General features: G+C 70.8%; 212 protein-coding genes, 3 tRNA genes and 2 pseudogenes. 92 read left to right on the top strand and 125 right to left on the bottom strand.

What is annotated here, in order from left to right; translation table 11 throughout:
• Nucleotides 1–84: 84 nt before the first annotated feature.
• The 4 genes from AL2_RS14760 (at nt 85) to AL2_RS14745 (ending at nt 4,975) form a co-directional block, all read left to right on the top strand.
• Nucleotides 85–1,428 (top strand): hypothetical protein, encoded by a 1,344-nt coding sequence (locus AL2_RS14760; RefSeq protein ID WP_168444521.1) that lies wholly within the window; start codon nt 85–87, stop codon nt 1,426–1,428.
• Between the two features lies 1 nt (nt 1,429).
• Nucleotides 1,430–2,716 carry a YlbE family protein gene (locus tag AL2_RS14755; RefSeq protein ID WP_067634138.1) on the top strand — a complete coding sequence of 429 codons (1,287 nt, stop codon included), beginning with the start codon at nt 1,430–1,432 and terminating at the stop codon, nt 2,714–2,716.
• 100 nt (nt 2,717–2,816) lie between these two features.
• On the top strand, nt 2,817–4,214 hold the full coding sequence (locus AL2_RS14750; RefSeq protein ID WP_210747600.1) for an APC family permease: 1,398 nt from the start codon (nt 2,817–2,819) through the stop codon (nt 4,212–4,214).
• A gap of 35 nt (nt 4,215–4,249) precedes the next feature.
• A complete protein-coding gene (locus AL2_RS14745; RefSeq protein WP_067634134.1) occupies nt 4,250–4,975 on the top strand; it encodes a gamma-glutamyl-gamma-aminobutyrate hydrolase family protein in 726 nt (241 codons plus the stop codon).
• Here AL2_RS14745 and AL2_RS14740 read toward each other — a convergent pair.
• The 4 genes from AL2_RS14740 to AL2_RS14730 form a co-directional block, all read right to left on the bottom strand.
• On the bottom strand, nt 4,954–5,433 hold the full coding sequence (locus AL2_RS14740) for an Lrp/AsnC family transcriptional regulator (RefSeq protein ID WP_067634258.1): 480 nt from the start codon (nt 5,431–5,433) through the stop codon (nt 4,954–4,956). The genes AL2_RS14745 and AL2_RS14740 overlap by 22 nt on opposite strands.
• Nucleotides 5,378–6,199: a hypothetical protein gene (locus tag AL2_RS36300; protein WP_245666662.1), complete on the bottom strand. Its 822-nt coding sequence runs from the start codon at nt 6,197–6,199 to the stop codon at nt 5,378–5,380. The genes AL2_RS14740 and AL2_RS36300 overlap by 56 nt, the downstream gene beginning before the upstream one ends.
• A 10-nt stretch (nt 6,200–6,209) precedes the next feature.
• On the bottom strand, nt 6,210–6,410 hold the full coding sequence (locus tag AL2_RS14735; RefSeq protein ID WP_067634132.1) for a hypothetical protein: 201 nt from the start codon (nt 6,408–6,410) through the stop codon (nt 6,210–6,212).
• 122 nt (nt 6,411–6,532) lie between these two features.
• The gene (locus AL2_RS14730) at nt 6,533–7,174 is read right to left on the bottom strand and encodes a class I SAM-dependent methyltransferase (protein ID WP_168444520.1); all 642 of its coding nucleotides are present in this window, start codon (nt 7,172–7,174) and stop codon (nt 6,533–6,535) included.
• Between the two features lie 154 nt (nt 7,175–7,328).
• Between AL2_RS14730 and AL2_RS14725 the strand changes: the two genes are divergently transcribed.
• Entirely contained in the window at nt 7,329–7,781 is a 453-nt protein-coding gene (locus AL2_RS14725) for an OsmC family protein (RefSeq protein WP_067634128.1), read from the top strand.
• Nucleotides 7,782–7,837: 56 nt separating this feature from the next.
• Here the strand turns inward: AL2_RS14725 and AL2_RS14720 are convergent, their stop codons facing one another.
• A complete protein-coding gene (locus tag AL2_RS14720) occupies nt 7,838–8,944 on the bottom strand; it encodes a flavin-containing monooxygenase (RefSeq protein ID WP_067634126.1) in 1,107 nt (368 codons plus the stop codon).
• A 72-nt stretch (nt 8,945–9,016) separates the two neighbouring features.
• Here AL2_RS14720 and AL2_RS36295 point away from each other — a divergent pair, with 72 nt between their 5' ends.
• Entirely contained in the window at nt 9,017–9,430 is a 414-nt protein-coding gene (locus tag AL2_RS36295; protein WP_245666661.1) for an ArsR/SmtB family transcription factor, read from the top strand.
• A gap of 11 nt (nt 9,431–9,441) precedes the next feature.
• Here AL2_RS36295 and AL2_RS14710 read toward each other — a convergent pair whose 3' ends face one another.
• The 3 genes from AL2_RS14710 to AL2_RS14700 form a co-directional block, all read right to left on the bottom strand.
• Entirely contained in the window at nt 9,442–9,864 is a 423-nt protein-coding gene (locus AL2_RS14710) for an arsenate reductase ArsC (protein WP_067634124.1), read from the bottom strand.
• 98 nt (nt 9,865–9,962) lie between these two features.
• Entirely contained in the window at nt 9,963–11,054 is a 1,092-nt protein-coding gene (arsB, locus tag AL2_RS14705) for an ACR3 family arsenite efflux transporter (RefSeq protein WP_157438154.1), read from the bottom strand.
• The gene (locus AL2_RS14700; RefSeq protein ID WP_245666660.1) at nt 11,051–11,362 is read right to left on the bottom strand and encodes an ArsR/SmtB family transcription factor; all 312 of its coding nucleotides are present in this window, start codon (nt 11,360–11,362) and stop codon (nt 11,051–11,053) included. Before AL2_RS14700 ends, arsB begins: the two co-directional genes overlap by 4 nt.
• A gap of 156 nt (nt 11,363–11,518) precedes the next feature.
• Here AL2_RS14700 and AL2_RS14695 point away from each other — a divergent pair, with 156 nt between their 5' ends.
• Nucleotides 11,519–12,535 carry a TIGR03617 family F420-dependent LLM class oxidoreductase gene (locus AL2_RS14695; RefSeq protein ID WP_067634121.1) on the top strand — a complete coding sequence of 339 codons (1,017 nt, stop codon included), beginning with the start codon at nt 11,519–11,521 and terminating at the stop codon, nt 12,533–12,535.
• 312 nt (nt 12,536–12,847) lie between these two features.
• Entirely contained in the window at nt 12,848–14,272 is a 1,425-nt protein-coding gene (gene rox, locus AL2_RS14690) for a rifampin monooxygenase (RefSeq protein WP_210747599.1), read from the top strand.
• A gap of 35 nt (nt 14,273–14,307) precedes the next feature.
• Here rox and AL2_RS14685 read toward each other — a convergent pair whose 3' ends face one another.
• The 3 genes from AL2_RS14685 to AL2_RS14675 form a co-directional block, all read right to left on the bottom strand.
• Nucleotides 14,308–16,017, bottom strand: coding sequence for a SpoIIE family protein phosphatase (locus tag AL2_RS14685; RefSeq protein ID WP_083946511.1), 1,710 nt, complete (start codon nt 16,015–16,017; stop codon nt 14,308–14,310).
• Between the two features lie 117 nt (nt 16,018–16,134).
• On the bottom strand, nt 16,135–16,623 hold the full coding sequence (locus tag AL2_RS14680; protein ID WP_281181585.1) for a DUF5994 family protein: 489 nt from the start codon (nt 16,621–16,623) through the stop codon (nt 16,135–16,137).
• Between the two features lie 165 nt (nt 16,624–16,788).
• Nucleotides 16,789–17,076, bottom strand: coding sequence for a hypothetical protein (locus AL2_RS14675; RefSeq protein ID WP_157438153.1), 288 nt, complete (start codon nt 17,074–17,076; stop codon nt 16,789–16,791).
• A gap of 377 nt (nt 17,077–17,453) precedes the next feature.
• Between AL2_RS14675 and AL2_RS36290 the strand changes: the two genes are divergently transcribed.
• The 4 genes from AL2_RS36290 to AL2_RS14655 all read left to right on the top strand — a co-directional run bounded on the left by AL2_RS36290 (nt 17,454) and on the right by AL2_RS14655 (nt 20,263).
• Nucleotides 17,454–17,840, top strand: a complete 387-nt coding sequence (locus tag AL2_RS36290) for an STAS domain-containing protein (protein ID WP_168444519.1) — start codon at nt 17,454–17,456, stop codon at nt 17,838–17,840.
• Nucleotides 17,841–17,946: 106 nt separating this feature from the next.
• Complete coding sequence (locus AL2_RS14665) at nt 17,947–18,564, top strand: GAF domain-containing protein (RefSeq protein ID WP_067634111.1); 618 nt, start codon at nt 17,947–17,949, stop codon at nt 18,562–18,564.
• 195 nt (nt 18,565–18,759) lie between these two features.
• The gene (locus tag AL2_RS14660; RefSeq protein WP_210747598.1) at nt 18,760–19,914 is read left to right on the top strand and encodes a N(5)-(carboxyethyl)ornithine synthase; all 1,155 of its coding nucleotides are present in this window, start codon (nt 18,760–18,762) and stop codon (nt 19,912–19,914) included.
• A gap of 97 nt (nt 19,915–20,011) precedes the next feature.
• Complete coding sequence (locus tag AL2_RS14655; protein WP_067634109.1) at nt 20,012–20,263, top strand: DUF4873 domain-containing protein; 252 nt, start codon at nt 20,012–20,014, stop codon at nt 20,261–20,263.
• Between the two features lie 5 nt (nt 20,264–20,268).
• Here AL2_RS14655 and AL2_RS14650 read toward each other — a convergent pair whose 3' ends face one another.
• Nucleotides 20,269–21,231 (bottom strand): YihY/virulence factor BrkB family protein, encoded by a 963-nt coding sequence (locus AL2_RS14650; RefSeq protein ID WP_210747597.1) that lies wholly within the window; start codon nt 21,229–21,231, stop codon nt 20,269–20,271.
• Between the two features lie 169 nt (nt 21,232–21,400).
• On the opposite strand from AL2_RS14650, the gene AL2_RS14645 reads away from it, so the two are divergent.
• Entirely contained in the window at nt 21,401–21,886 is a 486-nt protein-coding gene (locus tag AL2_RS14645; protein WP_067634105.1) for a hypothetical protein, read from the top strand.
• Nucleotides 21,887–21,904: 18 nt separating this feature from the next.
• Here the strand turns inward: AL2_RS14645 and AL2_RS14640 are convergent, their stop codons facing one another.
• The 3 genes from AL2_RS14640 to AL2_RS14630 form a co-directional block, all read right to left on the bottom strand.
• Nucleotides 21,905–22,903, bottom strand: coding sequence for a YbgA family protein (locus AL2_RS14640; RefSeq protein ID WP_067634104.1), 999 nt, complete (start codon nt 22,901–22,903; stop codon nt 21,905–21,907).
• 130 nt (nt 22,904–23,033) lie between these two features.
• A complete protein-coding gene (locus AL2_RS14635; RefSeq protein WP_067634102.1) occupies nt 23,034–23,360 on the bottom strand; it encodes a DUF3140 domain-containing protein in 327 nt (108 codons plus the stop codon).
• On the bottom strand, nt 23,357–23,587 hold the full coding sequence (locus AL2_RS14630) for a hypervirulence associated TUDOR domain-containing protein (RefSeq protein WP_067634100.1): 231 nt from the start codon (nt 23,585–23,587) through the stop codon (nt 23,357–23,359). The genes AL2_RS14635 and AL2_RS14630 overlap by 4 nt, the downstream gene beginning before the upstream one ends.
• 211 nt (nt 23,588–23,798) lie before the next feature.
• Here AL2_RS14630 and AL2_RS37410 point away from each other — a divergent pair, with 211 nt between their 5' ends.
• On the top strand, nt 23,799–25,211 hold the full coding sequence (locus AL2_RS37410) for a DUF1990 family protein (protein ID WP_168444518.1): 1,413 nt from the start codon (nt 23,799–23,801) through the stop codon (nt 25,209–25,211).
• A complete protein-coding gene (locus tag AL2_RS14620) occupies nt 25,208–25,858 on the top strand; it encodes a DUF1990 family protein (RefSeq protein ID WP_168444517.1) in 651 nt (216 codons plus the stop codon). The genes AL2_RS37410 and AL2_RS14620 overlap by 4 nt, the downstream gene beginning before the upstream one ends.
• Before the next feature lie 10 nt (nt 25,859–25,868).
• Here the strand turns inward: AL2_RS14620 and AL2_RS14615 are convergent, their stop codons facing one another.
• The 14 genes from AL2_RS14615 to AL2_RS14550 form a co-directional block, all read right to left on the bottom strand.
• Entirely contained in the window at nt 25,869–27,503 is a 1,635-nt protein-coding gene (locus tag AL2_RS14615; protein WP_067634097.1) for a T6SS phospholipase effector Tle1-like catalytic domain-containing protein, read from the bottom strand.
• A gap of 20 nt (nt 27,504–27,523) precedes the next feature.
• Nucleotides 27,524–29,233, bottom strand: coding sequence for a thiamine pyrophosphate-binding protein (locus AL2_RS14610; RefSeq protein ID WP_067634095.1), 1,710 nt, complete (start codon nt 29,231–29,233; stop codon nt 27,524–27,526).
• A gap of 52 nt (nt 29,234–29,285) precedes the next feature.
• On the bottom strand, nt 29,286–30,683 hold the full coding sequence (locus tag AL2_RS14605; RefSeq protein ID WP_067634093.1) for a hypothetical protein: 1,398 nt from the start codon (nt 30,681–30,683) through the stop codon (nt 29,286–29,288).
• 13 nt (nt 30,684–30,696) lie between these two features.
• Nucleotides 30,697–33,600, bottom strand: a complete 2,904-nt coding sequence (locus AL2_RS14600) for a peroxidase family protein (protein WP_067634092.1) — start codon at nt 33,598–33,600, stop codon at nt 30,697–30,699.
• A 214-nt stretch (nt 33,601–33,814) separates the two neighbouring features.
• Entirely contained in the window at nt 33,815–34,483 is a 669-nt protein-coding gene (locus AL2_RS14595) for a TetR/AcrR family transcriptional regulator (RefSeq protein WP_067634090.1), read from the bottom strand.
• Nucleotides 34,484–34,487: 4 nt separating this feature from the next.
• Nucleotides 34,488–35,609, bottom strand: coding sequence for a hypothetical protein (locus tag AL2_RS14590; protein ID WP_067634088.1), 1,122 nt, complete (start codon nt 35,607–35,609; stop codon nt 34,488–34,490).
• Between the two features lie 14 nt (nt 35,610–35,623).
• Nucleotides 35,624–37,147: an FAD-dependent oxidoreductase gene (locus AL2_RS14585; RefSeq protein ID WP_067634086.1), complete on the bottom strand. Its 1,524-nt coding sequence runs from the start codon at nt 37,145–37,147 to the stop codon at nt 35,624–35,626.
• 75 nt (nt 37,148–37,222) lie between these two features.
• On the bottom strand, nt 37,223–38,938 hold the full coding sequence (locus tag AL2_RS14580) for a CocE/NonD family hydrolase (RefSeq protein ID WP_067634085.1): 1,716 nt from the start codon (nt 38,936–38,938) through the stop codon (nt 37,223–37,225).
• Complete coding sequence (locus AL2_RS14575) at nt 38,931–39,869, bottom strand: MBL fold metallo-hydrolase (RefSeq protein ID WP_067634083.1); 939 nt, start codon at nt 39,867–39,869, stop codon at nt 38,931–38,933. Before AL2_RS14575 ends, AL2_RS14580 begins: the two co-directional genes overlap by 8 nt.
• Before the next feature lie 26 nt (nt 39,870–39,895).
• Complete coding sequence (locus tag AL2_RS14570; protein WP_067634081.1) at nt 39,896–40,816, bottom strand: alpha/beta hydrolase; 921 nt, start codon at nt 40,814–40,816, stop codon at nt 39,896–39,898.
• 4 nt (nt 40,817–40,820) lie between these two features.
• Nucleotides 40,821–41,954 (bottom strand): FAD-dependent monooxygenase, encoded by a 1,134-nt coding sequence (locus AL2_RS14565; protein ID WP_067634079.1) that lies wholly within the window; start codon nt 41,952–41,954, stop codon nt 40,821–40,823.
• Nucleotides 41,951–42,928, bottom strand: coding sequence for a phosphotriesterase family protein (locus AL2_RS14560; protein ID WP_067634077.1), 978 nt, complete (start codon nt 42,926–42,928; stop codon nt 41,951–41,953). Before AL2_RS14560 ends, AL2_RS14565 begins: the two co-directional genes overlap by 4 nt.
• 43 nt (nt 42,929–42,971) lie before the next feature.
• Nucleotides 42,972–43,949, bottom strand: a complete 978-nt coding sequence (locus AL2_RS14555) for a phosphotriesterase family protein (protein WP_218003657.1) — start codon at nt 43,947–43,949, stop codon at nt 42,972–42,974.
• Between the two features lie 178 nt (nt 43,950–44,127).
• Nucleotides 44,128–45,738, bottom strand: a complete 1,611-nt coding sequence (locus AL2_RS14550) for an MFS transporter (RefSeq protein WP_067634074.1) — start codon at nt 45,736–45,738, stop codon at nt 44,128–44,130.
• A gap of 193 nt (nt 45,739–45,931) precedes the next feature.
• On the opposite strand from AL2_RS14550, the gene AL2_RS14545 reads away from it, so the two are divergent.
• Nucleotides 45,932–46,546 carry a TetR/AcrR family transcriptional regulator gene (locus tag AL2_RS14545; RefSeq protein WP_067634072.1) on the top strand — a complete coding sequence of 205 codons (615 nt, stop codon included), beginning with the start codon at nt 45,932–45,934 and terminating at the stop codon, nt 46,544–46,546.
• Nucleotides 46,547–46,556: 10 nt separating this feature from the next.
• On the opposite strand, the gene AL2_RS14540 is transcribed toward AL2_RS14545, so the two are convergent.
• From AL2_RS14540 to AL2_RS14520, 5 genes are all read right to left on the bottom strand, one after another.
• Nucleotides 46,557–47,477 carry a LysR family transcriptional regulator gene (locus AL2_RS14540; protein WP_067634070.1) on the bottom strand — a complete coding sequence of 307 codons (921 nt, stop codon included), beginning with the start codon at nt 47,475–47,477 and terminating at the stop codon, nt 46,557–46,559.
• Nucleotides 47,478–47,499: 22 nt separating this feature from the next.
• A complete protein-coding gene (locus tag AL2_RS14535) occupies nt 47,500–48,636 on the bottom strand; it encodes an NAD(P)/FAD-dependent oxidoreductase (protein ID WP_218003656.1) in 1,137 nt (378 codons plus the stop codon).
• A gap of 41 nt (nt 48,637–48,677) precedes the next feature.
• Entirely contained in the window at nt 48,678–48,866 is a 189-nt protein-coding gene (locus tag AL2_RS14530) for a ferredoxin (RefSeq protein ID WP_067634067.1), read from the bottom strand.
• Nucleotides 48,863–50,044 carry a cytochrome P450 gene (locus AL2_RS14525; RefSeq protein ID WP_067634065.1) on the bottom strand — a complete coding sequence of 394 codons (1,182 nt, stop codon included), beginning with the start codon at nt 50,042–50,044 and terminating at the stop codon, nt 48,863–48,865. The genes AL2_RS14530 and AL2_RS14525 overlap by 4 nt, the downstream gene beginning before the upstream one ends.
• Before the next feature lie 114 nt (nt 50,045–50,158).
• Nucleotides 50,159–51,040 (bottom strand): LysR substrate-binding domain-containing protein, encoded by an 882-nt coding sequence (locus tag AL2_RS14520; protein ID WP_067634064.1) that lies wholly within the window; start codon nt 51,038–51,040, stop codon nt 50,159–50,161.
• Between the two features lie 72 nt (nt 51,041–51,112).
• Between AL2_RS14520 and AL2_RS14515 the strand changes: the two genes are divergently transcribed.
• The 3 genes from AL2_RS14515 to AL2_RS14505 are packed head-to-tail and all read left to right on the top strand — an operon-like array spanning nt 51,113 to nt 53,635.
• Nucleotides 51,113–52,309 carry a thiolase family protein gene (locus AL2_RS14515; RefSeq protein WP_067634062.1) on the top strand — a complete coding sequence of 399 codons (1,197 nt, stop codon included), beginning with the start codon at nt 51,113–51,115 and terminating at the stop codon, nt 52,307–52,309.
• Nucleotides 52,306–53,001 carry a 3-oxoacid CoA-transferase subunit A gene (locus AL2_RS14510; RefSeq protein ID WP_067634060.1) on the top strand — a complete coding sequence of 232 codons (696 nt, stop codon included), beginning with the start codon at nt 52,306–52,308 and terminating at the stop codon, nt 52,999–53,001. The genes AL2_RS14515 and AL2_RS14510 overlap by 4 nt, the downstream gene beginning before the upstream one ends.
• 1 nt (nt 53,002) lies before the next feature.
• Nucleotides 53,003–53,635: a 3-oxoacid CoA-transferase subunit B gene (locus tag AL2_RS14505; protein ID WP_067634059.1), complete on the top strand. Its 633-nt coding sequence runs from the start codon at nt 53,003–53,005 to the stop codon at nt 53,633–53,635.
• 59 nt (nt 53,636–53,694) lie between these two features.
• On the opposite strand, the gene AL2_RS14500 is transcribed toward AL2_RS14505, so the two are convergent.
• The 4 genes from AL2_RS14500 to AL2_RS14485 are packed head-to-tail and all read right to left on the bottom strand — an operon-like array spanning nt 53,695 to nt 57,595.
• A complete protein-coding gene (locus tag AL2_RS14500) occupies nt 53,695–54,945 on the bottom strand; it encodes an FAD-dependent oxidoreductase (protein WP_174550848.1) in 1,251 nt (416 codons plus the stop codon).
• A 24-nt stretch (nt 54,946–54,969) separates the two neighbouring features.
• Nucleotides 54,970–55,599, bottom strand: coding sequence for a maleylpyruvate isomerase family mycothiol-dependent enzyme (locus AL2_RS14495; protein WP_067634055.1), 630 nt, complete (start codon nt 55,597–55,599; stop codon nt 54,970–54,972).
• On the bottom strand, nt 55,599–56,441 hold the full coding sequence (locus AL2_RS14490; RefSeq protein ID WP_067634053.1) for a fumarylacetoacetate hydrolase family protein: 843 nt from the start codon (nt 56,439–56,441) through the stop codon (nt 55,599–55,601). The genes AL2_RS14495 and AL2_RS14490 overlap by 1 nt, the downstream gene beginning before the upstream one ends.
• Nucleotides 56,441–57,595 carry a cupin domain-containing protein gene (locus AL2_RS14485; RefSeq protein ID WP_067634052.1) on the bottom strand — a complete coding sequence of 385 codons (1,155 nt, stop codon included), beginning with the start codon at nt 57,593–57,595 and terminating at the stop codon, nt 56,441–56,443. Before AL2_RS14485 ends, AL2_RS14490 begins: the two co-directional genes overlap by 1 nt.
• A gap of 67 nt (nt 57,596–57,662) precedes the next feature.
• Here AL2_RS14485 and AL2_RS14480 point away from each other — a divergent pair, with 67 nt between their 5' ends.
• The 4 genes from AL2_RS14480 to AL2_RS36280 all read left to right on the top strand — a co-directional run bounded on the left by AL2_RS14480 (nt 57,663) and on the right by AL2_RS36280 (nt 61,341).
• A complete protein-coding gene (locus AL2_RS14480; RefSeq protein WP_067634050.1) occupies nt 57,663–58,433 on the top strand; it encodes an IclR family transcriptional regulator in 771 nt (256 codons plus the stop codon).
• A 153-nt stretch (nt 58,434–58,586) separates the two neighbouring features.
• Nucleotides 58,587–59,429, top strand: a complete 843-nt coding sequence (locus tag AL2_RS14475; RefSeq protein ID WP_067634049.1) for a peptidoglycan-binding domain-containing protein — start codon at nt 58,587–58,589, stop codon at nt 59,427–59,429.
• 45 nt (nt 59,430–59,474) lie between these two features.
• The gene (locus AL2_RS14470; protein ID WP_067634047.1) at nt 59,475–60,362 is read left to right on the top strand and encodes a peptidase inhibitor family I36 protein; all 888 of its coding nucleotides are present in this window, start codon (nt 59,475–59,477) and stop codon (nt 60,360–60,362) included.
• 37 nt (nt 60,363–60,399) lie between these two features.
• Entirely contained in the window at nt 60,400–61,341 is a 942-nt protein-coding gene (locus tag AL2_RS36280; RefSeq protein ID WP_083946506.1) for a SpoIID/LytB domain-containing protein, read from the top strand.
• 52 nt (nt 61,342–61,393) lie between these two features.
• On the opposite strand, the gene AL2_RS14460 is transcribed toward AL2_RS36280, so the two are convergent.
• Entirely contained in the window at nt 61,394–62,380 is a 987-nt protein-coding gene (locus tag AL2_RS14460) for an NBR1-Ig-like domain-containing protein (protein ID WP_245666665.1), read from the bottom strand.
• A 152-nt stretch (nt 62,381–62,532) separates the two neighbouring features.
• Here AL2_RS14460 and AL2_RS14455 point away from each other — a divergent pair, with 152 nt between their 5' ends.
• Both AL2_RS14455 and AL2_RS14450 read left to right on the top strand, forming a co-directional pair.
• On the top strand, nt 62,533–63,039 hold the full coding sequence (locus tag AL2_RS14455) for a SigE family RNA polymerase sigma factor (RefSeq protein WP_067634043.1): 507 nt from the start codon (nt 62,533–62,535) through the stop codon (nt 63,037–63,039).
• On the top strand, nt 63,036–63,935 hold the full coding sequence (locus tag AL2_RS14450; RefSeq protein ID WP_157438150.1) for a hypothetical protein: 900 nt from the start codon (nt 63,036–63,038) through the stop codon (nt 63,933–63,935). The genes AL2_RS14455 and AL2_RS14450 overlap by 4 nt, the downstream gene beginning before the upstream one ends.
• A 29-nt stretch (nt 63,936–63,964) precedes the next feature.
• On the opposite strand, the gene AL2_RS14445 is transcribed toward AL2_RS14450, so the two are convergent.
• The gene (locus AL2_RS14445; protein ID WP_245666659.1) at nt 63,965–64,633 is read right to left on the bottom strand and encodes a TetR/AcrR family transcriptional regulator; all 669 of its coding nucleotides are present in this window, start codon (nt 64,631–64,633) and stop codon (nt 63,965–63,967) included.
• 169 nt (nt 64,634–64,802) lie between these two features.
• On the opposite strand from AL2_RS14445, the gene AL2_RS14440 reads away from it, so the two are divergent.
• Together AL2_RS14440 and AL2_RS14435 are read left to right on the top strand one after the other, a co-directional pair.
• Nucleotides 64,803–66,050, top strand: coding sequence for an oxygenase MpaB family protein (locus AL2_RS14440; RefSeq protein WP_067634040.1), 1,248 nt, complete (start codon nt 64,803–64,805; stop codon nt 66,048–66,050).
• Between the two features lie 169 nt (nt 66,051–66,219).
• Nucleotides 66,220–68,301: a peptidoglycan recognition protein family protein gene (locus AL2_RS14435; protein WP_083946505.1), complete on the top strand. Its 2,082-nt coding sequence runs from the start codon at nt 66,220–66,222 to the stop codon at nt 68,299–68,301.
• A 13-nt stretch (nt 68,302–68,314) separates the two neighbouring features.
• Here the strand turns inward: AL2_RS14435 and AL2_RS14430 are convergent, their stop codons facing one another.
• Genes AL2_RS14430 through AL2_RS14400 form a run of 7 tightly spaced genes read right to left on the bottom strand, consistent with a single transcriptional unit; the run spans nt 68,315 to nt 75,660 of the window.
• Nucleotides 68,315–69,637 carry an FAD-dependent oxidoreductase gene (locus tag AL2_RS14430; protein WP_067634038.1) on the bottom strand — a complete coding sequence of 441 codons (1,323 nt, stop codon included), beginning with the start codon at nt 69,635–69,637 and terminating at the stop codon, nt 68,315–68,317.
• Nucleotides 69,634–70,437 (bottom strand): aspartate/glutamate racemase family protein, encoded by an 804-nt coding sequence (locus AL2_RS14425; protein ID WP_067634036.1) that lies wholly within the window; start codon nt 70,435–70,437, stop codon nt 69,634–69,636. The genes AL2_RS14430 and AL2_RS14425 overlap by 4 nt, the downstream gene beginning before the upstream one ends.
• 2 nt (nt 70,438–70,439) lie before the next feature.
• Entirely contained in the window at nt 70,440–71,891 is a 1,452-nt protein-coding gene (locus tag AL2_RS14420) for an FAD-dependent oxidoreductase (protein ID WP_067634034.1), read from the bottom strand.
• A gap of 12 nt (nt 71,892–71,903) precedes the next feature.
• Nucleotides 71,904–72,491, bottom strand: coding sequence for a cysteine hydrolase family protein (locus AL2_RS14415; RefSeq protein ID WP_067634032.1), 588 nt, complete (start codon nt 72,489–72,491; stop codon nt 71,904–71,906).
• A 24-nt stretch (nt 72,492–72,515) separates the two neighbouring features.
• Nucleotides 72,516–73,286 (bottom strand): SDR family NAD(P)-dependent oxidoreductase, encoded by a 771-nt coding sequence (locus tag AL2_RS14410; protein WP_067634030.1) that lies wholly within the window; start codon nt 73,284–73,286, stop codon nt 72,516–72,518.
• Entirely contained in the window at nt 73,280–74,686 is a 1,407-nt protein-coding gene (locus AL2_RS14405) for an FAD-dependent oxidoreductase (RefSeq protein ID WP_083946504.1), read from the bottom strand. The genes AL2_RS14410 and AL2_RS14405 overlap by 7 nt, the downstream gene beginning before the upstream one ends.
• Nucleotides 74,683–75,660 (bottom strand): isocitrate lyase/PEP mutase family protein, encoded by a 978-nt coding sequence (locus AL2_RS14400; protein WP_067634245.1) that lies wholly within the window; start codon nt 75,658–75,660, stop codon nt 74,683–74,685. Before AL2_RS14400 ends, AL2_RS14405 begins: the two co-directional genes overlap by 4 nt.
• 254 nt (nt 75,661–75,914) lie before the next feature.
• Here AL2_RS14400 and AL2_RS14395 point away from each other — a divergent pair, with 254 nt between their 5' ends.
• From AL2_RS14395 to AL2_RS14370, 6 genes are read left to right on the top strand one after another with little or no spacing between them, the layout of a single operon-like run.
• The gene (locus AL2_RS14395; RefSeq protein ID WP_067634028.1) at nt 75,915–77,090 is read left to right on the top strand and encodes an acyl-CoA dehydrogenase family protein; all 1,176 of its coding nucleotides are present in this window, start codon (nt 75,915–75,917) and stop codon (nt 77,088–77,090) included.
• Nucleotides 77,087–78,007 (top strand): VOC family protein, encoded by a 921-nt coding sequence (locus AL2_RS14390; RefSeq protein WP_083946503.1) that lies wholly within the window; start codon nt 77,087–77,089, stop codon nt 78,005–78,007. The genes AL2_RS14395 and AL2_RS14390 overlap by 4 nt, the downstream gene beginning before the upstream one ends.
• Nucleotides 78,004–78,855 (top strand): alpha/beta fold hydrolase, encoded by an 852-nt coding sequence (locus AL2_RS14385; protein ID WP_067634026.1) that lies wholly within the window; start codon nt 78,004–78,006, stop codon nt 78,853–78,855. The genes AL2_RS14390 and AL2_RS14385 overlap by 4 nt, the downstream gene beginning before the upstream one ends.
• Nucleotides 78,852–80,027 (top strand): acyl-CoA dehydrogenase family protein, encoded by a 1,176-nt coding sequence (locus AL2_RS14380; protein ID WP_067634024.1) that lies wholly within the window; start codon nt 78,852–78,854, stop codon nt 80,025–80,027. The genes AL2_RS14385 and AL2_RS14380 overlap by 4 nt, the downstream gene beginning before the upstream one ends.
• Complete coding sequence (locus AL2_RS14375) at nt 80,024–80,875, top strand: alpha/beta fold hydrolase (protein WP_083946502.1); 852 nt, start codon at nt 80,024–80,026, stop codon at nt 80,873–80,875. The genes AL2_RS14380 and AL2_RS14375 overlap by 4 nt, the downstream gene beginning before the upstream one ends.
• Before the next feature lie 8 nt (nt 80,876–80,883).
• Nucleotides 80,884–81,726 carry a fumarylacetoacetate hydrolase family protein gene (locus AL2_RS14370; protein ID WP_067634022.1) on the top strand — a complete coding sequence of 281 codons (843 nt, stop codon included), beginning with the start codon at nt 80,884–80,886 and terminating at the stop codon, nt 81,724–81,726.
• 64 nt (nt 81,727–81,790) lie between these two features.
• Here AL2_RS14370 and AL2_RS14365 read toward each other — a convergent pair whose 3' ends face one another.
• The 4 genes from AL2_RS14365 to AL2_RS14350 all read right to left on the bottom strand — a co-directional run bounded on the left by AL2_RS14365 (nt 81,791) and on the right by AL2_RS14350 (nt 86,492).
• Nucleotides 81,791–82,495, bottom strand: a complete 705-nt coding sequence (locus AL2_RS14365) for an ABC transporter ATP-binding protein (RefSeq protein WP_083946501.1) — start codon at nt 82,493–82,495, stop codon at nt 81,791–81,793.
• Between the two features lie 11 nt (nt 82,496–82,506).
• Complete coding sequence (locus AL2_RS14360; RefSeq protein ID WP_067634020.1) at nt 82,507–84,198, bottom strand: branched-chain amino acid ABC transporter ATP-binding protein/permease; 1,692 nt, start codon at nt 84,196–84,198, stop codon at nt 82,507–82,509.
• A 4-nt stretch (nt 84,199–84,202) separates the two neighbouring features.
• Entirely contained in the window at nt 84,203–85,108 is a 906-nt protein-coding gene (locus AL2_RS14355) for a branched-chain amino acid ABC transporter permease (RefSeq protein WP_067634018.1), read from the bottom strand.
• 64 nt (nt 85,109–85,172) lie between these two features.
• Nucleotides 85,173–86,492, bottom strand: coding sequence for an ABC transporter substrate-binding protein (locus AL2_RS14350; RefSeq protein ID WP_067634016.1), 1,320 nt, complete (start codon nt 86,490–86,492; stop codon nt 85,173–85,175).
• Nucleotides 86,493–86,668: 176 nt separating this feature from the next.
• On the opposite strand from AL2_RS14350, the gene AL2_RS14345 reads away from it, so the two are divergent.
• From AL2_RS14345 to AL2_RS14335, 3 genes are all read left to right on the top strand, one after another.
• The gene (locus AL2_RS14345; protein WP_067634014.1) at nt 86,669–87,304 is read left to right on the top strand and encodes a TetR/AcrR family transcriptional regulator; all 636 of its coding nucleotides are present in this window, start codon (nt 86,669–86,671) and stop codon (nt 87,302–87,304) included.
• Nucleotides 87,305–87,309: 5 nt separating this feature from the next.
• Nucleotides 87,310–87,939, top strand: coding sequence for a TetR/AcrR family transcriptional regulator (locus AL2_RS14340; protein ID WP_067634238.1), 630 nt, complete (start codon nt 87,310–87,312; stop codon nt 87,937–87,939).
• A gap of 67 nt (nt 87,940–88,006) precedes the next feature.
• Nucleotides 88,007–88,507: a flavin reductase family protein gene (locus AL2_RS14335; RefSeq protein WP_067634012.1), complete on the top strand. Its 501-nt coding sequence runs from the start codon at nt 88,007–88,009 to the stop codon at nt 88,505–88,507.
• A 3-nt stretch (nt 88,508–88,510) separates the two neighbouring features.
• On the opposite strand, the gene AL2_RS14330 is transcribed toward AL2_RS14335, so the two are convergent.
• The 3 genes from AL2_RS14330 to AL2_RS14320 form a co-directional block, all read right to left on the bottom strand.
• A complete protein-coding gene (locus tag AL2_RS14330; RefSeq protein ID WP_157438149.1) occupies nt 88,511–88,813 on the bottom strand; it encodes a HEAT repeat domain-containing protein in 303 nt (100 codons plus the stop codon).
• Between the two features lie 135 nt (nt 88,814–88,948).
• The gene (locus AL2_RS14325; RefSeq protein ID WP_245666658.1) at nt 88,949–89,551 is read right to left on the bottom strand and encodes a lytic polysaccharide monooxygenase auxiliary activity family 9 protein; all 603 of its coding nucleotides are present in this window, start codon (nt 89,549–89,551) and stop codon (nt 88,949–88,951) included.
• A 162-nt stretch (nt 89,552–89,713) separates the two neighbouring features.
• Nucleotides 89,714–90,163 (bottom strand): MarR family winged helix-turn-helix transcriptional regulator, encoded by a 450-nt coding sequence (locus AL2_RS14320; RefSeq protein ID WP_067634006.1) that lies wholly within the window; start codon nt 90,161–90,163, stop codon nt 89,714–89,716.
• 50 nt (nt 90,164–90,213) lie between these two features.
• Between AL2_RS14320 and AL2_RS14315 the strand changes: the two genes are divergently transcribed.
• The 3 genes from AL2_RS14315 (at nt 90,214) to AL2_RS14305 (ending at nt 93,832) form a co-directional block, all read left to right on the top strand.
• Complete coding sequence (locus tag AL2_RS14315) at nt 90,214–91,344, top strand: substrate-binding domain-containing protein (RefSeq protein ID WP_067634004.1); 1,131 nt, start codon at nt 90,214–90,216, stop codon at nt 91,342–91,344.
• Between the two features lie 89 nt (nt 91,345–91,433).
• A complete protein-coding gene (locus AL2_RS14310) occupies nt 91,434–92,831 on the top strand; it encodes an APC family permease (RefSeq protein ID WP_067634002.1) in 1,398 nt (465 codons plus the stop codon).
• Nucleotides 92,828–93,832, top strand: coding sequence for an acetamidase/formamidase family protein (locus AL2_RS14305; RefSeq protein WP_067634001.1), 1,005 nt, complete (start codon nt 92,828–92,830; stop codon nt 93,830–93,832). The genes AL2_RS14310 and AL2_RS14305 overlap by 4 nt, the downstream gene beginning before the upstream one ends.
• 2 nt (nt 93,833–93,834) lie before the next feature.
• Here the strand turns inward: AL2_RS14305 and AL2_RS14300 are convergent, their stop codons facing one another.
• Nucleotides 93,835–94,446, bottom strand: coding sequence for a TetR/AcrR family transcriptional regulator (locus tag AL2_RS14300; protein WP_067633999.1), 612 nt, complete (start codon nt 94,444–94,446; stop codon nt 93,835–93,837).
• A 153-nt stretch (nt 94,447–94,599) separates the two neighbouring features.
• Here AL2_RS14300 and AL2_RS14295 point away from each other — a divergent pair, with 153 nt between their 5' ends.
• A complete protein-coding gene (locus tag AL2_RS14295; protein ID WP_067633997.1) occupies nt 94,600–96,186 on the top strand; it encodes a GMC oxidoreductase in 1,587 nt (528 codons plus the stop codon).
• Nucleotides 96,187–96,219: 33 nt separating this feature from the next.
• On the opposite strand, the gene AL2_RS14290 is transcribed toward AL2_RS14295, so the two are convergent.
• The 9 genes from AL2_RS14290 to AL2_RS14250 all read right to left on the bottom strand — a co-directional run bounded on the left by AL2_RS14290 (nt 96,220) and on the right by AL2_RS14250 (nt 108,361).
• Entirely contained in the window at nt 96,220–97,344 is a 1,125-nt protein-coding gene (locus tag AL2_RS14290; protein WP_083946498.1) for a tellurite resistance/C4-dicarboxylate transporter family protein, read from the bottom strand.
• Nucleotide 97,345: 1 nt separating this feature from the next.
• Nucleotides 97,346–98,089: a respiratory nitrate reductase subunit gamma gene (narI, locus tag AL2_RS14285; RefSeq protein WP_067633996.1), complete on the bottom strand. Its 744-nt coding sequence runs from the start codon at nt 98,087–98,089 to the stop codon at nt 97,346–97,348.
• Nucleotides 98,086–98,706 carry a nitrate reductase molybdenum cofactor assembly chaperone gene (narJ, locus tag AL2_RS14280; RefSeq protein WP_067633994.1) on the bottom strand — a complete coding sequence of 207 codons (621 nt, stop codon included), beginning with the start codon at nt 98,704–98,706 and terminating at the stop codon, nt 98,086–98,088. The genes narI and narJ overlap by 4 nt, the downstream gene beginning before the upstream one ends.
• Entirely contained in the window at nt 98,703–100,331 is a 1,629-nt protein-coding gene (gene narH, locus AL2_RS14275; protein ID WP_067633992.1) for a nitrate reductase subunit beta, read from the bottom strand. Before narH ends, narJ begins: the two co-directional genes overlap by 4 nt.
• Complete coding sequence (locus tag AL2_RS14270) at nt 100,331–104,011, bottom strand: nitrate reductase subunit alpha (RefSeq protein ID WP_067633990.1); 3,681 nt, start codon at nt 104,009–104,011, stop codon at nt 100,331–100,333. Before AL2_RS14270 ends, narH begins: the two co-directional genes overlap by 1 nt.
• Before the next feature lie 219 nt (nt 104,012–104,230).
• Nucleotides 104,231–106,276 (bottom strand): MMPL family transporter, encoded by a 2,046-nt coding sequence (locus AL2_RS14265; protein WP_067633988.1) that lies wholly within the window; start codon nt 106,274–106,276, stop codon nt 104,231–104,233.
• 96 nt (nt 106,277–106,372) lie between these two features.
• Entirely contained in the window at nt 106,373–106,804 is a 432-nt protein-coding gene (locus AL2_RS14260) for a hypothetical protein (protein ID WP_067633986.1), read from the bottom strand.
• Nucleotides 106,805–106,943: 139 nt separating this feature from the next.
• Complete coding sequence (locus AL2_RS14255; protein WP_067633984.1) at nt 106,944–107,141, bottom strand: DUF2795 domain-containing protein; 198 nt, start codon at nt 107,139–107,141, stop codon at nt 106,944–106,946.
• 8 nt (nt 107,142–107,149) lie between these two features.
• Nucleotides 107,150–108,361, bottom strand: coding sequence for a hypothetical protein (locus AL2_RS14250; RefSeq protein ID WP_067633982.1), 1,212 nt, complete (start codon nt 108,359–108,361; stop codon nt 107,150–107,152).
• Nucleotides 108,362–108,579: 218 nt separating this feature from the next.
• Between AL2_RS14250 and AL2_RS14245 the strand changes: the two genes are divergently transcribed.
• Nucleotides 108,580–109,152 (top strand): hemerythrin domain-containing protein, encoded by a 573-nt coding sequence (locus tag AL2_RS14245; RefSeq protein WP_067633980.1) that lies wholly within the window; start codon nt 108,580–108,582, stop codon nt 109,150–109,152.
• 10 nt (nt 109,153–109,162) lie between these two features.
• Here AL2_RS14245 and dacB read toward each other — a convergent pair whose 3' ends face one another.
• Nucleotides 109,163–110,689 (bottom strand): D-alanyl-D-alanine carboxypeptidase/D-alanyl-D-alanine endopeptidase, encoded by a 1,527-nt coding sequence (dacB, locus tag AL2_RS14240; RefSeq protein WP_067633978.1) that lies wholly within the window; start codon nt 110,687–110,689, stop codon nt 109,163–109,165.
• 149 nt (nt 110,690–110,838) lie between these two features.
• Here dacB and AL2_RS14235 point away from each other — a divergent pair.
• Nucleotides 110,839–110,973 (top strand): annotated as a pseudogene (locus tag AL2_RS14235) (VOC family protein); the annotation flags it as partial.
• Between the two features lie 40 nt (nt 110,974–111,013).
• On the opposite strand, the gene AL2_RS14230 reads toward AL2_RS14235, so the two are convergent.
• From AL2_RS14230 to AL2_RS14215, 4 genes are all read right to left on the bottom strand, one after another.
• Entirely contained in the window at nt 111,014–112,279 is a 1,266-nt protein-coding gene (locus AL2_RS14230) for a cytochrome P450 (protein ID WP_083946497.1), read from the bottom strand.
• Between the two features lies 1 nt (nt 112,280).
• Nucleotides 112,281–112,478 (bottom strand): ferredoxin, encoded by a 198-nt coding sequence (locus tag AL2_RS14225; RefSeq protein WP_067633975.1) that lies wholly within the window; start codon nt 112,476–112,478, stop codon nt 112,281–112,283.
• Between the two features lie 76 nt (nt 112,479–112,554).
• Entirely contained in the window at nt 112,555–113,106 is a 552-nt protein-coding gene (locus tag AL2_RS14220) for a carboxymuconolactone decarboxylase family protein (RefSeq protein WP_067633973.1), read from the bottom strand.
• A complete protein-coding gene (locus AL2_RS14215) occupies nt 113,103–113,882 on the bottom strand; it encodes an IclR family transcriptional regulator (protein ID WP_067633971.1) in 780 nt (259 codons plus the stop codon). Before AL2_RS14215 ends, AL2_RS14220 begins: the two co-directional genes overlap by 4 nt.
• 80 nt (nt 113,883–113,962) lie before the next feature.
• On the opposite strand from AL2_RS14215, the gene AL2_RS14210 reads away from it, so the two are divergent.
• From AL2_RS14210 to AL2_RS14175, 8 genes are all read left to right on the top strand, one after another.
• Nucleotides 113,963–114,727: an SDR family NAD(P)-dependent oxidoreductase gene (locus AL2_RS14210; RefSeq protein WP_210747595.1), complete on the top strand. Its 765-nt coding sequence runs from the start codon at nt 113,963–113,965 to the stop codon at nt 114,725–114,727.
• A gap of 77 nt (nt 114,728–114,804) precedes the next feature.
• Nucleotides 114,805–115,593, top strand: coding sequence for an SDR family NAD(P)-dependent oxidoreductase (locus AL2_RS14205; protein WP_067633969.1), 789 nt, complete (start codon nt 114,805–114,807; stop codon nt 115,591–115,593).
• Nucleotides 115,594–115,598: 5 nt separating this feature from the next.
• Nucleotides 115,599–116,402, top strand: a complete 804-nt coding sequence (locus tag AL2_RS14200; protein WP_067633967.1) for an ABC transporter ATP-binding protein — start codon at nt 115,599–115,601, stop codon at nt 116,400–116,402.
• On the top strand, nt 116,399–117,157 hold the full coding sequence (locus AL2_RS14195; protein ID WP_067633966.1) for an ABC transporter permease: 759 nt from the start codon (nt 116,399–116,401) through the stop codon (nt 117,155–117,157). The genes AL2_RS14200 and AL2_RS14195 overlap by 4 nt, the downstream gene beginning before the upstream one ends.
• Complete coding sequence (locus tag AL2_RS14190; protein WP_168444516.1) at nt 117,154–118,170, top strand: ABC transporter substrate-binding protein; 1,017 nt, start codon at nt 117,154–117,156, stop codon at nt 118,168–118,170. Before AL2_RS14195 ends, AL2_RS14190 begins: the two co-directional genes overlap by 4 nt.
• A gap of 7 nt (nt 118,171–118,177) precedes the next feature.
• Nucleotides 118,178–118,990, top strand: a complete 813-nt coding sequence (locus AL2_RS14185) for an ABC transporter permease (RefSeq protein ID WP_067633963.1) — start codon at nt 118,178–118,180, stop codon at nt 118,988–118,990.
• A 12-nt stretch (nt 118,991–119,002) separates the two neighbouring features.
• Nucleotides 119,003–119,872: a fumarylacetoacetate hydrolase family protein gene (locus AL2_RS14180; RefSeq protein ID WP_067633961.1), complete on the top strand. Its 870-nt coding sequence runs from the start codon at nt 119,003–119,005 to the stop codon at nt 119,870–119,872.
• Complete coding sequence (locus AL2_RS14175; RefSeq protein WP_067633959.1) at nt 119,869–120,738, top strand: fumarylacetoacetate hydrolase family protein; 870 nt, start codon at nt 119,869–119,871, stop codon at nt 120,736–120,738. The genes AL2_RS14180 and AL2_RS14175 overlap by 4 nt, the downstream gene beginning before the upstream one ends.
• 6 nt (nt 120,739–120,744) lie before the next feature.
• Here the strand turns inward: AL2_RS14175 and AL2_RS14170 are convergent, their stop codons facing one another.
• The 9 genes from AL2_RS14170 to AL2_RS14130 all read right to left on the bottom strand — a co-directional run bounded on the left by AL2_RS14170 (nt 120,745) and on the right by AL2_RS14130 (nt 129,042).
• On the bottom strand, nt 120,745–121,509 hold the full coding sequence (locus tag AL2_RS14170; RefSeq protein ID WP_067633957.1) for an IclR family transcriptional regulator: 765 nt from the start codon (nt 121,507–121,509) through the stop codon (nt 120,745–120,747).
• A 41-nt stretch (nt 121,510–121,550) separates the two neighbouring features.
• Nucleotides 121,551–121,961 (bottom strand): hypothetical protein, encoded by a 411-nt coding sequence (locus tag AL2_RS14165; RefSeq protein ID WP_067633956.1) that lies wholly within the window; start codon nt 121,959–121,961, stop codon nt 121,551–121,553.
• Nucleotides 121,962–122,085: 124 nt separating this feature from the next.
• Entirely contained in the window at nt 122,086–122,484 is a 399-nt protein-coding gene (locus tag AL2_RS14160; RefSeq protein WP_067633954.1) for a PGPGW domain-containing protein, read from the bottom strand.
• Nucleotides 122,485–122,687: 203 nt separating this feature from the next.
• Nucleotides 122,688–124,298 carry a monocarboxylic acid transporter gene (locus tag AL2_RS14155; protein WP_067633952.1) on the bottom strand — a complete coding sequence of 537 codons (1,611 nt, stop codon included), beginning with the start codon at nt 124,296–124,298 and terminating at the stop codon, nt 122,688–122,690.
• The gene (locus AL2_RS14150; protein WP_067633950.1) at nt 124,295–124,657 is read right to left on the bottom strand and encodes a DUF485 domain-containing protein; all 363 of its coding nucleotides are present in this window, start codon (nt 124,655–124,657) and stop codon (nt 124,295–124,297) included. The genes AL2_RS14155 and AL2_RS14150 overlap by 4 nt, the downstream gene beginning before the upstream one ends.
• A 216-nt stretch (nt 124,658–124,873) precedes the next feature.
• The gene (locus AL2_RS14145) at nt 124,874–126,604 is read right to left on the bottom strand and encodes a sodium/solute symporter (RefSeq protein WP_067633949.1); all 1,731 of its coding nucleotides are present in this window, start codon (nt 126,602–126,604) and stop codon (nt 124,874–124,876) included.
• On the bottom strand, nt 126,601–126,957 hold the full coding sequence (locus AL2_RS14140) for a DUF485 domain-containing protein (protein ID WP_245666656.1): 357 nt from the start codon (nt 126,955–126,957) through the stop codon (nt 126,601–126,603). The genes AL2_RS14145 and AL2_RS14140 overlap by 4 nt, the downstream gene beginning before the upstream one ends.
• 68 nt (nt 126,958–127,025) lie before the next feature.
• Nucleotides 127,026–127,823, bottom strand: coding sequence for a LytR/AlgR family response regulator transcription factor (locus AL2_RS14135; protein WP_067633947.1), 798 nt, complete (start codon nt 127,821–127,823; stop codon nt 127,026–127,028).
• Nucleotides 127,824–127,854: 31 nt separating this feature from the next.
• Nucleotides 127,855–129,042, bottom strand: coding sequence for a sensor histidine kinase (locus tag AL2_RS14130; protein WP_067633945.1), 1,188 nt, complete (start codon nt 129,040–129,042; stop codon nt 127,855–127,857).
• Nucleotides 129,043–129,220: 178 nt separating this feature from the next.
• Here AL2_RS14130 and AL2_RS14125 point away from each other — a divergent pair, with 178 nt between their 5' ends.
• The gene (locus AL2_RS14125) at nt 129,221–130,537 is read left to right on the top strand and encodes a hypothetical protein (RefSeq protein WP_210747594.1); all 1,317 of its coding nucleotides are present in this window, start codon (nt 129,221–129,223) and stop codon (nt 130,535–130,537) included.
• A 452-nt stretch (nt 130,538–130,989) separates the two neighbouring features.
• On the opposite strand, the gene AL2_RS14120 is transcribed toward AL2_RS14125, so the two are convergent.
• Genes AL2_RS14120 through AL2_RS14100 form a run of 5 tightly spaced genes read right to left on the bottom strand, consistent with a single transcriptional unit; the run spans nt 130,990 to nt 136,613 of the window.
• Complete coding sequence (locus AL2_RS14120) at nt 130,990–132,066, bottom strand: acyl-CoA dehydrogenase family protein (protein WP_067633943.1); 1,077 nt, start codon at nt 132,064–132,066, stop codon at nt 130,990–130,992.
• Nucleotides 132,057–132,995 carry a VOC family protein gene (locus AL2_RS14115; protein ID WP_067633942.1) on the bottom strand — a complete coding sequence of 313 codons (939 nt, stop codon included), beginning with the start codon at nt 132,993–132,995 and terminating at the stop codon, nt 132,057–132,059. Before AL2_RS14115 ends, AL2_RS14120 begins: the two co-directional genes overlap by 10 nt.
• Before the next feature lie 19 nt (nt 132,996–133,014).
• Complete coding sequence (locus AL2_RS14110) at nt 133,015–133,773, bottom strand: enoyl-CoA hydratase/isomerase family protein (RefSeq protein ID WP_067633940.1); 759 nt, start codon at nt 133,771–133,773, stop codon at nt 133,015–133,017.
• 21 nt (nt 133,774–133,794) lie between these two features.
• Entirely contained in the window at nt 133,795–135,027 is a 1,233-nt protein-coding gene (locus AL2_RS14105; protein ID WP_067633938.1) for an acyl-CoA dehydrogenase family protein, read from the bottom strand.
• Nucleotides 135,024–136,613, bottom strand: a complete 1,590-nt coding sequence (locus AL2_RS14100; RefSeq protein WP_067633937.1) for an AMP-binding protein — start codon at nt 136,611–136,613, stop codon at nt 135,024–135,026. The genes AL2_RS14105 and AL2_RS14100 overlap by 4 nt, the downstream gene beginning before the upstream one ends.
• Nucleotides 136,614–136,998: 385 nt before the next feature.
• Between AL2_RS14100 and AL2_RS14095 the strand changes: the two genes are divergently transcribed.
• Complete coding sequence (locus tag AL2_RS14095) at nt 136,999–138,813, top strand: bifunctional metallophosphatase/5'-nucleotidase (protein ID WP_067633935.1); 1,815 nt, start codon at nt 136,999–137,001, stop codon at nt 138,811–138,813.
• On the opposite strand, the gene AL2_RS14090 is transcribed toward AL2_RS14095, so the two are convergent.
• Complete coding sequence (locus tag AL2_RS14090; RefSeq protein ID WP_067634227.1) at nt 138,810–139,580, bottom strand: methyltransferase domain-containing protein; 771 nt, start codon at nt 139,578–139,580, stop codon at nt 138,810–138,812. The two genes, AL2_RS14095 and AL2_RS14090, sit on opposite strands and share 4 nt — an antisense overlap.
• 10 nt (nt 139,581–139,590) lie before the next feature.
• On the opposite strand from AL2_RS14090, the gene AL2_RS14085 reads away from it, so the two are divergent.
• Complete coding sequence (locus tag AL2_RS14085) at nt 139,591–140,025, top strand: MerR family transcriptional regulator (protein ID WP_245666654.1); 435 nt, start codon at nt 139,591–139,593, stop codon at nt 140,023–140,025.
• Nucleotides 140,026–140,038: 13 nt separating this feature from the next.
• Here AL2_RS14085 and AL2_RS14080 read toward each other — a convergent pair whose 3' ends face one another.
• Entirely contained in the window at nt 140,039–141,520 is a 1,482-nt protein-coding gene (locus AL2_RS14080) for an MFS transporter (protein WP_067633931.1), read from the bottom strand.
• 214 nt (nt 141,521–141,734) lie between these two features.
• Here AL2_RS14080 and AL2_RS14075 point away from each other — a divergent pair, with 214 nt between their 5' ends.
• Nucleotides 141,735–142,661: an RNA polymerase sigma-70 factor gene (locus AL2_RS14075; RefSeq protein WP_210747593.1), complete on the top strand. Its 927-nt coding sequence runs from the start codon at nt 141,735–141,737 to the stop codon at nt 142,659–142,661.
• Nucleotides 142,662–142,681: 20 nt separating this feature from the next.
• Here the strand turns inward: AL2_RS14075 and AL2_RS14070 are convergent, their stop codons facing one another.
• Entirely contained in the window at nt 142,682–143,635 is a 954-nt protein-coding gene (locus tag AL2_RS14070; RefSeq protein ID WP_067633928.1) for a helix-turn-helix domain-containing protein, read from the bottom strand.
• Nucleotides 143,636–143,706: 71 nt separating this feature from the next.
• Between AL2_RS14070 and AL2_RS14065 the strand changes: the two genes are divergently transcribed.
• Both AL2_RS14065 and AL2_RS14060 read left to right on the top strand, forming a co-directional pair.
• On the top strand, nt 143,707–145,137 hold the full coding sequence (locus AL2_RS14065; RefSeq protein ID WP_067633926.1) for a pyridoxal phosphate-dependent decarboxylase family protein: 1,431 nt from the start codon (nt 143,707–143,709) through the stop codon (nt 145,135–145,137).
• A gap of 98 nt (nt 145,138–145,235) precedes the next feature.
• Nucleotides 145,236–146,924: a BCCT family transporter gene (locus AL2_RS14060; protein WP_067633924.1), complete on the top strand. Its 1,689-nt coding sequence runs from the start codon at nt 145,236–145,238 to the stop codon at nt 146,922–146,924.
• On the opposite strand, the gene AL2_RS14055 is transcribed toward AL2_RS14060, so the two are convergent.
• Both AL2_RS14055 and AL2_RS14050 read right to left on the bottom strand, forming a co-directional pair.
• Nucleotides 146,887–147,594, bottom strand: a complete 708-nt coding sequence (locus AL2_RS14055) for a hypothetical protein (RefSeq protein WP_157438148.1) — start codon at nt 147,592–147,594, stop codon at nt 146,887–146,889. The genes AL2_RS14060 and AL2_RS14055 overlap by 38 nt on opposite strands.
• 50 nt (nt 147,595–147,644) lie before the next feature.
• Nucleotides 147,645–148,439 (bottom strand): GntR family transcriptional regulator, encoded by a 795-nt coding sequence (locus AL2_RS14050; RefSeq protein ID WP_067633921.1) that lies wholly within the window; start codon nt 148,437–148,439, stop codon nt 147,645–147,647.
• Between the two features lie 459 nt (nt 148,440–148,898).
• Between AL2_RS14050 and AL2_RS14045 the strand changes: the two genes are divergently transcribed.
• Complete coding sequence (locus AL2_RS14045) at nt 148,899–149,822, top strand: hypothetical protein (RefSeq protein ID WP_067633919.1); 924 nt, start codon at nt 148,899–148,901, stop codon at nt 149,820–149,822.
• Between the two features lie 44 nt (nt 149,823–149,866).
• Here AL2_RS14045 and AL2_RS14040 read toward each other — a convergent pair whose 3' ends face one another.
• Together AL2_RS14040 and AL2_RS14035 are read right to left on the bottom strand one after the other, a co-directional pair.
• On the bottom strand, nt 149,867–150,694 hold the full coding sequence (locus AL2_RS14040; protein WP_067633918.1) for an oxygenase MpaB family protein: 828 nt from the start codon (nt 150,692–150,694) through the stop codon (nt 149,867–149,869).
• Between the two features lie 100 nt (nt 150,695–150,794).
• Entirely contained in the window at nt 150,795–151,526 is a 732-nt protein-coding gene (locus tag AL2_RS14035) for an isocitrate lyase/PEP mutase family protein (protein WP_067633916.1), read from the bottom strand.
• 116 nt (nt 151,527–151,642) lie between these two features.
• Between AL2_RS14035 and AL2_RS14030 the strand changes: the two genes are divergently transcribed.
• The 4 genes from AL2_RS14030 to AL2_RS14015 all read left to right on the top strand — a co-directional run bounded on the left by AL2_RS14030 (nt 151,643) and on the right by AL2_RS14015 (nt 157,529).
• Nucleotides 151,643–152,671, top strand: a complete 1,029-nt coding sequence (locus AL2_RS14030) for an alpha/beta hydrolase (RefSeq protein WP_067633915.1) — start codon at nt 151,643–151,645, stop codon at nt 152,669–152,671.
• Nucleotides 152,672–152,982: 311 nt separating this feature from the next.
• The gene (locus AL2_RS14025; RefSeq protein WP_067633913.1) at nt 152,983–155,400 is read left to right on the top strand and encodes a M4 family metallopeptidase; all 2,418 of its coding nucleotides are present in this window, start codon (nt 152,983–152,985) and stop codon (nt 155,398–155,400) included.
• A gap of 74 nt (nt 155,401–155,474) precedes the next feature.
• Nucleotides 155,475–156,983, top strand: a complete 1,509-nt coding sequence (locus tag AL2_RS14020) for a M28 family peptidase (protein ID WP_067633912.1) — start codon at nt 155,475–155,477, stop codon at nt 156,981–156,983.
• A gap of 327 nt (nt 156,984–157,310) precedes the next feature.
• Entirely contained in the window at nt 157,311–157,529 is a 219-nt protein-coding gene (locus AL2_RS14015) for a DUF2277 domain-containing protein (protein WP_067633910.1), read from the top strand.
• Nucleotides 157,530–157,533: 4 nt separating this feature from the next.
• Here AL2_RS14015 and AL2_RS14010 read toward each other — a convergent pair whose 3' ends face one another.
• Both AL2_RS14010 and AL2_RS14005 read right to left on the bottom strand, forming a co-directional pair.
• On the bottom strand, nt 157,534–158,553 hold the full coding sequence (locus tag AL2_RS14010; RefSeq protein ID WP_067633909.1) for an aspartate-semialdehyde dehydrogenase: 1,020 nt from the start codon (nt 158,551–158,553) through the stop codon (nt 157,534–157,536).
• Between the two features lie 97 nt (nt 158,554–158,650).
• Nucleotides 158,651–159,802 carry an acyl-CoA dehydrogenase family protein gene (locus tag AL2_RS14005; protein WP_210747592.1) on the bottom strand — a complete coding sequence of 384 codons (1,152 nt, stop codon included), beginning with the start codon at nt 159,800–159,802 and terminating at the stop codon, nt 158,651–158,653.
• A 139-nt stretch (nt 159,803–159,941) separates the two neighbouring features.
• Here AL2_RS14005 and AL2_RS14000 point away from each other — a divergent pair, with 139 nt between their 5' ends.
• Nucleotides 159,942–160,271: a PspC domain-containing protein gene (locus AL2_RS14000; RefSeq protein WP_067633905.1), complete on the top strand. Its 330-nt coding sequence runs from the start codon at nt 159,942–159,944 to the stop codon at nt 160,269–160,271.
• On the opposite strand, the gene AL2_RS13995 is transcribed toward AL2_RS14000, so the two are convergent.
• Together AL2_RS13995 and AL2_RS13990 are read right to left on the bottom strand one after the other, a co-directional pair.
• On the bottom strand, nt 160,268–161,596 hold the full coding sequence (locus AL2_RS13995; protein ID WP_067633903.1) for an MFS transporter: 1,329 nt from the start codon (nt 161,594–161,596) through the stop codon (nt 160,268–160,270). The genes AL2_RS14000 and AL2_RS13995 overlap by 4 nt on opposite strands.
• Before the next feature lie 94 nt (nt 161,597–161,690).
• On the bottom strand, nt 161,691–162,032 hold the full coding sequence (locus AL2_RS13990) for a metallopeptidase family protein (protein WP_067633901.1): 342 nt from the start codon (nt 162,030–162,032) through the stop codon (nt 161,691–161,693).
• A gap of 32 nt (nt 162,033–162,064) precedes the next feature.
• Here AL2_RS13990 and AL2_RS13985 point away from each other — a divergent pair, with 32 nt between their 5' ends.
• The 4 genes from AL2_RS13985 to AL2_RS13970 all read left to right on the top strand — a co-directional run bounded on the left by AL2_RS13985 (nt 162,065) and on the right by AL2_RS13970 (nt 166,214).
• On the top strand, nt 162,065–163,720 hold the full coding sequence (locus tag AL2_RS13985; protein WP_245666653.1) for a metallophosphoesterase family protein: 1,656 nt from the start codon (nt 162,065–162,067) through the stop codon (nt 163,718–163,720).
• Between the two features lie 73 nt (nt 163,721–163,793).
• Nucleotides 163,794–163,869, top strand: a tRNA-Glu gene (locus tag AL2_RS13980).
• Nucleotides 163,870–164,355: 486 nt separating this feature from the next.
• Nucleotides 164,356–165,189, top strand: a complete 834-nt coding sequence (locus tag AL2_RS13975) for a CPBP family intramembrane glutamic endopeptidase (RefSeq protein ID WP_067633900.1) — start codon at nt 164,356–164,358, stop codon at nt 165,187–165,189.
• A gap of 527 nt (nt 165,190–165,716) precedes the next feature.
• Nucleotides 165,717–166,214, top strand: coding sequence for a hypothetical protein (locus tag AL2_RS13970; RefSeq protein ID WP_157438147.1), 498 nt, complete (start codon nt 165,717–165,719; stop codon nt 166,212–166,214).
• Between the two features lie 260 nt (nt 166,215–166,474).
• On the opposite strand, the gene AL2_RS13965 is transcribed toward AL2_RS13970, so the two are convergent.
• From AL2_RS13965 to AL2_RS13955, 3 genes are all read right to left on the bottom strand, one after another.
• The gene (locus tag AL2_RS13965) at nt 166,475–169,231 is read right to left on the bottom strand and encodes an AAA family ATPase (RefSeq protein WP_245666651.1); all 2,757 of its coding nucleotides are present in this window, start codon (nt 169,229–169,231) and stop codon (nt 166,475–166,477) included.
• 374 nt (nt 169,232–169,605) lie between these two features.
• Nucleotides 169,606–170,418 carry an aldo/keto reductase gene (locus tag AL2_RS13960; RefSeq protein WP_067633895.1) on the bottom strand — a complete coding sequence of 271 codons (813 nt, stop codon included), beginning with the start codon at nt 170,416–170,418 and terminating at the stop codon, nt 169,606–169,608.
• A gap of 201 nt (nt 170,419–170,619) precedes the next feature.
• A complete protein-coding gene (locus AL2_RS13955; protein ID WP_245666649.1) occupies nt 170,620–171,150 on the bottom strand; it encodes a MarR family winged helix-turn-helix transcriptional regulator in 531 nt (176 codons plus the stop codon).
• A 19-nt stretch (nt 171,151–171,169) separates the two neighbouring features.
• On the opposite strand from AL2_RS13955, the gene AL2_RS13950 reads away from it, so the two are divergent.
• Nucleotides 171,170–171,793 carry a mycothiol-dependent nitroreductase Rv2466c family protein gene (locus AL2_RS13950; protein ID WP_067633891.1) on the top strand — a complete coding sequence of 208 codons (624 nt, stop codon included), beginning with the start codon at nt 171,170–171,172 and terminating at the stop codon, nt 171,791–171,793.
• The gene (locus AL2_RS13945) at nt 171,774–172,244 is read left to right on the top strand and encodes a hypothetical protein (RefSeq protein ID WP_157438146.1); all 471 of its coding nucleotides are present in this window, start codon (nt 171,774–171,776) and stop codon (nt 172,242–172,244) included. Before AL2_RS13950 ends, AL2_RS13945 begins: the two co-directional genes overlap by 20 nt.
• On the opposite strand, the gene yjfF is transcribed toward AL2_RS13945, so the two are convergent.
• The 5 genes from yjfF to AL2_RS37405 all read right to left on the bottom strand — a co-directional run bounded on the left by yjfF (nt 172,241) and on the right by AL2_RS37405 (nt 177,264).
• Nucleotides 172,241–173,254, bottom strand: coding sequence for a galactofuranose ABC transporter, permease protein YjfF (gene yjfF, locus AL2_RS13940; protein WP_067633887.1), 1,014 nt, complete (start codon nt 173,252–173,254; stop codon nt 172,241–172,243). The genes AL2_RS13945 and yjfF overlap by 4 nt on opposite strands.
• Complete coding sequence (locus tag AL2_RS13935) at nt 173,251–174,306, bottom strand: ABC transporter permease (protein WP_067633886.1); 1,056 nt, start codon at nt 174,304–174,306, stop codon at nt 173,251–173,253. The genes yjfF and AL2_RS13935 overlap by 4 nt, the downstream gene beginning before the upstream one ends.
• On the bottom strand, nt 174,303–175,814 hold the full coding sequence (locus AL2_RS13930; protein WP_067633884.1) for a sugar ABC transporter ATP-binding protein: 1,512 nt from the start codon (nt 175,812–175,814) through the stop codon (nt 174,303–174,305). The genes AL2_RS13935 and AL2_RS13930 overlap by 4 nt, the downstream gene beginning before the upstream one ends.
• Before the next feature lie 76 nt (nt 175,815–175,890).
• Entirely contained in the window at nt 175,891–176,868 is a 978-nt protein-coding gene (locus AL2_RS13925; protein WP_067633882.1) for an ABC transporter substrate-binding protein, read from the bottom strand.
• 228 nt (nt 176,869–177,096) lie between these two features.
• A complete protein-coding gene (locus AL2_RS37405) occupies nt 177,097–177,264 on the bottom strand; it encodes a hypothetical protein (RefSeq protein ID WP_157438145.1) in 168 nt (55 codons plus the stop codon).
• 424 nt (nt 177,265–177,688) lie between these two features.
• Between AL2_RS37405 and AL2_RS13920 the strand changes: the two genes are divergently transcribed.
• The 3 genes from AL2_RS13920 (at nt 177,689) to AL2_RS13910 (ending at nt 184,367) form a co-directional block, all read left to right on the top strand.
• The gene (locus AL2_RS13920; protein WP_083946493.1) at nt 177,689–181,687 is read left to right on the top strand and encodes a bifunctional glycosyltransferase/CDP-glycerol:glycerophosphate glycerophosphotransferase; all 3,999 of its coding nucleotides are present in this window, start codon (nt 177,689–177,691) and stop codon (nt 181,685–181,687) included.
• Between the two features lie 13 nt (nt 181,688–181,700).
• Nucleotides 181,701–183,584, top strand: coding sequence for an arabinofuranosyltransferase (locus tag AL2_RS13915; protein ID WP_168444515.1), 1,884 nt, complete (start codon nt 181,701–181,703; stop codon nt 183,582–183,584).
• Nucleotides 183,585–183,665: 81 nt separating this feature from the next.
• Nucleotides 183,666–184,367, top strand: coding sequence for an SRPBCC family protein (locus AL2_RS13910; protein WP_067633877.1), 702 nt, complete (start codon nt 183,666–183,668; stop codon nt 184,365–184,367).
• On the opposite strand, the gene AL2_RS13905 is transcribed toward AL2_RS13910, so the two are convergent.
• Together AL2_RS13905 and AL2_RS13900 are read right to left on the bottom strand one after the other, a co-directional pair.
• Complete coding sequence (locus AL2_RS13905) at nt 184,364–185,551, bottom strand: MFS transporter (protein WP_067634221.1); 1,188 nt, start codon at nt 185,549–185,551, stop codon at nt 184,364–184,366. The genes AL2_RS13910 and AL2_RS13905 overlap by 4 nt on opposite strands.
• 65 nt (nt 185,552–185,616) lie before the next feature.
• On the bottom strand, nt 185,617–187,131 hold the full coding sequence (locus tag AL2_RS13900; protein WP_245666645.1) for an NAD(P)-binding domain-containing protein: 1,515 nt from the start codon (nt 187,129–187,131) through the stop codon (nt 185,617–185,619).
• A 170-nt stretch (nt 187,132–187,301) separates the two neighbouring features.
• Here AL2_RS13900 and AL2_RS13895 point away from each other — a divergent pair, with 170 nt between their 5' ends.
• Entirely contained in the window at nt 187,302–187,655 is a 354-nt protein-coding gene (locus tag AL2_RS13895) for an ArsR/SmtB family transcription factor (RefSeq protein ID WP_245666643.1), read from the top strand.
• A gap of 50 nt (nt 187,656–187,705) precedes the next feature.
• On the opposite strand, the gene AL2_RS13890 is transcribed toward AL2_RS13895, so the two are convergent.
• The 8 genes from AL2_RS13890 to AL2_RS13855 all read right to left on the bottom strand — a co-directional run bounded on the left by AL2_RS13890 (nt 187,706) and on the right by AL2_RS13855 (nt 197,001).
• Nucleotides 187,706–188,491, bottom strand: coding sequence for a class I SAM-dependent methyltransferase (locus AL2_RS13890; protein WP_067633867.1), 786 nt, complete (start codon nt 188,489–188,491; stop codon nt 187,706–187,708).
• 151 nt (nt 188,492–188,642) lie between these two features.
• Complete coding sequence (locus AL2_RS13885) at nt 188,643–190,205, bottom strand: FAD-binding oxidoreductase (protein WP_067633866.1); 1,563 nt, start codon at nt 190,203–190,205, stop codon at nt 188,643–188,645.
• A 227-nt stretch (nt 190,206–190,432) separates the two neighbouring features.
• Nucleotides 190,433–191,593, bottom strand: a complete 1,161-nt coding sequence (locus AL2_RS13880) for a sulfotransferase family protein (RefSeq protein WP_067633864.1) — start codon at nt 191,591–191,593, stop codon at nt 190,433–190,435.
• 13 nt (nt 191,594–191,606) lie between these two features.
• Nucleotides 191,607–192,389, bottom strand: coding sequence for an SDR family oxidoreductase (locus tag AL2_RS13875; RefSeq protein ID WP_067633863.1), 783 nt, complete (start codon nt 192,387–192,389; stop codon nt 191,607–191,609).
• The gene (locus tag AL2_RS13870; RefSeq protein ID WP_067633860.1) at nt 192,389–193,609 is read right to left on the bottom strand and encodes a hypothetical protein; all 1,221 of its coding nucleotides are present in this window, start codon (nt 193,607–193,609) and stop codon (nt 192,389–192,391) included. Before AL2_RS13870 ends, AL2_RS13875 begins: the two co-directional genes overlap by 1 nt.
• A gap of 102 nt (nt 193,610–193,711) precedes the next feature.
• On the bottom strand, nt 193,712–194,173 hold the full coding sequence (locus AL2_RS13865) for a nuclear transport factor 2 family protein (protein WP_067633859.1): 462 nt from the start codon (nt 194,171–194,173) through the stop codon (nt 193,712–193,714).
• A 167-nt stretch (nt 194,174–194,340) separates the two neighbouring features.
• Nucleotides 194,341–195,162 carry a glycoside hydrolase family 26 protein gene (locus tag AL2_RS13860; RefSeq protein ID WP_067633857.1) on the bottom strand — a complete coding sequence of 274 codons (822 nt, stop codon included), beginning with the start codon at nt 195,160–195,162 and terminating at the stop codon, nt 194,341–194,343.
• Between the two features lie 1,026 nt (nt 195,163–196,188).
• Entirely contained in the window at nt 196,189–197,001 is an 813-nt protein-coding gene (locus tag AL2_RS13855) for a ParB/RepB/Spo0J family partition protein (protein ID WP_245666664.1), read from the bottom strand.
• A 622-nt stretch (nt 197,002–197,623) separates the two neighbouring features.
• Between AL2_RS13855 and AL2_RS13850 the strand changes: the two genes are divergently transcribed.
• Nucleotides 197,624–197,863, top strand: a complete 240-nt coding sequence (locus AL2_RS13850; RefSeq protein WP_067633855.1) for a hypothetical protein — start codon at nt 197,624–197,626, stop codon at nt 197,861–197,863.
• A 192-nt stretch (nt 197,864–198,055) separates the two neighbouring features.
• On the opposite strand, the gene AL2_RS13845 is transcribed toward AL2_RS13850, so the two are convergent.
• Nucleotides 198,056–199,282, bottom strand: coding sequence for a helix-turn-helix domain-containing protein (locus AL2_RS13845; RefSeq protein ID WP_067633853.1), 1,227 nt, complete (start codon nt 199,280–199,282; stop codon nt 198,056–198,058).
• A gap of 786 nt (nt 199,283–200,068) precedes the next feature.
• On the opposite strand from AL2_RS13845, the gene AL2_RS13840 reads away from it, so the two are divergent.
• Nucleotides 200,069–200,485 carry an ATP-binding protein gene (locus AL2_RS13840; protein WP_157438144.1) on the top strand — a complete coding sequence of 139 codons (417 nt, stop codon included), beginning with the start codon at nt 200,069–200,071 and terminating at the stop codon, nt 200,483–200,485.
• A complete protein-coding gene (locus AL2_RS13835; protein ID WP_157438143.1) occupies nt 200,464–200,838 on the top strand; it encodes a hypothetical protein in 375 nt (124 codons plus the stop codon). Before AL2_RS13840 ends, AL2_RS13835 begins: the two co-directional genes overlap by 22 nt.
• A 100-nt stretch (nt 200,839–200,938) precedes the next feature.
• Here the strand turns inward: AL2_RS13835 and AL2_RS13830 are convergent, their stop codons facing one another.
• Entirely contained in the window at nt 200,939–201,808 is an 870-nt protein-coding gene (locus AL2_RS13830) for a sigma-70 family RNA polymerase sigma factor (protein WP_083946519.1), read from the bottom strand.
• 77 nt (nt 201,809–201,885) lie between these two features.
• Between AL2_RS13830 and AL2_RS13825 the strand changes: the two genes are divergently transcribed.
• From AL2_RS13825 to AL2_RS13790, 8 genes are all read left to right on the top strand, one after another.
• Entirely contained in the window at nt 201,886–202,083 is a 198-nt protein-coding gene (locus tag AL2_RS13825) for an SRPBCC family protein (protein ID WP_067633848.1), read from the top strand.
• Nucleotides 202,084–202,181: 98 nt separating this feature from the next.
• Nucleotides 202,182–202,760, top strand: coding sequence for a hypothetical protein (locus AL2_RS13820; RefSeq protein WP_083946490.1), 579 nt, complete (start codon nt 202,182–202,184; stop codon nt 202,758–202,760).
• Nucleotides 202,761–202,788: 28 nt separating this feature from the next.
• Nucleotides 202,789–203,436, top strand: coding sequence for a hypothetical protein (locus AL2_RS13815; RefSeq protein WP_067633846.1), 648 nt, complete (start codon nt 202,789–202,791; stop codon nt 203,434–203,436).
• 16 nt (nt 203,437–203,452) lie between these two features.
• A complete protein-coding gene (locus AL2_RS13810; protein WP_067633844.1) occupies nt 203,453–204,490 on the top strand; it encodes an XRE family transcriptional regulator in 1,038 nt (345 codons plus the stop codon).
• A gap of 215 nt (nt 204,491–204,705) precedes the next feature.
• Nucleotides 204,706–205,572: a Sco1979 family transcriptional regulator gene (locus AL2_RS13805; protein WP_245666641.1), complete on the top strand. Its 867-nt coding sequence runs from the start codon at nt 204,706–204,708 to the stop codon at nt 205,570–205,572.
• Between the two features lie 112 nt (nt 205,573–205,684).
• Nucleotides 205,685–207,622, top strand: coding sequence for an ABC1 kinase family protein (locus AL2_RS13800; RefSeq protein WP_067633841.1), 1,938 nt, complete (start codon nt 205,685–205,687; stop codon nt 207,620–207,622).
• Nucleotides 207,623–207,673: 51 nt separating this feature from the next.
• Entirely contained in the window at nt 207,674–208,291 is a 618-nt protein-coding gene (locus AL2_RS13795; protein WP_067633839.1) for an alpha-ketoglutarate-dependent dioxygenase AlkB, read from the top strand.
• Between the two features lie 87 nt (nt 208,292–208,378).
• Nucleotides 208,379–208,990, top strand: coding sequence for a VOC family protein (locus tag AL2_RS13790; protein ID WP_067634209.1), 612 nt, complete (start codon nt 208,379–208,381; stop codon nt 208,988–208,990).
• Nucleotides 208,991–209,007: 17 nt separating this feature from the next.
• Here the strand turns inward: AL2_RS13790 and AL2_RS13785 are convergent, their stop codons facing one another.
• On the bottom strand, nt 209,008–209,886 hold the full coding sequence (locus AL2_RS13785) for a LysR family transcriptional regulator (RefSeq protein ID WP_067633837.1): 879 nt from the start codon (nt 209,884–209,886) through the stop codon (nt 209,008–209,010).
• A 75-nt stretch (nt 209,887–209,961) separates the two neighbouring features.
• Between AL2_RS13785 and AL2_RS13780 the strand changes: the two genes are divergently transcribed.
• Nucleotides 209,962–210,627, top strand: coding sequence for an SDR family oxidoreductase (locus AL2_RS13780; RefSeq protein WP_067633835.1), 666 nt, complete (start codon nt 209,962–209,964; stop codon nt 210,625–210,627).
• Between the two features lie 306 nt (nt 210,628–210,933).
• Here the strand turns inward: AL2_RS13780 and AL2_RS13775 are convergent, their stop codons facing one another.
• Together AL2_RS13775 and AL2_RS13770 are read right to left on the bottom strand one after the other, a co-directional pair.
• The gene (locus AL2_RS13775) at nt 210,934–211,146 is read right to left on the bottom strand and encodes a DUF397 domain-containing protein (RefSeq protein ID WP_067633833.1); all 213 of its coding nucleotides are present in this window, start codon (nt 211,144–211,146) and stop codon (nt 210,934–210,936) included.
• Between the two features lie 265 nt (nt 211,147–211,411).
• A complete protein-coding gene (locus AL2_RS13770; RefSeq protein WP_067633831.1) occupies nt 211,412–212,284 on the bottom strand; it encodes a helix-turn-helix domain-containing protein in 873 nt (290 codons plus the stop codon).
• Nucleotides 212,285–213,196: 912 nt separating this feature from the next.
• Here AL2_RS13770 and AL2_RS13765 point away from each other — a divergent pair.
• Complete coding sequence (locus AL2_RS13765; protein WP_157438142.1) at nt 213,197–214,606, top strand: cyclic nucleotide-binding domain-containing protein; 1,410 nt, start codon at nt 213,197–213,199, stop codon at nt 214,604–214,606.
• 94 nt (nt 214,607–214,700) lie between these two features.
• Here the strand turns inward: AL2_RS13765 and AL2_RS13760 are convergent, their stop codons facing one another.
• Nucleotides 214,701–216,029 (bottom strand): sensor histidine kinase, encoded by a 1,329-nt coding sequence (locus tag AL2_RS13760; protein ID WP_067633827.1) that lies wholly within the window; start codon nt 216,027–216,029, stop codon nt 214,701–214,703.
• A gap of 213 nt (nt 216,030–216,242) precedes the next feature.
• Between AL2_RS13760 and AL2_RS13755 the strand changes: the two genes are divergently transcribed.
• A complete protein-coding gene (locus AL2_RS13755; protein ID WP_067633826.1) occupies nt 216,243–217,124 on the top strand; it encodes a LysR family transcriptional regulator in 882 nt (293 codons plus the stop codon).
• On the opposite strand, the gene AL2_RS13750 is transcribed toward AL2_RS13755, so the two are convergent.
• The 3 genes from AL2_RS13750 to AL2_RS13740 form a co-directional block, all read right to left on the bottom strand.
• Entirely contained in the window at nt 217,125–218,084 is a 960-nt protein-coding gene (locus AL2_RS13750) for a glycerophosphodiester phosphodiesterase (protein WP_067633824.1), read from the bottom strand.
• A gap of 164 nt (nt 218,085–218,248) precedes the next feature.
• On the bottom strand, nt 218,249–219,895 hold the full coding sequence (locus AL2_RS13745; protein ID WP_245666639.1) for an adenylate/guanylate cyclase domain-containing protein: 1,647 nt from the start codon (nt 219,893–219,895) through the stop codon (nt 218,249–218,251).
• Between the two features lie 50 nt (nt 219,896–219,945).
• Entirely contained in the window at nt 219,946–221,361 is a 1,416-nt protein-coding gene (locus AL2_RS13740; RefSeq protein ID WP_067633822.1) for an amino acid permease, read from the bottom strand.
• Between the two features lie 240 nt (nt 221,362–221,601).
• Here AL2_RS13740 and AL2_RS13735 point away from each other — a divergent pair.
• The 4 genes from AL2_RS13735 to AL2_RS13720 all read left to right on the top strand — a co-directional run bounded on the left by AL2_RS13735 (nt 221,602) and on the right by AL2_RS13720 (nt 222,598).
• A tRNA-Asp gene (locus AL2_RS13735) sits at nt 221,602–221,679 on the top strand.
• Between the two features lie 20 nt (nt 221,680–221,699).
• Nucleotides 221,700–221,776, top strand: a tRNA-Phe gene (locus AL2_RS13730).
• Nucleotides 221,777–221,897: 121 nt separating this feature from the next.
• Entirely contained in the window at nt 221,898–222,272 is a 375-nt protein-coding gene (locus tag AL2_RS13725) for a type II toxin-antitoxin system RelE/ParE family toxin (RefSeq protein ID WP_067633821.1), read from the top strand.
• Nucleotides 222,269–222,598, top strand: coding sequence for a helix-turn-helix domain-containing protein (locus AL2_RS13720; RefSeq protein WP_067633819.1), 330 nt, complete (start codon nt 222,269–222,271; stop codon nt 222,596–222,598). Before AL2_RS13725 ends, AL2_RS13720 begins: the two co-directional genes overlap by 4 nt.
• 225 nt (nt 222,599–222,823) lie before the next feature.
• On the opposite strand, the gene AL2_RS13715 is transcribed toward AL2_RS13720, so the two are convergent.
• Together AL2_RS13715 and AL2_RS13710 are read right to left on the bottom strand one after the other, a co-directional pair.
• On the bottom strand, nt 222,824–224,065 hold the full coding sequence (locus AL2_RS13715) for a tyrosine-type recombinase/integrase (protein ID WP_245666637.1): 1,242 nt from the start codon (nt 224,063–224,065) through the stop codon (nt 222,824–222,826).
• Nucleotides 224,066–224,191: 126 nt separating this feature from the next.
• Nucleotides 224,192–224,635 (bottom strand): PPOX class F420-dependent oxidoreductase, encoded by a 444-nt coding sequence (locus AL2_RS13710; protein ID WP_067633817.1) that lies wholly within the window; start codon nt 224,633–224,635, stop codon nt 224,192–224,194.
• 344 nt (nt 224,636–224,979) lie between these two features.
• Here AL2_RS13710 and AL2_RS13705 point away from each other — a divergent pair, with 344 nt between their 5' ends.
• Both AL2_RS13705 and AL2_RS13700 read left to right on the top strand, forming a co-directional pair.
• On the top strand, nt 224,980–225,231 hold the full coding sequence (locus tag AL2_RS13705; RefSeq protein ID WP_067633816.1) for a DUF7662 domain-containing protein: 252 nt from the start codon (nt 224,980–224,982) through the stop codon (nt 225,229–225,231).
• A 318-nt stretch (nt 225,232–225,549) separates the two neighbouring features.
• Complete coding sequence (locus tag AL2_RS13700) at nt 225,550–225,951, top strand: hypothetical protein (protein ID WP_157438141.1); 402 nt, start codon at nt 225,550–225,552, stop codon at nt 225,949–225,951.
• Nucleotides 225,952–226,024: 73 nt separating this feature from the next.
• On the opposite strand, the gene AL2_RS13695 is transcribed toward AL2_RS13700, so the two are convergent.
• Nucleotides 226,025–226,918, bottom strand: a complete 894-nt coding sequence (locus tag AL2_RS13695; RefSeq protein WP_218003658.1) for an IS5 family transposase — start codon at nt 226,916–226,918, stop codon at nt 226,025–226,027.
• A gap of 156 nt (nt 226,919–227,074) precedes the next feature.
• Nucleotides 227,075–227,231 (bottom strand): annotated as a pseudogene (locus AL2_RS39970) (IS630 family transposase); the annotation flags it as partial.

The following is a 227,231-nucleotide window of genomic DNA, read 5'->3' as shown; positions in this document are numbered from 1 at the left end:
ATCCTGCACTCTGTCGGCTCTGAAGTGTTGACATTCGAACCTTATGTTCGCACTATGGGTCGAAATCAAGTAGAGGAGTGGTCCGTGTCACAGGTGGAGGTCCTCCGGGACCGGTTGATCGAGCAGGGCGTCAAGTACGTGTTCGGCTTCTATGTGGACATCCACGGCGTGCCGAAGAGCAAGTGCGTCCCGGTGGAGTCGCTGCCCTCCATGGCGAAGGGCTCGGAGCTGTACACCGTGGGTGCGCTGGAGGGCATGGGCGACCTCGGCCCGCACGAGGACGAGTGCGCGGGGATCCCCGACCTGGACCGGCTGGTGGTCCTGCCCTGGAAGCAGGAGTTCGCGGTGGTGCCGACCAGCCTGCACCTCGACGGTGAGCTCTACCCTCAGGAGGCGCGCAACTTCCTGCTCCGCCAGGTCGATGAGGCCGCGGAGATGGGCTTCACCGTGAACGTCGGGATCGAGCCGGAGTTCTACGTCGTCCGCGAGACAGGCCAGGGCTGGGAGCCGCTGGTGCCGCAGGACCGGCTGGACGCGCCGACGCGCGGCTACGACCTGGAGACCACGATGCTCGCCGCGCCCTTCCTGGGGCCGATGGTCGAGTACATGAACCAGCTCGGCTACGGCGTCTACTCGTTCGACCACGAGGGCGGCGACGGGCAGTACGAGTTCAACTTCGACTACACCGACGCGCTCACGATGGCCGACCGCATGGTGGTCTTCCGGCTGATGGCCAAGCACGTCGCCCGCGAACTCGGCTGCATCGCGACGTTCATGGCCAAGCCGTTCCAGGACGACTTCGGCTCCGCGTCCCACGTGAACATCAGCCTGGCCGACGGGAAGACCGGCCGGAACGTCTTCGAGGCAGCGTCCGGCGGCGGTTACAGCGACACCGCCCGCCACTTCGTGGCCGGCGTGCTGGCCCACGCGGGCGCCATCTGCGCGGTGACGTCGCCGACGGTCAACTCCTACAAGCGGTTCACCAGCAAGGGCTTCATGGACGAGATCTCCTGGGCCCCGGTCTACCGGAGCTGGGGCGAGAACAACCGGACCCTCATGTGCCGGATGCCGGTGAACCGGCACTGCCTCGAGGTGCGCACCGTGGACGCCTCGGTCAACTACCACCTCGGCATCGGGCTGATCCTCGCCGCCGGGCTGGACGGCGTCGCCAACAAGCTCGACCCGGGCGAGCCCCTCAACCGCGACGCCTACCGGATGAGCGCGGAGGAGCTCGCCGGATACGGAGACCTCGCGCTGCCGAGCTCGCTGGACCAGGCGCTGGACCTGTTCGAGGCCGACGACCTCGCCGAGCGGGTCATGGGCAAGGAGTTCCACCGGACCTTCCTCGACTACAAGCGGGCGGAGTGCCGCGAGTACGGATCAGTGGTCACCGACTGGGAGACCCGGAACTACCTGCAGAGGCTTTGAGATGTCCACACTGAACGAGACCTCGACCGCAGAGCGCCGCCTGCGGGCCAACGCCGAGGCTCTGCAGAGGATGGTCGGCGCCGAGCCCGTGCTCGTGGGCGTGGCCGCGGCCGGCGACGTCGTGCCCGGGATGACGCCCACCACGATCCTGACCTCAGGGGCGCCGCTGGAATGGCCCCAGTACACGGGCGGCCAGCGCCGCGCCATCCTCTACGGCGCGGTCTACGAAGGCTTGGCGGACGGTGTCGAGGACGCAGAGGCCAAGCTCGACAACGGCGACATCCGGGTACGCTCCACCCAGCAGCACGACTGCATCGGCTCGGTCGCCGGCATCTACACCGCCTCGATGCCGGTGTTCATCGTCCAGGACGAGACTCACGGCAACCGCGCCTACTGCAACTTCTACGAAGGCAAGAGCCGCTACCGCCTCAACTACGGGTCCTACGACCAGGAGGTCGCGGACGGGCTGCGGTGGCTGGAGTCGACCATGGCGCCGGTGCTGGCCGGGTGCCTCGCCGATCATCCGATCCCGCTCAAGCCGATGATGGCCCGGGCGCTGCGGCTGGGCGACGAGCTGCACAGCCGCAACACGGCGGCCACCATGCTGCTGCAGCGGGAGTTGACCCCGCGGCTGCTCGCGCTGGCGTCGACGGCGCAGTGGCGGACGCGGGTGGAGGAGGTCCTGGACTTCTTCCTGGCGAACGACTACACGTTCCTCAGGCTCGGCATGGCCGCGGCCAAGGCCACCGCGGACGCCGCCCACGGCGTCGAGCACAGCAGCCTCATCACCGGAATGGCGATCAACTGCCGCGAGTTCGCCGTCCGCGTCAGCGGTCTGGGCGACGCGTGGTTCAGCGGCGGCCACCCCGAGCTGCGCGGCCGGTTCTTCGACGGCTTCACCGAGGCCGACGCCGAATGGATCGGCGGGGAGAGCTGCGTCACCGAGACCGTCGGCCTCGGCGGGATGGCCCAGGCGTGCGCCCCGTCGCTGATGGATTACCAGGGTGGCAGTTTCCAGGCCATGCTGGGCAACAACGAGGCGATGTACGCCATCACCTCGTCCGAGCACCCCGACTACCGGATCCCGGCGTTCGACTTCCGCGGGACGCCGGTCGGCATCGACCTGCACGCCGTCGTCGCCTCCGGTGTCACCCCGCTGATCGACGGCGGTCTCGCCGGACGCTCCGGCGGCCAGATCGGAGCCGGCGTCCTCCGGCCCCGCATCGACGCGTTCACCGCCGCGTCCGCCGCCTACGCGGAGCGCTACCCGACCCCGACCGCCTCCTGACCACGATGCACCGCTGGAGAGAGCCATGACGTACTCGGAGCAGGCAACCCCCGCCGGCAGCGGAGCGACGAAATCGTCCACGCCCCATATCCAGGGCCGTATGGGGCCCTTCGAGCTGGCCTTCTTCGTCGTGGCCGCGGCCGGGCCGCTGCTCGTGGTCGCCGGCTTCGCCCCGCTGGCCTTCATGATCGGCGGGATCGGGGCCCCCGGCGCCCAGCTCGTCGCGGGCATCGTGCTGCTGCTGTTCGCGGTCGGCCTGACCAGGATGGCGCTGCGCATCAAGAACGCCGGCGCGTTCTACTCCTACATCGGGCAGGGCCTCGGCCGGCCGGTCGGCGGAGGCGCGGCCACCCTGGCGATGGCGGCGTACTCGGTGATCGCCATCGGCCAGCTCGGCGCGGTCGGTGCCTTCGCCGCGGTGCCGGTCAAGGACGCGCTCGGGATCGACGTGCCATGGCCGGTGTTCTCGTTCGCCGCGCTGGCCATCGTGGTCTACCTGGGGCACCGGCAGATCTCGCTCAGCGCGAAGGTGCTCGGCGTCGCCCTGCTGTCGGAGGCCGTGATCCTGCTCGTCCTCGCCGCGCCGGTGCTCTGGCAGGGCGGCGCGGACGGGCTCGACGTGAGCTCCTTCTCCCCGTCGGCGATCTTCGCCGGCGGCGGCACGGGCGCGATGTTCGCCATCGTGTTCGGCGCGTTCATCGGGTTCGAGTCGACCGCGATCTACTCGGAGGAGGCCCGCGACCCCGAGCGGACCGTCCCCCGGGCCGTCTACCTGGCCGTGGGATTCCTGGCCCTCTTCTACACGTTCATGGCCTGGGTCGTCTACGTCGCCTACGGCAAGGCGTCGATCGTGGACGCCGCCACCGCCGACCCCGTCGGGCTGGTGTTCGCCGCGACGGAGAAGTACGTCGGGCACGGCGCGGTGGTCGTGATGGAGATCCTGCTGGTGACCAGCGCGTTCGCGTCCACGCTGGCCTTCCACAACACCGCGTCGCGGTACCTGTTCACGCTCGGACGGGAGAAGATGCTGCCCGGCGGGCTCGCCCGCGTCCACCCGAAGCACCGTTCGCCGTACGTGGCCAGCGCCGTCCAGGGCACCATCGGCCTGGTGGCGATCACCGCGTTCATGCTCGCGGGAGCCGACCCCTACCTCCAGGTCTTCCTGCTGATGGTGGCGCCGGGTGTGCTGGCCGTGATCGTCCTGCAGGCGCTGTGCTCGCTCGCGATCGCGGTCTACTTCAACCGGGTGAACACCGCGCACGGACTGAGCGTGTGGAGCACGGCGGTGGCGCCGCTCCTCAGCCTCATCGGCCTCGGGGTCGCGTCGTGGCTGGTGGCGCGCAACTTCGACCTGCTGTCCGGCCGGACCGACTGGGTGAACTACCTCCTCCTCAGCTTCATCCCGCTGGCGTTCCTCGTCGGAACCGTGCGGTCGCTGCAGCTCAGGCGGGGCCGGCCCGAGGTGTACGCCCAGCTGACCAAGACCGAGGTCTTCTGAGTGCTCCGCCGCGAAACGCCGGCCGCGAGGTAGCCGTGACAGGCAAGCCGCTGATCGGCATCAGCGCCGACCTGGCCGAAGCCGAGTGGGACGTGTGGCGGCGGCGAGCCGTCGTACTGCCGGTGGCCTACCACGAGCAGGTGGTGGCCGCCGGCGGGCTCGCCGTCGTCCTCCCTCCCCAGCCGCAGGCCGCGTCCGACGTGATCGGGAGGCTGGACGGCCTGGTGCTGGCGGGGGGAGGGGACATCGACCCCCGCCGGTACGGGGCGCGGCCGCACCCGTCCGTGCGCCCGGCGGACGCAGCGCGGGACGACTGGGAGATCCGGCTCGCCGGCTCCGCTCTGGCGGCCGACCTGCCCGTCCTCGGCATCTGCCGGGGTATGCAGTTGCTCAACGTCGTGCTCGGCGGCACCCTCGTCCAGCACCTTCCCGACGTCGTCCGTACCGACGCGCATCTGCCGGTCCGGTCAGGGTTCGGGAAGCACCCGATCACCATCCGGCCCGGCAGCGAACTGCACGCCGCGCTCGGGGACTGCGCCGACATCGCCACCCACCACCATCAGGCGGTCGGCGGCCTCGGCCGGGGAGTGGTGGAGACGGCGTGGGCCGAGGACGGGATCGTCGAGGGCATCGAGGTCCGCGGCCGGGCCTTCGCCTGCGGGGTGCAGGGCCACGCGGAGGAGACCGGGATGACCGGGCTGTTCGAGCGGTTCGTCGGCGCGGCCGCGCGCCGGACCGCTCAGCCGAGTTCCCACTCGTAGGAGAACTTCTCGATCTTGAGGATGAGCGAGGTCTCCACGGCGGTGATTCCCGGTAGCGCTCCGAGCACATCGGTGGTGAACCGGAGCAGGTGCTCCTTGTCGTAGAAGAACGCCTCGATCATCACGTCGAAACGCCCCGTGGACAGGCCGCAATAGCGGACCTCCGGCGCTTCGACCAGTTTCTGGCTCACTTCCCGAAGGTGGGGGAGGCTCACCGAGAGCCCGATGATCGCCGAGATGTTGTACCCGGCCAATCGGGGCGTGGGCACCGCGACGATCTCCATGAGGTCCCGGTCGCGCATCGCCGCGATCCGCTTACGCACGGTCGTCTCGGTGATCCCCAATTGCCGGGCGATCGCGGAGTTCGACGTGCGTCCGTCTTTCTGGAGGATCCGGAGGATCTCACGATCCGTGGTGTCCAGCGCCGACAGCGGAGGGACGGCTTGCCCGAGCCTCATGCCGTCCTGGGGACCCTCCTTGCCAACCATTCGCCCAGCCTATCGTCAGAATGCCCGCTCCCCCGCAATGGACGGCCGTGCCGGACGGGGTCCGGGAGCAGCCGACCGAGGTCTTCCGCGCCGACTTCTCGACCTTGATCCGCATTAGCCCGAGGCGGATGCGCGGCTGGTGAGATCCGGAGCCGTCCAGGGGACGGTTCATGTCCTTGGGAGTGGAGTAAAGCGAATTCGTCAGGTGTCGGTTCCTCGTGGGATCCCGAGGGTGGCGAGCAGATCTTCGTGGAACTGGATCCACAGAATGTGGCAGGAGCAGGCACTCGGTGAGTTGCCCGCACAGTTCGGTGAAGGACTTGCCCACGTTCGCCAGCGTCCGCAGGACCCGCCCGTCCCAGGCCCAGTCGGCGTGGTCGTTGAAGGCCATGGGATCGAGCCGCGTCGGCCGTATCTGCCAGTCGGTGCAGACGGCGCCAAAGCGCCGGTTCAGGGGCACGAACGCGGTGTGCACGTCGGTCACTGCGTCTCGCGCACCTGCCCGGTCGAGTTCGTCGGCCAGTCGCCTCTCATTCTCCGCCCGGCCGGCGTCCGTCAGGGACCAGCCGGAACTGCCGGCGAAGCTTGATCTGCGAACCCAACCTCGGGCCTCGAAGTCCAGCAGTGCCTCGTGGACCGCATCGACGTCCAGCCCGTAGCGGGCGGCCACGCGGGATGCCGTCGGAAAGCCCAGCACCCGGACGCCGTGGATGGCCAAGTCCTCCGGCGCGGACACGAGGGCCACCTCAAGCACTCCCTCGGCGGCTCTCGACGCGCCTCGTCACCCGGCCGAAGCGCTGCTGCGCGGCCTGGGCAGAGGCCAGTCCCATCGCGCGGGAGATCTGCGGCCAGGACAGACCGCGAGAGCGTGCGGTGAACATCAGTGCCGCCTCCATCTGGTCCACCTCGGCCCGGGCGGCCGACAGCAGGGACAGGGCCGCCACCACGGTGCGCTCGTCGATGTCGCTGTCGCGCCACAGGGCGAAATGGATCAGGTCGACCGCCGAGGGCGGCTGGCTCCGTCAACGAAATGTTGATGGATGGACTGCCGACCTGATGGTGCGCGTCTTCAGTGACCGGTGGAGCGCAGGATGGCCCAGGTGCCCCAGCCGGCCTCGGCTTCGGTGGTGTGCCAGTGTCCGGGCAAGGCGGCCGTGACGGTGGCGGCCGGCAGGTGGAGGGGTCCGTCGGTGCCGAGTTGGTTGATCCAGATCAGCACGCCGCCGGGAGCCAGGACGCGCGCGATCTCGTCGGCGAACAGCAGCATGTCGATGGCGACCACGGCGGTCACGGTGGCGTCGGCGATGGGGAGTGCCGCGGCGTCGGCGCGGACTCGGGCTGGTGAGCGTCCGGCGGCTCGGCGCAGCATCTGTTCGGAGAGGTCGAGGCTGATCACAGCGGGGAAGGCGGTGGTCAGCAGCCCGGTGTGGGCGCCGGTGCCCGACCCGAGCTCCAGGCAGGGCCCGTCGGGGACCGGAGCGCCACGGGTCAGGGCGTCGCGCAACGGGTCGTCGCGGCCGGTGGCCTGGCCGGTGTCCCAGGTGTCGGCGAGCTCGTCGAACAGGTCGGCGAAGAACCGTGCCGCCTCGCGCGTCCAGGGCCGTCCGGCGGCCAGGTCGCGAGCGAACGCGCCCAGCAGGGCGGTGGTCTCGGGCGGCGGGACGGGCTTACCGGGCGGGCTCGGCAGCACTCGCGGCAGTGTGCGCGTCACCAGTGAACAATATCCGGGCCCACCCCTGGAAGATGCCGGGCTCATCGAGAGTGAACGTCTGACGTGCGCCTCAGGACCTTGGCCTCTGCTCTGGGGCGGGTTCGCCGCGGAGCATGGAAATGGCAGTCCTTTCGCAATCCATCCGGAGCCCGCGATGAACGACACCATCACCCAGCCGGCGCCCACCAGCTATCAGGTCACCGCTACCACCACCTCGGCCGGCCGGGCCCAGGTCACCGCCGGCAGCGAGGCGATCACCCTTGACACCGCCTGGGCGAGCACACCGTCCGGGCTGCCCGGCCCCGCCGAGCTGCTCGCCGCCGCGCTCGCCGCCTGCCTGCTCAAGAACGTCGAACGGTGCGGCCAGATCCTGCCCTTCCGGTACCGGCATGCCGAGGCCGTGGTGACCGCCCACCGCCAGGACTCCCCACCGGCCTTCACCCGCTTCACCTACGAACTGCGGCTGGACACCGACGAACCCGAACACCGGATCGATCTCCTGCACCGCAACCTGCGCCGCTACGGCACCGTCTACAACACGCTTGCCGCCACCTGCGAGGTGCAGGGCACCGTTGTCACGGGCCCGCCGTCCGCGACGTCATCCTGATCGCCGCGGACGTAGCGCCCCTCCAGGTCCTCGGGTGAGCAGCGGGACTCGCGTCGTCATCTGGCCGACGTCAACGCGCGGCCGGACGTGCGCATCTGCTCGCACAGCCGAGTGAGGACGTGCCGGGCGTCGGCGGCTACCCCGCGCAGGGTGGCCGACGCGAACGAGCGCTGCCATTCCAGCCCGACGTAGCCGAGTCCTGGATGGGTGAGCGAGACGCCGCCGCGGTGGCGTGGCTGCCCGTCGTCGTCCAGCGCGCCCAACCCGGCGAGGTAGTCCACGCCCGGCCGGTATCCGGTGGCCAGCAGCACCACGTCGGCGTGTTCGCGCGTGCCGTCGCTCCATACGACCTGGTCGCCGTCCAGATGGCTGAACATCGGGCGGCGGTCGGGGTTCCCGGTGGCGATGGCGTCCCGGTAGGTGCCGGTGTCCATCACCGGGGTGCCTTTGCCTCCGGTCAGCAGCGGGCGTGCCCAACCGGCGGTGTCCAGCCCGGTGCGCTGCAACCAGATGTGCACGTCGACGCCCAGAAGGCGCTGCGCCATGAAGCGGAGGGGATGCCGGGTGGCGAGCGTGACGTCGGCGATCCCGGCGAGTTCGATCGCGATCTGCACCGCCGAGTTCCCGGCGCCCACGATCACCACTCGACGGCCCGCGAACGGTTCGGGACGCCGGTAGTCGGACGAGTGCAGCACCGTGCCGGTAAAGCCGTCCAGACCCGGGAGATCCGGGCGGTGGGGGCGGCTGAACCCGCCCGTCGCGGCGATCACCAGCGGTGCGGCGAAGACCTCGCCGCCCGTCGTGGCGACCTCGAATCCGCCTCGCGCGCCGTCCTCCGCGGCCGCGACCTCCGCGACCTCCGCGACCCGGTGACCGGCGCGGATGTCGGCGTCCAGGTGGGCGGCGTAGTCGGCCAGGTAGGCCACGACCTCGTCCCGCGTGGGGTAGCCGTCCGGATCGCCCGGGAACGGCGCCCCGGGCAGAGCGCTGCGCCGGGCCGGGGAGAACAGGGTGAGACTGTCGTAGTAGTGCGGCCAGGACCCGGCCGGCCGCTCGGCAGCCTCCAGTACGAGTGGCGCCAAGCCCAGGGAACGCGCGGTGTGGGCGGTGGCCAGGCCGGCCTGGCCACCGCCGATGACGACCAGCGGTGCGGTGGTGAGCATGGGCGGAACATATCAATATTTCATAAAATGTCAAAGTGTTGATATGTCGCGTAGGCTGAGGAGCCAGGTCTCATGGAGGAGCAAGCAGCGATGGTCAAGCCGGTGACCGGCCAGTCGATGTCGGCGGAGGGACCCGCTGACGGGACGGCCACGGCGTCGCCCGGGGACGGATGCGGGGGCACGGCGGCCGCTCCGCTCGGCGCCGGCGCACACGAGTTCCTCAAGGCGCTGGCCAGCGAGCAGCGGCAGCAGATGCTCGAACTGTTCGCCGGCGGCGTCGAACTCAGCGTCGGCACCGTCGCCGAGCGCCTGGGCGTCGGCCAGTCCAACGCCTCGCAGCAACTCGCGCTGCTGCGCCGGGGCGGCCTCCTCACCTCGCGCAGGGACGGCAAGCAGGTCCTCTACCGCATCGATTCCGCCGCGGTCGACCGGTCGCTCACCGAACTGCGCGACTACCTGCGCACCTGCTGCCCGCCCGAAGACTGAGCCCTGCGTTCTCACTCCTCCGGGCGGAGCTCGCCGACGAGGTTCTCGACGCGCTTGCGGATCTCGTCGCGGATCGGCCGGACGGCGTCGACGCCCTGCCCGGCGGGGTCGTCGAGGGTCCAGTCCAGGTAGCGCTTGCCGGGGAAGACCGGGCAGGTGTCGCCGCAGCCCATGGTGATGACCACGTCGGAGGCCTGGACGGCGTCCGTGGTCAGCACCTTGGGGGTCACGGCGGAGATGTCGATGCCCTCCTCGGCCATCGCCGCCACCACGGCGGGGTTGACCTGGTCGGCCGGCGCGGACCCGGCGGAGCGCACTTCGATCTCGTCGCCGGCCAGGTGGGTGAGGTAGGCGGCGGCCATCTGGGAGCGTCCGGCGTTGTGCACGCAGACGAACAGGACGCTGGGCTTGGTGGAGCGAGCCTGATCAGGCATCGGCGTTCCTTCGCTGTTCGAGGCCGGGCTGGTCGACGGTGCCGGCTGAGTGGGCGTGCGGCCCTGTTGCCGCACGGGCCGCGCTGGTCATCGTCGTGTCACCGCGCATCGGCCCGGAATCGGCGACGCAGCCACAGCGACACGTACACCAGCCCGACCAGGACCGGAACCTCGATCAGCGGGCCGACCACGCCCGACAGGGCCTGCCCGGAGGTGACGCCGAAGGTGCCGATCGCGACGGCGATGGCCAGTTCGAAGTTGTTCCCGGCCGCGGTGAAGGCGAGCGTCGCGGTGCGCGGGTAGGGCAGCCGGACGGCGCGTCCGAGCGCGAAGGACCCACCCCACATGAGCGCGAAGTAGGCCAGCAGCGGGAGGGCGATCCGGGCGACGTCGGCGGGCCGGTTGGTGATCGTGTCGCCTTGCAGGGCGAACAGGATGACGATGGTGAACAGCAGCCCGTACAGCGCGACGGGTCCGATCCGCGGCAGGAACCGCTCCTCGTACCAGGCGCGGCCGCGGGCGCGTTCACCAAGGCGGCGGGTGAGGTATCCGGCCGCGAGCGGGATGCCCAGGAACACCAGCACGTTCACCACGATCTTGCCGATCGGGAAGTCCGCCTCGTCGGTCGCCAGCCCCAGCCAGCCGGGCAGGACCTGGAGGTAGAACCAGCCGAGCGCACCGAACGCGATGACCTGGAAGACGGAGTTGAGGGCGACCAGGACGGCGGCGGCCTCCCGGTCTCCGCAGGCCAGGTCGTTCCAGATGATGACCATCGCGATGCAGCGGGCCAGCCCGACGATGATCAGGCCGGTGCGGTACTCGGGCAGGTCAGGCAGGAAGGTCCAGGCCAGCGCGAACATCACCGCCGGGCCGATCACCCAGTTCAGCAGCAGTGAGGTGAGCATCAGGCGGCGGTCGCCGGTGACGGTGTCCAGCCGGTCGTAGCGAACCTTCGCGAGTACCGGGTACATCATCACCAGCAGGCCGAGGGCGATCGGCAGCGAGATCCCGCCGGCCTCGACCTTGGCCAGCGCGTCGTCCAGTCCGGGGACGGCGCGTCCCAGCCCGAGGCCGAGCACCATGGCCGCGATGATCCACACGGGCAGGAACCGGTCGAGCGTCGACAGCCCGGCGACCACCCCGGTCTCCGGTGGACGGGTGATGGTGCCGGAGCCTCGCGTGCTGGTCACGTGCAGGGCCTCTTTCGCTGGTGGGTCTGGGCCTCGCGGGCGGCGGCGGCCAGCTCGCCGAGTTCGCCGGCCAGCTGCTCCAGCGCCTCGGGGCGCAGCCGGTAGTAGGTGAATCGCCCGCAGGGCTCGGTGTCGACCAGGCCGGCGTCACGCAGCGCCCGCAGGTGGTTGGAGATGTTGGTCTGCTTGGCGCCGGTCTCCTCCACGAGGTGGCAGTTGCACAGCGCCTCCGCGGCCAGCAGCGACACGATCTGCGCACGCAGCGGGTCGGCCAGCAGCCTCAACACATCAGTCCCGACTGACATCATCACAGAATGATACGTTAGCAGACCCCTCGGGACGGCCGATACGGCCCCCGTGAGCGTGAACCCCGCCCCGATGATGAAAGATGAGGAATCCGGCGACCAGCTCGGCGGCAACCGCCGCGTCCCCGGCCCTCGCCCGCGCGGAACGGAGATCGGTCAGTGAAACTCGATGTGCAACTGGACGGCCGGCCGGACGAGGCGGCGCAGCGTGCGCGTGAGCTGATCGCCGCCGGGGTGGACGGCCTGTTCACCTTCGAGGGCCCGCACGATGTGTTCCTGCCGCTGATCGTCGCGGCCGGCGCATCGGACGTCCCGCCGACCGACCTGATGACCAACGTCGCGATCGCGATCCCGCGCAGCCCGATGCACCTGGCCACCATGGCCTACGACCTGCAACTGCTGAGCAGGGGACGGTTCCGGCTCGGGCTCGGCTCGCAGATCAGGCCGCACATCGAGAACCGGTACGGCTCGACCTGGAGCAGGCCGGCCGCCCGGATGCGCGAGGCGGTGCTCGCGGTCAAGGCGATCCTGAACTCCTGGCAGGACGGCACCCCGCTGGACTTTCGCGGCGAGTTCACCAGGCACACCCTGATGCCCGCGACGTTCGTCCCCGGGCCGAACCCGTACGGCGTACCGCCGGTCCTGCTCGGCGCGCTCGGCCCGGTGATGACCCGGACCGCGGCCGAGGTCGCCGACGGGCTGCTGGTGATGCCGTTCCACAGTCATCGGCATTTCCGCGAGCGCACCCTCCCGGCCGTGGCCGAGGGCCTGGAGCTGGCGGGTCGTGAGCGGGTCGAGGTGTACCCGCAGGCGATCGTCGCGATGGGCGGCTCTCCTGCCGAGATCGAGGCGGCGAGTTTCGGCGTGAAGGGACTGCTGGCGTTCTACGGTTCGACTCCGGCGTACAAGCCCGTCCTGGACATCGAGGGCTGGGGGGATCTGCAACCCGAACTGAAGGCGCTGTCCAAGACCGGCGACATCATGGCGATGATCGGTCTGATCGACGACACGATGATGCGGACCCTGGCGGTCGTCGGAACGCCGGCGGAGTGCGCCGCCGAGATCAAGACCCGGTTCGGCGACGTGGCCGAGCGCGTCTGCGCCTATTTCCCCGGATCGACCCACCCGCGAGAGACGATCGCCGCCCTCGCGACCGAACTGAGTAGAACGCCGTGAACGTACCCGCCCCGCCCATGCAGACCCTGCAAGGGCGCGGGCCCGTTCGGAGCCTGATCGCATGGCCGGAAAAGGGGTGGACCGGGTGACGCTGGACTTGTAGCTTGCAGTCGACCGAGACACCGCCCGAGGAGGTGAGACCCATGAACGCTGTATCGATGTGGGTGCTCCCCCTTCCGTCACGGTCGGGCGATTGACGTAGGTGTCGCCGGGAGCGCCTCACCAACAAGGCACTCCCGAAAGGCAACACCCATGCACTCTTCGCAGTTCACCGCCGGGTCGCCGGGCTCAGGCGCCGATGGCGCGCCCCTCATGTTCGACGTGATCATTGCCGGGTGCGGGCCGACCGGCGCGATGCTGGCCGCCGAGCTGCGGCTGCACGATGTGCGGGTACTGGTTCTGGAGAAGGAAACCGAGCCCGTATCGTTCGTCCGCATAGTGGGGCTGCATATTCGCAGTCTCGAACTCATGGCCATGCGCGGACTGCTGGAGCGCATTCTCGAACACGGAAGGCAGCGTCCGGCCGCGGGGTTCTTCGCCGGCATCGCCAAACCCGCGCCCAAGGGCCTGGATTCCGCGCACGCCTATCTTCTGGGCATCCCGCAGCCGGTCATCGTCCGCCTGCTCGAAGAACATGCGATCGAACTGGGTGCGCAGGTCCGGCACGGTTGCGCGGTCGCCGGTCTCGAGCAGGACGACGAGGGCGTGACCGTCCGGCTGGCCGACGGCGAACGGCTGCGCTCCCGCTATCTCGTCGGCTGTGACGGCGGGCGCAGTACGGTGCGCAAACTGCTCGGTGTCGGCTTCCCCGGCGAGCCGTCGCGGACGGAGACGCTGATGGGCGAGATGGAAGTGGGTGTGCCGCAGGAGGAGATCGCCGCCAAGGTGACCGAAATCAGCGAGACCACCAGGCCATTCTGGCTCAGGCCCTTCGGCGAACACGTCTACAGCGTCGTGGTCCCCGCCGCGGGAGTCGGCGATCGCGCGGAACCGCCCACCCTCGACGATTTCAAACAACAGCTGCACGCCGTCGCCGGAACCGATTTCGGTGTGCACTCCCCGCGCTGGCTGTCCCGTTTCGGCGATGCCACCCGGCTGGCCGAACGTTATCGGGCCGGGCGGGTGCTGCTGGCCGGCGACGCGGCGCACATCCACCCGCCCACCGGCGGTCAGGGCCTCAACCTGGGCGTTCAGGACGCATTCAACCTCGGCTGGAAGCTGGCCGCACAGATCCGCGGCTGGGCGCCGGAAACACTGCTGGACACCTACCAGGCCGAACGTCATCCCGTCGCCGCGGACGTGCTGGACAACACCCGCGCCCAGATGGAACTGCTGGCCGCCGAACCGGGCCCGCGGGCCGTGCGCAGGCTGCTCACCGAACTGATGGACTTCGACGAGGTGAACCGCCACCTGATCGAGAAGATCACCGCGATCGGCATCCGCTACGACTTCGGCGAAGGCCCCGACCTGCTCGGCCGCCGCCTGCGCGACATCGGCGTGCAGCAGGGCCGCCTCTACGGTCTGCTGCATCGCGGCCGCGGCCTGCTGCTGGACCGCACCGGGCGGCTGACCGCCGGCGGATGGTCAGACCGAGTCGACTACCTCGCCGATCCCACCGCGGAACTGGACGTTCCGTGCGTCCTGCTACGCCCCGACGGCCACGTCGCCTGGACCGGCGACGATCAGCAGGACCTGGACGCCCACCTCTCCCGCTGGTTCGGCGGGCCCGCCGCCTGACCGGACGGAGCGGTGCGGGCCCGCGCGACGGCCGGTCAGCCGGGGATGCGGAGGGCGAGGAGCGCCACGTCGTCCTCGCCGCTGGGCTCTATCCGCTCCAGAAGCTCGTCGCACATGTCGGGCAACGGGAGCTGGGCCAGGTGGGCACTGTGGCGGCGGAGGCTGGTGAGACGGTCGTTCAGGTCGGTGTCGCGGGTTTCGATGAGGCCGTCGGTATAGAGCAGGAGGGTGGACAGGGGCGGCAGGACGCAGTCGCCGTCGGGGCGGGTACCGGTGAACTGGGGGTCGCCGAGCAGCACTCCGTGTTCGTCCAGGAAGCGCGTGCCGCCGTCGCAGGTGATCAGCAGAGGCGGGGGGTGTCCGGCGTTGCACCAGCGCAGCTGCCAGGGGCCGCCCGGGCTCCCTTCGACGCGTCCGAACACGGCGGTGGCCAGGTCGGCGTCGCTGACGGCGGCCATGACGCCGTCCAGGCGCGCCAGCACGGAGCTGGGCGGCTGGGCCATGTCCCAGGCCAGGGCCCGGAGCATGTTGCGGACCTGGGCCATGCGGGCCGCCGCGGGCAGGTCGTGGCCGACGATGTCCCCGATGACCAGTCCGGTGGAGCCGTCGGGCAGCGCGAAGGCGTCGTACCAGTCACCGCCGACCCAGCTGACCTGGGCCGCCGGCACGTACCGGGCCTCCAGCCGCAGTTCGCCCGGCTGCGGCAGCGGTGTCAGCAGGTTGCGCTGCATCGCTTCGGCGGTGTTGCGCTGCTCGGCGTACAGCCGGGCATTGGCCAGGACCAGGCCGGTGCGGCGGGCGACGTCCTCGACGACGAGCCTGTCGCCCGGCCCGTAGAGCTGCCCGGAACGGGAGTAGCCCAGCGTGAGCGCGCCGTAGGTCACCCCCCGTGCCGCCAGCGGGGTGATGATCGCGCTCTTGGCGTCCATGACCTGGAAGAGTTCGTACTGGGCGGCGCCCAGAGGTTCGTCAGGTCGCATGTCCACGTCCCCGCTGACGACGACCGTGGTGCCGCCGCGGAGGACCTTGGCCAGCGGGCCGCGCGGTGTCCGCGGAAGGGGCGGGAGCGGTCCCTCGAGGCCGGCGATGTCGGCGGCGGACAGCTCACGGTGCGTCGCGGCGACCCGTTCGACGCGGCCGTCGGGGATCATCAGGTCGACCTCGGCCCAGTCGCCGAGCGCGGGCACCACGAGCCGGACCAGCCGCCGCAGCAACTCCGCCTCGTTCAGCGTGGACGACAGCACCGTGGTGATCTCGGCCACCAGCGCCAGCCGGGAGTTGGCGTGCTCCACCTGGGCCAGCCGGTGGCGCCGCTCGCGCTCGACCGCGAACCGGTCGGCGGCGTCCTGGAGGACGATGACCAGCCCGGCGACCGACCGCGTCTCGGACGTGGTCCCGGCCTGGTCGCCGGTGTAGATGGGTGCGGACGACCAGGAGCACGTCACCAGCCGCCCGTCGCGATGGACGAATTTCTCGCCCTCCCCGTGATCGGGGACGCCGTCGCGCAGCGCCCGCATGAGGCGGCAGTCCCGGTCGGGCGGGACGTGCCCTTCGGCGTCCCGGTGGAGCAGCCGGTGCAGCCCCTTTCCCAGCACCTCGTCGCGGGTGTAGCCGAGAAGCTGCTGCGCCCGCGGGTTCCACGCCGTGATCCTGCCGGACTCGTCGGTGGCGAGAACGCCGGAGTTCATCGCCTCCACCAATCGATCATGAGCCCCGTCCGGCCGATCGCCCACCTGCCCGGTCATTTCACTCCCCTGGTGAATCGGACACGAAGCCCCTTCCCCGGCGAGTCACCCCGGACACCCGGGCACAGCTCATGAGAGGCCCTCGCGGTTCAGGCCCCGGCCGGCGGCGGGCGCGGATCAGACGCGGGCGGTGGAAATGTCGCAAGAGGCCAGGATCTCCTGCGGCCTCACATCGCCGGTCTCGATGACGGATCTGTCCAGGGCGGCCTCCGCCGAGGACGGCCTCGTCCCCGGCGGGATGACGAGAAGCAGGATCGGGTCCGCGCGGCCGCAGGTGATCGCGACCATGTGCTGGAGGTGGGCCAGCCAGACCACCCTGACCTCGCGTCCCAGGACGGCGATGCGCAGCGGGACGCCGTCCCAGTCGTCGAAGTCGATGGCCACGCGGGTGGGCGGTCCCGGGGCCTCGCCCGTGCGGGCCAGCGCGGTCAGCAGTTCGGTGAGTTCGGCGTCGGTGTCGCGGGATCGGGGCCACCAGCCGCCGTCCATGACCCCGCGTCCCGTCCCGCCCGGGACCAGGCGCAGCCGCGGCGCGGATGATGCCGGAAATCCGCGCGGGGTGACTGCGGAAGGCAGGACGATGTGTCGCGTGGCGTCGCGGGCCATGGGGGCGGGCCCCGTTCTCGGTCTGCACAGACCGGTCCATGAATCACCGGGGACGGCGCCGGTAAGACGGCCTGCGCTCGAAATGCCCACGGTAGGGCCAAGTCTACGGCACCGGACCCGCGCACCCGGTGCGGCACTCGACACCGCGCCTTGTTCAGCAGACTCCTAGAGCGACTCGCTGACCCAGCGCCAGGTATCGCCCTCCTGCTGGGCGCGGATCAGTTGCGCACCGCTGGCGTCGGCGAGCTCGGAGATCGTCCGGACGAGCCGGCGGTGGAAGTCGGCGGGCGGGTGCCCGCCGCCCGACGAACCCTCCAGAAGCGTCACGTTGACCTTCGCCTCGTCGCGGAGCTGCGCAGTCAGCCGGCCTGTCGCGTCCATACGGAGTATCACGATCGCATCGGCACGGACCATGTCGCAGCCGTCGGCGGCCGAGATCCACACTTCACTCATGAGCCTCACTCCAAGGATCGGAAGCCCGCCCTCTACCACTTCAACATAGGGCCCTCCCACCGGCGTCGGTGAGCCGTGACGAGCTCGTCCGCCGCAGCGTCCGTGCTGAGACGGCGCCCGAGCCCGCCGCGGGCAGGCCGGAGCACTCCACCGCCCTGATCACGGGCCGAGAGCGTAGACTCGTGGTGACAAGGGTTTTCGACGCGGGCGGCAAAGCCCGCGTCCCCTGGTTTCTCGATGCTCGGTCCTTCCGGGGCCAGACAGGTCCGGCGCTATGACGCCGCAACACGATGCTCCGCACGCGCTGACCTGCCATGCGACCCCCACGCCGGCCTTCGGGCCGTGAGCGTTCACAGACCTCGGATCGGAGATCCGCCATGCCCACCGACACCCCCTCGTCGCCCGAGGCCGGGCTGACCCGCGAATGCCTCGCCGACCACACCGTCATCGCCATCCGCGGCGAACTCGACAGCGCCTCCACCCCGTCCATGCGGGAGCGGCTGCACGTCGCGCTCCAGGACACCGGCGCCCAGGTGATCATCGACCTGTCGGGGGTGACGTTCTGCGACACGTCCGGGCTGGCGATGCTCGTCGGCGCACGCCGCAGGCGGGAGGCGAAGAGCGCCACCGTGATCCTGGCCGCCCCGCGCCCCCAGCCCGCCAGGCTGCTGGAGGTCACCGGGCTGCTGCGCGCCTTCACCGTCCGCTCCTCCGTCACCGAGGCACGCACCGCCGGCCCCGGCCCCCGATCGGCCGCGGCCTGAGTACGCGGAGCACGGGCGGCGGCGCGGGCGATCGGACGCGGCGGACGGAACCCCGTCCGCCGCCCGGCCGAGGCCCGGCAACGGACGGGCGAGAAGGGATGACGCCATGACCGGCCACGATCTGCCAGTGAGCGCCTGGGGGCCATCGGACGAGGCCCGGCGCTCGGAGAACGACCGGCGCGTGACCGCGTCGTTCGACCTGATGACGGCGGTCCTGCACGGAGCCTCCCTGCCCCGCCTACTGATCCTCGTGGCCGAGCAGGCCCGCGCCATGGCGGGCGTTCCGCTGGCGTTCATCGCCCTCCCCTGCGAGGACGCCCACACGCTGCGGATCGATATCGCGGTCGGCGCGGGCAGCGACCGGATCCGCGGGCTCACGGTGCGGCGCGGCCGGTCGATGCTCGGACGGGCCTTCGGCTCCCGCCGGGCGCTGTCCGCGCGGATCGCCGCCGACCAGACGCTCAGCACCCTGCCGGCCGGCCCGATCCTCATCCTGCCACTGGACACCGGCGAGGCGGCGCGGGGGGTGCTCGCCGTCCTCGGGCAGCCGGGCGCGCAGCCGTTCAACCCGGCCACCGCGCGCCAGTTGCTGCTGTTCGCCGACACCTCCGCCCGCCTCGTCCAGCTCGCCGAGGATCGGCGCATGTCCGCCCCCGCGGACAGCACGGCCGCGCGGATCATCGCGCTCCGCCCGCCGCAGGCCCCGCAGACCCCGCAGATGTGAGACGCGGACCATGGCCGACCGGACGGTAGCGGGGCGCACCGGGCGGCCATCGGGCAGCCATGACATCGCCGGAAATGCTTGAAGTAAGGTCGGAAAGGCCGGGGAACCGCGACATCCAGCCCTGAGGCTGACCCGCCCCACCGGCTTCGCCCATCGAGAAGGGACATTTTGTCGATCTTGAAATCCGATTCCGGTTTGAGCCTCGGCATCCTGGCGCACACGGCCAAGGAGAACGAGCGCCGGCAGCCGATACATCCGCTGCACTTCCGGCGGATCGACCCCGGCCTGCGGTCGCGGATCTACCTCGAACGCGGCTACGGCGAGAGCTTCGGCATCTCGGACGAGGAACTCGCTCCCCACGTCGCCGGGCTGCTCCCCCGCGACCGCCTCATCGCCCGATGCGACATCGTCCTGCTTCTCAAGCCGCTGCCCCACGACCTTGAGGAGCTGCGCCCCGGCCAGGTTCTGTGGGGCTGGCCCCACTGCGTCCAGGACCGGGAACTCACCCAGGCCGCCATCGACCGGCGGCTCACACTGATCGCCTTCGAGGCGATGAACCACTGGGCTCCGGACGGCGGGTTCAACCTGCACGTCTTCCACAAGAACAATGAACTCGCGGGCTACTGCTCCGTCCTGCACGCCCTCGCCCTCACCGGATCCACCGGCGCCTACGGCCGGCGGCGGCACGCCGCCGTCATCAGCTTCGGGGCGACCGCCCGGGGCGCGGTCACGGCCCTCAACGCCCACGGGATCCACGACGTCGACGTCCTGACCCACCGGGGCGTCAGCGCCGTCGGCTCCCCCATCCACTCGGCGCGGATCGTCCACTTCGACCGTGACCCCGAGGTCCCCGCCCGCACCCAGGTCCTCACCGATGACGGCCCCATCGCGACGGCCGCCTTCCTCGCCCGGCACGACATCGTGGTCAACTGCGTGCTGCAGGACACCGACGCCCCGCTGATGTTCGCCATGAACGACGACCTGCCGCTCTTCCCGTCCGGCGCCCTCATCGTGGACGTCTCCTGCGACGCCGGAATGGGCTTCGAATGGGCCCGGCCGACCACCTTCGCCGAACCCATGTTCACCGTCGGCCACAACATCCACCACTACGGTGTCGACCACAGCCCGTCCTACCTGTGGGACTCCGCGACCTGGGAGATCAGCCAGGCGCTGATACCGCACCTGTCGACGGTGCTCGCGGGCCCCGCCGCCTGGGACTCCGCCAAGACCATCCGGCGGGCCATCGAGATCCGCGAGGGCGTCGTCCAGAACCCCGCCATCCTGTCGTTCCAGCACCGCTCCCCGGACTATCCGCACGCGCCGGCGGCCGTCCCCACGGCCTCGCGTTGATCAGCACTGCTGTTGATCAGCACTGCTGTCGTAGGGGGACGCTATGGTGCGTCTTCATGAGCACTCTCCACGCCGGCCCCGATCAGAAGATCCGGGCGTGAGCCGCTACCGGGGCCCCGCCACCCTCATCAGCGGCGACGGAACCGAGGCCGAGGTCTACGTCGATCTGCGCGCCAAGCAGCGGGAGTGGTCCGGGACCGCGACCGTCGGCGACCTGGATGCCGACGACTCGCACGACCGGACGCTGAGACTTCCGGACGGCCGCGAGGCGCAGGTCACGCTCGGTGATTCGGCGGTCTGGTCCGACGTCATCCCGCTGACCGGAAGCGGTCCGCCGCCCTTCGCCTGAGCAGGTCACTCCTCGTCGTCACGTTGAGGCGGGTCGAAGTCGACGTCGACGTTTTCGAAGCCTTTGTGACGTTCGGTCTCGGCGTAGGAGGTGTAGGCGCGCCGGTCCGCCGCCGTCAGTTCGACGTTGTCGGTGAAGGGCGTCAGAAGGCTGCGGGGCCACAGCCGCCGGTCGCGGACGACGTTGATCTCGGCGGCGGCCACGAAGGTGACCGCGCCCAGATAGATCCACGTCAGCAGGCCGAGCACGATGCCGAACATGCCGTAGGTGGCGGTGGCGCCCTTGAGCATGTGCCCGAGCAGGAACGTGCCGGCCCACTGCAGGGCCTGCCAGACCAGCGCGGCCGTGATCGCCCCCGTCCGGACTTGGGCGATGGTCAGGGGCCGGGCGCTGAGCGTCCGGAACACCACCGTGAACAGCACGGTGTTGACGGCGACGGCGGACACGATGGCCGCCGTCCGCACGGCCGCGTCGACGAGGCCGGCGGAGGCGGCCACCGCCGACAGCAGCGTGGTCGCCAGGAGCACGCCGCCTCCGGCGCCGAGCAGCGCCAGGCTGCGCAGCCTGGCGGCGAAGGGATTCGGCCGGGAGTTGCGCGGCACTCCCCACACCTTGTTCAAGGCGTTCTGGGCTGCCTGGACAACGCCCAAGCCGCCGTACAGGCAGCCCGCTATGCCCGCGACCAGCGCCAGGACGCTGCCCTGGAGGGAATGGATGTTCGCGCCGATCTGGTCCCCGATGACGGGGAACTGCGAAAGCGCGGAGTCCAGCACGCGCTGCTGCAGCCCGGGGTTGCTCTGCAACGCGAAACCCAGCCCGGTCACCAGCAGGAGCAGCAGCGGGAACAGCGACACGAACCCGTAATAGGTGATCATCGCTGTGAGATACGCGCCCTGATCGTCCACGAACTTGTACACCACCGCGAGCGGCAGGCCCACCCAGGGGTGCCGCCTCTGGTAAGTGTCCAAGCGGCCGACCACTCCCACAAGGGCTCCCTTCCCCGCAGAGCCGGCCCGATGCGCCTATCGGGGGGGCGCAGAGTGAGGGCCGTCCGGGTTAGGACGGTGAAGGCGAAGTGTGCCGGTGCGGACGGGCGCCGAGCGGGGCGTGGCCTGCTCCGCGGGGTAGAGGTGATGCATGATCGAAAACGGAGGCTCCAGCGATCGGCCCGCGCCGCACCATCGCAGGCCGCAGGGTGCCGGTGACGAGGCCGTCACCGCGGCCGGACGTATGTCGGAGGCACTGGAGACCACGGAGTGCGCACGCGGGCACCTTTACGCGTTCCACCAGCTGACCGGCCGGGCGGATGCGCAGCTGGACGACGCCGTGACGTTCCTGCGCGAGGCGGGCCAGGATGACCTGGCGGACAGAGTGGCGCGGGAGCTGATCGGCCGCAACGTCCTGACGGGCCGCTGGACGTTCCAGCTCGTCGAGGAGTACGACGACGGCTACTACCAGGCCTTCCGGCAACTGGAGAAGGACGTGCGCGACCGGCTGATGGAAGGCCGGCGGCACGTCTACGAGGCCGAGATGAAGGAGCGGCGGCGAACGCACGGCCTGCCGCACCACTCGGCTGTACCGGGTAGCGGCGAGACGGACGGCGAGCCGCAGGACGACCGGTGATCCTCTGCCGCGAAAAGATCAGAGGTGGTGGCGGAGGAGGAGGTCGGCGGGGTAGGGGTCCAGGTAGGTCTGCTGGGCCAGGTAGGCGAGGTGTTCGCCTTCGGCGTGGTGGCGCAGCAGGGCGATCGGGACGCTGAGCGGCGCCTGTCCATGCTGGTAGGACTCGATCGCGGCCACGATGTCGTGGCGCCGGGTCGGGTCGAGGTGGGCGCTCAGGGGGCTGAAGATGTGCAGGAGTGCGTTGGCGTGGCGGCCGCGTTTGGGGCGGACGGCGAGGGCTCGGCTGAAGGCGCGGCGGTAGTCGGTCTCCAGCTCGTGACGCGGCCGGGTGCCTGCTCGGGCGACGATGCGGCCCATGTCCCGGTAGGCGGCCGGGTCGTGGGCGAGTATCTGCAGTTTGTGGCGGCTGTGGAAGGCGACCAGGTCGCGGGGGCGCCAGTCGCCGCTGAAGAGTTCGCGCAGCCGTGCGTGGGCGAAGATCCGCTCGACGAAGTGCTCGCGCAGGACGGGGTCGCGGAGCCGGCCGTCCTCTTCGGCGGGAAGGTCGGGGAGCGCGTCGGTGACGAGGGCGGCGAACGCGCCGCGGCCCTGTCGGTCGACGGGCTGCCCGTCGGTGCGTTCGCCGGGCCGGCCGGAGGCGTAGCGCGGCAGGCTCAGCAGCCCGCAACTGGGCGATCTTGATTTGAACACGTACCCGTCGATGCCGGCGAGGCCGGGGAGCCGGTCGCCGGCGAGGGCGGCCATCGCGTCGGTGTGGTCGCGGGTCTGGTCCTTGCTGACGATGCGTCCGTCGCTGCGCAGATGCAGGGTGGGGCGGGGGGCGCCGAGGCCGATCTCGATCTCCGGGCAGACGGGCACCCAGTCGACGTGGCTCGCGAGAGGGCCGGTGAGGAACCGGTCGCGGCTGTGGCCGCCGTTGTAGCGGACCGGCTCGCCCAGCAGGCAACTGGACACCGCCAGCCGGGGACGCGGACGGGCCCCCGGCGCCGGACCGGGCGGCGGTGTGGGAGCGGTCACGGCGGAGCCCTCAACCGCCGCGGCCCGCAGGTGGTGCGTGCCTCATACGGGACCGATGCCCCGCGGACATCGCGTCAAAAGTTAAGGTCGGCTGAATTGGCGACAAGGCGGAGCAAATCCCTCGCACCGATCATTTGAGCGGGTCGTGGCCCCAGTTCATCAGCGAGTAGCGCCACTTGGTGCCGGTGACATCGCCGGATGGACGCTGGGCGAGGTGCCGATGGACGTACCCGGTCACCTTGCGCATGTGCGCGTAGTCCTCCTCGCTCAGGTCCGACCTGTTCGTGCGGAGCAACTCGACGATCCGGCGGCCGGACGCGTGGCCCGTCGACTCCCCGCCGCCGTCCTTCTGGCCGACCGACAGCGACTCCTCGGTGTCCAGCCACCGTTCCAGTTCTGTGGCCGTCATGTTGACGGCCTTGCCGAACTCGGCCGCCGCCTCCTCGTCCGCGCTCATTTCGAGCCCTTTCCCTTGCGCAGCGCCGAGCCCTTGTGGACGGCCTTCTTGCCGCTCTTCGCACTCCGCACGACGTACTGCGGTTCCTCGGGCGAGGCCGCGACGGTGCGGCCGGCCTCCTCGCGGCGGTCGGTGACCTTCTTCTCCACTCGGCCCTCGGCCGTGGAGCCGTGGCTGCGCCAGGTGACCTCGTCGCCCACGGCGGGTTCCTTCTCGTCCTTGCCCATGTGCCTCCCGGTACCCGCCGCCGGGCGCGGATAGTCACCGCGAAAGCCCTGGCCGTCGCGCGGCGGTGAACGGTTCGGCCTGGTCAGAGCGGGTAGGCCAGCGCGGGTCGACCCGCTGGAGCCGGGTGGGGACAACGGGGGCGAGGATCCGGGGGACGCGATGCGAGTACGTTCGCGGCGCCGTGTACGCGCGGTGCGGTGGCCCGTGGGCATGGGCGTTGCGGGATGGCGGTGGCTGCGGCGGTCGCGCGGGGTGCCGCGGCGGAGGCTGCAGACGAGCGTGCGCTCGGAGATCGAGCGGCTCCCGCGTCGCGGCGGGGACCGGGTGCAGGATCCGCGGCAGGGCGTCGGACCGCTCTACCAGCGGCGCTACACGGTCAGGATCTCCGGCAGCCCGCTGACCCCCGCACAGTTGATCGAGCGCGTGGGCGCCGATCTCAACGCCGCCTCCCCGGTGGAGGTCGCCGTCTTCGACAAGACCTCGGGCACGTCCCGGCTCCTGGACGTGGGGGACGAGTACGTCGTCCACATGCCGGGGCCCTGGAACTGTCCGGTCCGGGTCGTGGAACGCACACCGGTGTCGTTTCGGTTCGTGACGTTGCGCGGCCACCTGGAGGCGGGGGAAATCGAGTTCCGCGCGGAGCGGACGCGGGAAGGCGGCCTTGCGTTCACGATCGAGTCCTGGGCGAGAAGCGGCGACCGGATCGCAGAGGTCCTCTATAAAAGGCTGGGCATCGCGAAGGAAATGCAGCTTCACATGTGGACGCATTTCTGCACCCGGGTCGCCGAGTTGTCCGGTGGCCGGGTGATCGGCGAGGTGGAGGTGCTGACCGAACGGGCGGACGTCTCCGGCCCCGAGCGGGGGCAGCGGTTGCTCACCCGGGCGGTCACCGCGGCGTTCGCGCGGACCTTCGCGCTGGCGGCGCACCTGCGCGACCGTCCCCTGCATCCCCGGGGCCTGGTGCTCGACGCCGCGCTCACCCTGCACGGGACGTCGCAGCACTGGGGCGTCCCCTTGCTGGACGATCACACGGAACTGCGGGGCGAAGTGCGCCTCTCCCGCGCGGTCGGGTTGCCGCCCGCGCTGCCGGACCTGCTCGGCCTGGCGCTGCGCTGGCGGCAACCGCCGGCCGGCGGCACCGAACCGGAAACCACCGCGGAACTGCTGCTGGCCACGACCGGGCGCACACCGCTGGGCCGCCGCCTGCTACGGCCCGCGACCCGCTGGAGCCCGGCCTTCTACGGTTCCCTGCTCGCCTACCGGGCCGGTGACCGCCGGGTCCTGCTGGGCGCGGTCGCGCGGCGGGACCACGCCGTTCCGGCCGGCCTCGCGGCCCTCGCCCGCTCGGTGGACGAGCGGCCGCTGCTGCTCGACCTGGTCGTGGCCACCGAATTCGGCGCATGGGAGCGGTTCGGCGAACTGCGGCTCCTGGGGCGCCCGCGAGGCGATGACAGCGAATGCATGCGCTTCAATCCCGCACGGAACCCCATCCGGGGACTGCCTCCCGCCGGGCTGTTCCAGCAGGTGCGCGGCCCCACCTACGCCGCCGTCCAGCGGGTCTCCCGCCGCATCGGCGGTCCGCGGCCCGCACCGCGTCGTCAGCCGGAAAGGACGGCTCCATGAGGGGGAGCACCCGCGTCCAGCAGCGGATGCTGCGGCGGCGCGCCGAACTGCGCGAGCTCCCCCTCAACTTCGATCCGGAGCAGCACGACATGAGCAGGCCTCAGAACGGCTGGCATGTCGACGACTACCGGCAGCCGCTGCCGGGCGAGCCGCCGGGGCCGCCGGTTCCGGGCGGAAGCTGGGAGATCGCACGCCGCCTGGTGCGCGACTACCAGTACGCCGACCGTTCCATCATCCGGGAAGTCTGCAGTTCGGGCCCGCCCGAACCGGGGCGGGACATGCTCCTCGAAGGCCGCTTCTACGGCCTGCGCTTCTATCTCGGGCTGCGCGTCGGGGACGTCGTCGACGGATATATCGAGCAGAACGGCCGCCGGGCGAGAGTATGGGGCTGGAACTACCGGACGCTGAAGGGGCACCTCGAACGCGGCCAGATGGACCAGGAGGTCCGCAAATGGCTCGACACCGGCGAGGTGGAATTCCACATCCACGCCTTTTCGCAGCGGGGATCCATCCCGAACCCCGTCGTCCGTCTCGGCTTCGTCCTCTTCGGCCGCGTCACCCAGGTCAGGTTCTACGCACGGGCGTGCCGGCGCATGGAGAAACTGACGAAGACCGCACTCGCCGCCCAAAACCGTGACCCGGCGTGATCCGGTCGGCTCATGGTCGTGGTGCGCGTTCCGGCGCGAGGGCGGTGAGGGGCTCGCGGGGGCGGTCGCTCCGGCCCGCGGAGGCCATGGTCACGGTGAGACGCACGCTGCCCCGGTTGTTGCCGCTGGACCCCCAGGCGTCGTTGGCGAACGTGTAGAGGTAGCCGCTCTTGCGTACCCGCCGGCGCGTTCCCGTGCCGATCGCGAAGTGCTCATGGGCGGTGATCTCGCCCTTCACGCGTACCGCGTCGTTGGCGACGACGCCGACGAGCGACATCCACGGGAGGCGCACGTCGCGGCGCGCGCCGGGCGAGTGGGCCGCCCGGTTCCCGGACGCCGCGCAGAAGAGCCGCTCGACCCCGCCGAGCAGGGTGCGCACGAGCCGGAGCCGCTCGGTCAGCGGGTTGAAGCGGCGCAGCCCGCCGGTGCCGGCGGGGCCCGACACGATGCCGCCGTCCAGCCACTCCCCCTCGGCGGTGAAGTCGTACTCGCCGGCCTCCAGGTAGAGGCCGGTCTCGTTCCACGGCTCACCGGCGAACACCTCGACGGTCTCCGGCCGCCCCGGGGCGAGGACCCTGGTGGGCCGGTACGGTCCCATGGTGATGGACGGCGTCCGCTGCCGGTCGTACACCGACTGGTGGACCTCCGGGTCGCGCGTGCTCGGGTCGATCTTGGGCACCGCGCGGGGACGCGGCTGGAGCGCGACTTCGAGCAGCGGCCTCAGCTTGAGGTCGGCCAGGGGCTCGACCACGCCGATCATGCCGCGGTCGTCGTCGTGGAGGGCGTCGAGGGGATCGGGCCGGATCTGCTCCAGCATCGTCCTGCGGAAGCCGAGCGGGAGGTCGACGCCCCGCACCTCGTCGATCATCCATTGGAGCGCGCCGTTGCTCAGGCCCGTGCGGAGGTGGCCGCCGCCCACGTCCTTGTGGCTGCCGGGGAACCACACCTGCTTGACGTCCTGCCCGCTGGTGAACGGCTCGGCCCACAATGTCGGGACGTAGGGTCCGCGGCGTTCGTCCATGGCCACGGCGTGCCGCGCGTGCTTGATGTACGGGTTGAGTCTCAGGTCGTGGAAGTCATGGCCGCGGGACGGGTCGAGCAGGTTCAGCCAGCCCAGGTAGTCGGGGACGCCGAGCGAGCCGACGGTGTCCCACACTCCGACGAAGTACACCGGGATCTGCTCCCGGTCGTCCGGGTCGTAGCGGAAGGCCAGGCCGCGCCGCCAAAGCCGGCTGGTCCCGCGCTGACGGTAGCCGTGATCGTAGACATGCGTGATCTCCGCGCGGACCGCCGCCTCGTCCAGCGCGGTGGTGTCGATCAGCCCGCAGGCCGAGATCATGCCGGCGAGGCTGCGCGCCGTGTACGCGCCGCGGCTGAAACCGAACAGCCAGATGCGGTCGCCCGGACGGTACTCGCCGGCCAGCCAGCGGTAGGCGTCCATCACGTTGTCCGACAGCCCCAGCCCGAACGCGCCGCCCAGCAGCCTGTTCCGCAGGGAGCCCACGCCCGGCTGGTAGCAGGCCGACTGCCGGTGACCGTCCTCGTCCGCGCGGTCGAGGGCGTTGTACAGCCGCCGCACGTTGGTGACGGATTCCATTTCCGGCGTGTTCCAGGTGCCGTCGCAGCACATGATGAGATGCCGCATGCGTTCCTCCGTGAATGGCGTCATCGGTCGCGGAAGCGTTCCTCGAAGGTCTCGACCAGGCCGGCGATCACGCCGTCGGGCGAGGGGCTGTAGTGCGGAATGGCCCACCGGGTGATGACGGCGTCGATGACCGTGGGACGGCCCGAGGCCAGCGCCGTGCGGAACGCGTCCTCGAACTCGTCCAGCGTCTCCACGCGGTGGCCGTCGGCGCCGCAGGCCCGGGCGTACGCGGCGAAGTCCGGGTTCTCGAACTCGACGAGCGCGGACTCGCCGTAGGTGGCGACCTGGAAGATCTTGATCAGCTTGAACTCCCGGTCGTCGAAGATGACCCAGATCACCGGGATGTCGTGTTCCACGGCGGTCATCAGCTCGAAGCCGGACAGCGAGTAGCACCCGTCGCCGCAGCCGACGACGACCGTCCGGTCCGGGTGGGCGACCTTCAGGCCGATGGCGCCGTTGACGTGCCCGGCCATCGGCCCGAACGAACCGGCCTTGCGGAAGTTCTGGCCGTCCTGGAGCTCCACGTAGTAGCCGAGCCAGGCCAGGTGCGCGCCGGCGTCCGCGAGCAGGATCGCGCGGTCCGGCAGCATCCGGCCGATCGCCTGCGCGAGCTCCCCGGGGTGGATCTTCCCGGTGAGGTGGACGATGTGCCGGGCCTCCCAGTCCCTGCCATCGACCTCGGCGGCCGGGACCTCGCCCACCTTCTTCTCCAGGGCGTCGGCCAGCGCCGCCACCGCCGGCCGGGCGTCGGACAGGAGCTCGTGGTCGGGCCTGAACGCCTTGCGGAACTCGGTGTCGCTGATGTTCACGTGGATGAGCGTCTTGCCGTCGAGCAGGTCCGGGCGGTAGTTGAACGTGGCGTGCTGGTTGAAGGCGTTCCCGACGGCGAGCACGACATCGGCCTCCCGGAAGGCCTTCCAGGCGCTCGCATGGCCGCTGTCGGCGAAGACGCCCACCGAGAGGGGATGCCCCTCCGACACGATGCCCTTGCCGTCGAGCGTGGTCAGCAGCGGGATCTGGAACCTCTCGATGAGCCGCCTGATCTCCTCCCCCGCCCCGCTCCGGACGGCGCCGAACCCCACCAGCGCCACGATGCGCCTGCGGTTCTCGATCGCGTCCGCCAGGACGGACGCGATCTCGTCCACGCGGACCGGATCGGGCAGGACCGGCGCGACATCGAGCCGGACGGGCCGGACGTCCCCGACCTCGACCCCGCGTTCGGTCAGATCCTCGGGCACGTGGATGTGCACCGGCCCCGGCCGCCCGCCGAACGCGATGTTCACCGCCTCCTCGACCACGTCGCACGTGTCGGCGGCGTCGGCGAGCAGGAACGACTTCTTGGTCGCGGCCGCGAACATGGCCCGCGAGTCGGGCGTCCTGTTCAGGCCGGAGGTCTCGTTGAGCGACCCCCACCCCTGCCATTTCCGGGACGCGTACCCCGAGACGGCGAGGACGGGATAGGAGTCGGACATCGCCACGGCCAGACCGGAGAACAGGTTGAAGGCCCCCGGCCCGGCGGTCGCGAAGCAGAAGCCCAGCTTGCCGGTGTACATCGCGTACCCGCACGCCATGAAGGACGCGGCCTGCTCGTGCCGCGCGATGATCGGCCGGATCCGCCGCGAGTGGTCCAGCGCCAGCATGAGCCCGGCGGCGTTCTCCCCGGCGCCGCCGAAGGCGGCCTCGACACCGATGTCCTCCAGGCCTTGGACGATGGCTTCGTAGACCTGCATCGGCCCACCCCTTTCTGTCAGGCCGCGGCCGGGAGCCGCCGCCCGCGTGGATTCACGGCGGCGGCCCGCCGTCCGGGGAGCCGTGCCACCGCTCGGCATGCCGGGCGTGCGCGTCGGTCGTCCCGTTGGCGAAGAAGCGCTCGTAGTACTCCGACTCGATGTGGTGCGTCTGGAGCCAGATGCCGGGCACGTGAATTGCGTCGGCGTGTGCCGGGAACCGCCCGTGCGTGTCGTGGATGTAGGTGCAGATGTCGCGGGCGCAGTCGATCACCCGCTGGTCGTACGCGCTCGCCTCGGCCAGGTACTTCCGGCCGTAGTCGCCCTTGTAGATGCGGGCGAAGAGGTCCTTGTCGGCGTAGACGCCGTCCGGCCCGAACTTCGCCGCGATGACGGCGTCGACCGCCTTCTCCATGGACGGGTAGTTGGGCGGGCAGGCGGCCTTGATGAGGTGCTCCCCGCGTACCCGCAGCCCGACCGGATGGGAGCGCGCCGAGGCGTACTTCGGCAGCGGTATGTGCCAGCGCAGGATGTCGGCGGGACGGAAGCGCGGCGTGACGAAGTCGAATCCCAGCATCCGGCCGTAGGTGCCGGAGAACTTCGGATCGCCCAGCGCGATCAGCGGATGGAGCGTGGCGTGGATCCAGGCGCCCATGCCCATCGCGTCCGCGACCAGCATCATGTTCTGCAGGAGCAGGTCGGCCTCGACCTGGGTGCGCATCGGCCCGAGAGCGCCGAGCGGCAGTTTGATGTCGGCGTTCAGGAAACCGTTCCGCACCCATTTCCGCACGCCCGCCGGGCGGTAGAAGTTGCGGTCGTCGAGAATGACGGGCCTGGCCCCCTCCGGCTGGGTGAGCAGATACATCAGCGCGTTGATGTACTGGTGGGAGAGGTCGACGACAGGGAAGAAGACCGTCGTTCCCGGGATGTTGGACAGGAAGCGGTTGGAGTCCAGGTAGGCCGGGAAGTCGCGCTTGCCCTCCGCCACGTCGAGGCGGTGGTCCAGAACCTTCACCTTGGCCTGCCGCGCCCGGTCGAGCAGCGCGTCGGCGTCGAGCGGGCTCCCCGGGGACGGCGGCAGTTTCCGCAGGTAGTAGGTCCCGCTGTCGTTGATCATGAAGAAGTGGGTGCCCTGCGCGTTGTCGGGGCTGCCCGCCGTCCGCCCGGCCATGGTGAGGTTCGGCTTCGCCATGATGGACGTCCCGTCCCGCGGGTCCTCGAACAGGCGGTCCGGCATGGTCAGGCCGGAGCAGCCGGTGAGCGCGATGAGGACCGCCTCCTCCAGTTCCTCCAGCGGCATCGGACGGTGCGGGGAGCGGTAGCTCATCGACCCGGCGGGCACGTCCGCGCCCCGGCTGACCCGGTGGGTCCGCCGCCGCCAGATGGTCTCCAGCACCGGCTGGGAGCGGAGCGCCGCGAGGCCCCGGTGGCCGGTCAGGTGGTCCACGGACATGTCGTCCTCCTTCTCAGCCGCGCCGGGCGCCGGATGCGGGCCCGTCCGCGGCGGCCCGCCGCCACGGCGCGAACGCGCTGGTGGTCCTCGGCAGGACGGCGGCCAGTTCGGGGCAGTGGCGCAGGATGACGCTCGTCATGCCGTTGCGTTCGATCCAGTCCAGGCCGAGCGGCGTGTAGATCTCGGGCCGGAAGTCGACGGTGAGGAAGCGGTCGCTCTGCAGCCGTCGGCTGGCCATGAGGATGAAGATGCGGAAGGCCGTGTCGCTGAAGCCGAAGCCCTCGGGCGGGTTCTCCGCGAAGAGCCCGACCATGGTGTCGATCTCGTCGACCGTCCGGTAGACGTCGCCGAGCCGCGCCACCGTCTCCGGATCGTCGCTCAGCTCCTCGAAGCTCCGGATGCGCGGCTTGTGCAGGCCGGCGCGGAAGTCGTTGTAGCGCGGGACGCCGCGCCGGCGGGTGCGCACGAGGTCGACGACGGACAGGTCGATCACCTCGCCGTCCCGCTCGAACGCCTGCAGCGCGCGCGGGTAGTTGTACAGGGTGATCGCGCCCGGGTTGGCGATGCCGAACGAGTAGAGCGAGTTCGCCAGCCCGACGCCGCGCATGACCCCCTCGGTCGCGCCGCCCTGCACGTCGTTGAAGCCCAGGGTGCGGAGCGTCCGGCCGGACGCGTGGTCGGCCATCTCGTAGTCGTCCGGGATCAGCGGATGCATCCGGTAGACGGTGACGAAGTCCTCGGTGAGCGAGTAGGGCGCCGCGTGGTGGTCCGGCAGCGTCCCGGGGATGCCGGTGAGGGCGTGCGCGTCGACCAGCCACAGCCCCAGCCGGGTCAGCCAGTTCCGCGGCGGGCCCGACCAGTTGGCGTTCAGCCCGATCTCGATCAGGTCGGTGGCGAGGATGGCCGGGGTCCACTCGACGGTGTGGATCTTGGCGATGAGGGCCGAGACGATGAGCCTCGCGGTGTGGTAGACGGCGTCCTCGTCCATGCGGGGGTACTCGCTCCGCAGGGCCTCGCACACGGTGTTGTGCTCACGGGCGAAGAGGGTGTGCATGGCGCTGAGGCCGAGCCACCAGTTCTCCCGGAAGCCGGTGAGCGGGATGCCGGCCGCGTCCCCCGGCAGGTGCCCGTTCTCCAGGCGCAGGGCGGCGCCGCCGTCCGGCTCCCGCAGGGACCGGGCCATGGTCTCGTCGCCGCCGTAGACCTCCGACCCGTCCCACCAGTGGGAGGCGGTGTTGGCGAACAGGGTCGGCGGGCCGTCCGCCGGGTGGACGCCCTCGTTGTCGGCGAAGCGCATCACGTTCTCGGCCGCTCCGCCCGGGGTGTTGTGCCATGTCATACCGGGCGGCAGCGGCACCTCGACGTCCCTCGTCCCGGTCGGGTACCGCTTGTGCGCGACCCAGTCGTGCACCTGGAACTGGATCCACGCGGCGGCGATGACGTTCAGCGACCGTGCCGGGACGAACGCCCTGCGGTGGAGCAGCTCCCTGCTGACGGTCACCGGGTTGGGCTCGTCGAAGAGATCGGGCCGGTGGACCGGAGCGAGATTGCGGCCGAACGCCGAGCCGATCGAGCCCATCATCGGCGCGGACAGGTCGTTGTAGGTGCCGTCGTAGCTGCGCCTGACCCGCAGTTGCTCGTCGACGGGCGGGGGCGGCACGGGACGGGCGTCCGGCGGGGCCTCGCGGGCCTCGGTGTCGATGAGGTTGCGGCGGCGCAGCTCCTGCCGGACGGTTTCGAGGTTGAGGAGCCCGGCCGAGGTCGGCAGCCGGTGCCAGGGGACGCGCCGGTTGAGCGCACGGAAGCCCGACCGCAGGAGCCGCCCGGCGACGACGTTGCGCTTCGGCGGCGGCGCGCTGAACCGGAACCCCCGGCGATGGGCGCTGGACGCCTCGTACGCGGCCTTGCGGGCGCGGTTCAGGTTGCCGAGCGGCCGGAACTCGTCGGTGGTGTTCCAGGGGTCGAACGCGAGTTCGTCGATCCGGGCCGCGGCGGCGCGCGCGTCCGCGGTGTCGAGGTCCTGCCCGGGGATCGTCAGCGTCGCCACCGGGACGACCGGTGCGTCCTCGTCCGCCCAGTCGGCGGCGCCGTCCTCGATGGGCGTCCGGCGGGGATCCGTGTAGCGCTGCACGGCCAGTTCGAACGTGATGTCCGCGGCGGCGAGCCGGGCGGAGATCTCATGGGCGAGGTAGTCGGGATCGGTCTGCGACGGCGGCGGTGCCGGGGCCGCTCCCGCGGCGGGCCTGAGCCGGAAGCGCACCGGTCCGGCGTCGCCCCACATGATCGCGCCGCGGCTCCAGTACGTCTCCAGCGCGAGGCTCCGCACCTTGTGCCGGGCGCCCGCGGTCACGTTCCGCCGCATGCGCGCGGCGGTGGACCAGCCCACCGCCGCGGGCAGCTTCAGGAACAGCGCCACCCCCTTGCGCAGAGTCGTGTCCGCGCCCGCCATCGCCTTGGCGAACTCGACGAACTCGCGCGCGTTCCGCGCGTGCGAGACCGGATGGTTCGTCATGAGGAGGTCGTGGACCTCCGCGGGGCCCGCCTGGATCCGCAGCGCCGCACCGCGCAGGTCGGGCGCGAAGTCCGGTTGCCGCGCGCCGCTCGCGTTGGACAGCCGGACGATGACCGGGTAGGCGGCGCCGGGCCGGGCGAATCCGGCGCACAGGTCGCCGGGAAGATCGGGCCGGAACGTCAGCGTGGCGTTCTCGACGCCGAGGATCGCCTTCGCGTGGAAGGTGCGCTCGATCCCCGCCGCGCCGGCGCGCTTCCTGATCTTCAACTGGACGCGCATGATGTCGCGGGCGAGTTTCTCGAAGAGCACCCGCTCGACCTCGGGACTGCCGCCCACGTAGCGCTCGTATCCGCCCGCGGGCGGAGCCGCGCCCTCGGTGCGCTCGTGCCGCTTGGTCTCGTACATCCGGCCCCCCGCCGATCATTTCATTCGGCCGACATTTCTCCATTCCATCAACGCCGATCCTCGCATGCGGCGAAAGAATTCAAATTAGCCTTACGGCAACGTACTGAAAATCATCCTTTAGATCAGCATTAAAGCTAAAGGTCTCCACCGCATTCCCCAAAGAACGCGTGGATTCTCGAACGGCGAAGGCCGCGGCGGCCGGCGCCGGGATCCGTCAGCGGGTGTTCGGCACCCGGGCCGTTTCCGGGGACGGGTGCCGGCTCGGAGAGCGGCGTACGGACGCCGGCGGCCGGCGCAGCGCGGGGGCGAGCCAGCGGGTGAGGAGGGCGCGGAGGTCGGCCTCGTCCCGGGGCGGTTCGCTCGGGTGCTCCAGCAGCGACGTCAGCAGCCGCATGATGATCTCGGCGAGGCCGTCGAGGTCGTCCTCGCCGACACCGGCGTCCGCCCAGTCGACGGGGAAGCGCCGCAGCATCCGGGCGCCGTAGGCGACGGCGTCCGCGGCGGTGGCTCCGCGGCCGAAGGCGGCGGAGTCGCTGAGCTGCAGGAGCAGGCTCAGCCGCGGCTCGGTCGGGATGGTCCGCAGGCAGAACATCATGCCCTCGACCACGGCCTCGGCCGGATCGCCGGCCCCCTGGAGATGGGCGACCAGCCGGTCGACGAACGACTCCGCGCCCTGCGCCGCGACCTCGCCGACGATGTCGCTGATCCGGTTGAAATGGCGGTAGACGGTCTGGCGGGTGACGCCGAGCTCGTTCGCGACATCGGAGAGGGTCGTCTTCACCACGCCGTGCCTGTCGATGCAGCGGGCGGTCGCGTCGACGATGCGCTGCCGGGCCTCGGCATCCGATGCGGGGGGCCGGCCTCCCCAGCCGTGACGCGCCATGCCTCTAGGGTCCCACAGGCTCCGCGGCCGGTCGCGGCGCGCTGACGCGCAGCACACCCAGGATGAAGCCGGTCGCGGCGACGGCGCACAGCGCGGCGTACCACAGGCTGCCGATCGGCGTGCCCTGCTCGGTGACGCCGTCGGCCGAGGCGAGGTACGCCGGCAGCGCGATCAGCCAGAGGACGACGTGGACGCCGAGGTACAGCGCCGGGTAGGTCCGCGCGAACAGCGGCGACGCGACCGGGGCCGGATCGGTGCGCGTCGCGCGCCAGGCGTCCGCGAGCAGGTAGAGGCCGGCGATCCAGACCGCGGCGAGTTCGGCGGAGAGGACGGCCCGCTGGATCCCGAGCGCGTCCTCGCCGCGGAAGGCGCCGCTGGGCGCGCTCACGATGATCATCGCCAGCGGTGTCGCGGCGCCCGCGAGGACGGTGCGCCAGGAGAGCTGCGGCCCGGTGAGCGCGCGGTCGCCGCCCCCGGTCAGGCGGACCACCAGGTAGGTCATCGCGCCGAAGGAGACCGACGCGAACAGCAGCATGCTGTTCATCGGGACCGACGCGAGCGCGGGCTGGTTGATCATCTCGTTGGCGGGGTTCCACGCCCACCACTTCAGCTGCGGCCCGAGCTGGTCGAAGATCTCGTAGAAGACCTGGCAGGCGAACGCGACCGCCACCGAGCCGAGCAGCGGGCCGCGCCGGGCGAAGACGCCCAGGGCCCGGACGAGCTCGTAGGCGAGCTGCGAGATCGCCGGGTAGAAGGCCACGATGTAGAGCGGCAGCCGGTCGTACATGAACTGCACAGTGAACACGTTGTGGGAGAAGATGAACCCGACGTGCTCCTCCAGGCCGAACCAGCCGGGGAAGTAGAGCGGCGGCTCGATCACGGCCAGGTAGACGACCGAGGCGAACCACAGCGAGATGTTGACCGGGTCGCCGTCGCGCCGCCACCGCCGCCACGCGTGGACGAGGGCGAACACCGCGCCGCCCACGATGAGCAGCTCCAGGACGGGCATGGTGCCGTTCGCGAGGCCGAACGGGTTGCGGAAGTCCACCACGGGTTCGGCGCCGTGGCAGGAGAAGCCGAGGTGTTCGGCGACGCGTTCGGCCGCCGAGTCGCAGGTGTGGCCCATGTCCGGCTCCCGGGTCAGGTTCCGACGAGATCGTCGCCGCGGCGGGCTCCGGCGGACGGCGCGCCCGCCGCGCCGGTGTAGCCCGTGAAGTCGGTGCCGGGCGGGTCCTGCCGCTCGTCGAAACCGCCGGGCACGACCGTCCGTCCGAGCCGCTGACGCAGCTTGTAGCGCGCGATGCCGAACCAGAACCGCGGGTCGGCGGCCATCTGCCTGAGCGACTTGTCGAGGTTGAACACCTGGGCGAACGTCCGCTCGACGTAGGCGTCCTCGCGGCTGGTGGCGTTGATGGCGTTGAAGATCGGCCAGCTGAGGCGCGCGGCCAGCCCGCGCCGCCACGCGGCGGCGACCTCGCTGCCGGTCGCGAAGTCGTAGGCCTGGTCGCGCGCCATCGCGAGCATCCAGGGCACGTCCAGGGACTTCTTCTGCCGGGCGAGGAACTCCCGGAAGAAGGCGAGGTCGAGGGCCTCGCGGCTGCCCAGCACCTCGCCGAGGATGAGCGCGGAGCGGGCGGCCGAGCTCATCCCCTGGGCGTAGAAGGGGTTGAAGGCGCAGATCGAGTCGCCGACGCAGACCAGCCCGATCGGCGGCACGTCGAGCAGGTCGAAGCGGCGCCACTTGTTGCCGGTGGAGCGGGTCAGGTGCACCTCGGACGTCGGGGTGCAGGCGCGGGCCGCACGCCCGAAGGCCGTGGCCCGGACGCGGTCCACCGCGTCCTCGAACGCCTCGGTCTTGCGCGGCATGTCGATGCCCCACGACCCCATGCACACGATGGCGCGGTCGCCTTCGATCGGGAAGAAGTTGCTGAGGAACTCGTGCTCTTCGGGATGGTCGCCGGTGTCCTGGCTCGGGGTGACGACCAGGTGCCGCCACCACCACGACCCGGGGCGCCGGTCGGCGGGCGGCAGGTCGTACCACCGCGAGACGTAGGTGACCTTGGCGTCGAGGGTCTTCTCCGGCGGCGCGGCCCAGCCGTCCGCGCTGAGCCAGTCGACGGACGAGGAGCCGCGGCCCAGCGCATCGACCACCAGGTCGGCGGGCAGGTGGCCCTCGTCCTCGCCGGCGGTGCGGTACTCGACGCCCTCGACGCGGCCCCGCGCGGTGCCGCCCCCGCTGGAACGCACGCCCGTGACGGTCACGCCCTCGCGGATCTCGATGGCCGGCAGCTCGCGGACCTTCTCGCGCAGGACCCGCTCGATGAGCACGCGGGAGCTGTAGACCATCGTCATCGAGCCGGACTTGCGCGGGGCCCAGCCGTCGTTCTCGCAGTAGGCGGCGTCCATCGACGGCATCAGGTGCATGCCGCCGGCGGCGATCAGCGCCTCCTCGAAACCGGGGAAGATCTCGCCGATCGCGCGGCGGCCGGAGTTGAGCAGGAAGTGCGGGTGCTTGCTCTGCGGCACGCCCCGGCGGTGCTCCGCGCCGGGCGGCAGCTCGTCCCGCTCCAGGACGATCACCTTGGCGAAGTGCTTCGCGAGCACTCCCGCGGCGCACAGCCCCGCCACACTGCCGCCGAGCACCACGGCCGTCCCTTGTCGCATCCCGCCGCCCTTCATTCATACAAACTATGAGTGAATGTATGATCCAGGCCGCGGCCGGTCAAGAGGCGGGCCGCCTCAGGTCGTGAAGGGCAGGACGAGGCGGGACGGGTGGGCCGCGTCGCGGTAGATCTTGTGGGTGACGGGGCGGCCCACCGGGAGGTGGAAGGCGTCCGGCGGCAGCAGGGCGTTGTGGGCGTCGGTCAGCGGCTCGTTGTTCGAGAGTTCCACGACCAGGCGGTGGCCGGGACGGAAGGTCGCCGCGAACGGGTAGAGCCGCAGCACGTACTCCTCGATCTTCCCGGGCTCCACGGGGACGGCGCGGGTGTGCGGGTGGTACGGGTCGCCCTCGGTGGTGCGCTCCTCGTCGAGTTCGCGGTGCGAGGCCTTGAGGTAGCCGGTCGTGATGAGCTGGCGCGACCCGTCGGGCGCGGCGTCCCACAGGCGCAGGATGAAGTTCGTGTCGTCCTGGTCGATCTCCGCGAAAAGGTGCGCGGCGCCCGTGCCGATCAGTTCGGTCGGCTCCTCGAACGGGCCGGTGCTCCAGTCGAGGATCTCGACCTTGTCGGTGACCGTGAGGGGCGCCTGGTAGAAGCCGTCCGGGGCGGCGTGCTCCGCGCCCATCGGCTCGGGCTCGGACGAGAGCCTGCGGCGCGGACGCAGGTAGAGCGGCTTGTACCGGACGGGCTTGGGCGGCCATTGGGCGCCGGTCACCTGCGCACGGGCGCCCTCGACGAAGACGGTGACCGCGGGCTCGTCCATGACGCCGTTGTCGATGCCCTTGATCCAGTAGTCGTACCAGCGGAGCATCTTGTCGTGCTCTTCGATGAAGGGCCGCGACTGCATCGGCGGGTACGGGCCGATGTCGAGCTTCTTCGGACCCTTCAGGCGGTTGAAGACCTCGATCGTGCCGTCGAGCGTCCAGCCGCGGCCCTGGTCGAGCTGGAGCCACACCGGGATGTCGATGTTCGGGGCGAGCGTGACCGGGTTGCGCTCCTCGTACCACTCGCCGTCGACCTCGTTCATCACGATGTCGAACCAGGCCTCGTGGTTCTTCGGGTAGTGCAGGACGTGGACGAGGTTCGGCCAGGCGGCGACGTCCGGGTCCTGGAGCCGCCGGGCGACGCGCTCCTTGATCTCCTCCGGGGAGAACGTCTCCAGCATGCGGGACTTGACGCGGTCGGTGAAGGCCCAGCCGGAGTCGCCGCCGCGGCCCTCGCGGGCGGCGCGCGGCATGAACCACATGACGCCGCCGTGGTAGGTGGTCTCGTAGAAGTCGTAGTGGCCGCCGCTGACGAAGATCGCCTTGAGGCTCGGCGGCCGCTCGGCGGCGGCGAGCACCTGCATCGAGCCGAAGTAGGAGATGCCGATCATGCCGACGCTGCCGTCGCACCAGGGTTGCGCGGCGACCCATTCGATGAAGTCGTGGGCATCCTGGCCGAGGGAGACGCCGCCGGCGTTGTAGTTGCCGATGTGCTCGCCCTCGGACGCGCCGGAGCCGCGCAGGTCGCCGATGACGTGGACGTAGTCCGCCTTGACGACGCGCGCGATGTCGCCGGCCTCGATGCAGCCGTCCCACATCGGGCTGGGGCGCCGCTGCGGCGGCGTCGTCAGCGCGAGGGCCTGCAGCTCCTTGCCGTACGGGCTCAGGGCGACGAGCGCCGGGCGCGGCCTGTCGTCGACACCCTGGTAGGCGTCGGCCATCAGCGTGACGCCGTCGCGCATCGGCACGCGGAGGTCCTTGCGGACGGCGATCTCGTCGAGGCCCGCCTGGATGATCTGGAAGTCAGCCATGGATGCCTTTCTGCATGCGGTAGCCGTGCATCGACGTGAAGAACGGCGACGGCTCCAGCGTGGGGTCGGCGGTGTACCCGGTCTCGCGCGCGACGGGTGCGAAGGGCGAGTACGCGGAGTCCGTCTCCCGGAGGCCGGCGCACAGGCAGTCGCGGGCCGCCTGCCCGACCCGGCCCTCGATGTCGAGGCTCTCGCGCAGCGCCTCCCCGGCCTGGTCCGCGTCGAGCTCGACGCCGTAGGGCGTGCCGTCGGCGCGGCGGTACGGGTGGCCGAGGTAGAGGTGCCTCGGACGGACCTCGTCGCGCAGGTACTCCAGGCTCGCGCGGTAGGCGACCGGGTCCTCGAAGCCGGGGAAGCCGTTGGCGGCCCCGTGCACCTGGACGGCGTCGCCGGCGAACACCGAGCGCCGGCCGTCGATGACGTAGGCGACCGACCCCCGCGTGTGGCCCGGGATCGAGTGGACGGAGACCCTCACATCACCGCCGAGAGAGATCGTCTCGCCCCCCGTGACCGGCATCGTCGGCTCCATCTCGCCGGAGATGACAGCGTTGGCGGCGGCCGTCACCTTGGCCTCGCCCTCGGGGTCGTTCAGGTACCGTCCCCGGCCCGCGAGGTACTCGTCCACGTGGGCCCGGCGCGAGCGCAGCAGCGGCGCGTCGGCCTCGTGGATCACGACCTGCGCGCGCCGGCCGGTCAGCTCCCACAGGGCGTGCGCCCCGCCGACGTGGTCGATGTGGCCGTGGGTCAGCAGGATCCAGCGGACGTCCTCGATCCTGCGCCCGATGGCCTCCAGCGCCGGGGCCATCCCCTCGGCGGGCGACGACGCGATGCCCGTGTCGACGATGGCCGGTTCGGGCGCGTCGATGAAGAAGCTGTAGAGGCCGAACCGGCCCCACGGCGACACCAGCGGATGGACTCTCACTGCGGACATGGCGGTTCTCCGTCGGTTCGGTGCGGTCAGCGCGCGAGGAAGTCGCAGGTCTCCTCGTAGGCCCGGTGGTACTCCGGGATCCACGAGAAGTGCTGCACGAACCCGTGCCCGGCGCCCGCGTACCGGCTGACGGTCGCGTCCACGCCGGCGCCGCTCAGCCGCCGCCCGTAGAGTTCGCCCTCGTCCCGCAGCGGGTCGAGCTCGCCGGTGATGATCAGCGCGGGCGGCAGCCCGGTGAGGTCCGCCCGCTTGACCGGGGAGACGCGGGGGTCCGCCGGGTCGGCGCCGCTGTCGATGTAGAAGGCGTTGAACGGCTTCAGCCCGGCCGTCTCCAGCCCGTGGCCGACGGCGTTCTCGCGCAGCGACGCGTAGCGGTCGACGTCGAAGTCCAGGTCGAGCGACGGGTAGAACATCACCTGGTGGGTGATCCGGTCGAAGCCGTCGTCGTGCGCCATGGCGGCGACCACGGCGACGAACGTGCCGCCGGAGCTGTCGCCGGCGATGGCCAGCGTCGTGCCGTCCCAGCCCAGGGAGTCGCCGTTCTCGGCGGCCCAGCGGACGGCGGCGTAGCAGTCGTCCAGGCCGGCCGGGAAGGCGTGCTCGGGCGCCCGCCGGTACCCGACGGAGACGACCTTGAGCCCGGTCTCCTTGGCCAGCGCGCGCGCGACGTGGTCATGCGTCTCAAGGCTGCCGAGGAAGAACGCACCGCCGTGGAAGTAGACCAGCAGGCCGTACGCGCCGGCCTCGGCCGGCGTGTAGACCCGCACCGGTACCTCGCCGGCGTCGGTCTTCGCCGTGAGGTCCTGGACGGAGTGCAGCGGCAGGCGGTCGGCCACCGGCGGGACCTGGGCCTCTTCGCCGGCGCGCATCGCCTCCGGGTCCAGCGGACCGGGAGGCGGCGCCGGCATCGCGGCGAGGGCCCGGGCGATGTCGGGGTGCAGCGGCATGGCGTCAGCCCTCCCGCTGCTGGGACGCGGCCTGCTGGGACGCGGGCTTCTGGCCCGGGAAGACGTCGTTGATCTCGTCCTCCGTCCAGCCCTGGCGGGAGATCCGCTGCAGCTCGTCGGTCACCGGCTTGCGGACGGCCTGGTAGTGCGCCAGCGCCTCCTTGACGGAGCCGGCCTCCTTGAGGGAGTCGGCGAGGGCGCCGGCGTCCAGGATCGCCGAGTTCGCGCCCTGCCCCTGGTGGTGCAGCATCGAGTGGGCCGCGTCGCCGACGAGGACGACGGAGTCGGAGTGCCAGGTGTCGACGGGGTCGATGTCGTAGACCGCGCGGCAGTTGACGGTGGCGAGGTCGAGGCCGCAAGTGATGTCCACGATCCGCTCGTCGAAGCCCTCGACGCATTTGAGCAGGTCGTCGCCGGTGATGTCCGGGGCCCAGGTGCCGTCCGGGCAGAGCGCGGTGATGTCGAACGAGACCTGGTCGCGGTGGCGCAGCGGGAGGAAGTAGACCTTGGTGCCCCGCCCGATGTACATCCGGAGGTTGTCGTCGACGGCCAGCCCCTGGGCGTCGTCCTTGGAGATCACCGCGCGGTAGGCGTGCTCGCCGGAGAACACCGGCGGCCTGTCGCTGAACAGCTGCTCGCGCACGACCGACTTGATGCCATCGGCGCCGACCACCAGGTCGGCGGTGACCGAGGCGCCGTTGGCGAAGGTCAGCGTCGCCCTGTCGCCCTCGTCCTCGATACTCTCCAGCTTGTGGCCGAGATGCACCATGCCCTCGGGCAGGACGCTCATGAGGGCCTCGATGAAGTCCCCGCGGTGGATCAGATGGGTCGTCTCGCCGAAGGTGTCGATCTCCGGCCACGCCTCCTTCATGATCGGGTCGCCGGTGGCGGTGAGGATCTCGAAGTAGTCGCTCGGCGAGCTCACCTTCGCGATCGCGTCGAAGACGCCCCACTGCCGGAACCGGTCCATGGTGGACGGCCGCAGGCCGATGCCGGCGCCGACCTCGCGGATCCGGGTCGCCTGCTCGTAGACGTCGACGGTGGCGCCCAGCAGGCTCAGCGCCTTGGCCGTGGCGGCGCCGCCGTAGCCCGCGCCGACGACGGCGATGTTCAGGTCCTGGAGAGCTGAAGCCTTCATGATTCTCTTTCTTCCTGGATCGCCAGGAACTGAGCGGGGTTGTCGATCAGGATCGTCCGGATGGCGGCCTCGTCGAGGCCGGCCTCACGCAGGTCCGGGATGAGGTCCTCGAAGATGTAGTTGACGGTGTGGCCCTTCACGCCGGGCCAGCCCAGCGGGCTGCAGTTGGCGTCGGCCGAGGCGAGCACCCTGCCCAGGTGGCCCTGGCCGATGAAGCGGAGGAAGTGGTCCAGGCGCTCCTTGCGCGGACGGGCCCAGAACGGCGGGTCCTCCAGTTCGGTCTCGTAGCCGAAGGTGTCGAACCCGACCCGTCCGCCCTGCTCGGCGATCCAGGTGTCGCGCGTCCTCTCGGCGTTCACCCCGTCGTCGGCGTGCCCGAACAGGACGCGGTCGAGCGGGAGGCCCTCCTCGTTGAAGATCGCGATCGCGTTCTCGGCGTCGATGGCGAGGTGCGTCAGGATCGGCACGCCCGTGGTGAGGGCGGCGCGGGCCGCGGCGCGGTAGATGCGCTTGTCCAGTTCCGTCATGCGCCCGCCGCGGCTGACCCCGACCTTGATGACGCCGGCGCGGCTGCCCGTGCCGCCGATGCCGACGGTGATCTCGTGGACGAACTGCCGGGTCAGGTAGTCGACGCTCGCGCGGGCGAAGAAGGGCAGCGCGGTGTCGCCGCCGACGAAGCCGGTGCAGGCGACGATGTGGACGCCGGTCTTCGCCGACAGCGACTTGTAGTAGTCGACGTCACGGCCGTTGCAGATGCCGGTCACGTCGACGAACGTCCCGCCGCCGTACTCCCGGCTGTACTCGTGGAATGCGCGCAGCTTCGGGACGGTCTCCTCGTACCGCTGCTCGGGCGTCTTCCACCACTTGGCGTCCAGTTCGGAGCCGGGCATGCCGTACCCGATGTGCTCGTGGACGGCCACGATCCCCAGCTCCTCCGCTGGGATCGCCCCCAGGACGGTGTTCACTCTCGTCACGACACATCCCTCCAGAAAGATCGAGATCGGCGCGGCCGGGCGGTCAGCGCACCGACAGCAGGTCGCGCGGGTTGCCGGCGAGGATGCGCTGGACGTCCTCGCCGCCGAGGCCGCGCGCCTTGAGAAGGGGGACGAACGTCGAGAGGACGTGGCTGTAGGGCACGTCGTTGCCCGGCCCGCCCTTGGCCACCCCGGTCGCGCTGCTCGACAGCAGGATCCGGTCCGCGTGACCGGCCTCGACGAGGTCGAGTACCAGGGCGGCGCGCTCGCCGTCGGTGACGTGGGCGCCGCCCTCCACGCCGACGCTGTCGAGGGCGACGTAGGCGCCGCGGCGGGCGATCTCGGCAGCGGCACCGGCGGCCACCGCGTCCTCGCGGTCGAGCCCGCCGACGGCGACGCGGCCGGCCGGCAGCTTCTCGTCCAGGACGATCTCAAGGTCGTGCACGGCGTCGTTCCCGTAGCGGAGGGAGACCGGGGTCCCCGTGGCCAGAGCGGTCCGGGCCGCGCCGCGGAACAGGCTCTCGTCGGTCGCCGTCATGCCTTCACGCGTCGCGGCGGTGACCACCAGGCCGGCGGCGCCTCGCCGCTCCAGCCGGGGCACCACCATTCCCTCGGTGACCTCCGCGGTGAAGAGGGCGGCGAACTTGTCCGCCGGCCACGGCGTCGGCGGGTTGGTCTGCGGGGTCAGGAAGTAGCCGCCGAGCATCTCCTCCGGGCCCATGCCGGTGGACGCGACGATGTGCACGCCGGTCGACCGCGAGAGCGCCTCGTACAGCCGCACGTCGCGGCCGTGGAACATGCCGGTGGCGTCGACGATCGTCCCGCCGCCGTGTGCGCGGAAGTCCGCCAGTTTCGCCGCGAGCGTCTCGAAGACCTCGGCGCGGTCGATGGTCACGTCGAACGCGTGCTCCGCCCCCGGGACCACCGACAGCAGGGACTCGTGGACGGCGACGACCCCCAGCTCGCGGGCGGGAACGGGGCCGAGGACGGTGCTGACGCCGCTGCCCCCGGCAGTCCGCACGCCTGTCACTGGCACTTCCTCTCGTCGCCGGCGCAGTGGATCACGTCGATGCCCTCCGATGTAAAGCGTGTCAGGTTAGCTTACAGGACGTTAAGTAAATATCTGGTATGTAAGACGCTGAGGCACGGCCGAGGTTCCCGCCGCTCGGCGCGGCGGGAACCTCCGTGCGCCTCGCGGGTCACCCGGTGGCGACGAGCTCCTCGTCGGCCGGGAACTCCTCGATGTCGGCGCGCTTCGACCCGAAGAGCCCCGCCAGGGTCAGCACCGCGGCGGCGGCCGCGCAGAGTCCGGCGACCAGGAACGCGAGGCCGTAGGCGTTGCCGAGGGACTCGAACGCCAGCAGGCGCAGGCTCTCCGGCATCGGGACCGGCGGCATGTCCGGGCCCGCGCCGGGCACCACCGGCATGGAGTTGATCGCCATCGCGCCGCCCTGGTCCGCCACGCCGCCGGCGATCTGGGTGTACGGCGGCGTCAGGCCGGACTCGCCGATGGCGCCGCCCACGCCGTCCGCCATGGCGCCGTTCGCGCGGCTGACCGCGAACGCGGCGATGAGCACCGGCCCGAGGGCGAAGCCGAAGTCGCGCAGCAGGTTGGTGGTGGCGCTCGCCATGCCGGCCAGCCGCAGCGGGACCGTGTTGATCGCGACGGCCGTGATCGAGCCGACGGTCAGCGCGAAGCCGACGCCGAGCGCGAGCATCGGCGGGATGAACCGCGTCCAGCTCATGTCGTGGACGTCGAACGTCGAGCACCAGATGCCGCTGACGGCGATGAGGCCGAAGCCGGCGGTGAGCACCCAGCGCGGCGAGAAGTTCCGGATCACGTGCGAGACGACCGGCACCAGCACGAAGGCGGGCCCCTGGATGGCCAGGAACAGCAGGCCGATCTTGAGGGCGCTCTGGTGCTGGACGGCGCCGAGCCAGATGCTGACCGAGAAGCAGGTGGCCAGGAAGGCGAACATGCCGATGACCGTCGCGATCGCGACGACCGCGTAGGCGCGGTTGGCGAAGATGCCGAGGTGCAGCAGCGGGACGTCGGTCCGCAGCTCGATGACGACGAAGGCGCCGAGGAGCACGGCGCTCGCCATCAGGGCTCCGATGATCTCCGGGCGCGCGAAGCCCGCCTCCGAGCCCTGGGTGGCCGCGTACAGGACGGCGATCAGGCCGAGGGCCAGGGTGACCTGGCCGGGCACGTCGAGCTTGCGGCCCTCCGGCGCCGCCGAGTCGGCGGCGAGCTGGGTGATGGCGATCGAGACGACGGAGACCGCGATCACGACGAGGTAGGACGTCCGCCAGTCGCCGTGCTGCGCGAGCCACCCGCCCATCAGCGGCGAGATCGCGGCACCGGCCGACAGGAACCCGGCCCACAGGGCGATGGCCCTGGAGCGGGACTCCGGCGACGGGCTCACCGCGGCGAGCATGGCGAGCGAGATCGGGTACAGGATCGCCGCGCCGAGGCCGGCGACGACCTGACCGACCCAGAGGAGCTCGACCGTGCCGGCGGTGTAGCAGACGGCCGAGCCGGCGACGGTCAGCAGCGCGCCCGCCTGCAGCAGGCGCTTGCGGCCGAACAGGTCGCCGATGACACCGGTGGTCAGCTCGAAGACGACCATGGGAATCGCGAAGGCGGCCGTGATCCAGGTCAGTTCGGCGCCGTTGGTCTGGAACTCCTGCTGGAAGGTGCCGTTGAGCGCGCCGGGCAGCGAGTACGCCACCTGCGCGAGGAGTACGGCGAAGCAGCCGGCGACCACCGTGGCGGTGTAGCCCTGCTTGCGCGCAGCGGTCTGGGTCATTGCGGATTCTTCCTCGTCCGTGGCAGTGCGGCCGGAGCCGGCCGCACTGGATCGGCCACCCGATGTGAGCCCGATCACCTATTGAACGTTCAACGTGTCATATCACTTAACAGCACGTCAAGTATCTGAGCAGCACGTATCCGCAACACGCACCGCGTACGGAGGGTGGCCGCGGTGCTCTACGCTGGCGGGCATGGCGACGCTTCGTGAGGCGCAGAAGGAGATGACGCGCAAGCTCCTGCTGGACGCCGGCCTGGACTTGTTCGTGTCGAAGGGCTACACGGCGACGAAGGTCGACGACATCGCGTCGGCGGCGGGGACGACGCGGGTGACCTTCTACGCGTACTTCCCCTCGAAGGTCGACCTGATGAAGGCCCTCATCTCCGAGCGGCTCAACGCGGCGCTCGACCGCGTCCCCTCCGCCGAGCACGGCTCGACCGAGCGCGAGCTGGTCGCCGTGGTCGAGGACGGCTCGCTGGAGCGGATCCGCGCATGGCTCGCGGCGACCTCCGAGCGCTGGGACACGATCCGCCCCTACACCACGACCGCCTTCGAGGCCGCGGCCGGCGATCCCGAGATCCGCGCGCTCCTCGACACGTGGCTGAACGAGGCCATGAGCGACATCGAGGACGGCCTCGACCGCGCCGGCCGGTTCCCCGCCGGCACCCGGCGCTTCCGCAGCGTCATCGCGATCACGGAACTCGACCATGTCGCGCGCCACTGGACCGGCGGGCGCTGGGGCGTGGAGCGCGACGCGATGCTGGACGTCCTCGCCGAGAGCTGGTTCGGCACCATCGGGCGCCGCTGACCGAGCCCTTTCAGGGCCGCGCCGCGTCGAAGAGCAGCTGGCGCAGCCAGGCGATGAAGTGGTGGTCGCCCAGGTGCGGGTTCCACACCATGTCGATGCCCAGCCCGGGCAGCGGGAACGGGAACTCCTCGATCCGCAGCCCGACGAGCGTCCGCATCTCCGCGGCGACACGGTGCCGCAGGAGCCCCACCCCGCCGGCGCGTCCGACCAGGTACGGGACGAGCAGGAAGTCGGAGATCAGCTGGCCGACGCGGTAGGGGACGCCCTTCTCGTCGAGCACGGAGTACGGGAAGACCCGCCGCTCGGTGTCCACCACGATGTGCGGCTGCGTGGTCAGCAGGTCGAGCGCGCTCGCCTCCGGCGGCGTGTCCGGTGAGGCCGCCACCACGATGCGGTCGTCGTACAGGCGCTCCCGCGGATACGGCGACGCGAACCCCTCGGAGATCAGCACGACATCGACGCCGTGCTCGGTGAAGGTCGACTCGGTCGGCACGGTGATCGTGCGCAGGCGGAGCGTCGCGTTCGGAGCCTGCCGCGCCACGAGCCGCCCGAGCCTCCCGCCGAGGACGAACGCCGTGCTGGTGGTCATCGCGACGGTGATGACGCGGCGGTCCGTCGCGGGATCGAAGCCGGGGAAGCTGACCACGTCCGCGGCCTGCTGGAGCGTCGCCCGCAGCGGCGCGACCAGCTCCATCGCGCGCGGGGTCAGCGTGACCGCGTTCCCCTGCCGGACGAGGAGGTCGTCGCCGAAAAGGCGCCGCATGCGCCCGAGGGCGTGGCTCATCGCGGACTGGGAGAGGCCGACGCGTTCGGCGGCCCTGGTCACCGAGCGCTCCTCCAGCATGGCGAGGAGCGGCACGAGCAGGTTGAGGTTGACCGACGCCAGCCGGTCCAGCCCGGAGCCCGTGGTGCCCGTGTCCTCGTCGCTCATCGCGACGAACTTTACGCGGCCTCTAGGCGGCCGCCCTGCTCAGGCGGCGCAGCCGGGGGATCGGGATCCGCCGGTTCAGCGCCGCGGCCGCCCCGGAGCCGTCCTCGCGGGACCAGCGCATCAGGGCCGGCCCGCCGGGCTCGCCCTCGGCGTACTCCGGCTCGCCGTCCACCGGGAGGTACCCCACGGCCTTGAGGCTGAGCCCGAACTGCTCCGTCCAGAAGTACGGCTCGAACTGGAGCGGCGGCGTCTCGTCCCCCCGTACGAGGGCGGCCCCGGCGACCTTCGCCTGCTCGATCGCGCTGCTCCACAGCGGGATGCGCCGCACACCGTACGGCGTCGGGAACGCCGCGAGATCGCCGGCCGCCGCGATGTCAGGGCGCACGAGCCCGCGCGAGTCGACCTCCAGCGCACCCCGCCGCACCAGGCCCGAGCCCGCGAGCCACTCCGTGTTGGGGACGTCGCCGACGGCGGAGATCACCAGCTCGGCCTCCAGAACGGCGCCGTCGTCCAGGACGACCCGTGTCTCTCCCCCGTGCCGCTCAAGACGCGCGGCATCGGTCTCCACGATGGTGAGCCCGCGGTCCAGCGCGGCCCTGCCGAAGACGCCCGCCAGATACGGCCCGAGCTGCGCGATCAGCGGGACGCCTTGGGAGACGAGCGTGACGGGGCAGCCCGCCGCCAGGCACGCCGAGGCGATCTCCATCCCGAGCGGGCCGCCGCCGACCACCACGACCGGCGGGCGTCCGGCGAGCCGGCCGCGCAGGGCCAGCGCGTCGTCGAGCCCGCGCACGGTGATCTCCCCGGGCAGGCCGGACAGCCGCCGCGCCCGGGAGCCGGTGGCGATCACGAGCCGGTCGTACGGCAGCGCGGAGCCGTCGTCGAGATCGACGAGCCGGCGTTCCACGTCGAGCCCGCAAGCCCGGACCCCGAGGAGTTCCTTCGCCCCGTGCGTGGTCGGCGGAAGCCGGTGGGACGCCGTGTCGGCGCCGTCGAGCAGGAGGGCCTTCGACAGGGCCGGACGGCTGTAGGCCGCGTGCGGCTCGTCCCCGACGATGGTCAGCTCCCCGTCGAATCCGGCGTCCCGCAGCGAGTCCGCGGCGGTGAGGCCGGCGATGCCGTTGCCGACGACGACGACCCGCTCGATCGCCCGGCTCACTCCAGACGCGCTCAATCCAGACGCGCTCACCCGAGACGCGCTCATTCGAGACGCAGGGCCGCGACCGGGCAGGCCCGGACGGCGGCCTTGGCCGACGGTAGATCGGCGTCGCCGATCTCCTCGCGGTCGATGACGAGCTCGCCGTCGTCGTCGAGGTGCACCAGCTCCGGCGCGGCCTCCTCGCACAGGCCGTGCCCCTCGCAGCGCGGACGGTCGAGAATGATCTTCATGCGGGGATCACCTCCAGGACGGGGAGCTCTTCGATGCTCCGGATGGTGTTGCTCGGCACCCGGACCTCGGCGCCGACGACGAGCCGCTCGACGCGGCGCGCCAGGGCCTCGACGACCGCGTGGGCCTCCAGCCGGGCCAGGCCCTGGCCGGCGCAGCCGTGCGGGCCGTAGCCGAACGACAGGTGGTCGATCGGGTTGCGCTCGACCAGGAACTCGTCGGCGTTCTCGTAGTGGCGCGGGTCGCGGTTGCCGGAGTTGAACAGGATCGCGACCTTCGCCCCCTCCGGGATCAGGACGCCGTCGATCTCCACGTCCCGGGTCGCGAGGCGCCCGAAGGTGTGGACCGGGCCCCAGTAGCGGAGCACCTCGTTGAAGGCGGCCGGCACCAGCGACGGGTTCTCCCGCACCAGCGCGAGCTGCTCGGGGTGCGCGGCGAAGAGCGCGACGATGTTCCCGAGGGAGGCGATCGTGCTGTCGACGCCGGCGCCGAGGTACTGGTGGATGATGTGGCCGGACGTGCCGGGCGGGATCTCGCCGCGGGCCTCGGCCTCGAAGACGCCGCGTCCGACCGAGCCGGGCGCCAGGTCGCCGGCGGTGACGTTCGAACACCACTCGTACAGCTCGCCGGCGATCGGGAAGCACTCCGCCGTGCGCTGGTTCATCGGCCCGAGGACCTGCATCGCCGCCTGGCCCCAGCGCAGCATGTTGTCGCGGACGTGGCCGGTGAACCCGATGAGGTCCGCGACGATCTCCAGCGGGAAGGCGCGGGCCAGCGCGTCGATGGCCTCGAACGAGCCCTCGGCGACCAGCTTCCCGACGAGCGCGTCGGCCTTGGCGTCGATGCCGCCCTTGAGCCCGCGGAGCGCCCGCGGCGACAGGTTCGCGGTCAGGGCGGCGCGCAACCGGGTGTGCACCGGCGGGTCCGAGGAGAGGGACGTGCCGGTCAGCGCCTCGTTGACCATCGGGTTGAAGCCGATGGCACCGGCGGAGGAGAAGGTCTCCCAGTCGCCCAGGGCGGCGCGGATCACGTCGTACCTCGTGAGCGCGTAGGCGTCGTTCGCCGGGAGGCGGACGACGCCGCCGAGGTCGCGCAGCGCCGCGAAGGGCGGGTACGGGTCGACGAGCACCTCGTCGTCGAACAGGTCGAGATCGGAGACGGGAGGGGCTGAGTCGGTCATCGGTTCACCTCGGGTCGGTCGTCGGTGCCCCAGTGAAGCCTCCGAATCCATATCGCACAAACGCATGTTCTTCATGCCGGGGCATGAACCCGGTGCATGACCACGGGGAACCGGTCAGACGATCTTCCGGATGACCGAGACGGCTCTGGCCAGGTGCGGCTCGGTGCGGTCGGTCCGGTGGGCGATCGCGAGCTCGACGTCCGCGGCCGGACCCGCCAGCGGCCGGTAGGCGACGCCTTCGAGCGCCAGGGCCGTCACCGGCTCCGGGACGACGGCCACGCCGAGCCCGCCCGCGACGAGGGTGATCAGCGTGGACGTCTCGCCGACCTCGTGGCGGATGCGGGGCTCGACGCCGGCGTCGCGGAAGAGCCCGAGCACGACGTCGTACATCACCGAGCGGCGGTCCGCGGAATGCACGATGAGGTCGGCGCCCGGCAGGTCGGCCACCTCCACCTGCGGCAGGGCGGCCAGGGGGTGGTCGGCGGGGACGGCGACGACGAGCCGGTCCCGGCGAAGCGGCAGGACGGTGAGGAACGGATCGGCGGCCGGCGGCCGCAGCAGCGCCAGGTCGATCTCGCCGGTCCGCAGCGCGGTGGCCTGGTCGGGCGCCAGCATCTCGCCGCGGAAGGAGAAGTCGACGCCGGGCAGTTCCAGGGAGAGGCCGCGGGAGATCGCGGGCAGCAGGCTGTAGGTCGCCGAGCCCACGCAGCCGATCGCGAGATGGCCGACCGCGCCGGCCGCGACCCGGCGGGCCTCGTGCGCCGCCTCGTCCACCTCGCCGAGGATCTTCCGGGCCCGCGCCAGGTAGCCGCGGCCCGCGTCGGTGAGGTCGACCCGGCGCGTGCTCCGGTGGAGCAGTTCCACGCCGAGTTCGCTCTCCAGCCGGCGGATCGCCTGCGACAGCGGCGGCTGCGCCATGGTGAGCCGCTCGGCGGCGCGTCCGAAGTGGAGTTCCTCGGCGACGGCGACGAAGTACCGCAGGTGGCGGAGATCCATATGCTTGGCGTCTTAATGAGAGCGAATATTGATACTTCACTGTATCAAGGGACGCCACCTAGCCTCGGAGTCATGAGCTCCTATCTGTACTCCGCCGTCCGGACGCCGTTCGGACGGTTCAACGGCGCGTTGTCCGGCGTCCGGCCCGACGACCTCGCGGCCGGTGTGATCACCGCGTTGCTGGACCGGGCGCCCCGGCTGGACCGGGCCGCGATCGCCGAGGTCGTCTGGGGCAACGCGAACGGTGCGGGTGAGGAGAACCGCAACGTCGGCAGGATGGCCGCGCTGCTCGCCGGCCTGCCGACGAGCGTGCCGGGCACGACCGTCAACCGGCTGTGCGGGTCCAGCCTCGACGCGGCGATGATCGGCTCCCGGACGATCGAGACGGGCGACGCGGACGTGGTCCTGGCCGGCGGTGTCGAGTCGATGACCCGGGCGCCGTGGGTGCTGCCGAAGCCGGCCAGGGGCTTCCCCGCCGGCGACCTCGCCGCGGTCTCGACCACGCTCGGCTGGCGGCTGGTGAACCCGCGCATGCCGAAGGAGTGGACGGTCTCGCTCGGCGAGGCCAACGAGATGCTCCAGGAGAGGTACGGCGTCGGCCGCGAGCGCCAGGACGCGTTCGCGCTGCGCTCCCACCGGCTGGCGGCGGCCGCCTGGGACGAGGGCTTCTACGACGACCTGGTCGTCCCGGCCGGTGAGCTGAAGCGCGACGAAGGCATCCGTGCCGACACCTCGCTGGAGAAGCTGTCGGGGCTCAAGCCGAGCTTCCGCCCGGACGGCACCATCACCGCCGGCAACGCGTCGCCGCTGAGCGACGGCGCCTCCGCTCTGCTGCTGGGCTCGGAGGCCGCCGCCGACCGGATCGGCCTCGACCCGCTCGCCCGCATCGCCGGACGGGGCGCGTTCGCGCTCGACCCGCAGGACTTCGGCTACGCCCCGGTCGAGGCGGCCAACCGCGCCCTCGCACGGGCCGGGATCGGCTGGGGCCAGGTCGGCGCGGTCGAACTCAACGAGGCCTTCGCCGTCCAGTCACTGGTCTGCGTCGACGCCTGGGGGATCGACCCGGAGATCGTCAACACCAAGGGCGGCGCGATAGCGGTCGGCCACCCGCTGGGGGCCAGCGGCGCCCGCGTGCTCGGCACGCTCGCGAAGGTGCTGCGCGTGCGCGGCGAACGCTGGGGCGTCGCCGCGATCTGTATCGGGGTCGGGCAGGGCCTGGCCGTCGTCCTGGAGAACACCGGCTCGCCGAGCACGGGGGCGGCGGCGTGAGCCGCACGGAGATCCTGGAAACCGCCGACGCGGCCGTCCGGGGCGTCGGGGACGGCAGCACCGTCCTGGTCGGCGGCTTCGGCTTCGCCGGAATGCCGTTCGACCTCATCGACGGGCTGATCCGGCAGGGCGCGAAGGACCTCACCATCGTGTCCAACAACGCCGGGAACGGGGACGTCGGGCTGGCCGCGCTGCTGAAGGCGGGGCGCGTGCGGAAGGTGATCTGCTCCTTCCCCCGGCAGAGCGACTCCTACGTCTTCGACGAGCTCTACCGGGCCGGGAGGATCGAGCTGGAGGTCGTCCCGCAGGGCAACCTCGCCGAGCGGATGCGCGCGGCCGGCGCGGGCATCGGCGCGTTCTACTGCCCGACCGCCGTGGGCACTCCCCTGGCGGAGGGCAAGGAGACCCGGACCATCGACGGGCGCGAGTACCTTCTGGAGTACCCGATCAAGGGCGACGTGGCGCTGATCAGCGCCCATCGCGCCGACACGATGGGCAACCTCGTGTACCGCAAGACCGCCCGCAACTTCGGCCCCGTCATGGCGGCGGCGGCGACCACCACGATCGTGCAGGTGGGCGGGATCGTCGCCGCCGGCGACCTCGACCCGGAGACGGTCGTCACGCCCGGCATCTACGTCGACCGCGTGGTGCGGGTCGAGGCACGGCACTACACCGTCCAAGGAGCGCGCTGACATGTCCTTGACCCCGGACGAACTCGCCGCGATCGTCGCCCGCGACATTCCGGCCGGCTCCTGCGTCAACCTCGGCATCGGCCGGCCGACCAAGGTCGCCGACCACCTCCCGGACGGCTCGGGCATCGTGCTGCACACCGAGAACGGCATGCTCAACATGGGTCCCGCCGCGGTCGGCGAGCAGATCGACCCCGACCTCACCAACGCCGGCAAGGTGCCGGTGACCGAGCTGCCCGGGGCGTCGTACTTCCACCACGCGGACTCCTTCGCCATGATGCGCGGCGGCCATCTCGACGTGTGCGTGCTTGGCGCGTTCCAGGTCTCCGCGACCGGGGACCTCGCCAACTGGAGCACCGGCGCCCCCGGCGCCATCCCGGCCGTCGGAGGCGCGATGGACCTGGCCATCGGCGCCAAGCAGGTCTTCGTGATGATGACGCTCTTCGACAAGAAGGGCGGGTCCAAGCTGGTACCCGAATGCACCTACCCGCTGACCGGCGTCGGCTGCGTCAGCCGCGTCTACACCGACGTCGCCGTCATCGACGTGGGCCCGGACGGCGCGACGGTCCGCGAGACCTTCGGCATCACGATCGACGAGCTGCGCGACCGGCTCCCCGTCCCCCTCAAGGCCGCCTGACCGTTGACCTGCGGCATGTTGGTGTTTTGGCGGGCCGGATAACAACAACATGCCGCAACTCAACGAAGGGTCGGCTCGGGTGCGTGGGACAGGGGGATCGGGGTGAACATCGGGGGCTCGTCGGAGGGGTCCAGTGCCGTCGGGCCGTAGAGCCAATCCACGAACGAGTAGTCGTAGGTGTCGCGCTCCCGCAGCAGGACGTTGCGCTGCTCCCGCGCCGGCCCGTCGAGATGCCACAGCCCGCCCCAGGCGCGGGACGTGGTGAGGACGCGGCGGCAGTGCTCGGGCCGCACCGCCTGGTAGGCCGCGAGGACGGCGGACCAGTCCACCGACCCGTCCCCGGCGCGCCGCCGGGCGACGTGCTCGCCGAGCACCCAGCCGTCCTCCAGCGCCATGATCGCGCCCTGGGCGATGTACTGCAGCGGCGGGTGGGCGGAGTCGCCGAGCAGCGCGATGCTCCCGTCCACCCAGGTCATGATGGGGTCGCGGTCGTACATCCGCCACCACTTGTCGCGCCACATGTGCGGCAGGCCCTCGCGGACGAAGTCGCAGGACCGCTCGAACGCCGCGTCCAGCTCGTCGGGCGTGCCCCAGTCCTCCTCGCCGGCACGCGCCTTGGGCGACTCGAAGACGGCGACCTGGTTGAGCAGCTCGCCGCCGCGCAGCCCGTAGTGGACGAAATGGCAGCGGGGGCCGATGTACACCACGACCTCGCTGAGGTCGATGTCCGCCGCGCGGCCGCTCGACGTCGGCACGGTGCCGCGGTACGCGACGTACGCCGAGGAGACCGGCCGGTCGTCCGACATCAGCTCGCGCGCCACCGAGTGCAGCCCGTCGGCCGCGATGACGACGCGCGCCTCCTCGGTGCGGCCGTCGGCGAGCGTCACGCGGGCGCCGCCGGGCGTGTTCTCGTAGGCGACCGCCCGCCGCGACGTCACCAGGTCGACCCCGGCGCGCTCGCAGGCGCGCAGCAGCATGGCGTGCAGGTCGCTGCGGTGGATGACCAGGTACGGGAAGCCGTAGCGCCGCCCCAGGTGGCGCAGGTCGAGGCGGGTCAGCTCCGACCCGTCGACGGCGTCGCGCATGACCATCGCATCCGGGACGACGCCGAGGCTCTTCGCCTCGTCCAGCAGGCCGTAACCGTCGAGGATGCGCGTGCAGTTGGGGGCCAGCTGGATGCCGGCGCCGACCTCGCCGAACTCGGCGGACTTCTCCAGCAGCCGGACCGCGAGGCCCTGGCGGGCGAGCGCGTACGCGGCGCCCAGCCCGCCGATCCCGCCGCCGACGACGATCACATCAGGGTTGGTCATGGGGTGTTCTCCTTCCCGGACGCCTCAGAGCCAGGGGCCGAGAGGCGGGACGTCGGTGAGGGCGTGCGGGCGCCCGGCCAGCCAGGCGGCCACCTCGGGCGGCGGCCCGGCCGGCAGCGACGCGGCGTCCAGCTTCCGCTTGGCGGCGATGTCGGTGACGAGGGCTTGCAGGAAACCGCCCGGCAGGTCGGCGAAGGAGACCCCGCGGCCCAGGTCGACGGCGTGGACGAGGACTTCCCGCGACCGCAACCAGGGGATCTCGGTGGCGGGCACGGTGCGGCCCTGCGCCGTGACCACCTCGGCCCGCCACTGCCCTTCGGTCAGCTCGTCCATGGACGTCCGCAGCGTCGCGGCGGAGCGGTTCACCCAGTCGGTCAGCTCCGCGGCGCTCATCCGGGGGCCGCGCTCGATCCCGGCCGCCCGCTCGCCGGGCGACGCGTACATGGGCGTCTCCTCGCCGGTGGCCGCCCAGTGCACCAGGTTGCCGAGCGCTTCGGCGTTCGCCGCGACGTGGGCGACCAGATGCCCGCGGGTCCAGCCGGGCAGCAGGCTCGGGGCCTCGTACCCGGCCTCGGTCAGGCCGCCGGCGGCGTCGAGGAACAGCTTGGTGCCCTCGCGCGTCCAGCCGAGGGCGTCGGCGAACGTGCGCGCCATCAGCCGTCCTCGGCGGTGCCGGTGACGACGCGGTTCGTGCAGGCGCCGAGGCCGTCGATCTCGGTCACGACCGTCTCGCCGCCGGTCAGGTAGATCTTCGGGTCGCGGGCGTGGCCCACTCCGGCGGGGGTGCCGGTGGCGATCAGGTCGCCGGGGCGCAGCGTGATGATCGTCGAGACGTACTTGACCAGGAAGACGGGGTCGAACAGCAGCGTGCCGGTGTCGTCGGACTGCATCTCCCGGCCGTCCACGACGGTCTTCACCCGCAGGGCCGGGCGGACGCCGCCGACCTCGTCGGGGGTCACCAGGTAGGGGCCGACGGGCGTCGAGGAGTCCCAGATCTTGCCCTGCGTCCACTCGATGGTGCGGAACTGCCAGTCGCGGACGGAGACGTCGTTCATGACGGTGAAGCCGGCGATCGCCGCCTCGGCCTGGGCGTCGTCGGCGCGGCGGACCTCCCGGCCGATGACGACGGCGAGTTCCACCTCCCAGTCGAGCGCGTCGGTCTCGGCGGGCTTGACGATGTCGTCGTTGGCGCCGAGCAGGCTGTCGGCGAACTTCGGGAACAGCGTCGGGTAGGACGGCAGGTCCCGCCCCATCTCCTTGATGTGGTCGGTGTAGTTGTGGCCGACGCAGATCACCTTGGACGGGCTGGGCACGACGGGGGCGAAGTCGGCGCCCTCGGCGTCGTAGGCGGTGCCGGAGGCGTCCGCCGCCTTGGCCCGCCAGTCGGGGTCGGCCAGCAGGGCGCCCAGGTCGGCGAACCCGAGGTCGACGAGCCGGCCGCCGTCGAGCCGGACGGCGCGCGTCCCGCCGGCGGTGCGGATGGTGGAGAGCTTCATCAGATGTCCTTGGCGGATCGGTTGAGCTTGAGTGCCTCGAAGACGGGCGCGTCGCAGAAGCGGAACAGGTCCAGGGCGCCGGAGTCGGAGTCGGACGATCCGGCCTCGGACCGCACCGAGAACGGCTCCCACGACGGGACGACGAACAGGTCGCCGCGCGTCACCGACCAGGTCCTGTCGCCGGCCGTCACCGTCCCGGCGCCGTCGAAGACCTGGTAGACGCTCGACCCGGTCTCGCGGACCGGGGCCGTCTCGGCGCCCCGCGCGACGCGGTGGAACTCGGCGCGCACGGTCGGGAGCACGTCGGTGCCGTCGACGGGGTTGCTGTACCGGACGGCGGCGTGGCCGGGCTCCACCGTGGCGGCGTGCCCCTCCTTCTCCAGCGCGAGCTGGTCGGCCAGCGCACGGTCGGTGTACTCCCACTTGTAGGAGAGCAGCGGCGAGCCCGGCGCGGCGTGGCCGACGCCGACCGGGCGCAGCCCGGGGTGGCCCCAGAGCCGCTCGGAGCGGGAGCGTCCGGGCGTGGTTCGCTCGGCCTCGGGCAGCTCGTCGCGTCCGAACTCGAAGAACTGCGTCTCGTTGAGGTACTGGAACGGGATGTCGAGCCCGTCGATCCAGGCCATCGGCCGGTCGGCGGCGTTGTGGTGCGCGTGCCAGTTCCAGCCGGCCTGCGGGAGGAAGTCGCCCCGGTTCATCGGCACCGGGTCGCCCCCGACGACCGTCCACACGCCGGAGCCCTCGACGACGAAGCGGAAGGCGTGCTGGGTGTGGCGGTGCTCGGGCGCGTCCTCGCCGGGCATGAGGTACTGGATCGCCGCCCACAGCGTCGGGGACGCGAACGGGCGGCCGCCCAGCCCCGGGTTGGCCAGCGCGATCGCCCGGCGCTCGCCCCCGCGGCCGACCGGGACGATCCGTCCCGCCCGCTCGGCGAGAGCGACCAGGCTGTCCCACCTCCACAGGTGCGGGACGGCGCGCGAGCGCGGATGGGCGGGCATCAGGTCGCCGATCTCGGTCCACAGCGGCACGAGCAGCTCGGCCTCGAAGCCGCGGTAGAGGTCTTCGAGCTCCGGCGTCACGTCCGGCTGGCCGGGCGCGTCGACAGCCCGCAGCCGCACCGGAGAGCCCGCGAGGGTTTCGGCAGGAGTGCTGGTCATACGGCCCATCGTGCTGCCTGTACGCTGTGAAGAACAGGAAATTCTGTTCTCCAGAATCGAGCCAGGAGTGGACAAGCCGCTCAAAGCACCGCCGCCGTACGCCATCGCGAGCGTCGACAACGCGCTGCGCATCGCGACGATGCTGCAACTGGAGGGCCCGCTCACCGTCACCGAGGTCGCGCGGCGGCTCGGCGTCGCCAACTCGACCGCGCACCGGCTGCTCGCCATGCTCGTCTACCGGGACTTCGCGCTCCGCGACACCGACCGCACCTACCGCGTCGGGCCCGTGCTGGAGCTGGCCGCCCACTCCCAGTCCACCGCGGCCGGGCTGCGGGCCGCCGCGCTGCCGCACCTGCACAGGCTGGCCGAGCTGCTCGGCGAGTCCGCCAACCTCATCGTCCGCACCGGCGACACGGTGCGCTTCATCGCCAGCGTCGAGTCACGGCAGGCCCTCCGCGTCGGCTCCCGCGAGGGGATGGTGTTCCCCGCCCACCGCACCACCGCCGGCCTGCTGCTCCTCGCCGAACTGCCGCCCGACCAGCTGGACGCCCTGTACGCAGCCGACCGCTACACCGAGCGCCCCGACCTCCGGCCGGACCCCGACGTCCTGCGCGCGGATCTCGCGCGGGTGCGCCGCAACGGTTTCGCGGTCAACGAGGGCCGCTCCGAGCGCGGCGTCGTCGCGGTCGGCGTCCGCGTCCACGCACCGGACGGCGAGGCCGTGGCCGGCCTCTCGCTGTCGATGCCGAGCGCGCGCTACGAGAAGGAACGACTGCCCGCACTGGTCGCCACGCTGCGCACGGCCGCCGAAGCCCTCGAACGCGACCTGACGCAATAGGCCCCCTGAGCGTGTCAGATCGCGTGTCCGGCTGTACGGATGTGTCCGGCGGACAGGCTGACAACACGGATCTTCTTGAGGACAGCATGAGCCATCGGTGACGGTGGTCTCCGCCGCGGGCTTCGCTCCCATCGCCCGCATTCAGGAGATCACATGAAGCTGCCGTCCTATGCCGCCGCCCTCCTGGGGGCCGCCTTGCTCACTTCCCTGACCGGAGCGTCCGAGGCGCCGGCACAGGCGGCCGATGCCAAGGCCCTTCCGAGCGTGAACATGGAAGCCACCGTGAAGGCGGCCCAGATCGACCCGCGGCGGGCCGACGACACGCTGACCCCGGGCGCCAAGGCCAGTGTGCTCCTCGTCGAGCGGGCGCTCCGCGACCGGAACCTGCTGGACGCCCAATGGGTGGACGGCTACTTCGGCACCACGACGGTCGCCGCCTATGCGAAATACCAGAAGTCGCTCGGCTACACCGGCCTCGACGCCAGCGGCCTGCCGGGCAAGACGTCCCTCACCAAGCTGGGAACCGGGCGCTTCACGGTCACGCACGCCATCGGCCCGGGTGCCCGCGTGTCCACCGGCGGCGCCGTCATCAACACCCGCACCCGGGACATGCTGGCCGAGGCGGAGCGGCTGCTCGGCCGCGACCTCGTGCTCGACCAGGGGTCCTACAACCCCGGCGGCGACCCCACGTCCGCGGGCACCCATGACGGCGGCGGAGTCGTCGACATCTCGGTCAAGGGGATGACCTCCGCCACTCGCACCGCGGTCGCCCGCGCGCTGCGCCGGGTCGGCTTCGCGGCCTGGGTGCGCAGCCCCGGCCAGGGCGACTGGCCGTGGCACATCCACGCCGCCGCCATCAGCGACACCGACCTCTCCAGCCAGGCCCAGCACCAGACGGGCGACTACTACCTCGGCCTTAACGGGCTCGCCAACCGTAGTCCGGACGACGGCCCCAAGGTGACCATCCGCACCTGGGAGGAGTACCAGCGCCGCTGACCTCCCGCTCCCAGCCCCAGGATTCGCGAACAGAAGGAGAGAAGTATGAGCACGCTCAACAAGATCCTCACCGCGACGACCGCGGCCGTCGCACTCGGCGGCGCAGCGGCCGCCCTCGCGTCGCCCGCCTCGGCCGCGAGCCGCGACGGCGTCTGCAACAGCGGCGAGTTCTGCTACTACTACAACAGCAACAACGCGGGATCGATCTCCGACTTCACCGGATCGGTCGCCGACTACGGCACCACGCAGCCGTCCTGCTACGACTTCAAGGGCGCCGGCAACGGCAAGGGCAAGTGCATCAAGAACGAGGCCGCCTCAGTCTGGAACCGCAGCAGCAAGACCGTCCGGGTCTACTTCAACAGCAACTACGGCGGCACGTACCAGGACTTCAAGGCCGGCGCCAAGGGCAACCTGAACTCCAGCCTGAAGAACCAGAACGCCTCGCACCAGTTCTCGCCGCCGTCGCGCACGAAGATGACGACGGGGCTGTACAAGGCGAGCGGCGGCCGGATCACCTGCGGCTTCGACGGCTACACCTCCACCCCCGGCCGGCACGAGGGCATCGACATCGCCCGCGGCATCGGCTCGGACGTGCACGCCCTCGTGAGCGGCAAGGTCATCTACATCGCGCGCGGCGCCAACGGCAGCGGGGGGCTCTCCACGATCTCCATCTACAACTCCTCGCTGAACAAGACCGTGATCTACCTGCACTCCGCCCCGCGGTCCTCGCTGGCGGTGGGCCAGTCGATCAGCCGCGGCCAGACCATCGCGGACGAGGCGTGGCGCGGGGTGTCGTCCAGCTCGGCCGCGCACACCCACGTCGAGATGCGCCTCGGGCGGCAGACCCACGCCGCCAAGAGCGTCGGCGACCCGACTCTGGACAACCCGAACCCGACCTCGTTCTGGCACAGCCGGGGCTACAGCATCAGCTAGCGCGCCACGGTCCCCCCACCAGAAGAGGAAGACAACTGTGTCGACACGAACAGCGCGACTGATCCCGCGGCTCACCGCGGCGACCGCCGCGGTGGCGCTCGGCGGGACGGTGTTCATCCCGGCGACGTCCGCCTCCGCGGCGAGCCGCGACGGCGTCTGCAACAGCGGCGAGTTCTGCTACTACTACAACAGCAACAACGCGGGATCGGTCTCCGACTTCACCGGATCGGTCGCCGACTACGGCACCACGCAGCCGTCCTGCTACGACTTCAAGGGCGCGGGCAGCGGCAAGGGCAAGTGCGTCAAGAACGAGGCCGCCTCAGTCTGGAACCGCAGCAGCAAAACGGTCCGGGTCTACTTCAACAGCAACTACGGCGGCACGTACCAGGACTTCAAGGCCGGCGCCAAGGGCAACCTGAACTCCAGCCTGAAGAACCAGAACGCGTCGCACAAGTTCCTGAGCTCCGGACCGACCGGCTGCAAGACCGACGGCACGGACAGCAAACTGCCCACGACGATCCTCGTGTACCGGGCCTCCCTCAACCGGGTGGACCGGGTGGCGTTCAAGACCTACGTCAAGAACGTCCTGCCCAACGAGTGGGTGTCGAGCTGGCCGAAGGAGTCCCTGAAGGCAGGGGCGGTGGCCGTCAAGAGCTACGGCTGGTACTGGGCGCTGCACTCGACGCGCAAGACGTCGGACGGCCGGTGCTTCGACGTCTACGACACCACGTCGAGCCAGGTGTACAAGCCCGGCTCAGCGAAGGCGTCGACCAGCTCCGCGGTGGACGCGACGTGGGGCACCCGGATGACCCGCGGCGGAAAGATCCTCCAGGCCCACTACTGCTCCACGACGACGGCGTGCGGCGGATGGGTCACCGGGGACTGGATGTCGCAGTACGGCTCCCGCGATAAGGCCAACGCGGGCTGGGCGTACTCCAGGATCCTCAAGGCCTACTACAGCGGGATCACTCTCTCCTGATCCCGCGCTCCCCGGTTCCCCGCCGTGCCCCGCCACGGCGGGGAACCACTCGTCACCCGACGATGATCTGAAAATTGACGGGCCGGTTCCCGGGGAACACGACCTTTCCCGACGCGTCCACCATCTTGAACCGCACGTAGCACAGGCCAGGCTTCTTCGGCGTGGTGATCTCGGTCCGGATGTCGACCATCTTTCCCGGCCGCGTGTCGTCGATCGGCACATCGGAGATGGTCTGGCATTGATCGGCCTGCTGCGGAACGTCGAGGCGGCGCAGCGAATACCCCTCCCACGGCACCTTCCCGGCGTTCTTGAGCCGCCATACCTTGGTCACGGTCTTGCCTCCGCCGACGCGCGTGCAGTCGGGCAACGTGATGTCCGCGATGAAGGCGGCCGCATCGCCCTTGTGCGTCGGCGGCGCCGGCGGCGGATTGGTCGCCTGCACCGGGCAGTCGGCCGGGGACAGCACAGCCTTCGACTGGCCGCCGACGGGCTTCAGCCCGTCCCCGCCGGCCCCTGACCCGCGATTGACGGCGACCACGACGACGACCACCGCCCCCGCCCCGACGACCACCGTCGCCAACGCGACCAACCTCACCCGCCCGAACCGACCCCGCCCCCGCGACGCGGCTGGACCCGCGCCATCCTCCGGAGGCGCGGGCGGAGACACCGAGGTGGCCGGCACGGGCTCCGGCGGCCCGATGGAGACGTGCACGGCATGCGATTCCGCGACGCTCGTGGCAGCGACTTCACCGGCCGGAAGAGCGACCTCGGACCTTCCCACGGTCACCGACCTGACCGCCCGGTTCGCCGCCTCCCAGCGCTCGCGGAACGCGTCCGGGTCCGCGCCGCACGCCTTGACGAACTCGGCGGTGGTCCCCCAGCTAGGGAGCCGGTTGCCCTTCGTGGCTTCGTGCAGCGTCGTATGCGAGATCGCCCCGGACCGGCCGGACATCTCGCGGAAGGACGGGTTGCCGACCGATTCCCGCAGTTCCCGCAGGTCCGCCGCGAAGTCCTCGATCGCCTCCGCCTGTGCACGCATGTCGTCCACCGAGTGAAGCTAACAGTGCCCCCGCCCTCCACTCAAGCGCGGGCCGACGCCGGCGGGCGCGCCTGGGAAAAAGGGTACGGAAGGGCGGCATAGTTGCGAGGCTCCGCGGTGTCTGAGGGGGTGACACCCACGGAGGAGGTCCATTGAACCGAGAGGCTCGGGAGAGCTTCGGCGCGTTCGTCGCAGCCCGGTCGCGCAGCCTCATCCGCACGGCGTACGTCCTGACGGGGAACCAGCACGCCGCCGAGGATCTGCTGCAGAGCGCGCTGGCGAAGACGGCCGCGCGGTGGGGGCACGTGCGCGACAACCCGGAGGGCTACGTCCGCCGCGCCATGTACAACGAGCAGGTGAACCGGTGGCGGTGGCGCGGCCGCGAGTCGGTCGTTGCCGAGCTCCCGGACCTCCCCTCCTCCGGGCCGGACGTCGAGTTGCGGGTGACGCTGGAACGCGCGCTGCTGGCACTGCCGCCGCGCAAGCGGGCCGTCCTCGTCCTGCGCTACTACGAGGACCTGCCGGAACGAGAGATCGCCGAGATCATGGGCTGCTCGGTCGGCACCGTCCGCAGCCAGACCCACCGCGCCATCGCCCGGCTCCGGGAGCTGGCCCCCGAACTGGCCGCCCACCTCGCATCCGCTGGGAGCCGACCGTGACCGACCGCATGCTGGAAGACGCCTTCACCACGATCGCCGACCGCGCCGAGCCCGTCGACGACCTCGCCGAACGCGCGCTCCGTACCGTCGCCCGCCGCCGGATCAGGGCGGTCACCGGCGCGGCGGCCCTCGTCCTGGCGGTCACCGTGCCCGTGTCGATCGTCGTGGCGGACGGGCATTCCGAGCCCCCGGTCCTCGGGCCGCAGGGCGAGGCTGCTCGGCACGGGACCGGCCTGCCGGAGAACACCCCCGAAGAGCGGGCGCTCGTCCGCGCCTGCCTGCGCAACGGATCACCCGTCGGCTCCATGGGCGAGAAGCGCGCCGACACGGGCCGCCCTTCGGACTTCCGGCTCCTGACGGCGATGCGGGTGCCGGGCGGACGGCTCGCGGAAGTCGGCAGCCTGCGCGGATACGTGTTCTGCGCGACCAAGGGCAAGGAGAGCACCGAACCGCCGCAGTTCCACGCCTGGCCGGGGAAGTCGCGCGGCGGGCTCTTCGGCTTCGACATGCCGCTGCGCGTGGACGGCATCCGGCAGGTCCAGGCGCCGAGCAGGTGGGACGACCTGAACGCCGTCGTCGTCGGCCGCGCCAAGCCCCGCGTGGCCAAGGTCAAGGTGATCTGGGACGGCGGACGCACAGGCCGGGCCGCCGTCCACAACGGCTTCTTCATCGCCCAGACCGCCGCCAGAATGATGCCTGACCACGACGCCACCGGGCCGATGTCGGAAGGGGCGATGTCCTCGCCCACGATCCGCGTCCTGAGCGTGACCGGCTACGACGCCGAAGGCAAGGTCGTCCACACCTGGCGGCCGAAGGTGAAGAGCGAGCAGGCCGGCTTCGTCCCCGAGGACTGCACCGACGGCGTGACCCGCCCGCGTCCCACCCTCTGCGACTGAACCGTTCATGGCCCGGGACGACGGCGCGGTCAGGGGGGTGGGGTGAGCATGGGGACGAGGAAGCGGCGGGCCAGGGCGGCAAGTTGGGCGTCGTCGTCGAGGTCGATGAGTTGGCTCGGGATCGCCAGGAAGGAGGCGGAGATCCGGACCATCAGTTCGGCCACGTGGTCGATGTCGAGGTCGGCGGCCACGTTGCCGGCGCGCTGCTCGTGGCGGAGCTGGCCCGCGACGAACTGCCGGACGGTCGCCAGGGTCCGGCCGCCGTCGCTGATCATGGAGGGCACGACCAGGTCCGGTTCGGTGGCGATCAGGCCGCCGATCAGCGGGTTGCGCCGGATGGCGCGCAGCGAGCTGACGAAGCCCAGTACGACGCGGTCGGCGGCGGTCTCGGCCTGCTTGATGTCGACGAGGAACCGGTCGAAGTAGCGGCGGAACTCGCGGCGCACCACGTGTTCGACCAGCGCGTCCTTCGTGGCGAACCGCCGGTAGACCGTGATGCGGGAGACTCCGGCGCGGCGGGCCACGTCCTCCATGGTCGACCGCTGGACGCCCATCCGGGAGAACTGGTCGTAGGCCGCGTCGAGGACGCGCGTGCGCGTCTCGTCCTGGTCGTCGACCTGCTCGACGGCGTCGGTGTACGCGCGTTCGAGCATCGACTCCTGGCCCGAATCCGCCAGGAAGGACAACACAGAATCCACGGGCTCCTCCTGAGGCGACCGATTCTGCCCGAAACGTTCACGATCGTCACGTTAGGTCTTGTGATGACGGACACGTTGTGCTGTTATTGGCGCTGTTACCGATGATACGCCGAAACACTCCACGTTTCACCGTATCAGCGAGATCCTCGGCCCCCGGAGGAGCGAAGGCATGGAGAAACCCAGCAGGCGGAACGTGTTGGTGGCGGGCGGGACGCTGGGCGCGTTCGGCGCACTAAGCGCCGCGACGCCCGCCCAGGCGTCCTCACTGTGGACATGGTCCCCCAGGGGATCGGTGGCCGGCTACGGCGAGGGCGCGGACCCGCGGTGGGTGTGGGACCCGGAGTGCGACGAGCTGGTCGCCGCGCTGATCGACGGCGGCGCCGTGCCCGACGTCAACAAGCAGCTGAAGACGTGGACGAAGAACGGCCAGGCACTGCCCGGCGGGCTGCCCGCCGAGCTGCGGGACTTCATCGAACGCGCCCGCGCGCTCCCGTCCTGGGCGGACGAGGCCAAGCTCGCCAAGGCCTTCGAGTTCAACGAGAAGCGCGGGCTCTACCTCGGCGTCACCTACGGCTTCGCCAGCGGGATGATGAGCACGGCCATCCCCAAGGAGGCGCGCGCGGTCTACTACTCCAAGGGCGGTGCGGACATGCGGGACCGCATCACCAAGACCGCCAAGCTCGGCTACGACGTCGGCACGGAGAAGGCCTTCGCGGCCGACGGCGAGATGATCGTGACCTGCGTCAAGACGCGGCTGGCCCACTCGGGCGTGCGGCACCTGCTGCCCAAGTCCCCGGCTTGGACGAAGGTCGCCGACGAGGAGATCCCGATCAGCCAGGCGGACATGATGGTCACCTGGCACAGCCTGCCCACGACGGTCATGAAGCAGCTGACCAAATGGAAGGTGCCGATCCCCGACGACGAGTCGGCGGCCTTCCTGCACTCCTGGCAGCTGACCGGGCACATGCTCGGCATCAGGGACGAGTACATCCCGAAGTCGTGGGCGGAGGCCAACTCCCAGGCCGCGCAGGTGCTGGACCCGATCCTGGCGCCCACCCCGGAGGGCGTGAAGCTCGCCGACATGCTCCTCAACCTCGCGTCCTTCATCGACCTCGGCATCCTCAGCAAGCCCGTCCTCGGCGCGCTCACCCGCTACGTCCTCGGTGACGAGATCGCCGGCTGGCTGAAGATCCCCCGGGAGCCGGTGTGGGACCCGATCTTCGAGAACCTCTGGCCGCCCTTCGTCGCCGTCCGCGAGGGGATCCTCGACCTGACCGACGCGCCGAAGCAGCTGCGCCAGGTCTACTGGGTCTTCGACGAGATCATCCGCCAGGTGGTGCTGTTCGTCCTGTCCGGGGCGGACTACCCGATCAGCATCTCGATCCCGACGACCAACAACCCGAACTACCCGTCGTAGCGACGTCCTGGTTCTCCCCGATGGCAAGGACGCCGCGAGAAAGACCGAGGGCCCGGAATCCGGTCGGATTCCGGGCCCACCGGTATTCCGGACTATTGCGGCATGTGTGACACTCGGGGCGGCCGAGGCGCTCTCTGATCATGGGGCTCGGCCGTGAACGGGGAGAAGCATGCTCAAGCGCGTAGTGATCGGGACGTCGGTGGCCGCCGTGGCGGTCGCGGGCACAGTGACGTGGACGGTTTCCGCGAGGTCGACCGCGACGACGGCGTCCGCCACCGGGCCGGGCACCGGACGGGTCCACGCCCGCGCACTCCAGGAGCTGCCCAGCGCCGCCTCGGGCGGGAAGGCCGCGGGGCTGCCCGCCGCGAAGACGGAGCCGTTCAGCCTGGTCGGCGTCACCTGGGACAAGCCCCGGGAGGAGCTGCGGGGAACCGTGCGGCTCCGCACGCGGGAGGCGGGGACGGGCCGCTGGACGCCGTGGCGCACCCTGGAGCCGGACCTCGCCGACGCCCCCGACCGGGGCGGGCGCGGCGGCACGAACGGGCTGTGGGTCGGGCCGTCCGACGGCGTCGAGGTGCGGGTGACCGGAAGCGGCCGCGTGCTGCCCGCCGGCCTGCGCGTCGACCTGGTCGACCCGGGCAAGCCGGCGTCCTCGCCCACGCCGCGCGCGGCCGGACCCGTCGGCGGGATGAAGCTCATCGCGGCGACCACGCCGCTCGCCGGGCCGGTCACCGCGCCGAAGCCGGCCATCGTGGCGCGCGCCGGATGGGGCGCCGACGAGTCGATCGTCACGGACCCGCCGACCTACGACGCCTCGGTGAAGGCGGCGTTCGTCCACCACACCGACACGGGCAACGGCTACACGTGCGCCGAGTCTGCGTCCGTGATCCGGTCGGTGTTCCTGTACCACGTGAAGAGCCAGGGCTGGAACGACATCGGCTACAACTTCCTCGTCGACAAGTGCGGCACGGTCTTCGAGGGACGGGCCGGCGGCATCGACCGTCCCGTGCACGGGGCCCACACGTACGGGTTCAACACCGACACCACCGGGATCGCGGTCCTCGGCACCTACACCGCCGCGAACGACCCTGACGTGCCCGGCGTGGCCCCCACCGCGGCCGCCCTCGACGGCGTCGCGAAGATCGCCGCCTGGAAGCTGGGGCTGGCCGGGGTCGACCCCGCGGCGAAGGTGACGCTGACCTCGGCGGCGCCCGACGGGACGGGCGGCAAGTACCCCTACGGGCAGCAGGTCGAGTTCAACACGATCTCCGGTCACCGCGACGGGTTCGCGACCGCGTGCCCCGGCGCGCAGCTCTACAGCGCGCTCCCGACGATCCGGACGGCCGCCAAGCAGATCACCGTTCCGGCGTTGAGCGCGACGGTGACCGGCGCGAAGGCCGCCGGCGGCCTCTACTACACGACCAGCACCGCCACCCTCAACTGGACGCCGGCGGAGGGTGCGGCCTACACCGTCAGCGTGGACGGCGCGACGGCCGCGACGCCCGCCGCCGGGGCGTCGTCCGCGACGGTGACGCTGAACCCGGGCACGCACACGGTGCAGTTGCACGCGGCGTTCGCGGACGGCACCACCTCGGCGTCCCCTGTCTTCACGGTCGTCGCGGACACCACCCGTCCGGTCATCTCCTCCCAGGCGCTGTACCTGCGCAGGGCGACGGTCAACAGCACCGCGATCCCCGTCACGCTGACCTGGAAGGCCGCCGACAACGCGCTGCTCGGCTCGCTGAAGGCCACCTCGCCGTCCGCGAGGAACTTCTACACCACCACGACCAAGTGGTCGGCGAGCGCGAAGCCGCTGGCGACGCAGTCGTGGTCGCTGACCGCCGCCGACATGGCGGGCAACACCACCACTGCCGCGATCAGCCGCTACGCCGGCGGCATCAGCGAGGGCTCCGCGCGCCGCACCGGCACCTGGAAGCTGACGACCACCAAGTACTACCTGGGCGGACGCGGCCTCTACAGCAGCTCGAAGGGCGCGAGCGCGAGCTGGACGTTCACCGGGCGCACCGCCGGGCTGATCTTCAAGCGCGCGTACAACCTCGGCGCCGTGTACGTCTACGTGGACGGCGCCAAGGTCGGCACCCTCGACACCAGGTCGTCGTCCACCGCCTACCGGCAGCTGCTGTGGACGCGCACCTGGAGCACCAGCGGCAAGCACACCATCAAGATCGTCGTCGCGGGCACGTACAAGCGGCCCACGGTCGGCATCGACGGCCTGGTCTACCTGCGCTGACCTCGCGGCCGGGCTAGCGGGCGGCCAGGGCGGCGCCGATGATCCAGCCCGTGCCGAAGGCGGACAGCAGCCCGTTGCCGGACAGGTAGCCGTCCGAGTGCGGGCCGGCCAGGCCGCAGGCGGTGCCGCCGCCCGCGTACAGCCGCGGGATCGGTTCGCCGGCGCCGTCCAGAACGTGGCCGAACGGGTCGATCACCAGTCCGCCCTGGGTGGCGAGCAGGCCGTGGGTGACCCAGGCGAGATGGTAGGGCGCGGTCAGGGGGCGGCGGCCGGGCAGCGGGGACAGGGCGCGTTCGGTCTCCGCGACCGTCCGTCCGAGTGACGCGGCCACGGCCTCGATGGTGGGACGGTCGCGGACGGCCCCCGCCGCGACGCACTCGCGCATCATCTCCGACTCGCGGGTGGCGGCCATCGCGGTCGCGTCCCAGATCATCGCGGCGCGCTCGCCCGGCTGCTGTTGCAGGACGCCGGCCAGGGACGAGTAGCCCTTCGACTCCTCGTCCACGAAGCGTTCGCCGCCGAGGCCGACCAGGACGGCGCCGTTGAACTGCAGCGCCGGGGACACCCGCGTGCAGTGGTCGACGACGACCAGCCCGGAGCGCAGCCCGGCGCCCATGTTCCGCAGCCGCCCGCCGAGCCGCAGCGCCCACCCGAGCGCGTCGCCGGTCGAGGTGGAGACGCCGCCGTAGAACGGCGTCCCGAGGTGGGGCAGGTGCTCCTCGACCAGCGCCGGGTTCGCGGCGAAACCGTCGGCGGCGAGGACGACGGCGCCGGCCCGGACGCGCTGCAGCGCCCCGTTCTGGCGGACGACGGCACCGGCGACCTCGCCGCCGTCCGAGATGAGGTCGACGACGGGAGCCTCGTCGACGAACGCGATGTTGTCGCGCGCTTCGACGAGGGTCCGCAGGTGACGCATGAGCCGTCCGCCGCCCAGCCGTCCGGTGTCGGTGTGCAGGCGCGGGGCCGTCATGCCGGCGCGGGGCATGTCGGCGCCGATCTCGACGGGGTAGCCGGTGTCGGCGATCCACTCCACGAACTCCGGTGCCGCCGCGCACAGCGCCTCCACGACCGGACGCCATGCCTCGTCGCCGCTCGCGCGCAGGATGTCGTCGGCGTGCCGCTCCGGCGAGTCGTCGATGCCGGCCGCGGCCTGGAACCGGGTGCCGCCGGCGGCGAGGGAGCCGGAGGAGATGGCCGCGTTGCATCCCTCGCGGGCCGATTTCTCGAAGACGGCGACGACCAGGTCGCGGTCGCGGGCCGCCCGGAGAGCGGTCATCATGCCGCATGCGCCGCCGCCGACGATGGCGACGTCCACCTCGGTGTCCCAGGCGGTCACGTCAGGGTCCTGTTCGTTCCGTAGAAGTCGCGCGCGGCGTCGATCAGCGGGCGGGGCGGCCGGGCCCCGTAGAAGCCGGTCCGCGTGGGAGTGAGCCCGGTCGCGTGGAACTGCGCCGCGCGCATCTCCGCGACGCGGACGCAGGTGCCGAGGGAGTCGAGCACCGGCACGCCGTCCACCCGCGACAGGCCCTGGTCGGCGAGGAACACGTTGAGCGGCCCCTCGCCGGGGACGATGACGTTCGCGCCCTCCCCGATCGCCTCGCGTGCGGCGCGGGTGAACGCGTCCAGCAGCGGCTTCGGGTCGGCGTAGGCCGCCATCACGTCGGTGAACTCGGCCTCCACCTGGACGATGGGGCCGACGAGCTGGTCCAGGCGGTAGTTGCGGAAGTTGCGGCGCAGCTGCGGTTCGAGGGCTCCGATGAAGTTGACGATCCCGACGCGGTCGCCGAGCGCGCCCGCCATCAGCACCGACGTCTGGCCGTACGCGATGACCGGGATGTCGACGACGGTCCGGACCTCCTCGTACGCGGTGTCGGGGATCGTCGCGATGAGGAAGGCGTCGTATCCCTCGTCCTGCGCGCGCAGCGCCGCGTGCACGAACTGCTCCCTGTGCAGCCCGGCAAGGTAGGCGTAGCCGATGTGCGTCCCCGGATAGTCGGACGGGTAGGTGCCGGGCTTCATCCCGTGGAAGCCGATGTCGGTGCCGGGCGCGGCCTGCGCGCGCAAGTGGCGGGCCAGCGCGTCGCGGTAGTGCGGGACGTCGTCGAGAACCGTGAACGACTGGTGCCAGATCCGCATGGTCACGCTCCCCGCGCGGCCGCGTTGGCGCCGGCGATCCGGCCGAACGTCGCGCCGCGCAGCACCGAGGTGGAGCCGGTGTAGTTGGAGTAGTAGAGCCCGGTCAGCTCCCCGGCCGCATACAGGCCGGTCATGGGACGGCCGTCGCGGTCGACGACCTCGGCGGCGGACGTGGTCTTCAGGCCGCCGAAGCTGAAGACGTTGGCCGCCATGATCGGATAGGCGGCGAAGGGCCCCTCCGCGATGGGCCGGCTCCAGTTCGACTTCGGCACGTCCAGGCCGATGGTCGCGAGACCGTCCGGCTTGGTGTGGTCGAAGCCGTCCGGCGGAGGGCATGCCGCGTTGTAGGCGTTGATGGTCTGCTCCACGGTCGCGACGGGCAGCCCGAGCAGCCGCGCCAACTCACCGACGGTGTCCGCGGCGACCGGCGCGACGTCCGTGCGGATGCCCGCCATCAGGTTCGGCACCGCCAGCCCCCGCTGGTCGAGGACCACCCATGCGATCCCGTCGGGCTGCGCCTGGATGGAGCGGGTGGTCCGCTCGTACCAGGCGTCGACGGTGCCGCGGGCCTCGTCCACGAAGCGGTGCCCGTCCTTGTTGACCAGTACGCCGTAGGGGAAGCAGAAGATCGCGGCCTCCGGTTCGCCGCTGCGCGGATCGACCGGCTCGGCGTGGAAGAGGGCGAAGTTCCCGGCGGTGGCGGCGCCGAGCGCCAGCGCCATCTCCAGCCCCTCGCCCTTGTTGTAGTTGCCGCCCTTGGCGACGGGACGGCAGGTCAGCGCCCGGTCGCCGTGGTAGCGCGCCATCAGTTCGAAGTTGCCCTGGTAGCCGCCGCTGGCGAGGACGACCGTCCCCTCGAACACTGCGGGACCGCCCCGCGTGTGCGCGAACACGCCGCCGACGCCGCGCTCGGAGAAGGCGAGCCGGCGGGCCGTCGTCTCGAAGTGGAACTCCACCCCGAGCCCGCGCGCCGCCTTGCCCATCGTCTCGACGATGGCGAGGCCGCCGCCGACGGGCGCCATCCGGGTGGTCGACTGGGTGAGGAACGGCGTCGGCACGAAGTCGAACCGGACACCGTGGCCGGACATCCAGCGCAGCGTCGGCGGCGCCTTCTCGGCCAGCGTGGCGACGTAGTCGGGGTCGATGGTGTGGGTGGCCCGGTAGAGCCGACTCTGCCGGTGCGGGGGCAGCGCCGCGTCGTTGACGATGGACGGGTCGGGGTGCCCCATGAAGTCGTCCACGAGGGCGTCCTCGAAGCCGCCGGCGACCTCGTCCAGCGATTTCATGCGCAGGAACGCCTCGGTGTAGCGGGTGTTGCCGCCGGTCTCGGCCTCCGGGGAGCGTTCCAGGACCGCGACGCGCGCGCCCTCCTCCGCCGCCGAGACGGCCGCCGACAGGCCGGCGACTCCGCCGCCGACCACCACGACGTCGTACCGGTGGGTCTGTTCGGTCATGACCGCGTCCTCTCAGAACTCGAGCTCGGCGGAGCCCGTCACGGACCCGAACAGCGGCAGCATGTTCGCCACGGAGAACTCGTGGAAGTCGGGACGGAAGGAGGCGCACATGTCCTCGACCACGGTCACCTGGAGGCCGGAGTCCGAGGCGTGCCGGGCCGCCGACTCCACGACGAGGTTGGTCGCGACGCCGCCGAGCACGACCTCGGTGATCCCTTCGGCGGCGAGAACGTCCCGCAGCGCGGTTCCGACGAACGGGTCGACGCAGCCCTTGTCGACGACGGGCTCGCCCGCGACCGGCGCGAGCGCCTTGACGATCTGCGCCTCGGGAGAGCCGGCGAGCATCGCGCGCTGCTCCTCGTAGGGGGCGAAGCGCGGGAGCCGGTTGGTGCGCAGCCTGTAGGACGGGTCGAAGGCCAGCCGCACGTGCACGACGAGCGCCCCGGCCGCGCGGGCGGCGGCCAGCACGCGCCCGGCCGTCGCGAGCACGCCGCGTTCGGCGATCTGCGCGGCGAGCGGCGGCATCCGCAGGTGCGGCCCCTCCTCGCAGAGCGCGACCTGGTAGTCGAGCATGAGCAGGGCCTTCTGGGCGGTGGCCATGAGTCTCCTTAGGGGACGGGGGAGTTACCAGGCGGACCAGCCGCCGTCGACGTACACGACCTGGCCGGTCATGTACGAGGCGGCGGGGCTCGCGAGCAGGAGCAGGGGGCCGGCGAAGTCGGTGCCGGGGTCGCCGAGCCGGCCGAGCATCGTGCGCTCGGCGAACCAGCGCAGCCGGCCGGGATCGGCGCCGAGCGCGGCCGTCATCTGGGTGGGGTAGAAGACGCCAGGGGCCAGGCAGTTGACGTTGACGCCATGCGGGCCGAGTTCGGCGGCCAGCGACCGGGTCACGTTCACGACCCCGGCCTTGGACGCGTAGTACGCCGACTCGGGGACGGGCCCGACGCGTTCGGCGTAGACGGTGGTGAGGTTGACGATGCGTCCGCCGCGGCCCTGGCGGGTGAGGGCCCGCCCGGCGGCGCGTCCGACCAGCCATGTTCCGGTGAGGTTGACCCGGACGACCCTCTCGAACTCCTCGACCGAGGTCTCGTCGTAGGGCTTGCGCAGCATGACGCCCGCCGCGTTGACGACGACGTCGAGCCGATCGTGCCGGGCCATGACGCCGTCGAGGAGCGCCGCGACGGACGCCTCGCCGGTGACGTCGGCCTCGTGCGCGCTCGCCCCGCAGGCTTCCGCGGTGTCGGCGAGGTCGGCGGCGCGCGATGCCAGGTCGGCGACGGCGACCGTCGCGCCCGCGTCCGCGAGCGCCCGCGCCGCGCGTTCCCCGAGGCCGCCGGCGGCGGCGCCGACCACCAGGGCGACCTGACCGGTCAGGTCGAAGGCTTCCGTCACCACTGGAGCTCGCTCTCCTCGGCTGCGGCGTTCCGGCCGGCGAGCCGTCCGAAGACGCCCGCCTTGCCGATGGAGGTGCCGGTCATGTAGCCGGCGCCGTGGAAGCCGCCGGTGATCTCGCCGGCGGCGTAGAGGCGTCCGATCGGCTCGCCCCACCAGTCGAGGACCCGCATGCGGATGTCGACGGTGAGCCCGCAGTACGTCGCGAGGACGACGGTCCCGGACGGGTGGGCGTAGAAGGGCGGCCGGTCGATCGGCGCCGGCTCGCCCACTCCCCCGGACAGGCGAACTCGTCCGAACGGGTCGGGGCCGCCCCGCTCGATCGCGGCGTTGTACTCGGCGACCGTGCGCCGCAAGGAGCCCTCGGGGAGGCCGATCTCCGCTTCCAGACCCGCGATCGTGCCGGCCTTGAGGAGCATCCCGGCGCGCTCGCGTCCCGCGAACTCGTAGATCGGCACTTCGTCGTTGGCCTGCGCCATCGTCCGGGCGTCGAAGACCTGCCAGGTGGTCACGCCCGGCTGGACGAGGGCGGCGTCGCCGATCTCCTTGTAGTTCTTCGACTCGTCCACGAACCGGCGCCCTTCGCGGTTGACCGCGATGGCGCCCTTGTAGACGGCGAGGATGCCGGTGCCGTCCTCGTCCGGATGCTCGACGTGAAAGTGCCCGTAAGTGCCCTTGATGTAGGGGGTGTCGCGAAGCCCGGCGCCCAGGGCCATGGCCATCTTGAGACCGTCGCCCTGGTTGCCCGTACCGCCCTGGCGCAGCGCGTGCTCCATCTGCGGCGCGAACGTGGCGAGCAGGTCCGGGTTCATCGAGAAGCCGCCCGTGGCGAGCACGACCGCGTCCGCCCGCACCTCGCGGCCGTCCGCGAGCCGGACGCCGGTCACCCGGGAGCCGTCGTGCGGCAGCCGGGCCGCCGGCGCGTTCAGCATGATCCGCGCCCCGCGCTCACCGGCCGCCTTGAGAAGGCGCTCCAGCATGTGGGTGGTGTCGGACGGGTGGCTGCGCGGCGCCGACTGGCCCGACGCGGCGTGGATCTCGCCGTACCGGACGCCGTGCTCCTTCAGCCACCGGTACGTCGCCAGCTGGTGCTCGCAGTACAGGTCGACGAGGGCCGGGTCGTTACGCCGCCCGCCGATGTCGAGGAGGTCCTCGCGGAGCAGTCCGACGGAGTCGGCGATGCCCTGCTCGGCCTGCTCATCGGTTCCGGCGAAGGCGGACAGCCCCGCCGACTTCACCGTGGAGCCGCCGATGTCACTGGTCTTCTCCAGAAGCAGCGCATACTGCCCGGCTTCGGCGGCGGCCAGCAGCGCGGCGCATCCGGCGAGGCCCGCGCCGAGGACCAGGACGCCGACGCGCTCGGGCAGCTCGGTCTCGACCGGCAGTCCGGGGACGGCGCTCACGTGAAGCTTCCCGGTTCCCGGTCGAGCGCGATCTCGGCGGCGCTGAACCCGGGCAGGTTGAACAGGTCCTGCCGCTGCGACCAGGTGGCCATCCGGTCGGTTCGGGACGCGGTCTCGCCGTGCTCCTTCAGATGCGCGAGGGCCTCCTTCCCGGCCAGGTGCATCGAACGCATCAGGTAGTTGGCGAACAGCACGACGCCGAAGCCCAGCTCGGCGTACTCCGCCACGTCCAGCTGCGGGGTCCGGCCGCCCTCGACGACGTTGACGATCAGGGGGACGCCGGCCAGTTCGCGTCCGACCAGGGCGAGTTCGCCGACCGTCCGGGGCGCCTCGATGAACAGCGCATCGGCCCCGGCAGCGACGTAGGCGCGGCCGCGCTCGATCGCCGCGTCGATCCCGTGGACCGACCGGGCGTCCGTGCGGGCGATGATCACGAGCCCGCCGTCCGTCCGCGCCTCGCACGCCGCCGCGATCTTCGTCTGCATGTGGCCGGACGGGATCAGCGTGTGCGAGTCGAAATGCCCGCACCGCTTGGGCAGCTCCTGGTCCTCCAACTGGAGGCCGGCCACCCCCGCCCGCTCCAGCAGCCGGACGGTCCGCATCGCCGAGAGCGGCCCGCCGTAGCCGGTGTCGGCGTCGCAGATCAGCGGGATGCGGGTCGCCTCCGCGAGCCGTCCGGCATGGTCGGCGACCTCCGCCAGCGAGATCAGCCCGATGTCCGGCAGCCCGAAACCGGCGTTGGCCAGCCCGGCGCCGGTGGCGTAGACGGCGGCGAACCCGGCCTCCTCGACGAGCCGGGCGCCGAGCGCGTCGGTCGCTCCGGGCAGCACCAGCGGCTCGGCCGCCCCGCCCGGCCGGGACGCGGCGGCGAGCGCGGCGCGCAGCGCGCCCCGCTTGGCGTGGGCGCTCGGGCCGGGTCCGACGCCGGTCAGCGACGAGAGCAGGCCCGGTTCCCAGGGCGGGGTGTGCGGCACGGCCACTCCTCCATGTAGTGATTACTACAGACACTAACCGTGACAGCAGTCACCTTCGAAGCGCAACCCCCGGAGAGTCGCGCGACTGCCTGCGCGATCACTGTCGTGCCGGTCTGTGGTGGCAGTCACAAGTTTCCCGGCCAACCCCTTGCCTTCTCCGGAGCGATCGTTCTACGGTTCGCTGTAGTGACTGTTACAGAGATGCCGATCACGCTCCGATCTCGCGTTTTCCCCTACCGAAGGAACTGACGCCGATGACCGTCCTGGACGAGATCCGCCGGCTGGAGCCGGAGTTTCGGGCCGAGGAGGACCTGTCGGCCGAACAGCGCACGCTGACCGGCCGGGCCTTCACGCACATGCAGGAGACCGGGCTCATGCGCGGCCTCCAGCCCAAGCGCTGGGGCGGCGCCGAACTGTCGCTGCGCGAGCACCTCACCGCCGTCTACGAGCTCGGCCGGATCGCGCCGTCGGCGGGCTGGGTGGCCGGGGTCATGGGGTCGCATCCGTGGCAGCTGGCGCTCTTCCCCGAGGAGACGCAGGCCGAGATCTGGGAGGCCGACCCGGACTGGAACGCCTCCTCGTCCTACGCCCCGACCGGGAAGATCGAGCCGGTGGACGGCGGCTACCGCGTGTCCGGCCGCTGGTCGTTCTCGTCCGGCTGCGACCACGCGCAGGGCGTCATCCTCGGCGGGTTCGCCGGGAAGGTCGAGGCGGCGCCGGGCGTGCAGGTCCCGAACTACGGGTCCGCGCTGCTGCACCGCGACCAGTACGCCATCGAGGACACCTGGCACGTCCGCGGCTCGCGCGGCACGGGCAGCAAGGACATCGTCGTCGCGGACGCCTTCGTCCCGGCGCGCCGCTTCCTGTCCAGCCCGCTCTACGAGTACAACCCGGACCGTCCCGCGCCCGGTATGGAGACCAACCCGTCCGCGCTGTACAAGGTGCCGTGGGCGGTCATGTTCAACCTCGTCCTCGTCGCGCCGATGCTCGGGCTCGCCCGCCGCGTCCTGGACGACTGGACGGCCGACACCCGCGTCCGCAAGGCGAACTGGGGCGGCACCTACGCCGACGACCCGCTGATGCAGATGCACCTGGCCGAAGCCGAATGGGTGCACGACGCGGCCGTCATGAAGATGTACGACGCGATCGACACGATCACCGAGGCCGCCGAGGCCGGCGTGTTCCTGGAGAAGCGGCTGCGCGCCCGGCTGCGCTGGAACATCACCAAGGGCTGCCAGGAGACCGGCTTCGCGATCAACAACCTGATGCGGGTCGCCTCGGGCCGCACGGTCTTCGTCGACCACCCGCTGCACCGCGTCTACCAGGACGTCGTCGCCGAACTCGGCCACGCGTTCCTCGTCTCCGACGGCGTCGGCCAGTACTACGGCGCCGCCCTCCTCGACTCGTCCGCTCCGGAGGTCATGCTTTGATCACGCAACTCGCCTACCTGGGCATCGCGTCACCCAAGGCCGAGGAGTGGCGCGACTACGCCACCCGGCTGCTCGGTGCGGTCATCGCCGGGGACGGCCCGGACGGCGCGGTCCGAATCAAGGTCGACGACAAGGGCTACCGCATCGCGGTCCACCCGGCGGAGCAGGACGAACTCCGGTACGCCGGCTGGGACTGCGGCAACGAGACCTCGCTGCGCGCGTACGTCGCCGAGCTGCGCGGCAAGGGCGTCGAGGTGCACGACGGCGGCGCCGACGAGCTGAAGGAACGCCAGGTCGCGGAGCTGTACTGGTTCGCCGACCCGTTCGGCAACCGGCACGAGCTGGTCTGGGGCCAGTTCTCCCAGCCCAACTCGTTCTTCCCCGGACGTCCCATGCGCGGCCGCTTCGTCACCGGCGACCTCGGGCTCGGCCACATCGTTCTCATCGTCCCCGACCTGGAACGGGCCAACGCGTTCTACGCCGACACACTGGGCTTCCGGCTGTCCGACCGGGTGAAGAGCGACATCTTCAACCTGCGCTTCTACCACTGCAACGGCCGCCACCACTCCCTCGCCGTCGCCGAGATCCCCGGCATGACCGGCATCAACCACCTGATGCTGGAGGTCGAGTCGTTCGACGACCTCGGCACCGCGATCGACCTGTTCACGGCGGACCCGGACCGGGAGATCCTGCTGTCGCTCGGGCGGCACACCAACGACCTGATGACGTCCATCTACGTGCAGACGCCGTCCTCGATGCAGATCGAGTACGGGCACGGCGGGATCACCGTGGACGACCTCACCTGGGTCGCGGGCAACCACGACCTGCCGTCCATCTGGGGCCACCACCGATCCCAGGCGTACCTGGACGGACCCCCCGGCATCTTCCGCATGGTCGCGGGCGGGGAGGCCGGATGACCACCGCGATCCGGGTCGAGGACGTCGCGATCGGCGGCGGGCGCCACCTGCGCGTCAACCAGTCCGGCACCCCCGGCCGGCCCGCCCTGCTCTTCCTGCACGGCTCCGGGCCGGGCGTGACCGCCGCGTCCAACTGGCGGGAGGTCATCGAGGGGCTCGGCGACACCTACCACTGCATCGCCCCCGACATCCTGGGCTTCGGCGACTCCAGTCAGCCGGACCCGCAGCCGCAGGGCTTCGCGGCCCAGGCCGAGGTCCGCATCGACGCGCTGCTCGAACTCGTGGACGTGCTGGGCCTGGAGAAGGTCGTCCTCGTCGGCAACTCGATGGGCGGGATGTACTCGCTGCGCATCGCCCAGCTCCGGCCCGACCTGGTCGGCAAGATCGTGCTGATGGGCTCGGGCGGCATGCCGGGTCTTGAGCCGACCCCGGAACTCATCAAACTGATCACGTACTTCGACGATCCGACCGTCGAGGCCATGGCCGATCTGCTCATCCAGTTCGTCCACGACAAGAGCGCCTTCGGCGACACGGTGGAGAAGGTCGCGGCCGAGCGGATGCCGATGGTCCGGCGCCCCGGGATCGAGGCCGGGCACCGGGCCATGTTCGGCCCCGAGATGCTCACGTTCGCGCCGGACGACCTCGCGAAGATCGACATGCCGGCGCTGGTGGTGCACGGCCGCCAGGACGTCATCGTGCCGATCGAGTGCAGCTACTACCTGGCCGAGCACCTGCCGCAGGCGGACCTCTACGTCATCGGCAAGTGCGGCCACTGGACGCAGATCGAACAGGCCGGACGCTTCCAGGCGATCGTCCGGTCCTTCGTCGGGAACGGGACTGAGTCATGAGCATGATCGAAAAGGCGCGGGCCGCCGCGTCCGTCCTCGCCGCCGCCGACGCTGCGGGCGCGGAGCAGGGGCGGCTCACCTCCGAGGCCGTCGCGGCGCTCGACGCGATCGGGGTGCTGCGGGCGCTGCAGCCGGCCCGGTGGGGCGGCGGCGAGGTCCACCTCGCCGAGTACGCCGACACGGTGATCGAGATCGGCCGCGCCTCGGCGTCCGCCGGGTGGGTGGCGTCCGTCGTCGGCGTCCACCCGTGGCAGCTCGCCCTGTTCCCCGAGCAGACGCAGGAGGAGATCTGGGGGGACGACCCGGCGCGGAAGATCGCCTCGTCCTACACCCCGACCGGCAAGATCGAGAAGGTCTCGGGCGGATACCGGGTGTCGGGCCGCTGGTCGTTCTCGTCCGGCAGCGGGATCTGCTCCGGCGTCATCCTCGGGGGCATCGCCGGGCGGCGCGAGGTGAACGGCTCCGAGTACCCCGACTTCACCTCGGTGATCCTCGACGAGGGCGACTACCGGATCGAGGAGACCTGGAACGTCGCGGGCCTGCGCGGCACCGGCTCCAACGACATCGTCGTGGACGGCGTCTTCGTCCCCGAGCACCGCGGCCAGTCGCACGTGTACTACACGCACGGCCTCGGCATCCCGCTGCCCGGCCAGGAGCTGAACGACGGGCCGCTGTACCGGACGCCCTGGGCGGTCACCTTCAACCTGATCATCACCGCGGGGGCGCTCGGCGCCTGCCTCGGCTTCTACGACCAGTGGGTCACCGAGACGCGCGGCCGCCGCACCAACTACGGCCAGCTGCTCCGCGAGGAGCCCGTCGTGCAGAACCACCTCGCGGAGGCGGCCTGGCAGCTCGACGCCGCCGTCCTGAAGGTGCGGCGGACGGCCGGCGAGCTGATGGAGCACGCCGAGCGCGGCGAGATCCCCTCCCTGGAGCAGCGCGCCTTCTGGCGCTGGGACGTCGCCCGGTCGGCGAACGCGGCGGTCGACACCGTCCAGGCGCTGATGCGGGTCTCGTCGGGCCGCTCCGCCTTCATCGACCACCCGCTCCAGCTGAAGTTCCAGGACGCCGTGGCGGCCGGCAGCCACGCCTTCCTCTTCGACGACCCGCTCGCCAAGGCGTGGGGCGGCCGGCACCTCGGCGCCGAGAACCTCGCGGCGGTCCACCTGTGATCACCTCTTCTGACGTCTCCGTGAAGGCGCGGGGCGGGGAGCTGACGTTCCGGCTGCACGAGACCGGCGAGCGCCGGCCGGAGGCCGTGCTGTTCCTGCACGGCTCCGGCCCCGGCGCGACCGGGTTGTCGAACTGGGAGCGGATCATCGCCGACCTCGGCGACCGGTACTGGTGCCTGGCGCCCGACCAGATCGGGTTCGGCGACTCCTCGCACCCGCTCGACGCCCCGCGCGGCATGGGCCCGTTCAACGAGCTGCGCGCCGAGGCGCTGCTGGCGCTGGCGGACGAGCTGAACCTGGAGAAGGTCCATCTCGTCGGCAACTCGATGGGCGGCCAGCTCGCCCTGCTGATGACGCTGGCCCGGCCCCAGCTGATCGGCAAGATCCTGCTGATGGGCAGCGGCGGCGCACCGGATATGCCGGTCAGCCCCGGTCTCAAGCACCTCCGCGAGTTCTACGCGAGCCCCAGCGCGGAATCCCTCAAGGGATTGCTCAGCGAGTTCGTGTACGACCTCGAACCCATGCGCGACACGGTCGACCGGGTGGTGGCCGAACGCATGGCGTACGTGAACCGTGAGGACGTCCGCCGTTCGCACGAGGCGTCCTTCGATCCGAACGGGACGCGCCGCTTCTTCACTCCCGAGGACCTCGCGCCCATCACCCACGACGTGCTCTGCGTCCACGGCCGCGACGACCGGATCATCCCGGTCGACGCCAGCAAATACTTCGCTGACACGCTTCCGAACGCCGACCTCTACGTCATCGGGCAGTGCGGCCACTGGACCCAGATCGAACACCCCGAAACCTTCGAGCGGCTCCTGGTGAGCCTGATCGACGGCCGCATCTAAGGACGTACATGCGCATCGCCAACCACGGGGGCCGGGCCGTACTCGTCCTCTCCGACGACAAGGGCGCGGACATCGCGACCGCCTCGGGCGGACGCTTCGGCCCCGACCCGCAAAGCGTCTACGACCACTGGGACGCCTTCACCGCGTGGGCGACGACCGCCACCCCGGCGCCGGACGTCGAGATCGACCAGACCCGGCTCGGATCACCGTCGCCCACCCCGTCCCAGGTCGTCGCGATCGGGCTGAACTACGCCGACCACGCGGCGGAGACCGGCTTCAAGCCCCCGACGGACTTGCCGCCCGTCTTCACCAAGTTCGCCTCGTCCATCACCGGCCCCTACGGCGAGATCGACCTACCGGAGGGCGGCCACACCGACTGGGAGGTCGAGGTCGTCGCCGTCATCGGCCGTCCGGCTCACAAGGTCTCCGCCGCCGAAGCATGGGATCACGTCGCCGGCCTGTCGGTCGGCCAGGACCTCTCCGAGCGGATCCTGCAGTTCGTCGGCGAGGCCCCGCAGTTCGGCTTCGCCAAGTCCTATCCGGGGTTCGCGCCGATCGGCCCCTGGCTCGTGACGCTCGACGAGATCCCCGACCGCGACGACCTGGCGCTGGGCTGCTCGATCGACGGTGAGACGGTGCAGGACGGCCGCACGTCCAAGCTGATCTTCTCGATCCCGCAGACGATCGCGAAGCTGTCCGAGGTCATCACCCTGCGCCCCGGCGATGTCATCTTCACCGGCACCCCCGACGGCGTCGGCCTCGGCCGCACCCCCCAGCGCTTCCTGCAACCCAGGGAGACGCTGCGTACCTGGGTGGAAGGCATCGGCGAAATGGAGCACACCTTCAGCTGAGGCGCGCCCACACGTGTCAGGGCCCCGGGACGGAACCACCATCCCGGGGCCTTCGCCGTCGTCCTTAGAAGAGGTCCCAAAAGTCGGTGCGTCGGCGCATCTGGGCTGCGGTCTCTTCCAGGATGATCTGGCCGGAGCGCATGACGTAGGCGCGGTCGGCGATCTGCAGGGCCTGCTTGACGTTCTGTTCGAGCAGCAGGAGGCCGAGCCCTTCGTCGTCGGCGAGCGAGCGGAGCAGTGTGAACATGCTCTCGACCACGGACGGGGCCAGGCCGAGGGACGGCTCGTCCAGCAGGAGGAGCTTGGGGCGTGCCATCAGCGCCATGCCCAGGCTGACCATCCGCTGCTGCCCACCCGACATCGAGCCGGCCGGTTGCTTCTCACGCTCGTCCAGAATCGGGAACAGCTCCTTGACGGTCTTGAGCCGTTCCCCGGTGTCGGTCCCTGACGGTGCGTTGGCGGCGCCGAGCAGCAGGTTGTCGTGCACCGAGAGGTCGGGGAAGACGAACCGTTCTGACGGGATCATCGCGACGCCTGCCGCCACGGCATGGCGCACCGGGCGGCGGGTGGTGTCCCGGCCGGCGATCCGGACCGTCCCGGAGCGCGGGCGGACGGTGCCGAGCACCGACCTGATCGCGGTCGTCTTGCCCGCGCCGTTGTGCCCCATCAGGGTCACGATCTCGCCCGCGTCGACGCGGAGGGCGACGCCGCGGAGCACCTCCTTGCGGCCGTAGCCGGCGACCAGGTCGCTCACGTCGAGCAGCGTCATGTGCGTCCTCTCTATTGGGCACCGAAGTAGGCCTCGGCGAGGCGGGCGGAGCCGGTCAGCTCGTCGAGCGTGCCGGACGCGGTGATCTCGCCGAGTTCCATGAAGTAGGTGTGGTCGGCCAGTTCGCGGACGACGTCGAGGTTGTGTTCGACCAGGCAGACAGTGCGGCCTTCGTCCCGGACGGCGGCGACCATCGTGAGCATGGTCTCGACCCACGTCGCGTCGACGCCGGAAGCCGGTTCGTCCAGGAGGAGCACGTCGGCCTTGGTGGCCAGCGCCCGCGCCAGCGAGACCAGTTTCGACTGGCCGTAGGAGAGGGCGTCGGCCGGTGTCGCGGCCTGGTCGGCCATGCCGACGAAGTCGAGCCACTCCATCGCCTGCGCGGCGACGTCGTGGTCCGCGCGGGAAACGCCGCGGCCGGGGACGAAGAGGCGGGCCGGACGCTCCCCCGGCTGACCGGGCACGGCCAGCATGACGTTCTCCAGGCACGTCAGTCGGCCGAGCAGCCGGACGTCCTGGAACGTGCGCACCAGGCCGGCGCGGACGATCAGGTCCGGACGCATCCCGACCAGCTCGGCGCCGTTCAGGGTCACCGAACCCGTGTCCGGGACGACGGTTCCGGTGAGCAGGTTGAACGCGGTCGTCTTGCCTGCGCCGTTCGGGCCGACGAGCGCCGTGATCGCGCCGCGCCGCAGTTCGAGATCGATGTTCTTCGCGGCCACGATGCCGCCGAAGCGCTTGGACAAGCCCTCCGCCCGGAGCACCACGTCCGCCTCGGTGTAAGGCGGGCGCTCGGCTCGCGGCGAGGCGTGCGCCCGGGGCTCGGAGCCGGGCGCGGCGACCTTCCGGGAGCGTTCGGGGAACAGGCCCTGCGGCCGGACGATCATGACGAGCACAAGCAGCGCCCCGTACAGCACCACCTGCAGCAGCGCCGCCTGGGTGCTCTGCACACCGAGGACCTCGCGCAGCACCGGCTCGATCATCGTGAGCACGACGCCCGCCACGATGGAGCCGGTGAGGTTGGCGCTGCCGCCGACGATGACCATCGCGAACACCGCCATCGCGAGCGGGAACCCGAACGCCGGCGGGGTCGCCTGGCCGAGCCAGCCCGAGTAGACGCCGCCGATCAGCCCGGTCAGCCCGCTGGTGATCGCGAAGATGCCGATCTTGTAGCCGAAGGTGTTCTTGCCCAGCGCCCGCGTCGCCACGGCGTCCTCCCGGATGCCTTTCAGCACCCGGCCGTACGGCGATTCGCCGAGCCGCCGGCAGACGGCGAAGACGAGCGCGAGCACCGCCGCCGACGGGATCAGCCAGTCGGACGGGGTCGTCAACTCGGCGCCGAACAGCCGCAGGCCGTCCACGCCGGTGATGCCCATGACGCCGCCGAGCGCGTCGAACGTGGCGAACACGCCGATGATCCCGAGCGAGAACGCCAGCGTCATCAGGATGAGGAACTCCTCGGCGAGCCCGAGCGCGATCAGCCCGATCACGACGCCGATCGCGGTGGCGGCCAGCACGGCGACGGCGAGCGAGGCGAGGTAGGGCCAGTCGTGCACGCCGGCGAGGAAGCAGACGGTGTACCCGCCGACGCCCGCGAACGCGGCGTGCGCGACGGAGACCTGCCCGGCGTATCCGACGAGCAGGTTGACGCTGACGGCGAGCGCCGCGAGCAGCAGCGCCTGGTCCAGATAGTTGATCCACATGGCGTCAGGCCCTCCGCAACGACACGACGGGGAGGCGGCTCCTCCCGGCGAGGAACGCGAGGTAGCCGGTGAGGACGATGAAGACGGCGGTCTGCGTCCACTGCAGCGACAGCCAGTTCGACGCCCACTGCTCGATCAGCCCGAGTCCGACGCCGATCGGCAGCGCGCGCAGCGGAGACGAACGCGTCCCCGCGAGGAAGGCGACCACGAATCCGTAGATGACCGTCGCGTCGCCCATGGTCGGCTGGACCGTGTACAGCAGGCCGTACCAGAGCGCGCACGCACCCGAGATGAGCCCCGCGGCGGCGAAGCAGACGAGGTTGACCCGGCGGACGCTGATCCCCAGCACGGCGGCGAGGCACGGATTGCTGCGGACCGCCTTGATCGACCGTCCGATCGGCGTGAACGCCAGGAACGCCGCGAGCCCGGCGACGAGGATCAGGCAGGTCAGGACCTGTTCGACGTCGAAGCTGGAGACGCGCACCGGGCCGAGGTCGAACCGCTCCGGCCGCGGTCCGTAGAACGGCGGGCTGCCGGTCCCGAACTTGAGCTGGAGCAGCGCGATGCCCGCGGTACCGACGCCGATCGACGTCACCAGCACGGCGAGCATGGCGCGGTCGGCGGCGCGGCGCGCGACGGGCTCGTAGACGCCGAGTTCCAGCACCATGCTCACGACGACGGCCGTGGCCAGGCCGATGAGCACGGACGGCCAGAACGGCACGCCGAGACCGTCCATCGCCCAGAAGGCGGCGTAGGGCGCGACGGTGTAGGTGAGCGCGTAGGCGAAGTGGAAGCGGGTCGTGACCCCGATGACGAGCGCGAGGCCGGCGCCGAGCGCGGCATAGAAGGCCCCCCGGACGAGGCCGTTGACGGTCAGCTGCCAGAGTTCGGTGTCCAGCAGGTCATGCATGGAGCCTCCCAAATCGGGGGAGGGGGACGGCCCGCCGCGGGCCGTCCCCGTCAGGGAAGGAGGATCAGGGCGCGAGGCGGAGGTCCTGGCCGCCGACGTTGTAGGTCGCGAGCGCCTTGACCTTGCCGTCCTTGTACTCGAAGACCCCCATCGGGCGGCTGGCGACACCGTGCGTCTTCAGGTCGATTTCGAGGGCGCCGACCGTGGTGGCGTCACCGCCGTAGACCGACGCGAACTTCGGGTTCTTCTCCAGCGCGGCCTTCAGCTGGGCGCTGTCGTCCGGCTTCCCGCCCTCCGCCACGACACGGCGGATGAGGTCCCAGACCATCAGGGTCTCCTCGTAGGCGTTCGCGGCGTAGAAGTCCGCCGGCTCGCCGTACGCCTTCTCATACGCCTCGGCGAAGAGCCCTGCGAGCGGGTTGGCCGGCTGGGACGCGTCGAAGTAGTCCATCGCGAACTTGAAGCCGTCCGAGTCGAGGACGCCCTTGGACGCCTTGACCGCCTCCTGCGTGAACTCGATGCCGAGCAGCTCGCTCTTGATGCCGGCGCTCTTGGCCTGCGCGGCGAACGCGCCGGGCGCCGCGCCGCCGAACGCCACCCAGAGCAGGTCCGGCTCGTTCTTCCCGACCTTCGCGATCATGCTCGCGTAGTCCTGCGAGCTGGGCGCGACGGTCTCCCACAGGCCGTTGAAGGTCAGGCCCGCGGCCTCGATCTTCGCCTTCATGTCGGCCTGGATCGCCGCGTTCAGCGGGCCGAGGTCGACGCCGACGAGACCGACCGTCCGTCCCTGCGGGTGGGCCTTCTTGAACCACTCCAGGGCGCCGGGCGCGGCGTCGGACGGCGCGACCTCGCGGGTGCCGTAGAAGTACTGCGTGCCCTTGGTGAAGACCTGGGCGCCGCCGACGCCGTCCAGGCTGAGGATCTTGCTCTTGTCGGTGTCGGCGAGCATCGCGCCGAGACCGTCCCCCATCGAGGTGATCTTGGCGGGGACGCCCTCGGCCGCCAGCTCGGACGCGGCCTGCTTCGCGGCGACGGGGTCGGGGCCCTTGATGTCCTTGACGCTCAGCTCGATCGTGGGCCCGCCCGCCGCCTTGATCTGCTTGACCGCCAGCTCCATCGCGTTCCGCATCGACTCTCCGTTGGCGGCGGACGGGCCGGAGAGGGTGAGCGCGGCGCCGAGCTTGAAGGTGACGTCGCCGCCGAGGTCGGTGCCGTCCTTGATGTCGAGGAGCTTGACGAGGTCGCCGGCCTGGGTCTTGGCGTCCGCGGCGCTGACGCCGGCGTCGCCGGAACCGCAGGCGGTGAGGGTCGCGGCCGCCGTCAGCGTGGCCAGGACGGGCGCGAGCAGCCGCCTGCGGCGGAGATTGCTGCGAGGGGTGGGCATGGTCTACTCCGTTTCGCCGGCCAACGCCGGGGCGCTGTCGAGCTGTCGATCCGTATCGATCGCTACACTGATTGGAACGATCACTACAGGGACTGCGGCGACCGTACCCATGATGTGATGGTCGACACAACCCCCCGCCGGGGCCGAGTTTCCGAAGGCCAGAGGAGTATCAGCAGATGCGGAAGACCGCGCGGCGCCACCAGCAGGGCGAGGAGTCGAGGCTGCGGATCCTGGCGGCGACCCTCGCCATCGCCGCCGAGCGCGGCTACGACGGCACGTCGATCGCCCTTGTCACGGAGGCGACCGGGCTGCCGGCCAGCTCGGTCTACTGGCACTTCCGCAACAAGGACGAACTGCTCGCCGAGACCCTGGAGTTCAGCTACCGGCAATGGCGGGAGACCGCCCCGACCTGGCAGGACCGCGTCGGCATCACCGACCCCGCCGAGGAGATCCGCGACCGGCTGCACCGGGCCTCGCGGGCCATCACCGAACGTCCGGAGTTCTGGCGCCTCGGCCTCATGCTCGGCCTCGCGAACCGTCCCAAGGAGCCGGCGGCGCGGCGGCGCTACATCGAGGTCCGCGCCGAGACCCGCGCCGCGATCCGGAACTGGTGGGAGCAGGTGCTCCCCGCCGGCTCCCCCGGATCGGCGCAGGTCGCCGACCGGCTGTCCAGGTTCCACCTCGCCGTCATGGACGGGCTCTACATCGGCGTCCGCTCGGATCGGAACTGGAACCTGGAGCGCCTGGTCGACCTCATCGCCGACGGCGTGCACGCCCAGGCCGCCGCCTGGCTGGACGAGGCGGCAGGATGAGCACCATGTCGCCTGCCCCCCGCCCCGCCGAAGACCGGGAGATCTCCCGGGACCGCATCCTCAAGGCCGCCGCCGAGATCGCCTCGGAGTGCGGCTACGAGGGCACCACGATCTCGCGGGTCACCAAGCGCTCCGGCCTGCCGGCCAGCTCCGTCTACTGGTTCTTCCGGGACAAGGACCACCTCATCGCCGAGGTCGTCCGGCGCAGCTTCGAGCAGTGGATCGCCGCCCAGCCGCGCTGGGAGCGCGACCCGCGCGACGAGCGCCCGCTGGCGGAGGGCCTGCGCGCGATCCTGTCCCGCTCGGTGCGCACCCTGCGCGACGCGCCCGACTTCCTCCGTATCGGCCACATGCTGCTGCTGGAGTCCCGCGAGGTCGAGGCTGAGGCGCGCCAGTACTTCCTCGCCACCCGCGACTCCGTCTCGAACACCATCGCGGCCTGGTTCACCTCGCACTTCGACACCGAGCTCCAGGCCCGCCGCCCCGAGCTCGCGATGGACCTCGCCCGCATCGTCATCGCCTCGACCGACGGCCTCTTCCTGGCCCACCAGATCAACGACGACGACTGGGATCCCGACGACTTCGTCACGGTCGTCGTGGCCATCGTCGAGCAGGCGGTCGCCGCCGCCCGCTGAACCGGACGGTTGCCACACCGCACCCTCGCATGGCAATCTCTGTAGTGATCGCTACAGGGAGGAAGCCATGCGACTCGACACCGGGCTCATCGACCCCACCCGCTTCCGCCAGGTTCTGGGCCACTACCCGACCGGCGTCGTCGTGGTCACCGCGCTCGACGCGACCGGCGCGGCCATCGGCATGACCGTCGGCTCGTTCACCTCGGTATCCCTCGACCCGCCCCTCGTCGCCTTCCTGCCCGACAAAGGCTCCAGCTCATGGCGCGCCCTGCGCGAGTCGGGCGAGCGCTTCTGCGTGAACGTCCTCTCCGCCGCCCAGGAGGACGTCTGCCGCGCCGTGGCCATGCGGAAGACGGACAAATTCCACGACATCGGCTGGCGCCCGTCCCCCGCCGGCCACCCGATCATCGACGGCGCCGTAGCCTGGATCGACTGCACCACCGAACAACTCCACGACGCCGGCGACCACCACATAGTCGTGGCCCGCGTAGAGCGCCTCCAGCTGGGCGAAGGCGAACCCCCGCTCCTCTTCCACCAGGGCACCTACGGCACCTTCACCCCCCACTGAGGGCTACGCGATCCAGCCGTCGTCACGCGCCTGCTCGAGAACCCGATCGGCCTCACGGCTGTCGAGCATCTCCAGACCGCGGACGGCCCAGAACTGCAACGACTCGTCCGGGCTCTCCAACTGACCGCGGAACACGTCCAGCGCCTTCGCGGACCGGGCCTCGGCCAGCAACTCCAGCAGCCAGCACCGCAGCGCCTCATCCCGCTCCGCGGTGAACTCCGCGATCAACTCGTCCACATAGGCATCGGCATGCTCGCGTAGGAAGTCGAACGCGCCCTCCCGAACCCCCGGGTCCTTCTCCCGCATGGACTGCATAGCTTGATCAAACCGCCGCCGAGACATGCCCCGACCCTACGATCCCCCACCGATGATGTCCGCGGGCGAGGCCCGGAAGGCTGCATCGTGCGGCTTCCGGGCCTCTTTGGGGAGCGGGGTGGAGGGTCAGTTGAAGTTCACGTCGCTGCAGATGTAGTACGACTGGTCCATGTGGGAGGCCTGCCAGACCGTGAAGACGACGTGGCGGCCGGTGCGGCCGGGGGCGGTCACGTTGTCGATCACGTAGTTGTTGCTCGGGGCGTAGCGGCCGGTCTGGCGGACGAGTTCCAGGTCGCTCCAGCGCAGCGGCTGGGTGAGGGCGTCGTAGCCCTGGCGGGTGACATAGACGAGGAAGTAGTCCGCGCCGTGGCTGGCCTGGTCGTACAGGTTGATGGTGAAGGTGTTGCCGACGTCGGTCGTCTTCCAGGGGCCGACCGCGTCCATGGAGCGGTAGCGGGCGCCTTCGGTGAGGCCGCCGCTGCACAGGTGGCCGTCGGGGACGGCGGCCTGGTGATTGCCGCCGGCGCCGTTGCGGTAGAGGCCGTTCCAGTTCCACATGGCGTTGGGGTTGTCCTGCCACGCCTGCCAGCACATCGGGTCTTCCTGGGCCATGGCGGGGTTCTGGAAGTCGTCGCCCCAGCGGTCCCAGCAGCCGTAGTTGCGGGAGGCGGGGTTGATGACCGAGCCGTGGGCGGACGCGGTGTCGACCCACAGGATCGGCAGGAGCATCGCCGTGAGGAGGAGCGTGAGGGCACGGCGTGTTCGGTGGTGACGCATCGCGCGTTCTCCGTTCCGGTAGCGGGGGTTGCCGGAGTGGAAGCGCTTCCAGGGGAAGGCTAACCCGAGGCCCGACCGTCCGTCATGCCGGGCGTGAAAGCTTTCACGGGTGGGTCAGCGGAGCCCTGCCCATAGGCGGGAGAGCAGCGCGGACAGGTCCTGGACGGTGTCCTGGCCGTGGGCGCTGATGAGGGACTGCTCATGGGCCTCGGCCAGGGCGTCCAGGCGTTTCAGCTTGTCGCGGCCCAGGTCGGAGACGTGGACGGAGACGCGGCGGCGGTCGCGGGCCGAGTGGGAGCGGTACAGGTAGGCGGAGTCGACGAGGGCGTCCACCAGGCGGGTCAGGGTGGGGTGCGGGATTTCGACGACGGCCGCGAGCTCGCCCATCGAGAGGTCGTCGGCGCCGGCCAGGGCACGGAGCACTCTCCACTGCTCGACGGTCGCGCCCTCCTCTTCCAGCGCGGCGCCCAGGTCGCGGGCCAGGGCGCGCTGGGTGCGGGTCAGGAGGTCGACGAGTTCGGTGCGCGTGTCCTGCCGTTCGACCGTGTCCTGCCGTTCGACCACGTGCGCCTCCCCTGTTCGGCCGCCGGTCCAAAGAGCATACTTGCCACGTCATGAGCGATTCGGTGGTGCGGGACGGCACGCAGTTGCTGGTCACCGGGCCGGACGCCGGGGTGCTGCGGCTGGGCCTGCTGCTGCCGCTGTCGGGGCCGCTGGGCCTGACCGGCCCGTCCGGGCTGAGCGCCGCACGGCTGGCCGCGATCGAGGTCAACGCGGCGGGCGGGGCCGGGGGCCGGGCCATCGAGCTGGTGCCGGTGGACGCCGGACGGCGGCCGGACGCGGTGGCCGCCGAAGCCCGCTTCCTCGCCGGCGCCGGCCTCGTCCAGGCGTTCGTCGGGTTCCACACGAGCGACGTCCACCGGGCCTTGGAGGGGGCGCTCGCCGGACGGGTGCCGTACGTCTTCACGCCGCCGCACGAGGGCGGTCCGAGGCGGCCCGGCGTCGTGCTGCTCGGTGACTCGCCGGAGCGGCAGCTCGGCCCGGCGCTGCGCTGGCTGAGCGAGCGGCTCGGGGTGCGGCGGTGGGCGCTGGTCGGCAACGACTACATCTGGCCGCGTTCGGTGCACCGGGTGGCGTCGCGGCTGCTCCCGTCGCTCGGCGCCGAGGTGGTGCTGGACCGGCTCGTCCCGTTCCCGCTGGCGGCCGGGGACGATCCGGAGGCGGGCTTCGAGGAGCTGGTGAGCGCGCTGGCCGGGACGGGCACCGAGGCGATCCTGCTCAGCCTTGTCGGACGCGATCTGGCCGTGTTCAACCGGGTGTTCGCGTCGTCGCGGCTGTCGTCGCGGGTCGTCCGGCTGTCCGGGGCGCTGGAGGAGAACGTGCTGCTGGCGGCGGGCGGCGACGAGACCGGGGAGCTGTACTCGGCGATGCGCTCGTTCGCCGGGCAGGGGGACGAGCGGCGGATCGCCCTGGCCGAGCGCTACCGGACGGCGTTCGGCGAGACGGCCCCCGTGCTCGACAGCTACGCGGAGGGCTGCTACGACGGCGTCCACCTGCTGGCGGCGCTCGCCGTCGCGGGCCTGCTGAGCGCGCGGCACGGGACGGCGGGGTCGGCGCGGCTGCTGGCCGGCGGCGATCGGCTGGCCCGGCTGGCCTGGTCGGCGGCGCCGCTCGGACCGCCGCCGGCGGAGTCCTACCTGGCCAGGGCGGACGGCCTGGACCTCACGGTGATCGCCCGCCTGTAAGTCTTTCCGGCTGAAACCTTTTCATTTGAAAGGAAAGGCTCTAGGGTCGCTCACGGCGCGGAGGCCCGGCCCCGCGCGGAGGAGGGACCATGAGCGTCGACTCGGCGGAGCCGCAGGGCATCGAGCAGTACGGGTACAAGCAGGAGCTGAAGCGCTCGCTCGGCTTCCGGGACCTGGTGGTCTACGGGCTGATCTTCATGGTGCCGATCGCGCCGTTCGGCATCTTCGGCAGCGTCTTCCAGGGCGCGGGCGGCATGGTCGCGCTCGCCTACGCCATCGGCATGCTGGTCATGCTGTTCACCGCCGCCTCGTACGCGCAGATGTCGCGGGCGTTCCCGATGGCCGGCTCCGTCTACACCTACGCCGGGCGCGGGATCGCGGCACCGGCCGGCTTCCTGTCCGGCTGGATGATCCTGCTGGACTACGTCCTGGTGCCGGGCCTGCTGTACCTGATCGCGAGCGTGGCGATGAACTCGCTGGTGCCCGCCGTCCCGGTGTGGCTGTGGCTCGTCGGGTTCGTGGTGCTCAACACGGTGGTCAACTTCTTCGGCATCGAGATGACCGCGCGGATCAACCGCGTCATGCTGCTCGCCGAACTCGTCATCCTGGCGATCTTCCTGGTGGTGGGCGTCGTGGCGCTGGCGCAGGGCAAGGGCCACGGCGGCGGCTTCACCCCGATCTACAACGACGCCACGTTCTCGTGGGGGCTGGTGTTCGGCGCGGTGTCCATCGCCGTGCTGAGCTTCCTCGGCTTCGACGGGATCTCGACGCTGGCGGAGGAGAACCGCGAGTCCGCCCGCGCCATCGGACGGTCGATGGTCGCCGCGCTCGTCCTGGTCGGCCTGCTGTTCATCGTCCAGACCTGGGTCGCGTCGCTGCTGGTGCCGGACGCCGCCAAGCTGGTCAAGGACGGCGATCCGGACGGCACCGCGTTCTACGACGCCGCCCGGGTCGCGGGCGGGGCCTGGCTCGCCAAGCTGACCGCGCTGGCCACCGCGATCGCATGGGGCTTCGCCAACTCCCTCGTCGCCCAGGCGGCCACGTCCCGGCTGCTGTACGCGATGGCCCGCGATCGCCAGCTGCCGGGCTTCCTGGCCAAGGTGCATCCCAAGCGGCGGGTCCCGGTCAACGCGACGCTGCTGGTCGCGGCCGTCTCGCTCGCCCTCGGCCTCTACATGGCCGAGCGCGACGACGGCATCACCCTGCTCAGCTCTCTGATCAACTTCGGCGCGATGACGGCCTTCCTGGTCCTGCACGTCTCCGTCGTCGTCCACTACGTCGTCCGCTCCGGCAGCCGGGACTGGTGGCGGCACCTGATCGCGCCGGTCATCGGCTTCCTGATCCTCGGATATGTGGTGATCAACGCGAAGGTCGCGGCGCAGAAGCTGGCGTTCGTGTGGCTGGCCATCGGGGTGGCCGTACTGATCGCACTGCTCGTCATGCACCGGCGCCCGGCCCTGGCCGGCATCGAAGAGGAGGACGAATGAACGTGGTGTCGCTGACCGGCGCCGAACCCGGTTACGCCTTCGGTGGACGGGACGCGGCCCTCACGGTCGCACCCGGCACCGTCGTCGAACTGACCACCGAGGACTGCTTCGGCGGCGCGGTCCGGACGGTGGACGATCTCCCGAGCCGGGTGTGCACCTTCCCCTACCTCAACCCGGTCACCGGCCCCATCGCCGTCGAGGGCGCCGAGCCCGGCGACGCCGTCGCGGTGCACTTCGTGGCCATCCGTCCTGCCCGGGACTGGGCGGTCTCCACCACGTTCCCGCACTTCGGCGCGCTGACCACGACGCATACGACGGCGATGCTGCACCCGGCCCTGGAGGAACGGGTCTGGCTGTACGACGTGGACGCCGAACGCGGTATCTGCCGCTTCAAGGCCCGCATGAGCGACCTCGAACTGGAGTTGCCGCTCGACCCCATGCACGGCACCGTCGGCGTCGCCCCCGCCGCGAACGAAGTGATCATGAGCATCACCCCCGGCGCGCACGGCGGCAACATGGACACCCCCGAGATGCGCGCGGGCACGACGGCCTACTTCCCGGTCAACGTGCCGGGCGCCCTCATCTCCCTCGGCGACGGCCACTGCCGCCAGGGCGAGGGCGAGGTCTGCGGGACGGCGGTCGAGGCGGCGATGAACACCGTCGTCATCGTCGACCTCATCAAGGGCGCCGCTCCCCCGTGGCCCCGTCTGGAGGACGACGCCCACCTGATGTCGACGGGTTCCGCCCGCCCACTGGAGGACGCCTTCCGGATCAGCCAGCACGACCTGGTCACGTGGACGTCGTCCCTCCTCGGCCTGGAGGAACTGGACGCCTACCAGCTGGTCAGCCAAGCGGGCCTAGCACCTGCGGGCAACGTCGTGGACACGAACTACACGATGCTCGCCAAGCTCCCCAAGACCGCCCTGCCGGGCGCGTCCGCCTACGACGGCGTCCACCGGCACCTCCGCGAAACCGCCGCGGCCTATCTCGCGGAGCGCTGAGGTCAGGCCGTCCCGCCGGTGCGCAGGCCGAGCGCGGGCGCGATCAGGTGGTCGATGTAGCCGTCCAGGAAGCCGGCGTCGAGGTCCTCGCCGAGGATGCTCTCGCCGCCCAGCGTGCCCATCAGCATGTAGTTGACGTAGGGCAGCGCCTCGCAGTCGGCCGCCACCTCGCCGCGGGCGACGGCACGGGACAGGATGGCGTTCAGGGCGGCGACGCCCGGTTCCACGACGGTCTGGCGGACGGCGGCCAGCAGCCGGGGGTCGCGGTGGACGGCATGGGTCAGCGCCCGGTTCATCCGGCGGTCGACGACGGCCATCTCGTGGAACCGGCCGATGTAGGACTTCAGGTCGCCGAGCAGGCCGCCGGTGTCGATGGCGCCGACGTCCAACGTGCCGAGTGACCGCACCGCGGCGACGACCAGTTCGGGCTTGCCGCCCCACTGCCGGTAGATGGTGGCCTTGCTCATCCGGGCGCGCGCGGCGACCGCTTCCACGCTGAAGGCGTCGTAGCCGACGTCGGTCAGGTGGTCGAGCACGAGAGCGAACAACTCGGCCGCGCGGTCGGCGGAGACGCGGCTTCGCCGTCCGGCCGCGGGTCTAGCGTCCGAACCCACATTTCCTCCCGGCGGGTGCTCAGCGAGGTCCATCAACACCGCGCGAGCGGGCCCCTACAGTGAGCCCCCGTTAAAGAAACGCTGGCGTTTCGATAAGGGGGCGCCCGCCCTGGCGCAACGGAGCGTACCCCGCGCCCGACAGAGGGAGGACACATGTCCGAGATGAGCCGCCGCTCGCTGCTCACCGGCGCCGCCGCGACCGCCGCGACCACGGCGTTCGCCGCCGGTGCGCCGCGAGCCCGCGCCGCCGCGCCGCGCCGGGTGCCCGTGACGCGCGAGGAGCACCGCGCCGTCATCATCGGCTCCGGATTCGGCGGGGGCGTGGCGGCCCTGCGGTTCGCGCGGGCGGGGGTGCGGTGCCTGGTCCTGGAGCGCGGCACCTGGTGGCGCACCGGCCCGAACGCCGAGACCTTCCCGCACGCCACCTCACCGGACCAGCGGATGTTCTGGCTCGGCTCGACGCCGACGATCTTCGGAATCCCCGCCGACCCCTTCCCGCCCTACACCGGCCTCCTGGAGCAGGTGCCCGGCAACGGAATGGACATGATCGTCGCCGCGGGCGTCGGCGGCGGCTCCCTGGTCTACCAGGGCATGACCCTCCAGCCCACCGCCGACGTGTTCAACGCGACCTTCCCCGAACAGCTCGACTACGCCCGCATGGACCGCGTCCACTACCGGCGCGTCGCGCGGATGCTGCGCATCGAGACCGCGCCGGACGCGCTGGTCGCCAGCAAGCCCTACAAGCCGGCGCGCGTCTTCGCCCGCGACGTCGAACGCGCCGGCCATCCGCTGGCGAAGATCCCGATGCCCATCGACTGGGATTTCGCTCTGCGCGAGCTGAAGGGCGAGATGAAACCGTCCTACACCAACGGCGACTGCGCCCTCGGGGTCAACAACGGCGGGAAGCACTCGGTCGACGCCACCTACATCGCCGCCGCGCAGGCCACCGGCCGGGTGACCGTCGCCACGCGGCACAACGTCACCGACGTCGCCATGGCGCGGGACGGACGCTGGCAGGTCCTCGTCGACCGCATCGGCGCCGACGAGACCGTGCTGGAGAAGAAGGTCATCACCACCAAGGCCCTGGTCATGGCCGCCGGAACCGCGGGCACCATCAGGCTGCTGATGCGCGCGGCGGCGAAGGGCCAGATCCCGGACATGCCCGACGGCCTCGGCGCCAACTGGGGCTCCAACGGCGACCGCATCTACGTCTGGACGAACTTCGCCGACGACTTCGGCGCCCCCCAGGGCGGGCCCGTCGTCTACGGCAGCATGGACTGGGACGACCCGGCGACGGCCAACACGGTCATCCAGGCGTCCCTTCCCCCGCTGCCCGACATCCGCTCCACCATGATCGTCGGCTACGGCGTGAGTTCGGGCCGGGGCCGGTTCGTCTACGACTCCGCCAAGGACGACGCCGTGCTCCAGTGGCCCCGCGACGCCGACACCGCGCTGTACAAGCGGATCCACCAGCGGGTCACCGAGATCACCGGCCCGGCGTCGCTGCTCATCGACACGACCGCGGCCTACCCGTCCACCTGGCATCCGCTGGGCGGCGCCTCCATGGGGACGGTCTGCGACCTCGCCGGCCGCGTTCGCGGGCACCGCGGGCTCTACGTGCTGGACGGCGCGCTGATGCCCGGCACAGCCGCGGCCTGCAACCCCTCGATGACGATCGCCGCGGTGGCCGAGCGCGCGACCGACGATCTCATCGCCGAGGACGTCGGCACGGTGTTCTGACGTCCCAGCGCAGCGACACGGGCGAGAGAAACGTCACGTACCGGTCTGGGGCGATGCACTAGGCGCGTGCTGGGAGCCGTCCGGTTCGGACCGGACGTCCCCCTCAAGCCGGGCGGGTGGGAACAGCAGCGTCCGCGTCAGGTGGACGAGCATGGCGACGAAGATGACCGCCCAGAAGCCGAGCGCCACCCAGATCTCGTACTTGCCGATCCCCTCGACGATGGGGAGGTGGTCGGCGACGCCCAGGTACTGGCCTGCGACGCCGTACATGCCGACGGGGAACACGATGCTCCACAGCGTCGCGTCGTAGCGCAGCGGGACGCGGTGCTTGACGTGCCGCCACCAGCCGGCCGCGATGAGCGGGATGATGAGCCAGCTGCCGAACGCCCAGAACACCACCGAGGTACCGGCGATCAGGCCGCGCGTCGCGGTCACCATCGGCGCGTCCGCCATCTCCACGATCCGCGCGCCGGCCACGACGGTGATCGCGGTGGCGCCCATCGCGACCCAGTAGGGCGGGGTCAGGTCCGTCGGGCGCAGCGGGTACAGCAGCATCCGGGCGGCGACGAACACGCCGGCGGCGGCGTACAGGATGACGCCGACGGACCAGGAGCAGACGGCGAGCAGCGCGAGCTCGCGGCGGAAGTCGGACGCCGGTTCGAGGACGGCGGCGAGCACCGCGACGGACTGGCTCGCGACGACCCAGATGAACCAGGTCCCGTTGGCCCCGGCCACCACGGGACGGTCCTCGCGGCCGAGCACCGCCGTCCACGGCACGACATAGCCGAGCAAGAACCAGCTGAGGCCGCCGACGATGAGCAGACCGAGCGCGATGCCGTGCTCGCCGGTCCCGGCGATCCGGGTGCCGAGGACGTCGGTGCCGGCGACGAAGGTGAAGAACCCGAAGCCGCGGCGCGGATCGGTGAAGTCGGCCCGCAGCTCGGCGGGGTACGCGACGGCGCGCCACACCGTCGCCACGATTAGGACGGCGTAGCCGACGACGGCCAGCCACATCATCACGTCGGACACCAGCGTCAGCCCGTTGGTGTTCACGCCGATCGAAACGATGCAGGTGCCCATCACAAGGGCGAAGTAGCCGGGATTGAGCGTCGCTACGGCCTGCTTCACGGCACCGAAGCGCCCTGGGAGGGTGGTCACATCAGTACGGTACGCCGATCTTGCGCCACTTCCGGCCGCCGGTCCCCGGTTCGGGGGGCGGGGCGGCGCGGCGGTTCCGGTAGACGACGTAGGGCCGCCACAGGTACCACAGCGGGTAGCTCCACGCGTGGACGAGCCGGCTGAACGGCCACACCGCGAAGATCATCCAGGCGGCGGTGGCGTGCACCTGGTACATCACCGGCGCGGCGGCGATCGCCCGGTAGTCGGGGCTGCCGGCGAACAGGCTGCGGAACCACGGCGACACCGTGTTGCGGTAGTCGTAGCCGCCGCCGAACTGCTGGACGCCGAGCGTCAGGTAGATGCCGAGCACGCTGATGATGCCGAGCAGGATCAGCGCGAGGTAGTCGACCGCGCTGGTGGTGGCGCGCACCCGCGGCACGCCCATCCGGCGGAAGATCAGGATGCCGGCGCCGATGAGCACGCCGATCGCCGCGACGGACCCGGCGATGCCGGAGAACAGCGTGTAGGCGCGCTCGGGGATGCCGAGCCACTCGGTGAACGCCTTCGGGATGAGGATGCCGATGACGTGCCCGGCGATGGCGGCGAACGTGGCGTAGTGGAACAGCGGCGCGCCCCATTTGAGGAGCCGGCGCTCCTGCAGCTGGGTGGAGCGGCTCGTCCAGCCGAACTGGTCGTAGCGCCAGCGCCAGACGTGCCCGACCACGAACACGATCAGTGCCGCGTAGGGCAGGATGATCCACCACCACAGGTCCCAGTTCGTCATCGGCGTCCTCCCGCCCCGGTTCCGTCCAGATATCCCGGCGGGGCGAACGGTTCGAGCCCCACCTCCTCGTCCGGCGGCCCCTTCTCCCACGCCCCGCGCACCAGCGCGAGCTCGCGGCGGCTCAGCCGCGGCAGGCCCGCGCACACCGCGTCGAGGAGGCCGGCGTACGGGGTGCCCGCCTCGTGCAGGGCCTTGCGCAGCAGTTCCAGGTCGGCGCGGTGCCGCCGCAGCAGCTTCTCGCCGGCGGGGGTGAGCGCCGCGAAGTCGAGGACGAGCGGCAGGTAGTCCGGCAGCTCGTCGTCGGACGGCTGAAACCCCGCGACCCGGTACGCGGTCTTGAACGCCAGCATCGCCATCCCGCGCTTGCGGGTGTCGCCGTGCCGGTAGTAGGTGAGGTAGAGCGCGCAGCGGCGCCGCAGGTCGAACGTCTCGACGTAGTGCCGCGCGACCTCGCCGGACGGGGTGGCGCGCAGCCAGCCGAGGAACCCCGCGAACGCCTCGCGGGACGCCTTCGGCCCGGTGCCGGCCGCGGCGGCGTCGAGCCGGTCGAGTCCCTCGAACAGCGCCGCGGTCGGGTACTGGAGCAGCACCGACGCGAGCTTGTACGGGGCGTTCACGTCGCGTCGCCTTCCGGGAAGAGGTGCGGCGCGTCGCCGCGGCCGTCCCAGCCGAGCAGGTTGAAGTGGGTCCTGCCGTCGCCGGCCTTGAACGTGCCCGCGCCGCCGCGGACCTCGCCCGGATGGAAGCTCTCCACGCTCGGCGGCCCGTTCCCGCCCATGCCGGGGCCGCCCTCGGTGTCGAGGCTGCAGAACAGCTGCTCGTGCTGGGCGGTGAGCCGCCCGGCGTCCTCGGCGTGCGCCTGCGGGATGACGTAGCGCTCCTCGTACTTGGCGATGGCGAGGAGCCGGTACAGGTCGTCCAGCTCGTCCGCGGTCGAGCCGACCGACGCGGGCAGGTCCTCGTCGAGGTCGAGGCCGAGCTGCGAAGCGCGCTGGATCGCGCGGACGGCGGCGAGTTTGCGCAGGACGTCCCGGACGGTCTCCGTCTTCCCCGCCGTGAACAGGTTGGCCAGGTACTCGACGGGGATGCGCAGCTCGTCGATGGTGGTGAACACCTTGTCGGGGTCGGCGTCGTCGTAGCCGGCGGAGTGCGCGACGTCCGCGACCGGGGACAGCGGCGGGATGTACCAGACCATCGGCAGCGTCCGGTACTCCGGATGCAGCGGCAGCGCCACCCGGTGCCGGACGGCCAGCGAGTAGACCGGGGAGCGCTGGGCGGCCTCGATCCAGTCGGCGGGGATGCCGGCCTCGGCGGCGTCCCGCTGCACCTGCGGGTCGGACGGGTCGAGGAACACCGACAGCTGCGCCTCGTACAGGTCCTGCTCGTCGGGCGTCGACGCCGCCTCGGTGACCTTGTCCGCGTCGTACAGGAACAGGCCGAGGTAGCGGAGCCGTCCGACGCACGTCTCGGAGCAGATGGTCGGCTGGCCGGACTCGATGCGCGGGAAGCAGAACGTGCACTTCTCGGCCTTGCCGGTGCGGTGGTTGAAGTAGACCTTCTTGTACGGGCAGCCGGAGACGCAGAACCGCCAGCCCCGGCAGCGGTCCTGGTCGACGAGCACGATGCCGTCCTCGGACCGCTTGTACATCGCGCCGGATGGGCAGGACGCGACGCACGACGGGTTGAGGCAGTGCTCGCAGATGCGCGGCAGGTAGAACATGAAGACCTGCTCGAACTCCATCTTGACCTGGTCTTCGATCCCGGCGAGGTCGGGATCGCCGACGGCGTTCTCGGGCGCGCCGGCGAGGTCGTCGTCCCAGTTGCTGCCCCACTTCAGGTTCATGTCGCGGCCGGTGAGCGCGGAGATGGAGTGCGCGCTCGGGTTCGGCGTGCCGAGCGGGGCGTGGATCACCGTCTGGTAGTCGTACGTCCACGGGTCGCCGTAGTCGTCGATGGACGGCAGGTCCGGGTTGTAGAAGATGGCCAGCAGCTTCTTCAGCCGCCCGCCCGCCTTGAGCTGCAGCCGGCCGCCGCGGTCGAGCGTCCAGCCGCCCTTCCACCGGTTCTGGTCCTCGTACCGGCGCGGATAGCCGAGGCCCGGCTTGGTCTCGACGTTGTTGAAGTACACGTACTCGGTGCCCGGACGGTTGGTCCACGTCTGCTTGCAGGTGACCGAGCACGTATGGCAGCCGATGCACTTGTCGAGGTTCATCACCATCGCCACCTGCGCCATCGGCCGCATCAGAACTGCACCTCCTGGGAACGCTTGCGGATCACGGTGACCTCGTCCCGCTGGTTGCCGGTCGGGCCGTAGTAGTTGAACCCGTAGCTGAACTGGCCGTAGCCGCCGATCAGGTGCGTCGGCTTGATCACCAGGCGGGTCAGCGAGTTGTCGGAGCCGCCGTGCCAGCCGGACAGCTCCGACTTCGGGGTCATCAGGTGCCGGTCCATCGCGTGATACATGAAGACGGTGCCGCGCGGCATCCGGTGCGTGACCACCGCCCGGCAGGCCACCACCCCGTTGCGGTTGTACGCCTCGATCCAGTCGTTGTCGCGGACGTCGATCTTCGCGGCGTCGGCCGGGCTCATCCAGATGACCGGGCCGCCGCGGAAGAGCCGCAGCATGTGGAGGTTGTCCTGGTACTCGGAGTGGATCGACCACTTCGAGTGCGGCGTCAGGTACCGCACGGTGATCTCCGGCCGGCCGTCCTCGCGGACCCCCTGCTCACCGAAGTGGCGGACGTAGTCGAGCGGCGGACGGTACGTCGGCAGCGCCTCGCCGTACTCGTGGATCCAGTCGTGGTCGAGGAAGAAGTGCATCCGGCCGGTGAGGGTGTGCCAGGGTTTCTTGCGCTCGACGTTCACGACGAACGGCGAGTAGCGGCGGCCTCCGGTCTCGCTGCCCGACCATTCCGGGCTGGTGATGACGGCGCGCGGCTGGACCTGCGTGTCGGGGAAGGTGATGCGCTCGCCGGAGCGCTCTTCGGCGAGGTCGGCGAGGTCCATCCCGGTCCGTTTCTCGAGCACCTTCCAGCCCTGCAGGGCGACGCGGCCGTTGGTGGTGCCCGACAGCGCCAGGATCGCCTCGGCCATCTGCACGTCCCGGGCCAGGGAGGGGCGGCCGTCCCCGGCCCCGCCCCGCACGACGCCGTTGGCCCGGCGCAGGTAGTCGACCGCGCCGGTCGGCACCAGCGTGACGCCCTTGGTGGACGTCCCCAGCGTGTCGACCAGCGGCCCGAGCGCCGCCATCTTCTCCGCGACCGCCGTGTAGTCGCGTTCGATGGTCACCATCTTCGGCATGCTCACGCCGGGGACCGGCGGGCATTCGCCCGTCGTCCAGTCGAGGACCCGGCCGCCCGGCTGCGCCGTCTCGTCCGGGCTGTCGTGCATCAGCGGCACCGGGATCACGTCGGTGCGGGTGCCGAGATGCTCGGCGGCGAGCCTGGCGAAGTCCTCGGCGATGAGCCGGAACGCGTCGAAGTCGGTGCGCGACTCCCACGGCGGCGCGATCGCCGGGTTGAACGAGTGCACGAACGGGTGCATGTCGGTCGTCGACAGGTCGTGCTTCTCGTACCAGGTGGCCGCCGGGAGGACGATGTCGGAGTACGTGCACGAGCTCGTCATCCGGAAGTCCATGGTGGTGAGCAGGTCGAGCTTGCCGCGCGGCGCCTCGTCCCGCCACGTCACCTCCACCGGGCGCAGGTGCTCGGGCGACTCCTGGGCGCGGACGGCGTCGTCCGTCCCGAGGAGGTGCCGCATGAAGTACTCCATGCCCTTGCCGGACGAGCCGAGGACGTTGGCCCGCCAGATCGTCATCACCCGGGGCCAGTTCTCCGGCGCGTCGGGGTCCTCGCCCGCCCATTTCAGCCGTCCCGACGTCAGCTCGTCCACGATGTGGTCGGCGACGGGGCGTCCCGCGGCGGCCGCCTCGTCGGCGAGGTCGAGCGGGTTGCGGCCGAACGCCGGGTGCGTCGGCGTCCAGCCCAGCCGGGACGCCTGCGCGAGGCAGTCGGCGAACGCCCGCCCCTCGAACAGGCCCCGGCCGAGCGGGCTGGCCAGCTCCCCGGCGCCGAAGCTCTCGTACCGCCACTGGTCGGTGTGCAGGTAGAAGAACGACGTGCCGGTCATGTGCCGGGTGGGGCGCTGCCAGTCCAGCGCGAACGCGGTCTGCTGGAAGCCGGTGAGCGGGCGCACCTTCTCCTGCCCCACGTAGTGCGCCCAGCCGCCGCCGTTCACGCCCTGGCAGCCGCACAGCATCGTCAGCGTGAAGAACGTCCGGTAGATCTGGTCGGAGTGGTACCAGTGGTTGGTGCCGGCGCCCATGCAGATCATCGACCGGCCGCGGGACAGCTCGGCGTTGCGGGCGAACTCGCGCGCCACCCGGGCCGCGGCGGCGGCCGGCACCGAGGTGATGCCCTCCTGCCAGGCCGGCGTGTACGGATGCGCGGCGTCGTCGTAGCCGCTCGGCCACTCGCCCGGCAGGCCGTCGCGCGGCACCGCGTACTGCGCCATCAGCAGGTCGAAGACCGTCGTCACCAGCCGACCGGCGACCCGTGCCACCGGCACGCCGCGGCGGACGAGCGTGCCGCCCTCGGTCTGCCCGGCGTCGAAGCGCGGCAGGTCGACCGGCAGCGCGTCCTCGTGCCGCCCGTACAGGGTCAGCAGCGGATCGACCTCGCCCAGCTCCAGGTTCCACTTCCCCTCCCCCGACGCGGTGAAGCGGAAGCCCAGCGACCCGTTCGGCGCCACCGGCTCACCGGTGCGGGCGTCGAGCAGCACGGGCTTGTGCGCGGCGCCCTCGCCGCCGTCCCCCAGCTCGGCGGCGGTGAGGAAGCCGCCCGGCCGGACGGCGTCGCCGTGCTCCTCCAGCGTCACGAGGAACGGCAGGTCGGTGTAGGTCTTGACGTAGTCGGTGAAGTACGGGACCTGCCGGTCGCGGAAGAACTCGGTCAGCACCACGTGGCCCATGGCCATCGCCAGCGCGCCGTCGGTGCCGGGCGCCGCCGCGAGCCAGTCGTCCGCGAACTTCGTGTGGTCGGAGAAGTCGGGCGAGACGACCACGACCTTCTGCCCCCGGTACCGGGCCTCGGTCATGAAGTGCGCGTCCGGCGTCCGGGTGATGGGCAGGTTGGTGCCCCAGATGATCAGGTAGGACGAGTTCCACCAGTCGCCGGACTCCGGGACGTCGGTCTGGTCCCCGAACACCTGCGGCGACGCGATCGGCATGTCGGCGTACCAGTCGTAGAACGACAGGATCGTCCCGCCGATCATGGACAGGAAGCGGGTGCCGGCCGAGTACGACACCTGGGACATCGCGGGGATCGGGGAGAACCCGACGACCCTGTCCGGCCCGTACTCCTTGATGGTGTGCACGTGCGCGGCGGCGATCAGCTCGGTGACCTCCGGCCACGACGACCGGACGAACCCGCCCTTCCCGCGCGCCCCCTTGTACAGCGCGGTGCGCTCCGGGTCGCCGGTGATCTCCGCCCAGGCGAGCACCGGGTCGCCGGTCCGCTCCCGCGCCTCCCGCCAGATCGCCAGCAGCGGACTGCGGACGTACGGGTACCGCACCCGGGACGGCGAGTACGTGTACCAGGAGAACGACGCCCCGCGCGGGCAGCCGCGCGGCTCGTACTCCGGCGAGTCGGGCCCCACCGACGGGTAGTCGGTCTGCTGGGTCTCCCACGTGATGATGCCGTCCTTGACGTACACCTTCCACGAGCAGGACCCCGTGCAGTTCACCCCGTGGGTGGACCGCACCTCCTTGTCGTGCCGCCAGCGCTCCCGGTAGAACTCCTCGGCGCCGCGGCCGCCCTCCCGGTTCAGCATGCGGTAGTCGTCCGACGGCTTCCCCGGGACGAAGAACTGCGCCTGCCGCAGCAGCCCCTCGACCGGCTCCCCCTTGGGCAGCAGCGGCGCCATCAACCTGCGGGGGCGGTCCCCCTCCTGTGTCGCCTGCGTCACCGATGACATGCCACCACCTCGCCTCACGGATCCCGGAGCGTGTGCGCGGTCACAATTACCCGAGACCGGCAACGCCCAACCAGCGAGCCGTCGTTTATGCCGAACCTCGATCCAAAAATGCCCGTCCCCCCACTCGGCCCCTCTCCACGCACGTCCAGTGCGGGGAGTGAGTGGGTCTCAGCGGGAGAGGACGCCCGGCCACCAGGTGCGGGGGCCCGCGTCGCGGACGAGGGCCGGGACCAGCAGGGAGCGGACGAGCAGAGTGTCCATCAGGACGCCGAACGCCACGATGAAGGCGATCTGGACGAGGAACGCCAGCGGGATGACGACGAGGGCGGCGAAGGTCGCGGCGAGCACCACGCCCGCCGAGGTGATGACGCCGCCGGTCGCGGTGAGCCCGCGCAGGACGCCGTCGCGCGGCCCGTGCCGCAGTGACTCCTCGCGTGCGCGGGTCATCAGGAAGATGTTGTAGTCGACGCCGAGGGCGACGAGGAACACGAACCCGTACAGCGGCACCGACGGGTCGGTGGCGGTGAAGCCGAGCAGGTGCTGGAAGACCAGTGCGGCGACGCCCAGGGTCGCCACGTAGTTGAGCGCGACGGTGGCGACGAGGAGGAGCGGCATCGCCAGCGAACGCAGCAGGACGATGAGGATCACCACGATGATGGCGAGGACGACCGGGATGATGACGGCCCGGTCGTGTTCGGCGGCGGACAGCGTGTCGGCCTGCTGGGCCGTGTAGCCGCCGACGAGCGCGTCGGCGCCGGGCACGGCGTGCAGCTCGTCCCGCAGGCGTTCGACGGTGTTCCGGGCCGCCTCGGTGTCGGCGGCGGCCTTCAGCGTGACGTCCACGAGGGCACGGCCGTCGATGACGAGCGGCGCCCCGCCCTGCGTGCGCGGCCGGACGTCCGAGACGCCCTCGGTGCGGCTCGCGATGTCGACGACCTGGGGCAGCGGCTGGGCGTTGGTGAGCACGACGGCCGGGTTGCCCGATCCGCCGGGATAGTGCGCGTTGAGGACGTCCTGCGCCGTCACCGACGATGCCTCGCCGACGAACGTCTCGCTCAGCGGCACCCCGTCCGTGCGGAGCGTGGGCATGAACGCGGCGAACGCGATCAGCACGATCAGGCAGCTCGCCCAGACGCGGCGCGAGTGGCGGGCCAGCAGGCTCGCGATCCGCTCCCAGACCGGGTGCCCGGCCCGCCCCGGGCGCGGCCGGGCGGGCCAGTAGACCGAACGCCCCAGCAGGAGCAGCACGGCGGGCAGGAAGGTGAGCGCGCTCAGCAGCGCGCAGGCGATGCCGATGGCTCCGACCGGCCCGAGCGCCCGGTTGTTGGACAGGTCGCTGAGCAGCAGCGCGATCAGCCCCAGGGCCACGGTGCCGGCGCTGGCGGCGATGGCCCCGGCCGACCGGCGCCACGCGCGCCACAGCGCCGCCGCCTGCGGCTGCCCGCCGGCGAGTTCCTCGCGGAAGCGGGCCGACAGCAGCAGCGCGTAGTCGGTGCAGGCGCCGATGACCAGGATCGACAGGATGCCCTGCACCTGGCCGTCCACCGTCACCGCGCCCTGCTTCGCCAGGTAGTAGGCGATCGCGCTGGCGAGGCCGAGGGCGAACACCGAACCGAAGATGATCACGAAGGGGAGCAGCAGGCTCCGGTAGACCAGCAGCAGGATCAGCAGGACGACGGCGACGGCCACGCCGATGAGCAGGGTGTCGACGCCGGAGAAGGCGTCGGAGAGGTCGGCCTGGGTGGCGGCGGGTCCGGCCACGTAGGCGCGCGTCCCGGGCACCTGCGAGGCGGCCTCGCGGATGCCGTCCACCGTGTCGGTGCTGTGCTCGCCGACATCGGACCGGACCTGCACGACGCCGGTCAGCGCCACCCCGTCCTGCGACGGCACGACCGGGGACGGGGCTTCCACGACATAAGGAACGCTCTGCATCGAGGCGAGCGCGCGCTGCGCCGCAGCACGCTGGTCGGACGAGACGCTGCCGTCCCGGGCCGTCCACACGACGATGGCCGGGATCGTCTGGTCCTTCTCGAACGCGGCCTCCTGTTCGAGGACCCGCGTCGATTCGGCGCTCTGCGGCAGGAAGGACGACTGCTCGTTGGTGGAGACCTCACCGAGTTTCCCCGCGTAGGGGCCGAGCGTCCCGCCGATGGCCAGCCACGCCAGCAGCAGCACCGCGGGCAGGATCCAGCGGACGGCTCGTGATGTGACCATGACCTTCCCGGGACGTCGAGGCGGAGTGCGCACGCCTCCGCCTACCTTCCCCGGACGGCGCGGCGAAACATGATCGCCGCCGCCCCCGCGGGCCGGTCAGGCGTGCGCGGTGGCGGGAAGGGTCGGCCACACGAACGCGTGCGTGTACCAGGAGGCCGCGCCGCCGGCGGCGCGGCGCCTGCCGTAGGTGACGGCGATCGCGGCGAGGTGGGAGCCGGGGCCGTCGCGGCCGGCCCGGTCGGCGGCCGAGTCGTGGATCTCGCCCAGCAGCAGGCGGGCGGGCTGGTGGAGTTCCAGCCGCAGGACGAGCGGGCCGCGGCAGCGGGTGGCGGTCCGGGCGACGAGGTCCTGGACCAGCGGCGCCACCCGGTCGGTGAGGCTCCCCGCGGCCGGGCCGAGCCCCCACGACTGCAGCGCGCCGCGGATGATGCCCCGGACGTTGCCCACCGCGACCCGCCCGCCCGGCAGCTGCCAGCGGCCGGCGAGCAGCTGCGGCTCCAGGGTGGTGGGCGCGGGAACGGTGCTCATGTACTTCTCCGATCACGAACATGCTCCGGGCCGGCGGGCCGTCCCGGCCGGCGAGCGCCGGAGCCGGAACACAGTCGTTGCCTCTTGTGCCCGGTCTCCCCGCGCTCATGCACCGTACGCGAAGTGTTCCCCGCCGGGATCAGGAGGTCTTCGTGATCTCCTTGCTGACCCCGCTGGGGCCGTCGTACTCCCGGTCGGGCATCGACTGGAGCGCCTCCACGATGTGGTCGTCGGCGCCGTGGTCGCGGGCGTGCCTGACCAGGTCGTCCTTGGACGCCGGGTAGTCCATGCCCTTCAGCGACTTCTGCACCTCGATGAACGACGGATTGCCTGCCATGTCTCCTCCTAGGGACGGGCCGCGGGCTTGTCGCGCAGCCGCTGGACGGGGTGGGGGCCTTCGGTCTCCAGGCGGTACTCGTCGCCGAACTTGTCGCGGTGGTCGTCGATGACGCGCTCCTGCGCGCCCCGCTCGGCGTTGATCCGGTCCTGGTAGGCCTCGAACCGCTGGTGGGCCTCCTGGACGTAGCCGGTTCCCAGCGTCGTCCAGTCGATCTGGGTGGTCAGCAGCTCGCGGATCAGCTGCTTGTTGGGCTCGAAGGTGACCGGCTCGGGCAGCTCGGGCGCGAGGACGCTCTCGGGGTCGCGGCCGTCGTGGCGGCGCATCAGGTCGCAGGCGATGCGCAGGTGCTCCAGCTCCATGTTGAGGTGCAGCTCCCAGATGCCCTTCACGCGCGGGTCGGTCTCGGTCTGCATGAACGAGTAGTACAGGTAGCACTCGTTGTACTCATGGTTGACCAGGCGCTCCCACCAGGTCTCGCCCGGGTCGACCAGCGACTCGTAGTGGGTGACGTGCTCCTCCTCCACCAGGCCGATCTCCTGGTAGAGCTGCCGGGCGATCGGCTCCATGTAGAGCGGGCCCATGTTCATGTAGAAGTTCATCGTCTGCTGCTCGGCCGACATGATCGTCAGCGCGTGCAGCTTGGAGATCGGCGCGGCGGCGTTGCGGTCGTAGGGCTCGCGGACGTTGTCGACCGGGTCGCGGTGCTGCTGGTAGCCGGGCCGGCCGGGCATGACCTCGGTGAGCTGGTCGACGATCTTCTCGGCCTTGCGGTGCTCGATGATCTCGTAGAGGTTGGCGTACCGGTACAGGTGGTCGAAGTCCTCCAGCAGCCCGAAGTTGTAGGACTGCTTGAGGTAGGGGTCGGGCTCCTGCCGGGCCACCCACCCGGTCAGGTCGACGGCGACCTGCTCGTAGGCCAGGGTCGTCTCCAGCACGGACGCCTGGCCGGGCAGCAGCCAGTTGACGACCTTCTGCTGCTGCGCCTCGATGTAGCGGACGCTCGCGAGCTGCTGCTTGACCTCCGGGTCGGGGGAGATCCGGGCGAAGTGGTGGCTGAACATGATCGCCTCCACCTCGATCCCGTTCATCGTGATGATGCGGCACCGGGTGTAGGGATCGGAGTGGTCGGGATCGACCGGCGCCACATCGAGCTGCGCCCAGTTGCGCAGCTGGTCCTCCAGCGGGATGCCGCGGTGTTCGAGCGGGTTGAAGGCCACCAGGCTCACCCTTTCCTATCGGCTTTAGGACGGTTCTGGACTGCGCCCCTACCCGGGCGACCCGGATCCGCACGGGATCCGCGCGGGGATTTCGGATCGCAGACGAGGTCTTTGCCGACGCCTCCCCGGCCGTCCGCTTACCGGGTGCGGCTCCGGGTACCCACACGTCCTGCCGTCGACGGGACGGCACGTCACCGAGGGACCGAGGGAAGACACCGATGCAGACGACGCCCCGGAACGCCGAGACCACCGAAGACGTCATCGACCTGCTGAAGGCGCAGCACGGCCGGATCAGGGACCTGTTCGACCAGGTGATGCACTCCGAAGGCACCGAGCGCGAGAAGTCCTTCCGGGAGCTGGTGAAGCTGCTGGCGATCCACGAGACGGCCGAGGAGGAGATCGTCCATCCGGTCGCCCGGCGGCTGCCGGGCGGCGACGGCATCGTCGACGACCGGCTCGCCGAGGAGCGCGAGGCCAAGGAGCTGCTGTCCGAGCTGGACGGCATGGACGTCGACGACCCGCGCTTCATGAAGTCGCTCGACAGGCTGCGCATGGACGTGCTGACCCACGCCCGCGCCGAGGAGCGCTACGAGTTCGACCGGCTCAAGGTCGAGTTCAGCGCGGCCCAGCTCAGGGGCTTCGCCGCCGCCGTGCGCGCCGCCGAGGCGACCGCGCCGACGCACCCGCACCCCGGCACCGAGTCGGCGAAGAAGAACATGCTGGCCGGGCCGATGGCCGCGGTGGCCGACCGCGTCCGCGACATGATCCGCGACGCGCGCGGCAAGGACTGACCCGCGGCGGTCAGCAGCGCTTGATCCAGGAGCACTCCAGTTGCGGGCCGGTCCGCGCGGTGCGCAGCGCGGCCGGCGGCGTGCCGCCGGCGAGGCGGATCGCGATCCGGTCCTCGATGTCCTTGGGCGCGCCGCCCCGGTAGCCGTTCAGGATCACCGAGAAGACCAGCGGGCGTCCGGACGGGTCGGTCACGTAGCCGGACAGGGCGGTGGCGCCGGTCAGCGTGCCCGTCTTGGCGTGGACGTTCCCGGCGGCCGGGGTGCCGCGCATCCGCGACGTCAGCGTGCCGCCGGCCATGCGGTCGGGGTCGCCGGCGACGGGCAGCGCGCGGTACCAGACCGGGAACCAGCGCGCCTTCCGCACCCGCCCGAGGGCGGCGCCGACGTCTCCCGCCGTCGTGCGGTCGAGCCGCGACAGCCCCGACCCGTCGGCCATCTCCAGCCGCGCGGACGGGACGCCGAGGGAACGGGCGTACCGCTCGATCACCGGCAGCCCCGCGTCCCAGCTGCCCGCCCCCTTCGCCTTCCGCCCGATCGCCTTGACCAGGATCTCGGCGATCATGTTGTTGCTCAGCTTGAGGAACGGGACCATCAGCCGGGACAGCGGCATGGACGTGCGGGAGGCGATTCGCGCGCTCCGTGCGGGCGTCCTGCCGCGCTCGGTCGTGCCCTTCACCTGGACGCCGTGGGCCAGCAGCGCCTTCCGGAAGACGTCCGCCGCGTACATCGTCGGTTTGCCGACCGTGCGCAGCGTGGAGAAGGTCGAGCCGCTCACCGGATACGAGCCGCTCACCACGATGGTGTCGCTTCCGACGGCCCGGTTGATCGACAGCGTGGACGGCGAGCCGGGCCGCCCCGTGACCGTCCTGTTGTCGATCTTGACGACGTCCGTCGCGGGGGTGAGCCCGACCTGGACGGGTCCGCCCTCCGCACCGGGCCCGATCGACACGTTGATGGAGCCGGTGTCGAAGTCGTCGTTCGGCGCGACGTTGAGCGCGGAGATCGGCGCCGCGTAGTAGTACTGCAGATCGGTGGGGTCCCAGTGGGACGGCGTCCGGACGGCGTCGAACCAGGTGTCGTCCGCGACCAGGTCGCCCTCGACCCGCTTGATGCCCTTCGCGGCGACCTGCGCGGCGAGCCCGTCGTACTCGGCGGCCCGCATCGTCGGGTCCCCGGTGCCCTTCAGGTACAGGTCCCCTTTGACGGACGAACCGGACACCTTCCGGGCGAGCACGCCGGTGTGGAACCGGTACCCCGTCCCGAGCAGCGACAGCGCCGCGCTGGAGGTGTAGATCTTCAGGTTCGAGGCCGGCAGCACCGCCGTGGCGGCGCCGCGCGAGTACCGCACGGCGCCCGTCCGCGCGTCGCGCACCACCGCGCCCACGGTGGCGCCGTCGAGCCGCGCGTCGGCGAGGATCGCGTCGAGATCGGCCGGCAGATCCCCCGGCGCGGACGCCAGAGCGGGGACGGCCGGCGCGGTGAGCATGACGGCGCCGGCGACCAGGACGGCCGAGATCCGCACTAATTGATCACGCATGACGTGAGCGTAAACCATCTCAACTCACCAGTCAGGAGTTCGAGTAAGCGAGCGAGTGATCGAATTCACCGCGACCCGGACATAGGGTCGGCGGCATGGCGACACGTCTCGTGCAGATCAACATGAAGGCTTGGGATGACGTTGCGCTCGGCGAGTTCTGGGCGGAGGCGGCCCGGCTGCGGGCACTCGGCGCCACCGACGCCGACATCGGCCAGGACGACGTGCCGTGGACGGTCCTCGCCGACCCGGAGGGCAACGAGTTCTGCGTCCTCAGCCCGGCCTGACGCGGCGTCTTGAGCCGGCCCTGGAGCGGCTCCGCGACGGCTAGCCGCGGTCGATGCGGAGGGGAAGGGTGCGGGGGCCCCGGACCTGGCCGGCGGCCCACGTCACGACGGACGGGTCCGCCAAGGTGAAGGCGGGGATTCGTTCCAGCCAGACCTCCAGGGCCACGCGGAGCTCCATGCGGGCCAGGTGGGAGCCGACGCAGCGGTGGATGCCGAGGCCGAAGGCGGCGTGGCGGTTGACCGCGCGGTCGATGACGACCTCGTCCGCGCGGTCGAACTGCGCCGGGTCGCGGTTGGCCGCCGGGAACGACAGGAGCACCCAGTCGTCGGCCTTCATGTCGACGCCGCCCCAGTTCATGTCGTCCCGCACCAGCCGCGCCATCGTGACCGGCGCGTAGACGCGGAGGAACTCCTCCATCGCGGTCGGCAGCAGCGACGGATCGGCGACCAGGCGCTCGCGGTCGGCCGGGGTCTTCGCCAGATGCCACAGCGAGGCGCCGATCGCGCTCCAGGTGGTGTCGATGCCGGCGATCAGGAGGAGCGCCATCGTCCCGGACACGTGGGACGGTTCGAGCTTCCGCCCGTACAGTTCGGCGTTGATCAGGTAGGTGGTGAGATCGTCGCGCGGGTCGTCGACGTGGTCGCGGATCTGCTCGTACAGGTACTCGAACAGCTTGTCCATGCGGGCGATGCGCTCGTCCGGCGGCAGGTTGACGCCTTCGAGGGTGTTCTCGACGAACTCGCGGAAGCGGGGGCCGTCCTCGGGCGGGAAGCCGAGCATGTCGGCGATGACCCGCATCGGGATGTGCTGCGCGTAGTCGTGCGCGGCGTCCACGACGTCCCGGCCCTCGAAGGAGTCGACGAGCGCGTGGCAGAACGCCCGCGTGCCCGCCTCCAGCTTCTGGACCGCGGACTTCTTGAACGCCGGCAGCAGCAGCCTGCGCGCGTCGTGGTGGAACGGCGGGTCGGACGAGATCGGCGGCGTGACGCCCACCGGGGCGACGTCCGCCGGCGGGCGGTAGTTGCTCATCACCACCGACCGGGACGTGAAGCGGTCGGTGTCGTAGGCGATCGCGGCGACGTCCTCGTAGCGGGTGGGCAGCCAGCCGCCGCCGAACCGCTCGGTCCGCGCGACCGGGCAGCGCCGCCGGAGGTCGTCCTGGATCGGGTACGGGTCGGCGGCCCATTCCGGTTCCAGGTGGGAGAAGTCGGTCGCCCAGTCGGACACCGGCCCGGTGACGACCTCGTTGCGGATGCCGAGCGGGGCGGTGTCACGCGTCCTGGAGAAGCGGTCGTCGGCGGCCATGTCAGCCCTCCTCGACGGTGATCGCGCGTTCGGGGCAGTTCGCGACGGCGAGGCGGGCCTCGTGCTCCCCGCCGTCCGGGACGACGCCGTCGCCGAGGACCGTCCCGTAGCCCTCGTCGTCCTCGCCGAAGAGCTCGGGCGCCAGGTCGTAGCAGCGGCCGTGCCCTTGGCAGCGTCCGGAGTCGATGCGCACCTTCACTGGGTTCCTCCTTCGGGGCGGCCGAACGGCATTAAACGGCCGTTCACCTGACGGGTCAATGCCCGGCGGCGCCGGCTCAGACGCGGAAGGCCCGCATCTGGAGGGCCAGGGTGGAGTAGTAGCCGACGAGGGTGGTCAGTTCGAAGACCGTCTCGCGGTCCAGCGGCGGGACGCAGGACGCCCAGGTCTCGTCGTCCACGTCGCCGGCGGCGAGGGCCCGGGTGAGGCGCAGGACCGCGGCCTCGTGCGGGTCGTGGAGGTGCAGGGGTGCCTGGGCCGCGATGGCGGCGAGTTCGGTCTCGGTGAGGCCGGCCGCGCGTCCGACGGCCTCGTGGGCGGTGCGCTCGAACTCGCTGTCCCAGTGCGCGGCCACGACGAGGATCGCCATCTCGCGGGCCCGTCCGCTGAGGGAGCCCTGGTAGCGGACGGCCGCGCCGAGGCGCTGCAGGGCGTCCCCGAGCGCGGGCCGCAGCAGGAACCCGTTGAAGGGGCCGAGCAGCGCGCCCGACTCCGCGACCAGGTCGAACAGCCGGGGGCCCTGCGCCCGGGGGCCCTCGGTGATCGCCTGGTAGAGGGCGAGGCGGTCGCCGTCCAGCTCGTCCGGCGTGAACGCGTGCTGTCGTGTCATCGGGTCCTCAGTCTCGTGCTGATGTCGTCGGCGGTCTCCCGCAGCCGGTCGAGGATGGGGCCGCGCAGGTCGCTCTCGGACCGGCGCATCGCGGACACGGCGACGTTGACGGCGGCGGCCGGGGCGCCGCCGGTGCCGAAGACCGGCACCGAGACCGACCGGAGCCCTTGCGCGAGCTCCTGGTCCTGGACCGCGTAGCCGTCGCGGCGGATGCCGTCCAGCTGCGCGCGCAGCGCGGCCGCGTCGGTGACGGCGTTGGGCCCGGCGCCGGGCGTGAAGGACGCCGCGGTGATACGGCGGTCGAGATCGTCCTGCGGCAGGTAGGCGAGCAGGAGCTTGCCCATCGACGTGTAGGGCGCGGGCAAGGTCGAGCCCACGTGCACGTTGGCGGTGACCAGGTCGGCGTTGCGGAGCCGCGCGAGGTAGAGGACGCGGTCCTCGACCAGGACGCCGAGGTTGACCGTCTCGCCGGTCGCCTCCGCGAGCAGCCGCAGGGGACGGTCGCTGAGCTGCACCAGGCTCGATCCCCGCATCGCCGCCGACCCGAGCGTGAGCACCTTGACCCCGGGCTGGACGGACCCGTCGTGGCGGCGCTCCAGGTAGCCGAGGTCCTCCAGCGTGGAGACGATCCGGAACACCGTGGGCATCGGAATCCCGGTGAGGGCGGCGATGTCGCTGGTCCGCAGGGACAGCGTCGGCCCGTCGAACAGGCTCAGGACCTGCAGTCCCTTGGCGAGCGCCGCGATGTGGTAACGCGACCGGTCGCTTGACGCCATGACCTATGTCACCACATACTCTTGGTTAGTGAAATCAACTTTCACAGAATGAAAGTACATCGGAAGGCGAGGAACCGCAAGTGGCTGATACGGCGACCGACTGGCTCGGGCTGCGCGGCGCCCGCGTGCTCGTCCTCGGCGCGGGCGGGATCGGCGCGGAGTGCGTCCGCGGCTATCTCGGCGCGGGCGCCGCCGTCACGGCAGTCGACCGCGACCCCGCGCGGCTCGGCGCGCTGGACCCCGGCCCGGACGGGACGAAGCCGCACACGCTCGCGGCCGACCTGACCGAACCGGGCTCCGGCGGCGCCGCCGTCCAGTACGCGCTGGACGAGATGGGCGGCCTCGACGTCCTGCTGCACTGCGTCGGCGTCAACGACCGGCGGCCGATCCTGGAGTTCACCGAGGCCGAGTGGGACCGGATGCTGCGCACCAACCTGTCCACCGCGTTCGGGGCGGCGCAGGCGGCGGGCCGGCACATGGTGCGGGCCCGGGGCGGGCGCATCGTCTTCCTGTCATCGGTGTCCGGGCACCTGGCCCACAAGAAGCACGGGCCCTACGCCGCCTCCAAGGGCGGCATGAACCAGATGATGCGGGTCATGGCCGCCGAGTGGGCCGGCCACGGGGTCACGGTGAACGCGGTCGCGCCCGGCTACGTCGAGACGCCGCTCACCGCCGGCTACCTCGCGCAGCCGGGCGTCCGCGAGGACCTCGTCCGGCTCGTCCCCGCCGGGCGGCTGGGCACGGCGGCGGAGGTCGTCGGCCCGATCCTGTTCCTGTCCTCACCGCACGCGGCGTTCATGACCGGGCACGTCATGTACGTCGACGGCGGCCGGACCCTCGTCTGAGGGCCTTTCCCGGGAGGCAGGGCCGTCCCCCCAACGACAGGGCGCCGTCCCCCAACGACAAGACAGGGAGAACGTCAATGAGCACGGAGCAGAGGATCTTCCCGCGATTCGCCGGGAAGACGGTGCTGGTCACGGGGGCCGGCACCGGGTTCGGCGCCGAGATCGCCGTCCGCGCGGCGCAGGAGGGCGCCCGGGTCGGCGTCCACTACAACAGCTCCGAGAAGGGCGCCGAGCGGACCGCCGAACGCGTCCGCGGCGCGGGCGGCGAGGCGTTCGTCGTGCAGGCCGACATCTCGTCCTGGGAGTCGATCCGCCGGCTCGCCGACGAGGCGTTCGAGCGGGCGGGAACCCTCGACGTGCTCGTCAACAACGTCGGGGACGTCGCGACCGAGCAGATGTCGTGGCGGGAACTGACACAGGAGTCCCTCGACCGCGTCATCGACGTGGACGTGAAGGGCACGCTGCTGATGACCCACGAGTTCGGCTCCCGGATGCTGGACCAGGGGCACGGCGCCATCGTGAACATCGGCTCCACCGTGGTCGTCAGGGGCAGCGCGCGCGCTCCTCAGTACGCCGCCGCCAAGTACGGGCTGCTCGGCATCACCAAGTCGTACGCGGCGGCGTTCGCGCCGGCCGTCCGCGTCAACACCTTCGCGCCCGGCTTCATGGAGACCGGCGCCACGCTGCAGCGCGAGGACTGGAAGTCGGGGCGCCGCGAGAAGCTCATCGCGCAGACGCCGATGGGCCGGATCCCGCCGCCCGAGGCGGTCGCGGGCACGGCCCTGTTCCTCGCCACCGAGGACGCCTCCCACATCACCGGCGCCTACATGCTCGCCGACGGCGGATTCAACATGGTCGGGGCCTGACGGACATGGCCCGGCAGCGTGAGAAGAGCGCCGCGCCCGTGGCGGACGCCCAGGCGTCCCCCCGGGTCGACGCCCGCGACCTCACCCTCGCCTACGGCGAGACGACGGCGGCGACCGGCCTGACGTTCGACGTCCGGCCCGGCGAGTTCGTCAGCCTCATCGGACCGTCCGGCTGCGGGAAGAGCTCCGCCCTGCGCGCGGTCGGGGGCCTGCTCGCACCCGTCTCGGGGGAACTGCTCGTGGACGGGACGCCGGTGCGGGGCCCGCGCCCGCGCGACATCTCCTTCGTGTTCCAGGACCTGGCGCTGTACCCGTGGCGCAGCGCCGTCCGCAACGTGGAGATCGCGCTGCAGTTCGCCGGCGCCGGCCGCCGGGAGCGCCGGGCCCGCGCCATGGACGCGCTGCGCGCCGTCGGGCTGGCCGACGTCCCGCACCGCTTCCCGCACGAGCTGTCCGGCGGCATGCGGCAGCGCGTCGCGATCGCCCGGGCGCTGGTGTCGGACGCCTCGATCCTGCTGCTGGACGAGCCGTTCGCCGCGCTGGACGAGCTGTCCCGGACGAAGATCGGCGAGCAGCTCGTCACGCTGCTGGAGGAGCACGGCAAGACGGTGCTGTTCGTGACGCACAGCCTGGCGGAGGCGGCCTACCTGTCCGACCGCGTGATCGTGATGACCCCGCGGCCGGCGACGATCAAGGAGATCATCGAGGTGCCGCTGGCCCGGCCGCGCGAGCCGCGCATCCTGCGCAGCCCGGAGTTCCACGCGCTCACCGACCGGCTGTCCGCCCTCCTCCTGGACGACTCCCGATGATCAGCCCGCGGCGCGTCCTCGTCTACGCCGGGACGGTGGCGGGCGTCCTCGCGACCTGGTGGGCCCTCGCGGCCTCGGGCACGGTGGCGCCGCTGCTGCTGCCGACCATCGGCAGCGTGTGGCGGGTGCTCGCCGGCCTCGCGGGCGAGCCGTCGCGGCTGGCCGAGCCGATCGCGACCACGCTTCGGGAGACGGCCGCCGCGTTCGGGGCCGCGGCGCTGCTCGCGCTGCCGCTCGGCGTCCTGGTCGGCTCGTCGCGGCTGCTGCGCCGCGCCTACGAGCCGGTTCTCACCAGCATGAACGCGCTGCCGCTCGTGATCTTGTATCCGGTGCTGGCGGCGACGCTCGGGGTCGGGTCGCAGTCCAAGATCGTGCTGGGCGCGCTGTACGCGTTCTTCCCGATCGCCATCGCGGCGGCCCGCGCCACCGCGAACGTGGACGGGCGGCTGATCGTCGCCGCCCGCACGATGGGCGCCACCCGCGCCCAGTGGCTGCGCGCCGTCGTGCTGCCCGCCGTCCTCGGCCCGGTGCTCGCCGCCATGCGGGTGTCGCTCGGGCTGGCGCTGGTCACCGTCATCGCGGCGGAGTTCATCGCGGGCGCCGCCGGCATCGGCTACCAGCTCGGCACCACCAGCCAGGGCCTGGACAGCCCCGGGCTGTTCGCCTGGATCGTGATCGCCTGCATCGTCACGGTCGCGGTCAACCTCCTGTTCTCGGTCACCACCCACGTCCTCCAGAAAGGCGTACACCGTTGAACATCACCAGCCCTTTGAACATCACCGGCCCGTTGAACATCATCGGCAAGGTCGCCGCCGTCGCGGCGCTGTGCGCCGCCGCGCTCACCGCGTGCGGCGGCGGCGGTTCCACCGAACCGTCCCCCTCCATCAAGATCGGGCTCGTCCAGGCGCAGGACTTCGTGCACGCGATGCCCGCCCGGGTGGCCGTCGAGCAGGGCTTCTTCAAGGCCGAGGGCCTGGACGTCAGCGTGGTCGACTTCTCCGCCGGCTCCGACCTCACCAAGGCGATGGCCGGCGGGTCCGTCGACGTGGGCGCCGCCACCGGCCTGGACGCGGTGTCCGGCGCGGCGAAGAACTTGCAGACGCAGGCGTTCTACGGCGTCATGGCCAAGAGCCCGATGGCGCTGATCGTCCCGAAGGACTCCGCCATCACCGGCTTCTCCGGCATGGCCGGCAAGAAGATCGGCATCTCCAAGGTCGGGTCGCTCACCGACTACGTCACGCGCGCGTCCGCGGAGGCGTCCGGCGTGCCGTTCGAGAAGGTCAAGGAGGTTCCGCTCGGCGCCCCGTCCGCGACGATGGCGGCGATGAAGCGCGGCGACATCGACGGGTTCATCCTCCCGGTCAACTTCGGCTTCCTGCTGGAGTCGCAGGACCAGGGCAAGATCGCGGGGAAGGCGTCGGAGACGCTCGGCGCCGACTCGCAGTTCGCCGTGCTGATGGCGAAGAAGCCCTACATCGACGGCAACGCGGCGAACCTGCGCAAGCTCGCGAAGGCCTACACCGCGTCGCTGGAGTGGATGAAGGCCAACCGGCAGCCCACCATCGACCTCGCGAAGGCCAAGCTCGGCATGCCGGAGCAGCTCGCCGGGAAGACCTATGACGCGCTGATCGGCGACTTCACCCCGGGCGGAGCCATCAGCACCGCCGGGATGGCCGGCTACGCCAAGGCGCTGCCGAAGCTCGGCATCGCCTCGGCCTCGCCCGCCCAGGACGCCTACCTCAGCACCGAGATCAGCGCGGCGAAGTGAGCCGTCCATGCCGTCTCTGAGCGTCATCGCCCAGCCGCCCGCGGCGGCGCACGCGCCGCCGCGGGGGGGCGACGCCGCCGTCCACCTCGTCCGCTGGGCGACGGTCCTCGGGCTGGTCGGACTCTGGGAGGCGCTGACCCGCGCGTCGGCGGCCGGCGGCGACTTCCTCACCTCGCCCAGCCGGATCGCCGCCGACGGCCTGCCGGAAGTGCTGACCGGCGAGTCGCTGACGCTGGCCGGCTACACGACCTACCGGTTCCTGGCCGCGTTCGCGATCACGGCCGTCGCCGGGACGGCGCTCGGGCTGCTGCTCGGCCGGGTCAACCGGCACGTCCACCTCGGCGGGCGGGACATCGTGTCCGTGCTGTACGCGCTGCCGATGGCGCCGTTCTACCCGCTGTTCGTGCTGTGGCTCGGGCTCGGCGACGGCTCGGAGATCGCGTTCGGCGTCATCCACGGCCTCCCGCCGGTCGTCCTCATGACGATGTCGGCGGGTGCGGCGGTCGAGCCGTCCGTGCTCGACTCCGGCCGGGCCATGGGCGCCGGGCGGGTCCGGCGGACGCTGTTCCTGATCGTCCCGGCCTGCCTGCCGGAGATCATCGGCGCGCTCAAGATCGGCGCGGCGCTGTCCCTGCTGGGGGTGCTGCTGGCCGAGCTGATGATCTCGGTGGACGGCGTGGGCACCTACATCAGCCTGCAGATCACCAACCACCGGGCCGCCGCGCTGGACGCGATGGTCCTCGTGGTCTGCGCCGGCGCGCTGGCGGTCAACGCCGCGCTGTCGGCGATCGAGAAGCGCGCCTCGCGCGGGCGCCCCTGAGAGGGAGAACCGTTGAAACTGATCACCTTTGACGAGGGCCGGGTCGGGCGGCTGGACGGCGACGACGTCATCGAGCTCGACGTCCCGTCCACGCGGGCGTTCTTCGAGCGCGGCGGGACCGCCGCCGAGACCGGACAGCGGCTCAAGCTCGCGGACGTCCGGCTCCGCGCGCCCATCCGGCCGAAGAAGTTCTTCCACACGGCCGGCAACTTCGCCGACCACCACGAGGAACTCCAGGCGGTCAACTGGTCGCATCCGGTGCACAAGGGCATCGTGTTCTTCCAGAACGTCGACGCGATCATCGGGCCGGACGACCCGATCGTGTACCCCGAGCACCTCACCCGGGAGCTGGACTACGAGCTGGAGCTGGCCGTCATCATCGGCACGCCCGGCAAGTTCTTCGGGCCGGAGGAGGCGCTGGAGCACATCGCCGGGTTCACCGTCTTCAACGACATCACCGCCCGCGACATCCAGCGCCGCGAGATGGAGTCCGGCGTCTTCTCGTTCAGCAAGGCGATCGACACGTTCTGCCCGATCGGGCCGTGGATCGTCACCGCCGACGAGATCGACGACATGCAGGACCTCGCCATGGAGCTGCGGGTGAACGGCGAGACGCGGCAGACCGGGCACACCAAGCAGATGCGGGTGTCGATCCCGCACCTGGTGGCGTACCACTCGCCGCAGGTCTACAGCGCGGGCGACATCCTCACGACGGGCACCGTCTCGGGCGTCGCCGCCGTCCAGCCGGACCCGTTCGACTTCTACCTGCGTCCGGGCGACGTCGTGGAGGCCGAGATCGAGGGCGTCGGGACGCTGCGCAACCCGGTCGTGTCCTGGCAGGACGCGTACGGCGAGCCCGCTCCGGACAAGGTCGACTGGTGAGGCTCGCCAACCTGCGCGGGCGCGCCGTGGTCATCACCGGGGACACGGCCGGGGACACGGCCGGGCGGGTGGCCGTCGACGTCGCCGACGCCAGCGCCGGCCGGTTCCCCGCCGACCCGCAGGCCCTCTTCGCCGAGTGGGACGCGTTCCGCTCCTGGGCCGCGTCGGCCGGCCCCGCGCAGGGCGGGCCGTTCACCGTGGAGGAACTGGGGCCGCCGGTGCCCCGCCCGCCGCAGGTGTTCGCCATCGGCATCAACTACGCGGCGCACGCGAGCGAGGCAGGGTACCCGCCGGATTCGGCGCCCGTGACGTTCACCAAGTTCCCCGGCTGCCTCGCCGGGCCCGTCTGCGAGGTCGAACTGCCGTCCGGCACCGTGGACTGGGAGGTGGAGATGGTGGTGGCGGTGTCCCGGGAGACCGTCCGCGTCCGGCGGGAGGACGCCTGGGGCCACGTGGCGGGCATCACCCTCGGCCAGGACCTGTCCGAGCGGACGTCGCAGCTCGCCGGGGCCAAGCCGCAGTTCAGCCTGGCCAAGTCGTTCCCGAAGTTCGGCCCCACTGGTCCGTGGCTGGTCACGCCGGACGAGTTCGGCGACCCGTCCGACCTGGCCATCTCGTGCAGCCTGTCCGGTGAGACGGTGCAGAGCGCGCGCACGTCCGCGATGATCTACGACGTGCCGGAGCTGCTCGTCCGGCTGTCGCGGGTCTGCCGCCTGTTCCCCGGGGACCTGGTCTTCACCGGGACGCCGTCCGGCGTCGGCAACGCCCGCACCCCGAAGCGCTTCATCCGTCCCGGCGACGTGCTGGTCAGCGAACTGGAGGGCGTGGGCCGCCTCACGCAGCGGTTCGTCGCGGGCGGCACGTGATGCGGGTCAGCGCCCGCCGAGCAGACGCGAGATCTCCGTGCACGCCTCCTGGACGAGGGGCAGGACCTCCTTCAGGAGGCGGTCCGCAGGGACCTCCATCGCGGGCACGGCCACGTTGACCGCGGCGACCGCCGTCCCGGACGCGTCCCGGACGGGCGCCGCGACCGACCGGAGCCCGTGCGCCAGCTCCTCGTCCTGGAGCGCCCAGCCCCGGCCGCGGATCTCCGCCAGCACGGGCCTGAGCGCCTCCAGCGAGGACACCGCGTTGGGCCCCGCCGCCCCGGCGAATGACTCCTGCGTCAGCACCTCGTCCAGCTCACTGTCGTCCAGTTGGGACAGCAGCATCTTGCCCATCGACGTGCGGACCGCAGGCAGCCGCGACCCGACCTGGATGTTGGCCGTGACCAGGTCGTTGTTGCGCAGCCTGACCAGGTACAGCACGTGGTCGCCGGACAGGACGCCGAGGTTCGCCGTCTGCCCGGTGGCGGCGACGAGCCTGCGCAGCGGGCCGTCCGCGAGCTGCACGAGGTCGAGGCTGCGCAGCGCCGAGAAGCCGAGCGTGAGCACCTTGGGCGCGGGGCGGTAGCCGCCGTCCGGCAGCTGCTCCAGGAACCCTTCGGTCGTCAGGGTGGACGCCATCCGGAAGGCCGTGGGCAGGGGCAGGCCCGCCGCCGCGGCCATGTCCGTCAGCTTCATCGCCGGCCGCTGCTCGGAGAAGAGCCCGAGGATGCGCAGGCCCTTCGCCAGCGCCTCCACGTGGTAGCCGGCCACGCGCCCTCACTTCCCGTACCGCCTCGCCGATGCCGCGGCCCTCATCCTACGGGCGCACCGGTGGACCGCGGTTCCGTGCTCTCCTTCCGGCCGACGGTGAAGAAGCCGATGAGCGCGGCGACCGCGGCCACCGCCTCCCCGGCGAAACTGATCGTCTTGTCGGAGTACCACTGCGGGTCGTACATCCGCGGGATCGGGCCGAGCTGCCCGAAGTCGACGAAGTAGTACAGCAGGACGGCCCCGCCGGCGCTGGCCGCGACGATGAACGCGATCGCGTACGTCCATTTCCGCGCCCACACCAGGACCAGGACGGCGGCCACGGCCGCCGCGACGGCCTGCGCGCGGAAGAGGTCGTCCCCGGGGATGACGTTGTCCGGAGTGTTCGGCCCGGGGGCCATGCCCGGCGCGAACCGCCAGTGCACGATGGCGTCGGCCGCGAGTCCGGCGGCCACGAGAAGTCGAAGAACTATGCCCATACCCATTGCACGGTGATACCCCGGCCACGGATCAAACGGAGCACACCTTTTCGGAAGCGTTCTGGCACGAATCACGACCACATCCGGACACCGGCGGGCGTCAGCGGCGGGCCCTGACCCGGAGGTAGCTCCAGTAGAGGAGCCCGAAAAGGATGAACCCGGACAGGATGAGGCCCGATCCCGTACTCCACCCGGAGAACGGCAGGGCGGGCACGAGCCCCCAGACGATGCCCGCCGCGATCAGCGCCAGCCCGGTGAGGATCGACCCCGTCAGCCGCCACCAGGAGGTCACGCTCTCCTCCGCCGCCTGGATCGCCCGGTCCCGGACCGGTTCGACGTAACGGTCCACGGCCGGGAACTCGCGCGCGAGGATCAGCAGCCCGGCCAGCACCAGCAGCAGCCCCGGTCCGGGCAGGACGAGCAGAGCGACACCGGCCACCAGCACCGCGCCCCCGATGAGCAGCACCACCCCGCGCTTGGCCGACCTCCCGTACCCCATCCCGTACCTCCCGCCGACCCGCGTCCCCCGCCGTGCACCTGCAATCTAGATCTTGCGCACAGCACGCCCGCCAAACCCACCCCCGCCAACAAAGACTCGCCCGCCTGAGCCGGGCATGGAGCGGCCCCGTCCCGGGGGTGATCGGGACGGGGCCGCGGGCCGCGCGGGACCGGGCGACGGTCGCCCGCGCGGCGGGTCGGGGGTCAGTCCTTGACGGCGACCTCGGCGCCCGCACCGGTGAGGGAGCGGACCTCGATCTCGGCGTACTTGGCCGCGTTGTACTCCTTGCTGAGGACGGTCCCGAGGAACCCGGCCAGGAAGCCGATCGGGATGGACAGCAGGCCCGGGTTGTTGAGCGGGAACCAGCTCCAGTCGTGGTCGGTGAACAGCGCCTTCTCGGAGCCGGACACGACCGGGGAGAACGCCACGAAGAAGATCGCGGCGCCGAGGCCCCCGTAGATGGCGGAAGTGGCGCCCGCGGTGTTGAACCTCTTCCAGAACAGGCTGTAGAGGATCGCGGGCAGGTTCCCGGACGCGGCGACCGCGAACGCGAGGGCGACGAGGAACGCGACGTTGAGGCGCTGCGCGTAGATGCCGAGGACGATGGAGACGGCCCCGATCACCAGCGCGGAGATGCGGGCGACGCGGACCTCGTCCCGCTCGGTGGCCTTGCCCTTGCGGAACACGTGGGCGTACAGGTCGTGCGCGAAGGACGAGGACGAGGCGAGGGTGAGGCCCGCCACGACCGCGAGGATCGTCGCGAAGGCGACGGCCGCGATGACCGCGAGCAGGATCGTCCCGCCGGCGTCGCCGAACACGATCTCGCCGATGCGTTCGGCGAGCTGCGGTGCCGCGGTGTTGCCGGCCGGGTTGACCCTGGCGATCTCCTTCGAGCCGACGAGGGCGGCGGCGCCGAAGCCGAGGACGAGGGTGAACAGGTAGAACACCCCGATGAGGCCGATGCCCCACATGACGGACTTGCGGGCGTCGCGGGCGGTCGGGACGGTGTAGAAGCGGATGAGGATGTGCGGCAGCCCGGCGGTGCCGAGGACGAGCGCGAGGCCGAGGCTGATCAGGTCGAGCTTGCCGGTGAGGCCAGACTCCTCGGTGGCGTAGCGCTGGCCGGGCTCCAGGAACTTGTCGCCCTTGCCGCTCTGCTCGGCGGCGTCCTTCAGCAGCGAGGAGAGGTTGAAGCCGAACTTGCCGAGCACCAGCAGCGTGATCAGGGCCGCGCCGGTCATCAGCATGACGGCCTTGACGATCTGCACCCAGGTGGTGCCCTTCATCCCGCCGAACACCACGTAGATGATCATCAGGACGCCGACCAGCGCGATCGTGGCGCCCTTGGCGAAGTCGCTGGTGAAGCCGAACAGCAGCGAGACGAGCGCGCCCGCGCCGACCATCTGCGCCAGCAGGTAGAAGATCGACACGACGATGGTGGAGACGCCGGCGGCGGTCCGGACGGGCCGCGGGCTCATCCGGAACGCCAGCACGTCCGCCATCGTGAACCGGCCGGAGTTGCGCAGCAGCTCCGCGACCAGCAGCAGCGCGACGAGCCACGCGACGAGGAACCCGATCGAGTACAGGAAGCCGTCATAGCCGTACAGGGCGATGAGCCCGGCGATGCCGAGGAAGGACGCGGCGGACATGTAGTCGCCGCCGATCGCCATGCCGTTCTGCATGCCGGAGAACGAGCGTCCGCCGGCGTAGAAGTCGGTGGCGCTCTTGGTGTTCCGGCTGGCCCACACGGTGATCGCGAGGGTGGCGAACACGAACACGATGAACAGGCTGATCGACAGGGTCTCGTTGCTCATCGGGCCTCCTCCGCGGTCTCCGCGACGGGGGCGTCCGCGGCGACGATCTCGGCGCGGAGCTTGTCCGCCGCCGGGTCGAGACGGCGCTCGGCGTACCGCGAGTACATGTACGCGATGCCGAACGTGGACAGGAACTGCAGCAGCCCGAAGATCAGGGCGATGTTGATGGAACCGAACACCTCGGTGCCCATGAAGTCGCGCGCCCACCCGGACAGCACGACGTAGAGCAGGTACCAGCTGAGGAATGCGGCGGTCATGGGGAATGCGAATCGACGGAATCTGCGGCGGAGTTCCTGGAACTCCTCGGTGCCCTGGAACCGTTCATAGACGGTGCCGGCGGCGTTCTTATCGACGGACACGACCGCCCCTCCTCTGTTGTGATGCCGATCACGCGCCACCGTAAAGAGCCAGCTCGGAGGGCACGAGGGGTCGGCGGCAAGGCTGCGGTCAGGTGCCGTTCATCATCGCCGGGATGCTGAACCCGTCGATGAACGGTCAGTCTGGCGCGATGAACGGTCGCACCCGGCGGGACGCGACCGCACCCTGCGGGGCGGGGTCGAATCGGCTGGGCGGGGTCACACCCGGCGGGGCCGCCAGGTGCCCCGGTCGACGTTGAGCGACTCCGGAGTGTGCAGGCGCACCATCATGCGGGCGACGCCCGGCGGGACCCGCCGCTGCGTGCACAGCGACACGACGATCATGACGGTGAACGCGATCGGGACCGTCCAGGCGGCGGGCTGGGCCAGCAGGGCGCCGGTGAGCCCGGCCGGCGGCCCGGCGGCGATCGTCACGATGACCGCGCTGCCCGCGAGGACGCCGCCGGCGACGAGCCCGGCGAGCGCGCCGGGGACGGTGAGCCGCCGCCACCAGACGCCGAGGACCAGCAGCGGGCAGAACGTGGACGCGGCGACGGCGAACGCCAGCCCGACCACGTCCGCGACGGCGAGGGAGCGGGCCGCGATCGCCAGGGCCAGCGGCACGACCAGGGCGAGCAGCGTCCCCACGCGGAACGACCGGACGCCGCCGCGCAGGATGTCCTGGGCCAGGACCCCGGCGACGGACACGGTGATACCGGACGAGGTGGACAGGAACGCCGCGACCGCGCCCCCGGTCACCAGCGCGCCGAGGAGGTCGCCGCCGAGCCCGCCGATCAGCCGTCCCGGCAGGGTGAGGACGACGGCGTCCGCCCGCCCGGTCATCAGCAGCTCGGGCGTGTAGAGGCGTCCGAGCACCCCGTACAGGGCGGGCAGCAGGTAGAACGCGCCGAGCAGCGACAGCACCATCACGGTCGTGCGGCGCGCGGCCCGCCCGTCGGGGTTGGTGTAGAAGCGGACGAGGACGTGCGGAAGCCCCATCGTCCCGAGGAACGTGGCGAGGATCAGCGAGTACGTCGCGTACAGCGAATGCTCGCGCCCGTCGAGCGGCAGCGCCCATTCCCGGTCGGTGGTGACGGGACGTCCGCTCACGTGCGGGACGTCGGCGCCCGCCGGGAAGGCGATGGACGTGTCCGCGTCGATGTGGTGCGGCCCGGGGTTCAGGGTGAGCGGGGCGCCGGGGTAGTGGTGCCCGTCGACCTTCCCGTGCACGACGACCCGCACGGGCGCGGTGACGTTCACCGTGACGGCGACGCCGACCGCGACGGTCGTCCGGTCGCCGAACCGCGGCGGGACGTCCGACGACAGGCCGGGCGCGCCGTCGCCCCGCCATGCCAGCAGCAGGAAGACCAGCGGGACGGCCAGCGCGGTCAGCTTCATCCAGTACTGGAACGCCTGGACGAGCGTGACGCTGCGCATGCCGCCGCCCAGCACGTTCACGGCGACGACGACGGCGACCAGCACGCCGCCCGTCCACACCGGCGCGCCCGTCACCGTGCGGAGCACCAGCCCGGCGCTCTGGAACTGAGGGAGCAGGTACAGCCAGCTGATCAGCACGACGAGGACGCTGGCGGCGCGCCGCACGGCCATCGACTCCAGCCGCGCCTCGGCGAAGTCGGGCAGCGTGTAGGCGCCGGAACGGCGCAGCGGCGCCGATACCAGGACGAGCAGGACCAGATACCCGCCCGTCCAGCCGACCGGCAGCCACAGCATGTCGGCGCCGTACGCCAGGATCAGGCCCGCGATGCCGAGGAACGAGGCCGCCGACAGGTACTCGCCGCCGATCGCGGACGCGTTCCGCAGCGGCGTCACCGTCCGGGACGCCACATAGAAGTCGGACGTGGTGCGGGAGATGCGCACCCCGAGCACGCCGATCAGGACGGTGGCGACGACGACGAGCAGGACCCCCGCCAGCCCGTACGCGGCGTTCACCGCCGGTCCCCGGCGCGGTCGACCAGGTCGGCGAAGTCGTCCTCGTTGCGCTCGGCCTGCCGGACGTACCACCAGCCGCACATGACGAACCACGGGTAGATCAGCCCGCCGAGCACCACCCACGGCAGCGGCAGCCCGAACACCTCGCGCTCGCGGGCCTCGGGGACGACCGCGAACAGCAGCGGCAGCCCGATCACCACGACGGCGAGCACCAGGCACAGCCGGACGGCGAGCCGGAGCTGCGTGCGCAGCAGCGACCGCATGTACGCCTCGCCGAGCCCGGTCTGCTCGTCGATCTCCCGGGTCACCGGGTAGCGGGGGCGCCGGACGGTCCGGGTCCGCGGCCCGGTCACCAGCGTCCGGCCGGGCGCGATCTTCCCCGGCCGATCGGCCGGCCCCTCCGCCGGCCGCTCCGCCGGGCTCAGGACGATCTCCTCGCGCGCCGCACCAGCAGGTCGCGCAGCTCCCGCACATGCCGACGCGCCACCGGCAGCTCGGCGTCGCCGACGACGATCGTGCAGCGCCCCGAGTCGAGCCGCAGCTCCTTGATCGCCGACAGCGCGACCAGGTGGCTGCGGTGCACCCGGACGAAACCGGCGCCGCTCCACCGCTCGCTCAGCGCGTTCAGCGGGATGCGCACCAGATGGCTGCCGCCGGACGTGTGCAGCCGCGCGTAGTCCCCCTGCGCCTCCACGTACAGGACCTCGGCGGGGGTGACGAACCGGGTCACTCCGCCCAGCTCGACGGGCATGGGCTCCGGCTCCGCCGGTGCGGGACCGGCGGCGGCGTCCGCCCAGCCGGCCTCCTCCGCGGCCTCGGTCACCCGCGTGATCGCCAGGCCGAGCCGCTCCGGCCGCACCGGCTTGAGGATGTAGTCGGTCGCCTTGATCTCGAACGCGTCGACGGCGTGCCCCTCGTACGCCGTGACGTAGACGATCTGCGGGGCGCGGGCGAACTGGGCGAGGACGCGGCCGAGGACGGTGCCGTCCAGGCCGGGCATCCGGATGTCGAGGAAGACGGCGGCGACGGGGCGTCCGTCCGCGAGGGCCCGGTCGAGCTTGCGCAGCGCGGCGGCGCCGTCCCGGGCCGTGTGGATCTCGCCGATCCGCGGATCGGCGCGCAGCAGATGGACGAGGTCGTCCAGCGCGGGCGCCTCGTCGTCCACTGCCAGGACACGCAGGCTCACCGCATCGTCCTTTCCCCGTCCCGTCCGCCACATTTCAGTCAACACGGCCGGGAGAGTCAAGAGGTCAGGAGGCAGTGACCCCGGGCCGGTACTTGGGAACACGCACGATGACCTTCGTCCCGGCGCCCGGCCCGGTCTCGACGGCGAGCCCGTACTCGTCCCCGTACACCTGCCGGAGCCGGTCGTCGACGTTGGCCAGCCCGATCCCGGCCTGGTCCGCGGCGGGCGTGCGCCGCTCCCCCGCGAGCAGCCCCCGGACCTCCTCCGGATCCATGCCGATCCCGTCGTCCTCGACGCTGATGACGCAGTCGGACCCGGCGTCCTCCGCGATGATCGTGATGAGGCCGGGCTCCGACCGGTCCTGGAGCCCATGCCGGACGGCGTTCTCCACAAGCGGCTGCAAGCACAGGAACGGCACGGCCACCGGCAGCACTTCAGGCGCGATCCGCAGGGTCACCCGCAGCTCCTCGCCGAACCGGGCCCGCTGCAGCAGCAGGTACCGGTCGATCGACCGCAGCTCCTCGGCAAGCGTCGTGAAGTCGCCGTGCCGCCGGAACGAGTACCGCGTGAAACCGGCGAACTCCAGCAGCAGCTCCCGCGCCCGCTCCGGATCGGACCGGACGAACGACGCGATCGTCGTCAGCGAGTTGTAGATGAAGTGCGGGGAGATCTGCGCCCGCAGCGCCCGCATCTCCGCCTCCATCAGCAGCGCCCGCGAATGATCCAGCTCGGCGAGCTCAAGCTGGGCATCGACCCACTGCGCGACTTCCTCGGCCGCGCGGATCAGCCCGGCCGGGACCTCCTCCCCGTACGCCGCCAGCGTCCCGACCACCCGGTCATCAGTGGCGAGCGGAACCACCACGACCCGGCGGATCGGGCAGTCGATCCGGTCGCAGCTCACATCGTGAACCTGCGTGCGCCCGTTCCCGAGCGTGACCCCGGCGTGCGCGAGCCCCTCCGCCGCATGATGGTCGTGCTCGCCGTCCCAGGCCAGCAGCCGCTCCCCATCGGTGATGGCGAGCGCCGGGCAGTCGAGCAGCGCCCGCAGGTGCCGCGCCGCCTTCTGCGCGCCCTGCTCGGTCAGCCCGGCCCGGAACGCGGGCGCGGCGCGCGACGCGGTGTGCAGCATCTCGAACGTCGCCCGCCGCGCGGGCCCGCCCAGATCACCACCGCGCCCCTGCCGCCGCCACCACAGCAGCGCCGGAACCCACGTCACCACCAGCGTCGCGACGACGGCGACGACCACGTCCATCCCGCAAACCTATGCCGCCCGGATCACGAAAAGTGAACCTGATCACTTACTTCCGGAAAGCGCTATGGAACGAGCGCGACATTCGTGACATCTTGATCAAGCCGACATTGTCGATCTTGGCCGGAGTTCCCGCCGCTCCCTCCAGATTCACGGCCGGGCCCGGCCGTGAGGAGTGCGCATGCGCCGACGTCGAAGTCCGGCCGCCCTCGCCGTCCTGCCCCTGGCCCTCGCCCTGCTCACCGCGCAGCAGGCCCCGGCCGCCGCGGACGAGCTCTCCCTCGCCAACTTCCAGCTCCGTCCGAACTCCTACGGAACCGACCTGCAGGACCGCGCCGACGCCCTTCCGCTGGTGAAGGCCACCGTCACCGGCATCATGAACGACCTCAACCGGCAGAGCGAGACGACGCCGGTCACCGTCGGCGGCGCCTGCAACCCGGACGCCCTCACATCGGGCAGCAACGTCGACATCCAGCGGAGCATCTGCTTCAACGCCGGCGACAACGGCACCGGGGACTGGTATCCGCAGGGCATCACCACAGTCGCCGACATGCAGGGCGACCGCGTGTGGGGCGACGGCTACCAGCCGGTCATCGTCAGCTGGTACGACCACAACTCCACAACGAAGAACCCGGTCAAGGGCGTCCGCATCAGCTTCATCAACCCCTACACCGGCGCTTACCGGCACGTCCTCCTGGTGTATCCGCGAGCCAACGGCGATTACGACGCCGTACGGGTGTCGCAGGACTCGTCCAGCGGCGACTACAGCACGCCGCTGCACGCCGGCGGCATCCTCTGGTACGGCAACTACTTGTTCGTCGCCGACACCGCGCGCGGGTTCCGGATGTTCGACATGCGCCGCATCTACGACCTGGGCGCGTCCACGAACGGGTCCACCAGCAACAAGGACTGGGTCGGCCTCGTCGGCGACACCTACTACGGCTACAGCTACCGGTACGTCATGCCGCAGGTCGGCTCATGGACGCGGACCAGCGAGACCGGCGAGACGTGCACCGCCTCCGACCAGTCGCCGCAGTTCTCCTACGTCTCCCTCGACCGCAGCGGTACCGACCACCTCCTCGCGGGCGAGTGGTGCGACGGAGCGAGGGAGGCCAACGGACGGGTCGCCGCCTGGCCGATCTCGGGCGCGTTCGACGGCAACAACAACCTGATCATGGACACGTCCTACCGGTGGAACGCCGACGTGGCCCACAAGCTGCCGGACAGCAACGTCCAGGGGGCGACGCGGTTCAACGGCCGCTGGTACCTCAGCCGCAGCCACGGCGACACGGGCGCCGGGGACCTCATCCAGACCGAACCGGCGACGTCGTCCACGGTCACGCTGCAGATCGACAAGCGGCAGGACCTGGCCATCGGACCGGAGGACCTGTCCCACTGGCAGGGCGGCTCCGACCCGGCGAACCCGACCCTCGGCACCATCTGGACCGTCGGCGAACACCCCGGCAAACGAATGGTGTACTCCGTCTACCCGAACTGAAGCCACAAGGACCGCCCGGCCGGAACACACCGGCCGGGCGTTCACCACGACCCCGCGCACGGCCTGTGATGTCGTCGACAGAGCGGGGCGAGGTTGCAGGAACAAGGCGATCCCACCTTCGGAAGGCCACCTCAGCCACCCACCCGCAGCCACCACACTAAAATCGGCAGAAAAAGAGACCCCGGCCACGCACACGCCCCAGGGTGACTTCAACATCGCCCGCCTACGGTATTTGTCAACTGCGGTCCGGACCGATTGCAACTACGCACCGCGCCGCCGAAACTGAGCCTTTCAGTGTGATGCGGTCTCGCGGAGTTGCAAGGTGTGGATGGCGAGGCGTCCGGACGCGGACCGAGCGTTCCCAGGCGATCGGCCACCGCCCCCCACGCAGGATCTTCCGAGGACGGGCGACGCCCGGCCGGATCCGTCCCGGCCGGGCGTTGCTCGTTGTCTCAGTGCAGGCTGAGGTCGTCGGCGAGGGCGTCGAAATGGTGGTCGGGGTCGCCGAAGGACAGGGACGCGGTCATGGCGTGTTCGGAGAACAGGTGCAGGTCGTGTTCCTGGGTGAAGCCGATGGCACCGTGCACCTGGTGGCCTAGCGCGCACACTCGTTCGTATGCCTCGCTCACCCATCCCTTGGCCATGGCCACTTCCTGTGCGGCGTCCCGGTCCGCGGACAGCAGCCAGATGGCCTCGTAGGCGATGAACCGGGAACCGAGGACGTCGATCGCCATGTTCGCGCAGTGGTGCTGGACGGCCTGGAACGAGCCGATGGCGCGGCCGAACTGCTCCCGTTCCGTCGCGTACTGGACGGTCATGTCGAGGACGCGTTGCGCCGCGCCCACCATTTCCGCGCAGGTCGCAGCAGCTCCGAACAGGGAGATGGCGTCGGCGGCGTCGGGGCCGAGAGCGTCCAGAGCCCGGACGGCGTCCAGTTCGACATGGCACGGACGGCCCCCGCCGATCGTGCCGAGCGGGTGCAGCGTGACGTCCGAAGCGTCCACCCAGAAGGCGTGCGGTTCGTTGTCGAGACGTGCCACCACCAGGATGTGCTCGGCAGAGGCGGCATAGGGGACGAATGTCGCCGTCCCGTTGAGAACGAAGGCGTCGCCGTCCCGCGCCGCGGTCGGGCCCTCGTCGGGACGGTCCCAGGGAAGCGGCGCGGCTGTCACGATTTCGCCGTTCGCAATGGCGGTCAGCCACCGTTCCTTCTGGGCGGACGTCCCGAAGCGGGCTACCGGCAGACCGCAGGCAGCCACCGATGCCAGCAGTGGGCTCGGTACCTGGGCGTAGCCGAGTTGCTCGAACAGCAGGCATACGTCCACGAAGTCGCCGCCCACGCCGCCGTGCTCCTCCGGGAAGGCCAGGCCCGTCCAGCCGAGTTCGACCATCTCCTTCCAGAGCGCGGCCGAATAGCCGGAAGGGTCGCCGTCCATGGCCCGCGCCCCGGCGGTCGCCGAACGAGATGCCAGGACCTCCCGGGCCGTGGAGGCGATCAGCTCCTGGTCCTCGGTCAGGCTCAGGTCCATGGCGGCGGCACCTTGTCAGAGCGGACCCAAACACCAGGCCGTTCCTCCCAGAACAGCTGGACGAGGACGCCGCCGGTCTTCTTCGGATGGATGAACGTGTGCTTCCAGGCCGCGCCGTCGGTGACGCCCTCCTCGTCATCGAACGTCGGCGTGTCGTGGTGCTCGCAGGCCGCCATCGCCGCGTCCCAGTCGGAGACCTCGAACGTGACGTGGTGGGCGCCGGGGCCGCCCTTGGCGAGGAACTTCTCGATGAACGAGTCCTCGCCGCGCGGCATGATCACTTCCCAGCAGATCGCCGAGCCGGGGATGTTCAGGACGAGGTCGGCCATGTCGGGATGTTCCTCGTCGGCCGTCCGCCACACCTGCACGAACCCCGCCAGCTCGTGGTACCAGTGGGCGAGCGCGTCGCGGTCGTGGAACGCCTGGCAGATGTGGTCGAGCGCCACGATGCCGAGGGAGGGCCCGTCCGAGGAGCCCGTCTCGACGGACGAAGCGGAAGAATCGCCGCACATGTCCAGGCTGCCGGGCCCTCGGAGCCGCCACAGGACGCCGGGGCCGGCCTCGGGCGGGCTCAGCGACGCCTCCAGCCACCGTCCTCGTGCCCCGTCGGTCGGCTTGATGCCGCGCACTTCGAGTTCCGCCTGGACGGCCTCCAGATCGGGCACCTCGGCGCCGACGTGATGCAGCCCGGGGCGTCCGCCATGCTCGTCCAGCCAGGTCTGCAACGCGGAGCCGTCGCCGGACGGGGAGACGACCTCCCACGCCTGGCCGCGGCTGCCGGGGATCTCCAGCCGGGCGCCGCGCACGCCCTCGCCCGGGTTGTCCCAGCTCCGGACGCGCCGGAACCCGAACAGCCCGGACAGCAGCGCGACCTGCGCGTCGAGGTCGTGGGTCACCTGCGCGACATGATCGATGCGATAGATCTGCACGGGTCCTCCTAATCACGGCCTAGCTCGGGTGCGGCTCGATCCAGTCGTAGCCGTAGGTGACGAGTTCCTTGACGAGGCGCAGGTTGTAGCGGTTCATCGCGGCGATGCGCTCGGCCAGCTCGCCGATCCGCTTGTCGAACTCGTCCGCCGGATACACGTCGTTGACCAGGCCGAGCTGCAGCGCGCGGTCGGCGCCGATCCGCGCCCCGGTGAACAGCAGCTCCTTGGCGCGGGCCTTGCCGATGCGCTCCGGCAGCCGCTTCACGCCGCCCCAGCCGGGCGCCGACCCGCCGAACTCGGGCTGGTCGGGGTCGCCGTCCTCGGTCATCTTCGGCCGGTAGGGCGGGCGGGCCGACAGGGTGATCTCGACCAGCCCCATCTTCGCGTTGTCGGACGCGATGATGAAGTCGGCGGCGAGCGCCAGTTCCAGTCCGCCGCCGACCGCGTACCCGTGCACTGCCGCGATCACCGGTACGGACGTCCGCTCCATCATCGCGAACGTCTTCTCGCCGAGCCGGCCCTGCTCGATCCGTTCGCGCGGGGTCAGCTTCTCCGACCAGGCCAGGTCCATCCCGGCGCAGAACGCGCGCTCGCCGGCGCCGCGCAGCACCACCACGCAGACGTCCTCGTCGTCGTCGACGCGGGTGAAGATGTCGCGCAGCTCCGTCATGGTGGTGGGCGTGAGAGCGTTCAGCTTGTCCGGCCGGTTCAGGGTCAGCCAGGCGACTCGCTCCTCGATCCGCAGGTCGACGGTCTCGTAGGCGTTCTCGTCGGGCATACGGGTTCGCTCCTCCTGGTGTTAGCTGCGGGGCAGGTTCAGGCCCCGGGTGGCGATGACGTTGCGCTGGATCTCGGTGGTGCCGCCCAGGAAGGTGGACGCCACCGAGTCGCGGCACATGTGGGTGAACGTGGCGTTGAGTGGGGCGTTCTCTCGCTCCCAAAGTGCGGCGGACCGCCCGAACGCGCGCGCGCCCGTGCGGGCGAGCCGCTGGTGCAGTTCGGCGCCGAACAGCTGGTTGATGGACGCCTCGAAGTCGGGTTCGTCCCCCGCCGCCTGCTTCGACACGGTGTAGCGGGCCAGGTTGTACAGCACACGGATCTCCGTCTGGCGCCGCGCGATCTCCTGCCGGATCGCGGGCGTGTTCCGGGCGAACCGCCGTCCCTCCGGGGAGCGCAGGTAGGTCACCAGCTCGGCGAGCGCCTGCTCGTACTTGATCGTGGCGCCGATCCCCGCCCGCTCGAAGCCCAGCGCGGACATCGCGACGTACCAGCCGCGGTTCTCCTCGCCGACCCGGTTCGCCACCGGCACCCGGACGCCCTCGAAGAAGATCTCGCAGAACGGCGCCGCGCCGCGGATGTCGGTGATCGGACGAATCGTCACGCCGGGCGCGTCCACCTCGATGAGCAGGAACGTGATGCCGCGGTGCGGCTTCTCCGCATCCGGATCAGTACGGACCAGGACGAACAGCCAGTCGGCGTACTGCCCGAGGGACGTCCACACCTTCTGGCCGTCCACGACGTAGACGTCGCCGTCCCGGACGGCTCGCGTCCGCAGCGAGGCCAGGTCGGAGCCCGACCCCGGCTCGGAGAACCCCTGCGCCCACGCCGCCTGCCCCGAAGCGATCGGCGGCAGATGCCGGGCCTTCTGATCCTCGGTGCCGTGCACCAGCAGCGTCGGGCCGAGGAGGAACGCGCCGATGCCGTTCACGACCGGCACCCGCGCCCGCATCATCTCCTCGTGCAGGACGAACTCCTCCAGCGGCGACAGCCCGGCGCCGCCGTACTCCGCCGGCCAGTGCGGCGCGATCCAGCCTCGCTCGGCCAGCGCCGCGGCCCACGCCCTGGCCCCGTCCCGCCGTCCCGGATCATCGGACACCCGGTCGACGGGCCAGTTGTAGCCCGCGACGTCCTCGGGTTCGAGGCTCTGCTCCTCGTCCCCGGCCGGACGGTACGAAGCGGGGAACCTCTCCTTGATGAAGGCCCGGACCTCCTCGCGGAAGGCGGCCTGCTCCGGCGTGTCGTCCCAGTTCACCGGCCGCCCACCTCCAGGTCGAAGGTCGTCTCGGTGATGCCGGAGTCGCCCTGCGCGCGCAGCTTGTACTTGGCGACCTTGTCGGTGGGGGTGCGCGGCAGGGCGTCCACGAACTCGACGTAGCGGGGGACCATCGAGCGCGGCAGCCGCTCCCGGCAGTAGGCGGCCAGCTCCTCCGGGTCGAGCCCGGTGTCCGGTTGCACGACGATCGACACCTTGATGTCCTCGTCCTCCAGCTCCGAGGGCACGCCGATCGCGGCGCACTCCAGCACCGCCGGATGCTGGTTGATCTCGGTCTCCAGGTCGAAGGCCGAGATGTTCTCCCCGCGCCGGCGGATGGCGTCCTTCATGCGGTCAAGGAAGTAGAAATACCCGTCGTCGTCACGCCATACCCGGTCCCCGGTGTGGAACCACATGTTCCGGAAGCAATGGGTGGTCGCCTCCCAGTTGCCGTAGTAGCCGGTCGTGAGGACGAACGGCTGCTTCGGCCGCAGCACCAGCTCGCCGGGCTCTCCCGGCCCGACCTCCCGGTCCTGCTCGTCCACGACGGCGACGTGGAAGCGCTCCTCGTGCGCCTGCCCGCACGAGCCGACCCGCCATTCCCCGTACGGGCTGCCGGTCGCGATGCCCGCCTCCGTGCTGGTGTAGGTCTCCACCGACCGGACGCCGAACCGCTCCCGCATCGGCTCGTCGAGGTTGGATTTGCCCATGTAGAACGTTTCCAGCCGGTGGTCGCGGTCCCGCGACGTCGGGGGCCGGTTCAGCAGGATCGGGATCATCGAGAACACGCTCATGCAGACCTGGGCGTCGAAGCGGCGCACGTCGTCCCAGAACCTGGACGCGCTGAACCGCTCGACGATGGCGATCGAGCCGCCGCCCAGCAGGGCCGACAGCATGCCGTCCCAGAGCGCCGCCGCGTGGAACAGCGGCAGCGGGCAGTAGATCGTCTTGCCCCACCGGTCGAGGAAGTCGAGCGAGTCGTACGCGCAGGTCAGCGCCAGCGCATGCGGGACCATCGCGCCCTTGGACGGCCCGGTCGTCCCGGACGTGTACATGATCGCCTGAAGGTCCCCGAAGCCGACCTTCACATCGACCGTGCCGCCCTCGTCCGGCAGGGAGTTCAGCTCGCGTGCCGGCTTGCCCAGCAGGTCGACCAGGACACCGGCCCCGGCGGCGTCGCGCACGAGCACGCCCCTGAGCTTCGGCAGCCTCTCCGCGACATCGGCGACCCGCTCCGCGTACGGCCCGTCGATGATGAGCCAGCCCGAATCGGAGCTGTCCAGGACGTGCCGCAGCAGGTCGCCCTTGTACGCGATGTTGATCGGCACGGCCACCGCGCCGAGCCGAGCCAGCGCGAACACGAGATGGACGAGGTCGGCGCAGTTGGGCAGCATCACGCCCACGTGGTCGCCGCGTCCGATACCGGCCCCGGCGAGGGACCGTGCCAGCCGGTCGGCGGCGGCGTCCACCTCGCCGTAGCTGACCTCGCCGTCCCGGAACTTGAGAAACGTCTGCCTTCGGTGAACCTGCGCCTGTGACCGGAGGACGTCCCCGAGGACGAAGCTCTCCAGCGTCTCCTTGCGCATCCGTACCCTCCGCTGTCGCTGCGTTGGCGTGCGTGCGTCGTCGGTGGCTGGGCGGCTAGATGGCGGCGGCGCGGAATCGGCCAGGAGCGATCCGCAACCGGACAATGTCTTAATTAGAGGAACATGAAACGCCAGACACGGCAACAGTGTCGAAAAGGGAAGGAACTGGTTTAAGAGTCACTTACTGGGACATCAAGCGTCCCGTGTGACCCAGGCCACACACTCTCGGCGCGGAGTTTCGGACGCGCGCCGCTCCCCTTTCGAGGTGCTCGGCATTGGAGTGGAGTGCCAACGATCCCCCTCCAGGATCGGCGGATTCCACCGGCATCGACGCCGATCCGCGGGCCTATCGTTCTGCCGTCCCCTCCGGAAGGAACGGTGCGTCATGCAGAATCCACAGCCCCGCTGGTGCTCGTGCCGGGTCCCGGACGGGGTCAGCCGCCGGCAGGTCCTCGGCGGCCTGACCGCCGCGAGCGCCCTCGCCGTCGCCGGCTGGCCGGGCACGGCCTCGGCGGCGCCGCACGGCCGGTCGGTGACGATCACCGTGATGGGCACGTCCGACATCCACAGCCACGCGGTCAACTGGGACTACTACAAGGACGCCGAGTACAGCGACCGCGACGGGAACACGGTCGGCCTGGCCCGCGTCTCCAGCCTCGTCAACGAGGTCCGCGCCGCCCGCGGACGCGACCGCACCCTGCTCTTCGACGCCGGCGACACCATCCAGGGCACTCCCCTGGGCTTCTACTACGCCACCGTCGAGCCGATCACCGAGACCGGCGGGACGCACCCGATGGCCCGCCAGATGAACGCCATCGGCTACGACGCGGTGGCGCTCGGCAACCACGAGTTCAACTACGGCATCCCGTTCCTGAACACGTGGATCAGCCAGATGGACGCCCCGGCACTGGCCGCCAACGCCGTCCACACGGGAACGCAGCGTCCCGCCTACCGCCCGTACATCATCAAGAAGATGCACGTCCGCGGCTACCCGCCGATCCGCGTCGGCCTCCTCGGCCTGACAAACCCGGGCATCGCGATCTGGGACAAGGCCAACGTCTCCGGCAAGCTCGACTTCCTGGACCTGGTGGAGACCGCGCGCCGCTGGGTCCCGGTCATCCGCGCCCGCGGCGCCGACGTCGTGATCATCAGCGCCCACTCCGGCGACAGCGGGACGTCCTCCTACGGTGACGCGCTCCCCATCGAGAACGCGGCGGCCCTGGTCGCCGAGCAGGTCCCCGGCATCGACGCCATCCTGTTCGGGCACGCCCACCTGGAGATCCCGGAACGCTTCGTCACCAACAAGGCCACCGGCCGGACGGTCGTGATGAGCGAGCCGAAGTGCTGGGGCGAGCGCCTCTCCATCTTCGACCTCACCCTCACCCACTCGCGCGGCCGCTGGAAGGTCACCGACAAGTCGGCGACCACGGTGAACTCGAACACCGTCCAAGAGGACCCGCACCTGGTCACCCTGGTCAAGAAGCAGCACGACGCGGTAGTGGCCTACGTGAACAAGGAAGTGGCGACCTCGACCGAGGAGATGTCCGCCGCGGAATCCTGCTGGAAGGACACCGCGATCCTCGACTACGTCCACCTCGTCCAGACCGAGAAGGTGAAGGCCGCGCTGGCCGGCTCGGAACACGCGTCGCTCCCCGTGGTGTCGATCGCGGCGCCCTTCAGCCGGGCCGCCACCTTCCCCGCCGGCAAGGTCACCATCAGGGACATCGCGGGCCTCTACATCTACGACAACACCCTCCTGGCCAGCATCCTCACGGGCTCGCAGATCAAGGACTACCTGGAGTACTCCGCCCAGTACTTCAAGCAGGTCGCGGCGGACGCCCCCGTCGACCCGGCCTCCTGGACGAACGCCAACAACCGTCCCGACTACAACTACGACCAGTTCTCCGGCGTCGCCTACAACGTCGACATCGCCAAACCAGAAGGCTCCCGGATCACCGGCATGACCTACAACGGAGCCCCGGTAGCGGACGACCAGCAGTTCGTAGTGGCGGTCAACAACTACCGCCAGTCAAGCGGAGGAGGCTTCCCCCACATCACCACGGCCCCGGTGGTCTACAACGCGCAGGTGGCGATCCGCGAGGCGATAGTCGAATACGCCTCCGCCGCCGGCACCATCGACCCCGCCACCTTCCACACGGAGAACTGGCACCTGACCCGCGACGACACCCCCGTCTTCTAGCGGGGTGCGGTCGCGGCCGCCACGAACAGGGGAAGGGCCAGGAAGAGGCGGTCGGCCTCGGCTCGGCTGCGTTGGTCGGCGAGCCAGCCGTTGGCCTGCTCGTCCGTGACGGCGCCGCCGGCACGCGCTCTCTCGGCCATTCCTTCGAGCATCGGCAGCATCGTCGGCCCGGTGAACACGCCGGTGCGCACCTCGACCGCCACGTCGCGGAAGCCGGCGTCCAGCAGCAGGTTGCGCTGGCGGCGCACGGAGCGCGGATCGGTCACCAGGTCGGCGCGGGCGTGGACGATGGTGCGGGTGAGGGCCGGGTCGCCGGAGTCGATGACGATGGTGTCCCAGTCCTGGCCGACGAGGACGATCCGTCCTCCGGGCGTCAGGACCCTGCGGGCCTCGGCCAGCGCGCGTTCCGGTTCGGCGAGGATGTGGAGAACCTTGTCGGCCCGGTAGCCGTCCATGGACGCGTCGGAGAGCGGCAGGTCGTACGCGCCTCCGGGGCGGAGATCGGCGTCGGGCCACCGGCTGCGGGCGACGGCGATCATCTTCTCGTCCGGGTCGACGCCGACGGCGTCCACGCCTCGTCCGGCCAGTTCCGCGACGGCCCGCCCGGCGCCGCAGCCCACGTCCACCACGGACGTCCCGGGTCCGGCGCCGAGCAGGTCGTAGGAGTGGAGCCGCAGGTCGACGGCGGCCTGCAGGTTCTCGGCCGCGTCGAGCATCCGGATGAGGGCGTCCGTCGAGTCGCGCGCCTTCTCTGTGTCGCTGGTCATGGACGCCAGCATGCGAGTTAATGTCGACATGAAGTCAAGCGGGCAGATGAGCATCGGCGCCCTCGCCGGGCGCTTCGGCCTCGCCACCCACGTCCTGCGCCACTGGGAGTCGGTGGGGCTGCTCGCCCCCGCCCGCGACGCCGCCGGGCGGCGCCGCTACACCGCCGCCGACCTCACGCGCGTCGCGGTCATCCTGCGCGCCAAGGACGCCGGGCTCTCCCTCGAAGCCATCGGCACGCTCACGGCCGGTTTCGACCTCGGGAAGCGGCGGGAGACGCTGCGGCGGGAGGCCGAGGCGCTCCGCCACCGCATCGCCACGGCGCAGGCGTCGCTGGAACTCCTCGAAGGCGCCTTGGGCTGCGAGCACGAGGACATCACCGAATGCCCCCGCTTCCAGCAGACCGTGGCGGAACGGACCACCCGGACGGCGCCGGCCGCCGGGTGATCCGTCCCGGGGATCAGGAGTGTGCGGGCTGCGGCACGCTCGGTTCGGCGTCGGCGGCGGGCTCGGACTCGGGGCGGGGGGTGTTCATCAGGACGGCGACGATCAGCGCGCCCGCCACGAGGATCCCGGCGGCCCAGGCGCTGCCCGTCCCGAAGCCCTCCACCAGTGCCTGCTTCGCGACGGCGGGGCTCCTGCCGTGCGAGGCGAGGTAGTCCACGGTCGCGCTGGTGGCGATGGTGTTGAGGAACGCGATGCCGATCGAGCTGCCGACCTGCTGCGCCGCGTTGACGGTCGCCGACGCCACGCCCGCGTCGCCCGGGTCGACGCCGCGGGTCGCGTAGTTCATGGCGACCGGCATGATCATGCCCGCGCCGAACCCGAACAGGACGCCCGTGACCAGCACGCCCCGGGCGTACCCGGTGCCGGGTTCGAGGGTGAGCATCCAGAGCATGCCGCACGCGCTGATGAGCATGCCGGGGACGATCAGCGCCCGCGGCGAGACCCTGGGCAGCAGCCGGGCGCTGATCCCGCCGGCCGACACCAGCACCGTCACGACCATCGGGAGGAAGGCCACGCCCGTCCTGATCGGCGAGTAGCCCTTGGCGACCTGCAGGTAGTACGTCATGAACAGGAACGCCCCGAACATGCCGGCCCCCGCCAGCCCCACCCCCAGGTAGGCGGCGCCGCGGGTGCGGTCGGCGATGACGCGCGGCGGCAGCAGCGGCTCCGGCACCCGGCGCTCGACGAGGACGAACGCGGCGAGCAGCACCGCCCCGGCGGCCAGCAGGCCGATGACGGTCGCCGAACGCCAGCCGTCCGACTCGGCCCGGCCGGTGCCGTACACGACCGCGACCAGCCCAGCGGTGACGAGCAGCACGCCGGGGATGTCGAACTTGGCCCTGCCCTCGCGTCGCGACTCGGTCAGCATCGCGTACCCGCCGGCCACCGCGACCAGGGCGATCGGGATGTTGATGTACAGGCACCAGCGCCAGTCCATGTACTCGGTCAGCGCCCCGCCCGCCAGCAGGCCGATCGCGCCGCCCGCGGCGGAGATGCCGCCCCAGATCCCGAACGCCTTGGCGCGGTCCGCCGGGCGGGTGAACATCACCGTCAGCAGCGACAGCGCGGACGGCCCGAGCAGGGCGCCGAACGCGCCCTGGAGGGCACGGGCGACCAGCAGCATCTCGAAACCGGACGCCGCGCCGCCCAGCGCGGAAGCGCCGGCGAAGCCGAGCAGCGCGACCAGGAAGGTCCGCTTGCGCCCGGTGTAGTCGGCGATCCGGCCGCCGAGCAGCAGCAGGCCGCCGAACGCCAGCGTGTACGCGGTGATGATCCACTGCCGGTCGCCGTCGGAGATGCCGAGATCCCGCTGGATTGACGGCAGCGCGATGTTCACGACTGTGCCGTCCAGAACGATCATGAGCTGGGCCAGCCCGATGAAGAACAGCGCGGCCCAGCGGCGCGAAGCGACCGCCGGAGCCTCCGTGATGGCCATGGCCTCTTCCTCACTCAAGGTGGTGCGGGCCGCGCGGACCGTCCGCGCGGCGTCCTGACGACCACGAGATGCCGGAGACGGGATTCTTGTGACGGCACAGCTCATGTGACATGAACCACCGGGCGTGGACGTCACAAATCGGCGGCGGCAGGCGTCTTGTGCGCGTAGCACTGTTGAGACCGACCGGGCGGGAGCCATGCACAGCGACCGAGCAATGAGCACATCCGACTCCGCCACCGAGGTGTTCGTCGCCCACCGCAACCTGCTGTTCACCGTCGCCTACGAGATGCTCGGGTCGGCCGCCGACGCCGAGGACGTCCTGCAGGAGACGTGGCTGCGGTGGGCGGGCGTCGACCTCGGCAGCGTGCGCGACCAACGCGCGTACCTGGTCCGGATCACGACCCGCCAGGCGTTGACCCGGCTGCGGACGCTCGGCCGCCGCAAGGAGACCTACATCGGCCCGTGGCTGCCCGAACCGCTGCTGACCACGCCCGACGTGGCCGAGGACGTCGAACTGGCCGACAACGTCTCGATGGCGATGCTGCTGGTGCTGGAGACGCTCACGCCGACCGAGCGCGCGGTGTTCGTGCTGCGCGAGGTGTTCGACCTGCCCTACGACGAGATCGCCGAAGCCGTCGGCAAGACCCCCGCCGCCGTCCGGCAGGTCGCGCACCGGGCGCGCTCGCACGTCGCCGCCCGCCGCCCCCGCGACGTCGTCTCCCCCGCCGAGACCCGGGCCGCGCTCAAGGCGTTCCAGCGGGCGGTCGAAACCGGCGACCTGCAAGGTCTGCTCGACATGCTCGCACCGGACGTGGTCCTGCTGGCCGACGGCGGCGGACGCAAGCAGGCCGTCCAGCGGCCCATCGCGGGAGCCCGCAAGGTGGCCCGCCTGCTCACCGTCGGCATCCGCCGGCTGGCGGCCAGGACGCTGATGGCCGACATGTCGTTCGAGCCCGTCCAGCTCAACGGCTGCCCGGCGCTCGTCGTGCGGCTCGGCGGAGAGACCGACGCCATCGTGGCGATGCGGATCGAGGACGGCCTCATCACCGGGCTGTACTTCGTCCGCAACCCCGACAAGCTGTCGCGCGTCGACCAGGAGACGTCACTGAGCCGCGACTCAGCCTTGACCTCCCCGCTCTAAGTCACCGGGGCCGGCTGCCTCTAGCGGACGTCCGGTGTCGTGTTCGAGAAGGTGCGCCGGTACGTGGTCGGCGGGACGCCCACGGTGCGGGTGAAGTGGTGGCGGAGGTTGGCGGGGCTGCCCAGGCCCGAGCGCGCGGCTATCTGATCGACCGGGAGCGGCGTGGTCTCCAGCAGTTCGCGGGCGTGGTCGATGCGGATACCGCGCAGCCAGGCCATGGGCGTCGTGCCCGTCGCGGCGTGGAAGCGGCGGATCAGGGTGCGGGTGGTCACGTTGGCGTGGCGGGCCAGCGTGGCGATGGTCAGGGGTTCGTGCAGGTTCCGGCGGGCCCAGTCGAGGAGCGGGCCGAGTTCGCCGGCCTCGTCGACGGTTCGCGCGTCGATGTACTGGGCCTGGCCGCCGGGACGGTGTGCGGGCATCACCAGGCGCTTCGCGAGGGCGCCGGCGACGGCGGCGCCGTGGTCGTTGCGGACGACGTGCAGGCACAGGTCGAGGCCGGCGGCGGTGCCCGCGCTGGTCAGGACGTCGCCGTCGTCGATGTAGAGGACGGACGCGTCCACCATCACGTCGGGGTGGCGGGCGGCCAGTTGGCCGGCGTGCATCCAGTGGGTCGTCGCGGGGCGTCCGTCCAGGAGTCCGGCGGCGGCGAGGACGAAGGCGCCGGTGCAGAGCGAGACGATCCGGGCGCCGCCGGCGTGCGCCGCACGGACGGCCTCGACCAGGTCGGGCGGCTGGGCGTCGATGACGCTCGCGCAGGCCGGGATCACCACGGTGTCGGCTTCGGCGAGTGCGTCGAGGCCGTGCGCGGCGGGTGCGGCGAACCCGGCGGCCGTGCGGGTGCCGGGGGCGGCGCAGAGCCGGAAGTCGTACCACCAGCCGGCGAGGCCCGGACGCTCGTAGCCGAACACCTCGCACGGGATGGCCAGTTCGAAGATCGGCACCGCTTCGGTGACGGCGACGGCGAGCGTGTGCATGTCACTAATTTAGCGGTAATGGTCAATGCTGCCACTTGGCCTCGTCGGACGTGAGCGCGAGAGTCGGTGGCATGGATCTTCTCCCTCTCGGGCGGGCCTCCTTCGACCCGCACCCGGACGCGGCCGCGCGACTCTGGCGGCACGTCGTGGAACTGCTCGGCGACGAGCGCGGGCAGATCGCCGGACGCGGCGTGAGCGCCCCGGTGGACGTCCAGGAACTCCGGGACGCGATCGGCGCTTACGGCTTCGATCGTCCGCTACCCGCGCTGGACGTCATCGAGGACGTGGCCGGGCTGCTGCGCGCCACCACCGTCCACACGACCCATCCGCGCTACTTCGGCCTGTTCAACCCGACGCCGACGCTGCTCGGCGTCGTCGGTGAGACGCTCGCCGCCGCGTTCAACCCGCAACTGGCCGCGTGGTCGCACGCACCGGCGGCGGCGGAGATCGAGGCCCATCTGCTGCGCTTCCTGGGCGGGCGGCTCGGCCATCCGCAGGACGCCGTCGCCGGGTCGTTCACCAGCGGCGGCGCCGAGGCGAACATGACCGCCGTGCTGCTGGCGCTCACGAGGACGTGGCCGGACTACGGCGAGCGGGGGCTGCGGGCGCTGGACGGCCGTCCGGTCATGTACGCGTCGGCGGAGAGCCACCTGGCCTGGCTCAAGATCGCGCACGCCACCGGCATCGGACGGGACGCCGTCCGGCTCGTCCCCACCGGCCCGGACCTGCGCATGGACACGGCGCGGCTGGCCGAGCGGATCGCCGCCGACCGGGCGCGGGGCGAGTTGCCGTTCCTCGTCGTCGCGACCGCCGGGACGACGTCCGCCGGAATAATCGACCCGCTGCACGAGGCCGCCGACCTGTGCCGCGAGCAGGGTCTGCGGCTCCACGCCGACGCCGCCTACGGGGGCGCGGCGGTGCTGTCCGACCGGTTGCGGCCCGCACTGTCCGGTATCGAGCGCGCCGACTCGGTCACGGTGGACGCGCACAAGTGGATGAGCGTCCCGATGGGTGCGGGCGCCTTCCTGTGCACCGACAGGGAGGGCCTCGCGGAGACGTTCCGGGTCACGACGTCCTACATGCCGGCCGAGATCCCCGACACCGTGGACCCCTACACGTCCAGCCAGCAGTGGTCGCGCCGGTTCATGGGCCTCAAACTGTTCCTCAGTCTCGCCGCCGCGGGCCGCGAAGGCTACGCCGAGCAGCTCGAACGCGACGCCGCCCTCGCGGACGTGCTCCGCGGCGGGCTCGCCGCCGCCGGCTGGGAGATCGTCAACGACACCCCGCTCCCGGTCGTCTGCTTCGCCGATCCGGGGACCGCGACGTGGGAGCACCACGACGCGCTCGCCCAGAAGGTCGTCCAGAGCGGGCGTGCGTGGATCAGCCCGGTACGTCTGAACGGACGCGCCGCCCTCCGCGCCTGCCTCATCAGCCACCGCACCACGGCCGCCGACGTCGAGGAGCTCGTCCGGGCCGTGGGCGAGGCGCGCAAGGAGGTCTGAGCGCGGAGCGCCCAGGTGTCGCCGCCGCCTCCCCTCCTCATGGTGAATTGGCTTCCCCGTGTCACTGAGAAGTGATTTTCCGGGCAAGGCTCCAGATCATGAACAGCCCCGAGGGAGAACCCGAAGAAGAGCACGGACGCGCACGCACCGACTGGATCGTCTACGGCGTCACCGCCGTGCTGTCCATGGCGTTCGTGTTCTGGGGCGGAGTGTCGACCGGCACGCTGAGTTCCGTCTCGCAGGCGACGCTGGACTGGCTGCTGGCGAACGTCGGCTGGCTGTTCGTCCTCGCCGCGACCGGGTTCGTCATCTTCTCGCTGTGGCTGGCGGTCAGCCGGTACGGGCGGATCCCGCTCGGCCAGGAGGGCGACGAGCCCGAGTTCCGGACCGTCTCGTGGATCGCGATGATGTTCAGCGCGGGCATGGGCATCGGGCTGATGTTCTTCGGCGCGGCCGAGCCGCTGCTGCACTACGTGACGCCGCCCCCGGGCACCGACGCACCGCAGAGCGAGCCGGCGATCGAGACGGCCATGGCCACCACGATGTTCCACTGGACGCTGCACCCGTGGTCGATCTACGCCGTCCTCGGCCTCGCGATCGGCTACGGGCACTACCGGCGGGGCCGCAGCCAGCTGATCAGCGCGGCGTTCGCGCCGCTGCTCGGCCACCGCCGCACCACCGGCCCGGTGAGCAAGCTGATCGACATCCTCGCGCTGTTCGCGACGCTGTTCGGGTCGGCCGCCTCGCTCGGCATCGGTGCCCTGCAGATCCAGACCGGCATGCGGGAGGCGGGCTGGATCGAGAGCCTCGGCACCACCGTCCTCGTGCTGACCATCGTGGTGCTGACGATCTGCTTCATCCTGTCGGCCGTCTCCGGCGTCGCGCGCGGCATCCAATGGCTGTCGAACATCAACATGGTGCTCGCGGCCGTCCTCGCGGTCTTCGTGTTCGTGGTGGGGCCGACGGTCTTCATCCTGGAGCTGCTGCCCACCTCGATCGGCGTCTACATCCAGGACTTCGGCGAGATGGCGTCCCGCTCCGGCGCGACGGGCGGCACGGCGATGCAGCAGTTCCTCGCCAACTGGACGATCTTCTACTGGGCATGGTGGATCTCGTGGGCGCCGTTCGTCGGCATGTTCCTGGCGCGGATCAGCCGCGGCCGCACCATCCGGCAGTTCGTCGCCGGCGTGATCATCGTGCCGAGCACGGTCAGCCTGGCCTGGTTCGCGATCTTCGGCGGGACGGCGATCAGCCAGCAGCGCAAGGGCCTGAACCCGTACGGGAACGGCTCGGAGGAGCAGATCACCTTCAACGTCCTCGGCCACCTGCCGTGGGCGTCCATCACCTCGGTCATCGTGATGATCCTGGTGGCGATCTTCTTCGTGTCGGGCGCGGACGCGGCGTCCATCGTCATGGGCACCCTGTCGCAGCGCGGCTCCACCGCCCCCGCCCGCTGGGTGGTGATCTTCTGGGGCGCACTGACCGGCGGCGTCGCCGCGATCATGCTGGTGATCGGCGGCGACGAAGCCCTCAACGGCATCCAGAACCTGACGTTCATCGGCGCGCTGCCGTTCACGATCGTCCTGATCCTGCTGTGCTTCTCGCTCTACAAGGACGTCCGCAGCGACCCGATGATGCGCCGCCAGACCAAGGGCGCCGAAGTCCTGGAGGACGCCGTCGTCGCCGGCGTCCGCCACCACAAGGGCGAATTCGAACTGCAGATCCGCCCCTCCGACACCAGCCCCGGCGTCACGGACGATGCTGGACGATCTCGTCCAGCCGACTGATCACCGCGGCCAGCAGCACGGCGAGCTGGGCGGTCCCCGCCGCAGGCTCGACGGACGCCCCGCCCGCCGCGACAGGCGGCAACCAGACCCAGCCCCGGTCATGGGTCTCCTTGACCATGACCGGAACGCAGGTGAACGCCGACGGCTCGATCACCCCGACGCTGTACGCGACGACCTCCTCGAAGAGATGGTGCGACACGATGAGCGCGAAATCGCCCGACACCTCGGCGAGCCGGTACTTCAGCGGCGCCGCGGCCAGCAGCCGGAAGAGATGGTTGAGCGCCACCCCCGTGGCACCGTGCTCGTCCAACTGCAGGTAACCGGCGTGGACCGCCACCCTCAACTGGATCTGGGCCTCCCGTCCGGCCAGCTTGTTGTGCCGCCGCACGCCCGCCAGCAACTGCACCACGAGCGGCTGCAGCAGGACGTCGATGCCCGCGTCGGGACCGGCGATGACGAACAGCCCGTCCCCGCGGTCCTCGTGATGGCAGGCGTCCCAGTCCAGCCCGGCCGCCCGGCACGAATCCCGCACGATCCGGTGGATGGACGACCGCAGATACCGCTGGACGTCCGGGTCCCGGCGCGAGCCGAAGGAGGCGATGTCGACGGCGAACATGCCCCGGTGCAGCGTCCGCAAGGACGGGGTCTCCGGTATGGGAATCTGAGCCACCTGCCTCAGAACGGGGCGGTCGGCTCCGCCCCAGGTGGACGCGTGAACGGCTATCCGACGATGGAGATCTGCCCCGTGGCCATGGGCCGTTCGGGGACGTCTCCGATGTCGTAGGACGGCCTGTTGCGATCCGCCGCGTACGTGGTGACGGTCAGGCGGATCGGCAGGGACGCACTGGTGTAGGCGACACGGTGGACGACGACGACGGGAATCCCGGGACCGATCTTGAAGAACCCCTTCTCCTCGGGGGTGGGCATCCGGGCGACGAGCTCGTCCCGGTAACCGGACTGCTCGTAACCCAGCTCGGCAAGCGCCCGGATCGTCCCCCGCGGGATCTTCTCCTTGCTCTCGATCTCGGTCCCCCGCACGAGATCCATCGAGTAGTAGGACTTCTGCAGCGAGTACGGCGTGTCATCGATGTAGCGCTTCGAGCCGCGCACGACGACCTGGGTGTCCTCGTCGACCTCCAGCCACCCGGCGACCTCCCGGTCCGGGTACTCGATCCGCGTCTCGAAGTCGCGGATGCTCGGCTTGCGGCCCGCCGCCCGGACTCCGGAGCTGTAGGAGTCCAGGGGCGAGTCGGTCCCGTCCCCGCCCTCCTCCCGGGAAAGGATCACGAAGAACGGGATCGGCCCTTCCGGGACGAACATTCCGCGCCCCGGCTGGATCTGGATCAGGCCCTCGTGCACGAGGTTGGTCACGGCGATTCTGATCGTGTTCCGGGAGGCGCCGAAAAACCGCTCCAGTTCGGGCTCGGTGGGCAGCCGCCTTCCCGCCGCGAACTCCCCCGACTTGATCTTCTCCCGAAGCTCGTCGGCGATCTCCTTGTGCAGCGCATTCGCCATCGGAAATCCTCCCCAGCCGGTCGATGTTCATTCTCACCGCGAATGCCCCCGCTGACGCTCCCGGACAAGACATAGGTACCTCACCTACCGGTCGACCGTGTCACCCCTGCGGCACGCCGAGTTCCCGTGAACTCGGCGCACGTACCCGGACTCGCCGCGGCATGCCGGAGCCGGCGAGCGGAAGGCCGGTTACGGGTGTGATCGGTGCCGCTATACGGACGCCCTCAAAGGCGAGAAGTGGAGTCCCGCTGACGACGGGCGCCGATGGATGAAAGGCTCTGGCCCCTCTACCTCACCCTGCGGACACTGGAACATGAGACCCACAAACCGGTCATTCACCTCCCAAGATCAGGCAAGAAGATCAGCGCCTCGGCCCGAATTCCGCAAGCCCTTCGGTCATGGTCACCAGGACGGGTATGGATCGCCGGGTACATACCGCGCGGTCTTCGAGGGGGAACGATGACCTTTGCCAATCAGGCGGGCATTCAGCATGAGGCGATCGGTGAAATCGGCAACAAGGTCCTGATTACGGAAGGCCATAAATTCGCCTACTTCGCCTCCGGTTCGCTGGACGAGCCGGACCGGCGGCTGCGGGAGGCGGTCATCGTCGTCCACGGCGCGCTGCGGAACGCCGGCGATTACTTCCGGTCGATCGAGAAGGCGCCGCGCCGGCTGGTCATCGCGCCGCAGTTCCTCACCGAGGACGACGTGCGCGGCGACGAGGGCCGGGCCGGATACCTGCACTGGGGCACCGAGGACTGGAAGGGCGGTCTCGGAGAGGTCAGCTCGTTCACGGTCATGGACGAGCTGCTGCGCAAGCTGAGCGCCTTTCCCCGGCTGCGGCGGGTGACCATCGTCGGCAACTCGGCCGGCGGCCAGTTCGTCAACCGTTACGCGGCCGTCGGACGCGGTCCCGACGACCTCGCGGTACCCGTCCGGTTCGTCGTCGCCAACCCGTCGACCTACCTGTACTTCGACCGGGACCGCCGCGAGGGAGACGCCTTCGTTCCGCACGGCGACCCGGACGTCGATCAATGGCGGTACGGCTTCGGCGGCGGGGTGCCCGACTACGTCGGTACCGCGAGGTCGGGAGACGATCATTGGGGGCGCTACATCGGCCGGGACGTCGTCTACCTGCTGGGGGCGGAGGACGCGGACCGCGGCGCGGCGCTCCTGGAGATCCACCCGGCGGCCGAGGCGCAGGGCGGCACCCGTGTCGAGCGCGGCGAGGTCTACCACGCCTACCTGCGCCACAAGGCGGGACGCGACGTCCACAGGCTGGTGCACGTACCCGGCGTCGGCCACGACGCCGGGCAGATGTTCGCCTCCCGCCAGGGCCGCGCGCACATCTTCGGCCGGCGCGGCTGGTTCCGTCGCCGCTAATTCCGCCGCCGATTCCGCCCGCCGACGCCCGCCGACGCCCGCGGTCAGACGACGGGGCGGCCGGACTTGATGCGGCGGCGGAAGTCGTGGAGGTAGGCGTTGAAGGGGAACTCGCGGGCCGGGCGCGGCATGGCGCGGTTGGCGACGCGCATGACGCGGGTGAGGCGGTCGAAGCGGCGCTGGTGGCGGGCCGTCCACGGGTAGCCGAGTTCGTCCCGGAAGGGCTGCGGCAGGAAGCCGAGGGTCAGGAAGGTGTGGTAGCGGCCGAGGGCGAGGCGCACCGGCGCGTGCAGGAAGCGGAGTTCCACCAGGTCGCGCAGGTAGGTGCGGGTGACCTCGTCCATCTGGATCTTCTGCACGCCGTCCTGCCAGTACTTCTCGAAGGCGGCGCGGTCGGCGGGCCATGACTCGGGCTTCACCTGCAGGGTCGTGCCGAAGCGGGCGCCGTAGCGGTACAGCTCCGCGGCCTGCTCGGGGGCCGGCTTCCCGTAGAGCATCTCGTAGATCATTTCGAGGCCGTAGTAGAGGCACGCGGCGACCCAGAGCTGGAGCTCGGGGTCGAACGCGTTGTAGGCGACGGGCTCCTTGCCGCGGACCTGCCGGTGGGCGCGGTTGACCTCCTGGCGCATCGCCTCGCGCTCGGCGTCGGTGCCGAGCATCGCGACAGCGATGTAGGTGAGCGTGGTGCGGCCGCGCTTGACGGGGTGCTTGTCGACGCGGCCGCTCTCGACCTTGCTCTCGGCCACGCCGCGCCCGATGGGGAGGCGGGCCAGCTGCATGACGACGTTCGCCGCGGCCCCGGCGAGGGCCAGGCCGCTGATGGAGTCGAGGACGACCTTGGGGGTCTCGGCCTCCGCCGCGATCGCTGTCATACCGGCCTCACTTCCTGATACATAGAGGCAATTTCCGTCTCACTGTGTCAGTGTAAGTGAGCACTTGCAAGGGCGCCCGGACGTGGGCGCCCTCACAGCGTCAGGCGTACGGGTCCTCCCTGGCATGGACGCGAGTCGCGAACTCCTTCAGCGTGTCCAGTGCGCGCCGGTAGCCCGTGGGGCCGTAGGAGACGCGGGCCACCCCGGCGGCGGCCAGGTCCGCGAGGGACGTGCCGGGGGCGTGGTTCGCGTTGACCGGCCCCGGCAGCCCCTTGACCAGGGCGGGAACGGCGGACAACGGTGCGGCGATCGGGTAGACGCAGTCGGCCCCGGCCGCCAGGTACAGCCGGCCCCGCTCGATCGCCGCGTCCACCGGGTCCGGGGCCCTCATGATGAACGTGTCGGCCCGCGCGTTGATCACCAGGGCGTCGCCGGCGGCGTCCCGGACGGCGGCGAGGAACTCCGCCTGCGCCTCCGGCTTCGCCAACTCGCCGGCATAGGTGTCCTCGAGGTTGCAGCCGGCGGCGCCGATGGCGAGCAGCCGTTCGACCAGCTCCGCGGGCTGCAGCCCGTATCCGGCCTCGGCGTCCACCGTGACCGGGACGGTCGCGGCGCGGATGACGCGCTCGGCGGCGGCGAGCATCTCCTCGACCGGCGCCCCCTCCTGGTCGGGGTAGCCGAGCATGGCGGAGACGGCGGCGCTGGCGGTGGCGAGCGCCGGGAACCCCGCCTCCTGGACGATCTTGGCGCTGCCGGCGTCCCAGACGTTCGGCAGCAGCAGCGGATCACCGGGCCGGTGCAGCTCCCGGAGCCGTGCGGCGTTGTCGGTCATATCGTTCCCCTTCCCTTCACACAGTCGACCAGACGGCGGGCCGGATCTCATCGGGCGGCGGCCGCCCGCCTGGGTTAGCGTCAAGGTGATCATCCACCCGCGACGAGGGAGCGCCGATGCTGCCGTGGTCCGCAGAGTTCGCCGGACGCCTGGAAGAGCACACCGTCAGCAGCGAGCTGCTGCGCGGCAACCCGCTGAAGGACCCGCACGAGCGGCCCGTCATCGTCTACGTCCCGCCCGGCTACGACGACGAGCCGGAGCGGCGCTACCCGAGCGTGTACGTGATCACCGGGTTCACCGGGCACGTCGGGATCTGGCGCAACCGGATGCCGTACCGGCAGCCCTTCCCGGAGACGGCGGACGCGGTGTTCGCGTCCGGGGAGGCCCCGCCCGCCATCGTCGTGTTCGTGGACGCCTGGACCGCGCACGGCGGCAGCCAGTACGTCGACTCCCCGGGCACCGGCCGCTACCACTCGTACATCTGCGACGAGATCGTCCCCTGGGTGGACGGCCGGTACCGGACACTCGACGCGCCCGAGCACCGCGCGATCAGCGGCAAGTCCAGCGGCGGCTACGGCGCGATGATCACGCCGATGCTCCGGCCCGACCTGTTCGGCGCCCTCGCCACGCACGCCGGAGACGCGCTGTTCGAGTACTGCTACCTGCCGGAATTCCCGAAATGCGTCCGGCACCTGCGCAAGTACGACGGCGACATCCGGCGCTGGTGGAACGACTTCAACTCCCGCACGTCGTTCACGAAGCCCGAGGACATGGAACTGCTCAACATCCTCGGCATGGCGCTCTGCTACTCCGCGCGCGAGGACGGCACGCCGGAACTGCCGTTCGACCCGATCACCGGCGTCATCCAGCAGGACGTGTGGGAGCGCTGGCTGGCCTTCGACCCCGTCCGGATGGTGCCGGGGCACGCCGAGGCGATGCGGTCGCAGCGGGCGATCTGGATCGACGGCGGGACGCGCGACGAGTGGTTCCTGGACGTCGGCGCGCAGGCGTTCCACCAGGCGCTCCTCGACGCGGGAGTCGAGGAGGACGTGATCCGCTTCGAGCTGTTCGAGGCGGGCCACGGCGGGATCGACTACCGCTACCCGCTGGCGCTCGCGTGGCTCTGCCGGCGCATCGCGCCGTAACGGCGCGCAACGCTCACAGCACGACGAGGGCCCTCGGCGGACGGGCCGGGCCGGCATGCCGGCCCGGCCCGTCCGCGCTGCCCGCAAGGGGTTTCTCCCTGCTTTCATTCACAATCGCCGCGAACTTGAAAATCCAGTAATAAATGGATTCATTGACACTTTTCACAATTCAGGGTGCACTTCGGGGCAGCTCATCCGGATGAGTCCCCCATCCATACCCCCCGCCGGGCGAGCGGTGGCCCCGCGGAGCGCTCCCACAAGGACCTCCACGTGCCCCCGTGCACCGCCCGGCACGTGGAAGGAGCACCCCCGTGAGACACCAGACCGCGATCGGGGCGACGGTACTGTCCGTCGGCCTCGCCGTGGCGATGTCCTCCCCCGCCACCGGTGCGATTCCCCGCACCGCCCCCGCGGCCCCGGCCAAGCCGGACCCCCGCACCGTCGCCGCCGCCTCGGCCGACCGCCTGGTCGCGGCGAAGCCCGCCGAGTTCAAGGTGGCCGCCAAGGACGGCATCGTCCGGCGCGGCGTCACCTCCGGACTGCACGGCCTCCAGCACGTCCAGTACGAGCGCACCTACGACGGCCTGCCCGTCTACGGCGGCGACTTCGTCGTCACCACGAACGCGAGCGGCGGCGTCCTCAGCACGTCCGTCGACCAGACGAAGAAGCTCAGCGTCTCCACCAGGGCCACGGTCGGCGCGGCGGCAGCCGCGAGGACCTCCCGCGCCAAGGTCTCCAAGGTCGAGAGCGCGTCCACGCCACGCCTGATGGTGCTGGCCGAGGGCGCGGGACGGCTCGTCTACGAGACCGTCGTCAGCGGCACACGGAAGAACGCCCCGACGAAGCTGCACGTCCTCGTCGACGCGAAGACCGGCAAGGTCGTCAAGACGTGGGACGAGGTCCGGGACGCGGCCGACGACCGCAGCTACTACCACGGCACCGTCGACCTCAGCACCGCCGCGACGTCCATGACCGACCCGCAGCGCTCCGGCGTCCGGTGCGGCGGCCAGAGCGGCTCCACCTACACCGGCTCCGACAGCGCGTGGGGCAGCGGCAGCGGCACCGACTTGGAGACCGCCTGCGTCGACGCCATGTACGCCGTCCAGAAGGAATGGGACATGCTGCGCGACTGGCTCGGTCGCAGCGGCATCAACGGCAGCGGCGGCGGCTTCCCGCTGCGCGTCGGCCTGAACCAGGCCAACGCGTACTGGAACGGCAGCTACACGAACTTCGGCCACAACCAGGCCGGCACCCGGCAGGCCACGTCGGTGGACGTGGTCGGCCACGAGAACGGCCACGCCGTCTTCACCACCACGCCCGGCGGTGACAGCGGCGGCAACGGCAACGAGAAGGGCGGCATGAACGAGTCGGCCGGCGACATCTTCGGCGCGCTGACCGAGCACTACATGAACGAGCCGTCCAACCTGGACCCGCCGGACTACCTGGTCGGCGAGGAGGTCGACCTGGTCGGCTCCGGGCCGATCCGCAACATGTACAACCCGCAGGCGCTCGGCGACCCGAACTGCTACTCGTCGTCGATCCCCAGCACCGAGGTGCACGCGGCGGCCGGCCCGCAGAACCACTGGTTCTACCTCCTGGCCGAGGGTTCGAACCCGTCCAACGGCAACCCGACCAGCCCCACCTGCAACAACTCGACCGTGACCGGCATCGGCGTCAAGAAGGCCGGCCAGATCTTCATGGGCGGGCTGAACCGCAAGGTCACCAGCTGGAGCCACGCCCGCGCCCGCGTCGAGACGATCAACGCGGCGGTGGAGCTGTTCCCCGGCTCGCCGACCGAGTGCAACGCGGTCAAGGCGGCGTGGAGCGCGATCAACGTCCCGGCGCAGAGCGGCGAGGCGTCCTGCGGCACCCAGCAGCAGAACGACTTCTCGCTGTCGCTGAACCCCGGTTCGGGCGGCGCCCAGGCCGGCGGGACCGCCACCGCGACCGTGACCACGGCCGTCACCGGCGGCAGCGCGCAGCAGGTGGCGCTGTCGGGGACGAGCAGCCCGTCCGGCCCGACCGTGTCCTTCTCGCCGAGCACCGTCACCGCGGGCCAGTCGGCCACGATGACCGTCCGCGTCCCGGCGGGCACGGCCGACGGGACGTACCGGATCACCGTCCTCGGTGACGGCGCGTCCGTCGACCGCAGCGCCACCTACACGCTGACGGTCGGCGGCGGCTCGCCCGGCGGGACCGTCTTCTCCGACGACTTCGAGACGAGCCAGGGCTGGACCACCGACCCGAACGGCTCCGACACCGCCACCGCGGGCGCCTGGCAGCGCGGCACCCCGCAGCCGACGAGCTGGTCCGGCACCAACCTGCAGCTGGCCGCGGCCGGCGGCAGCGCCGACCTGGTCACCGGCGCCGGCGCCGGGACGGACGCGGGCACCTACGACCTCGACGGCGGCGTCACCAGCGTCCAGTCCCCGGCGATCAGCCTGCCCAGCGGCACCCTGTCGCTGAGCTTCAACTGGTACCTCGCCCACCTGAACAACAGCTCGACGGAGGACTACCTGCGCGTCCGCGTCGTCGGCTCGAACGGGTCCAGCACCCTGCTGAGCCAGAGCGGCGCCATGGCCGACAAGGCCGGGGCGTGGCAGACGGCGACGTACGACCTGTCCGCCTACGCCGGCCAGTCCGTCCGCATCGTGGTGGAGGCCGCCGACGCGGGCTCCGGCAGCCTCGTCGAGGCCGGACTCGACAACGTCAAGATCACCAAGTCCTGACCGCCCCCCGCCCGCGGCCCGTGACGGGGCCCGCTCCCCCGTCACGGGCCGCTCCTTCCCCCTCTGGAGGATCGATGAGATCGCGCACCCTGGCGGTGCTCGGGGCGGCGGCCCTGACGGTGTCCGCCTTCCTGCCCCTCCCCGCCTCGGCGGCCCCTGCCGCCCCCGACATCTCGCTCACCAGCGTCAAAGCGCACCTGTCGCAGCTGCAGAGCATCGCGAACAGCAATGGCGGCAACCGCGCCCACGGCCGTCCCGGCTTCCGCGCGTCGCTCGACTACGTCAAGGGCAAGCTGGACGCGGCCGGCTACCAGACCAGCGTCCAGTCGTTCTCGCGCAGCGGCGCGACCGGCTACAACCTGATCGCCGACTGGCCCGGCGGCGACACCGGCGACACCCTGATGACGGGCGCGCACCTCGACAGCGTCACCGCCGGCCCCGGCATCAACGACAACGGCTCCGGCTCGGCCGCGATCCTGGAGACGGCGCTCGCCGTCGCGCGCGAGAACCACCAGCCGGACCGGCACCTCCGGTTCGCCTGGTGGGGCGCCGAGGAACTCGGCCTCGTCGGGTCGACCTACTACGTCGACAACCTGCCGTCGTCCGAACGGTCGAAGATCACCGGCTATCTGAACTTCGACATGGTCGGCTCCCCCAACCCCGGCTACTTCGCCTATGACGGGGACGGGTCGTCCGGCAGCGGCGGCCCGGCCGGGTCCGCGGAGATCGAGCGGGTGCTCCGGTCGTACTTCTCGTCGATCAACGTGCCCGTCCAGGACACCGCGTTCGACGGGCGGTCGGACTACGGCCCGTTCATCAATGTCGGCATCCCCGCCGGCGGCCTGTTCACCGGCGCCGAGGGACGCAAGACGTCCCAGCAGGCGCAGCTGTGGGGCGGCCAGGCGGGCGTCGCGTTCGACCGCTGCTACCACTCGTCGTGCGACACCACATCCAACATCGACGACACCGCGCTGGACCGCAACGCCGACGCCATCGCGAACGCCGTCTGGACGCTCGGCGGCGACGGCGGGTCGCAGGAGCCGCCCGGCGACACCGTGTACTCGGACGGCTTCGAGTCCGCCACCGGCTGGACCGCGGACCCGGACGGCACCGACACCGCCACCGCGGGCACGTGGGAGCGCGGCACGCCCCAGCCCACGAGCTGGTCGGGCACCAACCTGCAGCTCGCCGCCGCCGGCGGCAGCGGCGCGCTGGTGACCGGCGCCGCGGCCGGGTCCGACGCCGGGACGTACGACCTCGACGGCGGCACCGGCACCATCCAGTCGCCGGCGATCGCGCTGCCGGCCGGGTCGAAGACCCTGTCGTTCTCCTGGTACCTCGCCCACCTGAACAACAGTTCGTCCGCCGACTACCTCCGGGTGCAGGTCGTGGGGCCGAACGGGTCCACGACCGTGCTGAACCAGGCGGGCGCGGCGGCGAACCGCTCCGGGTCCTGGCAGACGCAGACCGCGGACATCTCCGGCTATGCCGGGCAGACCGTCCGCATCCTCGTGGAGGCCGCCGACGCGGGCTCCGGCAGCCTCGTCGAAGCGGGCCTCGACAACCTCAAGGTCACCACGTAAGTGCAGCTCGGAGGCCGGTTTCAGGGTTTTCCACGACCCCGTTCACACAATTGAAAATCCAGTGCCGGATGGATTCGTTGACACCCGCCCGGCTCGCGCGGTGCACTGCTGAACAGCCCGTCCCCCACCCCCAGGGCTGATCACCGGCGGGACGCACGGCACGAATCTCGGCCCGAGCCGTGCGCACCGCCACCGGGGTCCCCGCCCCCCGCCGGACCCCCGGGCTCTCTTGTCCGCAGTTCCCAGGACATGAGGGTCCGGGGGCCCTCATGTCCTGGGAAGCTGAGCAACCCGCGAAACGTCCGACCTCGGGGTCACAATGGGAGCATGTGTCGAAGCATCAAGACGCTCAGGCCGCCCTATGCGGAGGACGTGACCGACGAGGACGTCCGGGCGGCGGCGCTTCAGTACGTCCGCAAGATCTCCGGGTTCCGGGCGCCCGCGTCCCATAACGCGGAGGCGTTCGAGCGGGCCGTGGCGGAGATCGCGCAAAGCACGGCGGCCCTCCTCGAAACGCTGGAGGTCCGAGGAGGGCGCGCTCGCTAGGTTCCTACTCGGCGGCGACGAGCTCGGCGATCTGGACGGTGTTGAGGGCGGCGCCCTTGCGCAGGTTGTCGCCGGCGCAGAAGAGCGCGAGGCCGTTCTCCACGGTCTCGTCGCGGCGGATGCGGCCCACGTAGGTCGGGTCCTGGCCGGCGGCCTGCAGCGGGGTCGGGACGTCCGACAGGACGACGCCCGGCGCGCCGGAGAGCAGCTCGCTCGCGCGCTCCGGGCTGATCGGGCGCTCGAAGCGGGCGTTGACCTGCAGCGAGTGCCCGGTGAAGACCGGCACGCGGACGCAGGTCCCCGACACCTTCAGTCCGGGGATCTCCAGGATCTTGCGGCTCTCGTTGCGGAGCTTCTGCTCCTCGTCGGTCTCGGCGAGGCCGTCGTCCACGATCGAGCCCGCCATCGGCAGGACGTTGAACGCGATCGGACGCACGTAGACCGACGGCTCCGGGAAGTCGGCGGCGGAGCCCGAATGGGTCAGCCTGTCGGCGTTCTGGACGACCTTGGCCGCCTGGTCGTGCAGTTCCGCGACGCCCGCGAGGCCGCTGCCCGACACGGCCTGGTAGGTCGAGACGACGAGGGCGGTGAGCCCGGCCTCGGCGTGCAGCGGCCGCAGCACCGGCATCGCGGCCATCGTGGTGCAGTTCGGGTTCGCGATGATGCCCTTGGGGCGGTTCGCCGCGGCGTGCGGGTTGACCTCGGCGACGACGAGCGGGACGTCCGGGTCCATCCGCCAGCCGGACGAGTTGTCGATCACGACGGCGCCCGCGGCGGCGACCTTCGGCGCCAGCGCCCTGGACGTGGTCTTGCCCGCGGAGAACAGCACGACGTCGAGGCCGGTGTAGTCGGCGGTCTCCGCGTCCTCGACCGTGATCTCGGAGCCGTCCCACGGGAGCTTGCGCCCCGCGGAGCGCGCCGAGGCGAACAGCCGCAGCTCGTCGACCGGGAATCCGCGTTCGGCCAGGATTTCGAGCATCTTGGCCCCGACCTGTCCGGTGGCCCCGACGATGCCGACTCTCATGCCGCTCCCTCTGGTAGATCGCTTGACCCGGGTGAGTCTGCCCAGGTCGCTGGCAGGCGTCCAGGCAATAACCCTACGCGGAAGGGGCAAGCCCTCCTTAACGGAACGCGTCCAGGCCGGTGACGGCCTTCCCGAGTGTGAGCAGATGCACTTCCTGCGTCCCCTCGTAGGTGAGGACGCTCTCCAGGTTGTTCATGTGCCTGATCACCGGGTATTCGAGCGTGATCCCGTTGGCGCCGAGGACCGTGCGGGCCTCGCGGGCGACGTCCAGGGCGGCGCGGACGTTCGCGAGCTTGCCGAACGACACCTGCTGCGGCGTGACCTCGCCCTCGTCCTTGAGTCGGCCGACGTGCAGGGCGACGAGCCCGGCCTGGCCGAGGGCGACCTCCATCCAGGCGAGCTTCTCCTGCGTGAGCTGGAAGGACCCGATGGGCTTGCCGAACTGCTCGCGGGTCTTGGCGTAGTCGACGGCCGCCTCGTAGCACGACCGTCCCGCCCCGATGGCGCCCCACAGGATCCCGTAGCGGGCCTCCGACAGGCAGCCGAGCGGCCCCCTCAGGCCCTTCACGCCCGGCAGCATCGCGTCGGCGGGAAGCCGCACGTCGTCCAGGACGAGCTCGGACGTGACGGACGCGCGCAGCGACAGCTTCCGATGGATGTCGCTCGCCGTGAACCCAGGTGTGCCCTTGGGGACGAGGAAGCCGCGGATCCCGTCGTCGGCCTGCGCCCAGACGACCGCGATGTCGGCGATCGACCCGTTCGTAATCCACATCTTGGCGCCGTTCAGCACCCAGCCGGCCCCGTCGCGGCGGGCGCGGGTCAGCATGTCGCCCGGGTCGGAGCCGCGGTCGGGCTCGGTCAGCCCGAAGCAGCCGATCGCGTCCCCGGCCGCCATCCGCGGCAGCCACGCGTTCTTCTGCTCCTCCGACCCGTACTTGTGGATCGCCGCCATCGCCAGGGACCCCTGGACGGACACGAAGCTGCGCAGCCCCGAGTCCGCCGCCTCCAGCTCCCGGCACGCCACCCCGTACGCGACGGCGCTCGTCCCGGCGCAGCCGTAGCCCCGCAGGTGCATGCCGAGCAGCCCGAGCCCGCCCAGCTCCGGAGCCAGCTCGCGGGCGGGGAACGTCCCGTCCTCGAACCAGCCGGCCAGGTGCGGGGCGACCTTCTCCGCCACGAAGGCGCGCACGGTGTCGCGGACCATCCGCTCCTCGTCGGTGAGCCGGTCGTCCACACGCAGCACGTCCATGCGGGTTCTCCTCATTCCGGGGCCGTCCGCCCACGAGGGTACGTCGGGGACGGCACCCTGACCGGGCAGGGGTGCGCTCAGGGGCGAATCAGGGCGAATCCCGATGTCCGATCCGCGCTCAGCTGGGCATGATCGAGGCATGGACATGGAGAAGAACACCACCGGGCAGGCCCCGGCCAAGAAGCTGCGCCGCACCCGCGACGGCCGGATGCTCGCCGGCGTCTGCTCGGGCGCCGCCGAGTTCCTCGGCGTCGACGCCAACATCCTCCGGATCGGCCTGGCCGTCTTCACGGTCTTCGGCGGCGCCGGGATCGCCCTCTACGCCATCGGCTGGGTGCTCATCCCCGAGGAGGGCGCGGCGACGTCGATCGCCGAGGACCTGTTCAAGAAGGCGAGCGACTCCCCAACCGTCCAGGACGCCGTCCAGAAGACGAAGGACACGGTCAACAAGAACCGCACCGGCGCCTAGGCGGACCGGCCGACGCCGGACATCTCGCCCTCGCCTCGGCCGGACGGCCGGGTCACGGCGACGGGGCCGGCGCGCTTCCCGGCGATGACGCCGCCGCGGACCTGGTTCCAGCCGAGCGTCAGCATCGCCGCGGCCGACAGGCCGAGGACGCCCGCGAGCGCCACCACCGTCTCCGGCCCGAGCACCTGCGCGGCGGCGCCGCCGACCAGGATGCCGATGCCCTGCCCGGCGAGGATGCCGGATTGGGCGAGCCCGAACGCCTGCCCGCGCCCGGCCGCCGGCACCGAAGCCACGAACGCGGTGTTCGCCACCAGCTGGTACGCGCTGCCGACGCCCGACAGCGCCCACAGCGCGACCACCCACCACAGCGGCGGTTGGACGCCCGCGCCGACCAGCGGCAGGCAGGCGAGCATCGACATCCACCCCATCGCGTGCAGCCGGTTCGCGGGACGGACGAACCGGCTGAACAGCAGCGAGCCGACCACCATCCCCGTCGGCATCGCCGCCAGCAGCAGCCCGGCGGTCACCGCGCCGCCGCCGAACGTCGCCGCGTACGGGACGGCCAAGCCCTCGGGGATCACATAGAACGCGCACAGCCACGCGAACAGCACCAGCGACCGCAGCACCGGGTCGCCGAACACGAGGCGCGCGCCGTCCCGCGTCCCGCGCAGCAGCCCCAGCGACTCGCGCTCCCGCCGGCGCGGCGCCGCCCGCGGCCGGAGCCCGCCGATCAGGATGACGGCGGACGCGCCGAACGTCAGCGCGTCCAGGGCGAGGGCCTCGTACGTCCCGACGACCGCGACGATCGCGCCGCCCGCCAGGAAACCGACCACCTGCGTGACCTGGTGGGTGATGTTGGCGATCGCCGAGCCCGCCACATATCTGTCGCCTTCCAGGACGTCCGGCATGACGGCGGCGCGCGCGGCGGAGAACGGCGTCCCGAGCAGGACGACCGCGAACACCAGCGCCGCCAGCACGCCGACCGGCATCCCCACCAGCGCCATGACCGCCACCAGCGCCGCCCGCAGCACATCGCAGACGATCATGACCGTGCGGCGCGGGAACAGGTCGGCCAGCCCGGACAGCACGGGCCCGCCCAGGATCGGCGGCAAGTAGGTCAGCGCGTAGATCAGGGCCGTCAGCAGCGTCGACTTCGTGTGGTCGTACACGAGCACGGCCAGCGCGACCTGCGCCAACTGGTCACCGATGTACGACAGTGCCTGCGCCAGCCAGAGGGCACGGAACTCCCCGACCGCGAAAACCTCGCGGTAGGTCGCCTGCTCCTCCGGCGGACGACGATGCCGGCCGGTCTGCCTTCCCGCCACGCACGCTCCAGTTCAGCCCGCCCGGTACGGGCGCCCTCCCCATTAACTCACGCTGCGTGGCAGTCGCGTGACCTACAGTGCGCAATTCTTTGCGTCAGTATCCGAGTTCGTGCAACTTCCCGTCATCGATCCCGAAGTGGTGCGCGATCTCGTGCACCACCGTTATCCGGACTTCCTCCACTACGTCCTCACGGGTGTCACAAATCCGGAGGATCTCGTCACGGTAGATCGAAATGTGATCGGGCAGGACGCCTCCGTACCAGTCCCCCCGCTCAGTCAGGGGTACCCCTTGGTACAAGCCGAGCAGGCCGCGTTCGGGCGCCTCGTCCTCGACGACGATGACGACGTTGCGCATGTGCGCGGTCAGCTTGGGTGGGATGGTGTCGAGGGCCTCGGCCACGAGGTCCTCGAACTCATCGCGCGACAACTCCATCACACCGTCGATTCTGCTCGATAGAAGGGGAACACGTGCCCAAGGTCCGCGCCGCGCTGACGAAGACCCTGGCGACACTCCGCGCCGCCCGCGCCGCCACCGCCGACCGCGTCCGCCCCGCCACCCGCCGCGTCTCCCCCTTCCTCGCCCACCGGTGGACGCGCCTCGGCCTCGTCGTCGTCATCGGCCTGGCCGGCGGCTACCTCGGCCTTATCGGCGGCGGACGCTACGTCACCCCGGTCGGGCCCACCGACGTCCAGCTCACCCTCCAGCCGTCCCTGCACGGCGGGACGACCCTCAAGCTGCCTCCCCTCGGCTCCCTCCGCCTCGACACCCACGAGGGCCCGGTCTCCCTGGAGGCCCGCCTCACCGACCTGCGCCCCGACCAGGCCAAGAAGCTGATCGAGGACGACACCGAGATCGACCGCCTCACCGACCGGATCGCCGGCCAGATCCGGCACGGCCTCGTCGAGCTGCTCATCCGCGCCACCCTGTTCGCCCTCGCCGCGAGCTTCATCGCCTCTCTCCTGCTCTTCCGCTCCTGGCGCCGCGCCCTCCTCGGCCTGACGTCCGCCGCCACCGGTCTCGTCGGCATCACCCTCCTGACCTGGGCGACGTTCAACCCGCAGTCCATCGCCGAACCCCGCTACACCGGCCTGCTCGCCAACGCCCCCCAGATCGTCGGCGACGCCCAGAGCATCGTCGAACGCTTCTCCGCCTACCGCGCCCAGCTCGCCCGCCTCGTCGGCAACGTCTCCGAGCTGTACACCACCACCTCCACCCTCCCGACCTACGAACCGGACCCGTCCACCATCCGCGTCCTGGACGTCTCCGACATCCACCTCAACCCCGCCGCCTGGAACGTCATCAAATCCGTCTCCACCCAGTTCAAGGTCGACCTCATCATCGACAGCGGCGACCTCATGGACCACGGGAGCAAGGCAGAGGACAAGTTCACCGACTCCATCTCCGACCTGAAGATCCCCTACGTCTACGTCCGCGGGAACCACGACTCCAAGGAGACCCAGAAGGCCGTCGACCGCCAGAAGAACGCCATCGTCCTGGACGACGAGACCCGCGAGGTCGAGGGCCTGCGCATCTACGGCGTCGGCGACCCCCGCTTCACCCCCGACAAGAGCACCCGCGACGACTTCGTCGGCGCCGACCAACTACGCGCCGAAGGCATCCGCTACGCCACCAATCTCCGCGCCTCCGGCACCACCCCCGACCTCGTCGTCACCCACGACCCCACCGAGGGCGAAGCGTTCTCCGGCATAACACCCCTCGTCCTCTCGGGCCACACCCACTCCCGCTCCACCAAGCTCCTCCCCACCGGCACCCGCCTCTTCACCCAGGGCTCCACCGGCGGCGCCGGCCTCCGCGGCCTCGAACACGAGGAACCCACCCCGATCGAACTCTCCGTCCTCTACTTCAGCCGCGCCACCCACCGCCTCCAGGGCTGGGACGACCTGCGCCTCGGCGGCCTCGGCCTCACCTCCGCCCAGATCGAGCGCCACCTGGAACCCGCCCCGGAACGCACCATCAACCCGACGCCGCCCGCCTCCTCACCCCCCGCGTCCCCGACCTCCCCGTTCCCGTCCGAGTTCCCCTCGGACTGGCCGTCCCGCACCCCGTCCCCCACCAGCAGCGCCCCAGGCGCCCGCCCCCCGTCCCCCACCCGCACCGGCTAACCGTTTGCGCGCCGCCCCGCCACGTCCTCTACACTGACGAGGTCGAGTGGCGACCACGTCCGCCACCACCCGGGCCCCCTTCGTCTAGCGGCCTAGGACGCCGCCCTTTCAAGGCGGTAGCGCCGGTTCGAATCCGGTAGGGGGTACCACGCGCATGGCCGCAAGATCACCATCCGGCCCGCCGCCGTCCCCCATGATTGCGACATTTGCTGCCCGTAGTCGCGTATCCGCTGTTTCGGGCGTCATCGTGACCTGGACGTCGACCTTGTTGCCCTGCTTGTCATGACGCATCTGGACGGCGAACACGTCCAACAGGCGCCGCGGGGCCGGTCAGGTAGCAGGTCGAAGTCGACCGTCAGTTCGCGTAGCACGGCTTGCCTTGCCTCCAGGTCCGCGCCGATGCGTGTGGTGCGTTCGTTGAGGGAGTTGACGAAGTCGCGAGTGCGGGGCCGTCGCCGTCCGCAATGAGTCGATGACACGTTCCGTGCGACGCTTCAACTCCGCACCCCGGATCCAACGCCTCCCGCAACGGCGCGGGGACTTTTGACGTCGCCCTCGGCGTTGATCTCCCCGGCTGAGCGCACCCCTGCTAGTAGCCGGGGCGCTCCCGCCGCGGATTCTACGAAGGAGTCATCGTGCGTCTGATATGGCAGCTCTTGGCGGTTGTGGCGGTCTGGATCCTCGGCAGTTTCGGCACGGCGGCGGTGAAGGACGACCCCTGGCTGGCGCTCGCCGCCGGCCTGCTGACGGCCGTCGTCGCGGTCTTGGTCTACGGCTGGGTGGTGCGGCGCACCGAGCACCGGGCCCCTGTCGAGGTGTCGCTGAAGGGAGCAGGCGCGGCGATCGGCTGGGGCACGCTGCTCGGCATCGCGCTGTTCGGGGCGGTCATCGCGAACATCGCCCTCTTCGGCGACTACACGATCAACGGCCTGGGCACGCCGGCGAACGCCGTCGCCCTGCTCGGCATCATGGCGGGTGCCGCCGTGACCGAGGAGCTGGTCTTCCGCGGTGTCCTGTTCCGGAACGTCGAGCACTGGACCGGAACCTGGATCGCGCTCGTGCTGACCGGCTCGCTGTTCGGCCTGATCCACCTGCTCAACGCGAACGCCACCCTGTGGGGCGCCATCGCCATCGCCATCGAGGCAGGCGGGATGCTGACCGCCGCGTACATCGCCACCCGCAAGCTGTGGGTGCCGATCGGTCTGCACTTCGGCTGGAATGTTGCCGCGAGCGCCATCTTCAGCACCGAGGTGTCCGGCAGCAACACCCCGGAGGGCCTTCTGGACGCGACGATGTCGGGTCCCGCGCTGGTCACGGGCGGCGACTTCGGACCGGAGGGCAGTGTGTACGCCGTGGTGTTCGGCGTGGTGGCCACCGCCGTGTTCATGTGGCTGGCACACCGGCGTGGTCACGCGGTCCCCGTCCGTCGCTCGGCCCGGGCGGACCTGGCCGCTGGGCTCGCCAGGTGATCGAACTCCAGCGGTACTCCCGGACCGTGACGGGAGATCGACGTCACGGTCCGGGAGTACCGCTGGCGTCGGTGCCGGCGGTCGCATCGTTCGTGCCGACGTTCCACGGGCAGGGGGAAGGCCCGGCCGCGTGTTCGGCCGGGTCGTCCGCGCACGTCGATGCAAGGTGCCACGGTTCACTCAGGCGCCCGGCCTTCCTCACCTCCCGGCAGCAGGTGCGGGAAGCCTCGCCATCGAACCGGCCGGCGGATCCACCCAGCGCACCGGTCTTCCCATCCTCACCCTCGGACTCGGCTGACGGCCCGCACCCACCACGCAAACGATCCGGGCTGGGGCAGCCGGTGGCCGGGGGCGGTCGTGCGGGGCTGCGAAACGAGCCGGGCGCTGTGTTCCGGCTCGGCGCGGTAGGCGATCCGGTCCGGCCGCCGTCCCTGGGCCGTTCGGGACTGTCCCGAACGGCCGGAGGGGGCCTCGAACGGTCTCCGGTGTGCTGGGATTTGGCCCATCTCAAGTGACTGGAGGTCTCGATGGGCTCAGTACGACGCAGGGTGCCGGCGGCGGCGCTGGCGGGAACGTTCATGATCGCGGGTGCTCTCGGGCTGGCCGCTCCGGCGCAGGCGGCCCCGTCGGCGGCCGGGGCGTCGGCGGCCGGGGCGTCGGCGGCCGGGGCGTCGGCGGCCGGGGTGGCGGCGGCGTTTCCGGCGAAGCCGTGCAAGTACGTGGTCGGCAAGCCGTACCGGAAGGGGCGCACGATCACGGTGAAGGTGTGGGCGGGCAAGTGCGCCGAATTCCCGCCCGACGGGATCGCGACGCTGTGGCGGAGCCGCTGGTACGGCTACCAGAGCCTCAAGCCGCGCGCCACCTGCAAGCGCAAGGCCGGCAACTGCGTGGCGACGCTGAAGTACCACTGCCCCGCCGGCACCACCTACACCTACAAGGCGTCCGCCACGCTCACGACCGGAAGCCAGGCCCGCCAGTGGGGCCCGACTCGGCGCATCCACTGCCCCGCCTTCATCAGCACCTGACGCCCCCGAAACGTACGCCCGGTCCCGGGGTGTCCCCCAGGGCCGGGCGACCGGCCACCGGCACCCGAGCCGCCTGGGCGGCGGCGTGGTTCCGTAGGTGAAGCACTCGGTGGTGGACGATTCAATCCGCAGGCTCCGGGGCCGCCACGGACCGGGGATGTTCAGCGGCGACACCTCGGTCGGCGCCCTCGTCGCGCTGATGCGCAGTAGGCGCGTCACTGAGCCGGTGACGGGAGGTCACGCCGCGCTTCGGGGGTGACTCAGGGTCCGCTGCTGGGGTCCAGGTCGGCGAGCGCGGTCCTCAGCTCGGCGCGTCCCTTGATGCCGAGCTTCATGAAGACCTTGCGCAGGTGATACTCGGCGGTGCGGGCGCTGATGAACAGGCGCGCGCCGATGTCCCGGTTCGTGAGCCCTTCGCGCGCGAGGCGCGCCACGTTGAGCTCCTGGTCGGTGAGCGCCGCCGCCGTTCCGGGCGCGCGGACGCGCGGGGCCTCCCCGGCCGCGCTCAGCTCGCGTGCGGCGCGCTCGGCGAAGCCGTTCAGCCCGCAGCGCGACAGCACCTCGTGCGCGGTCCGGAGCCGCTCGCGCGCGTCGGCGGGCCGGCGTGCGCGGCGCAGCGCCTCCCCGTACAGCAGGTTGCAGCGCCCGACCATGATCGGGATGCGCTCGTCCGCGAAGCGCTGGATGGCCTCCAGGTACAGGGGCTCGGCCTCGTCGCCGGCGCGCAGCTGCCCCTCCGCCATGGCCAGCACGGCGAGCGCCCAGTTCGTCCCCACCGGCCGGGTGACGCCGGCCAGCCGCTCGAACGCCTGCTCGGCGAGGGCGTGGTCGCCGGTGTGGACGGCCGCCTCCACGAGTTCGAGCAGGGTGCGCATCGCGTGGTTCAGCTCGTGCGTGTAGGGCAGTTCCCGGCGGCCGGACGCCAGCGACTCGGCGAAGCGCCCCAGGCCGTTGTAGAGGATGGCCTCCGCGAAGTTCACCGCGCTGAGTCCGTAGCCCTCGCCGCGCGTCCGGGCGTCGGCGCGGATCCGCGCCGCCCAGCGCTCCGTCTCCTCCGCCCGCCCCCGGTACGCCGCGAGGAAGAGCCGCCCGTACTGCGGCAGCGGGTGGCCGGTGACGTCCTTGATGGCGTCGATCTCGTCGCAGGACGCCTCGGCGGCGTCCAGGTCGCCGTCGACGGTCTGCGCGAGCATCTGCAGGCTCAGCGCGATCGGCAGCACCGTCACGAGGCCCTCGGCGCGGGCCAGCTCGACCTGCCGGTCGGCGAGCGCACGGAGCGCGCGGGCGTCCCAGAGGTCCTGCGCGGCGCGGGAGGCGAACCACATCCAGTGCACTTCGAGCGCGTCCGGGGCCTGGTCGAGGAACGCGCGCTGCGCCCGGCGCAGGGTCTCGATCGCGGCCTCCTGCCCGTGCGCGGCGAGCAGCGCCTGGCCGCGCAGGATCAGGTCCCGCGCACGGTCGGACTCCCCGGCGGCGGTCGCGTCCAGGATCGCCTTCGAGACGGCGGCGACCTGCTCGGCGTCACCGAGCCGGCCGCCGTAGACCGCGGCCGACAGCGCCTCGATGTAGGTGTCGCGGGCGAGCACCGGGTCGAGTGCTTCGAGGCGCTGCGCGGCGGCGAGCAGGCGCCGCGGCCCGGCGGCGTCGCGCCGCAGCGCGTATCCGGCGCGGGCGCGCAGCCGGCCGACGAGCGCCTCCTGCAGCGTGGTGAGGGGATGGTCGCGGACGGTGTCGAGCAGCCGCAGAGCCGCCGCGGGCGCGCCTGCGTCGTGCTTGGCCTCACTGGCCGCGATCAGCCGCTGGACGCGCCGGACCGGGTCGGGCGTCAGCTCCGCGGCCCGCTCCAGGAACGCCCCGGCGGCCGCCGCGCCGCCCCGGGTCCGGGCGCGCGCGGCGGACCGTTCGAGGTCGGCGGCGACGTCCTCGTCCGGGAGCAGCGTCGCGCCGGCCCGATGCCAGGCCCGCCGGTCCGGGTCGTGGTCGGCGGCGGTGGCGTCCGCGAGCGCGGCGTGGACGCGCCGCCGGTCCTCCGGCGGCGCCGCCCGGTAGACCGCCGACCGGACGAGCGGATGGCGGAAGCCGACGCGGGTGCCGACGACGAGCGCGTCGGCGGCCTCGGCGGCGTCGAAGTCCGCCGGGCCCAGTCCGAGGGCGGCGCTCGCCCGCCACAGCAGCCCGGGATCGCCGGTCGGCTCCGCGGCGGCCAGCAGCAGCAGGAGGCGCGCCGGCGCGGGCAGCGGCTCCAGCTGCGCGATCAGGCTCTGCTCGATGCGGCTCTCCAGCGGCGCCGAACCGGTGAGGGTGAACCCGCCGGCGATCTCGGCGGGGCTCAGCGCACGGGGCAGCTCCCGGAGCGCGAGCGGGTTGCCGCGCGCCTCCGCGATCAGCTGGTCGCGCACCCGCCGGTCCAGGCCGCCGGGGGCCGAGAGGCGCAGCAGCTCGCGCGCATCATGGTCGCCCAGGCCCTCGACGTCCAGCCGGGGCAGCCCGGCGAACACCTCGCCGACCGTGCGCATGCCGAGCACGATGGCGACCCCCTCGATGTCGAGGCGCCGGGCGGCGAACGCGACGGCGCGCGCCGACGCCTCGTCCAGCCACTGCGCGTCGTCGACGACGCAGAGCAGCGCCCGGTCGCCGGCGGCCTCGGTGAGCAGCCCGAGCAGCGCCAGCCCGACGAGGAACGGGCTGGGCGCGGACGCCTCGCGCAGGCCGAACGCGGCCTCGATCGCCTCGCGCTGCGGGACGGACAGGTTCCCGGCCGCGCCCATCAGGTGCCCGCACAGCTGGTGGAGGCCCGCGTAGGCCAGCTCCATCTCGGACTCGAACGCGACGATGCGCTCGACCCGGACGCCGGCCGCGGCGCGCGCCGCCATGTCGTCCAGGAGCGCGGTCTTGCCGACGCCGGCCTCGCCGGAGACGATCAGCGCGCCGCTGCGGCCCGCGCGGGCGCGGGCGACCAGCGCGGCCAGCTCCGCCACCTCGCGGCGCCGTCCCCGCAGCGGCGCGCTCTCTGTCACGGTGCCACCTTCGCTGGGATCCGCGGACGCCCGGTGTCCTTGCCGCCGAATCTTAGCCGGGGCGTGCCCGCCCGCCCATCCCGGCGCGGCGGGCCACCGCTTCCGGTGCGGCGAGCAGCAGCCGCTTCGTTAGGTGGACGCGCGGGTGCCGCGGCCGGGCTCAGGCATCCCGGGATAGTCACCGTGCACGACCGCGTGACCAGTGCCGACGGCCGCCCCTGGATCGTCATAAAAAGCCTGCGCACCGAGCTCGCCTCGCTCGGGGCGAGCCCGGGTGATTCGACCGAGCTCACGAGGAATCACAAGGGCGCAGTGGAGGTCGACTCGATCCTCTGCAAGGACACCTTCACGAGACGGAGCGGCGCGTTTACCAGTTACCAGCGGTCGGCCACCTGGGGGGCGATGAGGTCGTCGTAGACCTCGGTGATCGCCTCTAGCGCTTCGCTCGTCAGGGGCGGCCGGGTGGCCGCGGTCGCGTTGGTCCGAGCCTGGTCGGGGGTGCGGGCGCCGGGGATCACCACGCTCACGCCGGGCTGGTCGATGATCCAGCGGAGGGCGAACTGGGCCATGGTGGATCCGGTGGGCACCAGCGGCGCCAGGCGTTGAACGGCTTCCAGGCCGGTCGCCGGCAGGACCTCCTGCAGCGGGCCGAGGCGGAACATGTTCAGGATGATCTGGACGGTGGCGACCTCGGGGCGCGCGATAGCCGTCAAGGCCTCGGCGCGGGTCTCCACACTGACCCCGTACGCCGCGATGCGGCCCTCCTCGACCAATGTGTCGAGGGCGTCGAAGACGGCGTCGGTGGAGTAGACGGGCGTGGGCGGGCAGTGCAGCTGGACGAGGTCCAGCCGGTCCACGCCGAGGTTCTTTCTGGAGCGGTCGGTCCACTCGCGGAAGGCGTCCAGCGTGTAGTTCTCCGGACGCTGCGGCACCCTGCGTCCCATCTTGGTGGCGACGGTGATGCCCGCGCCCCCCGCCTTGAGGAACCTGCCGATGAGCTGCTCGCTGCGTCCGTCGCCGTAGACGTCGGCCGTGTCGATGAACGTCACGCCCGCGTCGGCCGCAGCGGACAGGACCCGCAGGGCCTGGTCCTCCTCGACCTCGCCCCAGTCGGCTCCGAGCTGCCAGGCGCCGAGCCCCACGACCCCGACTCGCCGGCCGGTCCGCCCGAGCACGCGCATCTCCATCTCGATTCCCTTCGCCTCGCCATCGTGCACGCCCAGTTCAGCAGGCTCTGGATTGTGCTGTCCAATGGTGCACGGCTCCATGAGCCGGCCTTCCCGAGGTCGACGGGCCGTGGCGCCGGCCCGCTGCTCAGCCTGAGCCCCCGCTTTCGGAGACTCTGGCGCCCCTTGCCGGCCTCGGGGCCGGACGCTGCCCGGGAGCGGTCAGGGCGTGAGCGTCGCCGAGAGTCGGTGAAGGAGGGCCGCCAGTTGCTCTTGTTCTTGTGCGCTGAGGCCGGAGAGCAGGCGGCGTTGGTTGTCCAGGTGGGCGGCCATCAACTCGTCGGTCAGGGCGATGCCTTCGGCGGTGAGGGTGATGAGGCGGCCGCGCGAGTCGTTCTCAGCGACGGTCCTGGCGACCAGGCCGCGGGCTTCGAGCCGGTCGACGCGCTTGGTGATCGCGCCCGTGGTGACCAGGACGGTCCGGCTCAGCTCTCCCGCGGACAGGGTGTAGGGCGCGCCGCAGCGGCGCAGTGCCGCGAGGACGTCGAAGTCGCCGTTGCCCAGGTCCGCAGCGGCGAAGAGCGGGCGGAGGCGCTGGTCGACCTCGTCGGTGAGGCGGAAGAGCCGGCCGATGACCTGCATCGGCCGCGTGTCCAGGTCGGGGCGCTCGCGGTTCCACTGGGCGACGATCGCGTCGGTGGCGTCAGGGGCTTCGGTGGCGTCGGGGTGCATGGCGTTGATTGTATCTTCCATGGAAGTTATATTAGCTTCCATGGAAGATAATCTTGCTTCGCCGCCCGCCGTGCAGGTCGTGTGCTACTTCGACGCCAGTTGCCCCTTCGCCTGGATCACCTCCCGGTGGCTGCTCGAAGTCGAGCGGCTGCGGCCGATCGACCTGAGTTTCCGGATCATGAGCCTGTCGGTGCTCAACGAGCACCGCGAGATCGAGCCCTGGTACCGCGAGTTCAACGACCGGGCCTGGGGCCCGGCCCGCGTGGTCACCGCCGCGGAGGTCGGCCACGGCACCGCCGTCCTGCGCAACCTGTACACCGCGCTCGGAACGCGCATCCACACGCAGGGCAACAAGGACTGCGACGCGGTCATCGCCGAGGCCCTCGACGAGCTGGGGTTGCCCGCGTCGCTGGCCGAGGCCGCCTCCAGCGACGAGTTCGACACGGCTCTGCGCGCCAGGCACCAGACCGCGCAGGACGCCATGGGCGAGGAGGGCGGCACGCCCCTCATCACCCTGGACGGGTCGACGTTCTTCGGGCCCGTGCTGAGCGCCATCCCGAGAGGTGAGCGGGCCGTCCGGCTGTTCGAGGGCGTCCGGACCCTCGCCGGGACGGAGTCGTTCGCCGAGATGAAGCGGGCCCGGGGTGCACTCGACTTCAGCTGATCCGAACGACTCCGCCGACGCCTCCAGCCCCAAGCTCGACGTGCTGCGCGGTCTCGTCCCCGATCCGGCCGCGCCGCGCCGGATCAGGCTGCGGTACCTGTTGTCGCCGCTGCGGATCATCGGGCGGGAGCACGCCGAGGGCGTCGAGTTCGGACGCAACGCGCTCACCGCGGACGGCGCCGGCGGCGAGCCGACCGGCCACACGGAGACCGTGGACGCCGGGCTGGTGCTGTCCGCGATCGGCTACCGGGGCCTGCCCGTCCCGGACCTGCCGTTCGACGACGCGACCGGCACCGTGCCGAACGAGCGCGGCCGCGTCGTCGACCCGCGGACCCGCCACGGCGTCCTCTCAGGTGGAGGCGTCGAACAGGACAGTGAGCACGTCGGAGACGGCGGCGTCGAAAACACACACGCCGCAGGTCAACGATGTGGGGGCTCGGTCGTGCGCTAGGTGGACGCGCGGGTGCGGCGGCGGGCGGCTATGAGGCGCTGGAGGGCGATGAAGCCGAACAGGAGGACGCCGATGGCGATGCGCGTCCACCAGGAGCTCAGGGTGCCCTCGAAGCTGAGGATGGTCTTGATGACGCCGAGCACGAGGACGCCTAGGACGCTGCCGATGAGGTAGCCGGAGCCGCCCGTGAGGACGGTCCCGCCGATGACGACGGCGGCGATGGCGTCGAGTTCCATGCCGATGGCGTGCGTGGGGTCGCCCGACAGCGTGTAGAGCGCGAACAGGACGCCGCCGAGCGCGGAGCAGAAGCCGCTGATCGCGTAGACCTGGATCTTGGTGCGGCCGGCGGGCAGGCCCATGAGCAGCGCGGACTGCTCGTTGCCGCCGACGGCGTAGACGTTCCGCCCGGTGCGCGTCCACTGCAGGACGAAGGCGGCGATGACGAACACCACCAGCGCCGTGACGGCCCCGTAGGAGAGGTGCGCGCCGCCCGGCAGGTGGAGGGAGTTCAGGGCGAGGGCGTCGAAGAAGGAGTTGTCGATCGAGATCTGGTTCTCGCTGAGCGTCAGGCACAGGCCGCGGGCCAGGAACATCCCGGCGAGCGTCGCGATGAACGGCTGCACCTCGAACACGTGGATCATGTAGCCCATGGCGGCGCCGAACAGCGTCCCGACGGCCAGCACCAGGAGGATGACGACCGGAGCCGGCAGGTGCAGTTTCATGGTGCCGATCGCGCACAGCATCCCCGACAGCGCGACGACGGAGCCGACGGAGAGGTCGATGCCGCCGGTCAGGATGACGAACGTCATGCCGACCGCGACGACGATGAGGAAGCCGTTGTCGATGAACAGGTCCAGGAAGACCTGGGTCGTGCCGAAGTTGGGGTAGCGGATCGCCCCGGCGGCGAAGGCGGCCAGGAACAGGCCGAGCGTCACCAGGACGGGCACGTGCCGGCGGCGCGGCGCGAGCGGGCGGCCGCGGGCGATCGCGTTGGAAAGGACGGCGCTCATGCCGTGACCTCCTGCCTCGGAGTGGTGGGCGCAGGTTCCGCGGTCCTCCTGCGGCGGCGCCGGACGACCTTGGCGCGGAAGGCGGGCGACTGGAGCAGGCAGACGATCGTCACGACGACCGCCTCGAAGACGAGCGTGGTGCGCGGCGGGATGCCCGCGGTGTAGATGGTGGTGTCGAGCGTCTGGATGATGAGGGCGCCCACGACCGTCCCGGCGAGGGAGAACCGCCCGCCGGTGAGGGCGGTGCCGCCGAGGACGACGGCGAGGATCGCGTCCAGCTCGATCCAGAGGCCCGCGTGGTTGCCGTCCGCCGACAGCGTGTTGGAGCTGATCATCAGCCCGGCGATCCCGGCGCACAGCCCGCAGAAGACGTACGCCAGGACGATCAGCCCGGCGGACCGGATGCCGACCAGCCGGGACGCCTCCGCGTTGCCGCCGACCGACTCCAGCAGCATGCCGAGCGCGGTCCGGCGGGTCAGCACGACGGTGACCGCGAGCGCGATCGCCACCAGGATGATCGCGAACGGCAGTCCGAGCCAGTAGCCGCCGCCGATCAGCTTGTAGTCCGTGTTGTGGATGGTGATGATCTGCCCGCCGGTGATGAGCTGCGCGACGCCGCGCCCCGCCACCATGAGGATGAGCGTGGCGATGATCGGCTGGATGCCGAGCCGCGTGACCAGCAGCCCGTTCCAGAGCCCCAGCAGGAGCGACGCGGCGACGGCGACGCCGATCGAGACGACCAGCCCCTGCCCCCTGCTGATCAGGTAGCAGGCCAGCGCGCCGGAGATGGCGACGGTCGCCCCGACGGACAGGTCGATGCCGCCGGTGGCGATGACCATCGTCATTCCGAGGGCGACCAGGATGAGCGGCGCGCCGAACAGCAGGATGTCGATGAGGCTGCCGTAGAGGTGGCCCTGCCGGATGTGGATCGCCAGGAAGCCGTGCGTGAAGATCACGTTGCCGAGCAGCATGACGACCAGCACGGTCACCGGCCAGAACAGCGTGCTCTTGGTGAACGCGGTGAGCCGGGAGAGGACTGCGGCGCGGTTCATTTCTCCGCGTCTCCGTTCGCGATGGTCTGCAGGATGCGTTCGGGTGTCAGGGACCCGTCGTTGCGGAGTTCGGCGACGAGCCGGCGGTCGCGCAGCACCTCGACCTTGTGGGAGATGCGCAGCACCTCCTCGAGCTCGGCGGAGATGAACACCACGCCCATGCCGTCGCGGGCCAGCGAGACCACGAGCTTCTGGATCTCGGTCTTGGCGCCGATGTCGATGCCGCGCGTCGGCTCGTCCAGGATGAGCAGTTTCGGACGGGTGATGAGCCAGCGGGCGAGCAGCACCTTCTGCTGGTTGCCGCCCGACAGGTTCTTGACCGGTGTGTCCGGGTTCGGCGGCTGGATGCGCAGCGCCTTGATGTACTCGTCGACGAGTTCGTCCCGCCTCCGCTGGGTCAGCGGGCGGAGCCAGCCGCGGGCGGCCTGCAGCGCGAGGACGATGTTCTCCTCGACGGTCAGGTCCATGACGAGGCCGTCGCCCTTGCGGTCCTCGGGGCAGAACGCGACGCCCCGGTCGATCGCGGCGCGCGGCGTCCTGATCGAGACGGGGCCGGCGTCCGTCCGGATGCGGCCGGAGTCGGCGTGGTCCGCGCCGAAGATCAGCCGGGCGAGTTCGGAGCGGCCCGAGCCGAGGAGGCCCGCGAACCCGACGACCTCGCCCGAGCGCAGGTCCAGGTCGACGGGGTCGATCGCGCCGGTCCGCCCGACGCCTTCGAGCGCGAGCAGCCGCTCCCCCTCGGGGACGTCGAGCGAGGCCTCCTCGAGCTCCTCCAGGGAGGCCAGCTCCTGCCCGGTCATCTTCGCGACCAGCTCGAACCGGCTCAGCCCGCCGATCGGGTACTCGCCCACGAGGCGGCCGTTGCGCAGCACCGTCACCCGGTCGCAGACCTCGTAGATCTGCTCCAGGAAGTGCGAGACGAACAGGATGGCCACGCCGTCGTCCTTGAGGCGGCGCATGACGTCGAACAGCCGGCCGACCTCGCCGCGGTCGAGGCTGGACGTCGGCTCGTCCAGGATCAGCACCTTCGCGTTCAGGTCCACCGCCCGGACGATCGCGACGAGCTGCTGGACGGCCAGCGAGTACGAGCCGAGCTGCGCGGTGACGTCGAGGTCGAGATCGAGGCGGGCCAGCAGCTCGGCCGCCCGGCGGTTGATCGCGGCCCAGTCGATCCGGCCGAGCCGGCGCGGCTGCCGGCCGATGAAGATGTTCTCGGCGACCGACAGGTTCGCGCAGAGGTTGACCTCCTGGTAGACGGTGCTGATGCCGAGCCGCTGGGCGTGCAGCGGGCCGTGGATGACGGTGCCGCGGCCGTCGATCACGACGGTCCCGGCGTCGGCCTCGTAGACACCGGTCAGGACCTTGATCAGGGTGGACTTGCCGGCGCCGTTCTCGCCCATCAGGGCGTGCACCTCGCCGGGGAACAGCCGGAACGCCACGTCGTCGAGGGCCTGGACCCCCGGGAACCCCTTGGAGATGCCGTCCATCTCCAGGACGGGAACGGTCATCGCCGCCTCCTCCGCTTTCGTGCTCGTGCCCGCCGGGGCCGCGCGGGCGGCCGCGGCCCCGGCGGAACCCGGTGGGTCAGTACTTGCGGCTGGGCAGGGCCTCCTTGGCCTTGGCCTGGTCGAAGGCCGTCTCCACGGTGACGATGCGCTTCGGGACGTCCTGGCCGGCCTTGACCTTCTTCGCGGTGTCCATCAGCTGGCCGCCCAGCAGCGGGTTGCACTCCACGATGTAGTTGAACTTGCCGTCCGCCAGCGCCTGCATGCCGTCGTGGACGGCGTCGACGGTCACGATCTTGATGTCCTTGCCGGGGGTGAGGCCGGCCTCCTGGATCGCCTGCATGGCGCCCAGCCCCATGTCGTCGTTGTGGGCGAACAGCACGTCGACGTCCTTGTGGGCCTTGAGCAGCGCCTGCATGACCTCCTTGCCCTTCGCGCGGGTGAAGTCGCCGGACTGCGAGGCGATCACCTTGAGGTTGGGGTTGGCGGCGATGGCCTGCTCGAAGCCCTTCTTCCGGTCGATCGCGGGCGCGGCGCCGACCGTGCCCTCAAGCTGGATGATGTTGACGGGCTCCTTGGCGTCCTTGTACTCGTTGACGAGCCAGTCGCCGGCCTTCTTGCCCTCGGTCACGAAGTCCGAGCCGAGGAAGGTGACGTAGAGGGACGAGTCGGAGTCGACGGCGCGGTCGGTGAGGACGACCGGGATGTCCGCGGCCTTGGCCTCCTTGAGGACGGCGTCCCAGCCGGTCACGACCACGGGAGAGAAGGCGATGACGTCCACCTTCTGCTTGATGAAGGACCGGATCGCGGCGATCTGGTTCTCCTGCTTCTGCTGGGCGTCGGAGAACTTCAGGTCGACGCCCGCGGTCTTCGCGGACTCCTGGATGTCCTTGGTGTTGGCGGTCCGCCAGCCCGATTCCGCGCCGACCTGCGAGAAGCCGAGGACGAGCTTGCCGGATCCGGAGCCGCTGCCGCTGCCACCGGAGTCGCCGCAGGCGCTGAGGGCCGTCAGCGCCAGCGAGGCGCTCGCGACGGCGACGATGAGCCGCTTGAACATGGGGGTTCTTCCTTCTTCCTCGGGGATGCTCGGCGAAGGGCGTCTGGAGGTGTCTCTGGGAACGGCCGGTGGACGAGCCGGGAGCGCGCCCGCCGGTGGATCTCCGCCGCGGAGCGCACTCGGCGTTCGGGCATCGGAGTCTCCACAGGTCAGACGGTCAGCGGTCGGGTTGTGTTAGCGGTAACATTCCTAACCGGGAACCCCTTCCTGGCAGGGCCTTCGAGGGGTTCAGACGCGGGCGATGCGCTCGGGCTCGCCGGCGCGGACGCCGGGTCGGCCTGAACGACCCGCCACCAGGACCGGGAAAGCCGGGACCGGCTCCCCTGCCGCGTCGCCGACGTTCTCCGTGAGCAGCCGCCGGCGTCCCGCCGCGCGGCCGTGCCGTGTCTCGTCCACTTCGCCCGCCTTCGTCCGTGTGGCGCGTGTCACGAATGTTTGCGCTAACTCAAGCCTGTGTCAATCCCCCCGGCAGCACCGCGGGCCCCGCCTCACCCCTTGACGCCTCCACCTGGTACCGCTAACAGGCCCAACGCCCCGGTCGGCGTGGGCACTGTGGCGCGCGGCCCCGAAGACGGGCCCCGAACGAAGGCCCCGGACGGGGCATCGGAAGCGCGGCATCGGGCAGGTCTTCGACATGGCGTGCCGGGTATGCCCGTGGATTCGCGGCGTTTGCCGTGCGATCGGCTACGGGCGGGTTTGGAGGCGATAAGTGGCGTTAGAGATGCGATTCGGAACGTGAACGAATGCGGGGATCATCCACGTCAGAATTTGACCGGGCACAGGCTTAACGTGGGTTGGCCACGGAGGTGTTGGAGTCGGGATGCGGCCCCGGATCAGCTCATCGAGACCCGGCTCGTGTGATCGACAGGGCCCGAGTAAGCGTCTTACACGGGGGACGGTAAACCGCGACGGGGTACGGGAGGCATGGTTCATGACATCCGAGCCGGAACCGCGTGTAGGCGTTGTAGTGCCCATTTACAACGTCGAACCGTATCTTGGCGAATGCTTGGAATCGATCGCCCGGCAGTCAATCCGCGAATTGGACGTCGTCCTGGTCGACGACGGATCGACCGACGCCAGCGGGAAGATCGCCCAGGACTTCGCCCGCACGGACCACCGGTTCCGGGTGATCAGCCGGCCCAACGGCGGGCTCGGGCACGCCCGCAACGTAGGGGCGGCGAACGTGCGCGGACGCTTCCTGACGTTCGTCGACAGCGACGACGTGCTGCCGGGCCACGCGCTGGAGCTTCTGGTGGGAACGCTGGAGCGGACGGGCTCGGACATCGCCTCGGGCAACGTTCAGCTGCTGACCGAGGAGGGCCTCGTCCAGTCGCCGATGCACCGCCGTCCGATGGGGGCGACGCGGCTGCGGACGCACGTCACCCGCGACCACCTGCTGATGTACGACCGGCTGGTGCCGAACAAGGTGTTCCGCCGCCGGTTCTGGGACGAGCAGGCGTTCCGTTTCCCCGAGGGCGTGCTGTACGAGGACATCCCGGTGACCCTGCCGGCGCACTTCCTCGCCTCGGCGGTCGATGTCATCAGCGAGCCCGTCTACTACTGGCGGCAGCGCATCGGCGGCGCACTGTCGATCACCCAGCGGCGAACCGAGATCGGAGCGGTCACCGACCGTTTCGCGGCCGTGGAAACGGTCAGCCGCTTCCTGGGTTCGCGGCCGGAGCCGGAGGTGCGCGCGTGCAAGCGTGAATACGACGAGGTGGCACTGCGCAGCGACCTGCGCATCTTCCTGAATGTGCTCGGCGAGGCCGACGACGAGTTCCGCGCCAGGTTCGTGCGGCTGGCGCACGGCTTTCTCGAGCAGGCCGACCGCAGGGCGATGAACGATCTACCGGCGATGATGCGCCTGAAATGGCACCTGGTCGGCCGCGGATTGATGCCGGAGTTGCTGGAGGTGCTGGACTACGAACGGCGGGGACTGCGCGTCCCGGTCACCCGGCGGCTGTGGCGCCATTACGCGCGGTACCCGTTCTGGGGTGACCGCCGCCTGCGGATTCCGCGCCAGGTGTTCCGGCTCGGTGAGGAACTCGCGGCCCGCGCCCAACTGCACGAGGCGGAGTGGCGGGACGGCGGGCTGCACATCACCGGGCACGCCTTCATCGCCAACATCGGGACGCGCTTCCCCTGGTCGTCCGTCAAGGTCGTCGGCGTCCGGGAGACGGACAGCGGCGCGACCAGGGTGATCCCGGCGTGGACGCGGCGCTGCCCGGACGCCGACGACGTCTCCCGCGACCCGCATCGCAGCCACGTGTGGTCCGGGTTCTCCGCCACGATCGACCCGAGGCGGTTGCGGCGCGGCGGCCGGTACGCCGACGGGACCTGGCTGGTCGCCGCCGGCGTGTACGACCGGGGAGTGCTGCGGCGGGGCGCGCTGGCGGCGCCGGCGTCCGGCAGCGGCGCGCACGCCGCCTGGCACTATGTCGCCGAGGACGTGCGCGTGATCCCGCTGATCACGCGCGGCGGCACGCTGCGGCTCCGGGTCGAGACCGTGCGGGCCCGCGTCACCGGCCATCGGACGGCCGGGGACGCCATGGAGATCCGTGGAACGATCCTCGGCGGTGTGCCGGACGGCGCCGCGATCGCGGTGCGGAGGCGCGCCGGGACGGTGCTGAACCGCTACCCGGTCGCGTCCGACGGCGGTGACGGCGGCTTCCGTGTGCGGATTCCGCTTCGCGAGCTGATCGATGACATGCCCGTCCACGATGTGCCCGTCCACGATGGGGGGTCCGATCGTCTCCCCGGCGCCGCGTCCGACGACGAGACCGGCTGGCGGCTCGACCTGAGCCTGCCGAACCACCCCGAGGACGACGACGCCCGCGCGACGGCGAACGATCCGGCAGCGGCGGTGATCGCCAAAGCGGCGGCGAACGTCCGCCCAACGCCGGACCGCCCTGCGGCGGCGGGCCTGCCCGCCGAGGCGAACGGCGCGGAGGCTCCCGATGCCGCCGCTGCCGCGGACCGTCCGGCGGCGGACGGCCTCGCGATGCCGGATGATTTCGCCGCCGCCGAGGCCCCGGGCGCGGCCGGCGATCCCGCGCCGGCCGATGAGCCCGCGGCCGTGGACGAGCCGGCGGCCGACGCCTCCGCCGCCGACACATCCGCCGCCGACGAGCTGGTCCGGATCGTCCTCGACCACGACATCGCCGAGGGCCTCTACACCTACGCCGGGAAGGAGTTCGTCGTCTACCGCTCCCGCCACGGCTACGCGGGCCTGAAGGCCCGCACTCCCCGGCCCCTGCTCACGGAAGCGGCCTGGACTGGGGACGGAACGCTCGTGCTGACCGGCGACCGGCCGTCCGGCTCACCGGATCCGGCGGAACTGGTGCTGCGCAGCCATGAGCGCAACGAGGAGCACGCGTTCCCGATGTCCGGCGCGGACGGCGGCCGGTTCCGCGCCGAACTCCCGCTGAGCCGCCTGCGCTCGCTCGGCGGCGTGCTGCCGCTGGCGTCCGGCAGATGGGACATCCGCGTCCGGCGGCCGGCGAGCGCGGCGGAACCGGCCGGGCCTAGTCTCGCAGTCCCCCTGGACCACGCGGCGCTGGACCGGCTGCCCGTCGAGACGGCGATGCACGGCCGCCGCTACGTCTTCCGGGAGCAGGGGTACGACGCGCCGGTGGTGGAGGTCCATTCCGACCTGCGGGCGGACGAGCGCGGCGCCTACCGCCAGGCGCGGACCCGCGTCCGGCACTACCGCGCGCCGCGCCGCCTGCGCCCGCTGCGTCCGGCGGTGCTGTACGACAGCTACTCGGGCAAGCAGTTCTCCGACAGCCCGCGCGCCGTCCACGAGGAGCTCGTCCGGCGGGACGCCGACGTGGAGCACCTGTGGGTGGTCCGGGACGCGCAGGTGGAGTTGCCGGAGACGGCGCGTCCGGTGCGGTTGTGGGGGGCCGAGTGGTACGAGGCGATGGCGCGCAGCCAGTACATCGTCACGAACGCGCACCTGCCCGAGTGGTTCGTGCGCCGCCCCGGCCAGGTGGTCGTCCAGACGTGGCACGGCACCCCGCTCAAGCGCATCGGGTTCGACATCGAGGACGTGCAGTTCGCCAACGCCCGCTACCTGGAGAAGGTGGCCAAGGAGACGCCGAGCTGGAGTTATCTGGTCTCGCCCAACGCCTTCAGCACGCCGATCCTGCGCCGGGCGTTCCGCTATGAGGGCGAGCTCATCGAGACCGGATATCCACGCAACGACGTGCTCGCCTCCCCCGACCGGCACCTGCTGGCCGAACGGGTGCGCGAGCGGCTCGGTCTGCCGCCGGGCAAGCGCGCCGTCCTGTACGCGCCGACCTGGCGGGACGACAGCTACTACGGCCCCGGCAAGTACCGCCTGGACATGCGCCTGGACCTGGAGCGGGCGGCGGCCGAGCTCGGTGACGACCATGTGCTGCTGGTCCGGCGGCACCCGAACGTGGTGGACACCGTCCCGGAGGTCGGAGGCGGGTTCGTCCGGGACGTGTCGGCCTATCCCGACATCGCCGAACTGTTCCTGGTCTCCGACGTCCTCATGACCGACTACTCGTCCCTCATGTTCGACTATGCGAACACCGGCCGTCCCATGCTGTTCTTCACCTACGACCTGGAGCACTACCGGGACGAGCTGCGCGGCTTCTACTTCGACTTCGAGCATGAGGCGCCCGGCCCGCTGCTGGGGTCGTCCGACGAGGTGATCGAGGCGCTCCGCTCGATCGACGACGTCGGACGCGCCTACGCCGCCCCCTACGACAGATTCACCGGGCGCTTCTGCGAACTGGACGACGGCAAGGCCGCGAGCCGGGTCGTCGACCGCATCCTGCGGTCCCGCTGACATGCCGTCCGGCATGACGCGACCCGACGATCCGGCGGCCGGCGGACGGCGGACGGCCGGCTGCCTGCGGATGGCGCGGCGTCCCGCCGTCCCGGCCCTGCTGACCTGGCTGATCGCGACCCCGGTGGCGATGCTGCTGCCCGCGCCGGCCGGCCGGAGCCCGTTCAGCCCGCAGGGCGCGGTGCTCCCGATCGGCGTCGGCGGCCTGCTGCTGGCCGCCGGACTGGCGGTCGCGGCGGCCCGCCCCCGCCGATGGCGCAGCCCGTCCCGCACCGACGCGCTGGCCGGCGTGGCCGCCGGACTCCTGGCCGCGTGGGTGGCGCTCGCCCTGCGCAACTCCCTGCACGGCACGCCTTTCGGGTTCGCGGGACTGCTCGGGGACGAGGGCCGGATGAGCGCGATGGCCACCCGCTACAGCGACACCGCCTTCCCCTCCGACGGCATCGTCGCCGGAGTCCCCACCGAGTACCCGCCGCTGTTCCCCTGGGTGGTCGGCCGCGCCTCGGCACTACTGGACGTCCATGCCTGGCAGGTGCTCGGTGACGCGCAGACCCTCACGATCTCCGGTGCCGTGCTGCTGACGTTCCTGCTGTGGACGCGGCTGGTGCCCGCACCCGCCGCGCTCGCCATCGCCGCCGCCGCGCTGGTCTCCTTCGCCGACCCGCGCAAGGCGCACGAGGTCGTCGCGCTGGCGGTGTTCATCCCGTGGGTCCCGGCGACGTTCGGCCGCCCGCCGCGCGGCCGGCTGCACTGGCTGCCGGCCGGGGTCCTCGGCGGCCTCGTCATCGCCACCTACCTGGGGTTCGTGCTGTGGGGCGCCGCGGGCATCCTCGCGCTGGCCTGGCTGACCTGGCGGGCGGCCGGCGACCGCCGCCGCTACCTGGCACACCTGGCGAAGGTGGCCGTGGTGGCGGCCGTCACCGCTGCCTGGTACCTGGTGCCCTACGGCTGGACGCTGCTGCGCGACGGCGGCCAGATGGTCTCCGACGAGTTCCCCGCACCCGCCATCACCAGCGGCCTGTTCCCGTTCCTGGACGCGACCCCGCTCGGCCTGCTGCAGGCCATCGGGCTGGCCGGCCTCCTCTGGTACCGCCGCGCCGCCTGGTGGGCCACACCGCTGCTCTGCCTGGTCGCCGGCGCCTACCTGTACCGCGCCCTCGCCACCGCCCGCTACCTCGTCAACGGCCACACCGGCCTCTTCTACCACACCGCCCGCATGGTCACGGTGCTGCTCGCCATCGCCGGCGTCCTCACCGTCGCCCACGCCGCGCCCGGCCTGGTCCGCCGGCTCGCCACCCGCGACACCATCCCGAACGGCCTCACCGCCACCGCCGTCACCGTGCTGATCGGCTGGTGCGGGTTCACCTACTGGCACGAGTGGACGCCCCCCACCACCGACCCCGCCACCGCTACCGGCACCCGCCGCTACGCCGTCCTCGCCCACACCGAGCCACGCCCCGACGGCACGCTCCCCCGCTACGCACCGGCCCGGCCCACCACCCGCTGGTTCCCGGTCGGCCCGATCCAGAAGGCCGTGACCGACGTCCTAGGACGGGACGCCGCACCTCGCACCCTCTCCTACGACGAACGGCTCTTCGCCTACCTGCCCTGGCCCGGCTACATCGCCGCCGACCGCACCGCCGCGTCCAGCACCACCCACTGGGACGACCGCCGCGCCGCCCTGGCCGCCCTGGCCGCCGTCCCCGACCCCGATGCCTTCGCCCGAGCCGCCGCCCACACCCGATTCGGCCCCATAGACCTGTTCATCCTTCGCGCAGACGCGACCGCGTGGACATGGAACAACATCCACTTCCGTCCCGCCCAGTTCACCTCCGCCCACTTCACCGTTCGCTCGCTCCCCAACGACACCGTGCTGGCCATCCGCCGCGTCCCGTGAGCAAAGGTACGGACCTTCGCCCCTGGTCTGCGGCGGCCGTCCTTCCGACGCTGGAGGCAGCCGCAGAACATGGGAGGAGCCATGAAGACCACACGCCTGCTGCGCCGGGCCGCGCTGCCGATGCTGGCCGCCGGGACGTACGCGCTGATCCGCCCCCGCATGCTGCGCTGGGGCGCGACACCGGAGGAGGCCGCCGCCGCGTACCCGGGCGACGAGCTGATCGAGTTCGCCACCGCGCAGTCGACGATGGCGACGACCCTTCCCGCACCGCCGGAGGAGGTCTGGCAATGGCTGGTGCAGATGGGGCATGAGCGGGGCGGCTGGTACAGCTGGGATCTGCTCGACAACCTGGGCCATTCGAGCGCGGACCGCATCGTCCCCGAATGGCAGGACGTAGGGGTCGGCGACCGGCTGCGCACGACGCCCGGCGGCGGGTCCTTCTTCGTCGTGGCGATGCTCGACCCGGCGCGGACGCTCGTGCTGCGCGCCGACCTGGAGATCCCTTCCGGCAAGCCGTTCGACCCGCGCGGCCCGATGCCCAAGGCGTACTCCGACGGCATCTGGGCCTTCCACCTGCGCCCGCTGGAGGACGGCCGGACGCGCCTGATCGTCCGCACGCGCGGGCGCGGCAAGCCGGCCTTCCTGGACCGCGCCGCGGGACGGCTGTTCGGCGAGCCCGCGCACTTCATCATGCAAATCCGGCAGTTCACCAACCTCCGCCACCGCACAGCCCACCCCGTCCCGGAGGCCACGCCGTCACCGGCCGCCGCTCCGGCGCCCTAGGGACGGCCGAGCCAGAACGGATTCTTGGGAGTGGTGCCGGGGGCGAGAGCTGCGGCGAGGACGGCGCAGCCGGTCAGGAGGAGGAAGAGCTTCGGGTAGCCGCCGAGGCTGGTGGCCAGCGCGGCCCCCGCCCACGGCGCCAGGGCGGTGGCCGTCGTGACGGGCGCGGCGAGGATGCCGGACAGGGAGCCGTAGGCGGCGGTGCCCCACCGGTCGGTGACGGCGGTGGCCTGCAGGAGGGTGGCGATGCCGCGCGGGGCGCCGGCGAGGACCGCGATGGCGGTGAGCAGCGCGACCGGTCCGGGCAGGACGGCCAGGCCCGCGGTGGTGGCCGCGACGAGGGAGAAAATCCAGACCGTCCGGACGCGGACGGTGGTGCTGCGGGCGAGGGCGCCGTAGCCGAGGCGTCCGGCGACCTGGCCGATTCCGCCGAGGCCCAGTGCCCACGCGGCGGTGGTGGTGTCGGCGCCGCGCGAGGTCAGCAGCGGAATGAGGTTGGTCATGACCGCGAACATCGCGAAGGCCGACAGCGTGAAGGCCAGAGCGAGCAGGAGGAACGGCCGGCTTCGGACGATCCGGTTCACCCGGTGCGGGTCGCCGCCGCCTCGCGTCCGGCCGTGGGCGGGTGGCCAGGGACGGCGCAGCGCGAAACCGTGCAGCGGAATGGTCACGGCGGCGAGGACCACCGCGAGCACGAGGTAGACGCCCCGCCAGCTCAGGTAGTGCGTCAACGCGTCGGTGAGGGGCGCGAAGACGGTGCTGGCCAGCCCGGCGACGAGGGTGAGGGTGGTCAGCGCCCGGACGTGGCGGGGCGCGTAGTAGCGGGTGAGGGCGGCGAAGGCGGGCTGGTAGAGGACGGCGGTCATCGCGACCCCGGCCAGCAGCCAGGCGGCGATGAAGCAGAGGAGGTTCGGGGCCACCGCGATCAGGACCAGCGCGAAGGCCGCGACCGCCGAGCCGGTGGTCATGAGGACGCGGGGACCGTGCCGGTCCAGGACGCGCCCGGCGGGAATGCCGCCGATCGCGGCCACCACCAGGGCGGCCGAGAAGGCGGCGGTGGCGGTCGCGATCGACCAGCCGGTGTCGGCGGCGATGGCGGGCGCCAGCACCGGGAAGGCGTAGTAGAGCACCCCCCAGCTGGTGATCTCGGTGACGCAGAGCGCGAGCAGCGGGACCGGTGACATGCGCGCCGCCCCGGTCCGGGCGGCGGAACGCGCCGCGGGGACCGGGGCGGGCATGTCACGACCCATCAAACGCCGGCGTGTTCGGCGTCGCCGGAGTGGCCGTGCACGTGTCCGGTGGCGAAGCCGACGCCGGCCGCCGGCGCACCGAACCCGATGGACACCGGCTCCGACTCCGGCTCCGGCGCCGCTCCGCCGCCGCAGCAGCCGCCCGCCTCGGCGCCGTCCTCGCCGACCGGATCGGTCGAGCAGACACCGGTCTCGGGCAGGTCGAGCTGGACGGTGTCGGCGGCCTCGCGGTCCCCGGCCAGCGCGGCGACGATCGAGCGGACCTGCTCGTAGCCGGTGGCCATCAGGAACGTGGGTGCGCGGCCGTAGCTCTTGGCGCCGGCGAGATAGAACCCGGTCTCGGGGTGGGCGAGGTCGCGTTCGCCGTGCGGCGGGACGGTCCCGCAGGAGTGGAAGTTGGGGTCGATCAGCGGGGCCAGCTTCGCCGGCGCCTCGGTGGCCGGGTCGAGATCGAGCCGGACTTCGCGCAGCATCGCCAGGTCGGGCCGGAATCCGGTGGCGCCCACGACCGTGTCGACCGTGAGCGTCCTGTCCCCGTCCGGGGTCGTGCCGTGCACCTGGACGACGTCGCCGGTGACGGTGAGACGGCCGATGCTGAAGCTGCGCACCAGGTCGACGGCACCCGCCTCGACGGCCTGCTTCAGCCGGGAGCCGAGCGCGCCGCGCGCGGGCAGGCCATCCGCGTCGCCGCCGCCGTAGAGGCGGGCGACCGAGGCGCCGCGCACGGCCCAGGTGATGCGGGTGCCGGGGTCCTCGGTCGCGAGTTCGGCCAGGGCGAGCAGCGTGTTGGCGGCGGAGTGCCCCATGCCGACGACGAGTGCGTGCCTGCCGGCGAAACGCTCGCGGTCGCGGCCGAGGACGTCCGGCAGCGGCCCGGCCAGGTGGGCGGCGGCCTGGTCCTCGCCGGGGGCGGGCAGCCCGGAGTGGCCGAGCGGGTTGGTGTCGCCCCACGTCCCGGAGGAGTCGATGACGGCGCGGGCCCGCAGGTCGGTGATCGTCCCGTCCGGCTCCTGGACGCGGACGAGCAGCGGGTGCTCGTCGCGGCCGATGGTGCGGGTCGTGTCCACGCCGTCGCGGGTCACGGCGAGCACGCGGGTGGACGTGCGGACGCGTCCGGCGAGCTGGGGCGTCCGGGCGAGCGGGACGAGGTAGTCGCGGACGAGTTCGGCGCCCGTGGGCAGGACGTCGGCGGGCGGAGCCGTCCAGCCGGTGGGTTCGAGCAGGCGGCGGGCGGCGGCGTCGGTGTCGTACCGCCAAGGCGAGAACAGCCGGACATGTCCCCATTCGGAGATCGCCGCGCCGACGGTGTCGCCGGCCTCCAGGACGAGGAAGTCCATCCCGCGCTCGGCGAGGTGCGCGGCGGCCGCCAGCCCGACCGGCCCGGCCCCGATGACCACGACGGGATGCTGCGGAGCATCGTCGGCGAGGCATCCGCAGCCGGCGTCGGTCTTGGCCTGCACGACGGTCTGCTCCGGGTTCACGGACTGCTCGCCGTCGGTGCAGCACGCGCTCACGCCGCAACAGCTGCCCTCTGCGGCGGCCTGTGGGGCGGGCTCCTGGGGCTCTCTGCTCTCTGCCATGGTGGTTCCTCCTGGACCAGCCTGCTGCTTAGATGACTATCTAAGCAAGGGCCAGGTTGCCTCATCGCTTCGATAGATGTCAAATTAGATGTATGTCTAAATTCTTGCGACTTGACGACGTCACTGATCAAGCGTGCTGCGCGCCGCTGAGCGGTCCGCTGCTCGGCGAGGTGGAGGCGGCCGACTTGGCGAAGGTGTTCAAGGCGCTGGCCGACCCCGTGCGGCTGCGGCTGCTGAACATGATCGCCTCGGTCGAGGGCGGCGAGGCGTGCGTGTGCGACCTGACCGGGCCCTTCGAACTGAGCGCGCCGACCATCTCCCACCACCTGAAGGTGCTGCGCCAGGCGGGGTTGATCGAGGGCGAGCGCCGCGGAACATGGGTGTACTACAAGGTGATCCCGGAGGCGGTGACACGCCTGTCCGGCTTGTTCACCATCCCCGTGCTCACCCCGTCCTGATCAGTGCGGGCGCGGATCGCGAGTGGTCAGGTCTCGGCGTGGGCGGGCGGTCAGGTCTCGGCGTGGGTGACGCGGATCTTGGACTGACCGTGCGGGAGCTGTTCCCAGTCGTCCATGAAGCGGGCGGCGAAGCCGTGGCGTTCGGCGAGCCTGGTCAGCGTCTCGGTGCGGTAGTAGAAGTCCTCGCGGAGGACATGGTGCTCGGCGCCTTCGGTGCGGTCGAAGGTGAAGTCGAAGAAGCCGCCGGGCGCGAGGACGCGGCCGACGTGCGCGAGGCATTCGTCGATGACCTGGAGGGGCGAATGGCTGAACACGCTGTGCGCGTGCACGACGGTGAAGTGCCGGGACGGCAGGAACCGGAGTTTCAGGTCGTTGACGAGGGACAGGTGCGGAAGCTTGTCCTGCAGGTCCTGGTGGACGAGGGTGTGCTGCGCGGCGAGCAGGATGTCGGGCGAGATGTCGATGCCGTAGTAGTTGCCGGTGTCCAGGTAGTCGATGAACCGCCAGCCGGCGCGCAGATTGCCGCAGCCGATCTCCAGGACGCGGTCGTCGGGCTTGAGCCCGTGCTGGAGCAGGTAGTCGAACTGCATCTGGCCGAGTTTCAGCCAGCGCTCGCGGGTGGGGCTGCCGACGGCGGCCTCCGGGCTCTTGGCCGCGTCCGACTTCATCACGGCCCGGTAGTAGGCCACATGGCTCCGGTGGGCGGCGCGGAGTTTCAGGTCGCGGGCGACCCTGGAAACATATGCCTTGATTTTGTCCGGGTTTTGAGTTGCATAGCGGATTTTGTACGTCAGGCTCGCGCGGTTCCTCTGCACGCGTGACGGCGGCTTCGTCATTGAGTTCATCCCCGTGGACGGTTCGGCAGGTGCGGTGACTGCCTACCCCGGCCACCGGGCGCCCTACCCCTGGACTGGACGGTCTTGCCTCGGTTTCTCGTCCGGTGGGCGGGCGTCCGGGGGTAGGGGTGGTGGTCCGTGGCGGCTTCCGCTACGGCTGAATGGATTGGCTGTTGCGGAAGATGTTCAGCGGGTCCCAGCGGCGCTTCACCTTCTGGAGAGTGGGATAGGCGTCCTTGTAGTAGAGGACCGGGGATTTCTGGTCCGACTTGTTCCAGGTCGCGTCGTCCAGGTCGACGTCCGGATAATTGATGTAGCAGCCGTCGGTAAGCGCGTCCTTCGCATTCGGAGCACCCACCTTGGGGACGCCGCCGGTCGCGGCGAACGTCGCCTGGTATGTCTTGCGGATCCACTCCAGGTACGTCGATTCCTGGGTGTCGCCCTTCGTCCAGTAGACCTGGTACTGCATCTTCATGATGGAGTCGCGCTGCCGTGCCGCCGTGTCATAGGGCGGTTTGTTGATGGCGCCGCCGTAGGAGTCGATCTGGATGAGGGATTGCTTGTTGGTGTAGTCGCGGTATGGCCCGTCCTTGCTGAGGTACGTCCACATCGCGTCTATCTGCATGGCGTCGAACGGCTTGCGCATGTAGGCGGACTTGTACTTTCCGCACTGGTCCTCGCCGCTGCTGTCCATGACCTGGGTGGCCGTCAGCCAGGGCATGTCCCGCGGGATCTTCATGTGCCCGAGCGTCGGACGCTCCCCCATCGAAGTCCGCATCGCCGTCACTTCGGCGCGGATCCCGCTGTTGATCCTCTTGAGGAATTCGTCCATGGCCGCGCGCCCGCCCGCGTCGTCTATGTCGACCTGCGCCGCGAGCCCGATCTGGCCGTTGCAGTGGTGGTTGAGAGCGAGCAGGGCGAACAGTTTCCCGGCCGGTGTGGACGGGTCCTGATGATCGCGGAAGTACGTGCCGAAGGAGTTGATCAGGTAGGTGAAATCGCTCTTGGTGAAGTCTTCCCAGTTCCAGGCGATGCCCGCCAGGCGCACCATGCTGGGCGGCTCGGGAAGGCCCTTGAACCAGAACTTGGTGATGAGCCCGAAGTTTCCGCCACCGCCGCCGGTGTGCGCCCACCACAGCTCCCGGCGGTCGGCGTTCCAGTCGTCGCGGCGCGCCACGACGAGTTCGACGGTTCGGTCCTCCTTCACCACCGCCACTTCGACCGCGTAGAGGTAGTCGACGGTGAGCCCGAACTGCCGTGACAGCAGGCCGTATCCGCCGCCCGTGATGTGCCCTCCGAGGCCCACGGAATAGCAGGAGCCGCCCGGCAGGGCTCGCCCGCTGATCGGGTAGAGGTGACTGTAGGCGTGCCAGTTGCCTGCGCCGGCCTCCACGCAGTAGGCGTCCATGTGCGGGTCGAAGTACGTGTCGCACATCGGGGAGACGTCAAATATCACCCGCACGTCGTCCCCGCAGACGAAGTTCTCGTAGCAGTGCCCGCCGGATCGGACGGTGATGCGGGTGCGTTCGGTGTTCTTCGGCTTCTGCCGCACCGCCTCCTCCAGCGCGTCCCTCGCCTCTTCGGACGACCGCAGCATCCGGACGTATTCGGGTTTGGCGCTGGTCCACCGCTGGTTGAACCCGCGGCTGAGCGACGGATACCGCTTGTCGCCCGGTTGCACGATCGGCGACGGCTGGGGGGAGCTGCTGGTCATCGAAGCACCACCTTCTGGAAGACCCTGAGGGCCGGCGGCGGCCGGACGGCTCACCCCGCTCCGGGCGGCGGTGTACGTCCGGGCCGACTGCTGACTACTCTCAGCTTCCCGACGCCTACGCTCCGGAAACGCGGGGTAAGGAGCATGTGTCGGCGGACTGACCGCGCCGAAAGCGGCAATCACCGAGTGTGCGCTGAGGCTCCTACCGGTGCTGCGATGGCGTCGTCTCAGGTCGGCAGGGTGGCCGTGTAATCGGCGAAGCGCTCGTCGACCTCTTCCGGGGTGAGGCCGAAGTCTTCGAGCGAGTAGCGGTGAGCCGGCTTGGCCGCTCCGCTGGTGCTCTCGTTGTGGAGTTGCGTCATCGCGGTTCGGGCTTCGCCGGTGAACGGCAGGCCGAAGCGCGTGTAGACGGCTTCTACGGTCCCGATCGGGTCGCGGACGAAGTCGTCGTAGTGGACGTCCACGAACTGGTCGGGATTGCGGCGTGCGCGCTCGGCGCGGAACTGGTCGAGGCCCCGGCTCCACAGTTCGAGCTGGTCGCGGCCGATCGTCGGGCCGGCGAACACGTCCGACCATCCGGCGGTGGCGTGCGCGGCGAGGCTGCACATGGACGCCATGGCGGTGCGGGGCGTCCGGTGGGTCTGGATGATGAGGGCGTCTGGATAGACGTCGAGCAGCGCATCCAAGGCGAAGAGGTGACTGGGGTTCTTCAGCACCCAGCGCCGCCCGATGTCGTTCAGGCCGAGGAGTTGCAGGTTGCGGCGGTGCCTTCGGTAGGCGGGCGTCCAGTCCTGTTCGGTGAGCCAGGACGAGTAGGTCGGCAGGTGAGCCAGGCATTCGAAGGAAATCGAGAGCATGCTCTGCCGTAGGAGCTGCCAGCATTCCTCGACGGAGTCCGCCGAGATGTAGTGGACGCCCATGAACTCGGGGTTCTCGATGTGGTGGCGCCGGTATCCGGCGTCGATCGCCTGGAAAACGGGGTTGTCCGCCCAGGTCTCGCGGGGCGGGCGCGGCTGCGGTACTTCGGCGAGCCAGAGGTCGAGGCCCTGGTGGGCGGGATCGGCGGTGAGAAGTCTGTGCAGGGCGGTCGTACCGGTTCGCGGCAGGCCGGTGACGAAAATGGGGCGCTCGATGGGAACGTCCGCGTGTCCGGGGTGCTGCTTCCACGCCGCTTCGGAGAATTGGCGGGCGGCCAGGGCACCACGCAGTATCGCTCGCTGCGCCTTGTTCCCGAACGGGGTGAGGCCGGCGTCCTTCGTGAGGGACTCCAGGAGAACCTTCAGCCCGTCCAGGTATTCGTCGCCACCGAAATCGTCCATGCCGGTGACCTTGCGGGCGGACGCGTGGAGATCCTCGACCGTCCCGACACTGTCGCGACCTGCGCTCATCGGTACGCCCTTCCTAGTGGTGCCACTCGCCGGAATTGACGTCCAGGCATTGCCCCGTGACCGCCCTCGCCAGCGGCGACAGCATGAACACCACGGCGTCCGCGACCTCATCGGGTTCGGGTAGTTTCCGCAGGTCGGTCGTGGCGGCGTTCTCGTCGTAGATCTCCTGCGCCGTGACGCCGCGCTTCTTGGCGAGGTGGTTGAAATACCACTGGAGGTTGTCCGCCCAGATGTATCCGGGGGCGATGGTGTTGACCCGGATTCCGCGCGGGCCCAACTCGGTGGCCAGGTTCTGCGCCATCGCGAGGAGCGCGGCCTTGGCCATCTTGTAGGCGCCGAACGTCCGCCGAGAATGCCGGAGGACGGCCGAGTTGATCATCACGACCGACCCGCCGTGCTCTTCGAGCGCGGGGACGAACAGCCGGGTGAGATGCAGCGCGGCGAGCACGTTGGTTTCGAAGCCGGCCCGTACCGCGTCGAGATCGACCTTGGTGAGGTCGGTCAGCGGTGGTGTCGCGAAAGCGTTGTTGATCAGGCCGTCCACGCGTCCGAACACCTCTTGGGCCGTCTCCGCGAGCCGCTCGCACGCCGCCACGTCGTTGATGTCGGTCGGGACGGCGACAGCACGCCGCCCGATGTCCTCGACTTCCTTGGCGACGTCAGCGAGCCGTTCCTCGTTGCGCGCTGCCAGCACCACATCGGCGCCGGCCTTCGCGCACTGAACGGCGAGCCCACGTCCCAGCCCAGGCCCGACACCGGAAACGACGACGACCTTGTCTTCCAGCAGCCCCGCCATCAGCCGAGCATCCTCTTCGCGACGGCGACCTGCCGGGCCGCAATTTTCTCGGCCCATTCCTGCGGGGTGACCCGCTGTTTCTCATAGAAGGGCAGGACGCGCGGCAGTTCGCCGAACTTCACGACCTCGACGTTCGGGCCGTCCTCGGGCGTGAGGTCACGGCTGATGCGCTGCCACCGGAACTGCAGATAGCCCCGTCGATGCCCTGTCCGCTCGATCCAGTTGGCGAGCCCGGGATCGCGCTCGCTGACGACGTACCGGATCATTCCGTCCTCATCGACGCGGGCCTGATCGGCGGTGAGGCTTGTCTGGTGGTTGATGTAGTCGAGCGAGATGTACCACATGCTGCCGAGCTGGAAGCCCTGGTAGGGCGCCACGGCCCGGTCGGCGGCCGGCGCGGTGATGACCATGACCTCGTCGTCATCGAGGTCGTAATGCCCAACGGACGAGAACTGCGTGGCCAGCCCACCCGGCGTCGGCCGCGGCTCGGTCAGCGTGTTGACCGGCAGTTGCAGGTAGTGCCATTCGGGGAAGGCCAGGAACGTCCGGATCCTGGAGACCAGCATCTTGCCGGCGATCTGGTACCGCCGGGCCATCCTCTCGGACGGGACCGACAGCGGCGACGTGCCGAGCGTGTCGGCTCGGTGGATGCGAATTTCCCCCAGCCGCTCGTTCTCCCAATCGCTGAACACCTCTCGCACGATGAGCATCGCGGCGCCCGAGGGGAGCGTGACGTACCCGGGCCCGGCATCGTCCCTGGGCGGCCCGAACCGCAACTGGAACGACCCGTCCTCCGCGATATCGAGTTCCCGGTCGTCGAACGCGGTGAGACTGTCGGGCGACTGCGTAGGCGAGTAGTCGCCGTTCATGACCTGGAAGCTCAGATCGGCCGTGGTCCCCCGCCGTCCGGTCACCACATACTCGGCGTCGTCCCGGATGTAGGCGTGGAAGTACAACGTGTCGGGGTTGTCGAGCCCCAACTTGGTGTACGGCCCGGTAGAAGAGGCGAAGAACGGATAGTCCTGCTGGTAGGCGGCGACCATGTGCAGCGAGGCCTTGATGCTGCCGGCGAGGTAGTCGAGCCCCTCGGCCAGGTCCTGGTCGGTCTTGACGTGCGGCGCGCTGCGGATGATGCGCTCCGCCTCAACGACCGCGTCGGCGAACGAGCGCGTCGCGGCGTCGAACGAATCGGACTTGCCTTCGGCTGAGTCGGTGGCCACCGGGCTCTCCTGGGGACGCGGGGCGCGAACGCCGTTGAGAACGCGAGACTGAGGACCAGAACCTAGAACCCGTTCTATGTGCGGGTCAATGCCCGGTCCCGATCAATGGGAGGTCGTGAACTTCAGACTGGGGGCGTCGTCCAGAGACACCATGTACTCGTACGTCCGCGTGTGCCCCGTCTTCTCGACCAGCCACCGCCCGTCCTCCCCGCGCCGGTAGACGTCGTGGTAGAACGCGGCACCGCGGATCAGCAGCTTGTGCTCCGGAATGATGATCGAGTCGTCCAGCGACCAGATCCCCGTCGCCCGATCCCCGTCGATGTCGATCTCCGGGGCTCCGGCCGTGTGTGCGCTGATCTTCCCGCCGTCGAGGTTCTCCCGCATGTACTGGACGATCGCGTCCCGCCCCTCCAGCCGCAGCGTCTTCTTGAGCACCGGGGTGTCGTACTCGGCGACGGCGTCCTCCGTGAACACCTCGGCGAACTCGTCCCACAGCTTCAGGTCGACGCAGCGCAGGTACCGGTACTTGAGCCGCCGAATCTCTTCCAGAGCAACCAGGTCCATGCGCCCAAGACTGGCCGCTGCGACCCGATTAGACAAGAACAGGTTCTATTTTCCTGGCCCGGCATCCGTCCCCAAGTCGGCCGCCCTGGGGGCGGACGCTCACGCGTGCGTCGGCCTCACAACCCAGCGCCGCCGGTCACATCTGGCCCCGATAGCTCCCCAGATCGTCAGAGCGCGAAGGAACGGGGGTCGGTGTAGTACCTCTCCGAGATCTTCTTCGCGGTGGCCTGCGCCGCCGGGTCCGTCCCCGGTGTCGGGACCACGCCCCCGGTCGGGTTGGAGAACCAGCACAGGAAGGCACACCGCTCCCGATCGCCGCCCGCACCCGTCCGCGCAGCATAGGAAGCCTGCGCCTTCATCCACGAGGTGTCGATGTCGCGGACGCAGCCGAGCTCGGCGATCCCCCAGGGAATACCTTTCGAGGAGGCGAACTCCACGGCTGGCCCCCACAGTTCCCTGCCGCTACCGGTATTGGAGTAGCCGTCCGCGGCGTAGAGATCGACGTAGCCAGTGCCGGGCCACAGATCCTTGTACCTGGTGCCCTTCTTCGGCCGCTGCCCTGACCACGCCTCCACGATCTGCATCGTGTACACCCGAGGCTTCCCCACGGATTTGACGACCTCGCAGAAGCGCCGAAACGCCGGGAGATACTCCGCGAGCGTGAACTGCCCCTTGCGGATCTTGCCGTCCGGCTCATGCCAGCAGGTCAGGAACGCGGCATGCGAGTCCGGGATGGACCGTACGAACCCCCGCAGCCTGTTGTCGAGCTTCTTGCTCGAAAGTTGTGCCAGGTCGGGCTTGCACGACCACACCGAGACGCGCTTCCCGACGTCGATCCCAGCAACTGACTCGGCCCAACGCTTGGGCAACTCCCTGTCATACGACCGCCGAACCGTGAACGGCCCCGACGCCGCGTCCAACTCCCCGAAGTCCTTACCCTTCAGAGACACACTGCTCGCCCCGACGAGCATCCCGTCCCGCTTCGCCATCCCGGCCCTCCCGCGCCATGGACGTCACAACCAGGACCCCCGCCCAGGCCACCGGACGCCGCCGCATCGCAGGTTCCGGCTCGACCACAAACTCTCGCACCCAGCTTCACAGAAAGGACCGGGCCGTTCCATAACCTGCCCGCAAGACTCCCGAACGCCCAGGCCAGCCACTTCTCGCCGTCCATCCAGTAAGCCCCTCACCCGCTGGACGACCCCGGCCCCATGATCCGTCACTTGGCCCGAACAGCCGAGAAGTGGCGAACGCACAGCGAGATCAACTCGGCCACCTGGGACGCCGAACATGGGCCCCTCACCGTGCAGTGGGGCAACTTACCGACTCGGAGTTGAGGAGTGATCGGCTGGGATCGTGGACACCGGGACGGCGGATCATTTCGTGGGAATCGACCAGGCGGCCAAGTACTTCGAGACGCACCGGTCATGGGGGTAGGAGGACATCAACACCATCCCGAACTTCAAGCTCCGGACCAAGCGCCGGTTCCGCCGACGTGGGGTTGATCTCCGGATGGGGGGTTATGACGGCAAGCGCCTGCCCCTTCTGTAGCCGGGTTATGCCCTGGAGTGACCCGAGGCCCCACTGCCCTGCACCACTAGCCGCCGTCTGTCCGACGTTGGCGAACATCAGAAGGCCGGCCCTCGGGTCTCGTCCCTCCAGCCCGGACGTCAGCCGGGCTAGAGGGAGGATCGGTATCAGACGCGAGTCACGTTGTTGCAGCGGGCGGCGGCCCACCCTTATACAGCGCGACGAGGAGGCGCAGGCCTCCGATGACGAGCGGAATCACGATGCCAGCGGCAGTAGCGGCCCTCGGGTGGTGTGCGATCAGCCAGCCGAACGCGATCGCCGGATGATCAGCAAGATGGCGGCCGCGAGGAAGATTTGACGTCGACGCGGTCCAGACGGCAGATTCATAGGTGGTTTGGCCTTCCCTGATGGTTCGAGCTCTCCGGGACGGTTAGATCATCGGGCGGGCTCCTCGTTCCAGCGAGGAGCCCGTCACTCTGTTGGAGCTAGAGCCGGTTGCTCGCCTTCCTTCCCTTGTTCCACGCGTCGCGGACCAGTTGGTAGCAGGCCGTCTCACGTGATCCGGTACCGCTGTTGTTGTATCCGCCGTTGGACGAGACGGTCAGTACCTTCGCCCGCCAGAACGGGGCAAGGCCCTCCTTCATCATCTTCTGTGCCAGCGCGTCGTCGTCAATGTCGCTGCCATGACGGCTAAGGAAGAGGGCAAGACCCCCGATGAGCATGCCGTCCCAGGACTCCTTCGCCCGTCCCCATGCCTGCTCCGCGATGCTCAGCGTCCGGTCGAGCACGTCCTCGCCATGCTTGGACGTGATTCGGAGCACAGCCGAGACGGCGCCAACGCTGTTCGTGGAGGAGCCGCCCAGCTTCAAGCCATGCTTCTGAAGGACCCGGTCAACACTCACGCAAAGAGCGTCCCCAGCAGTCAGGCCCACCTTGTACTCGTCAAGCGTGCTGACCTTGGCGGACTCACGATTCTTGATCAGGAAGAGGACGGCCTCCTGCTGCTGGTTAAGGTCGTGGTGAACCTCCGCTGTGATCGTCTCGATTCCAGCGATGTCGCAGGCTCGACAGCGGTGCATCCCGTCAACCACATAGCGGTCACCGTTAGGCCGTTGTGACACCACGATCGACCCCAAAGCATCCGGGATGATCCCCTTAGCGATGCCCTTAGCGCGCGTCTCGTTGAGGGAACGCTGCGCCTCAGCGTCAACCTTGAGCTCAGAGATCTTGACCTTGACTCCGTACTCCACCACATGCTCGGGGAGTTCATAGGTATACCGAGCCCTGGGCATGGACATCACCTCCACACGGACCAGCAGAACTTGTCCCGAATTGCCCGAGAGCTAACCACTCGCACCCCACAGGACGCAAGCTCGGCAAGGCGCCACAGGATGTCGTCTGGTTCCCCAATAGCAGCGACTAGTACCGGGCACGGAAACCTACTTCCCCAGCTCACAGCCCAGGTGGACCTGGGTCAGACGTCGCGAACCCTAGCGAATCAGCACGTTTGACACCGAACGCACAGATTTCGACATGAAAAGGATCGAGCGTAGCTACAAGGCCGCAGGTCAGAGCGCCAGTAGGTGTCGCGCAAGGGCCATGGCGACTCAAGCAACAGGACGACCTGGTCGTAACCTGTTTGTTACCAGCGCGGATAGCTATCCGATGGTTGACTCATGCCAACTCGCCGCAGCTCGCCGGAACGTCCCGTCTGACGGCCATTGTCCGCACGCCACACGCGTCGACAGAACGACCGTAGACGGCAACGCCTGCGGCTGCTCCAGCGCCTCCCGGTGCCTATGGTCGACTCGGCACCGGGGTCTCGGACGTGAGTGACGCTGCCGAGCGCCCCAGCAGCTGCCTGGCCAGGTCAGACCTTGTGCTCTAGCTCTCGCTATCGGCGTCCGGCATTATGTGCGCATGGCCAGAATCAGGGAGTTCTTCGCAACCAACAACTCTGCGAAGCCGCACCCCACCGAGGTTGAATGCGGCTACCAGAAGGTGCATACGTCCGCCGCAGGCGTCCTCCTCCAACTGAGCACCTACGGGTCGGACTCTCGACAGTCGGAGAAGAAGGTCAGCCAGACCCTGCAGCTGGACGAGCAGGGTGCCGCGGAGCTCCTGAGGATTATCAGGCTGACCTTTCCGAATCTGCCCTAAGCATTCAAGCCACCGAAAAGCTTCGGAACCACCTCATCAACCACGCCCGGCCGCAGGTCAGGATTGTCCACCGCCACCCAACCCGCTGATCGCTGTCCGGCTGGGCTGGGCCGACTTGGGGCAAGCACGTTCTTCAGTTGCGGTCGGGGCTGCATGCACATGCCCTGCATCAGGGCGTTGCTCCACGTGGGGTTAGGGCTCTACGCCCATGAAGTCGGCTAGGTCGAGCATGGCCTGGGAGGGCATCCTTGGTCGCGACTCCAGCAGTTCGCGGGTGATGTCGCGGCCATACTGCTGATACCGCAGCCACGCCGGGTGTTCGGTCCGGATGGTCTGCACGATTTCCGTCGCCTTATCTGGGGCGCCGGTTTGCGCCTTGGCGCGGGCAATGTCGAGGCGGTGTCGGTCCCAGCCGGAGGTGTTTCCGGCGCCCACGTCGCGTGGGATGTCACGCGCAAGGTCTAGTGCCCGGTCAGGATGACCGTCCAGCAGTTCGATCTCTGGACCCATCAGTGCCGGGGTGAGGGGCCCGAAGGCCACATGTCCCGCGAGATCCTCGTACTGTCGGCCAAGGCGGGCACCTGCTGCTCCGGCAGCACGAACGTACTCTCGGGCTTCTTCAGCGCGGTTGTTGCGGGATGCGGCCGATGCCGCTCGGAGCAACAAGTAGCCCCAGCCCGACAGTTCGTCCGGCGACGCCTTGCTCATTTTCGGTTCGATCTGTCCTGCGGTGTCAACGCATAGGCTTTCGACCTCCGCGAAACGTCCCTGGCGCAGCATCGCCCAGGCCTGCGAGCTGACAGAGGCAGCAGCGAGGGGGATGTCGCCGATCTCTATCGCGTCCCGCAGCGATGCGTGGAGCGCGATCAGCGCCAGGTCATGTGCGCGAACCTGGATGAGATACCGTCCCGCCAAGCCGAGGATGTCCGCACGAAGCCGCAGTGCCTCTCGATGCTGGTCGCCAATGTCGTGGACATCGACATGGTGGTGGGCCGACCGCACGAGGGCCGGCATGAATTGCGCGAGATCGTCGTAGGCGTCGGCGTGGTACTTGGCGGCGACCGCAGCGACTGCGCCGCCCAGGCGCGCGAGGTCGGGGTGATCGCCGTCAGCAGTGCCGTAGAGGGGACGTCCGGTCAACCCGATGGGCGGATTGATCGCCGAGCGCATGTCCGCGAGAACCACCTCATCGACGGTGGCTTCTGTTGGTTCAGGGGATCCGGCAGACGCAAACCATACGGTGGTGACCCCCAGTGCGCGGGCGAGTTGATGGTAGGTCTCCATGCGGCAAGTGCCGCCCTGCTCCAACTTCTTGATCACCGCGAGCGACAGGTTAGCTCGTTCGGCGAGCTCTTCCTGCGTCATCCCGCGTCGGCGCCGCAATTCTCGGACGCGGTCGCTGATGCTGGCGTCCTGCATTTGCCCTGCCCTTCCCTGAGCATCCCGATGACCTCAGCGTAAGTCGCGGAACCCCTCCATGTGGGGGTCAGTAATCAAACGACTACGCGCCATATCCCTTCCGGCACTGGGCACTCGAAACGACTGCGCAGAGTGACTGTACCGACACGATTGCCCTACGTAGCGTCTCCGACGTCCCAGAAGCCAGGAAGCCGAGATGAGCGTCCACTGTGGAAACACCACGTCCCTCAGCAGCAGAGGTGCTGCGCGCTAAGCACGGGCACGCATGGGACATCTGGCGCGAAGTTCTGCAGGGCGGACGGCATGGCGACTGGCTCGCCCAAACCCTGCCAGGTGCATCGCCGCACCAGCTGATACGGGCGCGAACGGTCGAGGAACTGGACGCGCTGCTGTCTGAGGCGGAGGCGTGACCATGCTTTTCGACGTAACCGTCCCGATAGACACCGGGCCTATCGTCCGCGCCGAGATCCGTGAGCTGGAGCGCCGTCTCGGCGTGGTGGCGTGGTTCGGCTTCCATACCCGTCGGTGGTGGGCGCTGGTTGATGGACGTCTCGTCGAGGGAGCCAGCCCGGCCGGTCTCGCTGACGCGGTCATGGCCGTGCGGAGTCGTGCGGTCCTTCCGTCCCGGAGCGCCCGTCCCGGCGGGGAGGTGCGGCAGTCACGCCGGGTGAGACGTGGCCGCCATCATCGCGGTCGCCGGGAAAAGTGGCCGCAGTCTCGAAGCAGTCGTAGTCTTGGGGAGCGGGACGCAGCTGGAGTCATAACGGATACGGGGAGTGGAGCGCGTTGAGTGACCACATAGATGAAGAGGAGATGGTCATCCAGGTGGGTGACCTGGAGTTGCTCGTTCGGGGGGCGGACACGCAGGCGCCTGGGGCGGCGCGGCGGTTCGTCGGTGAGTGGTTTCGGGATCGGGGCATCGATGACGCCTACACGGCGCAGCTCATCGTCTCCGAGCTCGTGACGAACGCGCTTCTGCACGGGCAGGGCCCGATCGTCGTTCGGGTGGTGCGGGACGAGGCGGACGGGCTGCCCGTCCTTGAGGTCGAGGACGGCGGCGACGGGCTCCCCTGCGTCCAGCCGGAAAACGAAACAGAGATCAACGGACGCGGGCTTCTCCTGGTCGCCGCGCTCGCGAAGGAGTGGGGCACGTGCCTGCTGCCCGAAGGAGGGAAGGTCACGTGGGCGAAGTGCGTGCTCTGAGCGTCCGGGCCGAACGTCAGGTGCTCCGCCTGCGCACCCGCCTGGGCAGGCGAAACACCACGCGCTACCTGGACGCGCTGGCGGTCGCGCTCCATGCGAAGGGGTGGCGCTTCACCAAGCTCTATCGTCCCGAAGACTTCCCGACGCCGCTGCCCATGCTGTGGGTGCACGCCGGTATCGCGAGGGAAATCGGCATTGTCATATCCGTACGAGCCACACCAGGCGGAACGTGGGGCTACTACGAGGCCCTGCGCGGACGCCAGGGCTACCTCTGCCCCTGCGGGGACGCCAAGTCGGCCGCCGAGCAGATCGACCTGTTTCTCAAACACCAGATGTTCCCGGGCACCTGGTAGGCCCTCGACGAGCAGCTCACGTCGCCGACACGTCCCGCCAAGGCCGGCGTCCTACAGGCCCCGTGATGTGTCGCCCGACAGGGCCACGGGGCCAGGGCCGTCAGTTGGGGCCGAAGAGGGTGGGGTTGAGGCTGGTGAGGCGGGACGGGTCGGCGTAGATGTCCAGTTCGGCGATCTTGTCGTTGACGACGGTGAAGGCCATCACGGCTAGGGGTTCGTCCTCGGTGGTGACGACAAGGCCCGCGGCACCGTTGATCAGGGCCGGGCGGGCGAACTCCGCGCGGAACGAGAACGCGATGGCCCGCTGGGCGATCATCCTCGCGCCGCGAAGGTGCATGAACTCGCCCTCGGCCTCGGCGTGCAGGACGATGTCGGGCGCGAGGGTCGCGACCAGCGCCTCCAGGTCGCCGTTCTTCGAGGCGGTGAGGAAGGCGTCCACGACGGCGCGCTGGCGGCTCATGTCCGGGTCCGGGACGGGGGCCGATCGGACGCGGCGGCGGGCCCGGCTGGCCAGCTGTCGCGTTGCCGTGGGGGTGCGGTCGAGGATGCGGGCTATCTCGTCGAACGGCATCTGGAACAGGTCATGCAGGACGAAGGCCAACCGCTCGGCGGGTGTGAGGGTGTCCAGGACGACGAGCATGGCGACGCCCACCGCGTCCGCTAGCAGGGCCTGCTCTTCTGGGCCGTCGCCGTCCTGGGTGATCAGCGGCTCGGGTAGGCGCGGCTCGTCGAGCGGGTCTTCTCTGCGGGACGTCCGGGTGCGCAGCATGTCGATGCAGATGTGGGCCACGGTGGTCGTCAGCCATCCGCTGAGGTTCTCGATGCGGTCGGCGTTCGTGCCGGACAGGCGCAGCCACGCGTCTTGGACCGCATCGTGGGCCTCGGCCGGTGAGCCGAGCATCCGGTACGCGAGCCCGACAAGGCGCGGACGATCAGCCTCGAACCGCTTCACGAGTTGTTCGTCCTGCACGGTCACATCCCTTCAGTTGGCTCCGTCATACCCATGACGGATCGCTCGGGACGAATGTGACCGTATCGGGAGGCGACATGGCGCCCTTCGTGAACAGCATCGAGATCAACCGGTCGGCGGACGAGGTGTTCGCCTACACGGTCGAGCCCGCGACGTTCCCCGAGTGGCAGCGGGACGTCCTGGACGTGAGAGTCGAGGGCAGGAGCGTCGGCTCGGGGCGTGGACGGGCCGGTCCGGCCGAACGCCACCGTGCGTGTCGAGCCGCTCGGTGCTGAGGCCGGCAGGCAGTCACGAACGAGCCGCCACGACCTCAATTCATCGTGCTTCCCTCCCACGGCCGGCGGTTCCTAGAGTTGCGATGGAGGTGGGTGCGATGTTGACGCCTGAGGAGGTGCGGGCGCTCTCGGCCGAGCAGCGCGCCGAGTTGCTGCGAGCGCTCCTCGTGGCCGAAGACCTCGATCCGCTGGAGGAGCCCCGGTACCGGCGGCGGCGCGGGCTCGCGCTGGTGCTGCTGGTCGCCTGCTGCGCCTGGCTCATTCCCTGGACGGTCGTGCTCGGCTTCACGCTGCCGCAGCACTTCACCGCCGGGCAGTGGGCCGTCGCCTGGATCGGCTTCGACGTGGGATTGACGCTGGCGATCGGGGCCACCGCATTCGCCATCTGGAAACGGCTGCAGATCGCCATTTTCGGGCAGATCGTAGCGGGGACACTGCTCGTCTGCGACGCCTGGTTCGACGTCTGGCTCTCCTGGGGATCGGCAGAGTTCCCGGTGAGCCTCGCCACAGCTCTCCTCGGCGAGCTGCCCTTGGCCGCATTGTTCTTCTTGGGGGCTCGGCAACTCGTGCTCCTGACCGTCCACGCTCTATGGGTGCGCGAGGGACGGAACGGCCCGGAGCCTCGGCTCCACCAGGTGCGGCTCTTCGCCGCCGACCGGCCCGCGAAGAGCTCGTAATGTCACTCCCCCTGCCTACAGTGGACGCGTGGCTGAAGACCGGGTTGCTTGGGACGAGCTCACCGCGGCGGGATTCCTGCACGCGGTGCGGGAGGCGCACCGCGAGGCGACGCTCGCCCTGTTCAACGGGTTGAGCCGCGCGGCGGGCTTCAAGGAGCGGACGTACGGCGTCGGCGCGTTCGAGACGCTGGCGACCCACCTCGACCGCATCTTCGGCCGCGACCTGCCGAAGCAGGTCGTCCGGGACGATCTGAACGGCTCGCCCGGCTGGCGGTACGGCCCCTACCGCGTCCTGCTCAAGCGGCACGAGTTCGGGAACGTCCGAGGGATCCGGTGGGACCGGGACAGTCCCACCAAGCAGGCCGTGGCGCGCCAGGGATACATCGAAGACCCGCAACTGACGCTGCCCCTCGGCCTGGAGGCGCACGACACGCCCGGCGTCGTGACCTTGGTCCTCGCGCACAGCGCCACCGAGGAACCCCTGGAAATGGAACTCTTCCTGGGCCGACCCAGATGGAACGCGGACGGCGGGACCGCCTGGCACTGGGTGAAGCAGGTGGACGACACCATCGGGCCCGATCCACGTCGTAAGCTCGTCGAGCGGACGATGCCGCTCTGGGACGACAAGGAAGACGACGTCCCCATGCGGCTCCGCGGGGAGACGAAGACGGCCTAGCAAAGGGTGGCGCAGGGTGCTGTTCGACTGCGAGCGGCTGACGCTGGCCCGGCGGCTCAGAGGCCTGCGCAAGAACCAGCTCGCGGACGCCGTCGGGACGACGCCGAAGGCGATCGGACGGTACGAGGCGGGCGTCCACACGCCCGACGCGATGGCGCTGAAGCGGCTCGCCATCGCGCTCGGCGTCCCGGTCGAGTTCTTCCACGGCGGACGCAGTCCCGTGTCCATGGACGGCGCTCACTTCCGGTCGCTCAGGTCGACCAGCCAGATCGAGCGTGACCAGGCCCTCGCCTACGGGCGCATAGCCACCGACGTCGTCGCCGCCCTCGAACGCCTCGTCGACTTTCCCGAGGTCGACCTGCCCGAGTACCCGGTGTCGCCGGACGAGATCGCCGGCTCCGGCCCCGTCGAGGCCGCCCGGCTGACCAGGAAGGCCCTCCTAGAACGGCCCGGCCCGGTAGCGCACGTCGTCCGGCTCCTCGAAACGCATGGCGTCATCGTCCTCGTCCTGCCGCGGGCGGCCGAGCGGGTCGACGCGTTCAGTGTCGGCGTCCACCCGAGGCCGATGGTCTTCTTCAACCCGGCCAAGGGCGACTACTGGCGCAATAGGTTCGACGCCGCCCACGAATTGGGGCATCTGGTCATGCACGCCGATGCCGAACCCGGCGAAAAGGTCGTCGAAGACCAGGCGCATCGCTTCGCGGCCGAATTCCTCATGCCGGAGCAGGACATCGCCTCCGAATTGCCCGCCACCGCCGACTGGGAGCGCCTCGCCCAGCTCAAAACGACCTGGGGCGTCAGCATGGCGGCACTCCTCTACCGGGCCCGCACCCTCGGGATCATGCAGGAGACCGCGTACCGGAACGCCATGAGCACCATCGGTTCGCGCGGCTGGCGGCGCCACGAACCGGGACCGGCGAAACCCCTGGAGCAGCCCACGATGCTGACCCGCGCGATCGAGATCGTCGGCCAGGCCGGCACCGACCGGGACGAGGTCGCCGAGCGGGCGCGCGTCCCGAGAGCCGACCTGGACCTGCTCGTCCCCCAGCGGTAAGACCCGCACAGGGGACCATCGCGCACGCGGCTCGCCGACCTGCCGTGCGTGATTTCGTGGTGGGCTGGGCGTCCGGCCGGTCCATGAATCGCCGCAATTCTTCGTGGCCGGGGGCGGCGGAGTTACATATCTCTGTCCGGAGGTTTCCTGCGCGTCCGCCGCCGCCTATGAGACCCTCCGAGGGTTGTCGGGGCGTACGAGAGCCTGGAGATCTTGTGCTGGACAATCGGCAGGCGGGTCCGACCGCGCTGCGCATGCAGATCGGGGCGCGGCTCCGGCGGATGCGTGAGGGCAAGGGCATCGGACGGGCCGAGGCGGGGGACGCGATCCGCTCGTCGGCGTCCAAGATGAGCCGGCTCGAACTGGGACGGCACGGCTTCAAGGTGCGCGACGTCCTCGACTTGCTCGATCTCTACGGCGTCCACGACGAGGACGAGCGCGCCAGTTTCCTCGAACTCGTCCGGGAGGCGAAGAAGCCCGGCTGGTGGCAGGGCTACGGCGACGTCGTGCCGAGCTGGTTCGAGCAGTACCTCGGGCTGGAGCAGTCGGCGACGACGATCCGAACCTACGAGGTGCAGTACATCCCGGGCCTGTTACAGACGCGCGACTACGCGCGGGCCGTCATCGGGCTCGAACACCATGACGCCCCGTACGAGGGCCTCGAACGGCGGCTCACCGTGCGGATGACCAGGCAGGAGATCCTGCATCGGCCGGTCGGCGCCACGAGGCTGTGGGCGGTGATCGACGAGGCGGCGCTGCGCAGGCCGTTCGGCGGGCCGGACACGATGCGCGCCCAGATCGAGCACCTCATCACCGTGTCGGAGGACATGCCGAACGTGCGGCTGCAGGTCCTGCCGTTCTCCGCGGGCGGGCACCTGGCCCTCGGCGGGCCGATCACGATCGTCCGGTTCGCCGAGCACGACCTGGACGACGTGACCTACCTGGAGCAGCTGACCGGCGCCCGCTACCCCGAGGGGGACGAGGGCGCCCGCTACCAGAAGATCATGGACCTGCTCGCGATCCGCGCCGCCCGACCCGCCCGCACCACCGCCTTCCTCAAGGACCTCCTCACCGATCTCTGACGCCGCACCGCTCCCCCGCTCGGGCCAAGCGCTCCCCCTCCGGCGGGAGGTGGGCAGGGCGCGTCCGCTCATAGCGTCGCCTGCGGACATCGAGCGAGTGGGCGGGGGCGGAATGAGCACATCGGCGGCGGTCGTCGCGTTCGTGGTCGGCACGGCGATCAACACATGGATCATGGCGGCGGGGGCGCGGAGGCTCCTGAACGTGCGGTTCTCCCTTTTCCGGACGGTCGTGGCGGGCACGGCGGGGCAGGCGGTGGCGTCGCCGATCATCACCGCGCTGGTCGGCGACCTCCGCGAACGCCAGGAGCTGACGCCTCTGCTGTGGTTCGTCTGCCTCGGGGTCGCATGCGCGCTTCTGGTGTCGATGACGGTGCTGGTGTTGTGGGAGGCGTTCGTCCCGTCCGGGACGGTCCCGTCGCCCCTGTACTGGGTCGGTGGCGCACGCGCCCGGATCGCGCGGACGCGCCGGTACTGGCGCATCACCTTCATCTTCCTGCGCCACGGCCTCGGCCCCTACCTGCGCGGACGCGCCCGGCCGACGTCCCGCACGGCCCGGTCCCTCGCGCATGCTCTCGAACAGGGCGGGGTCGTGTTCGTCAAGCTCGGCCAGGTGGTGTCGACGCGGCGGGACGTCCTGCCGCCGGAGTTCGTCCAGGAACTGGGGCGGCTCCAGGACCGCGCCACACCCGTCCCATGGCACGACATCGCGCGAGTGATCCGGGACGAACTGGGCGCTCCACCCGAAAGCGTGTTCGCGACGATCGACCGGGAGCCGCTCGCCGCGGCGTCAGTCGCGCAGGTGCACACCGCCACGCTCAAGTCCGGCGAGGAGGTCGTGGTCAAGGTCCAGCGGCCGGGCATCCGCGCCGTCGTCGAACGCGACCTCGACATCGTCGGGCGCCTCGCCCGCACCCTGCAGAGCCGCGCGGCGTGGGCGAAGGCGTTCGGCGTCGTCGATCTCGCCGGCGGGTTCGCGGCCGCACTGCGCGAGGAACTCGACTTCCGTGTCGAAGCCCGCAACATGGCGTCGGTCGGGGCCGCCGCGAAGGACCCGGACGTCGTCGTCCCGCGCCCGCACGACGACCTGTGCACGGGCCGCGTCCTCGTGATGCAGCGCCTGAAGGGCACGTCCCTGCGCAACGCCGGCCCCCGCATCGACGCGCACGGCCTGGACCGGACGGAACTCGCGCACACCCTCCTCGACACGGTGCTGCGCCAGATCGTCCTCGACGGCGTGTTCCACGCGGACCCGCACCCCGGCAACGTCCTGCTGCTCGACGACGGCCGCCTCGGCCTGATCGACTTCGGCTCGGTCGGACGGCTCGGCCCCGAACTCCGCCGCTGCCTGCAGCACATGCTGCACGCGTTGAACCGGGGCGACGCGGTCGCGGTGACGGACGCCTTCCTGGAGATCGTCGCCCGGCCCGACGAGCTGGACGAGCAGGCCCTCACCCGCGCCCTCGGCGCCTTCATGACCCGGCATCTCGGCCCCGGTTCCGTCCCGGACATGGCGATGTTCACCGGCCTGTTCCGGCTGGTCGCACGGTTCGACCTGGCCGTTCCGGCGGAGATCGCGGCCGTGTTCCGGGCGCTGGCGACGCTGGAGGGCGGGCTCACCGAACTGGCGCCCGGCTTCGGCATCGTCCCCGGGGCGCAGGCGTTCGGCGAGGCCCACCTGCGGGAACGTCTCCGGCCGGCGTCGCTTCAGGAGGCCGCGGCCGACGAGCTGATGGGACTGCTGCCGGTGCTGCGCCGCCTCCCCCGGCGCCTGGACCGGATCACCGCCGCCGCGGAGGCCGGCCGGCTGAGCGTGAACATTCGCCTCTTCGCGGACGAGCGGGACCGGCGGACGGCCACCGGCCTCCTCCAGCAGGCCCTCCTCACCGTCCTCGCCTCGACGGCCGGGGTCATGGCGGTGATGCTGCTCGGCCTGAAAGGCGGCCCGGCCATAACCCCGGACGTGACCCTCTACCAGTTCTTCGGCTACTGCGGGCTGGTGATCTGCTCCGTCCTGTCCCTGCGCGTCCTGGCCCTGGTCTTCCGCCACTGACCGGACCGCCGTGATCGAACACATGTTTGACTGACCGGGTACAGTGGCGGCATGTTCCAAGGCTCGCTGCTGGACCGCACGGACGGGGACGGCCCGCGTCCGCTGACGTCGGCGCGGCGGACGCGGCTGTCCCGCGGCGCCTGGGTGGACGTCCTGCCCGGCTGGATTCCCGGTGCCGACGCGCTGTTCGAGCGTCTGCTCACGTCCGTCCCCTGGCGGGCCGAGCGGCGGCGCATGTACGAGCGGGTCGTGGACGTGCCGCGCCTGCTGGCGTTCTACGACGAGCACATGCCGCTCCCCGATCCCGTCCTGGACGAGGCCAAGGCGGCGCTCGACGACCACTACGGCGACGAACTCGGGGAGCCGTTCCGTACGGCTGGCCTCTGCCTGTACCGGGACGGCCGCGACAGCGTGGCATGGCACGGCGACACCACCGGACGCGGCGCCACCCACGACACGATGGTGGCGATCCTGTCGGTCGGCACACCGCGAACTCTCGCGCTTCGTCCGCGCGGCGGCGGTGAGACGATCCGCCACGAACTGGGCCATGGCGACCTCATCGTGATGGGCGGCAACTGCCAGCGGACATGGGAGCACGCCATCCCGAAGAGCACCCGAGTGACCGGCCCCCGCATCAGCATCCAGTTCCGCCCGCGCGGCGTCCGCTGAACACCACCGCCGGGCATGGGGCGAACGTGACCGGTTCGATCAGGAATCGAGAAGCGCCGGGCTCCGAGGCCGCCTAACGTGACCGGCATGGCTTCCGTCGAATTCGTCACCCTTGAAGTGGCCGACCCCGCGGCCGCCGACCGCTTCTACACCACCGCCTTCGGTATGGACGCCCAGGTGCGCCTGGAGGCGTCGGAGGCGCCGACGACCGGTTTCCGCGGGTTCACGATGTCGCTCACCGCGTCCCAGCCGGCCAACGTCAACGCCCTCATCGACGCCGCCGTCGACGCCGGCGCCACAGCGCTGAAGCCGGCCGCGAAGTCGCTCTGGGGCTACGGCGGCGCCGTGCAGGCCCCGGACGGGACCATCTGGACGGTCGCGAGCTCGTCGAAGAAGGACACCGGCCCGGCCACCCGGCAGATCGACGACATCGTGCTCCAGCTGGGAGTCGAGGACGTGGCCGCGAGCAAGCGGTTCTACATCGACCGCGGCCTCGCCGTGACGAAGAGCTACGGCCGCAGATACGTCGAGTTCGCCGCCGCGTCGAGTCCCGTCAAGCTGGCGCTCATCAAGCGCCGCGCCCTCGCCAAGGTCGCCGGCGTCGCCCCCGACGGCACCGGATCGCACCGGCTCGCGATCGGGAGCGATGCCGGGCCCTTCACCGATCCGGACGGCTTCGTCTGGGTGACTTCCAAATAACGCCATGCCGTAAGAGGTCATGTCCCCGCGGTGTGGAGGAGGTCTCGGATCACGCTGCGATGGTCGCCTGCCCGCCATGCCACGGCCAGCCGGCACGGGCTCAGGCCGGTCACCGGTATGGCCGTGATTCCTGGACGCCGGTAGATGGCGGCGTTGCCGGACGCCATCAGCACCACACCGCTGCCATCTTCAAGCGCGGCGAACGTCTCGTCGGCGTTCGACACGATCGCACCCACGCGGGCAGGCTTCCCGCCACGGTCATCCACGGCGAGCCAGAAGTCGCGCAAGGGCCCGGCCTCATCAGGCAGCGCGAGGAACGGTTCGTCCAGGAGTTCCTCGAACGCGATGCTCTCTCGTCCGGCCAGCAGATGGTCGTCCCTGAGCGCGACCCAGCGCGGCTCCTCGGCGACGACCTGAATGTTGAATGCTTCCTGGCGCGGGATGGGCAGCCACACGAACGCGACGTCGACGTCCCCGTCCGCCAGGCCGGCCGTGGGGTCGTCCCAGTTGACCTGGCGGAAGCGGATACTCCACGTGGGGCGGCGTTCCGCGAAACGCTCCCGCATGTCCGCGAGGAGCCCGCGTCCGACACTGGTGGACAGGCCCACGGTCAGGACGGACGCGTCGTTCGCCGCCGCGTCGCTCACCGCGCGCTGCGCCTCGTCCCACGCACGGAGCATGTCGCGCGCCGCCGGGAGCAGCGCGCGTCCTGCCGCCGTGAGCGCGACCGTGCGCCGGTCACGGTCGAACAGGCGCACCCGCAGTTGCTCCTCGAGCTGCTTGATCTGCTTGCTCAGCGCCGGCTGAGACAGGAACAGCCGCTCGGCGGCCCGGGTGAAGGAGAGCTCCTCGGCGACCGCCACGAAGTACCGCAAATCCCGCAGATGGGCGTCCATAGCCGATGGTAATCACGCCCGGTATTGGACGCGCGGCCGTTCCCCACATGATCCTTCCGAGAGGGGAGGGAGGCCATGACGGTCACGCTGGTCACCGGGGCGAACCGGGGCATCGGCCTCGAAGTGTGCAGGCAGCTCGTCGCGCGCGGCCACGACGTCCTGCTCGGGGCCCGCTCACCGCAGGCCGCCGAACGCGCGGCCAACGAAGCGGGCGCCACACCCCTCCGCCTGGACGTCACCTCGGCCGTCGACATCGACCGCGCGGCGTCCGGGATCGGCCAGCTCGACGTCCTGGTCAACAACGCGGCGATCACCTACGACACCTGGCAGCGGGCGTCGACCGCCGACCTGTCCGTCGTCCGGGAGGCGGCCGAGACCAACCTGTACGGGCCGTGGCGCCTGACGCAGGCCCTGCTCCCGCTGCTGCGCCGCAGCCCGCACGGCCGCATCGTCAACGTCTCCAGCGAAGCCGCCTCGCTGACCAACATGGGCGGCGGCACCCCCGCCTACACGGCGTCCAAGGTCGCCCTCAACGCGCTGACCCGCATGTTCGCCGCCGAACTCCGCGCGGACGGCATCCTCGTCAACGCGGTCTGCCCCGGCTGGGTCGCGACTGACATGGGCGGCCCCGGCGGACGTCCCGTCGCCGCCGGCGCGGCGAGCGTCGTGTGGGCGGCGACCCTCCCCGACGACGGCCCGACCGGTGGGTTCTTCCGCGACGGCCGGCCGCTCCCCTGGTGAAAGGACGCCAGATGATCCTGGTCACGGGCTCCACCGGCAACATCGGCTCCGAGCTGACTCGAAGGCTCGGCGGAGCCAAGGCGTCCGCTACGAGTGGCCGGTCCCGTGTGATGCGGCGTCCAGGGGAGCGTCGGCCCGGCGGGGGTGGGAGGAACGCCGGGGACCCGCTGCGGCGGCACCGGACGCGAGGGAGGCCGGTTCAGACCCGGCGGCGTCGTCGGTCTGTCAAAGATCGCCGGTAAAGGCGTCAGGGAGCGGCAATGGTCGATAATTTCTCAGCGGTGGCGGGGAAATGAGTCACGAGACTCAGACCAGATCCAGATCGCCGCCCCGGGCGGCGTCCACGAGCGCATTCCACTGCGCGCGGCCGAGGGCAATGGCACCGGCGGAGGGGTCACGCGAGTCGCGGACCAGTACCGACGAGCCGAGCGCCGCCACCTCGACGCAATCGCTGCCGCCGGCGCTCGCGCTGCTCTTCCGCCAGTTCAGCGCGGCTCCGCGAGTGAACCGATAGACCATCCAGCAACCTCCGTCCATTGCCGGCGGTGCCGTCTCGCCCACCGATCGGCCGAGAACACCCGCCGGACGAGCACCGAACAGGGCACGACAAACCACGACCTTGTGGATAATTTCCCGATCACGAGTGTAAACGGTTCTAGTTATCCCGCCTACAAGGGAACACAAGATCACGCTGCGTGTTATGACGGCCACTCGCCTTGTCGGATGTCCGCTGCGGCCTTCACCTCCGGTCGAGTCGAGTTGCGGTGCGCGAGTCAGGCCCTGGTCAGGCCATGAGGTCTTCGGCGGCCTGCCGGAGCAGCGCGATGGACTGATCGGCCGGCAGCGCCTGCTCCAGCAGGAGCTCGAACGTGTCGCGGTATTCGATGACCGTGTCGTCCTCGCCGCTGATCATCATGCTGGCGCCTGAGCGCCCCTCCAGGTAGAGGACGTCGTCGAGGTCGCCGTCGAACTCCAGGATGCTGAACGGCCCCTCCAGCCCCAGGTGCGCGCCCGCGCTGAAGGGGATGACCCGCACGGTCAGCAGATCGTCGCGCTCGGCGGAGTCGGCGATGTAATTGAGCTGGGCCGGCATGATCGCGGGGTCGACCTTGATGCCGACATGCCGGCGGATGACCGCCTCGTCGATGATGTAGTGCTGGCGCGGCGGGTTCTCCCGCTTGGCGAGCTCCTGCTGCCGCTGGATGCGCAGCTTCGCCGCGAGCACCCGCGCTGTTTCGGACGCCTTGCCGGTCGACAGCACCTCGGCGTACTCGGGCGTCTGGATGAGCCCCGGGACGACCGTCCCGTGGAACTGGCGGATGAAGGCCGCGCCCGCCGAGTACCCGACGTAGTTGAGGAAGCTGGGGTCGAGTTCACCGCGGTAGGCGTTCCACCATGCGGGTTCGCGCGCGCCTCGGGCCAATGCCTGCAGCCGCTCCAGGCGCCCCTCCGAGGTGACGTCGTACACGCCGAGCAGAGCCTGCAGGTCGGTCCGGGTGATGGCGTTCTTTCCGCCCTCGACCCTGATGAGCTTGGACGAGGACCACTCGAGCTGCCGCGCGACCTGCTCCTGCGTCAGCTTCTTCTGTTTGCGCAGCCGGACGAGCTCCGAGCGCAGCAGCGCACTCTGGACTATCGGCCCCTGGTCACTGGACATCGTATTCGCTCACTCTAAGTAGTTAGTGCCACCAGCCTGGATGCTACATGGCAAATCGGGACCCGACATCCCGCTTGCCACCACAGCGCTACATTTCTTGGTCATGCGATCTTCGCTCCAGGCTCCAGACCCGGCCATATAGCCCCAAACTCGCCTCGGAAGCTCTCAAACTGCTGCATGCCGCGCCGTCGTCTGCTAATCTGCTACCTAGCACATTACAACATAGTCACCTGCAACAGGACGCGATGCCACATCCGGCAGATGACGATCTTGACGCAGGGTGAGGTCCGGCGGGGAAGGCGTGTCCCCCGGCGGGCACTCGCCACCGGCGGACCGGGCCACGGGACGCCGCCACGGGGCACGGGGCGCCGCCGGCACACGGAGGACGAAGGGGACACGCACCGAACGGGGAGGCCAGCAGAACGACGAGCCATTACCGGCCGCAACGAACAGAGTCGCCCGCCGCTTTCGGCCGATCACCGGTTGGCAGCCAAGACGATCGACGAAAAGCGGAGAGCGACTCCCGGAGCCGCGCGAAAGCGCGCTGGCGGGTCTGCCGCAGACACCCTGCGGAAACGCAGAAAGATCCGGGCTGACCTGCCAAAACGTTTTCTGCGGACTCACCCAGTCTAACCGCGATCACGCGGTACGGGCTATAGGTGAAGCGACTTCGGCACCGCGATCGGCACCGGACGATCCCGGGCACCGCGCACGGAACCGAAGTCGCGATTCGAGGCATGGGGTCCCTGACATGTCAAGACAGCAGCTTCATCTCCCGACCTTTGGCGTCCACCCCACGAATTCGCCCCCCGCATATTCGATCCCCGCACACTCGACCCCCGCACATCCGACGCCCGCGCATTCGACGCCCGCGAGATCCGTCCGGTCGTCGATCGAGAGGCGGGCGTGCTGATGGACGAACGCGCCCACCGGCACGACCCGGACCAGATCGTCCACCCGGAGACGCGGATCGTCCGCCCCCGGAAGCCGCACGACGAATTCTCGGCCGAGAACACCGGCCTCGAGACCGAGAACACCGACCTTGAGAACGCGCACGAGGTCGCCCCGGCGCCCGTCCGGCCCGACGTACCGTCCAAGCGGCCCGGGTTCTGGCTCTCCCTCACCACCATCGAACGCGCCGAGTTCCTCGCGACCGCGCAGGAAGTCATGTACCCGGCCGGCGCCGTGCTGTGGGAGGAGGGCCAGGCCGCCGACCACACCATCGTGATCAAGTTCGGCACGGTGCGGGTCTGCGTGGAGCGGGACGGACACGAGCGGATCATCGCCTTCCGCGGCCCGGGGGACATCATCGGCGAGCGCGCCGCGCTGATGCTGCGCCGGCGCTCCGCGACCATCGTCGCGATGGAACCGCTGCACGCGCTGCGGCTGACCACGCAGCAGTTCGTCACGTACCTGAGCAACCACCCGCGCGTGGTCGCCGTCATGGAACGCGAGATGTACGACCGGCTCACCGAGCAGCCGGGGTCCACGCACGATCACCAGAACTCCGAGGCGCGGGCGTACAGGGCCGCGCATGCGTACTCGTACGGGTCCGCCGTCCAGTACGGCTCGCACCAGGTCTACGCGACGGCGTACGTACCGGTGCCTCCGCTCTCGCCCCGCGACCCGCACACGTCCCAGGCCCCGTACCCGGCGGCGGCCCGCGTCCCGTCCTACACGCAGCCGACGCAGCCCATGGCCATCGACTCGTCCGCCCCCGCCGGACCGTCGTGGGCGGGGCAGAACTGCACCATCGTGTTCACCGACATCGCCGGTTTCAGCTCGCGCGTCCGCGACGAGACCGACCGGATCGAGGTGCGGCGCGCGATGTACGCCGCCCTGCGGGAGTCCTTCGGTGAGTCGGGGGTGCCGTGGGACGCCTGCTACAGCGAGGACCGCGGCGACGGCGCGCTGATCGTCGTCCCGCCCGGGATACCGACCGCCGCCGTCATCGACCCGATGATCGCCGTGCTCGGGATGCGGCTGCGGCGCCACAACCACCGGTCGAGCGAGGCGGTCCGCGTCCAGCTCCGGGTCGCGCTGGACGTCGGGCCCGTGATGCCCGACCCGCCCGGCGTGTCCGGCTGGACGATCATCACCGCGGCGCGGCTGCTCGACGCCGCCCCGCTGAAGGAGAGGCTCGCCGCGACGGGCGCCGACCTCGGTTTCATCGCGTCGCGGTTCGTCTACGACTCCGTCATCGCCCACAGCCCCGGCTACGTGAACGCCGACGAGTACGAGCCCATCGGCTGCAGGGTGAAGGAGACGGACATCGAAGGCTGGATCCACCTGCGCGGCCTGCCCGCGCGATCCGCCCTCTGACCAGCGCGACCCACGTCCGGCCCGTCCCCGCGCGGGCCCGAGACCCCGCCGACCCCGCGCGCACCCGAGGCCGCGGGGTTCTCCACATCCGGCGTCAGGGTTGGCCGGGGTGTTCCGGGGCGTTCCGCGGGAGGCGCAGGACGAATCGGGCGCCGCGCTTGCTGTCCTCGATCGTGAGGGCTCCGCCGTGCAGCCGCGCGATCTCCCGGGCGATGGGCAGGCCGAGACCGGTGCCGCCCGGGTCGCGCGCCTTGCTGGCCTCCAGCCGGGCGAACCGCTGGAAGACGACGTCGCGCTGCTCCTCGGCGATGCCGGCGCCGTCGTCCAGCACCTCCAGGACGGCCTGGCCGTCGACGCGGCGGACCGTGACGTCGACCCGCGACTCGGCGTGCCGCTCGGCGTTGTCCAGCAGGTTCGTGAAGAGGCGGACGAGCCGGAGCCGGTCGCCACGCACCGTGACGCCCTCCTGGAGGTGCGGGACGATCCGCTTCGTCCGGTCCGACCTCGCCACCTCGATGGTGACCATGGCGCCGAGGTCGACCGTCTCGACGTCCTTCCAAGCGGCGGCGTCCAGGCGGGCCAGCTGCAGCAGGTCGGTCACGATCGCCTGGAGCCGCTCCAGGCTCTGCAGGACGCCCCGGGCCGTCCGCGGCCAGTCGACGTCGTCGGGGAAGAGGAGGGCCTCCTCGATCTGCATGCGGGCCGCGGCGATCGGGCTGCGCAGGTCGTGGGACGCGTCGGAGGTGAAGCTGCGCTGCCGCTCCAGGGCGCTGTCGAGGCGGTCGAGCGTCGCGTTCGCGGCCTCCGCGAGCCGCCTGATCTCGTCCTGGTTGTCCGGCACCGTGACGCGGCGGCCCGACTGCTGCGCGGTGATCTCCGCGAGTTCGGCGCGGATCGCATCCACGGGGGCGAGGGTCTGGTCGACGGTCCCCCAGGTGCGCAGGCAGGCCAGCAGGGTCACCAGCAGCGAGAGGCTGACCAGGACCATGAAGAGGCCGGGACTGACGAACCAGGGGACGGTCGGGGCGGCGGCGTAGACGAGCCAGTCCCCGCCGGGCTGGTAGACGCGGAACCCGATCACCCACGCGCAGCCGTGCAGGTCCGCCGCCGAGCAGACGTCCCGGGTGGAGTACACCTGGGTCTGCGACGGGAGGAAACCGGCGATCGGCGGACCGTCCAGCGACGGGCCCGGCGTGCCCGCGATCACCGTCCGGTTCTGGTCCATGACCTGGACGACCACGTCGTCCGGGGCGTCGAGGTCGCCGCGCACCGGGCCGCGGCGCATCTCGTAACTGACCCGCAGCGCCGCGGCCGTCGCCTGGCTGCGCTTGTGGTCGGTCTCCGAGCCGCGCACCTCCACGAGGACCAGCGTGGCCACGATGACGCAGATCACCGCGGTGACCACTCCGGCAATCACGGTCATCCGTACCCGTATGGACCATGTACGCCGTCCGAACACCCGACCTCCCGCAGGTGAGGTATTCACCGCCCAGGCCGGAATCAGTCCTCTGAACTGCAGTAACGCCCCCAAGAAGGGCCAAAGAAAAGGTTGCCGACGGGCTCGCCGCCGACCGGGCCGGGTTCGTTCGGGCAGAAGCCATGGCGCTGGGCAGGCGCGCGGCTAGCATGTCCGCTTATGGAGCTTCGCCAGCTTGAGTACTTCGTCGCGGTGACCGAAGAGGCGAGCTTCACCAAGGCCGCCGCGCGGCTGCACGTCGCCCAGCCCGGCGTCAGCGCGCAGATCCGGCAGCTGGAACGGGAACTGGGCCAGCCGCTGCTCGACCGGTCCGGGCGGACGGTCCGGCTGACCGAGGTCGGCGCCGCCGTCCTGCCCTACGCGCGGGCGGCGCTCGCGGCCGTCGCGGGCGCGCGGCTGTCGGTGGACGAGCTGACCGGGCTGCTGCGCGGGCACGTCACGGTCGGCACCGTCGACTGGATCAGGTCGCTCGACCTACCCGGCATGATCGCCGAATTCGCTCGCGCACATCCGGATGTGGAGATCACGGTTATTCAGGAGGACACCGACACCCTGACCGACGGGCTCCGCACCGGACACGTCGATCTCGCGTTCCTCAGCCTCGGCGCCGAACCGCCCGACGGCGTCGCGACCAGGGTCGTCATCGAGCAGGACCTCTACGCCGCCGTCGGCCGCGACCACCCGCTGGCCCGGCGATCGACGATCACGCTGCGGGCGCTCGGCGGCGAGGCGCTGATCAGCCTGCCGAAGGGGACCGGGCTGCGCGCCGTCCTGGACGCGGCGTTCGCGGACGCCGGCCTGCGCCCGCGCATCGCGTTCGAGGCCGGCGAGCCGCCCGTACTGGCGCAGATCGCCGCGCACGGCCTCGGCGTCGCCGTGCTGCCCGAGTCCGCCGCGCGCGGCCTGCCGGACGCGCTGCACGCGATGCCGATCGTCCGGCCCCGGCTGAGCGGCCGCATCGCGCTCGCCTGGCGGGCCGAGGGGCCGCGCAGCCCGGCGGCGCGGGCGCTGACCGCCCACGCCCGCCGGCTGCTGCCCTGATCAGGCGGCGGCCTCGGCCGCTCGGGACGCCCCCAGCACGTAGCGCAGAACATCCGGCTTGTTGGTGATGATCCCGTCCACGCCCAGGCTGACGGCCTTCTCCATGTCACCGCGGTCGTTGAGCGTCCAGGTGAGCACGTCCATCCGCGACGCGTGCACCTTGTTCACGTAGGACTCGGTCAAGTCGCCGAACGTCGGGTTGATCTGGTCGGCGTACTCGGCGAGCTCCGGCAGGTCCTCGACTTTCGGGGTGCCGAGCAGGCCGGTCGGCACCGTGGGCAGGATGGCGTGGAACCGGCGCACGGAGTCCCAGTCGAACGACTGGACGGCGAGGCGCCGCTCGCTCGGGTCGTAGCGGAGCCAGGACGGCGAGCGCTTCAGCGCCGCGGCGATGCGCTTCTCGATGCCCGGGTAGAGGGCCGGGCTCTTGATCTCCAGCAGCAGGCCGAGGCCCCGGCCGCGCATCGCTGTCAGCACCTGGGGCAGCGTCGGGACGCGCTCGCCCTCGTACTTCGCCGCGAACCACGACCCCGCGTCCAGCTTCCGGATCTCGGCGAGCGTGAAGTCCGCGACCTTCCAGGGCTTGCGGTCCGGGTAGAGGTCCTCGGCGTTCGTCGTCCTGGCCAGCGTGGTGTCGTGCATGATCACGAGCTTGTGGTCCTTGGTCTCCTGGACGTCCAGCTCGAACATGTCGGCGTGCTTGGCCTTGGCCAGCCTGAACGCGGCGAGCGTGTTCTCCGGCGCGTACGCGGACGCGCCGCGGTGCGCGACGTCCACGATCCGGGCGTACGGCGCGGTCTCGGCGCGGGGCCGCGGAGCGGGCGCGCCGGGGTGTAGGACGCCGGGGCGCGGCACCAGGGCCGGGTCCGGGCCGGGGCCGGCCGCGGCCGCCGTCGCGGGGACGGCGAGCGCCGTGGTGGCCGTGACGGCGAGGAGCGCGAGACGATTCCGTCGGTGCATCTGTCACCTCTCGGGAGCCGGGGCTGTCCGCCCCAACCCTCGGGCCGTCCGGTGACACCGGGGTTTACGGGCCGGTAGCAGACCGTGTACTGCCGGCGACGATACGCATCCGGCCCGTCCGGGACGGGGAGGACACGGCGCCTGCCGGCAGAACGGCGGCGGCGCTACTCGGGCTCGTCGGACTTATCCGGCATACGCGCGCTCTTGGCCGCCTTCGACAGGATCAGCGCGCCGACCAGCAGCCGCCGGCTCCGCCGCAGCGGCCGCGGGAACCGGAGCCGGACCCGCTCGACCTCGCCTCCGCTCGCAGCCTCCGGCGGACGCCGCGGGGCGCCGAGCCGCGTCGGGCGGCTCCGGCCGCGCAGCATCACCGACCGGCCGATGTCCCACTCGTCCGACTCGGCCAGATGCGCCAGGTCCAGGACGGTCGCGGACGCCAGCACCCGCCCGGCGTCGTCCTTCGCCAGGTCGCTGAGCCGCGCCGCCTCGTTCACCGGATCGCCGATCACCGTGTACTCGAACCGCTCCTCCGCGCCGATGTAGCCGGCGACGACCGCGCCTGCGGACACCCCGATCCCCGCGGCCAGCATCGGCACCTCGGCGCGCAGCCGCACCGCCAGCTCGCGGGCCGCGCCGAGCGCCCCGCCCGCCGAGTCCTCCAGCTGCGTCGGCGCCCCGAAGATCGCCAGCGCCGCGTCCCCCTCGAACTTGTTGATCCAGCCGCCGTGCTTCGCCACCACCGTCACCACGACGCCGAAGAACCGGTTGAGCAGGCCGACGACCTCGTCCGGGCTCCGGGTGTCGGCGAGCCTCGTCGAACCGGTCAGGTCGACGAACAGCACGGCCACCTCGCGCGTCTCGCCGCCGAGCGTGATGTCGCCGCGCTCCAGCGCCAGGTCGGCGACCTCCTCGCCGACATGCCGGCCGAACAGGTCGCGCAGCCGCTCGTTCTCGCGCAGGCCGGCGACCATGTGGTTGAACCCGGCCTGCAACTGCCCGACCTCGCTCGCGTCGTACACCGCGACCTCGGCGCCCAGATCGCCCCGCTCGACCTGCGCCATCCCCTTCCGGACGGCCTTGATCGGATCCGCGATCGCCCGTGTCGCCATGTAGGTGACATACACCCCGGCCAGGAGCGCCACGCCGCCGAGCCCGAGGATCGTGATCGCGAGCTGCTCGACGTTGATGTCCGGCGCGGCCAGCGCGGCGACCGCGACGCAGATCAGCCCGAACACCGGGATGGCCGTCCCGAGCGCCCACGCGAGCATCACCCGCGTCGTCACACCGGGCAACCGGAACCTCTTCGGGCGCTCCTTCCCCAGCACCAGCGCCGCCGCCGGCCGCAGCAGCCGCTCCGACAGCAGGTACACGATCGTGCAGGTCGTCGCCGCGCCGAGCAGGCACGTCAACCCGGTCTTCACGGCCAGCCGCCCGGTGAACAGCACCAGGTCGAGCGTCGCCCACCCCAGCGCGCCGACCGTCCACAACGCGCCGATCAGCATCGTCAGCCGCAGCGGCCCCAGCAGGACGGCCCGCCGCTGCTCCCGGCCGGGCTCTCCCCCGTCCCGGACGAACGTGACGACGGGCCGCCACAGCCACAACCCCATGACCAGCGCCCCCGGAGCGGCCACCACCGGATAGCTGAAGAACGCCACCGCGTTCACCATGTGGACGTAGTCGCGGTCGTCCAGCGGTGGATCGGGCACGACGAACGTCGCGAACAGCAGCACCACCAGCGAGCCGATGACGTTCGCCACGCCCACGACGACCAGCAGGACCCAGCGCACACGAATCTCTAGCCTGCTGGTCACGCGCGCCTCCGGGGGGATGGAACCGCCTCACGGGATCATCCCATGGAGGGTCAGGCGCTGGCGCTCTCCACGGCCACCTTCGTCTCCGCGGCCTGCGAACTCCGCCGGACGAGCGGCCAGCCGACCACGATGAGCGCCACCCACGCGGCCATCACGTACAACGCGATCCGCGTATCGGCCCCCCACGCGATCGTCACCGTGACGAACACGAAGAACGCCAGCACGAGCCAGCTGCTGTAAGGCGCCCACGGCATCCGGTAGGGCGACCTTGGCAGCGCTCCTGCCGCAGTCCGCCGCCTATAGACCATGTGGGCCGCCAGGATGACCGTCCACACCAGCAGCGCTCCACCGGTCGACACCGAGGTGATGTACCCGAACGCCTTCTCCGGGACGACCGCGTTGACGACGACCCCGATGCCCATGACGAGCGCCGAGATGACGACCGTCAACACCGGAACGCCGCGCCCGTTCAACCGCGAGAGCACCTTCGGCCCGTCGCCGTTGACTCCGGCCGTCCTGAGCATCCTGGACGTCGAGTACAGCCCGCCCGCATTGCAGGACGACAGGGCCGCGGTCAGCACCACGAAGTTGACGATGTCGCCCCCGCCCGGAATGCCGATCTGGTCGAACGCCACCACGAACGGACTCGCGCCGCCCTTGAAGGCCGTCCAGGGCACCACGGCCAGGATGACCAGCAGCGACCCGAGGTAGAACAGCGCGAACCGCAGCGGCAGCGCGTTGATCGCCCGCGGAATGTTCTTCTCCGGATCCTTGGCCTCGCTGGCCGTGACACCCACCAGCTCGACGCCCAGGTACGCGAACATCACCATCTGCAGGGTCATGATCGTGGCGGAGTATCCCTCGGGGAACACACCACCGTGATCCCACAGATTCCCGACGCTCGCCGTGTCCCCCGCATCGCTGAAGCCGAAGACCAGCACCCCGACACCCACCAGGATCATCATCACGATCGCCGCGATCTTGATCATCGCGAACCAGAACTCCAGCTCCCCGAAGAGCCTCACCGAGATCAGGTTCACCACGAACAGCACGACCAGCGCCACCAGCGCCGTCTGCCACTGCTCGACCCCCGGCCACCACTTCTGGATGTACGTGCCGGCCGCGGTCAGCTCCGCCATGCCGGTCGTCACCCAGATGATCCAGTACGTCCAGGTCGTGGCGTATCCCCAGAACGGACCGAGGAACTCCCGGGCATACCCGGCGAACCCGCCCTCCGTCCGCCGGTACGTCAGCAACTCGCCGAGCGCCCGCATGACGAAGAACAGCGCCACCCCCGCCACGGCGTACGTCAGGATCAGGCTCGGCCCCGCCTTGGCGATGTTCTCCCCGGCCCCGAGGAACAACCCGGTCCCGATCGTCCCGCCGATCGCCAGCATCTGGATCTGCCGCGTGCCGAGCCCTCGCTGGTAGTCCTCGGCGCTTTGGTCTGGGAGCTTTGCGACCACGCCGACCTCCCTCCTATGTCACCCTCTGGTCACGCACAGTCGCGCAACCTGGACACACTAGACCCATCGTCACCAACCAGCACCCGTCCGATGTCTCTCCGTGACGCTCTATCCCCCGCCGCCCCCCGCGCTAACGAGTTGGCGCAGTCCTCGGCCATCACGTATGCTCTCGGACGTGCCAAACGCCGGGTCGCCACCGGCCGAGACACCCCTCCAGAGCCGCTAAGCTCGGAGCAGCAAGGTCCTGTGGAGCAGCTAGGAGTGCTCGCCACCCTGTCAAGGTGGAGGCCGCGGGTTCAAATCCCGTCAGGACCGCCAGACGCGCCGACGCGCGTTCTGGGCAGGTAGCTCAGTCGGTACGAGCGTCCGCCTGAAAAGCGGAAGGTCGGCGGTTCGACCCCGCCCCTGCCCACCATGTTGACCAGCGAAAACGCCCCGGAGCCATGAGGCCCGGGGCGTTGCGTTTGACGGCAACGGACGTCGTCAGGAAGCGGACGGTCAGCTCTGCAGTATGAGCTAGAGGTTATATTGGTGGGGTGCCCTGGGATGTCATCCTCCTTGAACCGGTCGAGAGCTGGTTCCTTAAGCTGTGTGAATCAGAGACGGACACCGCAGCCTTGATCGAGCAGGCCATCGACAGGTTGGCCCAGGTCGGGCCGACACTAGGACGGCCGCTCGTCGACACCCTGGAACACAGCGAGCTGCGCAACCTCAAGGAGCTGCGGCCCGGCAGCCGAGGACGATCGGAGATCCGCATGCTGTTCGTCTTCGACCCAGACCGTGCCGCGATCTTCCTGGTCGCCGGAGACAAGGCCGGGCAGTGGTCACGCTGGTACGACGAGGCGATCCCACTGGCCGAGGCCCGCTACGCCGAGTACCGGGCAGCGAAGGATAAGGAGGGCGGACGATGAGCACCGGACGCCGCTGGCAGGACATCAAAGCCGAAGCACACCGCCGCAACCCTGAACTGGCCGACCCCGAGCGCCAGGCCCAGGCGCGCGCCGAACTGGACGCCTACGTCGCCGGCCACCACCTCAAGGAACTCCGCAAAGCCATCGGCAAGACGCAAGCCGACGTCGCCCAGATTCTGGGGGTCTCCCAGTCCCGCATCTCCCAGATCGAAAACGGCAACCTTGAAGCCATGGAACTGGAGACCCTCCGCGCCTACGCGACCGCGCTCGGCGGGCACCTGGACATCACCGTCAGCGTCGGTCCCCACTCAATCAAAGTCGCCTGACAACACCGACCGGTGACGGCAACCCTGACGGCAACGACGGCAACCAAGCGGCACCACCGGCGCACGTTGAACACCGTCTGACCTCGGTGGACGGGGTGACCGCAGGGTGGTTGCTACTTCTGAAAAGCGGAAGGTCGGCGGTTCGACCCCGCCCCTGCCCACTTCATTGACCAGCCAAAAGGCCCGGAACCAATCACGGTTCCGGGCCTTTTGACAGCAACGGCCTCAGCCGAGCGCATCCCCCAGCTTCCGAAGCGCCGCCCGCTTCTCGTCGACGGCCGCGTGAGCGTAAATCGTCATGGTCACCTCGATGTCGCTGTGACCGACGATGTCCCGGACGATGTGAGGCGGAACGCCGAGGTCCAGGAGCAGCGTGACGCACGTGTGCCGCATGTCGTGGAAGCGGACGCCGTCGAGTCCGGCCGCCGCGCGGATACGGCCCCAGCTACGGCGAAGGTTGTCCGGCTCCATGGGCGTGCCGAGGCGGGACGGGAAGACGAGCCCGTGATCCTGCCAGTCCGGCCAGGCGTCGGCCCGTTCGGCATCCTGCTTCACCCGGTGTTCGCATAGCGCGGTGATGCACAGATCCGGGAGCGGGACCGTGCGTTTGGAGTCGACCGTCTTGGGCGGGACGAACCGCAGCGCTCCCCCGACCCGTTGCAGCGTCTGGACGACTTCGAGCGTGGCCGACTCGACACCGGATTCGGCGCACCGGCCGCACGGGTCGCCGTCGAGGGTGCCTCCCTCACCGCCGCAGGCCCGGCAGCCGACGAGCCGCACGTCCTCCCAGCGCAGCCCGAGCAGCTCGCCGCGCCGCAGGCCGAGGCAGAGGGCCAAGACGTAGAGCGCGTAGAGCCGTTCGTCGCTGGCCGCCTTGAGGACGTCCCGCACCTGGTCGACCGTGAGGCCCCGGTTGACCCCGTACTTGGGCGTGGAGACCGTGACGAGCTTGGCCACGTTGCGCGGGATGATCTCTTCCCGAACGGCCATCTGCAGAGCGTTGCGCAGGACCGCGTGCACGAACTGGACCATGCGCGGCGACAGCCGGGAGCCGCAGCACTGACCGCCCTTGAGGGAGCAGCAGCGCGGCACCTCCCGGGCGTCGTCCCAGCCGTTGCGGCAGCACTGGCACGCCTCCCGGATGCGGGTGAAGGCCAGGCGCACGTCACGAGCGGTGAGCTTGCCGAGCCGCCTATTGCCCAGTTCCGGGACCAGGTACCGGCGGACGGCCCCCTCGTATCCCTGGTACGTCTTGGGCCGCCGCTCGACCTGGACGACGTTCTTGAGCCAGTACGCCAGGTACTCCGCGACCGTCCAACTCTCGGACGAGACAGGGATGCCCTGGTCGGCCTGCTCCAGAAGCTTGGTCAGCTTCTTGCGAGCGTCCTCGTGAGACCGGGCGTACCCCTGGACGCTTGAGGGTGCCGGCGGTGGTGGGGACGTAGGCGGCGAAGCCGTACCGGCCATCCTTACGAAGCCAGATGCTCCCCTCACCGTTCCCGCGCTTACTCCGCCTCTTGCGAGACTTCTCCGGCGAAACCCGCTTCCGAAAAGTGAGTCGCACCGTCCAAGACGGCAACCGAGGGGCGTGTCTTAATGGGATATGTTGCGAAAATTATAGCCCTGCAAGTGCGGCAGCCGTTCGGGTAAGGCTGGACCGAACTCCTCAACGTTCCAGGTGATAATCCGGCGCGGGTGGATGCGGAATGTTTCGTTGGAAAACGCCTCGATGAGGGGCCGATCAAGGACCACGATCTCTACCTCCCCGCGCACCTCGATACCTCGCCCCGTTTGGCCGAGCGGATTAGGCGTCTCGGATTGATCGTCAACGACGAAGGAGACCCGCGGATCGGCTTGGACGTTGCGGAACTTCTGGCTCCTGGTCAACGCTGGCCCACCGATGTCGATGGATCCGGTGTCCGCGTTCATCCAGAAGGCAACCGGCTGGACCTGCGGAGCCCCACCCGCCCCGATGGTTGCCAGACGTCCCAGCGAATGCCCGGCAAGGTATGTGATCTCCGCGGCAGTGAATATCATGCCGCAAGCCTGCTACCTCGACCATGGTTGAGGTCAAGGTAGGTGCCCGGGGTTGAACGCGCGTGAAGCGGGGGCTTCGCGGCCCAGCCCCCCGCGAGCCGGAGGGCACGCCGACGCGAATCCGTCTGTCACACCGTCTCGCCGTTCGCGGGCGCGCCCTCCGGGATGGGTGGGGGTGCTAACGGCGGTGCTAACAACGGGGTCGGATGACCATGGACGGGTATGGACGTGCGGGACGTCGCGGCGCTGTCCAGGGGACTTGTAGGGACATGCCTGGACGGTGCTGATCTGCTTGTAGTCCCTAACAAGCTGACAGGCGAGGGCCCGTCGCCCATGATGGAGCCGTGGTTCAGCGAGAGCAGTACGAGCGATTGGAGCGCCATCTTCGGGCCGACGGCCGCCAGCGCATCGAGATGACGTTCGCGGAGATCTCAGCGCTGATCGGCGCCGCTCTCCCCAGTAGCGCTTTCAGCTACCAAGCCTGGTGGGCTACCGACCCGAAGCACACCCAAGCGCTTTGGGTCGATGCCGGCTACCAGGCCCGGCCCAACCTCACGGCACAGCGTGTGACCTTCACGAAGATGGCTGACGGGTGACAGCAACGGTAACAGCAACAGCGGCGCACGATCCCGACCAGCGGCACACGTCGCCCACCGTCCAACCTCGGTCGATGCTCACGCGGCAGGAGGTTGCCATAGCTGAAAAGCGGAAGGTCGGCGGTTCGACCCCGCCCCTGCCCACCACAGATGACCAGCCAAAAGGCCCGGAATCATGATCGGTTCCGGGCCTTTTGACGGCAACCCTGACGGCAACGGCCACGTTCAACGGCTCCCACCCACGTAAGATCACCACCCATGGCACGCCCATGCCGGTCCGCAGTGCTCGCCACACTGATGATCTTCCCTCTCATCTGCGTGAGCATCGCGGTGTGGCACCTCGTCGCCAACGGCCAAGCCGCGGAGCGCCGAGAACAGGCACGAGCTCGCGCGACGCTGGTCACCTATCTCGACCTGGTTCGCCGCCGCAATTGGACGAAGGCTTGCGCCATGCAGGACGAGGACTCCGGGCTGAATGATGCTAACTGCAAGGAGTTCCTATCCAGCGGTTCACGTCTTGTGATCTTCGACGTTGGCCGCGTTCTGAGGACCGGGTCGGGCATCGACGGCACCTTTATCACGTTCGTGGTTTCACTCACTTACGCTGACGGAAGCCACGAGCAGATCGAAATGCAGGTCAGCCCGAAGGTCAGCGGCTACCCGGACACCGTCCTCGACGGCCCGTCCGTCCACACCCGCAAACGCCCCTACGACGGGTGAACCCCGCCAAACTGCAGCAGCGAACGCCGTCCGAACAGGCAAGAAGCTCCGGGCGACCTTCAACCGGCCGTGTTTAAGAAGTGGTCTTGGTGATGGCGCGGAGCCAGATGTCGATCACGGCCACCTCGATAGTGGCCTGATAGCGGACGGCGAGCTTGTCATAGCGGGTCGCGACCGCCCGGTGCTGTTTCAGCAGGTTGATGCCGCACTCGACGGCATGGCGGAGCCGGTAGGCGTCCGGATCGAACACCGGCGGGCGCCCTCCGGCCGAGCCCTTGGCTTTGCGGTTGGCCTGCTGATCGGCCTTGACCGGAATGGTGACCGCGATCCCGCGGCGGCGCAGATGGGCGCGGTTGGCCCTGGACGAGTACGCCTTGTCGGCCAGCACCCGGTCCGGGCGGGTGCGTGGACGCCCACGCCCGAACCGGGCGACCCGGACCCGCCCCAGGACCGGGACAAACTGCGGGCTGTCCCCGCGCTGCCCGGCGGTGATGAGCAACGCCATCGGCTTGCGGCCCTGCTCACACGCCAGGTGGATCTTGGTGGTCCGGCCGCCGCGTGAGCACCCCAGCCCGTGATCGGGCGGCTCGTCTCCCGGTGGTTCGACCTGCCCGCTCACCTCGTGGCGGGCGCCCGCAGCGTGCTGGTGGGCCCGATTGATGGTCGAGTCCACCGACACACTCCAGGTGATCAGCCCGGCGGCGTCGGCCAAAGCCATCAGCTTTGCCCAGACCAGCGCCCAGACCCCGGCACGCTGAAAGCGGCGAAACAGGTGGTAGACCGACTGCCAGTGCCCGTACCGCTCGGGCACGTCACGCCACGGCCCACCCACACGAGTCCGCCACCGGATGCCGTCCACCAGTTGCCGGCGCGACCACTTGGGCGGCCTACCCCGTCGTCCACCAGGCGGCAGCAGCGGTTCCAAAGTCCGCCACTGCCGGTCCGTCAGGTCCTTGCGCGCTCCGATCGATACGCTGGGCACGAGGTCTGCGGTGTTGATGGTCTTCTTGGTCGTTGATCCATCTATCGGAGACCTCACTCGTCTCTGGATACGACATGCCGCCCGAACCAGACTTTCTAAACAGGCCCTAGTGCGCTGACCCGGAAGGTTCGCCGGGTTTGATCACGCTGCTCGTGTTCGAGCCCGTCCCCAGCGTTGTTGGCGTTCGCTGCGGATACGGGCTCGTTCGCGGCGCTGCTCGGCCAGGACGTCGGGGTGACGGGCGTTGGCGTTGCGCCAGCGTAGGTAGGCCTGGAGTTTCCGGGCCAGAACGGTGTGG

Source organism: Actinomadura latina NBRC 106108 (assembly GCF_001552195.1).
In the GTDB taxonomy this organism is placed as follows: domain Bacteria; phylum Actinomycetota; class Actinomycetes; order Streptosporangiales; family Streptosporangiaceae; genus Spirillospora; species Spirillospora latina.
The sequence above is the reverse complement of the archived record's forward strand: the minus strand, read 5'-3'. Positions and strand labels throughout refer to the sequence as shown.

Bases quoted from the DNA above. Each gene is read 5' to 3' on its own strand.
- AL2_RS14485 (WP_067634052.1), bottom strand. From the start codon at position 57,595: ATGACCAGCACTCCTGCCGAAACCCTCGCGGGCTCTCCGGTGCGGCTG.
- AL2_RS14345 (WP_067634014.1), top strand. From the start codon at position 86,669: ATGCGGAAGACCGCGCGGCGCCACCAGCAGGGCGAGGAGTCGAGGCTG.
- AL2_RS14160 (WP_067633954.1), bottom strand. From the start codon at position 122,484: ATGGGGTACGGGAGGTCGGCCAAGCGCGGGGTGGTGCTGCTCATCGGG.
- AL2_RS14675 (WP_157438153.1), bottom strand. From the start codon at position 17,076: ATGAGTGAAGTGTGGATCTCGGCCGCCGACGGCTGCGACATGGTCCGT.
- AL2_RS14370 (WP_067634022.1), top strand. From the start codon at position 80,884: ATGCGCATCGCCAACCACGGGGGCCGGGCCGTACTCGTCCTCTCCGAC.
- AL2_RS14040 (WP_067633918.1), bottom strand. From the start codon at position 150,694: ATGACAGCGATCGCGGCGGAGGCCGAGACCCCCAAGGTCGTCCTCGAC.
- AL2_RS14385 (WP_067634026.1), top strand. From the start codon at position 78,004: ATGACCACCGCGATCCGGGTCGAGGACGTCGCGATCGGCGGCGGGCGC.
- AL2_RS14685 (WP_083946511.1), bottom strand. From the start codon at position 16,017: ATGACCGGGCAGGTGGGCGATCGGCCGGACGGGGCTCATGATCGATTG.
- AL2_RS13930 (WP_067633884.1), bottom strand. From the start codon at position 175,814: ATGACCGTTCCCGTCCTGGAGATGGACGGCATCTCCAAGGGGTTCCCG.
- AL2_RS13845 (WP_067633853.1), bottom strand. From the start codon at position 199,282: ATGCAGGACGCCAGCATCAGCGACCGCGTCCGAGAATTGCGGCGCCGA.
- AL2_RS14265 (WP_067633988.1), bottom strand. From the start codon at position 106,276: ATGGTCACATCACGAGCCGTCCGCTGGATCCTGCCCGCGGTGCTGCTG.
- AL2_RS13850 (WP_067633855.1), top strand. From the start codon at position 197,624: ATGGCCAGAATCAGGGAGTTCTTCGCAACCAACAACTCTGCGAAGCCG.
- AL2_RS13875 (WP_067633863.1), bottom strand. From the start codon at position 192,389: ATGGCGGGGCTGCTGGAAGACAAGGTCGTCGTCGTTTCCGGTGTCGGG.
- AL2_RS14520 (WP_067634064.1), bottom strand. From the start codon at position 51,040: ATGGATCTCCGCCACCTGCGGTACTTCGTCGCCGTCGCCGAGGAACTC.
- AL2_RS14100 (WP_067633937.1), bottom strand. From the start codon at position 136,613: ATGCGCAAGGAGACGCTGGAGAGCTTCGTCCTCGGGGACGTCCTCCGG.
- AL2_RS14550 (WP_067634074.1), bottom strand. From the start codon at position 45,738: ATGACCCAGACCGCTGCGCGCAAGCAGGGCTACACCGCCACGGTGGTC.
- AL2_RS14050 (WP_067633921.1), bottom strand. From the start codon at position 148,439: ATGGCGAATGCGCTGCACAAGGAGATCGCCGACGAGCTTCGGGAGAAG.
- AL2_RS13935 (WP_067633886.1), bottom strand. From the start codon at position 174,306: ATGAACCGCGCCGCAGTCCTCTCCCGGCTCACCGCGTTCACCAAGAGC.
- AL2_RS14600 (WP_067634092.1), bottom strand. From the start codon at position 33,600: ATGTACGAGACCAAGCGGCACGAGCGCACCGAGGGCGCGGCTCCGCCC.
- AL2_RS14710 (WP_067634124.1), bottom strand. From the start codon at position 9,864: ATGCCTGATCAGGCTCGCTCCACCAAGCCCAGCGTCCTGTTCGTCTGC.
- AL2_RS14075 (WP_210747593.1), top strand. From the start codon at position 141,735: ATGAGCACATCCGACTCCGCCACCGAGGTGTTCGTCGCCCACCGCAAC.
- AL2_RS14260 (WP_067633986.1), bottom strand. From the start codon at position 106,804: ATGAGCACCGTTCCCGCGCCCACCACCCTGGAGCCGCAGCTGCTCGCC.
- AL2_RS14725 (WP_067634128.1), top strand. From the start codon at position 7,329: ATGAACGACACCATCACCCAGCCGGCGCCCACCAGCTATCAGGTCACC.
- AL2_RS14245 (WP_067633980.1), top strand. From the start codon at position 108,580: ATGCAGACGACGCCCCGGAACGCCGAGACCACCGAAGACGTCATCGAC.
- AL2_RS13765 (WP_157438142.1), top strand. From the start codon at position 213,197: ATGGACGAACGCGCCCACCGGCACGACCCGGACCAGATCGTCCACCCG.
- AL2_RS14610 (WP_067634095.1), bottom strand. From the start codon at position 29,233: ATGCAGGTCTACGAAGCCATCGTCCAAGGCCTGGAGGACATCGGTGTC.
- AL2_RS14365 (WP_083946501.1), bottom strand. From the start codon at position 82,495: ATGACGCTGCTCGACGTGAGCGACCTGGTCGCCGGCTACGGCCGCAAG.
- AL2_RS14575 (WP_067634083.1), bottom strand. From the start codon at position 39,869: ATGTCCGCAGTGAGAGTCCATCCGCTGGTGTCGCCGTGGGGCCGGTTC.
- AL2_RS13925 (WP_067633882.1), bottom strand. From the start codon at position 176,868: ATGTTCAAGCGGCTCATCGTCGCCGTCGCGAGCGCCTCGCTGGCGCTG.
- AL2_RS14085 (WP_245666654.1), top strand. From the start codon at position 139,591: ATGCGAGTTAATGTCGACATGAAGTCAAGCGGGCAGATGAGCATCGGC.
- AL2_RS13855 (WP_245666664.1), bottom strand. From the start codon at position 197,001: ATGTCCATGCCCAGGGCTCGGTATACCTATGAACTCCCCGAGCATGTG.
- AL2_RS14230 (WP_083946497.1), bottom strand. From the start codon at position 112,279: ATGGCCGCCGACGACCGCTTCTCCAGGACGCGTGACACCGCCCCGCTC.
- AL2_RS13820 (WP_083946490.1), top strand. From the start codon at position 202,182: ATGTTGACGCCTGAGGAGGTGCGGGCGCTCTCGGCCGAGCAGCGCGCC.
- AL2_RS13710 (WP_067633817.1), bottom strand. From the start codon at position 224,635: ATGATATTCACTGCCGCGGAGATCACATACCTTGCCGGGCATTCGCTG.
- AL2_RS13750 (WP_067633824.1), bottom strand. From the start codon at position 218,084: ATGCACCGACGGAATCGTCTCGCGCTCCTCGCCGTCACGGCCACCACG.
- AL2_RS14270 (WP_067633990.1), bottom strand. From the start codon at position 104,011: ATGGCGCCGCTGCTGCCCAAGGGGGAGCCGGTCGAGGGGCTGCTGCGG.
- AL2_RS14355 (WP_067634018.1), bottom strand. From the start codon at position 85,108: ATGCATGACCTGCTGGACACCGAACTCTGGCAGCTGACCGTCAACGGC.
- AL2_RS14090 (WP_067634227.1), bottom strand. From the start codon at position 139,580: ATGACCAGCGACACAGAGAAGGCGCGCGACTCGACGGACGCCCTCATC.
- AL2_RS14505 (WP_067634059.1), top strand. From the start codon at position 53,003: ATGTCCTTGACCCCGGACGAACTCGCCGCGATCGTCGCCCGCGACATT.
- AL2_RS14615 (WP_067634097.1), bottom strand. From the start codon at position 27,503: ATGCGGCATCTCATCATGTGCTGCGACGGCACCTGGAACACGCCGGAA.
- AL2_RS14125 (WP_210747594.1), top strand. From the start codon at position 129,221: ATGCGCCGACGTCGAAGTCCGGCCGCCCTCGCCGTCCTGCCCCTGGCC.
- AL2_RS13800 (WP_067633841.1), top strand. From the start codon at position 205,685: ATGAGCACATCGGCGGCGGTCGTCGCGTTCGTGGTCGGCACGGCGATC.
- AL2_RS14215 (WP_067633971.1), bottom strand. From the start codon at position 113,882: ATGGCGTCAAGCGACCGGTCGCGTTACCACATCGCGGCGCTCGCCAAG.
- AL2_RS14425 (WP_067634036.1), bottom strand. From the start codon at position 70,437: ATGCGGATCTGGCACCAGTCGTTCACGGTTCTCGACGACGTCCCGCAC.
- AL2_RS13715 (WP_245666637.1), bottom strand. From the start codon at position 224,065: ATGGCCGGTACGGCTTCGCCGCCTACGTCCCCACCACCGCCGGCACCC.
- AL2_RS14495 (WP_067634055.1), bottom strand. From the start codon at position 55,599: ATGGCGCGCACGTTCGCCGACGCCCTCGGCTGGACGCGCGAGGGCACC.
- AL2_RS14665 (WP_067634111.1), top strand. From the start codon at position 17,947: ATGACCGGCCACGATCTGCCAGTGAGCGCCTGGGGGCCATCGGACGAG.
- AL2_RS14380 (WP_067634024.1), top strand. From the start codon at position 78,852: ATGAGCATGATCGAAAAGGCGCGGGCCGCCGCGTCCGTCCTCGCCGCC.
- AL2_RS14065 (WP_067633926.1), top strand. From the start codon at position 143,707: ATGGATCTTCTCCCTCTCGGGCGGGCCTCCTTCGACCCGCACCCGGAC.
- AL2_RS14255 (WP_067633984.1), bottom strand. From the start codon at position 107,141: ATGGCAGGCAATCCGTCGTTCATCGAGGTGCAGAAGTCGCTGAAGGGC.
- AL2_RS14750 (WP_210747600.1), top strand. From the start codon at position 2,817: ATGGGGCCCTTCGAGCTGGCCTTCTTCGTCGTGGCCGCGGCCGGGCCG.
- AL2_RS13770 (WP_067633831.1), bottom strand. From the start codon at position 212,284: ATGTCCAGTGACCAGGGGCCGATAGTCCAGAGTGCGCTGCTGCGCTCG.
- AL2_RS13955 (WP_245666649.1), bottom strand. From the start codon at position 171,150: ATGGAAGATACAATCAACGCCATGCACCCCGACGCCACCGAAGCCCCT.
- AL2_RS14540 (WP_067634070.1), bottom strand. From the start codon at position 47,477: ATGAGCGACGAGGACACGGGCACCACGGGCTCCGGGCTGGACCGGCTG.
- AL2_RS14590 (WP_067634088.1), bottom strand. From the start codon at position 35,609: ATGGGCCACACCTGCGACTCGGCGGCCGAACGCGTCGCCGAACACCTC.
- AL2_RS14475 (WP_067634049.1), top strand. From the start codon at position 58,587: ATGAAGCTGCCGTCCTATGCCGCCGCCCTCCTGGGGGCCGCCTTGCTC.
- AL2_RS14305 (WP_067634001.1), top strand. From the start codon at position 92,828: ATGAACGTGGTGTCGCTGACCGGCGCCGAACCCGGTTACGCCTTCGGT.
- AL2_RS14005 (WP_210747592.1), bottom strand. From the start codon at position 159,802: ATGGACGTGCTGCGTGTGGACGACCGGCTCACCGACGAGGAGCGGATG.
- AL2_RS14415 (WP_067634032.1), bottom strand. From the start codon at position 72,491: ATGGCCACCGCCCAGAAGGCCCTGCTCATGCTCGACTACCAGGTCGCG.
- AL2_RS14680 (WP_281181585.1), bottom strand. From the start codon at position 16,623: ATGGCCCGCGACGCCACGCGACACATCGTCCTGCCTTCCGCAGTCACC.
- AL2_RS14015 (WP_067633910.1), top strand. From the start codon at position 157,311: ATGTGTCGAAGCATCAAGACGCTCAGGCCGCCCTATGCGGAGGACGTG.
- AL2_RS13890 (WP_067633867.1), bottom strand. From the start codon at position 188,491: ATGACGAAGCCGCCGTCACGCGTGCAGAGGAACCGCGCGAGCCTGACG.
- AL2_RS14580 (WP_067634085.1), bottom strand. From the start codon at position 38,938: ATGGCTGACTTCCAGATCATCCAGGCGGGCCTCGACGAGATCGCCGTC.
- AL2_RS14645 (WP_067634105.1), top strand. From the start codon at position 21,401: ATGATCGAAAACGGAGGCTCCAGCGATCGGCCCGCGCCGCACCATCGC.
- AL2_RS13775 (WP_067633833.1), bottom strand. From the start codon at position 211,146: ATGGTCTATCGGTTCACTCGCGGAGCCGCGCTGAACTGGCGGAAGAGC.
- AL2_RS14420 (WP_067634034.1), bottom strand. From the start codon at position 71,891: ATGACCGAACAGACCCACCGGTACGACGTCGTGGTGGTCGGCGGCGGA.
- AL2_RS14335 (WP_067634012.1), top strand. From the start codon at position 88,007: ATGCGACTCGACACCGGGCTCATCGACCCCACCCGCTTCCGCCAGGTT.
- AL2_RS14130 (WP_067633945.1), bottom strand. From the start codon at position 129,042: ATGGACGTGGTCGTCGCCGTCGTCGCGACGCTGGTGGTGACGTGGGTT.
- AL2_RS13915 (WP_168444515.1), top strand. From the start codon at position 181,701: ATGACGCGACCCGACGATCCGGCGGCCGGCGGACGGCGGACGGCCGGC.
- AL2_RS14135 (WP_067633947.1), bottom strand. From the start codon at position 127,823: ATGTGGCGGACGGGACGGGGAAAGGACGATGCGGTGAGCCTGCGTGTC.
- AL2_RS14080 (WP_067633931.1), bottom strand. From the start codon at position 141,520: ATGGCCATCACGGAGGCTCCGGCGGTCGCTTCGCGCCGCTGGGCCGCG.
- AL2_RS14460 (WP_245666665.1), bottom strand. From the start codon at position 62,380: ATGCGTGCACAGGCGGAGGCGATCGAGGACTTCGCGGCGGACCTGCGG.
- AL2_RS14570 (WP_067634081.1), bottom strand. From the start codon at position 40,816: ATGCCGCTGCACCCCGACATCGCCCGGGCCCTCGCCGCGATGCCGGCG.
- AL2_RS14490 (WP_067634053.1), bottom strand. From the start codon at position 56,441: ATGAAGCTCTCCACCATCCGCACCGCCGGCGGGACGCGCGCCGTCCGG.
- AL2_RS14620 (WP_168444517.1), top strand. From the start codon at position 25,208: ATGAGGGGGAGCACCCGCGTCCAGCAGCGGATGCTGCGGCGGCGCGCC.
- AL2_RS13970 (WP_157438147.1), top strand. From the start codon at position 165,717: ATGGGCTCAGTACGACGCAGGGTGCCGGCGGCGGCGCTGGCGGGAACG.
- AL2_RS13960 (WP_067633895.1), bottom strand. From the start codon at position 170,418: ATGGAGATGCGCGTGCTCGGGCGGACCGGCCGGCGAGTCGGGGTCGTG.
- rox (WP_210747599.1), top strand. From the start codon at position 12,848: ATGTTCGACGTGATCATTGCCGGGTGCGGGCCGACCGGCGCGATGCTG.
- AL2_RS14000 (WP_067633905.1), top strand. From the start codon at position 159,942: ATGGACATGGAGAAGAACACCACCGGGCAGGCCCCGGCCAAGAAGCTG.
- AL2_RS14630 (WP_067634100.1), bottom strand. From the start codon at position 23,587: ATGGGCAAGGACGAGAAGGAACCCGCCGTGGGCGACGAGGTCACCTGG.
- AL2_RS14360 (WP_067634020.1), bottom strand. From the start codon at position 84,198: ATGTGGATCAACTATCTGGACCAGGCGCTGCTGCTCGCGGCGCTCGCC.
- AL2_RS13780 (WP_067633835.1), top strand. From the start codon at position 209,962: ATGACGGTCACGCTGGTCACCGGGGCGAACCGGGGCATCGGCCTCGAA.
- AL2_RS14020 (WP_067633912.1), top strand. From the start codon at position 155,475: ATGAGATCGCGCACCCTGGCGGTGCTCGGGGCGGCGGCCCTGACGGTG.
- AL2_RS13795 (WP_067633839.1), top strand. From the start codon at position 207,674: ATGTTCCAAGGCTCGCTGCTGGACCGCACGGACGGGGACGGCCCGCGT.
- AL2_RS14350 (WP_067634016.1), bottom strand. From the start codon at position 86,492: ATGCCCACCCCTCGCAGCAATCTCCGCCGCAGGCGGCTGCTCGCGCCC.
- AL2_RS14060 (WP_067633924.1), top strand. From the start codon at position 145,236: ATGAACAGCCCCGAGGGAGAACCCGAAGAAGAGCACGGACGCGCACGC.
- AL2_RS14045 (WP_067633919.1), top strand. From the start codon at position 148,899: ATGACCTTTGCCAATCAGGCGGGCATTCAGCATGAGGCGATCGGTGAA.
- AL2_RS14700 (WP_245666660.1), bottom strand. From the start codon at position 11,362: ATGATGTCAGTCGGGACTGATGTGTTGAGGCTGCTGGCCGACCCGCTG.
- AL2_RS14470 (WP_067634047.1), top strand. From the start codon at position 59,475: ATGAGCACGCTCAACAAGATCCTCACCGCGACGACCGCGGCCGTCGCA.
- narH (WP_067633992.1), bottom strand. From the start codon at position 100,331: ATGCGGCCGATGGCGCAGGTGGCGATGGTGATGAACCTCGACAAGTGC.
- AL2_RS14200 (WP_067633967.1), top strand. From the start codon at position 115,599: ATGGCCCGGCAGCGTGAGAAGAGCGCCGCGCCCGTGGCGGACGCCCAG.
- AL2_RS13755 (WP_067633826.1), top strand. From the start codon at position 216,243: ATGGAGCTTCGCCAGCTTGAGTACTTCGTCGCGGTGACCGAAGAGGCG.
- AL2_RS14545 (WP_067634072.1), top strand. From the start codon at position 45,932: ATGGCGACGCTTCGTGAGGCGCAGAAGGAGATGACGCGCAAGCTCCTG.
- AL2_RS14595 (WP_067634090.1), bottom strand. From the start codon at position 34,483: ATGGCGCGTCACGGCTGGGGAGGCCGGCCCCCCGCATCGGATGCCGAG.
- AL2_RS13950 (WP_067633891.1), top strand. From the start codon at position 171,170: ATGGAAGATAATCTTGCTTCGCCGCCCGCCGTGCAGGTCGTGTGCTAC.
- AL2_RS14070 (WP_067633928.1), bottom strand. From the start codon at position 143,635: ATGCACACGCTCGCCGTCGCCGTCACCGAAGCGGTGCCGATCTTCGAA.
- AL2_RS14340 (WP_067634238.1), top strand. From the start codon at position 87,310: ATGTCGCCTGCCCCCCGCCCCGCCGAAGACCGGGAGATCTCCCGGGAC.
- AL2_RS14525 (WP_067634065.1), bottom strand. From the start codon at position 50,044: ATGACCGACTCAGCCCCTCCCGTCTCCGATCTCGACCTGTTCGACGAC.
- AL2_RS14330 (WP_157438149.1), bottom strand. From the start codon at position 88,813: ATGCGGGAGAAGGACCCGGGGGTTCGGGAGGGCGCGTTCGACTTCCTA.
- AL2_RS14605 (WP_067634093.1), bottom strand. From the start codon at position 30,683: ATGTCCGTGGACCACCTGACCGGCCACCGGGGCCTCGCGGCGCTCCGC.
- AL2_RS14530 (WP_067634067.1), bottom strand. From the start codon at position 48,866: ATGAAGATCATTCTCGACCGTCCGCGCTGCGAGGGGCACGGCCTGTGC.
- AL2_RS14440 (WP_067634040.1), top strand. From the start codon at position 64,803: ATGGAGAAACCCAGCAGGCGGAACGTGTTGGTGGCGGGCGGGACGCTG.
- AL2_RS14110 (WP_067633940.1), bottom strand. From the start codon at position 133,773: ATGCCCGACGAGAACGCCTACGAGACCGTCGACCTGCGGATCGAGGAG.
- yjfF (WP_067633887.1), bottom strand. From the start codon at position 173,254: ATGAGCGCCGTCCTTTCCAACGCGATCGCCCGCGGCCGCCCGCTCGCG.
- AL2_RS14435 (WP_083946505.1), top strand. From the start codon at position 66,220: ATGCTCAAGCGCGTAGTGATCGGGACGTCGGTGGCCGCCGTGGCGGTC.
- AL2_RS13880 (WP_067633864.1), bottom strand. From the start codon at position 191,593: ATGAGCGCAGGTCGCGACAGTGTCGGGACGGTCGAGGATCTCCACGCG.
- AL2_RS14220 (WP_067633973.1), bottom strand. From the start codon at position 113,106: ATGACACGACAGCACGCGTTCACGCCGGACGAGCTGGACGGCGACCGC.
- AL2_RS14515 (WP_067634062.1), top strand. From the start codon at position 51,113: ATGAGCTCCTATCTGTACTCCGCCGTCCGGACGCCGTTCGGACGGTTC.
- AL2_RS14325 (WP_245666658.1), bottom strand. From the start codon at position 89,551: ATGCTCCTGCCGATCCTGTGGGTCGACACCGCGTCCGCCCACGGCTCG.
- AL2_RS13885 (WP_067633866.1), bottom strand. From the start codon at position 190,205: ATGACCAGCAGCTCCCCCCAGCCGTCGCCGATCGTGCAACCGGGCGAC.
- AL2_RS13920 (WP_083946493.1), top strand. From the start codon at position 177,689: ATGCGGCCCCGGATCAGCTCATCGAGACCCGGCTCGTGTGATCGACAG.
- AL2_RS14195 (WP_067633966.1), top strand. From the start codon at position 116,399: ATGATCAGCCCGCGGCGCGTCCTCGTCTACGCCGGGACGGTGGCGGGC.
- AL2_RS14395 (WP_067634028.1), top strand. From the start codon at position 75,915: ATGACCGTCCTGGACGAGATCCGCCGGCTGGAGCCGGAGTTTCGGGCC.
- AL2_RS14205 (WP_067633969.1), top strand. From the start codon at position 114,805: ATGAGCACGGAGCAGAGGATCTTCCCGCGATTCGCCGGGAAGACGGTG.
- AL2_RS36295 (WP_245666661.1), top strand. From the start codon at position 9,017: ATGGAGGAGCAAGCAGCGATGGTCAAGCCGGTGACCGGCCAGTCGATG.
- dacB (WP_067633978.1), bottom strand. From the start codon at position 110,689: ATGCGTGATCAATTAGTGCGGATCTCGGCCGTCCTGGTCGCCGGCGCC.
- AL2_RS14095 (WP_067633935.1), top strand. From the start codon at position 136,999: ATGCAGAATCCACAGCCCCGCTGGTGCTCGTGCCGGGTCCCGGACGGG.
- AL2_RS14035 (WP_067633916.1), bottom strand. From the start codon at position 151,526: ATGACCGACAACGCCGCACGGCTCCGGGAGCTGCACCGGCCCGGTGAT.
- AL2_RS14120 (WP_067633943.1), bottom strand. From the start codon at position 132,066: ATGGACCTGAGCCTGACCGAGGACCAGGAGCTGATCGCCTCCACGGCC.
- AL2_RS14310 (WP_067634002.1), top strand. From the start codon at position 91,434: ATGAGCGTCGACTCGGCGGAGCCGCAGGGCATCGAGCAGTACGGGTAC.
- AL2_RS13760 (WP_067633827.1), bottom strand. From the start codon at position 216,029: ATGACCGTGATTGCCGGAGTGGTCACCGCGGTGATCTGCGTCATCGTG.
- AL2_RS13905 (WP_067634221.1), bottom strand. From the start codon at position 185,551: ATGTCACCGGTCCCGCTGCTCGCGCTCTGCGTCACCGAGATCACCAGC.
- AL2_RS14010 (WP_067633909.1), bottom strand. From the start codon at position 158,553: ATGAGAGTCGGCATCGTCGGGGCCACCGGACAGGTCGGGGCCAAGATG.
- AL2_RS14585 (WP_067634086.1), bottom strand. From the start codon at position 37,147: ATGCGACAAGGGACGGCCGTGGTGCTCGGCGGCAGTGTGGCGGGGCTG.
- AL2_RS14030 (WP_067633915.1), top strand. From the start codon at position 151,643: ATGCTGCCGTGGTCCGCAGAGTTCGCCGGACGCCTGGAAGAGCACACC.
- AL2_RS13720 (WP_067633819.1), top strand. From the start codon at position 222,269: ATGAGCACCGGACGCCGCTGGCAGGACATCAAAGCCGAAGCACACCGC.
- AL2_RS13860 (WP_067633857.1), bottom strand. From the start codon at position 195,162: ATGGCGAAGCGGGACGGGATGCTCGTCGGGGCGAGCAGTGTGTCTCTG.
- AL2_RS14755 (WP_067634138.1), top strand. From the start codon at position 1,430: ATGTCCACACTGAACGAGACCTCGACCGCAGAGCGCCGCCTGCGGGCC.
- narI (WP_067633996.1), bottom strand. From the start codon at position 98,089: ATGACGAACTGGGACCTGTGGTGGTGGATCATCCTGCCCTACGCGGCA.
- AL2_RS14295 (WP_067633997.1), top strand. From the start codon at position 94,600: ATGTCCGAGATGAGCCGCCGCTCGCTGCTCACCGGCGCCGCCGCGACC.
- AL2_RS13790 (WP_067634209.1), top strand. From the start codon at position 208,379: ATGGCTTCCGTCGAATTCGTCACCCTTGAAGTGGCCGACCCCGCGGCC.
- AL2_RS14315 (WP_067634004.1), top strand. From the start codon at position 90,214: ATGAGCGATTCGGTGGTGCGGGACGGCACGCAGTTGCTGGTCACCGGG.
- AL2_RS14740 (WP_067634258.1), bottom strand. From the start codon at position 5,433: ATGAGGCTCGGGCAAGCCGTCCCTCCGCTGTCGGCGCTGGACACCACG.
- AL2_RS13825 (WP_067633848.1), top strand. From the start codon at position 201,886: ATGGCGCCCTTCGTGAACAGCATCGAGATCAACCGGTCGGCGGACGAG.
- AL2_RS36290 (WP_168444519.1), top strand. From the start codon at position 17,454: ATGCCCACCGACACCCCCTCGTCGCCCGAGGCCGGGCTGACCCGCGAA.
- AL2_RS14155 (WP_067633952.1), bottom strand. From the start codon at position 124,298: ATGAGCAACGAGACCCTGTCGATCAGCCTGTTCATCGTGTTCGTGTTC.
- AL2_RS14500 (WP_174550848.1), bottom strand. From the start codon at position 54,945: ATGACCAACCCTGATGTGATCGTCGTCGGCGGCGGGATCGGCGGGCTG.
- AL2_RS13910 (WP_067633877.1), top strand. From the start codon at position 183,666: ATGAAGACCACACGCCTGCTGCGCCGGGCCGCGCTGCCGATGCTGGCC.
- AL2_RS37410 (WP_168444518.1), top strand. From the start codon at position 23,799: ATGGGCGTTGCGGGATGGCGGTGGCTGCGGCGGTCGCGCGGGGTGCCG.
- AL2_RS13865 (WP_067633859.1), bottom strand. From the start codon at position 194,173: ATGGACCTGGTTGCTCTGGAAGAGATTCGGCGGCTCAAGTACCGGTAC.
- AL2_RS13785 (WP_067633837.1), bottom strand. From the start codon at position 209,886: ATGGACGCCCATCTGCGGGATTTGCGGTACTTCGTGGCGGTCGCCGAG.
- AL2_RS14635 (WP_067634102.1), bottom strand. From the start codon at position 23,360: ATGAGCGCGGACGAGGAGGCGGCGGCCGAGTTCGGCAAGGCCGTCAAC.
- AL2_RS14565 (WP_067634079.1), bottom strand. From the start codon at position 41,954: ATGAAGGCTTCAGCTCTCCAGGACCTGAACATCGCCGTCGTCGGCGCG.
- AL2_RS14720 (WP_067634126.1), bottom strand. From the start codon at position 8,944: ATGCTCACCACCGCACCGCTGGTCGTCATCGGCGGTGGCCAGGCCGGC.
- AL2_RS14185 (WP_067633963.1), top strand. From the start codon at position 118,178: ATGCCGTCTCTGAGCGTCATCGCCCAGCCGCCCGCGGCGGCGCACGCG.